The organism is uncultured Helicobacter sp. (assembly GCF_937893305.1).
Classification (GTDB): domain Bacteria; phylum Campylobacterota; class Campylobacteria; order Campylobacterales; family Helicobacteraceae; genus Helicobacter_D.
In genome coordinates this window covers 1-162,147 of the sequence record NZ_CALBGN010000001.1, presented here as the reverse complement: position 1 = coordinate 162,147, position 162,147 = coordinate 1, and the positions used below count along the sequence as shown (strand labels likewise).

The following is a 162,147-nucleotide window of genomic DNA, read 5'->3' as shown; positions in this document are numbered from 1 at the left end:
GCAAAAAAGGAAGTGGAATTATAGCTAGAAAAGCTTAAGGGGAGATTAAATGAAAAAAACAGAATTATCTCCAACGTTTATACTCATAAGAAATTCCCAAACTATCACACCATTTCCCCATCAACAACTCTTCCATTTCTGCTACGCTACTCCCAACATAATATCCAAAAATCGGTGGTGCTATCACAACTCCTAATTTTGAAAGTTTTAACATATTTTCTAACATAATTGCACTAAATGGCATTTCTCTAACACCTAAGAGCAATCTACGATTTTCTTTTATCATCACGCTTGCCGCACGCAATAACAAAGTATCACTAATCCCACACGCAATTTTCGCCAACACATCACTTGAACAAGGGATCACAGCCATTGACTCACACACAAAAGATCCACTTGCAATACACGCCCCTAAATCTTCATCATCTAGCATTTTTAGATTCCATATTTCTCTAAAGTCAAACTCCACTTTCTCTTCAAGCTCTAAAACTTTCTTAGCACCCTTTGAAAGCACACAATATTTTTCTAAGTTATTAGGCAAAGCTTTTAAAAACTTTAGTCCAAGCCCAACCCCACTTGCTCCACTAATCCCTATAATAATACGCTTCATAATAATCTCCCCTTGCCCTCTTCTATGATCTCCACTTCATAAGTTTTTTTTCCATTAATCACGCGTGCTTTTATCACATCGCCTATGGCAGCGTCTTTTTGCGCTTCTAATACAAACTCCAACAACACACCATTTTCTACCACACTAATTAAAATTCTATCCCCTTTTTTAACAACGCGTTTAGGGATTAAACGATCTCTAGTGATTACCACACTTTTTGGCGTGTAAGAACGCACTGCTACTTTTCCCATTTCATTTTCTTCCATTAAAGGACTACTAATGCGTTCAAATGGAATCCAAACCAAATGCGCATTATTATAATTTACTCCTTTTCTTCCGCTAATTGGCTCACTACTTTCAATTGCTTGTAATTTTGCATCAATAACATACTTAAAATACACTTTTCTATTTCGTATTTGCTTATTTCTTTGTTCTCCTATTGTAATATCAAAACTTCCTGCATTACGCTTTAGCAACTTTGCAGGGAAATCAATAGATTTAATGTCTTCTTCCTTAAAATTTACAGGAGTAATTTGCTCTAAATGGATTGCTTCAATTTGAATATTATTCTTTTTATATTCTTTCAAAAACTCTGCTAAAATATGATTCTTAATCCCTTGTTGATCTCCACCAAATGCACGCTTAAAGGTAACAATAGGCACTTCAGCCCCCACAGCAATACCTTCATTTTCAAAGGCTTTGATAATTTGACTGCTTTTAACTTGATAATTATTAGAGCTAGTTGGAATCTTAAAAAGCAAAAAATCCTTTGAAATCTCTTCAAACAAGTCTTTTGCATACACTTCTTCATTACTAAACCGATATTCTTTTTGCAAAATAAAATAATCTAACCCAAATACACTATTTACACATACAATAAATGTTAAAAAGAAAATTATTTTTCGCATTTTTCCAATCTTATTTTTGAAATTCTTAGTGCATTCCCCACTACGCTTAGAGAGCTTAATGCCATTGCAGCCCCTGCAAATGCAGGCTGCAAGACAATTCCAAAAAAAGGATAAAGCGCCCCTGCTGCAACAGGAATTAATACGATATTATACAAATATGCAAAAAATAGATTCTCTTTAATGTTGTGCAAGGTTGCTTTTGCTAGATCAAAAATTTCTACAATCCCCCACAAATCGTTTTTCAAAAGCAGCACATCACCCACTTCTTGAGCTAATTGGGTTGCTTCAACAAAGGAGATTCCAAAGCTTGCTTCCTTTAGCGCAAGAGCATCATTAATTCCATCTCCTACAAAACACACACTACCTTTTTTAGAGAGCTCTGCGACAATTTCTGCCTTTTGCACAGGCGCAACAGAAGCAAAAAATTCCGTAATTCCAAGTTCTTTAGCTACTTTTTCTACACTCTGTATATGATCTCCACTTAAAATTACAGGAGTGATTGCACGCTTTTTAAGAGCATCAATCGTGGCTTTTGCATTTTCTTTAATAGAATCTTGCAAATAAAATAAAGCTAAAATCTCTCCATCTCCAGCGAGCACAATAGCATTTTCGTTTTTTGGCACGCTAATCTTAGTGCAAGATTCCACCCATTGTGATTGCCCAAAGTAATATTCAATTCCACAAATTACCCCTTTAACGCCTTTTGCGATTTCATACTCTCTGCTCTCTAAAGAAAGTGTTGCAGAATCCTTTGCAAACTCTAAAATTGCTTTTCCAATGGGGTGTGGATTATTTTGTTGCAAAGTTTTTGCCACAGATTTCATAAATGTTTCTCCCTTTTGCGTCAAAACCTTGCATTCTCTAATTGCAATCTCTCCTTTTGTAAGCGTTCCTGTCTTGTCAAAAACAATAGTTTGAATTTGTTGTGCTTTCTCATAAATATCTGGAGTTTTAATTAAAATCTCCAAATTCTTAGCACGCATACTAGCACACACGATAGCTAGGGGAGTAGCAAGTCCTAAAGCACACGGACAAGAAATCACTAAAACACAAGCAGCAATAGAGAGTGCAAAAGCCAAACTCTCCCCTAATGCTATCCATATCACAAACGCAAGCAAGCTAACTACCACTACACTTGGCACAAACACACTTGCAATCTTATCTGCAAGTCTGCCAATAGGAGGTTTTTGGCTCTGTGAAATCTCTAATAAATCTAGCATTTCATAAACAAAAAACGCATTAGAATCTTTTGTTGCTTGGATTGTAAGTTCCCCATTCAAAACCAAACTTCCCCCAACCACTTCCACCCCACTCTCTACAAGCTTTGGCAACTCTTCTCCATTAATATGCGCACTGCTCACTTCCGCCTTGCCACTAAGCACCACGCCATCAAGTGGAATCTTTTCTCCACTTAACACCAAACACACATCATCTTTACGGATTTTATCTATTGCAACCCACTCTGTACTCTCTTGCGCAAAATGAGATTCCAACTTTAATAGCCTTGCTTGTGCTGGCAGCAAAGTTGCAAGCATTGCTACACCATCACTTGCCTTTTTTTTCGCACTTGCTTTTAAATATTCTCCAACAAGCACGAAGCAAATCACTGCACTACTGCCCTCAAAATAAAATCCACTCTCCCCTAAAACAAACAAATACACAGAATACACATAAGCTACACTTGTGCCAAGTGCAATTAAAACATTCATATCCGCAGATTTTGTTTTTAAAAAACTTTTAGACCCCTTATAAAAAGGATATCCACAATAAAACTGCACAACGCTTGCTAAGACTAGCTGAACAACTCCACTCCAAAAACTATGGAATCCCCCCATATGCAAGATAAAAATCCCCAAAAAAAGTGGAATCGCCGCATACAAACGTCGTTCTAAACTCTTAACATACAACACTTCTTGTGCTTTAGAATCATCAAAACTTGCTGGAAATCCATAAGAAGTGATTAAATCTATAATTTCTTTAGCAGAAATTTTTGTATCTTCATAAGCGATTTTTGCACGCCCACTAATTGCGTTAATTTTAATATTTGTAATAGATGGAATCTTTTTTAGATTCTTTTCAATGGTAGCAGAACACGCACTACAATGCATTCCGCTAATATTTAGCTTCACAATCTTCATTTTATTCCTAAAAAATTATATTTAATGAGTTTTAAATTTATAACACTTTATAATCCCACTTTCAAAATTTTAACAATTATTTCTTTTTTTTTGCAAGGCACAATATGATAAATCGTAAAAAAATTTATAATCCAAACTCCCAAGAAAGCGTCAATGAACGCCGTATTTTTGGAGGAAATCCCACAAGTATTTTTGAACTTAATAAAATTAAATATCAATGGGCTTACAATCTTTGGAAAGTTATGCTTGCAAATTCTTGGTTTCCAGAAGAAGTTAATATGACACAAGATAAGCGCGATTACTCTGATGGCTTAACCCCAGAAGAAAAAATCGGTTACGATAGAGCCTTGGCGCAACTGATTTTTATGGATTCTTTACAAACAAACAACTTAATTGATAATGTCAATCCCTATGTAACAAGCCCAGAAATTAACTTAATTCTAGTGCGTCAAGCCTTTGAAGAAGCCCTACATTCTCAAAGCTATGCAGTAATGGTAGAATCCATTTCTGCAAATACTGATGAAATCTATGAAATGTGGCGCACAGATATTCAGCTTAAAAGTAAAAATGATTATATCGCAAATGTGTACGAAGAACTTGCTGTAAATCCCACAGAATCTACGCTTTTAAAAGCAATGTTTGCCAATCAAATCTTAGAAGGTATCTATTTTTACAGCGGTTTTGCATTTTTTTACACGCTAGCAAGAAGTGGAAAAATGTTAGGGAGTGCGCAAATGATCCGCTTTATTCAGCGTGATGAAGTTACACATTTATTACTCTTTCAAAATATGATTAACTCTCTTAAAAAAGAAATGCCACATCTTTTTACTAAAGATTTAATTGAAGAAGTCTTAGAAATGTTTAGAGAGGCTGTGCGTGTGGAATCTGCTTGGGGTGATTATATTACACAAGGACAAATTTTAGGACTTACAAGCGAGATTATTCACGAATATATCCGTTACCTTGCAGACAATCGCTTAACGCGTGTTGGTTTGCCTGCACTTTACAATGCAAGACACCCGATAAAGTGGGTTGATGCTTTTAGTTCTTTTAATGAGCAAAAAACAAATTTCTTTGAAGGAAATGTTACAAATTACGCAAAAGGGAGTATTAATTTTGATGATTTCTAAGACACTTTATTCTTTACAGGTTAAAACAAAGCAAAATTTTGAAGAAAATTTGGAGCATTTACGCAACCTTATTATTCAATGTCAAAGCGATTCTATTATTCTAACGCCAGAAGTGTGTTTGACAAATTTTTGCTATCAAAAGATGGACGAAGCAAGTGAATTTGCAAAAGAAGCAACTACGACGCTACTAACGCTATCAAACGATCGCACCATCGTTACTACAATGATTGAAAAATATCGCGATGGTTTTTATAATAATTTAAAAGTTTTTCACAAAGGCGAACTTCTTCATAAGCAAAGCAAACATAAGCTTTTCCCTCTAGGCAACGAACATTTACATTTTCAAAGTGGAGATATTACAGAAATTGCACCCTTTAAGATTGATGGCTTAACTTGTGGTGCAATAAATTGTTTTGAGTTGCGCTTTATTGAGCTTTGGCAAAGACTTAAAGGCTGTGATTTGATTTTTGTCCCAGCACAATGGGGTAAAGAGCGCAAAGACAACTTTGAAACCCTAACAAAAGCTCTAGCAATCACAACGCAAAGCTTTGTTTTAGCAAGCAGTGGCGCAAATGACACTTGCGCTAAAGGAAGTGGAATCATTACCCCATTTGGAATAGCAACGATAGATGATAACAAAGAAATCATTGAAGCAAAAGCAGATTTTAACGCCGTTACACAGGTGAGAAAATACATCAATATCGGACTAAACTAAAGATATGCAGGCTTTAAAAACTGCAAATATGGTGCTTGAAATCTCCAAGCGTTTTCCCCTTAGTCCACAAACTGAAAAGGCTTTTTTAAGTATTAATAGAGAGCTTTTTGTTCCTAATGGCTTTAAACATCTAGCATACGCCCTTGATGCTCTCCCTATGGGAGCAAGTCAATGGATTAGCTCTCCTTTAACTGTGGCAAAAATGACAGAATATTTACAAACTCAAGGTGCAGATTCTGTGCTAGAAGTTGGCTGTGGGAGCGGCTATCAAGCGGCAATTTTAAGTAAACTCATCCGTCGTGTTTTTAGTATTGAACGTATTGAAAAACTTTGGCTAGAAGCAAGAGAACGCATTAAACTTTGTGAAATTTATAATATCAACACAAAACTTGATGATGGACAAAATGGCTGGACGACTTTTGCCCCTTATGATAGAATCTTATTTTCTGCTTCTGCAAAGGAAATCCCACAAAGCCTAATTCATCAATTAAGCGAAGGTGGAATTCTAGTTGCACCAATACTTATAAACAACACACAAATTATCACGCGTTTTAAAAAACAAAATGGAATCTTAACACAAAAAGAAGAGCTTGAAAGTTGCGTGTTTGTGCCTGTTGTCAATGGACTAGAGCGTAACGCATTTTAAAGTTTTAAGCCTTCCACATAAGAAAGCGTCTTAAAAAGGGGGATAAACAGAAAAACTCTATTCTTAAATGGAAGGTGAGTGGAATTATAGCAAAATGTGAGTTAAAATTGCCATAAAAAATAAATTTTTCATTATTTCTTTTGATTTTATTATTGTGAGACTCCATATTTTTAAGATTTCTAACTCTAAGCACCCTAAAAGTTAGCTATAATTAGGCAATCATTAATTTTTGGGAAAACTATGTTAAATAATATCAAAACTTTAGAACCAAGACGCATTTATACAGCCCTTGTAATGCTTGTTGCCATTGTGCTAATTGTGATTTTTCATAGCCCACTTTTGTTATGGGGTGTGCTTGGAGTTGCGTTTTTAATCGGATTTTACGAAAGCTACAAACTCTATAACACCAAACAAGAGCAGTCAAACACGCCAAAACTTATATTTTGGATATTGGCAATTCTAGTTTGGATTAGTGTTTATTACTATGAATCCCCCATAGGAGCATTTGTAGCACTAGTCTTTTTGGGTGCATATCAAGGCTACACAAAATGTGGCAGGCTAGAACAAATGATGCCTTTTATCTACCCTACAATTCCTTTTATTTTTTTGTATTTACTCTATCTTCAATATTCTATTAATGCAATCATTTGGCTACTTTTTACTATTGGATTAACAGATAGTTTTGCTTATGTAGGTGGCAAAATGATAGGTGGCAAGCTCTTTAAAAACAGCGCGTTTTGCAAAACTTCTCCAAATAAAACGAAAGAAGGTGTGCTTGTTGGAGTTAGTATTGCAACCATTATTGGGACACTTGTTGGACTTGGTGTTTGTGGATTTTTTAATGCATTGCTTTTAACACTTATTACAAGTTTCGCTAGCGTGTTTGGAGACTTGTATGAAAGCCTTTTAAAGCGTCAAGCAAATGTAAAAGATAGCGGTGTGCTTTTCCCAGGTCATGGTGGAATCCTAGATCGCTTAGATGGATATTTCTTTGGCGTGATTATTCTTTATGCACTTTTAGGATTGATTCAACAATGATTATTTTAGGCTCTAGTGGTTCTATTGGCATAAACGCCCTTATGATTGCTGCACGCTATCAACTTCCTGTTGAAGTGCTAGGTGTTGGCAAAAATATCGCCTTGCTTAATGAGCAAATTTTACAATTCCAACCAAAATCCGTAATCATCGCAGACTCAAAAGATAAACATCTAATTACTCCTAAATTTAAAGGCAAGATTTACAACGGAGAAGATGGAATCTTACAAGCAATCTTAGAAGCGCAATCCAAACTTGTCATCAATGCACTTGTGGGCTTTATTGGACTTGCACCAACACTTTGTGCAATCTCTTGTCAAAAAAAAGTCGCCCTAGCAAACAAAGAAAGCCTTGTAGTTGCTGGTGATTGCATAGACACAAGACAGATTATCCCTATTGATAGTGAGCATTTTAGCCTTAGTTATCTATTAAACTTTAGCAAATCTCCTCGCCCTTTTAGAAATCTCTATATTACTGCTAGTGGTGGAGCATTCCGCGACACTCCTTTAAAAGAAATCCCACAGCAAAACGCCACAAGCGCATTAAAACACCCAAATTGGAAAATGGGCAAGAAAATCACGATAGATTCTGCAACAATGATCAATAAACTCTTTGAAATCCTAGAAGCCTACTGGCTTTTTGACTCTAAAAATCTTGATGCTTTTATTGAGAGAAACTCTCATATACACGCTCTTGTAGAGTTTTGGGACGGAAGCGTTGTTGCACATTTTGCAAATGCAAATATGCAACTTCCAATCGCTTATGCAATTTGCTTTGGATTAGGCTTAGAAGAAGAATTTTTAAGGGATTTTGATTCCACAAATCCACACAAAAATACTTCTATTATTGAGCGTTTAAACCCTAAAAACATCAATTACACACTGCAAGAAATTGATACAACACGCTATCCTCTATGGAATCTAAAAAGCGATCTATTGCAAAATCCAAAATTAGGGCTTGTGCTAAATGCGGCAAATGAAGTGGCTGTGGAAGCGTTTTTGCAAGACTTTATTGTTTTTGGCAAAATTACAGAGATTATTCAACGCGCATTAGAAACCTTTAAAGAACCAGATTTTAGAGATATAAACAGCATTAAAGCCTTAGATTTAGAAGTAAGAGATTACGCAAAATCGCTATTATAAATCTTGGATAGTTTTTTATTATTTATTGATTTACATTTTTTTGAAATAATACACACAAAACTTTAAGGAGTATTTTTATGAAAATCAAAAATTTACTACTTAGCGCACTTGTTCTTAGCAATGTTTTTGCCTTTGAAATTAGTGAATTGCCAAGTGTAATAAATCGCGAAACACCTGATGTTTCACAAACTAAAATCTACTCTTTTCACAACTCCATAAAAGAAGCAAAAAATGCTGTTGTGAATATCTCCACACAAAAAAAAGTTAAAGCACCAAATCTTCAAAATCACCCATTTTTTAATGATCCTTTCTTTAGGCAGTTTTTTGGAGATTCTTTTGGTGCAATGATTCCAAAAGATAGAGTAGAACGCAGTCTTGGAAGTGGTGTTATTATCTCAAAAGATGGCTATATTGTAACAAATAATCATGTCATTGATGGAGCCGACAAAATCCTTGTAGCTCTTCCAGAATCCAATAAGGAATTTGAAGCGAAAGTTATCGGCAAGGACGCAAAAAGTGATCTAGCCATTATCAAAATCAATGCAAAAGACTTACCATTTTTAAAGTTTGCCTCTAGCAATGATTTACAAGTAGGCGATATAGTCTTTGCCATCGGAAATCCTTTTGGAGTAGGTGAGAGCGTAACACAAGGGATTATCTCCGCACTTAATAAAAGTGGAATCGGGATTAATGATTATGAAAACTTTATCCAAACTGATGCTTCCATAAATCCCGGAAATAGTGGCGGTGCGCTTGTAGATAGTCGTGGTGGATTAATAGGGATTAACACTGCTATTCTCTCGCGCACAGGAGGTAATCACGGAATTGGATTTGCAATTCCTTCTGAAATGGTAAAAAAAATCGCTAAAGCACTCATTGAAGATGGCGTAATTGAACGCGGATATTTAGGTGTTAGCATTCAAGATATTGATAATGATTTAAGAGATGTGTATAAAAACCAAAAAGGAGCAGTAGTTATTTCTATTGAAGAAGACTCTCCAGCACAAAAAGGAGGCTTGCAAATTTGGGATTTAATCACAAAAGTTAATGGCATTAATGTAAAAAGTGCCGCAGAATTAAAAAATATCATTGGCACACTAAATCCTAACTCTAAAGTTACACTCACTATCTTACGTGATAAGAATGAAAAAACACTCACTTTAACACTTGCTAAGACAAAAGATACGATTAATGAAAAAATAAATAATGGTGCAAAAAGTGGAATCCCGGGTCTTGAAATAGAACCCTTAACCAAAGAAATAAAAAATCAATTTGGGATTCCAAACTCTATTGAAGGCGTTTTAGTAAGTCGCGTAAAACAAGGCTCAAGAGCTGATGAGTTAGGCTTTAATAGTGGGGATATTATCACACAAATTGAAAGCTATCGCATTACAAACATCAAAGAATTTAATCAAGCAATGCAACGCTATAAGGGACAAGCTAAAAGAATGCTCTTAAATCGCCGCGGGAGAATCTTTAGCATTGTGGCAAAATAATATGCTAGGAGAGCCTTTAAACTCCTAGCTCCTTTAATTTTTCTTTAACTGCGTCAATATGCCCTTTCACTTTCACATTTTTCCAAAAAAACGCAATTTTACCTTTAGGATCAATAATAAAAGTAGAACGAATCACTCCTTCATATTCCTTGCCATAAAGCTTTTTAAGCCCCCAAGCACCATAAAGTTTTAGCACATTTTTTTCTTCATCACTCAATAAAGTAAAATTTAATCCTTCTTTTTCAATAAAGCTTTGATGGGATTTCACACTATCTGGGCTAACACCTAAAACCACTGCATTTAACGCACCTAAAGCATTCATAGAATCCCTAAAATCACACGCTTGCGTAGTACAGCCGGGAGTTTTATCCTTAGGATAAAAATATAATACAACAAAACTTCCACGAAAATCACGTAAAGAAATCTCGGCATTATCTTGATTTGGCAGGCTAAAAAGAGGGGCTTCTTCATTGATTTGTAATTCCATAACTACTCCTTATAATAACTTGTAATTGAAACTTTGCAATCACTAAAAATTTCAAGCTTGGTAATTTTAATCCAAAATTCCTTGATTTGCGGAAACTCTTTAGGGAGTGTGTTTAAAAAATATTTATGAGCTTCTTCTAATAGTCCAAATTCCTTTGCAAATGCACCTATAATATACTTCCTTAACAAGCGATAGTCTAAATACTCACTCTCCACTATAAACTCTGCATTAACACAAATTTTTTGTGCCTTCTCGCGTTCATAAGGCAGAATTCCAATAATGCACTCTAGTTCTAAATCTTCTAATGCAATCTTCCACACATTCTTTTCCTAAAATTTTGTAAAAATCTCCACAAATCCTGCATTTAATGCTCTTTCAAAGCTTTTAATGATTTGAATAAACTCTCCACTCTCCACAAACTCAATTTTTTCTATAAAAATATTTTCTTTGTTAGACTCTATCAAAAAACGCACAAACACTTGCTCCTTTTGCGCATCAAAATAACAATCTAACACATTGATTTTTATATGTTCCTTGCTGTTTTTTACATTCCAAATTCCATAGTTTCCAGCAATTTTTTGCGCTAAGGAATTTAACATTACAGAAAAAGGTTCAATCCACGCATTTTTAGAAAAATACGCAATAGAATTTGCATTATTTTTATAAGCAATTCTCTTACTAGCAATCTTTGACACAACGCTAATTTCCCAACTAAGATGTTTAAAAAAGTTGGAATCTTTTTTAGATTCTAACTCCTCGCTCTTTAATGCTCCAATCTCATAATACTGCATCTGCGGCATCTTCCCAAAACATCCACTAAAAACCACCAAAAGACCAAAACTCCACACACCATATATTAAAATCTTAAGCATTTTTACTCCCTTGGACCCAAAATCTCTCTTTGTCCGCCAAACAAAAATCCACTAGGAGAGCTTGAAAACTCTTCTAAGGCACTCTCCGTGTTTTGCAAGATTCCATCTAAACGCATAGAATTTTGCTCTAGCTGAAACAAAAGCGGTGTTAAAATAGAACGCAAATTATAATCTCCACGCTGTAAAGACGCATTAAAAAGCGCACTACTTTTTTGGATTCCGTCCATCGCATCTTTTGTGCTAACAAATGCACTATTAAGATCTTTTAAAGCCGTTTTAAAGCTAACAGAAGCGTGCATAATATTTTCTAATGCAACTTCTACATTTGCAAGATTTTTCTCACTTAAAAGAGAGTTTAAATGATCAAGACTCACTTCAAGTCTATCAAAAATGACTTCTGTTTTACTACCAATCTTTTCAATCCAATTTTCTTGAAACTCAATCACTGCTTTATCCTCCTTAGCAAAAGGCTCTCCATCTCCTTGAGCAAGTGCGATATAATTTCCTCCTGTTAAGCTTTGTGATTCCACACTAGCACGCACTCCTTTGTGTAAAATGATTTCTTTTTCCACCCAAATGACAATCTCCACTCCATCTTGCATTTTGCTTAAATCATAGCTTTTTACAAATCCCACAGGAAGCCCAAGATAACGCACAGGAGTTTCTATACGAATCCCTTTTGGTAACTCTTTGTTATACAAATAATATTCTTTATAAGCTCCAAGATTTCTATCATATTTTCCCATCCAAAACACAAATCCCACCAACGCCACCAATGAAGCCACCAAAAACACGCCAAGCAAAACATAATTTAACCGCGCTTCCATAAATCCCTCCTATATCTTATCCAAAAACGCTTCTAGCGATTCTACTTGTGCTGTTAAATCCCCTAAACTACCTTCAAAAAACACTTTTTTATTCTTTAACACAATCATTCTATCCACCACGCCTTTAACAGATTCCATATCGTGTGTTACCATCACTACACTAATCCCCAATAAATCCCTAAGTTGTGCAATTAGTGCGTCAAAATGTCTAGCACTTCTAGGATCTAATCCACTTGTTGGCTCATCTAAAAATAAAATTTTAGGACTTAATGCCAAAGCTCTAGCAAGCCCTACGCGCTTCACCATTCCGCCACTTAACTCATTAGGATATAAGTTTGCCACTTCTTTTTTAAGTCCAACACGCACAAGCCACATAAAGGCAAGCTCTTGCATATCTCTTTGACTAAATTTTGTGTATTCTCTTAAAGGGAGCATAATATTTTCTAGCACGCTAAGAGAGCTAAAAAGTGCGCCAAATTGAAACAAAACTCCCAAATTTAGTTTCATCTCCAAAGAATCACTAGGATTTAGATTCCATATATTCTTGCCTAAAATTCTAACCTCCCCACCACTTGGAGCTTTTAAAAAAATCATTGTATTAAGAAGGGTGCTTTTACCACTTCCACTCCCACCAAGTAATGCAAAAATTTCTTTTTTGTAAATCTTAAAAGAAATCTCATCTTGGATAATCCTGTCCCCATAACTAGTGGTTAAATTACAGACTTCTACAACAGGTTCTTGCATTTTAGATTCCATTCTCACCAGCCCATTTGTGTAAAAAGCACAGAGCAAAGCGCATCAAATGCAATCACACAAAAAATAGATTCCACCACGCTTTTTGTTGTATGCACACCAATACTACGCGTATCCTTTTGTGTGGCAAATCCGTGATAACAGCCAATCAATCCAATGATTAGCCCAAAAAATGGAGCTTTTAGCATTCCAATCCAAAAATGTCGCATTTCTACGGTTTGCAAAAAACGCTCTATAAAATGCTCACTGCTAATCCCAAGCTGTAATTGTGAAATCAACATTCCCCCAAGCAATCCAAACATATCTGCAATAAATACAGCCAAAGGCAACGCAAACAATAGAGCAAAAATACGCGGAAAAATAAGAAAAGTTACAGGGTTAAACCCCATAACACGCATAGCGTCAATTTCTTGTGTTGCACGCATCATTCCAATTTCTGCACTAAATGCTGAAGCACTACGTCCTGCAATAATAATTGCCACAATAATAGGTGCCATCTCACGCAAAGTCAGCATTGCACTCATCTCCACAATAAGTACACTTGCTCCAAACTGCCGTAATTGCAAACTTCCTTGATAGGCAATCACAATCCCTATTAAAAAGCAAGCAAGCGAAATTATAGGCACTGCTTTAATCACTGCTTCTTGAATTTGAAAAAATAATGCTCTAATGCGAAAATTTCTAGGATTTAGAACACTATGATACGCCATATAAACAATCTCGCCTAAAAAACTAAGTGTTACAATAAGACGATTCCCCCACACCTTTAAAATCTCCAAAGTATCTTTATGCGCTTGGATCATATCTTGGGTAAAATCCTTTTTTTCTAACATTGTTTTGCTTTGCAAAATAGAAAAAATTTCTGCAGTTTTTGGAGAGTTTAAAAGCGTATTTTCTAAGGAGCAATGCTTATTTAAATTTTCTATCCAATTTAAAAGCACTGCCCCTCCACAAAAATCTAAATCAAAACTTAAATCATTTTGGATTCTAACCTTTTGATTATGATGCGATTTTAAGAAATCAAGTAAAGATTCCAATGCATTTAGTGTGGATTTTGGGACACTTCTATCCCATAAGCCAAAGAGTGTAATCCTCCCGCTTACTTGCTCAAATTCTACTTTAGCTAGCATTATTTAAATTCAAAAATAAATGGCACACCACTAATCAAGTTGCTACCAAAGATTTTTTCTGCGGTAAATCTCACTTGCTTAATATCTGTCTTTTTTTCTCTATCACTCAACTTAATATCCTTATAATATTTGCGTAAAATTGCAATCTTTTTTGCATTATCTTTAACTTTTGCGCTTTCATTTAAAATCAATTGCGCTTTAATAAAAGCTTCTTCTTCATGCACTGGTGCAAAGATTAGTTTAAGATTTGCTTCTTTAAGCTGTGATTCAATAGCTTCAAGATGTTTGCGGCAATACGGACAATCAGGATCAGTTACTACAATTTTTGTAGGCAAATTCTCCTTTTCACCTTTTAAGATCACAAAATCACTCTCCTTAAAAGAACTAAAAAGCTTTTTAAGCCCTGCTTCATCGGCTTTCATTTTCTCTTCCCCAGCCTTATTAATCTCTCCCATAATCATTGCAGAATCTTCTTTGCTAAAATTCATCACACTACTAAGCCCAATGAAATGCTTACCATCTTGACTCACAATCACAGGAAAAATCTCTCCGCTTTTTGTGCGACCAATCACAAAATATTCTCCATTAAAACTTTTCAATTGTTTTTTAACTTGAATTTCTACATCAATGTTTGTAAGTTCTTTAATACTTTGTTTAAAATTTTTTTCAAAATTTCCAAATGCAAAGCTAGCAAATCCTAGCATAACAAACAAGCTTAGTACAAATTTTTTCATCATTTTTCCTTAAATTTTTGTAATAAAGACGCATTGTATAATAACCAAAATCAAAAATCCCTAAAAATTCAATCACTAGAATTTTTACAAAGTGCAACATAATGTAAAAAATTCTAAAAAGTAAAATAAATCTTTTCTAAAATTATCATTTTTTGAAAAATTCTTTGCTATACTCTACCCCAAATCTCAAAATTAAAGGAATCCAAAATGAGAATCACTTACACTTTAACTGATGAGTCTCCAGCACTTGCTACTTACTCTTTTTTGCCTATTGTGCAAGCATTTTTAGGAAAAGTTGGAATCCCTGTTGAAACTTCTGATATTTCACTCTCTGCACGCGTGTTAGCACAATTTAGAGAACATCTCGCAGAGCCTGTTAAAGACTCTTTAAAAGAGCTAGGAGAGCTTGTAAATACTCCTAATGCAAACTTAATTAAAACGCCAAATATTTCCGCTTCTGTCCCACAACTTAAAGCGACCATTAAAGAGTTGCAAGAGAAAGGCTTTGCGATTCCAGATTTTCCTGATGATCCTAGCAATGCTAATGAAAAAGCGATTAAAGAAAAATACCAAAAAGTCTTAGGGTCTGCGGTTAATCCCGTGCTAAGACAGGGAAATTCTGATAGGCGTTGCACTAAGGCAGTTAAAGAATATGCGAAAAAAAATCCTTACAGAATCACTCCTTTTAATAAAGAATCCAAAACGCGTGTATCTTATATACAAAAAGGGGATTTTTTTGACAATGAAAAAGCAGTTTTAATTAAGGATTCCACAACAGCAACAATCAGCTTTATAGGCAAAAGTGGCACAGAAATTTTAAAAGACAATTTAAAATTAGACAAAAATGAAATCTTAGATGCGACTTTTATGAGCGTAAAAGCCTTGCGCGCATTTTACAAAGAACAAATTGAAGTATGTAAAAATGAAAATATTTTACTCTCACTCCACCTAAAAGCTACAATGATGAAAGTTAGCGATCCTGTGATTTTTGGACACGCTGTTAGTGTGTATTTTAAGGAACTATTTGATGCTTTTGGCGAAGAACTTCATAATCTTGGAGTAAATCCTAACAACGGCGTAAGCGAACTTTTAACAAAAATTGAAAATAGTCCAAAAAAAGCTGAAATCCTAGCAACTTACTACGCAATCTTAGAAAAAAGCGCACCACTTTCAATGGTAAATTCTGATAAAGGAATTACAAATTTACATATCCCAAGCGATGTGATTGTAGATGCTTCAATGCCAGCAATGCTAAAAAATGGCGCAAGATTATGGGACAAAGATGGCAAAGAATGCGATACAAATGCGCTAATCCCAGATAAAACCTATGCAACTATTTATGAAGCTGTATTAGATGATTTACACGCAAATGGCACACTAGATCCAAGCAAGTTAGGAAGCGTTTCAAATGTGGGTTTAATGGCAAAAAAAGCACAAGAATACGGATCACACGATAAAACTTTCATTGCAAAAGAAGATGGAATCTTTAAAATCACAGATGAAAAAGGCAATACGCTACTTGAACACAGCGTAGAAAAAGGTGATATTTATCGTGCAAATACTGCAAAATTTGATGCCGTACAAAACTGGATTGATTTAGGAATTGAGCGTGCTGATTTAACAGGAAACAAGGCGATTTTTTGGCTAGATTTAAAACGCCCAAGCAATAAAATTATGGCAGATTTAGTGCAAGAAAGACTAAAAGAAAAGGGCAAGAGTATTGCAATTTTAGCACCTAAAGAAGCGTGTTTAGAATCCTTAAAGTTAATCCGTGATGGTAAGGACGCAATCTCTATTACAGGCAATGTTTTAAGGGATTATTTAACAGATTTATTTCCTATTTTAGAGCTTGGCACAAGTGCGAAAATGCTCTCTATCGCGCCTATGTTAAATGGTGGAGCGATGTTTGAAACAGGAGCTGGAGGCAGCGCGCCAAAACAAGTTGAACAACTTGTAGAAGAAAACCATTTGCGTTGGGATAGCTTGGGAGAGTTTTTAGCCTTGCAGGCAAGTTTAGAGTTTTATGCACAAAAAACAGGAAAAAAAGAAGCACAAATCCTTGCAGACTCCCTTGATGTAGCCATTGGTGAATGGTTAAATAATAACAAGGCTCCTTCACGCAAGGTAAAAGAAGATGACAACCGCACAAGCCACTTCTATTTAGCACTTTACTTCGCAAAAGCTCTAGCAAACAACACAAAAGATTTCACACTTCAAAACTTCTTTAAAGACATCTATGAAGAACTTAGCGCAAATGCAGATAAAATCCACCAGGAATTCATCAATGCACAAGGTGTTAAAGTTAATTTAGGAGGCTATTACAAGCTTGATGACAAGGCTTGTGAAGCAATTATGCGCCCAAGTGCAACCTTTAATGCGATCCTTGCAAAAATCCATTAAACTCTCTCTTAGGCAAGAACTCCTTGCTTTAAGAGATTTAAGGCATCAAAATTTTTGCGCAAAACTTCTCCCAAACTTAGAAAAATCTAAAATCATCGGTGTAAAAACCAAGTCCATTAAGGATTTAGCAAAACACATTCTTAAAACATCTCTTGCGGATTATCTAAACGATTCTACATCACATATCTATTTTGAAGAAAATCTTTTAGAAGGCTATGTTTTAGCACTTTATCTACAAAAACAATGGAATCCAAAATTGCTTCACTCTTTTGTTTTACGGCTTGATAATTGGTGGGTTTGTGATTGTTTTTGCGCAGCACTTAAAAATCTTAATGAAACACACTTATGGGAGCTTGTTACACCTTATTTAAACGCACAATCCCCCTATGTTTTGCGTTTTGGCATTGTAATGCTTCTTAAAACACAAGAAATCTCAAAAGCACTTTTATATTTAAGCAAAATAAAGCATGAAAATTACTATGTTAAAATGGCGATTGCTTGGGCAGTGTGCGTATATTTTACTAAAGATTCCAATATTGTTTTGGAGTTTTTAGAAAATAAAAGTTTTACAACTTGGATTCACAACAAAGCAATTCAAAAAATCCGAGAATCCTTACGCGTAAAGCTAAAAGATAAGCAGCGCGTAAAAGCATTAATAATCCGAAACATCTAGCGTCTAAACTCTAAAATCATTAGGCTTTTATATTTTGTAATAATTCTTTTACATAATCAATGGCTTGATTTTTTCTATCTTGAAAACGTGCTTCACTTTCAATTTGCCCCATATAATATCCTTTTTGAATATCCGTAGGGCTTTGCAAAACCTCCAAATCTTTTTCTAGCATTGCTTTAATTTTTATAGGATCGCTTTCATTATGTCTTTTGCTTCTTACTTCACTTAAAATTGCAGAATCAATCTTTGAAGGATCATTAATACCTTGAATTCTCATAGTTTCTCTCACGGCATTAATAAATATAGCACTACCTAGCAATCTTGCTTCTTTTGCGCTAACTAAATGTGATGCTTTTTTATCTTCTTTTTGAGTGTTGTCTTGTGTTTCTTTGCTTTTTGATTCTTCTTTTTTAACATTTAACATATTTTCAAAATCTTGCAAATCTTTATTCTTTTCTACTTTTAAAGGGCTACATTGACAATAATAAGTAGTTGAATAATTATTAATTTTCATAATAACTCCTTGAACAATTTATTTCTATAATCATTACAAGCAATAATTATTCCAAAATATTTTGTAAAGTTGTCTATACAGTATTAATGCTATCCACCTAAATAACGCTTTTTTATCTCTTTATCTTCTAGCATATTTTTTGCTAAATCCTCCATTACAATCTTGCCATTTTCTAGCACATACGCACGATTTGCAACTTTTAGTGCGGCAAATGCGTTTTGCTCTACTAGTAAAATTGTGATTCCATTTTCTTTTAGGCTCAAAAGGATTTCAAATAACTCACCTACCACCTTTGGTGCAAGTCCAAGACTTGGTTCATCAAGCATTAATAGCTTTGGCTCACTCATTAATGCTCTAGCAATTGCAAGCATTTGTTGCTCCCCCCCACTCATTGTGCTAGCAACTTGTTTATATCGCTCTTTTAAACGCGGGAAAAGCGCATACATCTTCTCACGCATTACAGAAAAATTTTCATCATTATTATACGCACCCATTCGTAAATTCTCATCTACACTAAGCCCTGTAAATACACGCCTTCCCTCTGGAACAAGTGCGATTCCACGTTGGATAATCTTATGTGTGGGGACTTTTGAAATATCTGCTCCAAAAAATCTAACCACTCCTTTAGTTTTCACACTATGGACAATTCCATTTAAACTTGAAGTCTTACCTGCTCCATTACTACCAATTAGCGTGATAATCTCGTGTTCTTCAATGTGAAAATTAACCCCCTTTAATCCAGCAATCAAGCCATAATGCACTTCTAAATTTTCAACTTGTAGCATAAAAATCCCCTAAATATGCAGCAATAACTTCTGCATTATTAATCGCCTCTTGCGGTGTCCCGCAAAAAAGTTTCTTCCCATAATCAAGCACTAAAACTTGCTCACACAGAGCATTTACAAAGGGCATATCGTGTTCAATCAACAAAACACTTAAATCAAAATCTTTTTGCATTTTGAAAATTAACTCACTTAGCTCTTGTGTTTCTTTGGGATTCATACCTGCTGCTGGCTCATCTAGCAATAACAACTTAGGATTTGTGGCTAACGCTCTTGCAATCTCAACTTTACGACAATTCCCATAACTTAATCCACTAGCATTTAAGTGGATTTTATCCCCCAAGCCCATATAGTCCAAAAGCCACATAGCTCGCTCTTTAATGCGTCTTTCTTCCTTGAAATATCGTCCAATGCGAAATGCAGCTTCAAAAAAGCTATATCTTGCATCATTATGTAAGCCAATTAATACATTATCAAGCACACTCATCGAACTAAAAAGGCGGATATTTTGAAAGGTTCTAGCAATCCCTAAATTTACGATTGTATTTGGTTTATAACGCGAAATATTTTTACCAAGAAAAGTTACCTTTCCAGAATTTGGCTTGTAATTTGCAGTGATGATATTAAACATTGTTGTTTTGCCCGCACCATTTGGACCAATTAATCCAAAAATCTGTTTGGATTCCACCTTAAAACTTACATCATCAATTGCTTTTAAGCCACCAAAGGCAATGCCGACATTTTCAAGTTCTAAAATTGCCATCACTGCCTCCTTTTAAACCATTTTATCTTTGTGGGATTTAAATCCCAAATTTCATTTTTTCCCATAATTCCTTCTCTTGCAAAAAGCATTATTACAAGTAAAATCACAGAGAAAAATACCATTCTAAGACCGGGATATGTTCCAAAATCAGTGCCAAAGAACACTAAAGGTTGATCCAAAAATCTTAACCACTCACCTCCGCCAATCACTAAAATCGCTCCTAAAATCGCTCCTGTCGTACTCCCTAAACCACCTAGAACAATAATAATTAAAAGCTGAAAAGTTAGCTCGAAGCCAAAGATTTTTGGATCAATGGTTGTTAGCCAAACCGCCATAAGTCCGCCTCCAACTCCTTCTAAAAAGGCGCTTGTGCTAAATGCAAAAGTTTTAATCTTAAAAGTATTAATCCCCATTGCAATAGCTGCATCTTCATCATCACGGACTGCTTTCATTGCGCGTCCATACTTAGAATACACAATTTGCAAAATCAAAATCACAGATGCTGTTGCAAAAATCCCACTCCAAAACAACACCGTGATATTTGCACCACTTGTAAATGCATGCGTATAAAGCAGATTAAAAAACCCACTAAATACAGAATCTCCACTACTTAGATAAAGTAAAGTTTGCTCAATAAATTGCACAACAGAGTCTTGATTGTTTGGAATCTCATTTAAGCCAATCGCACCATTTGTCCATTCTGGGTTATTAATTGCTAAAATTTTAATAATAAACCCAAACCCAAGCGTAACAATTGCCAAATAATCCCCACGCACACGAAACACCGGAAAAGAAAGCAAAACTGCAATAATCGCCGCCACTACACCACTGCAAAAAAGTGCAGGTAATAGCTCACTATACATACTAAGCACAAAAGGATGTGGATCACTTAATTGAAACATACTCCATTTCAAATCTTCATCTAAAAGCATTAATGCTGTGATATACGCACCAATGGCAACAAATCCATTTGGCTCCAAAGAGAGCTGCCCTGTTACACCATTAATAAGATTATAACTTACTGCTAAAATCACAAAAATTAAAATATTATTAAAAATCCTAAGCGCATAATCTCCAAGCAAGGTCTGCGCTGCAAAAACCACGCAAATTGCACAGATATACAAAGAAATATGGAATCCTAAAGTCGTAGTTGTGGGAGCTTTTGTGTAAAAAGTTTTGATCATCATACGCTCCTAAAAACGACTTTTTTCTAAACGCCAATCACCCATAATTCCAATTGGGCGAAACAGCAACACCAAAATCAAAAATAAAAACGCAAATGCGTCTTTATAACCGCCAAGCTCAGGGAATAGTGCAACTGCCATAACTTCCGTAAAACCTAGGATAAAACCTCCAAGCACAGCACCACCAACACTTCCAATCCCACCAAGAACAGCTGCCGCAAAGGCTTTAAGACCAATTAACACACCCATTAAAGGATCAATTGTAGGATAAGAAATTGCATAAAAGATTCCACCAATTCCAGCTAACATACTGCCAATAGCAAAAACAAGTGCAATAATATTATTTACATTAATTCCCATTAAACGCACAGTGTTAATATCGAATGCACTTGCTCTAATTGCCATTCCTTGCTTTGTGTGATGCAAAAAACGCAAAAGCAGCACAAGTAACACGAGCGTTACAATAGGCACAATGATTGTAATTGCCGTTAAACTCACGCCAAAAAGCGTAATGGGTTGCATAAAAAACTCTGGCGCATTAAAGAATCTAGGCGTCGAACCAAAAAAAACATTAAACACATTTTCTAAGAAGAAACTCACGCCAATTGCAGTAATTAACATTGAAATTCTTGGCGCACTTCTTAAAGGCGTATAAGCAATTTTATCAATTAAAACTCCCAAGATTCCACATAGCACAATTGCAAGAATCGCTGAAACATAAAAAGGGATTCCAAATGCACTTACTGCAAAAAATACCAAAAACGCACCAACCATCATAATATCGGCGTGTGCGAAATTAATAAGACGCAAACAGCCATAGACCATCGTATAACCAATGGCAATAAGCGCATACATACTTCCTAAGCTTAAGCCATTAATACACTGCTGAAAAAAGGTTAAAAAATCCAATTTATAGCCTTAAATCAACAATCAAGGATTAACTGTTGTTTTGTAGATTAGCTTACCATCTTTGACTTCATTAATAACTGCACTACGCACAGCTTCACCATTTTTTAAAGATACATTACCGCTAATTCCTTCATAGTTTTGCACATTGCGGATTTTGTCATTAATGCAAGCTTTATCTTGACTGCCGCACGCTTCAATTGCTTGCAAAGCGATTCCATACGCATCTGCTAACATAGCACTAAATGTGCTTACAGGCTCTTTGTAGGCTGCTTCATAATCCTTCATAAACTGCTCACCCTTTGGTGTTTGCTTCGCACTTGTTGAATAATAATCTGTTACCATATAACCATTACCCGCATCTTTTGCAACATCAAAGAAAATTTTATTAGAAACAAGTCCATCGCCACCAATTGTTGGCAAATCTAAGCCTAATTGCTTTGCTTGCACTGCAATTAATGCGCCTTCATTGTAATAAATAGGCAAATACAACACATCAGGATTTTTTGCCTTAATACTTGAAATTTGTGCTTTAAAATCCTTTGTGCCAGCTTGCGCATTTGCTTCAATCACAACTTCACCGCCAAGCTTTTTAAACTGATTTTTAAATGCGCGTGCAAGCCCAATAGAATAATCACTGCTATTATCAAATAAAATTGCTGCTTTTTTAAGCCCTAAATCTTTATAAGCTAAATTTGCAGCAATAATCCCTTGAAAACTATCTGCAAAACTCACACGAGAAACGAATTTCTTGCCCTTTGTTACTCTATCATTTGTTGCAACAGGAGAAATTAAAGGCGTTTTAGAATCATCAGCAATTTTTGTCATAGCAAGTGCATTTGTAGAAATCATAGGTCCAATAACAACACTAACCTTATCGCTTGAAACAAGCTTTTGCATAGCATTTGCAGATTCAATCTTATCACTCTTATTATCCATTAAAATTAGCTCAATAGAATCGCCATTTTTTGTTTTATTTTGTGCTTTGTAAGCTAAATCAATCCCACGCTTCCCTAACTCACCAAAACCACCTACTGCACCGCTAATAGGCAATACAACCCCAATTTTGATTGTCTCTGCATTTAAAGTGCTTGCTAAAACTCCGCACACCAAAGACATTGTTAATATCACTTTTCTCATTATTAACTCCTAACAAAGAAATTATAAAAAATGCTGTGATTATAGAGAACTACGACTTTAAATAGAATAAAATTTACAGAATTAAAATTTTGAAGATTAATAAATTTGGAATCTAAATTTTTAGATTCCAAATTTTAGAAGATTTATTTTGCATTTGCCTTTAAATGTAGTGTGATTTCTACTTCATCACTCACTGCATTATCCTTAAAGATACTCCCCCACTCTAAGCCAAACTCCGAACGTTTAATCACAGATTGCGCTGTAACATCAAGTGCCTTACCCTTTAAAACTTCTTTACTTGTTAGCACCACTGATTTTGTTGTATCTTTAATAGTTAAATCCCCATAAATCTTGCCTGCTTCATATTTTGTCATCTTAAAAGACATTTTGGGAAATTTTTTTGCATCAAACATATCAGGAGCTTGCAAATGCGCATCGCGCTTCGCGTTTTCTGTATTAACAGAAGTCATATCAATCTCTCCTTCAAGCACTTTAAAACTCTTGGTTGCATCATCATAATCAATGGTTGCACTAAAATTCTTAAACACGCCATCAACTTTTGTAATTTTTATATGCTTAACACTAAAGCCAACTTTGGAGTTCGCTACATCTATTGCATATTGAACAGCTAATGCTGGAAACCCAAGAGCTACAACTAAACCTGATACTAAAAAAAACTTTTTCATTTTGAACCCTTAAAAATAAATTTAGGAATGTATTATATACCATTAAAAATAAAAATTGAAATTAAATCCCATCAATGCTTTAAAGAGATTTGCTATAATTTTGCGAATTTTATCACAAGGATCCCTAATGAAAACCTACCTAAAACAAGTGTTTTTAATCCTTTTTTACACTTTTTTAAGTCTGCAGTTTTTAAACGCACAACCCTTAAAAGAAGGGCGTGACTTTATCACCTTAAAAACAGCTCTTAATGTTCCAAAAAATAGTATTGTTGAGCTCTTTAACATCGGCTGTCCGCATTGTGCTAACATGAATAGAGTTTTACCAAATCTCTTTTCTGTGCTTCCAGATACAGTAATTTTTATGCCTTATCACACTATTACTGCTGCACCTTTTAGCTCTCAAGCTTCAGAAGTGTTAGCTGTTAGCCTAAGCTTGGATCAAACACAAAATCTCTCTCCAAAAGATCCTAAATCTCATTTCAAGCGCGTTTTGGATTCCTATTTTAATGCAAACTTTCAGCAAAGAAAATACTTTAAAGATGCAAAATCCTTTGTAGAATACGGACTAAATGCCCTTAATATCACACAAGCCACTTTTGATTCCACTTTACAAGAATCTTACACAAAGGAACTTTTAAAAGCGTGGAAAGAAGTCGCACAATATGCAAATATCCAAGGCGTGCCAAGTTTTATTATCAATGGAAAATACCTAATTCTAGCGCAAGGCTTGAAAAGTGAAGAAGATTTTATTTACAAAGTGGCTTATCTTTTAGGGCTTGATTAACAAAAATTTAGCAATATCTTCACATTTTATTGACAAAGTGTTTTTATAATTGCACCTACATTTTACAAAAGGAGCAAAAAAATGAAAACCTTAAAATTTTTTGGAACACTAGCGACAGTAGCAATTTTAGCAACTTCAGCTATGGCAGATTATGACTTTGATGTGCAAGGACAAATTTCGGCAGTAGATGACACAAATAAAACAGTTACCATCACAGGACCAAGTGGCTCACTGACAATTAAAGTTTTACCTTATACTGAAATTAAAGGAGATGATTGTGGTGCATTTGGACAAGATGTATATGGCAGTTTTAAAGATTTAACTGTGGGAAAGTTTGTAAAAATTGAAGCTGTGCCTTATGGAGGATACAATGCATATAACCCAAATAATTCTCAGGCAATCAATCCAGCAACTGGTCTCCCAAAAGATATGCAACTAACTGCAAAAGAAATTGAATGGAAATGCTATCCTAGAGCATATTAAACCTATACACAAGTGCGTTCTTTTTAGAACGACTGTTTTCCATCCTTATAAATATCTCCATAAAAACTTCCATTGATTTGCGTTTTCCAAATAATATAGTTTCTAAATCTTGTATGCAATCTTAAGCTTGGTTTGTATGAGCGACATTCTTTCCAAAAAAAATGTAAATTACCCTGATAAGTCAATCCATCAATATCATAAAATGCTTTTCCAACTACTTTTAATGGGCAATTGTGATAAAGCGCAGATAATCCCACCGTGCTATTAATCACCACACACCCCCTTGCATTTGCCAGAAGAGTAGGAAGATGTAAATCATGCACATACAAAACTCTTCCTTCAACATTAAATTTTAAACTTAAAGTTTCTATCAACTTTGCGTAATTTCTATATCCCCTATCCATAGGATGATGCTTAAAAACCAAATAAGATTTTGCTTTTGCATGATTTGCAAAAGACAAAATAGTTTCTTCTATAAATCTCTCGATTGTTTTATTGTAATGACATAAAATTTGTGTATCATTATACACTTGTAAAATTGCTAAAAAATATTTTTTCTGGAGTGATAAAATTTTTGTATTCACTTTTTTTTCTGTAAATTTATATTTATATTTTCTAAGTAACGACAAAATCCAAGGCAAAAAATCAAAAGGTTTTAAACTTCTATGGTGTATTGTATTATTAAAATACCATCCCAATAAAAAAGCAAAAAGCCAATACAAGAATGCAAAAAAAGCCATCTTTGAAAATGTTCCCGAGAGCCTCTTAGGTTCAAACTCTTTTAGGGAATACTTTAGATAAAAATCTTTATCTCTTGGCAAAGTTGAATTAGCATTCACCCCATTTTTTTCAAAAGTAATAAAATTTGGACGAATATATCCCTCTTCAAAAATCCAAACTTCAATTCCCATTTCCTTAGCAATTTTAATGGCAATCTCATGAATTTTTCTGCAATCATTATACATAACAATGATTTGGATATTTTTTGTTTGAAAAATATATCTATAAAACTCTTCGATCTGATTTACATCACCACGGTAATTTATACATCTAATAGGATAGAATAAAAAATCTCCACCATTAAAGTTAATCTTATAAACATTAGAGTTCGTAAGATATCTTGAAACTTTCCAAAAAAAATCTCCAACAGGACCCTGTAATAGCAAAATATTTTTATTAGAAAATTGTTTTAATTTTTTCTTTAGATCCATTTTTTACAACAAACTCTAGCACTCTTCTTATTTTTCTTAAGACAAAAGTTCTAAAATCCACAAAAACTCTCACATGAATTTTAGAAAAATAATCTCTTTGTATTTTCAGCATTGTATCAAAAGCAACCTCAACTTCACATAAATTTTTATTTTTAGGATGAACATACCTAGGATAAACTATTAATACTCCAGCAACCAATTCCTCAATGCTCAATATTCTCGTGCGTCTTATAATCCTATACTTATCTTGCGTCAGTCCCCAACCAGCATAAAATGGTAAACCATACGCAAAAACTTTTTTTTCTCTTAAAAGTGCATCAAACCCGCTTGTAGAAGTAATTGTATGCACTTCATCACAAACCAATATCGCACTATCTATGCTTACATTTTCTAAAATAAAATCACAATATTTTAAAATTATTTTTTTATCATTCAAACCTTTACGATTTCCACTTAAAACATCTGGATGGGGTTTATAGAGAATATAGGCATCAGGATTTTTTTCTCTCACTTCTTGCAATAGTGATAATGTTGTATATCCCATCCCACCAAGCAACATTGAAACATCATCTTCAACCTGAGCAGGAATTAATATGATTTTTTTATCAGTATCAATTTTCAAATCTTTATGTTGCAAACCATTGTATTTTGAAAATTTATGATGAACAATATTATCTCTAAGAAACTTTGCACGCTCAATTAACTCATCATCAAAATCATAATTTTGCAAAATATCTTCAAGATCATTAGGCAAATTTGGATCAACATATAGCCCCTTGCTATCAACAATCAATGAAAAAGGTCTTGTCAAATCAGATCCTAATGACACAGAACGCAAAAAACCATCCTCAACAAAATAAACTTCGGGATTACAAACGCCTAATTTCTGCAATGCTCCAATCAGATCTTCTTTAGCAAATTTCTTTCCCCATATAAAAAATTTATCCATTTGCGCAAAATGATATTTTTTTAAATCTTTCAAAGAATTTAAGAAGAAAAATTTATTATTCTTTGCTTTAAAGAATGGTCTCATGAACCATCTTTTCCATAAAGTAAAACCAAAAAAATATAGATTCCCAGAATTGTTTTGTTCTATTTTTTTATATCTTGCCAGAGTGTTAATGGCATCAAAAATATTACTTTTTTTTTCAAGATAAGGATTAAAATACTCACTATAAAGTATATAGCTCGCTGCAAAAACTTCTTCTAATGTTCTTTTTTTCATTCGTCTATTACAGCTCAATTTATCCTGCGTTAGTCCCCAACCTGCATAAAATGGCAAACCATAACAAACACACTCACAACCCATCATCAATGCTTCAAACCCCATACCTGAAGTTTTGGTGTAGACTTTTTTAAAATATCCTAAAAGTTCTATGGGATTATAATTCTCTTTCAATAAAACGCATTCTTTTGGAATTGCATCAATATCTATATCACTTCGTTTTTTGCCACTTAAAACATCAGGATGCATTTTAATATAAATTCTGCTTGTAGGATTTTCCCTAATGGCATCATTAATTAAATCCAAGGTAGAAAAACTATCTGCTAAGCCATATTTCAAAGATGCATCATTAGCAACCTGTGCAATCACTAAAATCCGATCTTCACCCTCTGTAAAATAATCTTTAGGAATGGAAAGATTATTATTATACTTGCTAAGTCTTTTTTGTTTAATCTGTTTTATTGCTAAGTTTGCTTCAGCCAAAAGCTCATCATCAAACTCATAAGTATTTAAGATTCGTTCTAATTCACTCTCACTTGTCGCATCATAATAGATACCAACAGTATCCTTCACAATAGAAAAGCTAGGGCTGTCCTCAACACCCAAATCCAAGGATCTCAAAAAACCATCCTCCAACAAAAGAAAATTAGAATTATTTTTTTTTGCCAACTCAATAGCTTTTAAGCCCGATTTCTTTCTTCCCCATCCTAAAAAAATGTCATTTTTTTGAATTTTTTCATATCCTTTATACAAAATGACGCAAAAAAAATTCCTAACATTGGCAATAAGTTGCCTAGAAGTAGAATAAAAAACCATACATCCAATTCCTAATTTTAAATTTTAATTATACTAAAAACTTCTCTTCTCAATTGCAAAATTTTAAATAGTAAGCCAATATATCACCAATATAAATATAAAAGAATGTGCAAAACAAAAGCCGATAAATATTTTCTTCTATTGTTTTGACTTTTGTTGTAGAGCTAATTTTTATTAGTTCTGTTTTAAAAATATAAGATAAATCCAGCACTTATTGATTTTGTTTTATTACCTATCCTGTTGAGCTATTTAAGAAATTTAAAGAGATTGAAATTGAAGTTAAAAAACCACTTTTATAAAAGTGTAGTTTTAATCTATATGAAGTCTAGCAATTATTATAAAATCTTTTAAATCATGGAAATAAACACAGAATGTCCAATAATTTTATAGGTGAATATATAAAAATAAAGTGCAAATTTCTAAAAAGTAAATTGTTTGAACTTTTGTAAATTAGTGATTTATGGCTTGCTGACACTTCGTTTTCATTTACAAATTTAAATTTTAAAAAATCACAAAAATAAAAAACATTAGCTAGTGTTTGTATAAGTACGTAAAATAGGAGTTTGTTAGCATAAAACTAAAATAAAATTTCTATTTTCGTTAATATGAAAGCTTACTCAAGAAGATAAATTATCAGGCTTCAGAAAGGAGCGGCAAAGCTTTAGTCGTCAATAAAGCATTTTATAAGAGTACAAGAATACTCTATGATAGCTAAGTTATCTTTGAAAATGATAAATAATATAAGAGGAGAAATAAGCCTTATATTATAAATCATAATAGACGATTGACAATAGGACTTTCATAATTAAATCCGATCAATAAGATTTTAGATATCATATAAGTGCAAATAAAAATTATAAAAGCCATTCTGTTACTTTAGACATTTGTAAAGTAATGTAAAAAATCAAAGTGGGCAATTTTGCTTTACATTACTTGATGGTTTGCTTTATATTTACTTGATACTTACTTTGCAAATAGCTTTAAGTCTATTAATACTATTTAAAATTTAAAGAGAAATTTTTTTGAAATATCCAACCACACGCCCTATAATTTCAAATTTTCACTCTCTAATTCTATTGATTCATAAGCTTTATTATCGCTAAAAAGCTTTGATTTTGGGCGTTTTTGAAGGCATTTAACATAAAGCTCATCATCAATTCTAGCAATGCAACTCCTCTTCATCATTTATACTTCCTATTTGCACTAATAAATAGAAACTTTTGACTTAAAAGTGGTTTGGGTGTGCGGGAAAAATATCGCTTTTGGAGCTTGAAATGAAAATTTTTGAAGCATAAAAGGTGATTGTAAAGCTCAAAGTTTGGAGGCTAAAGCTTATTAATTTTATTTTAAAAGTTGTAAATGCATAATGCAAACTTTAACTAGTGCTTTAAAATCACCATTTGCTTGGATAGGTGGAAAATCTAGATTAACAAAAGAGATTATTAGAAAAAATGTTCTCTCTTCGCCCTTCATTTGCCAAAATATCCTTTAGCTTCTCTATAGTCTCTTCCTATCCATAATAATCCTTTGTTTTAAAAGAAATTTAACATAAAATAAAGGATGCATTTTAAAATAAAAGGAAAAATTTGCGTTAGAAATCAAAGCTGAAAAAATGACACTTTGATTTTAAGCATAAAAATAATCTTGATTTGCAAAGCGATATTGTAACATTAACCAAGCGAAGTTAACTATTGTAGAAAAATTTTACTTTGAATATTTGATTTGAATGATTTTGTGAATGTTTTAAAAATTCTTCAATAAGAGTATAAATATATTTGAAAATATTTTTGTAATTTCTTAATCATTAATTTTTCACTGTAAGACAAAGTATTTTAAATCATAGATCACCATTTTATAAAACCCAAAAACATATTGTTTGATAAATTTTAAATAGGGCATCCCTTATACATAAACAGATTAAAATCTACTACTGAATTTTTAAGATAAAAACACTCTTTTCTTATTAATTATTTTAAGCTTTCTCTTTATATTTTTTAACAAACAACTCATAGTCACTTGGAATTCCAATATCTATAAAATAATTATCGAATACTCTAGATTTAATCTTTAAATGTTCAAAATTCTTTTGCAAAAATTCTTCAAAAGAAAATTTATCTTGTAATGAAAAATCATCAAAAATACCCTTTTTTATATGATAAATACCACCATTAATAAAGCCTTTTGTTTTATAAACTTTTTCTTCAAAAGATACCACAAAACCTCGATTGTTTATATTTATAGAACCATATCTATCAAAATTCTTCATCTGCTTTAAAGCTATACATATCTTATTTTGTTCTAAAGATAACTCTTTTAAATCAATATCAAAAAAAGTATCGCCATTTAAAACATAAGCTTCGTCATCAACAAATTTTAAAGCATCTCTTATAGCACCACCAGTTCCAAGAAGCTCTTTTTCTACATTATAAACTATATTCATTCCACAAAATCTATTTTTAAAATAGTTTTGTATAACTTCATACTTATAAGAAACGCTTAAAATAATCTCATTAACTCCTTGCTTTTTAAGATATTCTAACACAAACGCCAAAAATGGCTTATCTCCAATAGGAGCCATTGGCTTTGGAACATCTTTAACAATACTTCTTAGCCTAGTTCCAAGCCCACCAGCTAGAACTATAGCTTGCACCCAAATCCTTTGCCAAAAAGCTCTTCTTCCACAATAGCACAAAGAGTGTGTCCAACAACAATATGTGATTCTTGAATTCTAGGCGTGCAAGTTGATGGAATCTTAATACAATAATCACATAAATCTGCCATTTTCCCGCCATTTTGTCCAGTTAGTCCAATACTAACAATTCCCTTATCCTTACAGACTTTTAAAGCCTCTATAATGTTTACACTATTTCCGCTCGTAGATATTCCTATAAATACATCTCCTGCTACACCTTGCGCTTGAACTTGCCTAGCAAAAAGCTTATCATATCCATAATCATTACCAATAGCAGTTAAAATACTTGTATCCGTTGTAAGTGCAATACTTGGAATCCCTTCTCTATCAAAATAAAATCGACTCACAAACTCCCCGGCTATATGCTGTGCATCAGCAGCACTTCCACCATTACCAGCTATTAAGGTTTTACTGCCATTTTTATAAGCTTGAACTATCTTTAATGCAATCTCTTTAATTAATTCTATAAGCGCATCATCTTGCAGAATAATGTTTTTCACAGAAATAGAATCAGTAAATTGTTGTTTAATATAAACATTTAAATTGTCCATGACTTTACACCTTCTTTTACAAAATTAAATTCGGCTACATACCCTTGTTCAGTATTTAGCCTTTTTATAAGTCTATATTTTTCAATAGGATCTACCATGAAAAACATGAACCCTCCAGCTCCAGCTCCACTAATCTTTCCACCATAAGCACCATTATCCATCGCTAACCTATATATTCTATCTACTTCATCATTGCTTACAATTTCAGAAATTACTTTTTTTGACTCCCAAGATCTGCTAAGTATCTTGGCGATATTTTTAAAATTGCCTTTCAATAACGCCTCTTTCATATCACTTGCGTCTTGCTTAATTTGATGCATGGCTTCCAAAGATTCACCTCCTTGTAACTTACCTCTTTTATGAGATTCTATGTCTTTTGCTTCTCTAGTAATATTTGTAAAATACAATACAACTTGAGATTCTAATTCACTAACAATCCAATTCTTAACTCTAAGAGGATTTACAATCACTCGTTTGTCTCCATAAAATTCCATAAAATTAAATCCGCCAAAAGTCGCAGCATATTGATCTTGTGCGCCACCGACTATTCTCATTTCTTCTCTTTCTATCTCAAAAGCAAGTTTGGCAATATCATATTCTCCAAGGGGTAAATGCAACCATTCTGCAAATGCAGCAATAATAGCAACAACTAGTGTAGAACTCCCTCCTAAGCCACTACCTCCAGGAACATCAGAATAAGTATGCAAAGAAAAACTAAGAGGCTTCTTAATAAAATCTCTCACCAAACGATTATATACGCACTTATATAAATCAAGCTTTCCATCAGACACTAAAGATTCTGCACTTTCATATTCCACAAAACAATTTGTATCAGGAGAATCAAAAACAATCTTGTTGTCATCTCTTTCTTTGATAGTGCAACGAATATACATGGAGATTGTTGCATTTAAAACATACCCACCATATTTTTCACAATACAAATCAATGTCTGTTCCACCACCTGCCAAACCTAATCTCAATGGAGCTTGCGAACGCACTATTTTCATTATTTTACCTATTCAATGGGATTCTACCCCTAGAAATCTCATCTCTCCAATGGTTTAACAGATCTTCAAACATTTTTCTAGCTGGAATCTCTGGTTTCCAATTAATAAAACTTTTGATTTTTGTATTATCAAACATTTGATAATCAGCATCAATAGGTCTCATTCTCTCTTCATCCTGCTTCACTTTTATATCTTTTCTTGTTGAAAATCCCAGAAGTATTTCTATCACCTCAGGCAACTTAAAAGCTTCTTCTCCAGCAATATTAAATGCCTCACCGCAAGGCACATTTCCTTTCTCACTCTCAAGAGATAGCAAATAATACGCCCTAATAGCATCACGACAATCCTGAAAAGTCCTAACGCTTGATAAATTCCCAACCTTAATCACAGGCTCTTGAAATTCTGCCTCAATCAACGCAATTTGCTTGGCAACAGTGCTTTCAAAAAAGACATCACTGCGTCTTGGACCACTATGTGTTCCCATTCTTGTAACAAAGGTTCGAATTCCATAGGCTTCACCATAAAATCTTCCCAAATAATCTGTTCCAATTTTGCTAATACTATATGGACTTGCCCCATGAAATGTTGTCTCTTCATTTAGTTTTACACCAACTTTCGCACGTCCATAAACTTCACTAGATGAACAAACATGCACCACAGGATCATAACCATCTTTATTTCTAAGATTTCTAATATTTTCCAAAATATTTGCCGTGCCTATAATATTTGTCTGCAATGTCTCTATGGGAATATCAAAAGAAGTTTTTGGATAGGATTGTGCCGCAAGATGAAAGATAACATCTGGTTTCTTACTCTCAAAAAGCTTTTGAATACTAGAATAGTCATTTAAATCCGCATAAAATACACTAATTCTATCTTTTTTATTTATCCTATCACTTAAATGATAGATATTATCCATAGGCTCTTGCCAACGCATCATTCCAACCACTTCATAATCTGTATGCTCAAGCAAATAATCTGCCATTTGCGACCCAACTTGCCCTGTAAAACCTGTAATTAATGCTGTCTTCATTGTAATCCTTCATTATCTGTTATTGTATCATAACAATAATTAATTTATTGACTACCTCCATAAATATTTATATTTATTATTCAACAAAATCTGATAGGAATTTCAGGATTAGCAGGATGCGTTGGAAAATCAAATCCCTCCACAATACCTTTCTTTCTGTATCCATAGTGCATTAAATTTTCAGACATATCCCTTCTCAAATAGGAAACTTCCAAGGTAACACTAAAAAATAAATTTCTACAATAAAAAATCTTTCCGTGATTATTAAAATGAAAATGTATCGGTTGATAGCATTGATTTATTCTCTCCAAAATCTCAAGTTTTCTTTTTGTTTCAAGCATTTCTTCTGGATTACATCCATGAAACTCAAAAATAACTTGATGAAAATATTGATTAATCAATTCCATATCTATTCTTTCAAAAATATCCCATTCGGCATTTTCAATATCAATTTGCAAAATATTTGGCAGAGCGGAATCTAATTCATTGTTTTCAATAATTGCTTCTAAAGTCGTCATATTATCACTATTTTGCAATCCTACAAACTTCTTATGGAAACAAATATTTGGATGATTGTATGGTCCTTTATCTATGCTAGCATCGTATTCTAAAACCTTATACCCTCTTTGTGCCATTTCTAAATCCCAAGGAGAATAATCAGAAACGCCAAGAGAAATCGCTTTAGGGAATAATTCCCCCCCCCCCCCGCCGATACTAATGAGTCATTGTACATAACATACCCGCCATCACCGTTTCCGCCAATCCTAATAAGCTTATCATTTGGAATATTTAATGGCTTTAATATTTTTAAATATTTACAGATGTTGTTAAAGCATTCAGCGTTGTCATTAATTCTAATATAATTCCTATCTCTATCTTGCAACAATAACAAAAGAATCTCTTTATCTTTTTTGTTAATATCTAAATTTGCAATAATATTTGACATTAACAAACAATAATTAATCTGTGCGTAATCCATTTTCATCTCCACTATAAATATTTTTCTTTGATTTTTTCTGCCAAATCAATAGATCTCTTAATGCATACATCCATATTATAATATTCCCACTCACCAAAACGCCCATGAGAAATAATACCTAGAGAATCCAAATATTTTATTGCCTTCTCTTTAGATTCTTTATAATTCAAATCAAACAACACATAAGCATGATCAGTAATATTGTGTCCAACGATTCTTTTTAGAAATGGAAGTTTGCCACCCTCTTTTTCAAAATAATCTATATCGCGCACGCCAATGGATTCAGTCACACAATAATTTTTTTTAGGAGTTACTACAAATCCAGTATTAGATAACCTATGGATACCAATATCAGGAACTGGAATATACGCCCAAGTTACATCCAAACTGCCATCTGTCTCCCAAAGAGCATTTGAAACTTTGTTGTATTTTAATTTATCAAAACATTCTTGAACATTATTTGCAACATTATCTAAAAATCCAATAAATAAATCCAATGGCGAAGTATTGATGATTAAATCATATTCTTTCTCTCCATTTATAACCCACTTTCTTGCATTTTTTTCTATTTTCTTTACAGGATAATTTAAGATGACTTTTACTCCATCTCCAATTGCTTCTATGAAAGTGTTTTGATTATTAGTTTTTGGATAGTAAAAATTTTGGTGTGCCATACCATCATTTACACTTCCAAATAATGATTCAAAAAATCTCACTTTATCTGGCACCGGAAGTTTCATCTGTTTATCATCTATAGTCCAAACACTATCCATATTTTTGGGTTCAATACCCCAAATTTTAGTATTATAAGGTATAAAATACTCTCTTGCTAAAGTTGGTCCAAAATGATTTATAAACCACTCTTCTAGGTTTTTTCCTTTTTCATAAGATGCATTAAGCATTTCCAAAGTAATGTCAAATGCTAATTTTGAATCAATATCATTAATTTGCTTAACAGAAAACTCTATTGGATATGAAATCCATTTATCTCTAAAATAAATTCTTGTTTCTCTTTTTATTAAATTCCACTCTGATTTAAGTAAAACTTTGTTAAAAACAAAATCTTTTACATCTTCATATTTGGAATCAAAACAATGCCCACCATTTATATGATATACCATCCCATCAACATCTTTGGTTCTAGCTATACCTCCAACAACAGACTCTTTTTCTAAAACCTCTACTTCAAAATCATCTTTTAAAAGCCTTGCAATAGATAATCCGGAGACACCAGCTCCTAAAATTCCAATTTTCATTTTATACTCCTAAATTAATATATAAATCATTTATTTAACGATTCTCTTTTATATTCTTGAATCATCATTTCGATTCCTTTTTCTAGCGAGATCTCATTTCTAAACCCTAATTTATTAAATTTTTTATTACTCATACTCTTATACAATGTTCCATCATTGCAATCCACCTCCTTTTCAAAAATTAACTTCCCCTTATATCCTATAAGGTTTGCCATTAACAAAGAAAGTTCTTTAATGCTAATAGGAGATTCATTAGTAAAATTCACAAAAGAACTTAATAAATTTCCATATTCATCATATTCACACAATGCTTTAAAATCCACATTATTTGCCAAATAAATACAAAAATTCGCAAGATCTCTAGCATTTGCAAACTCTCTAGCAGCTTTTCCTGTCCCAATCATCTTTATATGATCTTTAAAGATTCCATATTTTTCACAAAATTCGATTGCTTCTTGCTGATTAAGTTTTAAATCACTACATAACACTTCAAAATTATTTTCATTTAAGCATTTTGCTAAGAAAATTTTCCTAAAAATTCCTGCCTGCACATGAGAGTCTTCTATATCAAAATTATCATTCTCGCCATAAATGCTGGTTGGAGCAACACATAAAAAATTTGTTCCTCTCTCCAAGTTTAAATATTCACACAATTTAATTCCAGACACTTTACTAATTGCATAGCTTTCATTGTTGGGCTGAAAAGATCCACTTAACATATATTTTTCTTCCAATGGCAAAGGAGCATCCTTAGGATAAACACACGCAGAAGCAAGATAAACCAACTTTTTAATGTTAAATTCAGCTGCACAATAAATTACATTATTTTGCATCATCAAATTGTTATATAAAAATTCAGCAGGATACTTTCTTTGCTTAATGAAACCTCCCACAAAAGCCGCACAAAAAAACACATACTCCGGTTTTTCTTTTGCAAAAAACTCTTGCACTGCTTTTTGATTGATTAAATCAAGTTCTTTATGTGTTTTATAAACAAGATTTGTATAACCTTGCTTTTGAAGTTCTTGTAAAATTGCACTCCCTACAAGCCCTCTATGTCCTGCTACATAAATTTTAGAATCTTTTTGCACTTAAAATCCTTTTGTATGGTCTTGTGTCATAGCTTCAATATCTCTATTTGATAAAATAGGATTTTCAACCCCCCAATCAATTCCTATGCGTGGATCATTCCAAGCAAAAGTGAATTGATCATTAGCATCAACATATTCACCTTTATAAGCCAGTTTATAATAATACATAGAATCACATTTTGAACTAACATATTGCGCATTTCCAAAACATGGAGGAATTAAGATTAATTTTTGATTATCAGAACTAATAATAAATTTCTCCCATTGGAGATATGTTGGAGAATCTTTTCTGCAATCCACGACAACTTGATAAATCTCACCAGTTATACAAGTTACAAGTTTATAGGTTTTGACATCTCCGTGGATTCCACGCAATACATTTGGTTTAGATAAAGTGAATTTATCAAGAACAAACTCTAAATCATTTGGCAATAAAGCCTTTAAAAATTCCCTAGAATAACTTGTCCAAATCTCTCCCCTTAAATCTTGAAATTTATTAGGAGTAATAATATAAACACCTTTTAGTTTTTTAGATTCCTTAATATCAAATTCTATTGCCATACTCTCCCCCTTATGCAGCTTTTGTTGTATAAGAAAGAAAAGTAGTTCCAAAATCACTAACATCACTAAAGGCAACTAGATTTGCCCCCCCCCCCGCCTACTTGACTCTAATCCTTGTGTTAAATACCATTGATACATCATTTTAATTCCTTGTTCTAAATTAATTTTGTGTTTCCAGCCTAAACTTTCAAGTTTTAATCCTGAAGTTAGCTTCTGCATTGCTCCATCAGGACGCTCGGTATTAAAAACAAGTCTTCCTTGAAAGCCAACAATTTCCTTAATTAACTCCGCAATATTTTTAATGCTAATATTTACATTGGGGGAAATATTAATATGTGTATTTTGTGGCATTGTTTCACCTTTGCACAAATCCCTAAAATCAATATTTTTCATTATGTGCAAACAAGCTCCAGCCAAATCTTTACTATGAACAAACTCTCTGGTAGGTTTTCCGCTCCCCCAAATCTCAACTGTATTTTCAGACACTCCAAAACTAGCAAGATAATCTTTTGCTTTCTTAAAATCAGACATCTTTAAATCAGCTAAAACTTCATTACTTCTACCTTCCTTTAAAAGCTTTGCTAAATGCATTTTGCGCAAAACAGCTGGTAAAACATGGGAATTCTCGAGATCAAAATTATCATTATTTCCATAAAGATTAGTCGGAGCCACTCCAATAAAATTAGTTCCATACTGAAGATTGTAACTCTCACACATCATAAGCCCTGCAATTTTAGCAACAGCATATGGTTTATTAGAATATTCCAAATCGCCTTGCAGCATTTGATTTTCATCAGTAGGCAAAATAGAATTTTTTGGATAAATAGCTGTTGAAGCTATAAAAATAAGCTTTTTAATCCCATTAAGATAAGCGTTATGAACCACATTGCACTCTATCATTAAATTTTGATAAATAAAATCCGCTCTAAAAACACTATTTGCTGCTATTCCTCCAGCCTTTGCTGCACAAAAAAACACATACTCCGGTTTTTCTTTTGCAAAAAACTCTTGCACTGCTTTTTGATTGATTAAATCAAGTTCTTTATGTGTTTTATAAACAAGATTTGTATAACCTTGCTTTTGAAGTTCTTGTAAAATTGCACTCCCTACAAGCCCTCTATGTCCTGCTACATAAATTTTAGAATCTTTTTGCACTTAAAATCCTTTTGTATGGTCTTGTGTCATAGCTTCAATATCTCTATTTGATAAAATAGGATTTTCAACCCCCCAATCAATTCCTATGCGTGGATCATTCCAAGCAAAAGTGAATTGATCATTAGCATCAACATATTCACCTTTATAAGCGCATTTATAGTAATAAACTGCGCTTTTGCTTCTCACACAATGTGCATTTCCAAATCCTGCTGGCACTAAAATAATTTGCTGATTATCTTGATTGATTGTAAATTTCTCCCATTGGAGATATGTTGGAGAATCCTTTCTGCAATCCACGACAACTTGATAAATCTCACCATAAACACATGTTGCGAGTTTATATGTTTTTAAATCTCCATGGATTCCGCGAATCACATTGTGATGAGAGTAAATAAATTTATCGTGAATAAATCTTAAGCCACTTGGCAAAAGTTTATCAATCCTTTCACTAGTAAATGCCGTCCAAATCTCTCCTCTTAAATCTTGAAATTTATTAGGAGTAATAATATAAACACCTTTTAGTTTTTTAGATTCCTTAATATCAAATTCTATTGCCATACTCTCCCCCTTATGCAGCTTTTGTTGTATAAGAAAGATTTTGCAAGCAAGAGATTTGAGAAAGATTAAGTTTTAAATGTGATATATTGTTTTTGATAGAAGCAATGAAAGAAATAGTAAAAATAATAGAAGTAGCATTAAAGTTTTTAATGCTACTAAAGGCAACTAGATTTGCCCCCCCCCCCCCGACCAATAATTTCAGCAAATAATTTAATAGAATCAGAAATATCTACTTGATGATTCCCTACAAAAAATCCTTTTTCTTGAAGATACTTTGCATTTTTAAGCTCTTTATGAATTGTGTAGTCAAAATATTTTATCACTTCGTTTTGTGTAAAATCCCCTGTAGCAATAGGGCGATATTCAATTTTATTTTTTTCTAATTTTTGAATAATTTCACTTCTTTGTATTTTGGATTCTGGACGGATAATTAAAGAGAAACCAAACCACGAGCTAGATCCAATTTCTTTTTGAATAATAAAATCAGGATGATTTGCAAAATAACTGCAAAATAACTTTGCATTTTCTCTGCGGTATTTTAGAAAACTTGGCAGTTTTTTAAGCTGCTCTATGCCTATTGCACCACTCATTTCAACAGGACGCACATTATAGCCAGGCAATACAAATCTAAAGGACTCACTAAACCAATCATCACTCTTTTTAGCTACCAAATTATCCTTTGGCAGATTTCTAGTCCAACCGTGCGCCCTTAAACACAATAAAATATGATAGAGCTCCTCATCATCAGTTACAACAAACCCACCTTCCATCGTTGCCATATGATGAGAATAAAAGGTGGAAAATGTCCCCATAACCCCAAATGTTCCAGCTTGCTTACCTTTGTATTCTGCACCCATAGATTCACAATTATCCTCCAACAAAATAATATCCCTGTTAGAAATCATTGCCTTAATAGCATCAAAGTCATTAGGATTTCCTAGCAAATTCACGCACATAATCATTTTTGTAGAATCTGTAATAGCAGTTTTTAAAGCTTCTAAATCATAATTAAGCGTCTCCAAATCAATATCTACAAATTTAAGCTTCAATCCATACTGATAAAGTGGATAATAAGTGGTACTCCAAGAAACAGCTGGCACAATCACCTCATCACCCCTTTTTAATCGTGGAGTCTTTGTATAAAATAATGCTGCTGTGGCAATTAAGTTTGCTGTTGAACCTGAGCTTGTCATTACAGCATACTTAGATCCTACAAACCTAGCAAAATCTTTTTCAAACTCTGCAACCTTCTTACCCATTGTAAATATATCACTTTTGATAACTTCTTGAATTGCTTGTAACTCTTTTTCATCCCAAGTAGATGAGGCTAAAGTATATCTAGTTTTTACATCATCGGTCTGCGATTTCTTCATTTCTTTAATTTTTTTAGCCAAATCTATAGATCTCTTGATGCATATATCCATATTATAATATTCCCACTCACCAAAACGCCCGTGAGAAATAATGCCCAAGGAATCCAAATATTTTATTGCCTTTTCTTTAGAGTCTTTGTAATTCAAATCAAACAAAACATAAGCATGATCGGTAATATTATGTCCGACAATTCTTTTTAAGAATGGAAGTTTTTTAATCTCCTTTTCAAAATATTCTATAGAATGACTTCCCAAGCTTTCAGCAAGGCAATAGTTCCTATTCGGCGTAAAAAAGGTCCCCATATTTATAGTTCTATGAATACCTATATCGCAATCCGGTATATATGCCCAGGTAAAATCCACACTTCCATCAGTCTCACACAACACATTTGAAATTCTATTAAATTTCAAGTTTCTAAAATATTTTTCTATTTCATATGGAATATCCTTTAATATATCAACTATTGCATCCAATGGAGTAGTATTAATAATCACATCATACTCTCTCTCTCCATTTATAACCCACTTTTTTGCATTTTTCTCTATGCTTTTTATAGGATAATTTAAAATGATATTTACTCCATTCCCAATTGCTTCTATAAAGGTATTTTGATTGTTAGTCTTTGGGTAGTAATATCCACTTGCTTCAACCATACCATCTACACCTTTTCCACTTACCAAAGATTTATAAAAATTTTCCTTAGTGGGTATAGGAAGCTTCATCTGTTTATCATCTATAGTCCAAACGCTATCCATATTTTTGGGTTCAATACCCCAAATTTTAGTATTATAAGGTATAAAATACTCTCTTGCTAAAGTTGGTCCAAAATGATTTATGAACCATTCTTCTAGATTTTTTCCTTTTTCATAAGATGCATTAAGCATTTCTTTAGTGATTAAAAAGGCTAGTTCTGTATCAAACTTATCAATCTCTAAAACAGAGTTTTCTATAGGATTGCCAATCCAATGTCCTTTAAATAAAATTTTTGCATTTTTGACATAAGAATTCCATTTATTCTTCTCTAAAACACTAGAAAAAACAAACTCTTTTACATCTTCATACCTTGATGCAAAGCAATGTCCTCCATTTACATGATATGCTACCCCATCAACATCTTTGGTTCTAGCTATACCTCCAACAACAGGCTCTTTTTCTAAAACTTCTACTTCAAAATCATCTTTTAAAAGCCTTGCAATAGATAATCCGGAGACACCAGCTCCTAAAATTCCAATTTTCATTTCTATATCCTTTAAAATTTATGCGTTATTATATCAAAACTAAGTATTCATTGCCTATTCTTAATCTTCCCCAATTTAAATAAAAACTTGATATATCCTCCCTTCCACCAAGTCTTATTTGCTTCAATCAAAGCCTCTCCAAGCCTATAAGAAAGATGATTTTTATATTTCAATGCTTCTTTATAATCCACACAAGATTCCAAAGGAGGCAATTTCAAAGAAGGATTTTTTCTGATTTTTTTCTGGTAAGTTTCCTTTTCTTGTTTGTATTTATAAATGACACATAATAATTCATAGGGCATTCTAATATAACCAGATAGAGATTTAGAATTCAGTATCATTTTCTGCCCTAACCTATAAGAAAGCTGATTCTGAATTCTAACTTTAGCAGAAGGTGTACTATTTTTATGAAAAGATTTGACTTTAGAGGATTGTTCTAATTTAGTCAGAGAAAGCTGTTTTGGATCTTTTGCCTGTTTCATTGGTTTTGGCAATAAAGCCTTTATCTCCTTTTGATAAGATAAAAATTGTTGATCATTAGGTTTTGCTTTTAAAGAATTATCGATAAATTTCAAAGCATCATCTAAATTCTTTCTGCAAACTGAAATTTTTGCCGCCATATAGCTGATATAAGGATATTTTGCACTAGCAAACTTTAAATATCTATCTCTCAAAGGATCATAAATAGGAAAAGCCCATTTATTCATAATATTATGTAATCCCCAAATCGCTTCAAAAAAATGCTCTCTATTTAGACATTCTGTTTTTAAATAAGCATCTGCTGCTTTTAAATCCTTTTTTGCAAATAGCAAATCCACCATAGCAACTCTATAAAAATCATTTTCAGAATCTTCTTGTATTGCCTTAGATAACCATTTATATTGAATACTAAATGACTTGTTAAGCTTTTTTGCAAAAGCATAAAGTCTATAATAACAATATGCTCTATGTAAATTTCCAATCTCTAAGCAATGAATATTCTTTTGAATAATATCATAAAGTTCTTCATTATTATAAATATCATAAAAAGAACAAATAAGTTCTTTTCCTGCAATCATACTTGCCGTATTTGAGAATACAGAAGAACCCGTAGAATAAATTTTTTTTGCCCTGCTTAAAAAATTTATATCAAAAAAAGCTCTTTCTTGATTCGTATAACTATAACGCCCTTCAATAAGAGAATCCACTGAATAAATTTGAATATTTTTATTAGGTTTAATCTGATTTAAATAATCTTCTAAAATCTGATTAGACTTAAAATCTTGCCCAATAATAACAATATGATTTCTCTCCCATTCCATCTTTGCAATTTCAATTGCAACCTCATAAGGAAAATGCTTAGTATTCATCCATAATTCTGGCGCAATTCTAAATTCCCCAAGAACAACCTCTCCCCCTCTTAAATGCAATATCACAAAATCACTAGCAATAATACTGTTGCAGATATACTCCACATCTTGAATCATTTGCGCACATTTATCTGACCACTGAATGCTTTCATAACACCTTTTTAAATCTTTTAAAGCCTCTTCTGGCACAAGATCACGCATACACTTATGAGGACTTATTTTACCGATAAAAGAACCCCATTTATGCTTTAAAAATCTAGATTTAGGATCTTTAAAGGACAAGTTCACAATATCATTTCCATGAGACCGATATTTTGAAGAAATCAAATGCTTCTGCAAAAACTTATCCGAAAAAATCTCTTCCGCCATCAATATCTGATTACAAAAAGATACACCTTCTTGACCTTTAACATCACATCTTCCATCATCATTTGTTCCATTCATCCAAGACAAAACAAATTTAAAATCATCCCCAAGATTCTCTGCAACATACATTGCACCTATAATTGTGGCAAGTCGCATTCCAAGCCCATCAAGACGACTTCCTACAATGTAGTGATACTTTCTTTTTAAAACCTCAACTCTTCTTAATACTAAATGCCCTCTAGTGTTTAAAGAAATTTTAATATATCTAGCCTTTAAGGATTGCAACACATTAATCTCTAAGACTTCTAAATCCGTCCATTCAAACAAACTTGAATCAAGATTAATCCAATTTTCTTTATCCAAAGAACATTCAACTTTTAAATTTTTATTGATTTTTTGATGTTTTAATTCTTTTCGATTTGTGATCCTTATGCAATCAATCGCATAAGCATCTTCTAAATCCACAACCCAAAAAGGATTGTCTTCTAATCCAGTATGAAAAGCAAAATTCACATCTTCCAAACTAGCGTCAATTGCCCGATTTGCATCATCAATACGCGACCATTTACTAACAGAACTCTGAATAGCTTTTTTGCCCTCTGTTAAATTCACTACATCTTCTTCTTTCCAAATCACAACAAAATCCTTTCTAATTTTATAAAAACAAATGTGCCCACAAACGATAAAACCTATAACGACATTTTCTATTCCTTAGCTACAAAATTTACTAACCAATCTATTCTTTTATGCTTTGGCATATCTTTAAGTTCTTCAAAAGAATAATCAATATAAAAATCTTTAATTTGATCAAAATTTTCTACAAATCCAAAATCGCCATTTTCTTTTACTGCAATTTGTCTATAGTAATCTTGCAAACACGGATCTTTAACGATTGCATTTTTTGTTTGATTTATAAAAATATTTGTTGGTATTAATTGATTTAAAAGTTGAATCTCCATAGCAGAAACATCAACAAAAGCTCTGTAAATCTGATAAGTTGTTTCAATAACTTGCTTATTCAATAGTTTTGTTAAAAATCCATTGCACTTATAACCTAAAATATCCACCTGCAAAGCGTTTTTTCGCAAAAAACTTATACCCAGCTCCAAATACTTTCTATATTTCTTATCTCTATATCCTATATTTGGGTGCGGTTGAATAATAACTTTTCTTAGTCCATTAATTTTTGCATATTGCACGATCTTTTTAAAAGCATATAAATCCGCGCTAATGCTACAATACTGCTCCGCTTTAATTCCTCCTTCCCAAGTTGGCGCATAAAGAATATAAGATCCCTCTTTTTTGTAGGATCTTTTATAAGGATTGCTACCAATAAAAGTATCTCCCATCTTAAGAATTCTATATCGACAAACATCATCTTGTGTAAAAATTTTGTGCTCCAAATATCTTCTTACCCCAGCTTCCCCAGCGCAAACAACATAATCATAAATCCTTATAATAGGTTTTATACTTGCAATCTTGTTACTTTCTCCATGAGTAACAAAAATATGTTTAGCATTTCTAAAAGTTAAAATCCTACAATTTGACTGCGCATTAAAAAGATAAAAAATAACTTTGTATTTACTCATATCTAATCTATTAATATTTAAAAAATATCTATATGGGATTTTATGTTTTTCCAATTCCCATCTATAATATAAAAAAGATTCCTTGTAGCTTTTAAAAACTACTTCTGTATTATCTCTGCTAAACACACCCTCTATAAAATAACCAATGAGTTGCTTAATTGCACCTTTAATTTTATTATCTATATAAATAGCACGCTTCATTTTATCGCCATTAAAAGCTTTTCAAAAGTATTATTAAGAATATAAGATTTGCCAATCCAATATTCCACAAAAGCCTTCCTTTCTTCTCTTTTAAAATCTCCTTTTTTTAAAAACATCTCAAATCTATTTATATCCGAAAAAAGATATAACCCATCTAAAGAAATATATTTATTCTTTAAAAAATCCTGCATCAAAACTTCACTAGCAACATAAGTATAAATAGGGGCATCACACGCTAAAAACTTTTCTTTATATGTTTTCAAATCACACACCACTCCTTGACAACCAGCCAATATTTCATTTTCCACCTTGTGATACACTCTGCATTCAACAGCATTTATGGCAAGCAATCTATCAAGCAGTTTATAAAACGCCTTTAAAATATAAGTTTTTTTAGAAGTTATTATAAAATCAATAGAAAACTGATTATTTAAAGCATATTTCATAATTGCTTGCATAACTGCAAAAGACATTAAACTCTTATGATTTGACAACACACACACTAAATTATCTTTCTTTTTTACATTACATAAATCAAAAAATTGCGGCTTACCAATCTTCATTATTTCCATTGTTGATAAACCATCTATTTGAGACATCTTTTCAAATGCAGCTTGAGATGGTAACCAAATTGCATCATAGGCACGAATCACTTTTGATAAAGCGGAATCTCTAATATAATTTTCGCTCCCGATAAAAATGTGCTTATAATCAGAAAAATTTAATAAATGAATATTTTTGGAATGATGAGATAAGTAGAAAATTACTTTTAAATTTTTAAACTTGGAGATATTATCATCAACCTCCACAACACTTTGTGCATAAACAATATAACATGATTTAAAATAAGTCTTCAATTTATTATATAGATTCTTATCGCGAACTAAAATACTGAATTTAACATTTGCTTTTAAAAAAATTGGAATCCAATAAGACAAATGATCATATCCTATTTTTGCATTCTCTCCACTTTGGAGCAATATCGTAGAATCATAGACTATTCTAGACACATATCCTCCTCAAACTGCTTTAGAGTTTTAACAAAAACATTATTTAAAGTCTCTTCTTTACCTAAAATATATTCTTGCGCTTCAAGCCTTCCTTTCGCTAAAAAATCATTCCCCATTAATACATTTTTAATGCCATCATATAATTCATTGGGAGAAGAAAACAAATAACAATACTTTTCATAAGGCATATTACTCTGCGCAATTTTAATTTCTTTTTCTTTAGGCATATACAAAAAAATAGGGGCATTTGCCGCTAAACATTCAGTAACTACACCAGAAATATCACAAATAAAGAGATTTGTTTTTTTAATTAATTCACTCACATTAGCCTCTACAGACTTAATATCCGCTAAATTATCTTTTTGCAATTCTTTATCAAGATTTATAAATTTATTTTTTCCGCTACCCATATGAGGATGAAATTTAACAGACAATTCCAAAGGTAAACACTTTATTTTCACTAAATTATCCCTTATCGATTCTAGAGAAGAATAATCCTGCTCTTTATATAATCCCTCCCAAGTAGGAAGATACAACAACCTTAAATCTCCTCCAAACCTTTCTCTCCAATCCAAATCTGTCTCCTGTAACACTTCTTTAAGAGTTGGACGCCCAACCTTGACAAACCGCAGACCATTCAAAGAAAATCCAGCATTTAAAAATCTATCCCTATGAGCATCCCCAGCAATCCAATTCTCATCATACACTCTAAAAAACTTTCGAAAACTAGATGCTTTATCGCTATCCCCATGCCCAATAAAAATATGTTTAATTTGCGTCTGATAAAGAAGGCTCATATTATTACCCGTGTTAGAAGGATAAAAACAAGCCTTAATCCCAGAAAACATATTAAAAAACTCATCTATTTCTTTTTTTGTTTTTACATAAACAATATTTGCCTGTGGATACTTTTCTACCATTAACTCAAATGTTTCTAACTTTCTAACAAGGATTACAAATTTTACTTTAGATTCTTTGAAATAAGAATACCAAATGTTAAGATGAACCAAAGCCGTATAACCAATTTCACCCGTATGCAAAACCACTTTAAAATCAGTATCAAAAACTCTACAAGCCAAATCTGGGACATTTCTATTATTTTTAAGATTTACAAACATATCCTTAAAAAATAATCTAGGGGATTTAATTAACTTGGATAATTTACTCATTATTTTTCAAATTTACCTCTACAATCTGTCCAGTAAAATCAGACAGTAAAGTATTAATTGCAACATAAGCAACACATTCTGCTGTTAGCAAAGTAGAAGGATCCTCTTTACCAAAATTAGCTACACGCATAGGTGTTAAAGTTCTTTGAGGACTGATACAATTTACTCTTACTTGATTAGAGCTTTTAAATTCTTCCGCCAACGCTTGTGTCAAATTCACAATTGCCGCCTTTGAAGAACTATATAAAGAATAACTGCATCTTCCCCTCGTATAAGAACTTGAAGCAAAATTTAAAAGCTGTCCTGAAGTTTTTTCTAAATATGGAAGTGATGCTTTAGCAACATTTATTGCTCCAAGATAATTAATATTAACGGTATCTAAAATATCTCCATAACTCATAAACTCCAAACGCGATTTCACTAAAATAGAAGCTGTATTTACTACAAAATCTATTGCCCCATATTTTTGATTAATATTATCTAAATCCCTCTCAACGTCAGATAACAAGGCAATATTTGTATTGGTTGACATTCTGCTAAATGCTTCCACCTTAGCACCGTAAAGTTTGAGCAAATTTACAATACTCAAACCTATTCCGGATGTTCCTCCAAATACTACAACAACTTTATTTTTAAAATTTTCTTGATAATATTTCTCACTATATACAAAATCATTTTTAATGTTTTTAAGCTGAAAAATCTTATCTGCCAAACTTATATCACTTGGATGTGTAATTTTAATATTTTCTAAACTACCCATCACTACACAAATTTTTTCATTGCATAGATATTTTTTAACAACTCCACAATCATCAGTCGGAATAAAATCAGAATCCTTATCTGCCATCAAATAAGCTTGTTTGATTGTTTCTATTTTGAAGGCCTGCGGTGTTTGACCTTGCATCATAAATTGTCTTTGAGGAATGTTTGTTATAAATCCCTCTTTTGCCTCAATAATAGTATCAGTAGCAGGTATTGCCACATCTACTGCATTATAGTACTGTAAAGACTCTATAATATCATCAATAATTTTATTGCTAACAAACGGACGGACTGCATCGTGAAAAATTAGATTAATTTCTTTTTCATTATCATAGGACAATATAGCACTCATTGAAGAGTCTCGCCTTTCTTCTCCCCCTAAAATAATCTTTTTAACCTTTATATACTTATTCTTATCAACAATTTCTTCTATTTTATCTTTCCAGCCTCTCTTAATAACAATACAGATCTCATCGATGCCTCTATGATGAACAAAAACTTCTATTGTATGCTCAATAATAGTTTTTCCAGCTAATTTTACAAATTGCTTTGGAATATCAAGACCAAATCTATTGCCCATTCCGCCAGCTAAAATTACAGCAACATTTTTTCTCAACTTCAATCTCCCGCAAGGTTTTTTATAAATTCAACACAACATTTGTTGCAATTGCAATTTGGTATAAAATCTGTGTCAACATACCAAAAATCTGCAGATTTTGTGTATCTACTTTTGGAAGCACTAAAATAGAATCACCAGCTTTAATATCAGCAGAATTCCATCTGCCATTATATTTGCTAGCTTTTCCACTATTGTTAATAACCAAAACTCTTCCAACATCTGCTCTCTTGCTGTAACCACCTGCTAAATCTATATAATACTTCAAATCTTTCTTGTCCAAATAAACAAAAGCTCCGGGTATTGATACCTCTCCTTGCACAATTACTAAGTTATTTTTATTTGGGACATTAACAACATCACCATCTTCAAGAACCACAGAAGCATATGTCCTAACATCATCAATAACAATTTGTCCTTTAGGTTGTGCCTGTTTTGCCCGCTCAATAAATTCTAAAATCGTTTTTGCCTGTGTCGCCCTAATAGCAGCTTGCTCTGCATTTACAGATGAGCTTGTAAGAGCTAAAGTTTCAAGCTCTTTAAGCTGTGCATTAATAAGTTCCTTTTGCATTAGAGCTACACTTTTCCTAAAAACCTGCAACGCGTTAATATCAGATTGATTGTTAGTTGCAATCATTTTTGCAACATCCGCTAGAGTTGTTCCCTTTCTCACCACAATGGAACGTAACCCATTATGCTCTCCTTCAATATTAACATTAATATTTTCTGCTATATAATCCGGTCTAAACTCTATTTCATCTCCAGCATAAAGCTTCACACTTTCAAATTGTTTCTTATCATAGGCATCAACAACAAGTTGTCTATCTTGTCTATGGCTTCTGACTACTGCGTTTGTAACAATGGGCTTAACGCCAGATACTTTAGCAATATCAAACAAACTCTGAATATCTTTTCCTAATTCAAATCTAAATGGCTTTTGCACATCACCCCTAACAAACACATAATCTTGCACGCTACCTACCAAAATCACATCACCCATTCTAAAAGGAAAAAGCTCTATTCTACCCTCTAATAAAAAATCATACAAATCCACATATTTTATAACTTTATTATTACGTAAAATTTGTATATCTCTAAAGCTCCCATATTCTAAATTAATACCGGCTGCCTTATCAATATATTGTATAATGGAATCTGAACTTAGTCCCTGATAGAGACCTGGCTTATTAACATTTCCAGTAACAAACACAGAAATGTTTTGATAAATATCCAAATCTGCATAAACAAAGACATTATTTTTATAAACTTTATTGATTGCTTTTGTGATAACTTTTACTAATGAACTATTTTTAACACCAAGCAAATTAATTGCACCAACCATTGGAATAAATATATTTCCCTGAGAATCTACCACTAAAGTGCTAGAAAATTCAGTTGCACCCCAAATTTTGACATTAATCCTATCTCCAACTGCAAGTTTATAATCTGGATTATAAATGTGTTGTTTAAATTGTGTAAAATTTCCATTAAATAAATGTTCACCAAAAACTCCAACCAAAGATTCTTCTTTTATTACTTCTTTGTCTGTGATATTTTCTGTTTTAGATTCCATTTTGGACTCAACTGCATCTATTGTTTGAACTTTTGAAATTTGAGAAACATCTACTGCACCAAACACCAACAAAGGAAAAATTAGTAGTAATAAAATTTTTTTCATTTTAATATCTATGCTCCTCTATAATCATTCTGATAAATTTAACAACCCCAAAAACCAACGAAAAAACCATAAAAGCCGTAAGGATATTATAAATTTTTTCTGGATATTTCGCACTTTGTGGCAAACTTGGATTTTGTATCACAACTACTTGTTTAATTTTTCTTAAAGCCTCAATCCTTGCTGTTTCATAAGCTTTTAAGGCAGTTGTATAAGCATTTTCTGCAAAAGTAACTTCAATGGAAAGATCTTGAAATTGCGCAGCAAGATCATTTAATCTTTGCGAGGTTCTAGGAGAAGCAACTTTATTTTTCTCCACACGCAATTGCTTCTTTAAAGCTGCAATCTCTGATTTAATAGTAACAATCTGTGGAGCACTCTCATTAATATAACTCTGCATCATTAAAAGCTCTGCCTCTTTAGTTGCTATCTTGGCTTCTAAGCTTCCTATTAATTGCAACCTTCCCTCCGCCTGTTTTAATGGATCAAAAATTCCATATTTATTTTGAAAAGCCAAAAGATCATCTTTCGATTTTTGATATCTCTCTTTAAAACGCAAAAGCTCTCTTTCTGCAAACTCCATTTGTTCTCTAGCTGCCCTATGAGAGATTTCATTAATAAACCTTTCACTCTCTTTGACAATTGTTGTAGCAATAAGATGAGCGCTTTTTGCATCAAAGCCTTCTACATCAACTCTCAAAATGCCATCTCCTAGACCATCTTGCAAGATTTTCACGCGATTTTGGTAATACTTCAATAAACCTTCTTGCGTAGTTTTCAATGCAACACTATAAAAAAGATCAATCGTTTGCTTTGCATAAAGCTCTCTTATATCAATTTTTTCTTCAAGAATTTTTAGCATATCAAGAGAATGAATATAAGATTTTAAAAACAAAATATCTTCATTGGATAAAGAGCCATTATTAAGTAAAGAAGCTAAACCATTAATTTCTCCTGTACTTTGTGTCGTTGCCTTTACGCTTAAAATACTCTCACTTACATAGCGATCCGCTGCTATAAAAACATAATAAAACGCAACAAAAAGAGTGAGAATAATAACAATTTTAAAGGAATGTAAAATCTCTAAATTTTTAACTCTTTCTAAAAAATTATTTAACATTAACTTTCCCTTGATACACAGCTATCCCTTCATCTACATCATCATAAACGGTCGCTTTACCATCTTGCATAAAGACAATTTTATCACACCATTGCTTAATCTCTGACACATTATGAGAAACCATAATCACCTTAGATTTAGACAATCTCTCTTTATAAATCCGATTGCTTTTTTCTTTAAATTTTGGATCTCCGACTGCTCCTGCTTCATCAATTAAATAATAATCAAAATCAAAAGCCATACTCAATCCAAAAGCAATTCTTGCTCCCATTCCAGCCGAGTAAGTTTTCATAGGCTCATCAAAAAACTTACCAATTTCTGCAAACTCCTCTACAAATTCTACCTTTTCCTTTAAAGCCTCCCCTTTATATCCATAAACTCTAGAAATAAAACGCACATTATCTCTCGCAGAAAGACTCCCCTGGAAAGCACCAGATAAACCTAAGGGCCAAGAAAGCTTTTTATCAATAATAATTCTACCTCTATCTGGCAATAAAGAACCACTAAGAAGTTTCATTAGCGTAGATTTTCCCGCCCCATTTCTTCCCATTAATCCTATACTGCAGCTATCAGGAAATTCAAAAGTTAAGTCTCTAAAAACATAATGCCTACCACCTTTTGTGAGAGAATAAGATTTTGTAAGATTTAATAATTTTATCATCTTATGGCAATCAACTTTTCTCTAGTAAAATAATAAAAAAATAACCCACAAAAAAGAATAATGATCAAACAAAAAAGTGGATAATAGTAATTATAATTATCCAACAAAGGATAATTTTCAAAAAAATTATATTTTAAAAGTTCCATAATATGTAATAAAGGATTATAATAAAAATACTCAAGAATAGGCTTTGGGATAATCCAAGCAGGAATCACAACAAAAGATGTCCAATATAAAATTGCATGAATATATCCAAAAAGTTTCTGAATTGGTTCAGAAAAATGCCCAGCTATCGCAAAACACATTCCCATTGAAAATCCAAATAAAACCAACATTACAAAAGAAAACATAACTTCTAACATATGCTGTGGAATCACATGCATACGAAAAAACCAACCCACCAAAAACATAACACAAACAAAAATTGTAAAATAAATACAAAATTCCAATAATGCCCTAGCAATAAAAACATGAATAGGGCGAATAGGCTTATAGGCAAAAAGAGCTAAATTTGCTTGAATTCCATTTAAGATCTGTGTAACTATACTTCTAAACATAAAAAATGGAATAATCCCTATAACCAAAAACATAAAAATTGGAATCCCATCAGGCATAATTTGATGACGAAACTCTCTAATCATAGCGACCAAAGAAGCAATTGTTAAAATTACCATCATAGGCTCGCCAATCACCCAAAAATATCCCAAATATTTATTGATTCCAAATCTAGTTTTAAGCTCCCTAAAAAAAAGAGCGTGCACAACATCAATCATCTACTTCCATTTTTCTTTTAATCAAAGTTGTCATTTTAGCACATTATATCTACAAAACATTAATAAAGCCCAAATTTTATAATTGTTTTCCAATTGTTTGCTCTGTAAGCTTTTTTTTAAGAACTAGGTCTATAATAGACTGCTCTCTTTTATTTGCTTTTTTACAATGACCTTTATCAAAAAAATCTGTAATCCTTATAATAACTTTTGCCCATTTTTTGTTTCTCTCTCTCCAAGCATGCGAAGATAAAGATTCCCAAGCGTAGCCATTAAATAATGTTGCATTTACAAAATGATCAAGAGCTCTCACTCCTTGCCTCACTCTATCTGTTTTTCCAAAAGTCCCCACAATAACAATAAAAAGATAACTGACAATTGCCAAAGGTACAATTGCACACAACAAAACTGTTCCTGCTAACTTCTCTCTCATTGATTTCTCTTAATAAATTTAATACGCATTCCATTAGCCGATCTAATTGTTAATCTACCCACAATATCTGGCACAAAACTTTCTTCCAATTCCAATTTATATTTTCTAATAATATTTGCAAGAATCAGCACAGATTCCTGCATAGCAAATCCTTGCCCTATGCAAATTCTCTCTCCCATCCCAAAAGGCATATAGGTATCCTTCTTAATATTACTCTTGCTTTCGTACCTTGTTGGATCAAATTCATGAGGATTCTTCCAAAAACGCTCATGCCTATGAATAAGCCAAGGGGCAACCACTACTCCCGATCCTTTCTTTACCAGCTTATCTCGCATTTTCCTATCTTCTCTTGTTTCTCTTGCAAAAAAACCAACGGGCGGATAAAGCCTTAATGCTTCTTTAAAAATATTTGTTACATAACGCATTTCTTTGATATGTTTTATCTCAAAAACTCCATCACCTGCAATCCTAGCAATTTCTTCATAAGCTTTTTCTTGCTCATTAGGAGCTATGCTCAAAATATAAAGAGTCCAAGTTAAAGAGCTTGCAGTTGTCTCATGCCCTGCTAAAAACAACATAGAGACTTGATCTAAAATCTCTTCAAATGTAAATCTTTGATGAGTTTCCGCATCAACAACTTGCAGCAAAGAAGACAAAATATCCTCATACTTTCCTAGATCATTTTGTGCATTATGATATCTAGGAGCAATAATATCAGACAAAACTTTACGAATTACAGAGGCGGCTTTTAGTCTTTTATTTTCGCCTAAAAGCTTAGAAAACCATTTAGGGAAACAAAACATTGTTCTTAATGCTGTCTTAGTTGTCTCCTCTTGCACGGTCCCGAATGCTTCCAAAACAAGTCTGCCCTTTGCTTCATCTAACTTAGAGGACATAATCGTTCTAAAAATTACATCGGCTGTTACAAAAGTCATGATTGCATCCACTTCAATAACTGCACAATTTTGATAACTTGCAAGTTTTCTCATCATATCATCTGTAGCATCACGCATAAGATTGAAAACTTTAGAAATTCTTGTCATCTCAAAAGAAGGCCTTAAAAGCTCTCTTTGCTTTTTCCATACTTTATCATTAGTTGTGAAAATACTCATTCCTAAAAGAGGCTCTAAAAGCTCATGTAAAAGCTGGCTTTTAGGAAAATTTTTCACATCATCCACCATAACATGCCTAACTTCTTTTGGATCATTAACAACATACAAATCAAATCCAGGCATTTTAACCCTGCCCATCATCATTTTATAACTACGCTCATACAATCCATCTAACCAAGATCTTCTTTTAAATAAAAAAGTTGCAAATGTCGAAGCCTTAGTTTTATAAGGTTTTGGATGAAATGGACACACTCCCATAGGCGACTCCTTTATTGTATTTTATTCTCAAGCATTAAATTTCCAATCACAAAATCAAAAAAATCATATTGCCCTTTGATTTGTGTGGCAAATAAATATAAAAAATGCGCTTTGTATTTATCCCTCTTGATGCTTTTATACTCTCTTGGTTTGTAAAGCGTATGAAATCTAGCGGATAAATATTTTGGAGTGAATTTGGCATTAATTCCACTTGTTTTTAGAAAATCAACTTGTGGAAAACAAGCTCCATCAATAATAGAGGTAAAATCATACCAAATAATCTTTCTTTGTGAGATAAATTCTAAATCTTTTTTAAAAATTCTTGCTTTTTTATGAAAGCTCACCAAAGGAATACATTCTCCTAATGTTAAAATCTTTAACTTTGAATAATCAAGCTTTGCTTTTTCGCACTTTTTAAAAACCTCTGCCAATACACAGACACTAAGCATTGTTCCCACACTATGCGCAATAAGAATGGCCTCATATCCTTCGTCATCTTGATGCTTTTGTAATTGCCTAAAAATCTTTTCACTAAAAGAATCAATTTTATCTTTAAGTAAGGTTTTTCTATAACTTTCCCATTTAGAACTAAATGCACAAATTCTTGCAATCCAAAATATTGCAAGTTTTTTTCCAATCCTAAATATTAATTGTGGCAAATAAAGTAAAATCAGCACACCTAAAATAACCCCCAATAAAAAATGAAATTTTTCCCAAAAATAAAACAAACTTCCAAATGCTAGAAATAAAGTAAATATCACACTAAAAAGCACATAAAAAAATGGATAAAACCCTGTAATAAGCTGATAAAAAGATTCTTTGCCAAATTTAATAAAAAATCCCGTAATAACATAAAATCTAAAAAAAACAAAACAATCTAGCAAAGTATCTTTAATGCTATCTGACCAATTCTCTTTAACGATTTCATTCCAATTTAAAAAAGTGTATTTAATTTTTGTCTTTGGTGTTTTAATTTGCCAAAATGGATAACCATCCACATCAATTTGACTTCTTGAAATCTCATAATCGTAAGATAGAATCTGATTTTGCAAGGCTATATTTTTCTTAAAAATAGAATAATAATGCCGATATCCTCTTGGATCATAGCCTGCGATATAAAACACATCCCTTTTAGAACACTCTTTTTTCATACAAAAACTCTCTTTTAATTACGCAATGTTGGAGTATAACTCACTATTGCTTTTTATCGCTTTACACAATAAGATTAATCCTTAATTTTTAGTTTCTTTAGTGTCTTGTATCTCTCCTATAGATATTTCAATGTCCTTAAAGATAGTCTTTAAGATTAACAATTAAAGCTTGCAATTTATCCTTATCCTTCTTTCCTGCAAACTTCTCAATACTAGAATTTATATCTAGCATCTTAGCTCCCATTTGTTTCAATGTTTTAATATTTTGGATTCCAACTCCCCCAGCCACACACAAATACTGCATTTTTAGAGATTCCAATACACTCACATCAATACATTCTCCACTTCCCCCACCTAAAGCACTTTTAGAATCCAACAAGATAAAAGGGCTTGGTAATTCCTTTAAATCTATGTGTTCTAAATCCTTTTTAGATTCCACATTTATCACTGCATAATACGCAAACTCTGCTTTTTTTAAATCCACCCCACCAAAAAACTGCGATGTAACTCCATGAAGCTGAAGTGCATCAATTTTACCACTTTGATACATCTCTAAAGCCTTCTGCATTTGCACCACATCATCTTTAATAACTGCGACTTTTAACACATCTGGATATGCTTCTAATACATTTAAAATCTCTTTTAAATCCTGCACAAAACGCAAAGACTTTGGCTCTAGAATAAACCCAAGTGCACCAACTTTCTCTCTATCTTCTTGTCTTAATGTATATAAAGCTTCAGCACACATTTTAGCATCTTCTGCATTTGTGATTCCACAAATTTTAATTAATCCTAATGTGGATTCTAAGAGTTTAAAGGCGTTTTTATAAAAAACATTTGTGCTTTCTTTACCCTTTTTCATCGCATTTTTAAGCCCCTCTAATGCAACTTTAGGATTCTCACTTTTAACCAAATAACTTCCGCACAAAATCCCATCAAAGCCTAAATTTCCAACCACAAAACCATCAAAACTGCATTTTAAAGAAGATTCAAAAACCACTTTAGAGCTAGGATTTACGCTTTTTATGAAATCTAAAAGATTATATGCCTTAATTTTATCAATATCAAAGGTATGCAAATTGCGCGAATTTATGCCAATCAAAGATGCGTTTAATGGCGCAATAAACTCTACTTCAAAGGCATTATGCACCTCAACTAAAGGAGTTAGATTCCATATTTTGCACGCATTATACAACTCCAAAAGACGCGCAAATCCCCCATTATTCCCATCTAAAAACACAGCAGCAATCAAAAGCACCATATCCGCACCAAAATCATAAGTTTCTTTGATTTGCTCCACTTCTGTAATAAAATCTTTTCTTAACACGCAAGCATTCTTAAACGCATTTTTTACAGCTTTTAAATCCTCTAAATCTCCGTGAAAATAATCTTGCTCACACAGCACAGAAATCGCTAAAGCACCTGCTTGCAAATAAGATTTTGCTAAGGCACTAGGTTCTAAAATCTCTCCGATTTTCCCTGCGCTTGGACTTGCTCTTTTGATTTCTGCAATCACAAAAATTTGCTCTAAATTTGGTAAATTCAAAGGTACATTGCGTGTAGTATGGCGAATTTTACGCGCTTTTTTCTTTGCTAAAATTTCTTGTAAAATCGTAGGAACTTGCGTAACTTCTAATCCCATTAAAATCCCTCTAAACGCATATTGCTAATCTCTTGAAAAGATTTTAAAACCTCAAAAACAGAACCTTCTTTAATGATTTCTTTTGCTTTAAAAAAGCCATCTTTAATAGAATCCACCAAATCACACACATACAACGCAGCTCCTAAATTTAAGGCAACTAAATCAAGCTTTGGCGAGTTTAAGCCCTTAAAAATATCTTGACTAATCTCTACATTCTCACGCGCATCGCCACCTTTTAACAAAGAATAAGGCACAAAAGAAAGTCCAACTTCAATAGGATTAAAAATATAAGTCTTAATCTCTCCTTCTTTAAGTTCGGTAATTTGCGTAGGTGCGCACAACGAAATTTCATCATAACCATCTAGTCCGCTAACAACCATTGCGCGCTTAATCCCCAAAATCTGCAATGCCTTTGCCATAATCTCCGTATAGCTTTTATCAAAAACGCCAATAAGTTGATGTGAAATAGGAGCAGGATTGCTTAAAGGACCTATGAGATTAAAAGCTGTCTTAAACCCTAATGTGCTGCGTGCTGGAGCTGCAAAACGCATTGCAGCATGGAATCTTTGCGCAAAAAGAAAAGTTAAGTGTAACTCTTCATAAGCTCTTAGAGAGTTTTGAAGCTCCATATTTGCATTAATCCCAAGTGCATTTAGTAAATCTGCTGAACCACTTTTAGAAGTAATTGCGCGATTTCCGTGTTTAATGATCCCAAAATTTTCTTTTCTAGCCATAGAAGCCAGTAAAAGCGCGCAAGTTGTTGAAACATTAAAGGTTTTTACGCCACTGCCTCCTGTGCCTACTAAATCAAAGTTCTTTTCAAACTTTCTCTTAGGCGCAAAACGCACTGCCTTTTGCTTTAGCACAGAAGCAAATCCTGCCAGCTCATAAGAATCCACACCTTTTATCTCAAGGCTTGTTAAAATGCTTCCAATTTGTGCATCACTTAAATTTCCTTCTGTGAGTTCATCCATTAGATTATAGCTTTCTTGAAAATTTAATGACTCTTGCTTGAGTGTCTTTTTTAAATATTCTTTTATAGGGATAGGCTCTCTTGCATAATGTAAAAAATTTTGGAGCATTTTTACCCCATCTTTTGTGCCAAGAGATTCTGGGTGAAACTGCAAGCCCACAAGATGATATTGCTTATGTTCTACTGCCATAATCTCCCCATCTTCACTGCTTGCACTCACAATAAAACACTCTGGAATTTCATCTTTTTTGCCCACAAGAGAGTGATAACGCACAATAGGTGTTCTTTGCGGAATATGGCGGAAAACTCCTTTTTCATTATGGATTAGCGGTTCAACTTTTCCGTGAATTATATTTTTTGCATTAACAATCTCCACTCCAAAGGCTGCTAAAATCGCTTGATGTCCTAAGCAAATCCCTAAAATTGGATAAACGCCTTTGAAAGTTTGCACAATTTCAATGTTAAGCTTAGAATCCTTAGGCGACTTAGGACCCGGACCTAAAATGATATAACTTGGATTAAATGCTTGAATGTCTTTAAGACTCGTTTTATCACAACGCACAACTTTGATAGGATAACCAAGTGCGCTAAAGGCTTGATAAATATTAAAAGTAAAGGAATCGTAATTATCAATTAAAAGTATCATTGTTTATTTCCCATAATTGCTTCAACTAAAGATAACATTTTGTTTTGCGTTTCTTTGTATTCTTCACTCGGAATAGAATCATATACAACACCCGCACCTGCTTGCAAATAATATACACCTTTTTGATAGATGGCTGTGCGAATTGTGATTGCAAAATCCATATCACCATTTTTAGAAAAATATCCAATCGCCCCTGCATAAATTCCACGCTTATTAGATTCTAAATTCTCTATGGTTTTTATTGCTTGAATTTTTGGCGCACCACTTACTGTTCCTGCTGGAAATGCAGCAAGTAAAGCATCTGTTTTTTTATGCAGTTTTAAATCCATTTTGCCCTGCACTTCAGAAACTAAATGCATAACGCGTGCATATTTTTCTATGGCTTTTTCTTGTGTTACACGCACGCTATTTGGCAATGCAACTTTACTAATGTCATTACGCCCTAAATCTAACAACATTAAATGTTCAGCATTTTCTTTGATATTCTCTTTTAATTCTTCTTCAAATTTGGAATCTTCTAGGGCATTTTTTCCTCTTGGGCGTGTGCCTGCAATTGGACGTGTAGTAAGTAAAGCAAAATTTTCTTCATTATCGCTTTGCACCTTAATAAGAACCTCTGGAGAACTCCCTATAATTTGATACTCTCCAAAGTCAAAATAATACATATAAGGACTAGGATTACTAGCTCTTAAATTCTCATAAGCTTGCAAAGGTGGTAAATCACTTACAATCTGAAGACTTTGACTTGGCACGCATTGTAGCAAATTTCCTACATAAATCTCATTTTTTAACGATTCTACCATTTGCGTAAAATACAATTCTTTATCTTTAGAATTTATCGCTGTTTTATAATCTCTATTCTCTTTTTTTGGGATTTCAATCTTCTTTAGTTTATCTAATAAATCTTTGCTACATTTTTCTAAATCAAAATCTTGCACTTCATTTTCATACACAACATTAACAGCATAAAGCATTTCATAAAAATGATCAAAAATAACAAACTCTCTCCCAAAAATAAAAGCATTTTCACTTGCTTGATACAATGGTGGTTTTTGAAATTTCACTTCTTCAATCTCACTAAAAAACTCATATCCTAAATACCCAACACCACCTAATGGCAATGGCAAGAAGCTCAAATCTTCCGAAAAAGTCCTTGCATTAATTTGTGGTGCAAGTGCCATAAAAGATTCTAAAACATCAAGAAATTTTGGATTTTTTGGCAAAACAATGTTATGAATTTTTTCTAAAGAATTTAGTGGATATTTGTTGAAATCTTTTTGCAAAAAATATTGAGAATCTTCTTTTATAACTCTAAAAGCCTCTTGTGTAATCAACAAAGAAAATCTCCCCTTTCCTGTTGTTAAAAACGCAGATTCCAACAACACAGGTGCCTGTAAAGACTCACATACCATTAAAGGCGTAAGCTTTGAAGCAGAGATTTTTTGAATTTTAATTTGCGCTTTTGCGCCTTGATTATTAGATTGTTGTAAAAATGCAAACATCATTAGTCTTTTAAAAAAATTTGGGCGAAATTATACAGAATTTTCGCTACAATCTGCATTATTTTACTCCAAAGACTTATGATGAAAAAAATATTTCTAAAGTCCAAAAAAGGTTTTTTTGGCAAAAATATAAAAAATTCTATGCACGCATTTGGCGGACAATATGTTCCTGAAATTTTATATCCTGCGCTTAAAGAATTAACAAGCTGCTATGCAACCCTTTTAAAAACAAAGTCTTTCAAAACTGAATTAAAGGATCTTTATCACTCCTTTGTTGGACGCCCAACGCCACTAATTTATGCGAAAAATGCTAGCGCGTTGTTAGAAAATTCTATTTATTTAAAATTTGAAGGACTTGCAAATACAGGTGCGCACAAAATCAATAATGCCATCGGGCAAGTTTTACTTGCTAAAAAAATGGGAAAAACACACATTATTGCTGAAACCGGCGCAGGACAACACGGACTTGCCACAGCAGCAGCTTGTGCAAAACTTGGAATGAAATGCACAATTTTTATGGGTGCGCGCGATATTAAACGACAATTTCCAAATGTGTTTAATATGGAGCTACTTGGAGCAAAGGTTGTGAGTGTGGAGAGCGGCACACAAACGCTAAAAGATGCCGTCAATGAAGCTTTAAGAGAATGGAGCAAAGATTCTAAAAACACTTTTTATGTGCTAGGAAGCGCACTTGGTCCTTATCCCTATCCCGATCTTGTGCGTGAATTTCAAAGCATTATTAGCAAAGAATTAAAAAAACAAACGCAACGCTTTTTTAAAGGAGATCCCGATATTATGATTGCTTGCGTTGGTGGCGGAAGCAATGCAATAGGATTTTTTAGCCATTATCTTACAAGCAAAACAGAACTAATTGCCGTAGAAGCTGGCGGATTAGACGATAAGCATAATGCCATTAGAATGCACAATAGTCGCTCAAAAATTGGAATCGCACAAGGCTACAAAAGCTATTTTCTAAGTGATTCTTATGGCAATTTATTAGAAACTTATTCAATTTCAGCCGGACTTGATTATGCAGGCATTGGTCCGCAACTTGCGCATTTAAAAGAAATGCAGCGCGTGCAATTTATTAGTGCAAGCGACAAGGAAGCCCTTGAAGCCTTGCAATTCTTTGCTAAAACTGAAGGAATTATCGCCGCATTAGAATCTAGCCACGCATTAGCAGGAGCTTTAAAAATTGCAAAAGAAGTTAAGCGCAAAAAGATTCTTATTAATGTGTCTGGGCGTGGAGATAAGGATATTTTTATCACAGCAAAAACCCTACAAAAAGAACGCTGGAGTGCATTTTTAAGCCAAGAAATCCAAACAATGCAAAAGGAAAACTAATGGATAAAACAGCGCAAAACATTGCATTAATGGGACATATTGTAGCAGGTTTTCCAACTTTTACACAAAGCTTAGATGCAGCAGTTGGAATCGCTATTGGAGGAGCAGAATATTTAGAAGTGCAATTCCCCTTCTCTGATCCAAATGCAGATGGGATCGCTATTGCAAATGCGTGTGAAGTGGCACTAAAAAATGGTTTTAACACAGATTTTGGATTCCGTTTTATTGCAGAATTACAAGAAAAACTAAAGACACACAATTGCCACACAAGACTCATTATTATGACTTATGGAAATATCTTGTTTTGTTATGGTATGAAGAAATTTTTACAAAAAGCTAAAGAAGTTGGTGTTTGGGGACTTATTGTCCCAGATTTATCGTTGCAAAATGATGAAAATCTTTTTAAAGATAGCAGAAAGTTTGGGATTGAAAACATCGCCCTTATTGCTCCTTTTACAACCCCTAAACGCATATGCGCCTTAAATAAAGCTAGCGGTGAGATTCTTTATGTCGTTGCACGCAATGGGATAACAGGCGATACAACTACAATCAATCAAAATTTATTAGATTATATCACTTTAGTTAAAGAACATTGCAATAAACCAATTGCACTGGGATTTGGAATCCAAAATAAAGAGCAAATACAAAACTTGCGCGGAGTTGTTCCTATTGTTGTTGTAGGAAGTGCTTTTGTGCGCTACATCACAAATCTTTGCCAAAATACGCAAGACTCTGAAGTCATCACACAATCCCTAAAAGACTTCACACAAAACCTTTTAGGATAATCTTGCACTTCTTATATTTTATTTAAACAATGTGCTTCCTAAACGCACACAATTACTTCCGCAAGCAATGGCAAGTTCAAAATCTCCGCTCATTCCCATACTAAGCACTTCTGCTCCTTTAATTTGTGAAAAAAGATTCTGTGTGAGTTCAAAACTTTTTTGCACCACCGCCTTATCTTCTGTGTGCGCCCCAATACTCATAAGTCCGCAAAGCTCTATATTCTTACACTCTTCTTGAATTCTTGCATACATCTCTAATGTAGCTTCTGGCATAAATCCGCTTTTGCTTTTTTCTTTAGCACTATTAACTTGTATTAATGCTTTTAATCTTTTGTTTTCTCTTTCTAAGCGTAACTGCAAGGCTTGTGCAAGCTCTAAAGAATGCAAACTTTGTAGCAAATACGGATTTAATTGCAATAATGCATTGATTTTATTACTCTGCAAAGAGCCTATGAAGTGCCATTCTAATGGCAATGTCTCTAATGTTCTTACTTTTTGTTGTAAATCTTGAACTTTATTTTCTCCAAACGCTCTTTGTCCACAAGCATACAAAGTGGCAATCTCTTCTTGTGTAGAATATTTACTTACAGCCACTAATTGCACAATGCGCCTTCTATCCACAGCAATTCTTGCTTTTTCAATTCTCTCAATGGCATTAAGTAGGTTTTGATTTAATCGCACTTGCATTACAATCCTTTAAAACGGCATTGTGCCATTAACAATTCTCAACACATCATTATATAGCCCAAGTCCCATAAGCCCTAAAAGAACAATCCATCCAGCAAGACTTAAACGATAAATGGTTTCTTGCGTTGGAATCCTTTTGCTAATCATTTCATAAAGTGTAAAAAGAATATGTCCCCCATCTAATGCGGGGATAGGTAGTAAATTTAAGATTCCAAGATTCACTGAAATTAGCGCACTAAAGGTAAAAAGCGTTACAATTCCAAGTTCTGTTGCTTTTTTTGTAATGCTAACAATAGACACTACGCCACCTACTTCACTTAAAGGCACAACACCTACAAGCATTTTCTCAATGCTTTGCAAAATTAACTTGCTAGATTCTTTTGTTTCTTTTAAGCCATAAAAGATGGAATCTAAAATACCATAAGATACCACGCGCACTTCTCCACTTGCAACAATCCCAAGCAAAGGGCGTTTGATACTCTCTCCAAAAAGATTTTTAGAAGTTCCATATTGTGGGGTGATTGTTGTTTCATATTCTCTATTTCCACGCAAAAATACAATATTAAGTGCGCCTTTAGATTCTGCTACAACACTACTTAAATCTCTCCAAGTGCGAACTTTTTCACCATTAATTGCCACAATCTCATCGCCACTTTTTAGCCCCGCCAAACTTGCTGGCATATTAGATTCCACCTTACCAACAACAGGGGCTAATTCATTTTTACCAATGCAGCCTACTGCAACAAAAAGCAAAAATGCTAGAAGTAAATTAAAAAAAGAACCCGCCGCTAAAATCACTAAACGCTTTGAGTGTGCGATTCCATATAAGCTATCAGAATCGTTATTGCGCAACTTTGGATCTGCATCGCTTTGTCCTTTTAATTGCACAAATCCACCTAAAGGGATTGGGCGCAAAGAGTATTCTGTATCACCAATTTTCTTTTTCCATAAGCGTTGCTTTCCAAACCCTATGCTAAAAGCTTCTACTTTCACACCAAAAAATTTAGCCGCTAGAAAATGTCCTAATTCGTGAAAAAAAACCAAAAAAGAAAGAACTAAAATTGAACCAATAAAGCCCATTTATCGTGCCTTTACATACATTTTTACATAATCATAGCCAGAATATAACGTTAAAATCACAGCAAGCCAAAGCGTAGCATTACCAAAAGAATAATCCATTAGCAAAAATGCAATCGCAGTAATTTGCAATCCTGTTTTGTATTTTCCTAAGTTTGAAGCAGCAACATTTACCCCTTTGCTTGCTGCAACCACACGTAAACCGGTAATAAAAAACTCTCTACTTAAAATCAAAAAAACAGCCCAAACATCAGCTCTTTTTAAAATCAATAATCCAAGCAGGGCTGCTAGCATTAAAAGCTTATCTGCTAAGGGATCAAAAATCTCTCCAAAAACACTTCCAACATTAAAGGTGCGCGCAATAAATCCATCAAAAAAATCCGTAATGCTTGCCACACAAAAAATCAAGCACGCAAAATAATTAATCCAGCTTGGATGAATAGGGGGAGGTAAAATCCAATCCCCATAAAGTATTAATGCGAGCAATAAAAATGCTAAAAAAATACGCAAAAAAGTTAGAAAATTCGGCAGAGATTTTAGCATAGACTTATTTGAAGCTTGTTCCACCATCAATGACGATTGTTTGTCCTGTTAGCCAAGCACTAGAATTGTTATCACATAAGAACAAACAAGCCCCAGCAATATCGCTAGGTTGCCCCATACGATTAAGTGGGCTTTGTGATTCCACGGTAGCCTTAATCTCAGCATAATCAGGGAAGGCTTTTAGTGCGTCTGTATCAATAGGACCGCCACTTACAGCATTAACACGGATATTAAACTCTCCTAACTCCATTGCCGCATATTTCACCATTGTTTCTACTGCATTTTTAGAATTTCCATGTCCTGCATAGTTTGGCATATACACTAAATTGCCTGTTGAGCTTAGAGAAATAATGCTCCCACCACCTACCTTTTGCATTCTTTTAGCGGCTTCTTGCGCACCAACGACAAAGGCAAGAACCGTTGCTGTATAAATATTATTTAAGCCTTTTGGCTTTAAACGCATAAAAGGAGCAAACCCACCAACAACGCTTTTACCATAAATAATCGCATTGCTAATAAAAAAATCCACCCGATCAAAATCTTCATCAATCTTTGCAAACAAATCTTTATAAGTTTCAGGTTCAAGCACATTTAGTGGGTATGCCTTTGCTTTGATAGAATATTTGGATTCCACATCAACAATTATCTTTTGAGCTTCCTCTTCGTTTTTGTTATAAGTAAAGGCGATATTTACGCCACTTTGCGCAAAACGATATAAGATTGCCTTGCCAATTCCTCTTGTCGCACCACTGATAACTAATGTTTTTCCTTTAAAATTTTCCATTACTTAACTACCTCGTATTGTTTTAAGATTTCTTCTAAAAGTTGCATATTTTGTGAGCTTGGGGACACTAATGGCAAGCGGTATTCTAAAGTCTTTAAAAGTCCGCTTAAATACATCACTGCTTTAATGGGGATTGGATTGCTCTCTACAAAAAGTGCTTTATTAATTGTATAAAGCTCATTGTTTAAACGCTTTGCAACAATATAATCTTGATCGTTTAAAAGCGCATGTGTAAGCTCTGCAATTTTATTTGGCAAAAGATTAGAAGTTACAGAAATTACGCCTCTACCGCCACAGCCAAGAATAGGATAATTAATTGCATCTTCACCGCTTACAATACATAAACTTTTCTCTTGCACATTTAAATCAATAACTTTTTCAATGCTTCCGCTTGCTTCTTTAACTCCATAAATATTTGGCACTTCTTTAAAAAGACGCAAAATCGTCGCACTTTCTAAATTAACTCCTGTGCGCCCAGGGACATTATATAACATTAATGGAATCTCGACAGCATTTGCAACGGCTTTATAATGTTGAAACAATCCTTCTTGAGTGGGCTTATTATAATAAGGCGTTACACATAAAATTGCATCTGCACCACAATTTTGAGCAAATTTTGCAAGCTCTATGGCTTCCCTAGTTGAGTTACTTCCAGCCCCTGCTAAAACCTTAGCCTTGTTTTTACATACGCTCACAGCAACTTCAATGCACTCTTTGTGTTCTTTATGGCTCAATGTTGCACTCTCTCCTGTTGTTCCAACAGGAATCAAAGCATCAATCCCATAGCGCATTTGACGCTCTATTAAACTTGCATAACTTTCTAAATCCAAATTTCCATTTTTAAAAGGCGTTACCAACGCCGTCATCGCGCCTTCAACTGGGTTTTTTACCTGCATAGATTTCCTTATTTTGTTAGCGTTAAAAGTGTTGCATTATCTTGTATAAAATACTTTTGTGCTACTTCTATAACATCTTTTAAAGAAAGTTTTTCAAAGGCCTCTTCAAAATGCAATAAACTTTCTAAATCACCACGCGCAATATAGCTTCCAAAAAGATTTGCCACACCGCTACTAGATTCTAAATCATATAAAAAGCTAGCACGCATATTTGTTTTGACTTTTTGCAAATCTTTTTCTGTAATTTTTCCCTGCTTTAGTTTCTCAATCTCTTGTAAAATCGCTTTTTCTAGGCTCTCTAACTTCACTCCGTTATTTGCAATCCCCATAAAAACAAACAATCCTGTATCAACCAAATCCATATTATATGCATACACTTCTGCTGCCAATCGCTTTTTATCTACGATTTCACGCACAAGCTGACTACTTTTTCCACCACTTAAAATCTCACTTAATGCACTTAGGGCAATTTGATCTTTATGATTAAAAGGTGGGATTTTATAGCCAAGTGCTAGGACTTCAATTTCACTTTGACGGTGGATTTTTGCACGTCTTTCTCCATCTTGCTTTGGTTCTTGCATATAAACAGATTGTGGAATCTCTTTTGTATTTTTGATTTTCTCAAAATGCTTTTTAACCATTTTTAATGCTTCTTCTTCATTGACGTCACCAGCAATGACAATCGCAGCATTTTTAGGTTGATAATAAACACTATGAAACTCTTTTATATCTTCAATGCTCCAATTTTTAATATCTTCCATAAAGCCGATAGGTGTCCAATGATAAGGGTGATACACAAAAGCTGTATTAAAAAGCCTAAAATACAAATATCCCATAGGATTATTATCTGTTCGCCATAATCTTTCTTCTGCAACAACATTGCGTTCAGGCTGAAATTCATCATCCTTTAAGCTAAGATTTTGCATAAGCTCTGCAAAAAGACTCAGAGATTTTTCTAAATTTTGCGTACTAGATTTAATATAATAATGTGTGTAATCAAAACCAGTAGAAGCATTTGTAGTCCCACCAAAGCTTTTGATGATTTTATCAAATTCTCCCGCTTTTAGATGTTTTGTAGATTTAAAATTTAAATGCTCTAACATATGAGCAATGCCACTTTTACCCATCACTTCATTGCGACTGCCCACCTTATAAAACACATCTGTTGTAATCACGCCACTTTGGTTTTTTAAAGGAATAATCACTACTTCTAAGCCATTTTTTAAGACACTTTTATAATGCTTTGGAAGCACAGACTTCACTGAACTTTCAGCCATTAAAACTCCTGCAAAAAATATTTTTACACAAAAAATTACAAAAATAATCCGCAACATTTTCATAAATCCACACCCACAGCTTCACTAATATGATTAAATCCATCGCGTTGTAAATATTCTTTTAAATTTTTATTGATTTGATTGACGATGCTTGGACCTTCAAATATCATTGCACTAAAGATTTGCACGAGATTTGCCCCAATCCTGATGCGTTCATACGCTTCTTTTGCATTTGCAATTCCGCCAACGCTAATGAGAGTTGTTTTGCGCTTTTTTGCCTTTAGGGTTTTAGCAATTTGTTGCAACATTTCACGGCTTTTTGGAGCTAAAACTTTACCAGAGATTCCACCTTTTTCTTTCGGATTTGCGACAAGAGAATAATCTAGCGTTGTATTTGTAGCAATAATGCCCTTTGCCCCAGAATCTATGGCACACTCCACCAAACTTACCGCACTCTCTAAATTTAAATCAGGGGCAATCTTTAAATAAATAGGCTTTTTATAAATCGCACATAATGCGTTAAAAAGCTCCTTAATAAATGCTTCATTTTGCAAATCACGCAAATTTGGAGTATTTGGAGAAGAAATATTTACACTTAAATAATCTGTATTTTCTGCAAAAATCTTAGCAAGATCCGTGTAGTCTTTGATTGCGTTCTCTTCAGAAGTAAGTTTGTTTTTACCAATATTAATTCCAAGCGGCAAAACAAAAGGATAAGATTTATCCAAGCGCATACTCACCGCATTTGCGCCATCATTATTAAATCCCATTGCATTTTGAATAGACTCCTCATTAATATGTCGCCAAAGCCTAGGTTTTTCATTTCCATTTTGCGCCAAAGGTGTTACCGCTCCCAATTCTAAATGTGAAAAACCCAACGCACAAAGCGATTCCAACATTTTAGCGTTTTTATCAAATCCCGCTGCAAGTCCTACTGGATTATAAAAATGCATTCCATCAATTTCTTGCTCTAAAAAAGGATGATAAAAACAAAATTTTTTGGAGAGATAAGGGAGTAAAGCCGGAATCTTTGGAGCAAATGCACAAGCAAATTCTACAAGATTATGCGCAACTTCTGGTTCAAAACGAAAAATAAGTTGGCGTAAATTTTGATAATGCAGCATTTCTACCTCGGATTTAATTTAAAAACTCAAAATTGTAGCATTTTTTAATAAAGCTACCATAAAAAGATAAAAATTTTTTCACAAAAACACAAGGATTCTAACCCTTCAAGTTATAGGAGAGTTGGAATCCTTTTTTATGGAAGTTTAGTATTTTTTCTTATTAACATCTTCTAAAATTTCATCAGCAAGTTTTGCAACATCTTGCCCAATAAGACTTACTTCTGTTGCTATTGCATTATTCTGATCTGTAATTTCTTCTACTGCATGAATTGACTGCGTAATTGCATTCATTGCGCTTGCTTGCTTGTTAATATTTTCTCCTGTTTGATTGATAGATTGCACAAGTGTATTTGTGTATGCTTCAATCTCACTTAAGCTTTTCCCTGTGCGTTCAGCTAGTTTTCTAACTTCATCTGCAACAACAGCAAAGCCTCTTCCGTGTTCTCCTGCTCTTGCTGCTTCAATAGCTGCATTTAATGCTAATAAATTTGTTTGATCGGCAATATCTTGGATAATTTTTAAAATATTTTTAATCTCATCACTTTGTTTTGCAACTTCTTTAATCATCGCATTGCTATCTTGCATATCTTGTGCAATTTGTGCGATAGTTTGTGAACCCTCTTGCAAAGAATGCGTTTGCGTGTTAGATTTCTCTGCTAAGTCATTTAAAAGATTCATTAAAGCATTGCTTTTTGCATTTAATGTATTAGAACATTCTGCACTAAAGCGCAACATTTTCGAGATCTCTGCACCTAGTTTATTTGTGATAATTTCTACATCTCCTTTTGGATCTTTAAGGGATTGCGTGAAATCTAACTCTGAAAATGCTTTATGCACATCTGCAATCTCGCTTAAATTTGTCCCAATGTGTTGCTGTAATGAGTCTAGCATCATATTCAACACATTTTTTAATTCAATTAGCTTTGGATTATTTGGCATTGCGTTAATCCGCACACTTAAATCCCCTTGTTCTATTCTTGCCACCGTCTCAAGAGACTCTTTAATTGCAACTTGATCTTGTTCTAAACCATCTTTAATACTTTTTGCGTTTTGATTAATCATCTCTCCCATAACTCCAAGTTCATCACGATGATCAATGATAATATTTTCAAAACTTTCTTGTTTATTATTTAGATAATCAAAAAATCCTTGCAAACCGCTTTTAATATTATTTAAATGTTTAGAAATAATATGTCCAACAAGAAACATTACAGCGCAAATAATCAAAAGAACAACCAAAGAAATCATCGCTGCAAAATTACGATTATCCTTAGCAGTTTGCAGCATTTCATCTAATGGGATATTTGCAAACACAGCCCAGTGGATTCCATCTCTACCAAGTTTTAAAGGCTCCATAATCGTTGTAATAGGAGCATTTGTGTTAGGGCTAATGCGCTCAAACACAGCCTCCTTTCCCCTTAACACTTCTGTTAAATGCATATCTGCACTTTTATCTACTTGCTCCATTTTGCGATTAAAGACATGGAAAAACTTATGGTGTAACACCACACTATCTTGAGAAAGCAATACAATAAAACCACTCTTTAAGATTTTCACCTTTTTAATTGACTCTCCAAGCCCTTGCATATCAAATGCGATTCCACTTACTCCTAGAGTTTGAGAATTATAGGTGATTTTACTTAATAAATAAACAGGTGCATACACGGGCGTTTTGTCTGCACTATCTTTAGGTTTCGGCTTCACACTTGGGATAAAAATTGCTTGAGTTTTGCCATCTTTAAAAAGCGCATTTAATTCTTTATCTGAAATTTGCAAGAGCGACTGTGCATCTTTGCTTACATATGTCTCACCATTAAAAAAATGCACAAATGCAGATTTATACAGCGTGTTTTGCGCAAGAGTTGCATTTAAATAACCTTGCAACATTGTCGCACATTGATAATCACACAAACGCGTTGTGTTAGAATTTCTTAATGTCTTTAAACTTTCTGTTGCAAGTGTGGCGATATTTTGTGCATTTTCAAATCCTAAATCCACACGCTTTTCAATAATTCTTGCTTGATCTTTTAAGATTGCTTGTGCGTAGTTTGTTGTTGTGCTTTTAGCAAAATCAAAATTTCTATCACCTACCAAAAATACGACCATAGCTAAACCCACAAATGCCACTGCAAAGCCTGCAATGATAATCTTTGCCTTCAAATTAATATCATTGATTTTTGATAACATTTGTAAAACCCCTACCATACATAAATCCTTCCAAAAAACAAGTCTTCTTAATTTTATCATATTTTGTTTGTATTCATTGTAATTTAATCACAGATCACCCTTTATCTTTGAGAATATACTTTCACTCCTAAAATTTAATTGAAGGAAACACTATGGAATCACAAAATACAAAATATCAAACAAATACTAACCAAAGTTGGCTTATGCACTTTCCTATTATGTTTTTTGCTAGTATTATGGGAGTTGGTGGATTATCTCTTGTTGCTAGTAAATCCATTAAAGTTTTTAATCTCACACAATTAAACGGACTATTAATCGCTCTTGTTGCTCTTAGTGCTTTTCTTTTTTGTGTGGTTGCATTACTCTATGTGCTAAAGATTTTAAAATATCCAAACGCCTTTAAAAAGGAGCTAAAACACCCTGTGCGTATTAATTTTTTTGCGGCAACTTCTGTGTCTGTTCTTATTGTTTTAATGCTACTTTTACCTTTTATCCCAAAAAGTTTTGGAATAACACTTTTTTATTTAGGAGCTTTGTTGCAACTTATTTTTAGTTTATATGTTGTGCGTTTTTGGTTTATTAATGAAATGCAACAAAAAATGGCAAATCCTGCGTGGTTTATTCCAATTGTTGGAAATCTTATTGTGCCTCTTGCTGGAATGCAATTTAACACACAAAGCTATGTGATTCCTTTTGAGATTTTGATTTTTTATTTTGGTATGGGAAGCTTTTTTTGGATTTTACTTAATGCTGCTTTGTTAATTCGTTTAGTCTTTGGTGAAAACTTACCACAGAAATTTTTACCAACTCTATTTATTTTCATTGCACCACCTAGTGTATTTTCCCTTGATATTCTTATGCTTTTTGGACATTTTTCACAACTACAAACACTTTATGGAATCGCAAGTGCAAGTTTTAGTATCGCGCTTTTTTTTATGCTATTAATGGTGAGTATGTTTGGGGTATTTAGGTGCATTAAATTCGCACTTTCTTGGTGGGCTTTTACTTTTCCAACAGCAGCTTTTACGCTTTGTGCATTAGAACTTTATGCAATCTCTCACTCTAAATTCTATGCGTTTTTAGGAATCTTTGGGATTATATTAACCACAATCATTGTTTGCATTGTATCTTTTCGCACTTTAATAGCGATTCAAAAACGCGAAATTTGCGTTTTAGAAGAATAATTAAAGATTTTTGATTTTTGTTAAAACTGGATTCCACGCTTTTGAAGATAACATTATACAATCTCCGCTTTTTAAATCCGCCACCTCTTCTTCTTGTGCGGTGATTTGTGCGATTTCATTGCCAATTAACACATTTAAAATATACACCAAGCCACTTTTTTTAATTTCTAACACAACACCACTATGGCGAAATTTCCCGCTTGGCAAACTCTCTAAAAAGACTGCATTTGGAGTTCCTTGTTTTTGTATGTTTCCCTTTTCAATACATAATACAAAATTTGAGAGAGAAAACACTTCACTAAAATTATGACTAACTAAAAATGTTGTTAAATGAAAATGGCGATGAACTTTTAATAATTCTCCTTGAAGTTTATGTGCCATCACGAAATCCAATGCAGAAAATGGCTCATCTAAGAGCAAAATTTCAGGACTTCTAACTAATGCCCTAGCTAACGCTACTCTTTGTTGTTGCCCTCCACTTAAGGCATTTGGTTTTTGCTTTGAGAGGGCTTGTAGCTCTGTAATCTCTAAAAGTTCTTCAACTTTTTTCCTATCTGCACCATTAGGTAAAGCAAAGTGCAAATTTTCTTCTACACTCATATTAGGAAAAAGCGCGTAATCTTGAAAGACAAATCCAATAGAACGCTTTTGTGGCGAGAGATTGACCTTTGTTTTTTTTGCACCTTTAATTTTCTCAAACCACACTTTGTCTCCCACTTGCACGCGCCCAAAATCTGGATCAACCAATCCTGCTAAAATACGTAAAATCGTTGTTTTTCCTGCCCCACTTTTACCAAAAAGCGTGATTAAATCTTGCTCCTTTAAAGAACAATCCACTTTTAAAGTAATCTCTCCTTGCGCACTTAAAAGGCGTTTTTCAAAGTCCAAAACAATCACTTAACACCCCTTTTATTTAAATAAAATGTCAAAAGCAAAATCGCAAAAGTAATCACAAATAAAGTCAAAGCATATTGATGTGCTAATGCGTAATTTAAGGCTTCTACCTCATCATAAATTGCAATACTTGCTACACGCGTAACACCTTCAATATTCCCACCAATCATCATTACCACACCAAATTCACCAATAGTATGCGCGAAAGTTACTACAATTCCAACAAGCAAAGAGCGTGAAATATTTGGCAATAAAATAGAATAAAGAATCCTAAGGCGACTTTTTCCAAGTGTTATAGCTGCCTCAAAAAGCGATTTAGGCAATGCAGAAAATCCAGCTTGAATAGGATTAACCATAAAAGGGAGAGAGAAAATTACAGAACCTATAATTAATCCTTCAAAACTAAAAACAAGTTTTAAATTGAACACTTCTAAAAAAAATCTCCCCAAAACGCTTTGAGGACTAAAAGCAATAAGCAAATAAAATCCCAAAACACTAGGTGGAAGAACCAAAGGCATTGAAACAATTGCTTCTAAAATCGGTGTGATTTTACTTTTATTAAAGGCTAAAAAATACGAAAGAGGGATTGCAAGAATCAGCAACACAAGCGTAGTGATTAACGCAACCTTCAGCGTTAAAAGCATTGTGATTAAAAAACTTTCAATTTGCATAAAACATTACAGCATTTTCAGGGATATGCCACTCTATCAAATCGCCTTTTTTTAAAGCATTTTTCGCAATAAAATCAAGCGGACATAGAGCAGTAATAGGATTTATCAATGTCTCTAAAGTCAATCTTGCAAAAAGTGTGTCTGTTTCTATCTTTAAAACCTTAGATTTAAACACATTATGCAAGCCTTTTAATTCTAAGCCCACAATTACACTGCTCTCTTTAAAGCCAACTTCTAAAGTTTTTTGCAAAAATGGTTCTAAAAATGTGGGATCTTCTAGTAAAAGCATATTTAAGATTTGCGATTCCATATTTTTAGATTCACTTATGCACACACTAAGGCGCAAAATACCATCTTGCGCTCTAAAGTGCGTGAGAATCCCTTGAAGCTTATTCAACACTATAACCAAACTTTATAAATTTTTCTTTGGCATTTTTACTTAAAATATATTCTTTAAAATCTTTAGCAAGCTTAGAGTCCTTGCCATAGTTTGTAATAACAAGTGCTTGTTCAATAGGTTTATAAAACTTCTCATCAATAGCCACAAAACTCATTGTAGGTGTGTTAATCCCGCTTTCTCCTAGCATTGATAAAGCAGTAAACCCAACTTCTGCATTTTTAGATTCCACATAAGTTGTTGCAGCACCTATGCTCTCTCCTGTTACAAATTTTTCTTGCACTTTTTGAAGCATTTTTGTTGCTTCTAATGCTTCTACTGAAGCCCTACCATAAGGAGCAACTTTAGGGTTTGGAATTGCGATATGCGTGATTTTATCATTTAAAATATCGTTAAATTCTTTAATCTTAAAGTTTTCATCATTGCTCCAAAGCACCAATTTTCCCTTTGCATAAATTTCTTCTTTGCTTGGAGCAAGTTTTTCTTCATAAAGTTTTGCAGGATAACTTACATCTGCTGCTACAAATAAATGTGTAGGTGAGCCGTTTTTAATCTGTGCATACGCCTTACCGCTTGAAATATAGGAAATCTCAATCTTATCACCCTTTTTGTTTGCTAAAAAATCTGTTTTAATCTCTTCTAACACATATTTTAATGATGCCGCTGCTAGCACTTTAATTTCTTCTGCTTGCGCACTAAGACTAAAGATAGCCCCACAAATCCCAACAACAATTACTTTTTTGATTGTGCTTAACATTTTTTCTCCTTAAATTCCTAAAATAACATTGTTTGCTTTAAAGCCAAACCACACTTTTTGACCAACTTTTAATGCTAAATTCTCTTTAGAATCTTCTGTTACAATCGCGCTTAATTGCACACCATTGCTATTGATATTGACTTCTGCATTAACTGCACCATTTTTAAGTTCACTGATGTCTCCACAAATACAATTTCGCAAAGAAATTCCTTTAGGCTCTTGTGTGAAAACTACAATCCAATTTGCCTTGATTAGCACATAAGCTTGCATTCCAACCTTTAAATCTAGCTCTTTTAAAGAATGTAAGGTAATTGTGCTTACAATTTGGATTCTATCTTGCACATTTAAAGTAACTTCCGCATTAACTGCACCTTCTTTAATTGCTACAATCTCACCTTGGAATTGATTTCTAGCACTTGTTTTTAACATTACATTTCTCCTTATTGAATCAATAGATTCTTTTGTTTGATTTAGCATAGAATCCCAAGCGTGCAAATCATTCTCAAAAAGTGCATAAAGTTCTTGTGAAATTCTCTCCATTTCACGAAAAATCCTAATTGCTTCTAAGCCTTTTTGTGTAACTTGAGTTCCACCGCCACCCTTGCCACCTGTTACACGCATCACAAGGGGTTCGCTTGCAACTTTATTCATTAAATCAATGCTATCCCAAGCTGCTTTATAACTCATTCTCATTTCTTTTGCTGCTTTAGAAATTGAACCACTTTTTGCAATGCGCTCTAACAGTTCAATCTTTCCATGTCCTAAGAAGTTTTTATCCTGTTCTTTAATCCAAATGCGTCCTTGAACTTGCACACTTCCCTCCACAACAAAAATTTTGAGAAAACGAGTCAAATTATATTTTAATATATAACGATTTGTCAATTCTAAGATTATTTTCAATAATCTTAATTTTTATTTAAAATAAAGTTTTAATTTTGTTATAATAACTCCTTATACAAGGAGATAAAATGACAATTATCAATCAAGAAACACGCGATATTTTGGTAGAAAATGTAAAAGTTTCACCAGAAAACTTAATCTTAGGAATTGAACATGCTCTAATTTCAAAGGATATAGATGCACAAAGAGTGTTTTTCTTAAAAGTTCCAGAATCTTGCAAGAAAATGCTTTTTAGTAAAGATTGGTATTGGAATGGTGTAAAACTTGAAGTTTATAAGGATTAAGGAGAAAAAATGCAAGTGATTAAAAATGCGAAAGCTTGGAAATTTGGGGATAATATAGACACGGATTTAATCATTGCTGCACGCTATTTAAACACAACAGATTCCGCAGTTTTAGCATCTCATCTTATGGAGGATGCAAGAAATGAGTTTGTAAATTCCATTACAAAAGGAGATGTGATTGTTGCTGGAGAAAATTTTGGCTGTGGCTCTAGTAGAGAACACGCTCCTGTGGCAATTAAAGCAGCAGGTATTAGTGCAGTGATTGCAAAAAGCTATGCACGCATTTTTTATCGCAATGCCTTTAATACAGGCTTACCTATCTTAGAAGTCAAAGAAGCAAATTCCATTAATGAAGGTGATGTCTTAGAGATTTCTTTACAAGAAGGCGTAATTAAAAACCACACACAAAACTGCCATTACACCTTTAATGCGATTCCACCTTTTATGTTAAATCTTTTAGAAAGTGGCGGATTAATCTCTTATGCAAAAAACGCGTTAGGATCAACAAATGCAAACTTATAAAATTGCCATCATCAAGGGTGATGGAATCGGACCAGAGATTGTTAATGAAGCTTTAAAAGTCTTAAAAATTACAGCAGAAAAATTCCATTTTAACTTAGAATTTGAAGATTTTTTAATGGGCGGAATCGCTTATGACTTAACAGGCTCTCCCTTGCCACAGGAAACCATTGAAGGTTGCTTAAAAGCAGATGCAACACTTTTTGGCGCAATTGGCGGTGAAAAATGGGACAATCTTCCAAGAGAATTGCGCCCAGAGAGTGGATTATTACATTTAAGAAAAAGCTTAGAAGTTTTTGCAAACTTCCGTCCTGCTAAAGTTTATGATGAGTTAGTAGAAGCCAGCACGCTAAAGAGTGAAGTAATTAGCGGAGTGGATATTTTAGTTGTGCGTGAGTTAATAGGTGGAATTTATTTTGGCACTCCAAAGGGGCGCGATAAGGATAGAGGCTTTAATACAATGGTATATAGCGTCGATGAAGTTAAGCGTATCGCTCACACTGCTTTTGTAGCTGCTAGAAAACGCAAGCAGAAAGTTTGCTCAGTAGATAAGGCAAATGTGCTTGATGTTAGTCAATTATGGCGTGAAGTTGTCAGTGAAGTCGCAAAAGAATATCCTGATGTAGAGTTAAGCCATATGTATGTGGATAATGCAGCAATGCAGCTTATTAGAAACCCTAAGCAGTTTGATGTGATTTTAACAGGCAATCTTTTTGGAGATATTTTAAGTGATGAAGCAAGTATGTTAAGTGGTTCTATTGGATTGCTCCCTAGTGCTTCTATTGGCGCAAAAGCAGCGATTTATGAACCAATTCATGGAAGTGCGCCTGATATTGCAGGGCAAGGTATTGCAAATCCTATTGCAACCATTGCTAGTGCAGCAATGCTTTTACGCTATTCTCTAGGGCAAACTAAAGCCGCACAAGCGATTGAAAATGCAATTGAAAATGCTTTAAAAGAAGGATTCCGCACAAAAGACATTGCAAACTATGGCGCAAAAGAAGTGTGTAGTTGCGAGCGTATGGGAAATGTGATTGCAGAAAGAATAGAAATTTAGAATCCAATTTTGGATTCTAAATTATTTAACAATCAAAATTGGAATTGGAGATTTTTCTGAAAAGTCATTTTGATTAGATGAAAAAATCTTATTCCAAAAGCTTTCCTCACTCTGTCCAATAACTAGCAAATCAAAGTCTTTTGCATAATTTAACACTTCAGTAACAGCTTCTCCTTCTAACAACTTTTGACTAACATTAACACCCTTATTAGTAAAAATCGCACTAAAATCTTCTAAGAGTTTATCGCTCTCTGCATTTTCTTTTTTCTCAATCTCTTCATAAGCCGCAAGTGCTGCTTCTCCATAAAGCATAATAGGAGTTTTTACATGGATAATACTAATTGCGCAATCTTCTCTATCTCCAAAAAAATCCACAACAAATTGTGCTGCCTTTTGGCAAGATGGCGTTGCATCAACGGCAAATAGAATCTTTTTCATTAGTTGTCCTTACACTTTAAAATCCAAAGGATTATAACAAATTTCACAGAAAATAAAGTAAGTTTTTAGTAAGCTTACTTAACTAAAACCACCAAAAGAGTTAGAATGCAAACCCTTTTACAGAAGATCCCCAAAACAGACAAGCTTTTAAATGCTCTAACTTTAAGGCTTGATCAACCAAATATAAATCTTTTAAAATCCCTAACTTTAGAGTTTTTAGATGCCTATCGCAAAGAATTATTAAAGGGAGGAGATTTGCTAGATTTTGAGTCTTGCACGCAACACATTGCACTAATGTATCAAAACGCTACACAAAAATCCCTAAAACCTCTCGTTAATGCCACAGGGATTGTCGTGCATACAAACTTAGGACGCAGTGTGTTTTCAGAAGAAATTTTAGAAGAAATCAAGCCCCTTTTAACTCACTATAATAACCTAGAATATACTTTGCAACAAGGACAAAGAGGAGAGCGTTATATTCATTTACAAGGACTTTTTAAAGCACTTTTAAATGCTGAAGATGTGTTAGTTGTAAATAACAATGCTGCAGCTGTGTTTTTAATCTTAAACACCTTTGCAAAAGATAAAGAAGTTATTCTCTCTCGCGGAGAGCTAATAGAGATTGGTGGAAGCTTTAGGATTCCGCGTGTTATGGAGGATTCTGGGGCGATTTTACACGAAGTTGGCACAACAAACAAAACCCATCTAAAAGATTACAAAGAAGCCATTAACGAAAATAGTGCAATGCTTTTTAAAGCGCACAAATCTAACTATGCCATTACAGGATTTAGTAAAGAAGTGGAGTTTAAAGAGCTTGTAGCACTTGCAAAAGAACATCATTTAATTGATTATTATGATTTAGGCAGTGGCTATTTTAGCGTTTTAGATTCCATATTTAAGGGCTTTGAGCCTTCATTAGAAGAAATCTCTAAGCTCAATCCAAGTCTTGTTAGCTTTAGTGGAGATAAGCTTTTAGGCGGAGCGCAGGCTGGGATTATCTTTGGCAAGAAAAGATTTATTAATAAGCTAAAGGAAAATCAACTCTTAAGAATGTTGCGTGTGGATAAATTCACCATTGCAGCCCTTGAAGCAACACTTAGTGCTTATTTAAAAGGGAACACAAAAGCCATTCCAACTGCACAAATGCTCTTAAGAGATAAAGAATCCTTGCAATCTTTAGCGCAAGATTTGGCAAAAGGGATTCCATCTTGTTTTTCTCCAAAAGTCATTGCAACAAAAAGTTATAGCGGTGGAGGAGCTATGCCAAGCCATTATTTAGAATCCTTTGGTGTGGCAATCTTTGCAAAAGATTTAGAATCCTTAAATCTCAACGAAAGCAAACTAGAAAAATATTTACGCTCAAATGGGATCATTGCACGCTTGGAAAATTCTGCTTTAATTTTAGATGTGCGCGCACTTTTAAAAGGCGATTTGGAGCAAATCGCAAAAACCTTTAACACATTACTTAAGGAAATGCAATGCAAAATTTAATCCTTGGCACAATTGGACATATTGATCACGGAAAAACAAGCTTAATTGCAGCACTTAATGGCTTTTGGGGAGATAGCACACAAAGCGAAAAAGAACGCGGAATCACTCTTGATTTAAGTTTTTCAAACCTTACACAAGGTGATAAAAACATTGCTTTTATTGATGTCCCCGGACACGAAAAATTAGTCAAAAATATGATTGCAGGAGCATTTGGGATTGATTACGCGCTTCTTGTTATTGCTGCAAATGAAGGAATTATGCCACAAACTCTAGAGCATTTAAGAATTGCGTATTTACTAGGCATTAAGGACTTTATTGTTGTTTTAAGCAAATGTGATTTAGTAGAAAACTCTCTTTTGCAAACACGACAAAGAGAAATTGCCGATCTTTTTTCTAACTTTAAAGACTTAACATTTCACTGCTTAAATACTTCAATCTATGATAAAGATAGCATTGCAACACTTAAAAACACGCTGTTTTCACTCTCTAAATCCAAGCGCGAAGATTTAGGATTTTTTCGTTACTATATTGATCGTTCTTTTAGCATTAAAGGTTCAGGTTGTGTCGTAAGTGGAACGCTAATAGATGGCAATTTAAGCGTGCAAGATAAAATTTGGCACGCACAATTAGAACAGAGTCTTGGCATTAAAAATCTCCAAAGCCACGGAGAAAATACAGAGATTGCTTATAATGGTGCACGTGTAGCGATTAATCTTAGCGGTATTTCTCACAATCAACTAAAACGCGGTGATTTGCTCACAAAAAAGGGCTATTTGCGTGGATTTGATAAAATTGAAGTAGAATTAGAATGTTTCAAAGAACTTCAACATAATAGCGAAGTTATGCTTTACTTAGGAGCATTACGCACGACTGCTCGGGTGTTATTTTTAGACTCTAAGTTTGCCACACTAAAAACCAAGATTCCACTTTTTAGCATCTTTAATGAACGCTTTATTCTGCGTGATGATAATCAAACACTAGGCGGTGGGAGAGTTTTAAGCCCCATTATAGATCCGATGAAAAAATCTCAAAAACTGCAATATTTAGAACACTTAAGCAATCAAAATTTAAAAGGCGCATTTGAAATTCTTTTAAAAGCCCATAAAAAAGGCTTTGGACTAATTAGCGCAATACAACGCTTTAGAATCTCACAAAACAAAGCCATAGAAATTGCAAGAGAGATTCCACATTGTTTTGTTTGCACTAAAGAACTTATTGCCTATCCAAAAAGTGCTAGAACACTTGTTAAAGAAGTGATTGCAAAAATTCTCACCAAAAACCCAAATGCTCTCTTAAGTGCTGCACTTTTAAGCCAGAAACAAAGCTTCATTGCTGAAGAATTTGCACAAGATGTCCTAGAAGAACTCTTAGAACAAAAAACACTGCATAAGGTGGAATCTTTTTTTGTTTCTCCAAGCAACTCTTTACAAGAGACAAAAAGCATTGAAAACTATCTTTACACCACAATTTATAACACATTACACGCACAAGGTTACGAACCCATTGCGCCTTACAATCTCTATGATAGCTTAGATATTGATAGGAAAAATGGTGATATGATTTTTAAACGCTTAACAAAAGAAAAAAAGATTCTACGCCTAAGCCATAAGCTTTTTATTGCAACAGAGCATTTAACCACACTTTTAAACACAATGCGCGAAATTATCAAACAAGAAGGCTATTTGGACTTAAATAACTTTAAATCTCATTTTAATCTTAGTCGCAAATATCTTATCAGCTATTTGGATTATTTAGATAGCTTTAACGATATAGAAAATCACAATGGCAAACGCACATTTAAATAAGGAATCTTAATGCTAGATAGACTCCAAAACCCAGAACTAAACCCCACATTAAATGCAAAACTCTTAGCACATTATCCAAACTATCAAGCCATAACACCCACACAAACTCAACAAATCCGCCAAGAAAACAAAGCTCTTTGCACCCTTTTAAACGCTCAAATTGCGCGCCCTTTTAGCTTTAGTGTGGAATCTTTTTATTTTCTTTTGCACTCTTTATCTAAGCATTATAAAATTGCTCTTGCTCTAAGCTCTCACAATCTGCTTTATCAAGCCTATTTACTTTTAGAAGAAAGCAATATCATCCCTTTGCTTCCAGATTCTACATTAGGATACATTACGCAAGAACAAATCCAAAAAGCTAGAAATGAAGGCGCAGATTGCTTCATACTCCCACATATCAACGAAGACATTTTGACGCAAAATCCCTTAGAATGCCTGCCTGAAAATGTCTTAAAAATCATAGACATTAGCTATACAATCCCTTTAAATCTCCCTTTGCCAAACGCAGACTTGTTTCTTTTAAATGGAGAAAACTTAGGACTAATGCGCCCATTTGGCATCCTAACTTCTAACAATGCAAGCTTTTATGGAATCCCTAGTATTTATTTAGAGATTCAAAATCTCTATGCAACTTTTAAAGAAGCAATTTTAAAGAAAAATGCAAACACACAGGATTTATCACTAAGCTTTTTTCACTGCTTGCAAGCAACTCTAAAAGAACAATGCTACTGCTTTTATCAAACTCCAAAAAACACGCTATGCTTAGGGCTAAAAGGTATAAAAGCTAGAAATTTAATTCAATCTTTAATCTTTGATGGAATCCATATTATTAATGGACAAGAATGTCTTTTTGGCTTTAACCAACCCTCTTTTGTTTTGCGCCTTATGGGATACCAAGAAGAGCAAGCAAGGGAGCTAATTAGTCTTAGCTTTTTAGAAATTTCTCCTAGTCTTATCCCGCAAATTGCACAGAAAATCGCACAAAAATATATTCAACTTCTAAAACTTCAATCATAAAGGAATCCTATGAAAACTCTACAAGAATCAAAAAATATTCTAAATAATATTGCTAAAGAATATCAAATAAAAAATACAGAGATTCTACCACTTTTACAAGCACAAAACAAAATTCTAGCTGAAGATGTTTTTGCAACAAAATCTCTCCCTAGTTTTGATAATAGCGCAATGGACGGCTATGCATTAAATTTAAAAGACGCAGGAAAGATTCTAAAGATTCAAACAAGCATTTTTGCAGGAGATTGCAATACAATCACATTGCAACCACAAGCGTGTGCGAAAATTATGACAGGAGCTAAGATCCCACAAGGTGCAGATTGTATTGTGCCTTTTGAAGACATTGAAGGTGGATTTAACAGCACAGAGCAAATCACTGCACCAAAAGACTTAAAAAGTTTTGCAAACATCAGAAAAGAAGGCGAAGAAGTGAAGCGAAACTCTTTGCTTTTGGAAAAAGGAACGCGACTTACTTGCGATATGCTAACACTTCTTGCTACACAAGGCATTAGCAATGTGCGTGCGTTTTGTCCATTAAACCTTGCAGTTTTTGCAAGCGGTAATGAGTTAAAAGAGCCTTGGGAGGTGGCAAATGCTTCACAAATTTACAATTCTAATGCCACAATGGTGCAAAGCACCTTGCAATCCCTACATTTCAAAAGCAAATATTGTGGAATCCTAAAAGATGATCTTAATGCAATAGATCTTGCCTTACAGACTCCAAGTGATGTGATTTTTACAACAGGAGGTGCTAGCAAGGGAGAAGCGGATTTTATCCATCAAACTTTAAAACAAAATGGTGCAACACTTTTAATTGATGGGGTTAATATTAAACCCGGAAAGCCTGTTATGGTAGCGCATTTTCAAGGAAAGTTTATTGTTGCACTCCCGGGAAATCCGCTAGCTAGCAGTGTTATACTAAGGGTTCTTATTCTCCCATTTTTAGCACAACTTAGTGGTGCAAAAGAACACTACCCAAATCCTATCATTCTAAAGGCAAAAACTCCACTAAGGAAAAAGCCACGCACTGAAGTGCTGCTTGCTAAAATCCAAAATGATTCTGTCCTTTTTACAAAGGGAGGTAAATATGGCTCTAGTGAAGTTACTCCAATGGCACAAAGTGATGCACTTGTGATTTTAGATTCTAATTTCATAGAAATCAAAGAAGGGGATTTACTAAAAGTTTTGCCCTTTTATGCGCCATTTAGCGCAATAGAGCAAGAGTGCATAAACACTTCACACGCTTAAAACATTGTTTTTAAAGACTCTTTTATAAAGCCAAAATAATATGATTAAAGCAGGAATCCCAAACATATATCCTGCTAATAAATTTTCAAAATACCCAGAAATCCCAAAAGACAACAAAGCAATAAAGGCAACGCTTGTTACATAAGGAAATTGCGTTACAAAATGGCTATGAACCGAACAACCAGCCCCTGTGGCTGATAAGATCGTCGTATCAGAAATCGGCGATGCGTGATCTCCATAAACAGCACCAGATAACACAGCACATACGGAGAGATTTAAACTCACATCATTGCTTAATGCAATCCCTGCTCCAATGGGCAACATAATAGCAAATGTCCCCCAGCTAGTCCCCGTGCAAAACGCAATAAAACTTGAAGAAAGAAACAAAATTAAAGGGATTACAATATGTGGAGAGAGTGCGCCACTGCTTAAAAACTCCTTGCTTAAATTTGCAAGATACACACCTGTTTGTAAATCTCCTTTAATCACTGGACCAATCGCCCACGCAAAAATTAAAATCAAATTTGCAGGCAACATTAACAAAAAGCCATCTTTAATAATTAATCCATATTCGTGTGCAGAAATCCTATTAAATGCAACAATCACTGCTATAAAAAGTGCGCAAGCCCCACCCCAAAAAAGAGCAAAACCTGTTTGCGCCTCTGAGAGCATTGCGATCAAATCAAAACTCCCAACAACTCTATACCCACTATAAAAAATAAAAAACCCAACAAATATAAACAACGCCCCAAGTGGCAAAAGCAAAAGCCAAATACTCCCACCACTATGTTCTTTTATCTCTTCAAACTCCTGAACACCTGCATTTTGGTATCTTACCATTTGTGGTAAATTAATTTGCCAAAGAATCGTCAAAAACACTCCAAGTAGAGCAAACCACGCATAAAAATTCCCAACAATACTATTTGCTAAGATACTAAAACTTTTATCCGCACCAAACACACCTCCCATAATCCCTAAAATATACGCTCCCCAACTAGAAATAGGCATTAAAATACAAATCGGTGCAGAAGTGGAATCTATAATATATGCTAAACGCTCACGGCTAGAATGATTGACATCATTAAGAGGACGCGCGATTTGTCCAACACTTAAAGCATTAAAATAATCATCAATAAAAATCACAATCCCAGCAATAAAAGCCAAAAACTCTGAACTTCTAGGGCTATTCACCTTTTGTCTAGCCCAAGCAACAAATGCTGCAATCCCGCCAGAGCATTTCATAAGCTCCGTTAAAACTCCAAGCATAATCAAAAAGCCAAAAACATAAATCGCTGAACTCTGCACTTCTCCATCACTATAAAACACAGAAGAAATTCTTTGAAAAACATAATTCACCACACCAACAATGCTATCTTGCAACATAAATCCGGCAATTACGATTCCAACAAAAAGCGATAGCACCACGCGCTTTGTGATAAACACTAAAACAATCACCACAAGTGGCACAACAAGGCTTAAGGCAGAATCTGCATACATTTTTGCTCCTTTAAAAAGAGCAATTCTAACAAAGGCTTTTTTCAAATGTGGTTAAATTTATGTAAAATTAGCATTTTTAAAATTTGTAAGGATTAAAAATGTAATAAGGAATCCAAAAATGTCAAGCAAAATAGAATTATTTTTAGAACTTGCAAAACCTAACAAAAATGGGGTATCTCGCTGGGTAAGCGTGAATGAATTTATCGGAAATTATAAAAATTTAGCACTTGGAAATGGTGGAAGTTGGTGTAGAAAAAGCTCAACTCTAGCCAAAAAATACAATGTAGAATTTGATAAGAGTCAAACAAAAGGTAATGCGATTGATAGAATTAGACTTAATGGATTTAATATACAAGAAACTTTTAATCAAGCAATAAGGCAAGATATTAAAAATTTTTACAAAAATCAAAAATGCGTGATGCTAGGTGTATGTGGCAAATCTGAAAATACAATCATAGAAATAGACCATAAAGATGGACGCAAAAATGATGTGCGCGTTGCATCTTTGCAAGACCAACGCTTAGAGGATTTTCAACCATTATCTAAGGCAGCAAATGACATAAAGCGACAAATTTGCAAAACCTGCAAAGAAACCAATAAGCGTTGGAGTGCAAAAAACATTAAAGGCAATCCTTATGATTTTTATGAAGGAGATGAAAATTACACAGAAGAGTTAGGCTGTGTGGGCTGTTATCAATACGACCCTGTAGCGTATCGCAAAGCCTGTGTTGTCAAAATTACACAAGAAGTTTCTACAAATATTCTCCAAAAGCTTTATGGAGAGGACTTTTGAATTACATTGGCTCAAAAATAAAGTTACTGCCCTTTTTACAAGCAAATATGGAATCCATTTTGCAAAAACATAGCAAGCCCCTTGTTGATTGCGTATTTTGTGATATATTTGCAGGCACTGGAGCGGTTGGAAGATTATTTAAGCCCAAAGTTAAGCAAATGATTTCAAATGATAAGGAATATTATAGTTTTGTCTTAAATCAAAATTACATTGCTAATAATACAGAAATTAAGGATAAAGAAAAGCTATTTGATGAACTTAATTCTAATGCTTTAACACCACCTATTGAAGGGAAAATTTACAAGCATTATTGTCTAGGGCATACGCGCTTTGAAAACAATAAAATTGACTTTAAAAACAAAGAATTTCAAAGACAATATTTTAGCGATTATAATGGTGCAAAAATTGATGCAATCCGCACAAAAATAGAGCATTGGCGCAAAAGTGGAGCAATTACACAAAACACTTACTTTCATTTGCTTGCCTCCCTTTTAGAATCCGCAGATAGAGTGGCAAACACCGCTTCTGTGTATGGAGCATTTTTAAAATCCCTTAAAAAATCTGCTTTAATTCCACTAATACTAAAGCCTATTGATTTTTTAATTTCTAATCAAAATAATTGTGTTTTTAATACAGATTCTAACACTCTTATTCAAAAAATAAAAGGCGATATTCTCTATCTTGACCCCCCATATAATGCTAGAGAATATGGAGCAAACTATCACTTGCTAAATACTATTGCCCTTTATGATAACTTCATTCCGCGTGGAAAAACAGGTTTAAGAGAATATGAAAAAAGTGCGTATTGTAAAAAAAGAGAAGTTGCAAGTGCGTTAGAAACTCTCATTAAAAACGCAAAATTTGAATGGATATTTTTAAGCTACAATGATGAGGGGCTTTTAAGCTTGGAATCCTTACAAGAAATCTTATCAAAATATGGCAAATACAGCTATGTCGCGCAAAAACACCAGAGATTTAAAGCAGATTCTAGTAGAACCCATAAACAAGATTCCACACTAGAATATCTGCATATTTTGCATAAGGAGTAATTCTACTGATTATAAAGCGTCTTGTCCAAAGTTTTAAGATTTTTTGCTGTGCAAAGTGCGGAAGTCATTGCACCTGAAACATTGCTTGCTGTGCGCGCCATATCCACAATAGGATCTACTGCTAATACAAGACTAAGAAGCATAAAATTCTCTCCAAAACCAATCCCAGCAAGCATAATAGAAGCTGCCATTGTGGCACTTCCGGGAACCCCAGCAATCCCAAGCGAGCCAAGCACAGCAACTAAAACAATCATTAACCCAAAGCTAAAATCTATCTGCACTCCTAATAAGTTTGCCACAAGCACTGCTGCCATTGCAGGAAAATATCCAGCACAGCCATTAAGCCCTGTTGTTGTGCCAATACTTGCAACAAAATTCGCCACTGCTGATGAAACTCCAAATTTCTCTTGCAAAGTAGAAATATTAAGGGGTAAAGTTGCCACACTTGAGCGCGAACTAAAGGCAAAAAGTAACACAGGAAATGCTTTTTTAAAATACACTAATGGATTTAAACCTTGTGAGAGTAAAAGCATAAAATGCACGCCAAACATTACAAACATTGCAGCATAAGTTAAAAGAATAAAAACCCCCACAATCTTAATTGCTTCAAAACCATTACTCAAAAGAACATTTGCCATCATACACACCACCGCATAAGGCATAAAATGAATCACAGCACCTGTCATTTGCATCATAATTGCATAAAAAGTTTTTACGAGATTTTTAAAACTCTCAAAAGGTTTTTGGTATTCTTCTTTTTTACTAACATTTTTTGCGCAAATCCCAACTAAAAAGGCAAAAATCACAATTGCAATAATATTTTCTTTGCTCATTACATTAATAATATTGCTAGGGATTAAATTTTGTAAAATACTTGTTAATGTTGTAATTTCTCTAATTTGCCTTGTCCCTTCACTTAAAGCGATATTTTCTCCTAAATCAAACATAACCGCCAAGCCCAACCCAACAATCGCCGCTAAAGCCGTGCTAAAAAGAATCCAAAAAAGACTCACCCCAAGTAAAGATGAGATTTTAATATTCTTATCAATCTCTATAATTACTTTAACAATACAAACAAAGATTAAAGGAATCACTAGCATTTTAATAAACGACACAAACACCGCGCTAAAGAATGCAAACCAATGCTTTGCTTCTGCATACCATACAATTTCTTTTGCAGCAGTTGCGCTAGGATAATCTGCTAAATACTGCAAAACAAAGCCCAAAGACAATCCAACAAAAAGTGCAAAAAGCATTCTTAAAGAAAAGCTAATTTGCCTATCATACATTTTTTTAATAACAAAAAAGATTCCAACTAAAACGATTAAAATGATTAAAGTTTTTGGACTAGAGAGTTGCAAAAACTGACTAAAAAACGCATAATCCACAAAAATCCTTATAATATTAAGCTAAAAGTTGGCGATTATAGCATATTAAAGCAGTTTCTAAACTCAAAATAAAAGAAATTAAATATATAAAATCAACCTGTATTTCTAATGCCCTGCGCAATCCCAACAATGGTTGTAACAATCTGTTTGGCAATGCGTTCTTTTTGCTCTGCATAATGTGCCTCCTTGTAAGCACGCATTAAATGCAACTGAAAAAAACTAAGGCTTGTCAAAAAAGGTTTTCTTAGTAAAATTGATTCTTGCACAAGTTTTTCGCTTGCTAGCAAATGTTCTTCATCACGCACATATAACAGCCACTCTAGCGTGCGATGGTATTCTGTTTCAATCATCTCCCAAATCTTTTCTCTTAATTCTACATTTTCTACAAATGCATTATATTGTCTTGCAATGTCTAAATCCACTTTTAAAAAGGCTTGAGAGATATTATCAAGTGTTGTTTTAAAAAACAGATTCTCCTTATAACAACGCTTTAAAATCTCTTTATCTCCACATTCTCTAAATGCTCCATCTAAGCCACTTCCTAAACCATACCAAGCAGGGATAATAGAGCGATTTTGCGTCCAAGCAAACACCCAAGGGATCGCACGCAAATCCTCTACATTTTGTGTATCCTTACGCTTGCTAGGGCGTGAGCCTATGTTTAATTGCTGAATAAAATAAATAGGCGTAGCACTTTTGAAATACTCTATAAACCCTTCTGTTTCATAGACAAATTTACGATATGCCTTATAGGATTCTGTGCTAATCCTTTGTAAAAGTGGCTCAAAATCCACTTCGCTTTGCTTAAACTCCATTCCAAACTTATCATACACAGACTTTTTAAACAATGTTGCAAGCGCACTATCAAAATTAGATTCCGCCTTTTTAGGATTTAGGTATTTCTCACTAATAACCTCCCCTTGTTCTGTGGTTTTTAAAAATCCAGCAACACTATTAGTCGGCGATGAAAGCAACGCATCTTCTAGCGCACCGCCTCCACGACTCACACTTCCGCCTCTGCCGTGAAACAATCTAAACTTAATCTTTAATTCATCTTCTAAGGTGATTAAATCCCCAATGGCTTGCTTTAAAGAATAGTTGCTTGCAAAGATTCCACCATCTTTACTAGAATCTGAATAGCCAATCATAATTTCTTGGTAATTCTTGCGTGATTGTAAATATTCTGCATAATGGGAGTTTGCACATAGCTCACGCAAAATGCTTGGAGCGGATTTTAAATCATTAATGGTTTCAAAAAGCGGAGAAATAGAAATGCGCGTTTTCTTTCCCCTACGCCATAAACCACTTTGTTTTGCAAACCAAAGCACACAGAGCAAATCATTAGCACTTTGACACATTGAGATAATACAAGAATCAATAATATTATCACTAATCCGATCCTTTGCCCATTTAAAATTCACAAAGGCTAGAATTGTTTCTTGCGTTTGCTTACTTAACTTGCCATAAAGCGTATTTAAATCTAATAATGGTGCATCAAGGGCAGCATTTAAAATTTCTGTGCGTTCTTTTTGTGGTAGCAGCAATAAATCCCCTTGCACATAGCCTAAATGCGAAAAAATCTCTGCTAAAGCATTCCAAAACACATCTCTATGCTGGCGAAAATCAAGCTGCATCAAATGGAATCCTGCTAGAATTGCTAAGTTTTTTAACTCTTTTAAATAAGTGCTACTACGCTCATCAAGGGACTCTATCATCATATCAATATCTTTTATAAATTCTTTTGAGTTTGCATACATATAAGGCTTGTTTTCATTTAAAGCACTTTGTGGCAAATTCAATGCTAGGATTCTATTTTCAAGCTTTTGACGCATACAAGTAAGCTTTGCACGAAAAGGTTCTTGTAAAAAAAGCTTTTTTGCCATAGAGTCTAAATGTTCTTTTTCCACTTCCAAGCTCTCTAAAAGCGCAGGTGATGGCACAACAAACTCTTGTGCAATAGATAGCTCACGCTCTAGTTTATCAATGCGTTTTAAATATTGTTGAATAATGGTTTGGTGTTGGCGTTTCATTACTTCTAGCATTACAGCATTTGTTACATAAGGATTTCCATCTCTATCGCCACCTATCCAACTTCCAAGCCGAATGGGAGATTTTTTTAGCACTTCCTTATCTCCTAGCTCATTTAGGGCTTCTTGTACTTCTTTTAGCACATTAGCACCACTTTTTAAAATAGAGCTTTCCATAAAATATAGCAAGTTATCTAGTTCAAAAAGCACTTCAATTTTTTCGCTTCTTACAATATGGCTATTCCACAGCAAGTTTAAGCGGTATTTTAAATGCTCTTTAGCTATCTCATCACCAAATTTAAACCACGCTTCTAAGTCATCACTCATTTCGTGGTAACTCTCTAAAAATGTGCGGCGCAAAGATTCCGTTGGGTGCGCAGTAAAGACAGGATAGAATCGGATTTTTTTAAGCACAGCTTGAAGATCTGCATTATCATATTTTTGTGCTTTAAGTTCTGCAATTGTTGCTAAAATTGCTCCTTTTTTTACCTTACTTAAACGATAGCGTTCATCAATGATGTTTAAAAGTAAGTGGTATAAAGTAAAGGCTTTTATGAGATTTGAAAGATCTTCTGCACTTAACAAATTTAGCGGTGCTTCTTCGCCGTCTTTTAGAGCTAAGAACAAAGGGAGAATTTGTGGTGCAACTGCGTCTAATTGCTCACACATTAAGGTGAAAATAAACTCAATTTCTTGCGATTTATCCATTGGATTCCTTTTGTCTAAAGTTTGCAGGAATTATAACGCTTTTATGTAAAGTCCTTGAAAAATTTATGTGAAAAATTTAAAGTTTTTATAAGTCTTACTAAAACTTTAGGGTGGTAAAATGCTCAAAATTTCTTTACAAGGCTTTTTATGGACGCACAGACCTTAAAACAAATGGATTTAGACTATGTTTTACACACTTATGCACGCAATTATGTGCATTTTGTGCGTGGAAGTGGCGCACGCTTGTTTGATGAAAAAGGTAAAGATTATATTGATTTTGGATCTGGAATTGCTGTATGCAGCGTAGGACACGGAAACAAACGCCTAGCAGATACACTTTATAAACAAGCGCAAAATTTAATCCACACTTCAAATCTCTATCTTATAGAGCCTCAAGCAAAGCTTGCTAAAAAGCTTGTAGAATTAAGCGGATATGATATGCGCGTGTTTTTTGCAAACTCCGGTGCTGAAGCAAATGAAGGCGCATTAAAGATTGCTAGAAAATTCGGCGAAGTAAATGGAGAGTTAAAACGTTATCAAATCATCACTTTAGATTCTTCTTTTCACGGACGCACTATTAGCACGCTAAAAGCTACAGGACAAGACAAAATGCACAACTACTTTGGGCCATTTCCAGATGGTTTTGTGTATGCAAAAGATTTAAGTGACATTCCAAACAAAATCAGCAATGTAACTTGTGCTGTGCTTTTGGAGCTTGTTCAAGGAGAGGGTGGAATCACACCTTTTAATAAACAAGAAGTGCAAGATCTAGCAAAATTTTTAAAAGAAAAAAATATTCTTTTAATGGTTGATGAAGTGCAAACAGGGATTTATAGAAGTGGAGAACTTTTTGCCTCTCAAGCTTATGAGATTACGCCTGATGTTATTACCACTGCAAAAGGACTTGCAGGAGGAGTGCCAATTGGTGCTGTGCTGACAAGTTTAAAAGAGATTTTTTCTCCAAGTGATCACGGAAGCACCTTTGGTGGAAACTTCTTATCCACTGCTGCTGCCTTAGAAGTGCTAGAGATTTTAAACGCACTTAAAACAAGTGGAGAACTTGATAACACAATTACTTATTTTGCAAAAAAACTCCAAGATTTACAAAAAAACAATTGTGCGATTTTCACACAAGAAGTAGGCTTAGGACTTATGCGTGGACTTAGAGTAAGAGATGCGGATACTTTAAGCGCGGTTTTGGAATCTAGTTTTAATAATGGCGTTTTGATATTAAAAAGTGGCAAAAATACAGCCCGTTTTCTACCAAGTCTTACAATTACAAAAGATGAAATTAATTTAGGATTTGAACGCTTAGAATACGCTCTAAAGGACATCTAAGCCAAGTTACTAAATCAATTAATTTTATATGACGCTAGATAGTTTTGCACTGCCTTTATGATACTAGGATTAATCTTTAAACGGAGCTGCAAAAGCGATAAAGGGACACCAAAGCCCTCTAGCTTTGGCATATCCTTTTGTGTAACAAGCAAAGAAGTTGCACCTAGTTTTTCGTAAGTTTTTAAAATATTCTCTTTATCAAAAAAAGAATGATCTTTTAGTGTGATTTTCCCCACTACATTTGGCAGATATTCTTCCAAACGCGAAGGATTTGCAATTGCTGTTAGCAAAAGCATTCTAGGCGTGGCATCAATTAACTGAACTTCTCTTTCATAATCCACCCCCTCTTTTGCTACAATATCAGCTTGTTTATACGCACTCTTGTGTTCTCTATACCCACCACTTGGGATACAAAAACTAAAATATGGTTCTAATTTTGGCTGTAAAAGGATATTGAATTTTTTGAAATTAAAGCGGAATCCATCATCTAAAAAAATAATTTTAGAATCTAATTCTTTTGCTTTTTGAATTCCAACTTCACGCTTTTCACTCACAATCACACTTGCATTTGGTAAAGCTTTTGCTAGCATTATTGCTTCATCGCCTACATTTTCTACACTCTCTTTGATTGTGCCTTTTATGCTAACAATTTTTAACCCTTTTGCTTTGCGTCCATATCCACGCAAAATCACGCAAACATCAGCATAATCCTTGGCAATCTCTATGATAAATGGGGATTTCCCACTGCCACCTAATACTAAATTCCCCACACTAATAATTGGAATCCCAAAGTCCTTAAAGCGCGCAAACTTACGCTTTAGTGTTGCAATAGCACAATAAATAACGCTAAAGGGCAATAGTGCAAATGCTAAAAGTTTTTGGATTCCGCTTGGAGCATAAAAATATCTCTCAATTTTACGCATTAATTTCCCTATACACGCACGCTAGCAAGATTTAGCACTTGTTTACAAACATAATCCATATCTACTTGCTGCATTGCACTATAAATTGGCAAACTCAAAATTTGCTGATAATTCCTAAGTGCAACAGGAAAATCGCTAATTTTATATTTATATTTGCTTTTATAATAAGTTAGCAAATGATTTGGCACAAAATGTAGAGCGGTTTCGATTCCGCATTCTTTAAGTTCTCTTGCAAAATGATCGCGATTTTTATCCACCTTAATAATAAAGTGTAAAAAAGTATGCTCACTTTTAACGACAGGCAATGAAATATGGGGCGTATTTTCTAGGTTTTGATAATAGTATTTTGCAATCTCTTGTCTCCTTTGGATAATATAATCAATACGTCTAAGCTGACTAAGGCACAAAGCCACATCTAAATAACTCACATTATATTTATTTCCAATTCCTACAACATCATATAAATACTGCGGACGTGTAGAAATTGTTTTCTCACTAACAATTCCGTGATAGCGCAATAACACAGCCGCTTCAGCAAGTTCTTTATCTTGTGTGGTTAAAACTCCTGTTTGCGCCACAGGATTAAACGCATCTAAGACAATGCTAAAAATGCTTGCAAAACTTTTTTTTGCTCCGATTTTTACGCCATTATGTGTAAGTCCTAAAGCCATTGTAGCATCTTCGATAATTTTAATATTATACTCTTCTGCAAGCTCAAAGAAAGGATCTATATTTATAGCCTGCCCCGCTGTGTGACTTACGATAATTGCGCGGAGTTTTTTTGCTCCGATTTTCTCAAGTGTCGCTTTGCATTTTTCAAAAGACATAAAAAATGTGTCTTCTTCAATATCTACAAAAATCGGCTCTGCATCAAAATGACGAATAATTTCTGGAAACATAGGATGGCAATTTACCGAACAAATAATTTTATCCCCCCGTTTAATATCCATAGCAAATAAGCACAGATGAAAAGCTGTTGTTCCACTAAGAGTGGCTATGGCATACTCAATGCCAATAAACTTTTTAAACTCCTCTTCAAGTTCACTTACGATATCATAACTAGGATTTTCTAAAACACCATTAATAGCATCTTTTTCTGCTTTGGTAATATCTGGGATAAAATAGGGAATCTTTCTCATGCTTTTTCCTTTAAATTTGCGCAATTTCTGGCATTTTTTGCTTGAACGCAAAACGCTGCATTCTCTCTTTAACTAGTTGCAACGCTTCTTTAGGTAACCCTTCTTTCAAAATTGCTTCATCGTCCTTTTCTTCGTACAATAGTAGCATAATTCTATCTAAGATTGCATAAGAAAACCCTAGTTCTTTTTCATCACTTTGCCCTGCATATAAATCCGCACTTGGTGGCTTTTGTAAAATCTTTTTTGGTATCTCTAAAGCCTTTGCTAGCTCGTAAATTTCAGTTTTATAAAGATTTCCAATTGGATTAATCGCACAAGCTAAATCCCCAAAAATCGTTCCATAGCCTAATAAAATTTCCGATTTATTGCTTGTTCCAATAACAAGGGCATCTTTTGCAAAAGCATAATCATATAAACAAATCATCCTTAATCTTGCACTAAGATTTCCTAATCGCATTTGTGATTTGGTAAGGTTTGGCAAGGTTTGCAAGAACGCATTTTGCACTTCTTTAATGCTCAAAATCTCATAAGAGATTCCAAACTTCTTACAAAGATCTAATGCATCTTCTAAGCTTTCCTTGCTGGACTGCCCTGAAGGAAGCATTAAGGCTTTATGTGTTTGCTTAAAAGCAAGCTGACAAAGCCTAGCTACCACAGCAGAATCAATCCCTCCACTTAATCCAAAAACAACGGCATTGAATCCACGCTCTGTAACTTCATTTTGAATAAATGTAACGAGTTTTTTTGCGATTGTTTCAAAATCTCTCATAAAACTCTCCTTGTAAAATCGTATAAATCTATACTTGTGTAATTTTTAACGATGAAATTCTAAAGAATTTATAAAATCTAATTTTATCTAAATTATTTATTAGATAGAATACATGATTATATTAAAGTAAAAGGATTGAATTATGAAAAAGGTAATTGCACTTTCTTTGGCACTTAGTTCTGCTGTATTTGCCGCAGATAATCTTATAGAGATTACTCCACAAATTGGAGGAAGCTGGCATATTGACAACAATAGATATGCGGATGACATTGATTTAAGTTATGGATTGAAGTTTGCAACGCGTGTTATGCCAAGCGTACTTTTAGAAGTAGGTTATGAGCGCATTGATGATGCAGATTATAATCTTTCAAATCAATCTACAGATATTGGCCGTTACTATGTAGATTTAGTAAAGGAGTTTAACATTGATAGCAAAATTTCTCCTTATATCCTAGGAGGTTTTGGTTATGAGCATATTTCTAATGAATTTAATAGTATGGATAGTGCCTTATTTGGACAATATGGTGTAGGTGTGCGTTATGCGTTCACAGAATTTTTACATCTTAAAACTGAACTTAGACATCTCATAAGTCTTGATGGGCGCAGTGATATTATCGGCATGGTTGGTTTTAGTATTCCTTTTGGCACTTATGCAAGAGAAGCAGAAGTTATAGAAGAAGTAGAAGCTACACAAAAACAGAATCCAAAACTTTCTCATATTCATACTTTTTCTGTGCAATTCCCATTTGATTCATCAGTTGTTGCACCAAAATACAGTGCAGAAATCAAAGATTTTGCACAATCAATGAAAGAAAATCCAAATCAAACAGCTATTATTAGCGGACATACAGACTCTACAGGAAATGATGCATACAATCAGAAGCTATCAGAACGCCGCGCAAACGCTGTTAAAGATGCAATCCTTAAAGAAGGTGTGCAAGCAGAACGGCTAGAAGCTAAAGGTTATGGAGAATCCAAACCTATCGGAGATAACGCAACCAAAGAGGGCAGAAAACAAAATAGAAGAGTAGAGGCAGAAATTTACACAAATTCAAACAACTAAGTTTTCACTATGCGACCAATCATCAAACACGATATCGCCATTTATGCACCTGATGTGCATTTAGATATGAAAGCTGCCAAAGAGATTTGCCAAGTGCTTATCTCAAATAGTGCAACAATCCGTTCTCTTGCGCTAAAAGCAGTGTATTTTTCTTTTGAAAATGTGCGTGAATTTGATGAAGGCGCAACGATTCTGATTGCAAAAGCTCTACTTGCAATGCAAAATAAAGTGAGTGTTGCGGTGGCTTTTGTGGATTATAATGATGAACAATTTCCAAAGTTAAAAGCTCTCTTTCCAAACAAAAGCTTACCGTTATTTCGCACAGAAAATATGGCAAACTTGCTACTTGGATTAAAAACTTTTCCGTTTAATCAAACAATTATCTATTATGATAAGGATAATATGACGCAAACGCTAGTTTCTCAAGAATTAGGTGCAAAGGGTTATCAAGTGATTTGTGTGGGTAGTTCTAGTGATTTCATTAACAAAAGGCGACAATTTCTTGATAATGCAGTTTATATTTATGATATTTATTTTGATATTACAAGTAATTTTATACCCGTTGTTATCGCAAATGGAATCGTAACTTACACACTTTACAAGAAAGTTGATAAAAATATTTCTTTATTTTTTAATATCCAAGCACATAATTCTAGGCTTAGAGAAGGATATAAGGTTTTTATATTTGACGCAAGTGAAACAAAAGAATTCAATCTAGCGGTGCTTGATTTTATAATGTCTCTAGCGTTAAATAATGCGCGTTTTGAATCCTGTATTGCAATTTGCGGTTTAAAAATTAATCTTGATGCTGATAAGCAAAATCTCTGTATGCGTAGTAATATTTTATTCTTTAACAGCATTGAAGAATGCAAAAAAAATCCAAAAATTCAAGAATTAGCAAAAAATCATCAAGCCACCGAACAAAAGCGCAAAGGTTTAACAAAACAACTTGTAGCACAACTTCCCGTGTTTATTAATGCTGCTATTGAAACACTCTCATCACTCACTGGCGGAAGTGCAAAGCGCACAGATTATAAGGTTACACAATACAATAAGACTTCTCAAGCTGATATTATGGGAGCGATGATTAAATTTGAGGGTGATGTAAATGGATTAGTTGCACTATGCTTTAGCAAATCTATTGTAAAAGAAGCCTCTATGATGCTTTTAGGAGAAGAATCTCAAAATGACGGAGAATTGTTAGATGTAATTTGTGAATTTACAAATATCATCGCTGGACGCTCAAAAGCCGTGCTTTCTGAACATAATGTTTCTATTGGAATCTCTTTGCCAAAAGCTTATAAAAGCGAAGAAGAAATCGCTACTACATTAAGTGGAAAGCAAGGCGTGCAAGTAAATTTGCTTTTAAATGACAAACCTTTAGTGTTGTTTTTAGCGCATTAAATATCGTTCTAAAATTACAAGGGCTGCGAGAGAATCTAAACTACCATTTTTACTATGCGCTTTTTTACGCATTTTTTTATCATCAAGTCTTTCTAATGCTTCTTTAGAACTAAAAGATTCATCAAAAAAAATAATTTCAATATGAGATCCCAATTCCAAAAGCCCCACAAAATGCTTAATGCGTCTTTGCATTTGCTCACTAGAATCACTTGACAATGGGATTCCAACTACTAACACGCTAGCATTTGATTCTACAACTAAGGAACGCACAGCATTTGCAGCTTGATTACGATTTTTGCGCAAAATTGGATCTAAGCATAGAGCAATGCCATTAATACACTTTGCAACCCCTATACGCTTTAATCCAACATCAATGGCTAAAATAATTTTAGGTTCCAATTTTTAAATCCCATTTTAACGAAAACTCCCATTATACTCCATTCTTAAGATTCCTTTTTGAATAATGTGTGGATTTTGGCTCGCTTTTTTTGCAAAAATCGGCTCTAAAATCTCTAAGATGCGTTGCGTGCTAGTTTCCATATCCAAAGCAACTTGCGCCTTTTTAAACTCTTTTGAAAAGTCTTTTTTTATAGCTTTTTTAAGTGCATCTAACCATTCTTTAATTTCTTTATCTGTTGGTATTCTTAGATGATCTTTTAAACACTCTTCAGGCGCATTTATTGCAAACCCCATTCCTGCCATTGCCTCTTGCAATCCTCCACCATTGTTTGCACTAACAATTACTGGAATCCCATTTAGCACAGCTTCACTCACCACTCTGCCCCAAGATTCATAAGCTAAAGAAGGTGCAATAAGCACTTTTGTTAGCTTGTAAATTTCCCTCATATTACTTGTGTGTGAGGCAATATCCACATTTTCAAACATTTTTGGAGTAAAGGGGGTTTTTTCGCTATCTGACAAGTGTAAAGTGCCTATGGATTCTGCAAAACTTCCACGCCCATCAACTGCTAGAAACTTTACATCTGGCAGTTCTTTTTGTGCAATATGTGCAAGTTTTGCAAAAATGCTTAAACCTTTTGTAGGGCAAGGATTCACCATTGTGATATATTTTGGCTCTCTTTCCTTGCTTACAAATTTTTCTTTGTCAATAAAGATTCCTCCTGCTTGCACATTAAGTCTATCGCGTGCCGCATATAAATCTGCTGTGGCTTGAGATTCTGTAATTAGCAAATCACAATCATCAAAAGTATAATAAGGGTGATTTCCATTATAAATAGGATAAATAAATGGTATTCCTCTTCTTTTGGATTCTGCGTGAATTGCAATTCCACTCGTCCCTACTCCATATCCCATTGCAACATCAGGACGAAAGCTATTACAAAGCATACTAAAGTATTGAAAAAAGCTCCACGATTCTGCATAGGTGAAGTTTTCCATTAAGCGACTTTGGCAAACAGTGTAATGATATTCAATTTCGCTTTCTTCATCATTAATTACTACAGGCTGTGTGCCACGATTTTTTAACTCTTCTTCTAGCTTTGAAAAATAAGTTGCCCCTCTTGGAGAATCAAAAATAAAACTCCCAAGTGCTTTAATTACAATCCCTTTTTTTGCCAGCTGCTCTAGCATTGCTTTACATTGCACTGCTGCTCCTGAGCTTGTATCATGCAAACTAAAGGGACTAACCCATAATAACTTTCTTGCCATCACTTTCCTTTAGTTGTAAGATTTTAATTGTAACAAACTTTTATCATAAATGCCTTAAAGAGCATGTTTGATTGCTTTTTTAACTTCTAAAATCTCTCCATAAAAATGTGGTGGAAATTGCGTTTTGTTAAAAGTTCTTTGCCGTTTGGCAAGCTGTGCAGTGTGCGTTGTAATTTGCGCTTCTAATTCTTGAAGATTAAATGTACCCATTTTATAAGTTAAAACTTCTTTAATTCCAATGCTTTTTGCCCATTGATGTGCTAATCCATAACATTCTACTAGCCGTTCTACTTCAGCAATCAATCCTTGTTCTAACATTAGTTTCGTGCGGAGTGCAATTCTTTTTCTTAAGATTTCTCTTTCTAAAACAATCTCAAAAATCTCACAATCCTTTAAAATAGGTTTTGGTGGATTTTCTTTAAAATACACACTAGGGATACAATCTGTATCAAAAAAAATCTCTAATGCACGCATAATGCGATAAGAATCATTAGATTTAAGGGAGTTTGCAAAGTTGGAATCTATTTTTTGCAAAAACGCATATTGCGCACTTAAATCCCCTAAGTTTTGAATTTTTTCTTGTGTTTTGGATTGTCGCTTTGGCAAAAAAGAGATTCCATTTAACAAAGTTTTTAGATAAAAACTACTCCCACCAACAATTAATAAAGGTTGATTTTTTTTAGCACAAAATTCTTGTGCTTTTTTAAACTCCGCAATGAAATTTTGCACATTTTGCATTTGATTTGGAAAAAGCACATCTATCCCAAAATGTATGATTTCTCCGCGTTCCTTTAAACTTGGTTTGGCACTTGCAATATCAATTCCTTTATAAACACTCAAAGAATCAAGCGATAAAATCACACAAGAAAACTCTTTAGCGATTTCTAAAGAAAGTGCAGTTTTTCCACTTCCGCTCCCTCCTAAAATCGCAAGAGTTTTAAAAGGTTGTTTCAAAAAAGAATCTTTAGTCACTAAATTTAAGCAAAATTTTTAGAAGCCAATACTGCTTCTAAAAAAGCATTTTTAATTGCATGTTTTTCTAGTGTAGCTACACCTTGTGCAGTAGAGCCTCCAGGACTCATTACGCTTTCTTTTAAAAGCACGGGGTGATTTTGTTTCAAAAGATCAGAAAATCCGCTAAAAAGCGTTTGCACAATCTGTGTAGAGTCCTCCCTAGTTAGTCCATAAGTTACTCCACTATCAATAAGAGATTCTGCAACAAGAGCCAAAAATGCAGGCGCGCAACCGCCAAGTGCCGTAGCTAATGCAAAATGCTTCTCTTCTAGCCAAATGCTTTCTCCAAGACTATCAAAAATCTTAAAAGCTTCTTGTTTATATTCCACATCACCACAAAGACTTGTTATAGATTTCTTTATACTTGCGCAAACATTTGGCATTGCACGGATATAAAATTGCGATTGCATTGCAGCTTTTAATTGCTCTAAACTCACAGCATTTAAGATGGAATACACGCATTTTGCTTTACCTTCAAACTCAAAAGAAGCAAGCGCATAAGGTTTAACACAAAGTAAAACTTCAGCACCTGTAATATCTAATAAAGACTTTTTTAAAACAAGTGGGGTTAATCCTAAAATTTCACAAAAATTTTGAATTTTAACAACATCTCTACCTGTTACTATGATTTTATAGGTATCTTTTAAGCCCAAAGCTAGGGCTTTTGCCATTTTTCCATAACCAACAAGGATTAAGGTTTTCATTACTTGGATTGTTGCATGAAGTCAAAGAACTTAGAAATCGGCTCCGCAAGCCCAAAATTTTCATATTTTTGATTTTCTAGCACAACTTGTGCAAGCGTTTGATTCTCAAAGTTAAACAAAATAGGAGCTAGGAAGTTAATTGTGGAGTTTTGAATAGGTTCTTGAATACAAACAATATTTAGTGTAACAACCTGATTACTTTGCGCAGCCACATTTGTAGAATCCTTCAAAACCAACGCTTCTTTAATAGGTAGCGGAATCTCAAATTCATAATCAGAGCGCACACTATAAGGATTAATCAAAGTAAAAGAAATCCCATCATCGTGCAGACTTTTTAGCTGCATAAAAGTTTCATCATCTTGTGCAACCTTTTCTAACTTCATTTTCTTAATCTGTTCAAAACCTAAAATTGGCGATTTTACTTCAAATTCCATTCCTTAATTCCTTTTGCCCTTTGATGTATTTTGACAATATGTAGCATTTGTGCCAAAGTTTTGCGTGTGATTTTATCGCAATTAAAACAAAAAATCAATTTTATTTATCTAAATTTTAGAAAAATTATCCACAAATCCGCTATAATTACGTCCGTTAATTTCATTCTCTAAATTTGACTTTAGCCTTGATAAATCCCTATTATAAAAGGAATCTCAAAGTGTTTAAAACAATTAAAATTTCCATTTTTAGTCTTTGTGTTGCTCTGCTTTTTGGTGCTTGTTCTTCTAAGACAAACAGCGGGTTAGCCCTTGATGAAGTCAATAAACCGGCAGATTATTGGTATCAAAATATGTTAAAAGAAATCCGCAATGGAGATTTAGAAAAAGCAGATAGCTATTTTGTATCTTTACAAAGTGAGCATTTAAACTCTCCTTTGCTAAGTGAGGCAATGTTGATTTTAGGGCGTGCGCATATGCAAGAAGAAGAATATATGCTTGCGGGATTTTATTTTGATGAATTCACCAAACGCTTTGGAAGCCCAGAAAACATTGACTTTATCAAATTTTTAAAACTCCAAGCAAATTATTTTGCCTTTTCTAAACAATTTCGTGATCAGCAATTACTTTTAGATTCCATTGGAGACGCCAAAGATTTTACCCAAAAGTATCCCTACTCACGCTATCGTCCAATGGTGGATTCAATGCTTTTGCGCTTAGAATTATCCAATCTAACGCTTAATGAAGAAATTGCACGCCTTTATGATCGCAAGAAAAAAGGTAGTGGTGCAGAGTTTTACAGAGAGAAAACACAAGAAGTTCAGTGGCTAAAAGATGTCTTGCGCGATGATGTAGAATCGCCGTGGTATCAAAAGCTTTTTGAATGGTAGGAGAATCTATGCAGTTAGCGCGTTATGGAGAATTTCCAAAGAGCATACCTGTTATTGTTGATGAAGATATGCTTCTTTATCCTTTTATGATTGCTCCTTTATTTATTAGTGATGAAGAAAATCTAAAATCCATTGAACTTGCGATGGAGAGTAAAGACAAACTCATTTTCATCGCTCCTTCAAAATCTAACGATGATGATGTGCTAGATTTTTATGATGTAGGCGTTATTGGGACAATTATGCGTCGTGTTGCACTTCCTGAAGGACGCGTTAAGATTCTATTTCAAGGCTTAAGTCGTGGCAGTCTTTTACAATTAGAATCCAAAACTCCACGCATTGCAAGTGTTACCCCTATTCTTTCTCAACCCTATGACGCTGTGCGTATTGAAGCAATTTTAGCAGTATTAAAAGAAAAGTTGCGCACGCTTTATAATATTTCTCAACATTTTCCACAAGATTTACTCAAAAGCATTAATGATACAAGCGACCCAAATCGTGCAGCAGATTTGATCTCTAGCGCAATACGCTTAAAAAAAGATCAAGCTTATAAGATTTTTAAAGAAGATAATCCAGAAGAAAGACTTTTAAGCCTTATTGAAATTACGATGGAGGAAATCCGCGCTCAACAGATTCAAAAAGAAATCAAAAACAAAGTCAATTCTCAAATGGAAAAGACAAACAAAGAATATTTCTTAAAAGAACAACTAAAACAAATCCAAAAAGAGCTTGGTGGAGATTTTAACAGAGATTCTGAACTTGAAGAATATCGTCAAAAATTGGAATCCCTAAAATCCTTTATGCCAAAAAATACTTACAAAGAAATTCAAAAACAAATCAATAAACTATCAAGAATGCATCAAGATAGCGCAGATGCAAATCTTTTGCAAAATTACCTAGAAGTTGTGCTTGAAATACCTTTTGGTTCTTATGCAAAAAAAGATTTGGAAATTAACGAAGTGCAAAAACAACTCAATAAAGATCATTATGCCCTAGAAAAACCAAAAGAACGCATTTTAGAATATTTTGCAGTGCGCAAACTTCTTCAAATGCGTCAAGAAGAATCCAAAACAGATTCCAAAAACTCATCAAATCTAACAGAAGCTAAAGGGACGATTTTGTGTTTTTATGGACCTCCCGGAGTTGGAAAAACAAGCCTTGCAAACTCTATTGCCATAGCCTTAAAACGCAAATTAGTAAGAATTGCATTAGGAGGATTAGAAGATGTAAGTGAGCTACGCGGACATCGTCGCACTTATATTGGAGCAATGCCCGGAAGAATCGTGCAAGGACTTGTTGATGCAAAAGAAATGAATCCTGTTATTGTGCTAGATGAAATTGATAAAATCCGAAATTCTTTTCGCGGAGACCCATCTTCTGTGCTTTTAGAAATTTTAGATCCTGAACAAAACAAAGAATTTAGAGATTATTATACAAATTTCAATTTGGATTTAAGTCAAGTGATTTTTGTCGCTACCGCAAATGATATTAGTGCAATCCCTGCGCCTTTGCGCGATAGAATGGAGTTTATTAATATTAATAGCTACACGCCTAATCAAAAAGAGCAAATTGCTAGAAAATATTTAATTCCGCAAGAGTTGAAAAAACACGGCTTACAAGGCAATGAAGTAAGCTTCAATCTCCCAGCAATTAAAATGCTTATTGAAAAATACACAAGAGAAGCTGGGGTTAGAAATTTAAGGCGCAAGATTGCAGAAATTTTACGCAAAGTTAGCAAGCAAATCCTACAAAACACAGAAGAAAATACGGAATCCAAAACACAAAAAAAGATTCTCATCACTCCAAAAACACTACCAAACTATCTAGATAAAATCGTTTTTGAGTTTGAAAATGCAAGCAAAAATGCAGAAATTGGACTTATCAATGGACTTGCTTGGACAAGCGTAGGTGGCGATGTGCTAAAGATTGAAGCACTGAAAATTAAAGGTAAAGGTAGCTTACAAATCACAGGAAATTTGGGTGATGTAATGAAAGAAAGCGCAAAGATTGCGTATTCTTATGTAAAATCGTTGATTGATAATGGCACACTAAAGATTGATCCAAAACTCATCCCACTTACCCCAAAAGAAAAAGAAGAGAAATTAAAACCAAGTGCAAGCGAAATTTATAACCGCTTTGATATTCATTTACATGTCCCAGAAGGTGCTACACCAAAAGATGGACCAAGTGCTGGGATTGCTATTGCAAGTGCGTTAGCTTCACTGCTTACAAACAAAAAAGCGCGCGGAGATGTTGCAATGACGGGCGAGCTAACTCTAAGAGGTAAAGTTTTGCCTATTGGTGGCTTGCAAGAAAAACTTATTGCCGCTTACAAATCAGGTATGCAAGAAGTGCTAATCCCTAAGAAAAACTTTGAGCGTGATTTAGATGAGATCCCACAAGAAGTTAAAGATGGACTAAAAATACGCCCAGTGAGTGAATTTAAAGAAGTTTTAGCCGTGATTTTAAAATAAGGTTGAGAGCTTTTAGCTCTATTTTTACTCTTGAATTTTAATGATAGATTTCATATCAAAACACAAAAGTTGGAATCCAAAGTAAATTCACGCTAAGGAAAATTATGGAATCTGAAATTTTAAGGTCTTTAAATATCCCTTCAAATGCGCAATTTTGTGGCATTGATGAAGCAGGCAGGGGCTGTGTGGCAGGATCGCTTTTTGTATGTGGGGTGATTTTGGATAAACTCCCAGAACTTCTAAAAAACTCTCTAAAAGATTCCAAAACTTTAAGCCAAAAAACACGCGACACCCTAGCAAACTCCCTAAAAGATTATGTAACCTTTAAAATTATCAAAAAAGACGCAAAAAGGATTGACACAAAAGGTTTAAGTGTCTGTCTCAAAGAAGCCTTGCAAGAAATTTTAAATACACTTTACGCGCCTTTTTATGTTTTTGATGGAAATTGTAATTTTCAGATTCCACATTTAAAAACACTCATTAAAGGTGATTCTAAACTCCACACAATCAGTGCTGCAAGTATTTTAGCAAAAAGTGCAAAAGATGCAGAAATGCTAGAGCTACACGATCTTTATCCCCATTATGACTTTGCACACAATAAGGGCTATGGCACAAAAGCCCATATACAAGCAATCAAAACACACGGCTTATCCCAAGTGCATCGCAAAAGCTATCGCATAAAGTCTTTGGAATAGAAGCATTTATAAATTTTTTTTAACGAAGCAAACGCTATAATCTCAAATTTAATTTCACAACAAGGTGTGCATTTTGAGTGGAAGCGTGATTACAATTACTTCAGGTAAAGGTGGTGTTGGAAAATCAACAACTACCGCAAATCTAGCAGTTGGCTTAGCTAAACTTGGCAAGAAAGTTGTAGCAGTGGATTTTGACATTGGTTTGCGTAATCTTGATATGATTTTAGGCTTAGAAAATCGTATTGTTTATGATATTGTCAATGTAATGGAGGGGGAGTGTAATCTCTCTCAAGCTTTAATTAATGATAAAAAAACAAAAAATCTTTATTTTTTACCCGCAAGTCAAAGCAAGGATAAAAATGTCTTAGATAAAGACAAAGTTGCAGGACTAATTCATAAACTAAAAGAAGAATTTGAACTTGTTCTTTTGGACTCTCCAGCAGGAATTGAAGGAGGTTTTGAACATTCTATTTTCTTAGCGGATAAAGCATTAATCATCTCCACACCCGAAGTTTCAAGCGTGCGTGATGCAGATAGAGTCATTGGGATTATTGATGCAAAGAGTCAAAAAGCAAAAAATGGCGAAGAAGTCCAAAAACACATCATTATTAATCGTCTAAAACCTGAAATGGTGGAAAAAGGCGAAATGCTAGGTGTTGAAGATGTGCTAAATATTTTAGCTCTACCTTTGATTGGAATCGTTCCAGAAGATGAGAAAATCATCTCTTCTACAAACACGGGAGAACCAGTAATTTATGGAGATTCTCTAGCTTCTAAAGCCTATCAAAACATTGCAAAACGCATCTTAGGTGAAGATGTGCCATTTTTGGAATTAAAAGCTAAAAAAGGCTTTTTTGGAAGGTTGTTTCAATGAATCTCTTAGATAATCTCTTTAAAAACAAAAAAAAATCAGCACAAGAAGCAAAAGATCGCTTGACACTAATTTTGGCTCATGAACGCGCAATTAATGTGCCTTATATGGACGCAATGAAACAAGAAATCTTAGAAGTCATTAAAAAATACACAAAAGCTCAAAAAATAGACATTAAAACCGATTCTAATCAAAATTTCAATACCCTTGAAGTTGAGATTTTACTAGAAAAATAACTTCTTATGGATAAAGTTAAACCTCTTACAATAGGTATTATTGCGTTATTGCTAATACTTTTAACCTTTAACTTTATCCCAACTCATAAACAAAACCTTACAAAAACTCCACAGGATAATGCCCAGAAAATATCAGAAAATAACGCCACACTTACAACATACAACGCAGAACTTATTCAAAAAAACATTGACTTTTTAAAAGAACATTTAGAACACATTAAAAAAGATTCCACAATCCCCAATCCACCACAAGAATCAACGCAAAATAACGCATTACAAAATAACATACCGCAAGAAAACACCCAACAAGAACAAAAGCCACAAATACAAAAACTGCCATCACAAAACCCAAAATTGGATTCCAACCTTTGCGTGCGCCACAAACCTCAACTTGCTATTATTATTGATGATATAAGTAATCTAGCACAATATCAAGCTCTAACACAAATCCCTTTTAAACTCACGCCTTCCTTGTTTCCTAAAAGCAAAGTCAATAAAGATACGCCAGAAATCGCTAAAATCGCCCCAATCTATATGATTCATCTCCCACTTGAAGCTTTAAATTTCTATCAAAAAGAACATAAATGGCTCTTTGTTAATGACTCCAAAGAAACCATAGAATCCTATATCAAAAAAATCAAGCAAGATTTTCCAAATCTAAGCTACATCAATAATCACACAGGTAGTAAATTCACACAAAACCTAGAAGCAATGACACTACTTTTAGAAACACTAAACGCCCACCGCATCAACTTCATAGACTCAAGAACTATTGCTGCAACCAAAACCACTGCTGCTTATGCAAATACTCCTTATATCGCTTTTAATCCCTGCCAACAAAAACCGCTACAACGCGATGTTTTTTTAGATAATGATTTAGAGATTCCAAGCATCACACAACAGCTCATACAAGCCGTGCAAATTGCTAAACAAAAAGGCTATGCGATTGCTATTGGACACCCACACAAAGCCACACTTTTAGCCCTAAAAAATGCTGTAGATTATTTAGAAAATAGCGGTATAGAGCTTGTGTATATCAATGAAATCATTACTCCATAAAGTCTTTTATTTAAAGAAAATATGCTAAAATTAAGCTTTTAAGCTTTTAGAAAATTGCGACAAGGAAAATCGTGTATGACAACTCCAAAATCCACACAACAACTACAAGGTAGCGTTTTAAGCATTGTGGAATCCAAAGAAGCCACATTGTGCGTGGATAACACCTTTCACATCGTAGAAATCAACTCTTCTTTAAAAATTTCTAAAAGTATTCAAGTTACCAAAAATGTGGAATCCCCACATCGCTACTCCCACGCTTTTGGAATCTCTCCATTGGCATATTTTTGTATTCCTATCTTTGGAGAAAAAAAGGCTTTTATCATAGAATTTGATGGCTCAAAACCTAAGCCTATTGCCACTTTAGATGATCACGATGGCGATATAGAATCTTCTGCATTTTCTCACGATGGACGCTTTTTTGCCACAGGCGGACAAGATGGACGGGTGTTTTTTTATGAAGGACGTAGTTTTTTGCCTATTACTTCCTTGCTTGCACGCTCTGATTATATCTCTACAATCCGTTTTTCTAAAAGTGGAGAGTTTGTGGCAATTAGCGGATTTGACAAATTTACCCTTGTGTTTGATATGCTCCGCCATAAAATTGCTTTTAACTTTGTTACAAGTGATGTGGTAGAAGATTCTGCTTTTTTTGATGATGATGAAAAACTATTTCTTGTGTGCCGCAATAATACCTCTATTATTTTTAGTCTAAAAGATGGCAAAATCATCTCTCAAGAATATCCTTTTGCCTTTTGGCCTACAAGCGTTGCAATAGATTCTGAAGAGAATTATGCCCTTGTTGGCACGCGTTCTGATACACTTTATGTTATTGCACTAAAAGACAACACAAAGGCTATGGAGATTAAAGATGAACACGCAGGGATTGCTTCATTAGCTTTTTCACACAATCACTTGTTTATTGGCTCTATTGATGGCGCATTATTGATAATTGATTATAATGAGGGCAAAGATGAGCTAAAAGAAAGTCTTGATAGAAAGGATTATAAAAGTGCTAGAGAAGCAATTAATAACAATGTTTTTTTAAGCATTCACCCCTTAACAAAAGTCTTTGATGAAGTGTGGCCAGAGATTTTACATCAAGCAATTGATCTGCTTAATCAAGATTGCATTGAAGAAGCTGTTGAGCTAACTGCACCCTTTGTGGTAAATCCTTCTAAAAAAAATGAATTTGACTTTTATCTCGCACAAAAAGATGGTGTGAAGACATTTTTAGATCTTATTGCTAAAAAAGATTATACAAAAGCTTATGAAATGCTCCAAACAACGAAATTTCTAGTTAAAACTCAAGCCTATGAAAAACTAGAAAACATTTGGAATAAAGCATTTTTTAATGCCAAAAAACTTTTAATTGAAAATGCAAATGTTAATAAACGCCTAGCAGAACAAACACTAGCCCCCTTCAATAACACACCCAAAAAAGAGTTGATTATCCAACTTTTGCGCAATTGCGATGTGTTTGAAAAAGCAGAGGCACTTATTAAAAAACAAAATTTCAAAGAATATTTTAGTCTAACCTTTCAATTCTCTTTTTTACGCGATACAGATTTATATAAAAAAGTCTTACTAGTAGGTGAGCGAATGCTTGCAAATCTTATTGAATTAGAAAAAAACTTTCACTATGAAGAAGCAAAAAAAATCGCTGAAACATTACTTGTTTTTCCAACACTTAAGCGCACTGCAAATGAGCGTATTGTGCTAATGCAGCAAAAAGAAAGCTTGCTAAATGCTATTGAAACAAAAGATATTAAAAAAGTGTATTCTTTAATTGATGAGATTGAAAGTTTGCGCGCAATGCAGCAGTTTAAAGATTTTACAAAAGACTTCTTGCGCCATTATGAAGAAGCTAAACCCTATGCTTATAGTGGAAATGCAAAACACGCAATGGTGCTTTTTGGAGAATATTTAGAAATTAATTATTGGGTAGATAAAATCGGCTCTTTACTAAAAATTGCATATTTAAAACAAATTGAAAAAAATCTGCATAATATTGAAGTGAATTGGGTTATTACAATCAAACGCTATTTTGAACGCTATGGTAAAAGTTTTGAACTCATAAAACTTCTCCAAAATCACGAAGCAAAAGCAATTTTAGACCAATTTGAGGGTGATGGAGAGGGTGATGGTTATCGCCGTTATGGTTTTGTAGATTCCATTGTGATTTATATTGTGCAAAAAGAAGAGTAGATTTTGAAATCTCTTGCGCAAATCCCTAAAGAACTTGCCCATTTAAAAGAGATTCAAACACTTTATTATTGCGGAAATTTAGAACTTCTAAACGCGCCAAAAATTACAATCATCGGCACGCGAAATCCAAATCTTTATGCGCAAAACTTCACTAAAATCATTGCACAAAAACTCAGTAAAAATGGAATCGTAATTGTTAGTGGGGGTGCGCTTGGCACAGACATTATCGCTCACACAAACTCCCTGCCAAATACCATTATGATTTCTCCTAGCTCTCTAGATTATATTTATCCAAAAAGTAATGCGCCCATTATTTCTAAAATTTATAAGCAAGGCTTAATTCTTAGTCAATTTGCACCAACTTACACTCCGCGTCGCTATTCTTTTTTAGAACGCAACAAAAGCGTGGTTAGCTTAGGAAAATACGTGATAATCCCGCAAGCAGACTTGCATAGCGGCTCAATGCAAAGCGCACAATATGCTCTAAGTCTCAATAAACCCATTTTTGTCCCACCTCATCATTTAGGACAGAGTCTTGGCACACAAAATCTAGCCAAAAACAATCAAGCAAAGGTGATTTGGGACATAGATGCTTTTGTTGATGAAGTTTGCGCAAATCTTTTGGATGCCAACATTGCGTCAAACACAAACATAGATTGTAATGATGAAATTTTAGAGTTTTGCAAGGGCAATCCTCTATTTGAAGAAGCTCTTTTGCGTTTTGGAGAAGTTTTATTTGAATACGAATTAGAAGGAAAAATCCACCGCAAAAATGGGCGTATAGAAGCAGCTAACCCTCAGGGTGATACCACTTGATTATTAGCGTTTTTCTTTATCCAATAACTATAAAGCATTTTAATACCAATTGTTAAGAAAATCCCCTCCATTAATGCTGCTAAAATCAATGCATAATACTCTTCTGTGCCAATTGCGCCAAATTGCATTCCAAGTTGCGCAGTGGCAACCAAAAAAGTTAAAGGCATCGAATGACTAAAGGCAAAAAGAGCAGTTTTTACATAACTTTTGAAAAATTTACGATACGCCACAAATGCCGCAATCAAACGCAAAGATACCATAATTGCAATCAAACTTAAAGTCAAAGAAAATAAATGTAAATTTTTCATCATCAAATCTAAATCTAGCGTAGAACCAACATAAATAAAAAACAACGGAATAAAAAAGCCAAATCCAAACTCATTTAATTTTTCAGCCAAGCCTTTTTGATGATGAAAATATGTTGCTAAAATCATTCCAGCCAAAAACGCTCCAAGCACACTTTCTAGCCCCAGAATTTGTGTGATCCCAATTAAAATAAAAAATAACATCGCACTAAAACGAATATCTTGGTTTTTGCTAGATTCCTTAGGGATTAAAAAAAACTTAAATGCTGGATACCACCAAAACAGCACATCAGCAATCTTAAAAACTCCAATAATCACACTTAAGAACAAAAACAACACAAGCAGTGTTTTATATAACTCCCAAGTAAGCCCATGCGAATATGCACCATTTAACACCACAAGTGCCACAATACTGATTAATTCTCCTAAGATTCCAACATTTAATGCAAGCTGTAACCAAGGCGTGTTTTTAGGATATTCTTTTAGCATCGCCATAATCATTCCAAGACTCATAACAGGTAATGCAGCAATGTAAAATTCTGATAAATCCGTATTTAGCACATAAAAAAACGCTACCCCATACAATACTAAAAAATATAAAAATGCAGATTGCAAAAAGCCCTTGCCAAGCTTTGTAAAAGTCTTTAAATCCACCTCTAAACCACATAAAAACATTAAAAACAAAAATCCAATATGTGCGATAAATTCCAAAGATGGCGAATGCGAAAACAATCCAAAATGAAAGGCTAATGCTCCAAGCACAATCTCCACAGCAACTAATGGCAAACGCGTAAGAAAGCTTAAAAAAGGAGCAATAACAATTAAAATCGCAACAATTCCAAAGGTGATGATGTTTTCCACTTACAATCCCAAAAAGCCATAAAATTAAAAGCATAAGTATAACATTACTTAGAGTGCAATCTTAAAAAATGTGGTAAAATGCTCCACTTTTTAAACGAAATTTTGGAAAAATTATGGACTTTTTTGCACCTCTTTTTCACGCATTACCTAAAGATATGGAATCCAAACGCGCTATCTTGAGAGAATCTTGTCTTCTACAAAAAGGATTCCATTATTTTGACTGGACTGCTAGCGGACTTGCTGCAAAATGTGTAGAAGAACGCATCAACTCTATTCTGCCCTTTTATGCTAACACACACTCACAAAGCAATGCAAATGCAGAATTTATCAGCACACTTTATGAAGGCGCAAGAGAACATTTAAAAGACTTTTTTCAATTAGATTCCAACTTTGCATTAATTGCTTGCGGTTTTGGCTCAACAGCAGCAATTAAAAAATTTCAAGAACTTCTTGGTATTTATATCCCACCAAAAACACGCGCACTTTTAAATCTTGTTGATTTGGATAAATCCAAGCTCCCTTTGGTGATTGTTGGACCTTATGAACATCATAGCAATGAATTAAGTTTCAGAGAAGGTTTGTGTGAAGTGGTGCGTGTCCCACTAGATACAAAAGGGCTTTTTAACCTTGAAGCCCTAAAGCACATTTTAGATTCCAACAAAGGACGCAAAATTATCGCTTCTTTTGCTTTAGGCTCAAATGTTAGCGGGATTATTATCCCCTATCAACAAATCTCAAATTTAGTGCGAAGCTATGGTGGAATCATTTGTTTTGATTGCGCTAGCAGTGCTTCTTATTTGCATATCTCTCCACAATTTTATGATGCAATTTTTCTCTCTCCCCACAAACTCTTTGGAGGAATTGGAAGCAGTGGAATCTTAATCATTAATCGCGCCTTAATTGACAAAACACTCCCTCCAACTTTTTGCGGAGGGGGCGTTGTGGGCTATGTTTCGCGCACGAGCGCAAAATACTTTAGTGTTGATGAAGTAAGAGAAGAAGCTGGAACTCCCGGAATTTTAGCCTTTTTACGTGCATACTTAGGTTTCTCCTTGCGCCAAGAAATAGGGCTAGATTGGATCAAACAAGCAAAAGAATCTTATCTGCAAGAATTTAGAGAGTTTTTAGAAAATGAACCACGCATTACACATTATGGAAACTTAGCACATAATGTCTTAGGGATTTTTGCCTTTAATCTTGCAGGAATTGAACCCTTTAAATGCGCTGAAAAATTATCTAAAGAATATGGAATCTTAGTGCGTGCTGGTTGCTCTTGTGCAGGACCTTATGGACACGATTTATTAGGCTTAAAAGATGATACAACTTTTAGCCAAAAACCCGGCTGGATTCGGCTAAATCTACACTACACACACACGCAAGAAGAACTTACATATTTAATCACCACACTAAAAGCCTTGCTTTCTTAAATTTTTTTAACAAAATCCCTAAAAATTAAAGAAATAATGCTAAAATACTTCACTTATTTAAACCAAGGAATTGCTATGGAAGAAGCTAAGACAACTGCAAATAAACTCCTAGAAAGCGTTGAATCTCTTGTAGAAGAGCTACAAAAACAACGCGATGAAAATCAATCTTTGCGCCAACAAATCGTGCTTTTAAAAGCAGAAAATGAAGCAAAAAACTCTGAAATTAGCTCCCTTTATGATGAAATTAGCGCAAAAGAGCGTGAATTAGAAGGCGTGTTAAACAAAATTCAAAATGCACTAGGACGCTAATTGTATGGATAATGTGTTTCGCGTGAGCATTGCAGGGCGTTTTTTTGATATTCCCACACAAGAAATCTCCCCTGACACCCTTGAAGCACTAAAGGCAATTACAGATGCTTCAAACTCTATAAACCCACGTGATCTTTTGCGCGTATTTTTAGAATCTTATGAAATTAAAACCACATTAGAAACAAGCATTGCAACCGCTCTACAAAAACTCCAAGACGCAAAAACTTCTCACTAAACTTGCAAGAATTTTTCTATCACATCATCATTTTAAAGCGCAATTCCCCATTACTGACTTATTTTTGCAAAACTCCCCTTGAAAAAGGTGCGCTTGTTAGTGTCATATTGCATTCTAAGCCCATTCAAGGCGTTGTATTTCAAACGTGTAAAAAACCTGAATTTCAATGCAAGGAAGCTACTCCTTTAAACCTATATTTTTCTAAAGCACAATGCGCTCTTGCAGAATTTATCGCAAGCTATTATTGCGCTTCACATTCTCTTGCATTTAGTCTTTTTACTCCCTTTAGTGACACACAAAATCTAAATTTGCAACCCCTAGACTTCTTGCTTAATCCCTTAAGCAAAGAACAACTTAAAGCTTTTAATTTTATTACAAATCATCAAGATTCTTTGCTTTTTGGAGATACAGGTAGCGGCAAAACAGAAATTTATATGCATCTCTTTAATGCAAGTTTGAAAAAAGGAAAAAATGCACTTTTTTTAATGCCAGAAATCTCTCTTACTCCGCAAATGGAGAAACGACTAAGGGCTGTTTTTGGAGATTGTATCGCATTTTGGCATTCTAAAGTTACAAAGGCTAAAAAAAACAAAATCTTGCAGGATTTAAAAAAAGGCAAAATTAGAATCCTAGCAGGAGCGCGTTCAGCTTTATTTTTACCACTTGTGCATTTAGATTTAATCATCATTGATGAAGAACACGATGATGCATATAAATCCAACTCCACTCCACGCTACCACGCACGCGATGTTGCACTCTATCTTGCAAAAACACAGAATCTTAAAATTGTTTTAGGTTCAGCAACTCCACTTGCTACAAGCTACCAACGCGCAAAGAATCATCAAAGTCTATTTCGTTTAAAAGGCACACATTTTAAGACACAAAAACATTATGATTTTTGCGAAAAGTTGGAATCTAAAACTCCAAAACCCACAGAAATACAAATCGCATTAGAAGAAACTTTAAGCAATCATAAACAAGCCATTGTCTTTTTGCCTACACGCGCAAATTTCAAGCATTTACTTTGCATAGATTGCAAAGAATCCATTGAATGCCCAAATTGTAGCGTGTCTTTAAGTTTGCACTCCAAAGATTCTAGTCTAAAATGCCATTATTGCCACTATACGCGTCCCATTCCACAAGTTTGTCCAAAATGCAAAGGCACATTGCAAAGCTTACGCATAGGCACGCAAGAGTTTGCTAAAACCTTGCAAGAAACTTTACCAAAAAGTCGCATTGCCTGCTTTGATCGCGATTCTATCACCACTCAAAAAAAGCTTTCTCAAACCCTTGATGCTTTTAATAACCATAGTATTGATATTCTTGTTGGCACGCAAATGCTCTCTAAAGGACACGATTATCATAATGTTGCATTAAGTATCATTTTAGGCTTGGATTATCTTTTAAAAGGGAGTGATTATAGAGCAAGAGAAAAAGCATTAGCTTTAATGTTTCAAATTTCTGGAAGAAGCGGAAGAAAAGAAAATGGCAAAGTTTTAATCCAAACACAATATGCAGACTTTTTCAAAAACTATTTGCAAGATTATCAAATATTTTTAGAAGATGAACTTCTAATACGTGGAAATTTATATCCACCATTTGTGCGTTTAGCTCTTATTCATCTTAATCATAAAAATCAAATAAAAGCCAACTCTCTTATGCAAGAAGCCTTAGAAATTCTAAAACAAACAATCCAAGAAAATGCGCTGGATATAGAAATTGTAGGAAGTGGCAAAGCACCTATTGAGCGTATTTTTGAGAAATGGAGATATGTAATAATGCTTCGCTCCAAAAGCACTAAGGACTTACACAAAGCTCTTTTCCCTTTGCGTCATTTTTCCTGTGAAATTGATATAGATCCACTAGAATTTAACTAGAGCTTTAAACTTCTCTCCCCTTTCTTTATAGGAACTAAATTGATCCAAACTTGCCGCAGCAGGAGATAGCATTGCTACAACATTTGTGGAATCCTTTTTGGATTCCAACAACTTCTTCTTTATGCTACTTACTGCAACATCAAGTGTATAGCACGCTTTAGATTCCACAATTCCAACTGCAAGATTGCAAAGTTTTTCTGTGTTGCTCCCAATCGTAAAAATCTCTATTCCATTGCGATCTTGCAGAGCTTTTATTAAATCAAACAAAGGACTTAAATCCGCTCCTTTGTCATCTCCACCTAAAATCAAAAAAATCTTTTTATCCGCATAACATTTTAACGCTTCCATTGTGGCATCAAGATTTGTGCCCTTGCTATCATCAACCCAAAGATTCCCAATTTCATCATAAAATTCTTCTATTTTATGCGCTCCAATTTTAAAGGCATTTAAAAGATTATAATTTGTCTGCAAGGTTAAAATCTTTGCGGCACACAAAGCCAAAGTTGCATCAAGCAAAAAAGGTTCTTTAAACAAAATCTTCTTTAAATCTATTCCAAAAACTTGCGCTAAATCACTAGAGTTTTCATAAAAAACAAGCTCCGCTAAAGATTCTTTGCAAAAAGTATGCTCCTCCACACTCTTTGGTAAAATCGCAATTTCTTTTTCTTTTAGTGATAAAATAGGCTTTAGTTTGTCATTAATATATGCTTCATAGCTCCCGTGCCAACTAATATGATCTTGTGAGAGTGGAAGCAAAAGATACAAAATAGGCTTTGCGAGATTTGTATAATGGAGCGTAAAAGAGCTTGTTTCTAACACCCAAAGTGGAGAGTTGGAATCTAATTTTGCCAAAGGCGTGCCGATGTTGCCACCACTTTGCGCACTAATGTGCTGAAGCAAATGTGTAAGCATTTGTGTGGTTGTGGTTTTACCATTTGTCCCACTAATCCACACAGAAGCAGGCATATTTTTTGCAAAAAAGTCATATTCACTTAAAAGACGCATTTTGGGATATTTTCTAACAAAGGAGTCTGCAGTTTGCACCATTAGATTATCTGGTGGAATCCCGGGACTTACAAGGATTGTTGCATCAAGCTGGACAGATAAAATCTCTGATAAATACGCACTAGGATAGAGTGCATTACCAAACTCATCATAACTTAGCGTCTTAAAACAATCATCAAAAACTAAAAGTGGCGCATAAGATTCCGCAATAGCACGATTTGTCTCACCAAATCCTAAAAGTATCAGCATAGCAATCCTTTAACGAAGTTTTAAACTCAAAAGTGCAATTAAATTGCTCATTAATGCAACAATCCAAAAACGAACGATAATCTTACTTTCACTTAAGCCCTTCTCTTCAAAATGATGATGCAATGGAGCCATTAAAAAGATTTTTTTACCTCGCGTTTTATAGCTTCCAATCTGCAAAATCACAGACAAAGCCTCCACCACAAAAATAAATCCAATCAAAAATAAAAGAATCTCATTTTTAGAAACAATTGCCATATATGCGATAAACCCCCCAAGACTAAGGCTTCCACTATCTCCCATAAACACCTGTGCCGGATGGCAGTTATACCATAAAAAGCCAATTAAAGATCCAATCAATGCCGCTGATAAGATCACTAATTCTCCACTATCTAAAACTTTAGGGTAGAGTAAATACGCACTAAGTCCGCTATGCCCAGCCACATACACAAATACACTCAAAGAAGTTAGTGCATAAATAGAAGGAATTGCAACTAAACCATCTAAACCATCTGTTAAATTCACTGCATTACTTGTTGCAACAAACACAAGCGTCCAAAATAAGACTCCAAATAGCCCCCAATCAAATAAAGCATTTTTAAAAAAAGGCAAATAAAATTCTGTATTTAAAGTCGTCCAATACAAAGCTAAAGAGAGTAAAAAACTTAGAAAAATTTGCAAATAAAACTTTTTTCTAGCAGACATTCCAGCATTTCTATTTTGTGAAATTTTAGAATAATCATCACTTACACCAAGCAATGCAAACAAAAGCAGAGTAGCAATCCCTAAAAGCACATAAATATGCGTAAGTTTTGCACATAACAAAGTTGCAAGCAATGTCATGCTAACAAAAATGATTCCACCCATTGTAGGAGTGTTTGCCTTTTGAAGATGGTTTTTTGGAGCAAACTTAGAAATAGGCTGATTTGCTTGCTTACTTTGTGCCCATAAAATATAGTAAGGCATAATAAAAATTGTTAATAGCAAAGCAATAAAAAAGGCTATTGCTGAACGCACCGTAATATACTGAAACAGGTTAATATCAAAAAACACATAAAGATAGTAAAGCATAAAACTAACACTTATAAATGAAATTTTAGGAAAAATTTAGGTAGGATTCTACCTAAAATAACTTTAAAAATATAGGAAATTCTTCAATGAAAACTCTCCTTATCATCACAGATGGAATCGGATTTAGTGCTAACCCTAACTTTAATGCCTTTTTTCACGCCAAAAAACCAACTTATGACAAACTTTTTAAAGAAGTTCCTTATGGAATGATTGAAACTTTTGGTTTATCTGTGGGGCTTCCAGAAGGACAAATGGGAAATTCTGAAGTGGGACATATGAGTTTAGGAAGCGGCAGAATCCTTTATCAAGATTTAGTTAAAATCAATAAAGCAATAGAAGACAATACACTAATGCAAAACCATGCTCTAAATTCCATCAAATCCTGCAAAAGAGTGCATTTAATCGGACTTATGAGTGATGGTGGAGTGCATAGCCATCTTAATCACATCTTAGCTCTTGCAAAAGGATTAGAATCACAATGCAAAGTGCTTTTACATTTAATCACAGATGGGCGTGATGTCTTACCAAAGACTGCCCCACACTTTTTAAAAGAAGTGGAACACTCAATCCAAAATAAAAATATTCACATCGCAAGCCTTAGCGGACGCTATTATACAATGGATAGGGATAATCGCTGGGAGAGAATAGAGCCTGCATACAATACAATCGCACTTGGTGAAAACCTACAAAATTCAAGCCCACAAGAATATCTACAAGAACAATTTGCAAAAGAAATTTTTGATGAGTTTATTGAGCCTGCAAGTTTTAATAACTATAATGGAATCCAAAAAGAAGATGGAATCATCTTTGTAAATTTTAGAAGTGATAGAGCAAGAGAGATTGTAAGCGCATTAGGAAATGTAGAATTTAGCGGATTTATACGCAAAAACTTTACCAAAGTCCCCTTACTTACAATGACGTCTTATGATAAAACCTTTAACTTTCCAATTCTTTTTCCAAAAGAGAACATTAAAAATACTCTTGCAGAAGTCATTTCTAAGCATAATTTACGCCAATTTCACACCGCAGAAACAGAAAAATACGCCCATGTAACTTTCTTTTTTAACGGTGGAATAGAAGAACCCTACCTTAATGAAACACGCCTTTTAGTTCCTTCACCTAAAGTTAAAACTTATGATTTACAGCCACAAATGAGTGCAAAAGAAGTTGGAGATGCAGTCTTAGGAGCGATGGATAGCGGTTATGATTTCATTGTTGTAAATTTTGCTAATGGCGATATGGTAGGACATACAGGAAATTTTCAAGCGGCAATTCAAGCAGTAGAAGCTGTGGATTTTGAATTAGGCAGAATCTACACAAAAGCAAAAGAATTAGATTATGGCTTTATTCTAACAAGCGATCACGGAAATTGCGAAGCAATGCAAGATGAAAAAGGAGAACCCCTAACAAATCACACAATAGGAAGTGTGTGGTGCTTTATTGCAGCAAAAGGCGTGCAATCTGTAAAAAATGGCAGCTTAAATAATATTGCACCAAGTATTTTGAAACTTATGGAATTAGAGATTCCAAGCGAAATGGACGCACCGCTTTTTTAAATTTTCACACAGATTTAAACAAAATTATACAAAGCATTAGGTATAATCAAGGCTTTAAGTTCATTTTTAAGGGCGATGATGACACAAGAAGAATTAGATGCGTTGTTAAATAGCGATATTGACACTACCGCTGAAGAAACAAATGCAACTCAAAGCAACAAAGAATCAAGAGATCATTTAGATCCAACAATTGAAAGTGGTGCAGTAACTGCTGATGATTTTAAAATCAATCAAGATGTGAGTTGGCCCCCACCACCACCAACTTCAGAACATAAAGTCGTGCATCAACTTGATGATGTGACGCGTGATTCAGAGATTAAAGCCACAGAAATGTTTGATAAACTAGAAAGCATTAATAATCTAGGTGCAGATATAGAAGACGCTTTTGGAAAAATTCAAAACTTTATTAATTCTCAAGAAGAATTACTTCAAAAGCTTCACGCAAAATTCCCAGATTTTCATACATTTAGCGAAAAATTAGAGGAAATTTCTAGCGTCAAAGAAAGCACGCAAAAAATTTCTGATGCCCTGCAAGAAATCTCTATGGCTTCTTTAGATGCAATGGAAAGTATGCAATACCAAGATATTCACCGCCAAAAAATTGAACGCGTTATTAATGTAATGCGCGCGCTCTCACGCTATATGAGTTCTTTATTTGAAGGAAAAATTGAAGATAGCAAACGTGTAAGTTCTGCTGTGTATATTCAAGGGGACTCTGCAGAAAATGTAATGCACACTAATGATATTGAAGCCTTAATTGAAAAATTTGGCACAAATTAATGCAGATTCCAGAACTTCTCTCTCCTGCTGGAAATCTTAAAAAACTAAAAATTGCCTTAGAATATGGGGCAGACGCTGTATATGGAGGCGTTAGCCATTTTTCCTTGCGCAACCGATCAGGTAAAGAATTTGACTTTGACACTTTCAAAGAAGGTGTAGATTATACACATTCTAAGGGTAAAAAAATCTATGTTACTATCAATGGTTTTCCTTTTAATTCTCAATTAAAACTTCTTGAATCTCATATTGAAAAAATGGCTTCCTTAAAGCCTGATGCTTTTATTGTTGCAGCACCGGGAGTTGTGAGATTAGCACGCCAAATTGCTCCAGAGATTCCAATTCATCTCTCCACACAAGCAAATGTTTTAAATGTGCTAGATGCGCAAGTGTTTTATGATTTAGGTGTGAAGCGCATTGTTGCCGCAAGAGAACTTAGTCTAAAAGATGCTATTGCCATTAAAAAAGCGATTCCAACTTTAGAGTTAGAAATTTTTATCCACGGCTCAATGTGCTTTGCGTTTTCTGGGCGTTGCTTAATTTCTGCATTGCAAAGTGGGCGCGTGCCAAATCGTGGAAGTTGCGCAAATGATTGTCGCTTTGATTACGAATATTATGTGCGCAATACAGAAAATGATGAGCTTGTGCGCTTTAGTGGTAAAGAAATTTATGCGAGAAATCCTGACAATGGTGTAATGATGCGCTTAGAAGAAGAGGAAGGTATAGGGACGCATATTTTTAATTCCAAAGATTTAAATTTAGCAGCTCATATCCCTACAATTTTAGATTGTGGCGTCATTGATTCTTTAAAGATTGAAGGACGCACAAAATCTGCATATTATGCGGGCATTACTGCTCTTGCTTATAAAACTGCACTAAATGATTATGCTAAAGGCATATTTGTAGAACAAAAATACACACAAGAACTAGACACGCTAAAAAATCGCGGTTTTAGCGATGGCTATATTATTCATCGTCCCTATGAAAAGCTCAACACACAAAATCACTTTACCGCTATTAGTGAGGGGAGTTACCAAGTTAATGCAGAAGTTAGCGAAGATGGTAAAAACGCGCTTTGTCGTCATACAATCCGACTTAATGAACCAAAAGAAATCGTTAGTGCTAAACTGGATAGCATTAAAGATTGCAAAAACGAAATTGGAGAAATTTTTACCAAAGATGGGAAAAAATATCTACAATTTTTTAAAATTCTTTTAGAAAATGGTAAAGAGTTGGAATCTATTCATAGTGGTAACGAAAATCCTTTTTTATTGCCTTTTCCCTTGCCACCTTTTAGTTTCTTAAGGCAAAAAATTTAACAACACTAAAGGATACAAAACCGTCTTAACTATCCCCTTTTAAGACGATTTAAACTCATTTAAAGATTCTTTAACATAGTTTCGTAAGCTTTTTGAGTGCCAGGACGCACCTTAGTCATTAAGCTTACAATAATAATTACAAGACTAGCACACACAAAACCCGGCACAATTTCATAAAGCGAGACGCCAAAAGCCTGCGCTAAATAATTTTTCCAAACCACAACCACTACTGCACCTGTAATCATTCCAGCAATTGCACCCATACGCGTCATTCTACTCCAAAAGAGTGAAAAGAGCATCACAGAGCCAAAGCTAGCCCCAAAGCCAGCCCAAGCGTAAGCAACTATGCTTAAAACGCTTGAATTTTTATCTGTTGAGATTAAAAAAGCGATAAGGGCTACAAGTAAAACGCCTATTCTACCTAGTCTCATCACCATTTGCGAGCTAGCATCTTGCTTGAAAATACGGCGGTAAAAATCTTCTGCTAAAGTCGAGCTTGAAACAAGAAGCTGCGAACTAGCCGTGCTCATAATCGCTGCTAAAATCGCACTAAGTAAGATTCCAGAAACCCAAGGATTAAAGAGAAGCTGACTCATCACAATAAAGATTTTCTCTGGATCTTGCAGGGAGAGATTAAATTTATACACATAAGCAATGCCTAAAATCCCAATTAAACAAGCTCCAATAAGTGAAATCACCATCCAAGAAATCCCAACTATCGTAGCAGTTGGAATCTCTTTAGTTGAGCGGATAGACATAAAACGCACCAAAATATGTGGTTGTCCAAAATAGCCAAGCCCCCAAGAAAGAGCTGAAATAATAGCAAGAATTGAAATATCTTTGCCCATAGATAAGTTTTGTGGTTTAATTTCTCTAACTATATTTATAGCTTCATCATAGCCACCAAGATTTGATAGCATCACCACAGGCACGATAATCAAAGCACTCATCATCAAAAAACCTTGAATCATATCCGTCCAACACACCGCCTTATAACCACCAAAGAAAGTATAAGCTACAATGATGATAGTCCCTGTGGTAAGAGCATGAGAGTATTCAATCCCAAAGGTGCTTTCAAAAAGTTTCGCTCCACCAACAAGCCCAGAAGACACATAAAAAGTAAAAAAAATCAAAATCACAATCGCACAAATAATGCGCAAAATATGCTTATCATCATCAAAGCGCGTTTCAAAATAATCAGGGATTGTAATGCTATCAGCAATCACACTTGTATAAATTCTAAGTCTTTTAGCGACAAAAACCCAATTTAAAAATGCTCCTATACTAAGACCTATGGCAATATAACTCTCCACCAAACCACTTACATACAAAGCACCGGGCAAGCCCATCAAAAGCCAGCCGCTCATATCACTAGCCCCAGCACTTAGAGCAGAGACCACAGGACCAAGCGACCTCCCACCTAGAAAGTAGTCTTCTGTGCTTTTGTTTTTCCTATAAAAATAAAAGCCGATAAATAGCATTAAAGCCGAGTAAGCGATAAAAGTAATGGCAATTTCTGTGTTAATTTGGACAACTTCCATTGTTTCTCCTTGATTATGAATTTTTTAAAGCACGAATGCCTAAATTTCCGTAGCGATGATAAGACACGCTTAAAGCCTTTTCATTATGGTAAAACAAAAGCTCAAAACGCCCATTTAATAGCGGCTTATCACGGATAATGATCTTAGCCCATTTAGCAGCAGCTTGATAGATAGTATCATTTATATCTGGCTTGGCGTGGTAGCGCACGCGCTCAAAGAGTGGTAGTTTAGCAATAAAGCCCTCCACTCTTTCTTCCACAAAATCCGCTCCTAAATCCACCGCCTTGCAGATTTTCTTAAGCTCTGTGATGATAGAGCTTTGCGTGCCATCATAGCTTACAAGTGGGCTTAAGCCTAGCGTATGACACCCTATAATCACGCCTAAAATATCTTGCAAACTATCTTCATCACATACCCTAAAGGCTAGATTTTTAATCCGTGTGTAAGAAAAAAGATTATCTTCTCCACGGATATTGACATAATCTTTTGCCACGCTAAATTCGTGCTTATGATGATAGCTATAAGATCGCGCCATAAGGGCGGCATTTGCTAGGGTAGCTTGCGTGCTTTCATCACTTGCTTTGCTTAGCTTTTCTAACGCACTTGCTAAGGGACCATCAAGCAAGTTTGTATCAGCCTTTGCTTCTATATCCATAAATTGCGTGATGTAATTATAGATTCCAACCTTTCTCCCAAAGCCTATGGCAGATTTTTTCACACCGCCAAAGGGCTGTCTTAGCACGATAGCACCTGTTGTGGGCTTGTTGATGTAGATATTACCTGCTTCAATATGTGTGTGAAAATACTCCCACTCTCTCTCATCTAAGCTCTCAAATCCCGCTGTAAGCCCATAGCCTGTGGCATTGACTAGCGCAATCGCTTCTTTTAGATCTTTCGCTCTCATCACGCTTAAAAGCGGCGCAAAAAGCTCGTTCATATGTGTGAAAGCTCCCTTTTTCACGCCGTATTTAATACCCGGAGTCATTAAGTGAGCATTATCATTGATAAATTGCGGTTTTAATACCCACTCTTCTCCTGCTTCTAGCTCATTGATAGCCTTTGTCAGCTTCTCACTAGGCTTATCGCACAACGCACCTAATTTATTTTTAAAGGCAAAAGGACTTCCCACCGCCAAAGAAGCCGCCGCATCAACAAGGGCTTTTTTAAACTCTTCATCTTTATAAACTTCATCTTCAAGCACAAGCAAAGAAGTAGCCGAGCATTTTTGCCCAGAATTTGAAAAAGCAGAGTGGATAATGTTTTTTACCGCGCTATCTCTATCGGCAAATTTAGACACAATAGTCGCATTTTTGCCCCCGGTTTCTGCGCTTAAAAGTAGCGTTGGATTTGCCTCTAGCATCGCATAAGCAGTATCTTCACCGCCTGTAAGTATGGAGAATTTCACCGCTTCATCGCTTAAAATATATTTAGATATATCACTGCCCTTTGCTGGTAAGAAAATAAGCGCGTCTTTTGGAATACCAGCGTCCCAAAAGCACTCACAAAGCTTATAGCCTGTTAGCATAGAAAGCGATGATGGCTTATAAAGCACGACATTGCCAGCAGCCAATGGAGCGGCTATGGTGCCTACAGAAATCCCCACAGGGAAATTCCACGGAGCTATGGTAACGCCTATGCCCTTTGGCTTAAAGGCTGTGTTTGGATTTTGCTTTTTTAATGTTTCTAGGGAGTGGGGATAAAACTCCACAAAATCAATCGCCTCGCTTACTTCAGGGTCAATTTCTAAAAAAGTCTTGCCCGTTTCTAACGCCGCAATCCCTATCAAATCCCCTCTTCTCTCACGCATAAGCTCTGCGACTTTGGCTAAAATGCCATAGATTTCATCGCTACTTTTTTGCGTGAAGTTTGAGTGTTTCGCCACTTCTAAAGCTGCTTTTAGCTCATTTTCTCCTGCTAAATACGCCGTGCCTATGGTGCGGTTTTGAATCTTGTCTTTGACTTCTAGGGAGTGTAGATTCTCTTTAGTAAAATCTAGCCCCAAAGCCACAGGACATACATCATAATTTTGCAAATTTTCATATTTTGCCTTGATATTTTGCGCCCATAAGCGGTTTTGCGAGAGTATGAAGTCTGTGTCGCTTTCATTGGTAAAAGTTTTTGTTGTGTAAGAGCTTGGGGCATTTTGCGTTTTGGTTCGATCTTGCTTTCTATGTGTGGTGTTATCAAGGGTTTTGATACCTTTAAGCGCGTTTAAAAAGAGCTCTTTTTGCTCTTCCCATTCTTTAGAGCCGACTTTGAGATTGAAAAAATAACGCATAAAATTATCTTCGCTTGTGTTTTCATCAAGGCGGCGCACAAGATAGGCAATGGCGTTATTAAAGTGTGCTTCATCACACACAGGCGCATAGAGGATTAAATCGTGCATTTTAGATACTCATAAGAGCATTGCAAGCTCATACCCTCAAGCATTTCAAAGGTGAAGCTCTCCTGTGCTTTAGCTTCACTAATGCGCGTATAAGCATAGGCGATTTCAAAGATATTATGACTAGCGATACCTATGTTGATATATTTGTAATTCTCATCTTCTAGCACAAGATCTAGCATTTTATTGTAGTTGCTATCGGTGTCGATTTTGCGACTAAAGGTCGGTAGCTCCCAGCCTCTTTGGCTAGCGATTGTCTCCTCACTTTCCATATTTGCACCCTTTACAAAGCGGATTTTAATAGGCTGCATACCCTTTAAAACTCTCTCTTTTGAAAAGGCAAGAAGCTTTTTAAGATACTCGTAAGAATCTGGGATATAAGCTTGTAAAACAATGCCCGCTTTAATGTCAAACTTCGCCACACTCTCCATAAAGGCAGCCACAGTCAGCTCTAAATCTCTAAATTCTTCCATATCTAAATTGATAAATTTACTCACGCCTTGCCTTTTTTGCTCTTCTAGGGCTAGGGCGTAAAGCTTATCGAGTCGTTTTACCACTTCATCTTTAGAATAGTCAAAGTCAATAATGTTAATCTGTGAAAAAATCGTAGTAATTTTGATAGAAATATAAGTGATATAGCTTGATTTTAAGGCTTCTTCGTATTTTTGTATGCGGTATTTGCTCTCTGCCTCTCCTAAGACTTCTTCGCCGATGAGATTGACATTAAGCGTGATGTTTTGCTCATTTTTACGCTTGGTGATGTGCGGGGCTAGGAAATTTTCATCAGCGTCTAGCACCATAGCCTTTGTATCATTTCTTAAATGCGAAACAAAAAACGGCACGCTAAGATTGGGAGCTAACTTGCCAAAGTTTAGAAAGCTAAAAAGTAAGAATTTTTCAAATGCTGAGAAAAAGTCCGCTATACCAAATTTATTAAGCGTGTGTTCTATAAGCTCAAAACTTGCTTTTTTATCCTTACAGCGAAAAGAGCGGTCAAGCAGCTCGATTAGCATTACTTTATTTTTGGGATTATTAAGAAGCTTTTGCATTTTAGCGTGGAATTGCCTCTCGCTAGCGGAGAGATTTTGCTCAATTTTGCTTTGCAGCTCTTCTGCTAGAGCGATGGATTTTTGTATCATTTTGTAATATCCTTTTGTAAAGTTTTCTAAATGATACAATTAAAGATTAAAAATTTTTCAATTTTGTTTTTTTCTGTTTGAGATTTTCATCATTCTGTGTAATATAGAAATATTTTTTAACATTAATGAGCAGATTGATAGATTTTCATTAGAATTCTTTGATGAAAATCTATGATTATAAAAATACATTTTTTATCAAATCTCAATAAAAGGTTCAGCAATAAAATCATTTTTAAAGCACACATAATTTTGTGCAGATTCTTTAATAAATGCAATTTCATCATCCTTTAATTCTCTAACAAACTTCGCTGGATTTCCTAGAATTAAAGAGCGTGGCGGGAACTTCTTGCCCTTTGTTACTACACTTCCAGCTCCCACAATGCTATCTTCTTCAATCAAAGCCCCATCCATTACTATTGCATTCATGCCCACTAAAACACGATCTTTTAAAATACAGGCGTGAATAACGCAATTATGTCCTATGGTTACATCATCTCCAATTTCTACAGGATAGCCATTATCTAACGCATTGCCTTGCGCATCATAAGTTTTATGCCAAACATGCAAGGTGGTTAAATCTTGGATATTTGTGCGTTTGCCAATCTTTATAGAATTGACATCTCCCCTAAGCACACAATTAAACCACACGCTAGAATCTTCACCAATCTCCACATCTCCAATAACTTTTGCCCCGTCAGCAATTAGCACATTTTTTGCAACTTTTGGTGTTTTATCTCTAAACTTTATCAGCATTGCCTATCCTTTAATTTTAAGGTTTCTAAATAAATCAAAGAATTGCTTAAAAAGTTTTAAAACTCTAAAGTATTGATGCTAATTTAATTCTATGCGAATTTCAATCTCATCTTATTCTAAAAGAAATCTTTATCTTGTATTTTTGAATGATCCTATCTCTTTTTGTATAGAATCTTTATTTCTCACTATACTTGAGACTTCACCTCTTGTATCGCCGTCTTTATCGGCAAATCCGCCAAAACTTAGCCAATTAAAGCTCCCTACAATCATAAAATCACTATCACATATTAAAATCTTAGAGTGATTATTATCTGTGATTGCTTTAAAGTTTGGATATGCTTTGCCCCATTTGTCAAAAAGCTTTGTAGATTCTGTGTCAATTGGCGGTTTATCGGTTTTATTACGCGCTTTTAGCCCGTATTTGATAAACACCTTGACCCCCTTTTGCAGGGCGGATTCTATATGCTTTTCATATTCTTTTATTATATTGTATCGCACCCAAGGGCTATGGATATAGAGTGCAGTTTTTGCGTTTTTGAGCGCATAGAGCAAATATTCTTTATGCTGTGTGGTCTCTATGGTTACCCCTTCGTTTAAATCAAGCTCCAAATTGACTTGCTTTTGTATTGCTTCTGCTGTGAGGTTGCTAAATTTCTCTATATTTTCTTGAAAAGCTTTGTTGTTGTTTGCATTAAATTTACTTGTATCAATAAGCGTGTCAAAAAGCTTTGTGGCAGTAGGATCTCTCTCATATTTTTCATTAATCACTAGGATTTTTTCTCTCTCTTGGGCGTTTTTATAAAACAGGCAAAAATAGCTTGTAAAAAACTTTCTTGGCTCTTTTATTTCATCAATTGCCACAATGTCATATTCTTCTTTGGATTCTATATCTGCATTTTGACTTTTCCTATCATCTGTCCCCGATAATGCCTCTCGTAGGACTTGCTCTAGGGTTAAGTTGTCTTTAAAATTTTCATTATGCAGCTCTTGTGTCCTTGGGCGTTTTTGTGCCTCTGGCTTTAGCTCTATGGCTTCTTTATCCGCTCTATCTTCTAGTCTTATATCTTTATCTCTTTGTGCGACTGCTACGACATCGCCAAAGATCGCATCAATTTGCACAAACGCGCTTGATTGTTCTATCACTCTTTCTTTTCTTTTTTGTAATAATTCTTTCCCATTTTTACTAAGTTTTAAAACACCGCTAAGATTTTCTACATAGCCCTTAATCTCTAAATCACTCAAAATACTATGAAAGATCTCACCATCAAGCTGTGTAATATCCTTTAGTGTAGCAATAGTGCTTTTATCCTGCATTTTCTCTAGCTCACTGATGATATGCAAAAGCTCTTCTAAGATTGGGTGAAGCTTTAGCATTTTAGCTATGCGATAAGCTACTTGCACTTTATAGTAGGGATAATACACACGCTTTGCATCATAGAAGATATAGTTAGTGTCTTCTTCACCCTCCTTTTTGACAGCAAGTGCATTATCTAAAGCTTCATCATCAATATAGATTCTTGCATATTTATGTATGAGTAGCTCTAGGTCTGGGTCTAGTTTTTGCGGATTTTGCGGTTTTTTCTTTGCCATAGTTGCTCCTATTTTTTGGAATCTTTAAGTTCTATTATCTGGTAGTTTTTTACATTATCAAACTCTTTGATAATCGCACTAAATGGATTTTCTCCTTCACTTACACTAGCTGTGCGCAAATACTCCTTATCACCCACGATAAGTAAGAGCTTTTTGGCACGAGAGAGTGAGACATTGAGCCGCTTTTCATCAGCGATAAAGTCTATTTTGCCACCTTGTCTTTTTTTCTGCGTTTGTTGCGTGTTGTTGGCTTTAGAGCTTCGCACGCAATCATAAATAATCATATCTCTATCACTTCCTTGGAAGCTATCCACCGTGCCTATGTCTATGCTAATATTTTCTTTTTTATATTCATCTTTTATGCTTTTTAATTTACTTTTTAGCAGATCGCTTTGATGTTTATAGGGAGTGATGATACCTATATCTTTGATCCCCTCATCTTTGATCTTTTGACTCTCCAAAATCTGCTCTTTTAGCACACTTAGTGTATCAGCGATTATTTTGGCATTGCAGTCATTGATTTTCCCTGTGCCTTGTTGTGTGTCCTCTTTATCGCTTCTTTTACCTGTATCAAGCCATACTGCATTTGTCTTAAAGGCTTGTAGCTTATGTGCTTTTATGTCGCTTATCTCTGGCTTTGTTTGCAAAGCTCCTTGATAAAACGCCTTGCTATATAAATCACAAATACTTTTATGCGCCCTATAATTATAGGTGAGTGTGTGTCTAAAGTTGTAGAGATACTCTATCTCATCACGACTAGATTCTATGCGTTCAAATAATCGCTCAAAAAGCGAGGTGGTTACATCTTTTTTATCCGCTTTAAACTCATTGCTGCCTTTTTTAGAATTAAGCTTTTCTATCACATCATCTTCTACCACAGGGGCTAATTGCTTATGATCGCCTACAAGGATTATTCTCTTTGCCTTAATACAAGGCACAAGCAGCTCACTCAATGTAGCTCTACCAGCCTCATCGACAATAGCTACATCAAACGCCACATCTCTAAAGCTCTTCCACGATGAAATCCCTAGCAATGTCCCAAAAAATAGGCGAATATCTTTAGTAAAAAGCCTAAAGGTTTCTTGGTCTCTTTTGCCTTTTTCTTTTGTGCTATCTGTGTTTGCAGCTTCACTACTTAGCGAGTTAAGCTTAACTAAAAAGCCTTGTTGTAGCTTTTTTAGCTTAGATTCTATTGTGAGGTTTTGATCTGTGATTGTGTGTTTCTCGATACGCTCTCTATTTTCTTTTAGAATCTTATCTAGCACTTTTTCCGGTATGTATTGCCGGGCAATTTCACTCATTTTGCGTTTATCATTGCCTATGCGAAATATCTTATCTTCTCCATTTGGATTGTCTTTGCTTGCACAGATTTTTTCTAGCACATTATCCACGGCTTGATTGCTTTGGGAGGCAATAAGGATTTTATAGTGCTTATGGAATTTTTGATATTGCTTGATGATTTCAGTTATGGTGGTGGTTTTGCCTGTGCCGGGCGGTCCTTGTATGAGCAAAATTTCGCATTCACTCTCTAGGCTTAAGGCTTTTCTCACAGCTTCTTGCTGATTTTCATCTAAATTTTCATTGAAGTAGCTCTCTATCTCTCTTTGTTTATTTTCTCTCAGCTCTCTTGGATCATTGATCTTACGTAAAAGATTTGGGATTTGTGTGTTGCCCTTTTTTAGCTCTTTTAGTGCTGTATCTTGCTTACTCCATAGTATTTCTTTCACTTGATAGTCATACGATATAGCCCATTGTTTTGTTTTTAGCTCTTTTTCTTTGGATTCTTCAAATAGGGCATCATATTTTTCTTTCATTTTAATAATGATTTTTTTAGAATCGCCTAGATATGTTTTCACCACACCCTTAAAGCTATCATCTTGTGAGTTGATAGCATTTTTTTCTTGGATTATCACTTCTTCCTTAGGCTTAAATGGTGGTTTAAAAGCTTGGCTCAATTCTTTAGAGTCTTTGGGGCTAGATTCTTTAGAATCTTCATTAGATTCTAGCTCATCTTTGACCTCATCATTCGCCATCTTAGGCGGAATAAGAGTAAGTATAAGCTCATCTGCTCCCCTTTTAATCTCTGTAAGACTTGCAAAATGTGTCTTTTTCTTAGAATCTATATCCTTTTTTATCGCCTCTAGCAGTCTTTCTTCACTTTTAATCGCCTTTGTATCAATCTTGTTTTGCTCTATCTCTAGCTTTTTTAGTTCAAAACGATGGTCTAGTTCGTGTTTAAGTGCGGCGATATTTGACGCACAGCTTTTTGGGGCGTAATAGCCCTTTGTCGTAAAGACAAAGTTATGCCGTAATTCTAAGCCTTCAGCAGCGATTTTCTCTATCCTTGTTGGCTCATTTTCGCGCACCTGCCATACCCATAGATAGCTATCATCGTTTTTATCAGCAGAGCAGATGAAGACTAGATCATTGATAGCGATTTCTAGTTTAGATTCTAGCTCACCGCTTTGTTTATTTTCTTCTTCAAATTGTCGTATATATGCGGTGTAGCCTGTGATCTTCTCTTGGATATGCTCCATTATAGGTTTTAAATTATTTTTATCAAAATCTAAATTATTATTTTCCGCATATATCTCAAGCGTTTTATTAGTTTGACATCTTAGCTCATAGGTATTCTTTGGCACTGCTTTATCATACAGCCTTAGAATCTCTTTTTCTAAATCATTTAAGGCAATCCTAGATTCTGGCTCAATGCAACAGCATTTTCGCACAAGTAGCAATATCTCATTTTCAATCTCTGCAAGCTCATAGGCTTCTAGCACTTCTTGATAGATTGCTTCCAAATCTTTTGGCGATTTATAAGATTCTAGCACATCGCAATCTTCAAAGCTATCAAGCAAAAGCTTTAGCATACAAAGTCCAAAGGCATAAATATCACTTTTGATATTTGGAGTAGAGTCTTTGTCTATTTGCTCTGGTGCGTAGAATCTAAGCCCATCTACTTCTTGATTCAAATCTTTATAATAATAGCTTTTACCAAAATCAAGCAAAAAGACCTGATAACTTTCTTCATCATTTGTATCAATTAAAATATTGCTAGGATTGATATTGCCGTGGTAGAAGCCTTGTTTATCAATGTATGATAAAGCCCCGCAAAGCTGCAAATAGCACTCAAAGAGGCGTTTATAATCCGGCTCTTTACCCTCCTCTTCACCATAATCCCCCATAAAAATCTCACTAGTAAGATTCTCTAATGCAAAGCATTCTCTTATGAAATAGAAATGCTCTTCATCTTCTTCTACTTGAATAGTTGAGAGATTTTTATGACTAAGATGATTAAGCTTACTTGCTGTGTAAGAAAAGCTTTCATTATTCTCATCACGCCTTATCTGCGTGATGTCAAACTCTCTATTTACATACTTTGCCCTATAACTATCCTGCCCTAATTCCTTTACAATCGTATATTTGCCTAGAATCTTGTCGTCCATTTTACACCTTTACCCATTTTATAATTTAACACTCCACTATAACAAATTCTATTTCTCTTCTAACTCTAAATACTGCAGAATTTTTTCTTCACAAAGCATCTTTTTTTCTTCAAACTCTTTTGATTTTTCTTGTAATTCTTGCGTGCTTAAACTTCCATTATAAAGTAGATTTTCTAGAGCTTTAAGTTCTGTTTCTAGAGCTTCAATTTCTTGTGGTAAAATCTCTAAAAGTCGCTTTTCGTGGTAGCTTAGTTTTGTTTTCTTTTGAGATTCTTTAGGAGAGTTTTTGGGTGTAGATTCTTGTTTAGATTCTAACTCTATTTTTGCATATTCTTTTAACTCGCTTTGAATTTCTAAATACTCACTAAAACTTCTATGCGATTCTATAATTTCACCATTTCCTTGAAACACATACAAACATTTTGCGATTTTATCCACGAAGTAGCGATCGTGGCTTACAAAAATAATCGCCCCTTCAAAACTCTGCAAATACTCTTCTAAAATATTAATAGTGGGGATATCTAAATCATTTGTAGGCTCATCTAAAATCAAGCAATCATAAGCCTTTGTAAAAAGCAAAGCCAAAGCAACACGATTCTTTTCTCCGCCGCTTAATGCGCCAATTTTCTTATCCAAAAACTCCTTAGGAAACAAAAAGTTTTTAAGATAGCCAAAAATATGCATACTCTTACCACGCACCTCAATATGATCTCCACCAAAAGGGCAAAAAGTCTCTAGTAAATCCTTGCTATCATCTAACATTTCTCTGTGCTGGTCAAAATATCCAACTTTAACTTCACCCCTCTCAATACTCCCACCACTTGGCGCAACACTTCCTAAAAGCATTTTCAATAGCGTGGATTTCCCAGAGCCATTACGCCCAACAATAGCAATTTTATCTCTTTGCAAAATCCTAGCACTAAAGCCATTGATTAGAGTTTTACCATCAATTTCCTTGCGTAAATTCTTCATCTCAAAAAGCATTTTTTTGCGATTTATACCCTCTTCTTGATTAAACGCCTTGCGCTCTCTCTCAAGCTCCAAAGTCATTTTACGGATAATTGAAGGGTTTGTCTTGGCTGCTTTTCTCATCTCCATAATACGCTCTTTGCGCCCTTCATTGCGCTTAACTCTTGCACGCACACCACGTGCTAGCCACTCTTCTTCAGCTTTTAAATGTTTTAAAAGCGTTTCGTGGCTTTTTGCAAGACTTAGAAGCAAAGCTTCCTTTTGACGCAAATAATCACTATATCCACCTTTAAAACTTCTAATCTTACTCTCTTCTACTTCTATTACGCGTGTAGCAACTTTATCAATAAAATACCGATCGTGGCTAATAAACACAAGCGTGAAATTTCCACGCATTAGCATCTCTTCTAAGAACTCCACCATTTGCACATCTAGATGGTTTGTTGGCTCATCAAGAAGCAAAATATCTGGCTTATGTAGCAACAAGCACGCTAAAGCCAAGCGCTTTTGTTCTCCACCGCTTAGCAAATTCACATAACGATCTTGCAAATCTTCTAATTCAAAAGTTTCTAGCACTTGTTTAATTTTGGATTCCAAATCCCAAGCATTATGATGATCTAAAAAGTTTGTAAGCTTTGCATATTCTGTTAAAAGTGCTTTATCATTTGGTGCATTTTCAAGCATTTTACCAATCTCTAAATACCTATTCTTCGCGCAATTTTGCTCACTTAAAGCTTCCATAATTGCTTCTTTTGTTGATTGTCCGGCTTTAAAATTTGGTTTTTGGATCAAATATTTTAACTCTAAATCTCCTTCTAAAATCCTAATCCCATCATCGCTCTCTAACTCTCCGCTTAAAATCTTAAGAAGTGTAGATTTTCCTGCACCATTACGCCCAACAATTGCTACGCGTTCATTTTCTTCAATATGCAAGGACACATCTTGTAAAATCGCTTTATAATCGTATTGTTTAGAGATATTTTGCAATGAAATTTTAGCCATTTTTTGCCCTATTTTGCGCACCTTTATATTGCCAAAGCACCAAGCAAAATACTCCAATAATCAAAGAGAGTAACTGCCCTTGTGTAAGCCAATCAAACGCGATAAAGCCAAGTTGAGAATCTGGCTCCCTAAAAAATTCTGCTAAAAAGCGCATTAAAGAATACAAAACCACATATAAGATTCCAATCTCTCCGATAAAACGCGCCTTTTTGCGATAGCAATACAAAACCACAAACACTACAATACCCTCTAAAAACGCTTCATATAACTGACTTGGATGGCGCAAAACTCCATCAACTAGGATTCCAATATTGCTTGTTGTTTCTCTTCCTATAAGCTCTTGATTTAAAAAGTTTCCAATGCGTCCAAAAACATAACCTAGCGGGATACTAAGTCCTGCTAAATCCATAAAAAGCCAAAAATTGATTTTTTTAATTTTTGCAAACAGCACTGAAGCGATTAAAAATCCAATTACCGCCCCGTGATAGCTCATTCCACGGATTCCAACAAATTCACCATTTGGATCAAAAGGATTAAAAATTTGCCACGGATTTGTTAAATAATACATTGTATAAGGGTCATAAAAGAAAATATACCCAAGCCTAGCACCCAAAATTACTCCAACTTCTACCCAAATAAAATAACTATCAAGCAACGCATTTGCAATAGGATAAGAATCTTTTTTGACAAACCACTTTGCTATAAAAAGCGCAACCAAAAGGGCTAGCACATACATAATCCCATACCAATGCACTAAGATTCCAAAAACGCTAAAAGCAACAGGATCAAAATGGCTATAAACACTATTCCAAAAACTCATTTTAACTTCCATTTTCTAATTCTAAAAATGTATGCAACCCAAAACGATGCAAACTCTCATACAAATAAGGGCTAGCAATTAAAAGATGGAATCTAAAACCATCTTTGCGTGCAAGTTTTAAAAAATAACCAAGAATATAAAAATTAATCTCTCTTGCCTGTGGGATCTTAAAAGAAACCTCCATTATTCCTGCTTGTTTGCGCTTCTCTAAAAGCATCTTTAAATCATTATAATCACTCATTTCTTTGATCTTTCCGTGCAAAATATAAACATTATCATCAATTTGTTCTATACGCAAACTAATCCCTTAAAGTAAATGGCGCATTTTACCAAAAAACGCTATAATCACCCTTTAGTTTTCACAAAGGGCTTGAATGAAAAAACTCACATTAGGGATTATCGGTTTAGGCACAGTTGGTAGCAGTGTCGCAAAGATTTTAAAAGAAAATCAAAGTCTAATTGCAGCGCGCGCTGGTTGTGCAATCCACATCAAAAAAGGAGCAGTCAAAAACCTTTCAAAAAGCCGTGAAATTTTTGATTTCCCTATTACAAATGATGTCAATGAAATCTTAGATGACCCTGAAATTGATATTATTGTGGAGCTTACAGGCGGTGTTGAAGCCCCTTTTGAAATCGCCAAAAAAGCTTTAAGAAACTCTAAATCCCTAGTTACCGCAAACAAAGCAATGCTAGCTTATCATCGCTATACCCTCCAACAAATTGCTGGGGATTTACCCATAGGCTTTGAAGCAAGTGTAGCAGGCGGAATCCCTATTATTAAAGCCTTGCGCGATGGTTTAGGAGCAAATCATATTTTAAAGATTAGTGGCATTATTAATGGCACTTGCAATTATATTTTAACCAAGATGAAAGATTTTGGAATAGAATTTGATGTAGTCTTAAAAGAAGCTCAAAAACTAGGCTATGCAGAAGCAGATCCAACTTTTGATGTAGGTGGCTTTGATGCAGCACACAAGCTTTTAATTCTTGCAAGCATTGCTTATGGGATTGATGCACGCCCTAGTGATATTTTAATTGAAGGAATCACACAAATCACGCAAGAAGACATTGCTTTTGCAAAAGAGTTTGGTTATCATCTAAAATTGCTTGGAATCGCTAAAAAAGATGGAGATTATATAGAATTGCGCGTACATCCAACATTTTTACCAAAAGAAGCACTTTTAGGTAAAGTTGATGGCGTAATGAACGCAATTAGTGTTGTTGGCGATTATGTTGGTGAGACACTTTATTATGGAGCTGGGGCGGGGGGAGAAGCCACTGCAAGTGCTGTGATTTCTGATATTATTGAAATTGCACGCACCAAAAGCTCCCCAATGCTAGGGTTTAAAACAACAAGCGATACCTTGAAATTAAAGCCACTTGATGCAATTTCTAGCGCATATTATCTCCGCATTTTAGTGCTTGATAAACCCGGAGTTTTAGCGCAAATTGCTACAATCTTTAGTGAAGTTGGAATCTCAATTGATACATTTTTACAACGCAACAATCAACACCACTCCACTTTGCTACTCTCCACACACACTTGCACAGAAGCAGACATAAAATCCGCAATCAAGCGCATAAGCACGCTTGAAGTTGTGAAAGCACCACCTGCAATGATTCGCATTGAAAAATAAAAACACTACACAAAAGGGCAAAGAGGCAGAAGATTTTGCGTGTGCATTTTTAGAAAGCAAGGGTTTTTGCATAAAAACACGCAACTTTAACACACGCTTTGGTGAAATTGATATTATTGCCAAAAAAGATGAAGTCTTGCATTTCATAGAAGTTAAAAGTGGAATTGGATTTGAACCCATTTACAACATTACACCAAGCAAAATTCAAAAACTTAGCAAAACCATAGAAATCTATCTCAAAACACATCGTTTAAGCTTACCTTATTGCCTAAGTGCATTACTTTTAAGCAAGCACACACCTAATGATTCTTTTTGTGTAGAATGGATAGAAAATTTAACGCTTTTTTAAACAGAAATTGGCACAAAAAGTTGTGGGATCTTTACTAAATACGCACTTAAATTCTCCACATCACGCATTGAAAAAAATGGATTCCGTTTAATCCCGGCCTTTCTTAAAGGCAGGATTTGTAGCATATTTTGCTGATGATTTAACCAAAGAATAGGATTTTGCGTGCTTGTGCTATCAATTTCTAATTTTTTATTAAACACCTTTGCAATATGCTTATAATAATCTAATGCTTGCTCGTGATTCTCTTCATTAGGATCAAAATCGTATAATAAGATTTTCAAACCTAATTGTGTAGAAAAATCAAAAACAACAGAAGAAATTTTCTCTGCTTCTTCTGTAACTTTTGGCAAAACAACGACACTATGTGTAAGAGTTTGAAGTGATTGCTCTCCAAATCTTAAAAGCGGAATCCCTAAATTCAACAAATACCCACGATAACGCTCAAAACAATAATTCTCTAACAAAATTAAACCGATATTTTGACTCGCTTTATCTTGCTCAATCAAAGCTTTTAAAGAAGTTTTATGATACTCAATATGCCAAGAAATTTCTTCTGTGTTTAAAAGAGGGTGATTTTCAATTTCTTTAATCATCGCAATATCTGTTGGATTAAAAAAACAGACTTTTAAGCGTTTGTTTTTAAAATGCTTAAAGAGCCAAATTGTTTGCTGTAAGTAATCTTCTAAATCTTTAGAATGCAATAAATCAAAATACAATATAACATCGCGTCCAAAAGGAGTTGGGAACTGCCCAGATTCTTCTTTGATACGATGATAAATCTCCCAAAGCGTATCAGGTTCTCCTACAAGCAAAAGCGCATCATTTGGGAGAATCGTTGTAGAATATTTTGGCAAAATCAAAGCATTGTTGCGATAAATTGCAACAATTTTCCACTTTTTTTGTTTAATTACACCCACACTGCGATACGCATAAGGACTCCCAAAAGGCACACTTACTTGCATAATCTCACCTTGCCCTAGACCGATACTTTTAGCAGTCTTTGGGACGTTTGGAAATTTCTCAAATAAACGACTACTAAGTAAATGCGCTTCATTTAGCATAAGAAGTTGTTTATCACTATGTTCTAACGCAATCTCACCTAACATTGTAATTTGAAGCATTTTGCTGTAAGAACGCAATGTGTGATAGACAACTTCACGCTCTTTTGCGTCATCTAGCACTACATAACAATCTGTGATTTCTGGAGTTAGAATTTCTTTTAGTTTATTAGAAGCACTTGGATCAAAGTTATAAGCTTGACTATCTTGTGGGAGATTTTTAGGCAAAAGATTGGAATCCAAAGAAACAAAAATATACGCATTTTTATCTAAATGTTTCAAGATTAAAGTTGTTAGAAATTCTTTTGCTACAATTCCATTTAAAACTAAAAGCACTTTTCGCATATAATCCCCTAAACACGCTAAAAATTAGCGAAAATTTAGCAAAAAAAGGTTGAAAATGGACTTTAATCTGCACAAAACTGATGGTAACGCACGCGCTGGAGTTTTGAAGCTCGCACACGGAGAAGTGCCAACTCCTATTTTTATGCCTGTTGGCACACAAGCAAGCGTAAAAGCATTAGACTTTAACGATCTTTTAGCACTTGATGCACCTATAATTTTAGGCAATACTTATCATTTATACTTGCGTCCAAATGATGAGATTATCGCAACACTTGGAGGATTACACAATTTTACAAAATTTCCTAGAAACTTTCTAACAGATAGTGGCGGATTTCAAGCCTTTAGTCTAAACTCTAATGTTAAGCACAAAGAAGATGGAATCCTTTTCAAAAGCCACATTGATGGATCAAGCCATTTTTTTTCACCACAAAAAGTGCTAGATATACAATACAATTTAAACAGTGATATTATGATGATTTTAGATGATTTAGTGGGCTTGCCTGCTAGCAAAGAGAGAATCTTAGAATCCATAAATCGCACAACAAGATGGGCAAAAGATGCTATCACTTATCATAATTTCAAAAAACAAGAAGCTATAGATTCTGGTAACCCATTAACAAATCATATCTTTGCGATTATTCAGGGCGGGACAGATAGAGAATTTAGAGAAGCAAGTGCTAAGGATTTAACAAATCTTGGAGATTTTGATGGTTATGCAATCGGCGGGCTTGCAGTAGGAGAACCAAATGCGGAAATGTATGCCACACTTGATTTTACAACACCCCTTTTACCAAAGGATAAACCTCGCTATTTAATGGGAGTTGGCACACCACAAGATATTGTAGAAGCAATAGCTAGAGGTGTAGATATGTTTGATTGTGTAATGCCTACACGCAATGCTAGAAATGGAACAATTTTCACGCATTTTGGCAAACTTGCCATTAAATCTCCTAGATTCAAACTTGATACACAACCTTTAGATTCCAAATGCCACTGCTACACTTGCGCAAATCACACGCGCGCATATTTACACCACTTGTTCCGCTCTGGAGAAATGAGTTATTTTCGTCTTGCAAGCATTCACAATCTAGCGTATTATCTAAGTCTTGTAAGAGAAGCTAGAGAAGCAATTTTAAAGGGAGAATTTATACAGTTTTATAAGAATTTTTATGCAACATTTAAAAGTTAGAATCTAAATCTTGCGATTAAATCGCAAGATTCAAACTATTTTTTTAGCATTTTATAAAGTGGGCAGTATCCATAAACTGCGCTTAATAGCGGTAATAAAGAAATTAACCACCACCAGCTTTGACACACAAAACCAAACACAAAATACAGCACCATTGCTAAAATTAAACGGATTGTTTTATCTAAATTACTCATTTTCTCTCCTTTATGCTTTTGCTTTTACCATTGCTTGCATAACCATAGGCTTCATCAAATACACTTTTACAAACCAATTCATCCAACTCTCTCTTGTCGCCCCAAAACAAGGCATACTAGGTGCAGCTCCTTCATAATCAAACTCAACCATAACTGCTTTTCCATAGCGTGTTAAAAGTGGGCAAGCTGTATAGCCGCTGAATTTTGCCTCTAGTAGCTTCCCTTCTAAATGCGAAACAATATTTGCAGCAATCACAGGATATTGCTTACGGATACTTGCTCCTGTTTTGCCTTTTGGGATTCCAGCACAATCACCAATTGCAAAAATATTTGCAAATTTTTTATGTTGTAGCGTGTATTGATCTACATCTACCCAATTTCCAGCAACATGTCCCTTAGTAATTGCAAGTCCTGCTTCTGTGATGAAATCTGCTGTTTTCATAGGTGGAATCACAAAAAGATAATCATAAGGTTTTTCAACGCGTTCTTTTGCAACCTTTTGCTCTCCATTTTCTGTATAAGGCATTAATTTTTCAAAAATTGCTACATTGCGTGCAGTATCCACTTCTACAAGCAAATGACGCACAGAATAAGGCATTTTGCGTTCTATGAAAAATTGTTCGATCATCTTAGCATGCACTGGACTTGATAACATTCCAGAGCCCCCTGTAAATAACACCATATCTACTTTTTGGCGTGTGCCTTTTGTAGTTGTCAAATCATCAAGCAAGAAATTGATTTTTTTGTTTGCACCACCACATTTAATCGGAGTATCTGGCTCTGCAAAAATAACTTTCCCGCCTTCTTTTGCGATTTTTTTGAACATTGCTTGCGCTTTTACTGCTCCATCTGCTGTATAAATGCTTGTAACATTTGTTGCAGGATCATTAATAAATTCTTCGCTTAAGCCTTTGTATTTTTCAAACATATTAAATGTTCCTGTTCCAATTACAAGATAATCATAATTATGTGTGGCTCCGCTTGTTGTTGTGAGTGTATTTGCATTAGGATTGACAGAAGCAACATTTTCTTTAATCCAATTCACTTTAGAATTAATTAAATCTTCTTTTTTGTATTCTGTGTCTTTTTTATTATAAATTCCACCAGCAATTAGTGTAAAACCGGGCTGATAGTATAAAATAGGATCTGCGTCAAAAAGCGTAATTTTAGCATTTGGTAACTCATCAACTAATTTTGCTGATAGTGAAATCCCGCCAAGACCAGCACCAATAATTGCAATATTTGGTGCTTTGTTTGATTTTGCTTGCGCTTGTGTTGGCAGAGTTAAACTAGCACTCCCTAATGCAACACCTCCAACACCCATTAACTTAAGTAAATCACGGCGATTTAACTTTTCTTTTTCCATAAGACTTTCTCCTTTCGTTCAAAAACGATAAGGATTATATCTCAATACCTTAAAAATATTTAAGTAACATTATCACGCTCATTATCCCAAGCAACAAAAACAAATCCACTCTAAATATTAAAAGTTACAATTCTATACATAACATTAATAAATAAAAATCAGCTTTGTTTAAAATTTCAAATTTATATAGTAATATTAAACTTAAAAATACCAAGGCTTCACAATGCAAACATTATTTTGCGCCGCACAAGTTGGGATTAATGCGCAAGAAGTAGAAGTAGAAGTAAGCTTCACGCGTGCTTTACCCTCCTTTTCTATCACAGGGCTTGCAGGCAATGCAATCCAAGAATCACGCCAAAGAGTGCAATCTTCTCTTTTAGCAAATGGCTTTAAATTTCCACCCCTTAAAATCACCGTAAATCTTTCTCCATCGGATTTACCAAAACAAGGCAGTTTTTATGATTTACCCATTGCTCTTTTAATTGCTTTACAAAACACACTAAATTTGGATTCCAACTTTAACACACAACAAAAGACCTTTGCCTTTGGTGAATTAGGGCTTGATGGGCGCGTTAAAGACACGCCTGCAATTTATCCACTTTTACTCTCTTTACTTAGCAAACAGCAAGATTCCATCTTTATTCTCCCAAAAAGTGCTAAAGAGTTTTACTCAAAAATTCCAAACCTAAAAGCTTATTATGTGGAATCTTTAAAGGAAGCCTTAGAAATTTTACAAAATCCGCCAGAGATAGAATCTTATGATTCCGTCTTACCCTTTGCTTCTCTTAACCTTGATGGCGAACACTATTATTATCCACAAAATTTTCCCTTAGATTTTTATGAAATCATCGGACAAGAAAGAGCAAAAAGAGCCGCACTCATTGCTGCTTGTGGATTCCATAATATTCTTTTTGAAGGGAGTGCAGGGAGTGGAAAAAGTATGATTGCCTCAAGGATTCCTTATATTTTACCTCCTTTAAATTTAAATGCAATCTTACAGCTTGCAACCACCACACTTGAGATCTCTCCTTATCGTCCTTTTAGAAATCCACACAATAGTGCAACAAAAGCGGCGATTTTAGGCAGTGCTGTTGGACAGAATATTAAAAGTGGTGAAATCGGACTTGCAAATTTGGGCGTTTTATTTTTTGATGAACTACCGCATTTTCCAAAAAGCATTTTAGAATCCTTACGCGAACCTTTGCAAAATCACAATTTTACAATTTCACGCTCTCAAGCCAAAATCACTTATCCTACGGATTTTATGTTTGTGGCAGCAATGAATCCTTGTCCTTGCGGGAATCTCCTAAGCATTAGCAAGGAATGCCGCTGCAACCAAAAAGAAATCAATGCTTACAAGGCTAAAATTTCAGAGCCTTTTTGGGATCGTTTGGATTTATTTGTTACAATGCAAGAAGATGCACATTTAACTGCTAAAGAAAACGCTCATCGCGTGAATTCTAAAACCTTACAACATCAAGTTTTAAATGCCTTTAAATTCCAAAAGCAGCGTAAGCAGAGTTGTTTTAATGCAAGATTGCAAGGTGCAGAATTTGAATCCATTTGCACACTGCATAAAACAGAGCAAGAAATTTTAAACAAAGCAATCCAAAAGTTTGGAATCTCAAAACGCGGAAGCGATAAGATTTTGCGCGTTGCAAGAAGCATTGCAGACTTAGAGACAAGCACACAGATTCAAAAAACGCATTTATTAGAAGCACTAAGTTTCCGCCGTATTTAAAAATTTTCTATGCAATTTTGTCTTATAATATGCGTTAAAAATTTAAGGTTTTTATTGAATTTATGCTTTCTAAATTAAAATTTATTCTCTCAAACCACGATCGGCGTTATATTTATGGACTTTTGCTTCTTTCTTTACTTGTCTCTTTAATAGAGTTAATAGGAATCTCCGCTATTGCACCTTTTATGGCTGTTGCAAGCGATTTTACATTGATTGAAAGCAAACCTTACTTCGCCTTCATTTATGATCTTTTTAGATTTCAAAATCCAAGAGATTTTGTGATTACTTTTGGTGTGGCTTTGCTTGTGTTTTATGTTTTTAGAAGTCTTGTTAATCTCATTTACCAGCATTTATTAGCCCGTTTTACTTTTGGGCGTTATTATTTGATTGTTGGACGACTTTTTAGAAATTATCTAGGATTAAATTATGAGGAATTTATCACAAAAAACACAAGTTATTTGACCAAAACAATCACCACAGAAGCACATAATTTCACAATTTTGCTAGCAGCGGCTTTGTTTATGACTTCAGAAGTTTTTGTGGTGCTATTAATTTATAGCACACTTTTATTTGTCAATTTTAAAATTACTCTTGGCTTAACGCTTATGCTAGCACTTTTTGGATTTTTAATGGCGCGCATTATCACCTTAAAAATCAAACGCCAAGGCAGAGAGAAAGAAGCACACCAAAAAGGTTTTTTTGAAACTCTTAGTTCAAGTTTTGGTAATTATAAAATCATTAAACTTCAAAGCGATGATAGTGCAATCATGCAAACCTTTTCAAGCTCTCTTTGGGGTTATTCTCTAGCAAATATCAAAAATCAAACTTTTTTTCATATCCCACGCCTTTTGTTAGAAGCCATTGGCTTTTGTATGATGATTGCTGTGGTGCTTTACTTGTTTATCAAAGATTCTAACAATGTTACAAGCTATCTCCCTTTACTTTCAATGTATGTTTTAGCACTCTATCGGCTATTGCCTTCTATCAATCGCATTTTAGATTCCTATAATAAAATCATTTTTAACTTCCGCTCTCTTGAGATTATCTATCAAGATTTAAATGCAAAAATCAAAGATTTAGGCAATGAAACGATAGATTTTAAGGATCAAATCACCCTACAAAAACTTCATTTTAGCTATCAAGATAAACCAATTTTAAAAGATATTAATCTTAGCATTAAAAGGGGTGAAAAAGTTGCTTTTATCGGAGAATCTGGAAGCGGCAAAAGCACGCTTGTTGATGTAATTATTGGCTTATTAACTCCAAAAGAAGGCAAAATCCTAGTTGATCACAAAGAAATTGATACAAACAATCTTAAATCTTGGCGTTCTAAGGTTGGCTATATCCCACAAAATGTCTATCTTTTTGCTGGGAATGTGGCAGAAAATGTTGCTTTTGGGCGTGATTTTAATGAAGAAAAAATCATTAGTGTTTTAAAGAGTGCAAATATTTATGATTTTTTAATGCAAAAAGAAGGACTTCAAACGCAAGTAGGTGATGGTGGGATTGCATTAAGTGGGGGGCAAAAACAACGCATAGCAATCGCTCGCGCACTTTATGGAGATCCTGAAATTTTAGTGCTTGATGAAGCTACAAGCGCGTTAGATTCTGAAGTAGAAGCAAAGATAATGGAAGAAATTTATAAAATTGCCGCACACAAAACATTATTAATTATTGCACATCGCTTAAGCACAATTGCAAATTGCGATTCCATCTACAAAATGCAAAATGGATCTTTAACTCCCATAACGCATAAGGATATTCTCTAATGCAAACAAATCTAACCCACCAAGAGCCACAAAATCCACTTTTTCCAAAAGTTAGCATTATTTTAACCACTTACAATCGCGAATATTTTTTCACAGAATCCATTGAAAGCCTACTAGAGCAAGATTATCCAAACTTAGAAATCATCATTAGTGATGATAGCTCTAGCGATAATACTTTTAATATCGCCTGTGAATACGCACAAGAAAATCCTCATATTAAAGTTGTGCAAAATGCTCATACAAAAGGTAGTGCAGGCAATCGTAACAATGGCTTAGATCACGCAAGTGGTGAATTAATAATGCTTTTAGATGATGATGACTTGCTCTTTAAAGAAGCAGTTTCTCAAATGATTAATGTTTATCTAAGTTTTGAACGACAATATGGGATTATCATTGCAAATTGCACAAGAAGTGATGATGGTTTCTTAAGTGGAAAGGGCGTGAGTGAATCTAGAGAAATTAGCTTTCAAGAAGTGCTTTGTGGCTGTTTAGATGGAGAATTTTTAACACTTTTTGAGCGTAAACTCTTAGGACAAAGACGCTTTAGTGAAAATTTACAGCGTGGAAATATGGGGCTTTTATGGCTAAAACTCCATAAAAATCGCCCCTGTTATTATTTACATAAACCTTTGAAATTTTATAGAATCCACGCAGAATCCCTAACACAAAACCTAAAATACCAACCCTTAGAAATGGTCAAAAACTATGAACAAGACATTTTGCTTTTTTATAGAGAACGCCTAAAATACTGCCCAGCTCATCTTGCAAAACTCTGTGCTACTGCCGCACTTCTTTATCGACAAGGTGGAGATAGAAAAAAAGCTTTTAAAAAAATCTTACAAAGCCTTGCAATCCGTCCAAATCTACTGGCCATTCAAGTGTTTTTTTGCCTGTTTTTACCAACTTCTTGCTTGCCTAGATTAAAAATCCGTCAAAGAGTTGAAAAGTAAGATGGAATCTGCAATAAAGCCTTTTAAAATCCTTCTTGCGATACGATCTCTTGATTTTGGTGGCGCAGAACGCCAATGGGTATTGTTTGCAAAAGAACTTGCTAAAAATAAATCCATTGACTTGCATCTTTGCACTATTTATGGCGGAGGCAAGTTAGAACCAGAAATCAAAGAGATCTCACACACTTGCTTAAACAAAAAAGGTCGGGGTGATTTTGGTTTTTTATTACGCTATTACAAACTCATAAAAACACTTAATCCAAACTGCATTTACGCCTTTATGCCAGAGATGAATCTCTTTAGTCTGCTTTGTGGGAAACTTCAAAAAAACAAGTGCAAAGTTGTTTTTGGATTCCGTTCTAGTGCGATTAATGTTAGCAAACTCCCCTTTGCTTCTAAACTTTATTTTTACGCACAAAAACTCTTAAGCACCTATGCAGATGCGATTATTTGCAATTCTAAAGATGCAATTAATTTTTACAAAAGTAAAGGCTATTTTATGAATAAAGCATTTGTGGTGCATAATGGCATTGATACAAAACGCTTTTGTCCAAAAGATTGTAGCGCACTTAAAAAAGAGCTTGGTATTGCGCAAGATTGCTTTATTTTTGGCATCTCTGCTAGAATGAATAAAGTCAAAGATTATCCGTTGTTTGCAAAAGTAGCAAAAGATTTTTTAGAAGGTGTTGAAGAAAAAAACAAAGTAGTTTTTATCTCTTTAGGCAAAACCGATCCAAAAATTTTAGAACATTGTCAAACAATCCTATCACCCTATACAATAGAATTTTTAGGTGCAAAAAACGCTGTGGAAGATTTTTATCCGCTTTTTGATTGTATTGTTTCTACTTCTTATACAGAAAGTTTTTCAAACTCTATTGCAGAAGCAATGGCTTGTGGCTGTGTGCCTATTGTTAGTGATGTAGGAGAGAGCAAAATTATCGCAAACTTCAAGCAAGACTCCTATCAATTTTCCTTTCACCCAAAAGATTCAAAAAATGCGCTAGAGTGCTTCAAGTCTCTTTATAAACTAAAAGATTCTACACATTTTGCAACTCTAAAACAACAAGCAAGGGAGCATATCATAAAAGAATTTAGCCCAGAACAAATGGTAGCAAAAACATTAGAAATCTTAAAAGGACTTTGATGAGACTTAATATTCTTTTATATTCTCTAGGCTCTGGTGGAGCAGAACGCATCACTTCCTTGTTATTAGAAGCCTTGCAAGAAGAATACGAACTCACACTCATCTTATTGGAAGATCTTTGCCATTACACAATCCCAAAAGGAATTCCAACAATAATTTTAGGCAACAACAACGCCAAAGAAAGCGGAATCCAAAAACTTATCAAAATCCCATTTCTAGCCTACAAATACAAAAAATTACTCAAAAATTGTGATGTTTCTCTATCTTTAATGACGCGTCCAAATTATATTAATATCCTAGCAGGATTTTTTTGTGGCAAAAAAAAGCCTAAAATCCTAATCTCAGAACGCAGCCACCCGAGCTTGCAATATGGCTATAACAACCTAAGCTCAAAAATCAATCGCTTTTTAATTAAAATGCTTTATAACAAGGCAGATAAAATCAGTGCAAACTCTCCACAAAACTTACAAGATTTAATCCAAAACTTTGGTGTAAATCCTAGAAAAACCACACTTTTGCTAAACTTCTTTAACCTTAAAAAAATCATCACCCAAAGCCAAGAAAACTCACCATTATCCCAACAAATTTTAGAGCAAAAAGCGCAGGGTAAATTCATCTTTGTAAGCATAGGGCGTTTAGATAGCGGCAAGAATCATCGCTTATTAATTGAATCTATGCAAGATTTTAAAGACAAAGCTGCACTTTTTATCATCGGATCTGGAGAGTTGCAATCCACCCTAAAAGCACAAATTACAGATCTTAACTTAGAATCTAGTGTGTTTTTACTAGGGCGCACCCCAAACCCTTATGCACCACTAAGCATTGCAGATTGCTTTTTGTTTGGTTCAAACCACGAAGGCTTCCCAAATGTCTTAGTAGAAGCTCTTACATTAAAAATCCCTATTATCTCCACAGATTGCGCCCCTAGAGAGATTTTAGAACCTAAGGGAGAGTTTTTGGATTCCAACTTAAAATGTGAGATTGCAAAAGGTGGAATCCTAATTCCGCTAAACTCCAAAAACGCAATGTGTTTTGCTATGGATTTTATACTGAAGAATCCAAACTTTTTTGATAAATCTACACTTTTTGCGCAAGCACAACTCTTTAGTCAAGAAAAACAAATTCCAAACTACAAAAAATGGATTTTAGAATCTTAAAAATTCTTTTTTGTTAGAATAAAAACAAATTGACACAAAGGTAGCATAATGCAAAATGTTTTAAGCAATTCTAAAAAAATCGCCATTTTAGGTTTATCCCCAGATCCACAAAAACCTAGCAACAAAGTTGCAAAATACTTGCAAGAAAAAGGCTATAGCATTATCCCCATCTATCCAAAAGGTGGTGAAATTTTAGGGGTTCAAGCCTACACAAGCTTACAAGATGCTTTTCAAGACCAAAAGGATATTGATCTTGTCAATGTGTTTAGAAAAAGTGAAGCACTCTTAGAAGTCGCACAAGAAATTTTAAATCTTCCCTATCTTCCAAAATGCGTATGGGTGCAACTAGGTTTAAGCAATAAGGACGCAAAAATCTTGCTAGAAAACGCAGGGATTACATATTTTGAAAATGCTTGCATTAAGATTGAACACCAAAGGATTTTTCAATGATTCCAATTTCTAAAATTATGGACGCTAAGGCGCGATTAAGTGGAATTATTCAGCACACAAAACTTGCCTTTGCCCCAAAACTTAGCCAAATTAGTGGCACAAAAGTTTATGTCAAACAAGAAAACCTCCAAAACACAGGATCTTTTAAACTTCGTGGCGCATTTAATAAGATTGCTTCTTTAACTGAAGAAGAGCGTGCCAAAGGCGTGATTGCAGCAAGTGCGGGCAATCACGCACAAGGCGTTGCATATAGTGCAAAACATTTTGGAATCAAAGGTGTGATTGTAATGCCTGAAGCCACTCCATTGCTTAAGGTAATGGGCGTCAAAGAGCTTGGTGCAGAAGCGATTTTAAAGGGAAACAATTATGATGAGGCTTATTCTTACGCATTAGAGTATTCCAAAAAACACGCTTTACAATTTATCCACCCTTTTGCTGATGATGCAGTCATCGCTGGACAAGGCACGGTTGCTTTAGAAATGATTGAAGATCAAAGCCATTTAACAACAATTGTTGTGCCAATAGGTGGCGGTGGATTAATCGCTGGCATTGCAGCAGCCTACAAGCAGATGCTACCAAATGTGCGTATCATTGGAGTTGTAGCAGAAGGTGCAGCAGGAATGTATCATTCTTTTTACAAAAAAGAAATTCAAACGACAACTTCTGTCCGCACAATTGCTGATGGTATTGCCGTAAGAGATGTTAATCCTATCAATTTCTCTTATATTTTAGAATCTGTTGATGAGATTGTAAAAGTTGATGATGAAGAAATTGCAAATGCAATTTTGTATCTTTTAGAAAATCAAAAACTTGTTGTAGAAGGTGCTGGAGCAAGCGTTGTAGCCGCTCTTTTACATAATAAATTTAACCCAAAAAACAACGAATCTTTAGGACTTGTTTTAAGTGGAGGAAACATTGATGTTACAATGCTTGGCAATATTATTGAAAAAGGCTTAGTGCGTTCTCATCGTAAAATGCGCTTTTGTGTAACATTAATTGATAAGCCCGGAAGCTTGCAAAAACTTAGCGATTTACTCTCTCAACTTGGAGCAAATATTGTTAAAATTGATTTTGATAGAACCTCAACTTCTTTTGGAGATGCAAATGTTACAGTAAGCCTTGAAACAAAAGGCAAAGAGCATCAAGAACAAATTAGAACACAACTTCAAGCAAATGGCTATGTGTTTATAGAGATTTAATAGGCAAAAATGGAATCGCAAATCCGCATTTATGCATGGCTTATGGCTCTAATTCTTGCAAGCTTGAGCGTGCTTGTCTGGTTTTTAAACACACTTAGTATTAGCTATGATGAAGCGCGTATTTTCTTTGAAACTAAAAGCTTTGCAAGCTTCATTAGCAATCTTAGTGTAAAGGTTTTTGGTCAAAATGATTTTGCATTGCGTTTGCCGTTTTTATTTCTACATCTTTGCAATACGCTTTTAATGTTTTATCTCTCCAAAGGATTTTTAAAACGCCAAAGTGATGCGATTTTTGCAACAATACTTTTTTGCCTACTACCGGGAGTTAATGCTGTTGCTCTGCTTGTTTCAAATGCAGGAATTGTGATATTTCTAACTCTTTTGCTTTGTATTATCAATCAAAAAACAAACAAGATTCCATATTTTTTTCTAATTCTCATCACTTTTGTTGATGCAAGCTTTGCGCTTCTTTTTTTAGCATTAATGTTTTATGCAATCTCCAAAAAAGACACCAAGCTGCTTTTTGTCTCCTTGCTGCTTTTTGCATTAAATATGTATTTGTATGGATTAGATATAGGAGGACGCCCAAAAGGCTATTTTCTAGATGCCAATGGACATTTAATGTTGATTTTCTCTCCACTTTTGTATTTATATTTTCTCTACACGCTCTATCGCTATTTTAATGCAAAAACAAAGCCATTAATGTGGTATATCACTTTTTGTGTATTATTATTTATTTGGCTTTTATCCTTGCGCCAACGCGTGCAAATTGAGCAGTTTGCTCCATTTTTATTGCTTGGGATCCCACTTATGAGCAGCCTTTATTTCTCTGGGCTTAGAGTGCGTCTGCCACAATTTCGCGCAAGATACAGAATCCCTTTTTTAGCAACCTTTATCGTGCTTTTAGCAAGCAGTGCAACACTCTTTTTATCTAAACCGCTTTTTGGATTAATTCCAAATGCAAATGAGCATTTTGCTTATCGCCACTTTATCGCAAAGGAACTTGCAAACACGCTGCATAAAAAAGGCATAAAATCTATAAAAACTGACGAAAGCTTACAGCTGCGTCTTCAATTTTATGGAATCCAAAAAGGTAACGCAACTCTCTATGACTCCCCAAAAAGTGGCGCAAAAAAGATTCCAATTCTTTACAACAACAAAATTATCACCACCTTTTATCTAAAATGACACGCCAAGCCTTCAGTCTTTTTGAGACGCTTTTAACCCTAGCAATTCTTAGTATTTTTGCTACTTTAGGGTATTTTTGGATTCCATCTTCTAAACTTCATCTTGCTCAAAATCAAATCATTTCCCACTTAAATTACACGCGTTATTTAAGTTTAAATAGCGCAAAGCACATCACTCAAAGTGCCTTTTGCCAAAGTGATCATTGCGCGCAAGAACGCACGCGCTGGAGTGAGAGTTTATGGAGAATGCAGTTTTCTCCATTAAAAGATATTGGCTATGCGTATTATATCTTTAGCGATTCTGCACGCTCTGTCCGCACTAAAAATTTTGATGATCGCCCACGCGATAAACAAGAAATTGCCAGAGATTTATTAGATAATAAATACTTAAATGTTTATAATAGCGATAATTCTAAATTCGCAAACCCTCTAAGAAGCGGAGATTTAGCTATCACACAACGCTATGGAATCCAAAATGTTAAATTTAGCGGTGGCTGTGGCGAAGATAATGAAGCTAGAATTTTGTTTGATCAACAAGGTTTTTTGCGTTGCAAAAAACCTTATGAAAAACCCACAATTCCAAATGGAATCTTATTTTTAGAACTCTTTAACAAAAGTGGAGAAAGTGTTAAAATCTGTATTTTACCAAGCGGTTTTATTCAAAAATGTTAATTCTTTAATATTTTTGTGTTACAATTAAGAATTTTTAAGGGTGCTACCATAAAAACAAAGCAGAATTTAGCAAAAAAGCATTTTGGACAAAACTTCTTAAGTGATGAAAATGTCTTAAATGCGATTATCCAATCCATTCCCAAAATGGAGCAAAACACGGAGCTTATAGAAATTGGGGCTGGCTTAGGTGATCTCACAAATAAGCTATTAAGCTTAGGGAATATCACTGCTTATGAAGTCGATAAGGAACTTGTTCCTTATTTGCAGGAGCGTTTTAAAGACGCATTAAAAAATGGGCGTTTAAGCCTTGAGATAGGAGATATCTTAGAGATTTGGCAAAAAGAGAGTTTGCGCAAGCAAAATTATTTTCTTGTATCAAACTTGCCTTATTACATTGCAACTTTACTTGTAATAAAAACCATCAAAGATCCGCTATCAAAAGGCTGTGTCGTGATGACACAAAAGGAAGTTGCGCAAAAGTTTTGCGCACAATGCGAAGAAAGTAACTTTAGCGCATTAAGTGTGCTAGCACAAAGCGTAGGCAAGGCAACACTGCTCTTTGATGTGCCACCTAGTGCCTTTGTGCCACCGCCTAAAGTTATCTCATCGGTGTTTTTGATTCAAAAAATGGCAAATCCACCAAATTTTAAGGACTTAGAACATTTAGAATCCTTACTTAAAGTTGCTTTTAATACACCTAGAAAAACGATTCTAAATAATCTAAGCAAAGCCTATCCAAAACAAACCATTTTGGACGCTTTAGAATCCTTAAAAATAGCCCCCAGCAAGCGACCTCACGAGATTGATACCCAAGACTATCACCGACTTTTGAAACTTTTATAAAAAGGCGGAACAATGGAAGAACAAACAAACCCAAACACTCAACCCAACAAAGAAAATCGCGAACCAAACAAGCGTCGTTTTAGACCACGCAAAGACAAGATGGAATCACAAAAAACAGATTTCACAAAAGAAGTACACGAACCTAACAAAAACGGACAAAAACCACAAAATCGCAATCGACACAATCCACGCTTTAAAAAAGATGCAAACAACACAAACGCGCGCGAAAATCGTCCAAAACAACATAATAAGAACTTTGCAAGTGCTGCAACACAAGCTTCAAACCTTGAACTTAGAAAAGCAGTAGAACTTAATGCAAAAATCCACGAAGATGCACTTACTCCGCATTCTAAAATTGAGTTTAACCCTAACGCAAAAGTGCGCATCACACCAATAGGTGGCTTAGGAGAAATTGGCGGAAATATGACTATCATTGAAACACAAAATTCCGCAATTATTATTGATGCAGGAATGAGCTTCCCAGATGAGAGTATGCACGGAGTGGATATTTTAGTGCCAGATTTTAGCTATCTTGAAGTCATTAAAGACAAAATTGCAGGCGTTATCATCACACACGCTCACGAAGATCACATCGGAGCAATGCCTTATTTATTTAAAAAATACCAATTTCCAATTTATGGCACAGCCTTGCCATTGGGACTTATAGGTTCTAAGTTTGATGAACACGGATTGAAAAAATTCCGCTCACTATTCCGCGCGGTAGAAAAGCGCAAACCCATTAGAATTGGAGAATTTGAGATTGAGTGGATTCATATCACACATTCCATTGTAGATTCTAGTGCTTTAGCAATCAAAACAGAAGCGGGATTAATTTTTCATACAGGAGATTTTAAGATTGACCACACGCCAATTGATGGCTACCCCACTGATTTAAATAGAATCGCACACTATGGAGAACAAGGAGTCTTATTGCTTCTTAGCGATTCTACAAACTCACACAAACCCGGCTACACCCCAAGCGAAGCAAGTGTTGGACCAGCTTTTGACTTGCTGTTTTCACGCGCAAAAGGGCGTGTGATTATGAGCACCTTCAGCTCTAATATTCACCGCGTTTATCAAGCAATCCAACACGGAATCAAATACAATCGCAAAGTTGCAGTTATTGGGCGTTCAATGGAAAAAAACCTAGAAATTGCAAGAACTTTAGGCTATATTGAACTCCCACAAAATATTTTTATTGAAGCACACGAAGTGGCAAAATATGGAGACGAAGAAGTGCTAATTGTTACCACAGGTTCACAAGGTGAGACAATGAGTGCGCTTTATCGTATGGCAACAGATGAGCATCGCCACATTAAGATTAAACCAAGTGATACAATTATCCTTTCTGCAAAGGCGATTCCGGGCAATGAGGGCTCTGTGTCTAATATTTTAAACTTCTTAAACAAAGCAGGGGCAAAAGTTTATTATCAAGACTTTAGCGAGATTCACACAAGCGGACACGCTGCACAAGAAGAGCAAAAACTAATGCTCCGCCTTGTAAAACCTAAATTTTTCTTGCCAGTTCATGGAGAATATAATCATATTTTAAAACACAAAGAAACAGCGGTTTCTTGTGGTGTAGATGAACGCAATATTTATCTTATGGAAGATGGCGATCAAATGGAGATTGCGCACAATTATTTGCGCAAAGTTAGAAGTGTAAAAACAGGCAAAACCTATATTGACAATCAAGTCAATACTACAATTTCTAATGATGTGATTTTAGAGAGACAAAATCTAGCAGAAAATGGGATCTTAATTGTTTCTGTGGATTTTAATAGAGAAAAAAATTCAGTCATTGGAAAACCGCGCATTCAAACAATGGGGATTATTGCAAACAAAGAAACACAAGCCTTCAACAAAGAGATTGAAGAGTTTTTCACTCTCTTTAGCAAAAATTGCAAAAAAGAACTTTACAATAGCCAAAAAGCAATGGAAAATGAGCTAAGAAACGCCTTAAGAAAATTGATGTTTAAAAAGACTAAAAAATATCCCACAATTATCCCTATGGTAACACTCATTTAGCCTATACTTTTAGGCTAGACGGAAAAGTCAAAAAATGATTACAAAAGACAATCTAAAAGAAGTGTTAGAGATTTTGGGATTTAAAAAGTTAGAATCTAAAAAGCTAGATTCTAAACATACAAATCTCTACACAAAGACTATAAACTCCTATGCTATGCAAGTAGATTTTAAAAATCAAAAGCTCATCTACCCACAAGGTATAAAAATCCACGATAGCACGACTTCAAATTTTTCTCACCCTGAAAATTTTGTCGTGTTTGAATGTGTGCATAGACTGCTAGAAAAAGGCTATAAAGCAGAGTCCTTGGAGCTAGAGAAAAAATGGAAAGTAGGCGGAGAGTTAAAGGGCGGCAAAGCTGATATTTTAGTGAATGATAGGCAAGATACCACCTATCTCATCATAGAGTGCAAAACTGCAGAGGATAAAAATAATAAAAGCGAATTTAGCAAAGAGTGGGAGAGAATGCAAAATGATGGCGGACAGCTTTTTAGCTATTTTCAGCAAGAAAGAGACGCGAAATTCCTATGCCTTTATACTAGTGATTTAGAAAAGCACGACACAGAATCTAAAGTCATAACATATCAAAACCACATTATCCAAGTCTTTGACAATGATGAATATTTGCAAGAAAACGAGCTAGAACACTCTTATAAAAAAGCGACTAATAACACCAAGCTTGTTTCCGTATGGAAAAAAAGCTATAAATCACATTTTTTCACGCAAGGCATTTTTGAAAAGCAAGCAAATGCTTACCAAATTTTAGAGCCAGCCCCTACTTTTTCTAATCTAAAAGAGCTAAAAGAAGAGGGTAAATACCACGAGTTTGCCAAGATTTTACGCAAACATAACATTTCAGGCAAGGAAAATGCCTTTGACAAGCTTGTAAATATCTTTCTATGCAAAATCTATGATGAAAGTTTTAATAAAAACAATCTCAAATTTGGCTATTTTGGCGTTATGGCAGATACTTATGCAAGTATGCAAGATAGGCTAATGCTCCTTTACAAAGAAGCAATGGAAGAATTTTTAGGCGAGGAAATTACCTTTGTCTCTAATGACAAAGTAGAAGAAGCCTTTGAAGATCTTAATCCAAAAGGACTTAAAGCAAAAATTAAAGGCTTTATTAAACAATTAAATTCTACTCTAACAACGACTTCGCCTTTTTAGAAGTGCATAATGAAGAGCTATTTGTAAAAAATGCAGAAGTTTTAAAAGAAATCATAGAGCTTTTTGCTCCCTACAAACTCACGCAAAATTCTACTAATCAATTCTTAGGCAATCTTTTTGAGCTTTTTTTACAAAAGGGTATGAAGCAAGATGAGGGGCAGTTTTTTACCCCTATCCAAATTTGTGAATTTATTATGTATTCCCTGCCGCTAGATTCTATGCTAAAGAATTCTAAACCCTTAAAAGTGCTTGACTTTGCTTGTGGGGCGGGGCATTTTCTAAATACCTATGCAAACGAGCTTAAACGCTATATTTCAAAGGATTTAAAAGAGCATTACAAAAATATCTATGGCATTGAAAAAGAATATCGCTTAAGCAAGGTTGCAAAAGTCTCAAGTGCGATGTATGGACAAAATGAAATCAATATCCTTTATGCTGACGCCCTTGCTACACACGAACTAGAAAATCCTAAAACAAAAAAAGGAAACAAGCAAAAGCCACAAATACAAAATCAAAGCTTTGACCTACTTATCGCTAATCCTCCTTACTCTGTCAAGGGCTTTTTAGAGACCTTAAGCGATAAATCTAAAAGACCTACACGCTTTTTAATAACGCGATAAATATAGAGACAAATAATGCCATTGAGTGCTTTTTCATAGAAAGAGCAAATCAGCTTTTAAGAGATAATGCCAAAGCTGCCATTATCCTGCCAAGCTCTATTTTAAACAAAGAAGGTATTTATAAAAGCACACGCGAGATTTTATTGCAAAATTTTGATCTTATAGCCATTGTAGAGTTAGGTAGTGGGACCTTTGGAGCCACAGGCACAAATACTATCATTTTATTTTTACGCAAAAAGTCAAATTACAACGCAACGACTCCAAAATATTATGACGATATGGAAAGCTACATAGAAAGCGGGAATTTGTTACACAATGAGTTTTATAAAAACCACACAAAAGCCTATGAAACTTATTGTGATTTTAGAGGCTTTGAAAAAGGGGCATATGAGAGCTTTTTAAATGGAAATTTAGATTCCAAACTTCTAGCCCTAGATGCCTTTAAAGATTACCACACTGCTTTTATCCAAACAAGCGATTATAAAAAGCTTTTAAATTCTAAAGCTTACAAAGATTCTAAAGACAAAGAAGCATTAGAACACAACGCCTTTTTAGCCTACGCAAGAGAGATAGAAAAAGAGAAATTGCTCTATTTTTGCCTAAGTCTAAATCAAGCCCCACTCATCATCAAAGCCCCAAATGACAACAAAGAGCAGAAAAAATTCTTAGGCTATGAATGGAGCAATAAAAAGGGCAATGAGGGTATAAAAGAGCTACACAGCCCCTACCTAAGCCCACTTTTTGAAAGAGATAATCCACACAATGAAAACAAACTAGCCTACCTTATCTGCCAAGCATTTTTAAAAACAACAGCCCCTATCCCACAAGACTTAGCCACCTATGCCTTTAAAGCACGCCTTATAGATATGCTGGATTTTAGCAAAGTGGAGTTTAATAAGGCGATAAGTTTAAATCCGCTTACAAATCGGCAGAAAATTGCTTCAAAGTTTCCTTTAGTAAAACTTCAAGAATGTGGAAATTTTTTTATGGGAGGCACACCATCAAGAAAAATTTCTTCCTATTGGAATGGCAATATCAAGTGGCTTACCATAGGAGACTATCAAAACCATCAAATCATTATGGATACACAAGAAAAAATCACAGAGCAAGGATTTAAAGAATCTAATGCTAAGATGATTCCAAAAGGTGCGGTCGTTGTTTCTATCTATGCGACTATTGGCAGGGTAGGGATTTTGGGTGAAGATATGACAACAAACCAAGCCATAGTTTCTATTGTGCCAAATAATGAATTTACCAATAAATATCTTATGTATGTTATCGATTATTTTAAATTTCAGCTTTTTGATGAAGTTATCACTACCTCTCAAAAAAATGTAAATTTAAATATTTTACAAAATATGAAAATCCCAAAGCCAGATATAGCTATTCAAAAACAAATTGTAGAAGAGTGTGAAAAGATAGAAGAGCAGTATAAAACCATAAGAATGAGTATAGAAAAATACCAAGAGTTAATCAAAGCGGTTTTAATCAAGGCTGGAATTATTACAGAATCTAATAATGATGAATTTATCGGGGGGGGGGGCGAAACTAGCCGCCTAGATTCTCTTATTGCCTCCTTGCTAGATTCTATCAAAGAGTTAGAATCTAAACTAGATTACGAGCTTTTATTTTCTTGTCATTCTGAGGGAGCGACAGCGACCGAAGAATCTTTAAACGCCAACAATAAAGATATTTCGCTATCGCTCAATATGACAAAGGGGAGAGGTGCTATGCCAAACACAAACGACTTAAAAGCCCTTTTAGATTCTATCCCCACCCCTCCACCACAAGGCTGGGATACAATCAAGCTTAATAATAAAAAATACCTTACCCTTAATCCAAGTAAAAAAGAAATTGCAAATATTGATGAAAATACCATTATTTCTTTTGTGGAAATGGCAAGTGTGGCAGATAAAGGTTATATCCAAAATAAAGTTAATAAGTCACTAAAAGAGCTTAGAAGGGGGAGCTATACCTATTTTGCGGAAAATGATATTTTGATAGCTAAAATCACGCCTTGTATGGAAAATGGAAAATGTGCCATTGCAAAAAATCTTACAAATGGTTTGGGTATGGGAAGTAGCGAATTTCATATTTTTAGGACGCACAAGGGACTAAACCATAAATTTTTATTTACTTGTCTTAATCAAGATTCCATAAGGCAAGAAGCAGTGAAAAATATGACAGGTTCAAGCGGACACAAAAGAGTGCCAATAAGTTTTTATGAATCTTTGACAATCCCCCTTCCACCCCTAGAAGCACAAGAAAAAATCATCAATGCCATTGAAAGCGTAGAATCTCAAATCGCACATATAGATTCCAAGCTTGAAACTCTCGAAAAAAGAAAGGCAGAGATTTTAAACAATGCCCTAAATAACGACAACGAGAGAGAGAACAGGCAGAGCTTAAAGAAATCTTAAGCAAGATAGAATCTCTGCTTTCACAAAGAGCAATCTTGCAACGCTTCATTACACAAATCTTACAAAAAGCAGGACTTACTCAAAGCCTAGAAACCTTATTAGATTCTATCCCCACCCCTCCACCACAAGGCTGGGAAAGAATAAAATTAGGACAAGTTGCGAGTGTTCAAAGCGGAGGCACGCCTAGCCGAGAAGTTGCAGAATATTGGAATGGCGATGTAAATTGGATTAAATCAGAAGTATGTCAAAATTGTTATGTGTATGAAAGTCAAGTTAAAGAAAAAATTACAGAATTAGGGCTTAAAAAATCATCAGCAAAAATATTTAAAAAAGATTCTGTCTTAATCGCATTAGTAGGTGCTACTATCGGTAAAGTTGGGTATTTAACTTTTGATTCCACAACAAACCAAAATATAGCTGGAATTTATCCATTAAATCGTGAAAATTTGCATACAAAATTTTTGTATTTTGCGTGTTTGGGGCTGTATCGCTTTTTTGTAGAAAAAGGTGGTTTCACTATGGCAAACTTAACATTTATAAAAAATCTCAAAATCCCCATCCCACCCATTGAAGCACAAGAAAAAATAATCAATGCCATTGAAAATATAGAATCTAAAATAAGCCTTTTAGAGTCCAACCTATCTCTTTTAGAAACTATAAAAATAAAAGTCTTGCAAAGCTATTTACAATCTTAATTCCATATGTAGGTGAAATCCAATTTAGATTCCACCTACCAAACCAACACTTCTTTTTTGATTTTATTAAGCGTATCAATCGCATCTTTTAAGCGCGAAACTTCATTATCAATTTGCTGAAGATTCCACGCACCAAGCCCTTCTGGAATATCTTGTGTGCCACGCTTTATCATAATATAATCCACAAAAGAGATCTTTGCCATTCCCAAAAGCAACTGAATCTCTGCTTGTGCCTCTTCAATTTCGCGCAAAATTCCATCAATGCGTTCAAACATTACTAGATCCTTCCAAGTCATTTTAAATGCATATTCTAGCATTTTTTACATCTTTTCACACCTTAAAAGTTTCGCAATATCAAATCCAAAGTATCCACTAAGGAAAAATGCAATATAATCGCTAATCTTACATTTTACTTAAACAAGGTGTTTGCTATGGCATTAAAAGTATTTTACGATAAAGATTGCGATTTAGGACTTATTAAAAGCAAAAAGGTTGCCATCATCGGCTTTGGCTCTCAAGGACACGCCCACGCAGAAAACTTACGCGACTCTGGCGTAGAAGTTGTCATTGGACTCTATAAAGGCGGTAAAAGCTGGAACAAGGCAGAAGCTAAAAATTTCAAAGTTTTAGAAGTGGGCGAAGCAACAAAATGGGCAGATTTAATTATGATTTTAATCCCTGATGAACTCCAAGCTGATGTGTTTGAGCGCGATATTGCGCCACATTTAAGCGAAGATAAAATCATCGCCTTTGGACACGGCTTCAATATTCACTTTGGACAAATTGTAGCTCCAAAGGGTGTGGGCGTAATTATGGTTGCACCAAAAGCTCCCGGACACACAGTTAGAAGTGAGTTTGTGCGTGGAGGTGGAATCCCAGATTTAATCGCAGTAGAACAAGACACAAGCAAAGGCGATGCTAGAGCCATTGCACTAAGCTATGCAAGTGCCATTGGTGGCGGACGTAGTGGGATTATAGAAACAACTTTTAAAGACGAAACAGAAACAGATCTCTTTGGCGAACAAGCAGTTCTTTGTGGTGGAGTTAGCAGTCTTGTAAAAGCCGGATTTGAAACACTTGTAGAAGCTGGATACCCTGAAGAAATGGCGTATTTTGAATGCCTACACGAACTTAAACTTATTGTGGATTTAATGTATCAAGGCGGACTTGCAGATATGCGCTATTCTATCTCAAATACCGCAGAGTATGGAGATATGGTAAGCGGTCCGCGCGTCATTAATGCGGAATCCAAAAAGGCAATGCAAGAAATTCTAAAAGACATTCAAGAAGGACGTTTTGCCAAAGACTTTATCTTGGAGCGAAAAGCCGGCTATGCAAGAATGAGTGCAGAGCGCAAAAATCTAGCAAATCACCCTATTGAAAAAGTTGGAGAACGCCTAAGGGCAATGATGCCTTGGATTGGTGCTGGAAAATTAGTCGATAAAAACAAAAACTAAATCAATCTATGAAACACAAAATAGCCCAACTAGAGCGCGTTGCACTTGTTTGCAAAGAAGCACTTAAAAGCAAACAAAGAATCTTTGTTGCTCTTAGTGGGTTGCCAGGAAGTGGAAAAAGCACTCTTGGAAAGTATATTCGCAAAAATGGCTTAAAATATACAGGGGGGGGGGCGAAATTCTCTCCATACGAAATAGCTGTTATTGATGATAATGTAATGAGCTTAAATTTATTTATAATCCGCCCCAAAATAAAATCTATACCAAAAAACACAGGACAACGCGATAATTTAAAGCCTTTTTTAAGATTTTTGCCACCTTATGTGAAAATTATATTCTGCTTGGGAACTAGCATTCAACGCCTTGATCAAGCAGATGTTTTTCTCTACATAGAAACAAAAGAAGAAATCCGTAAATCTCGTCTATTAAGAAGAGAAAAAGATCGCAACAATGCCCTAAATCTATACACAGCATCTTCTGTTGCAATTCTCCCCTATCAATACAAAATCATCAAATAATCTGCACAATTAAATTGGTCTAAAGATTTTATAGCTTTCTTAAGTTAACAACACAAAACCAAAAAGATTATTTTTAAAAAACAAAGTCAAAGAAGTGGCGGAGCGGACGGGGCTCGAACCCGCGACCCCCTGCGTGACAGGCAGGTATT

Annotated in this window: 143 protein-coding genes and 3 pseudogenes; 58 read left to right on the top strand and 88 right to left on the bottom strand. The window is 34.5% G+C overall.

The window, feature by feature from the left end; translation table 11 throughout:
* Positions 1-64 precede the first annotated feature (64 nt).
* From Q0358_RS00730 to Q0358_RS00720, 3 genes are read right to left on the bottom strand one after another with little or no spacing between them, the layout of a single operon-like run.
* Positions 65-610 (bottom strand): UbiX family flavin prenyltransferase, encoded by a 546-nt coding sequence (locus tag Q0358_RS00730; RefSeq protein ID WP_299545981.1) that lies wholly within the window; start codon positions 608-610, stop codon positions 65-67.
* The gene (locus tag Q0358_RS00725) at positions 607-1,518 is read right to left on the bottom strand and encodes a flagella basal body P-ring formation protein FlgA (protein ID WP_299545979.1); all 912 of its coding nucleotides are present in this window, start codon (positions 1,516-1,518) and stop codon (positions 607-609) included. Before Q0358_RS00725 ends, Q0358_RS00730 begins: the two co-directional genes overlap by 4 nt.
* On the bottom strand, positions 1,506-3,656 hold the full coding sequence (locus tag Q0358_RS00720; RefSeq protein ID WP_299545978.1) for a cation-translocating P-type ATPase: 2,151 nt from the start codon (positions 3,654-3,656) through the stop codon (positions 1,506-1,508). The genes Q0358_RS00725 and Q0358_RS00720 overlap by 13 nt, the downstream gene beginning before the upstream one ends.
* A gap of 104 nt (positions 3,657-3,760) precedes the next feature.
* Between Q0358_RS00720 and Q0358_RS00715 the strand changes: the two genes are divergently transcribed.
* From Q0358_RS00715 to Q0358_RS00690, 6 genes are all read left to right on the top strand, one after another.
* Positions 3,761-4,786 carry a ribonucleotide-diphosphate reductase subunit beta gene (locus tag Q0358_RS00715; RefSeq protein ID WP_299545976.1) on the top strand — a complete coding sequence of 342 codons (1,026 nt, stop codon included), beginning with the start codon at positions 3,761-3,763 and terminating at the stop codon, positions 4,784-4,786.
* Positions 4,776-5,501 carry a carbon-nitrogen hydrolase family protein gene (locus tag Q0358_RS00710; RefSeq protein ID WP_299545987.1) on the top strand — a complete coding sequence of 242 codons (726 nt, stop codon included), beginning with the start codon at positions 4,776-4,778 and terminating at the stop codon, positions 5,499-5,501. The genes Q0358_RS00715 and Q0358_RS00710 overlap by 11 nt, the downstream gene beginning before the upstream one ends.
* A 4-nt stretch (positions 5,502-5,505) precedes the next feature.
* Positions 5,506-6,147: a protein-L-isoaspartate(D-aspartate) O-methyltransferase gene (locus Q0358_RS00705; RefSeq protein WP_299545974.1), complete on the top strand. Its 642-nt coding sequence runs from the start codon at positions 5,506-5,508 to the stop codon at positions 6,145-6,147.
* Between the two features lie 240 nt (positions 6,148-6,387).
* Positions 6,388-7,185, top strand: coding sequence for a phosphatidate cytidylyltransferase (locus tag Q0358_RS00700; protein ID WP_299545971.1), 798 nt, complete (start codon positions 6,388-6,390; stop codon positions 7,183-7,185).
* The gene (gene dxr / locus Q0358_RS00695) at positions 7,182-8,324 is read left to right on the top strand and encodes a 1-deoxy-D-xylulose-5-phosphate reductoisomerase (protein WP_299545969.1); all 1,143 of its coding nucleotides are present in this window, start codon (positions 7,182-7,184) and stop codon (positions 8,322-8,324) included. Before Q0358_RS00700 ends, dxr begins: the two co-directional genes overlap by 4 nt.
* Before the next feature lie 77 nt (positions 8,325-8,401).
* Positions 8,402-9,820, top strand: coding sequence for a DegQ family serine endoprotease (locus tag Q0358_RS00690; RefSeq protein WP_299545967.1), 1,419 nt, complete (start codon positions 8,402-8,404; stop codon positions 9,818-9,820).
* Positions 9,821-9,836: 16 nt separating this feature from the next.
* Here the strand turns inward: Q0358_RS00690 and bcp are convergent, their stop codons facing one another.
* Genes bcp through Q0358_RS00655 form a run of 7 tightly spaced genes read right to left on the bottom strand, consistent with a single transcriptional unit; the run spans position 9,837 to position 14,623 of the window.
* The gene (bcp, locus tag Q0358_RS00685) at positions 9,837-10,307 is read right to left on the bottom strand and encodes a thioredoxin-dependent thiol peroxidase (protein ID WP_299545965.1); all 471 of its coding nucleotides are present in this window, start codon (positions 10,305-10,307) and stop codon (positions 9,837-9,839) included.
* 2 nt (positions 10,308-10,309) lie between these two features.
* Complete coding sequence (locus tag Q0358_RS00680) at positions 10,310-10,627, bottom strand: dihydroneopterin aldolase (RefSeq protein WP_299545963.1); 318 nt, start codon at positions 10,625-10,627, stop codon at positions 10,310-10,312.
* A 9-nt stretch (positions 10,628-10,636) separates the two neighbouring features.
* Complete coding sequence (locus Q0358_RS00675; protein ID WP_299545961.1) at positions 10,637-11,179, bottom strand: hypothetical protein; 543 nt, start codon at positions 11,177-11,179, stop codon at positions 10,637-10,639.
* A gap of 2 nt (positions 11,180-11,181) precedes the next feature.
* Complete coding sequence (locus tag Q0358_RS00670; RefSeq protein ID WP_299545959.1) at positions 11,182-12,006, bottom strand: MlaD family protein; 825 nt, start codon at positions 12,004-12,006, stop codon at positions 11,182-11,184.
* 9 nt (positions 12,007-12,015) lie between these two features.
* Positions 12,016-12,762: an ATP-binding cassette domain-containing protein gene (locus Q0358_RS00665; RefSeq protein ID WP_299545957.1), complete on the bottom strand. Its 747-nt coding sequence runs from the start codon at positions 12,760-12,762 to the stop codon at positions 12,016-12,018.
* 2 nt (positions 12,763-12,764) lie between these two features.
* Entirely contained in the window at positions 12,765-13,889 is a 1,125-nt protein-coding gene (locus Q0358_RS00660) for an ABC transporter permease (RefSeq protein WP_299545955.1), read from the bottom strand.
* A complete protein-coding gene (locus Q0358_RS00655; RefSeq protein WP_299545953.1) occupies positions 13,889-14,623 on the bottom strand; it encodes a thiol peroxidase in 735 nt (244 codons plus the stop codon). The genes Q0358_RS00660 and Q0358_RS00655 overlap by 1 nt, the downstream gene beginning before the upstream one ends.
* A 207-nt stretch (positions 14,624-14,830) precedes the next feature.
* On the opposite strand from Q0358_RS00655, the gene Q0358_RS00650 reads away from it, so the two are divergent.
* Positions 14,831-17,023 carry an NADP-dependent isocitrate dehydrogenase gene (locus Q0358_RS00650; protein ID WP_299545951.1) on the top strand — a complete coding sequence of 731 codons (2,193 nt, stop codon included), beginning with the start codon at positions 14,831-14,833 and terminating at the stop codon, positions 17,021-17,023.
* Positions 16,986-17,696 carry a DNA alkylation repair protein gene (locus Q0358_RS00645; RefSeq protein ID WP_299545949.1) on the top strand — a complete coding sequence of 237 codons (711 nt, stop codon included), beginning with the start codon at positions 16,986-16,988 and terminating at the stop codon, positions 17,694-17,696. The genes Q0358_RS00650 and Q0358_RS00645 overlap by 38 nt, the downstream gene beginning before the upstream one ends.
* A gap of 19 nt (positions 17,697-17,715) precedes the next feature.
* Here Q0358_RS00645 and Q0358_RS00640 read toward each other — a convergent pair whose 3' ends face one another.
* The 7 genes from Q0358_RS00640 to Q0358_RS00610 all read right to left on the bottom strand — a co-directional run bounded on the left by Q0358_RS00640 (position 17,716) and on the right by Q0358_RS00610 (position 23,671).
* On the bottom strand, positions 17,716-18,210 hold the full coding sequence (locus Q0358_RS00640) for a hypothetical protein (RefSeq protein WP_299545947.1): 495 nt from the start codon (positions 18,208-18,210) through the stop codon (positions 17,716-17,718).
* Positions 18,211-18,299: 89 nt separating this feature from the next.
* Positions 18,300-18,995, bottom strand: a complete 696-nt coding sequence (locus tag Q0358_RS00635; protein ID WP_299545945.1) for an ABC transporter ATP-binding protein — start codon at positions 18,993-18,995, stop codon at positions 18,300-18,302.
* Positions 18,982-19,755, bottom strand: coding sequence for an ABC transporter ATP-binding protein (locus Q0358_RS00630; RefSeq protein ID WP_299545943.1), 774 nt, complete (start codon positions 19,753-19,755; stop codon positions 18,982-18,984). The genes Q0358_RS00635 and Q0358_RS00630 overlap by 14 nt, the downstream gene beginning before the upstream one ends.
* A complete protein-coding gene (locus Q0358_RS00625) occupies positions 19,755-20,942 on the bottom strand; it encodes a branched-chain amino acid ABC transporter permease (RefSeq protein ID WP_299545941.1) in 1,188 nt (395 codons plus the stop codon). The genes Q0358_RS00630 and Q0358_RS00625 overlap by 1 nt, the downstream gene beginning before the upstream one ends.
* 6 nt (positions 20,943-20,948) lie before the next feature.
* Positions 20,949-21,848: a branched-chain amino acid ABC transporter permease gene (locus Q0358_RS00620; protein WP_299545939.1), complete on the bottom strand. Its 900-nt coding sequence runs from the start codon at positions 21,846-21,848 to the stop codon at positions 20,949-20,951.
* Positions 21,849-21,869: 21 nt separating this feature from the next.
* Entirely contained in the window at positions 21,870-22,985 is a 1,116-nt protein-coding gene (locus Q0358_RS00615) for an ABC transporter substrate-binding protein (RefSeq protein ID WP_299545936.1), read from the bottom strand.
* A gap of 143 nt (positions 22,986-23,128) precedes the next feature.
* Positions 23,129-23,671 carry a YceI family protein gene (locus tag Q0358_RS00610; protein WP_299545934.1) on the bottom strand — a complete coding sequence of 181 codons (543 nt, stop codon included), beginning with the start codon at positions 23,669-23,671 and terminating at the stop codon, positions 23,129-23,131.
* A 127-nt stretch (positions 23,672-23,798) separates the two neighbouring features.
* Here Q0358_RS00610 and Q0358_RS00605 point away from each other — a divergent pair, with 127 nt between their 5' ends.
* Together Q0358_RS00605 and Q0358_RS00600 are read left to right on the top strand one after the other, a co-directional pair.
* The gene (locus Q0358_RS00605; protein ID WP_299545932.1) at positions 23,799-24,455 is read left to right on the top strand and encodes a thioredoxin domain-containing protein; all 657 of its coding nucleotides are present in this window, start codon (positions 23,799-23,801) and stop codon (positions 24,453-24,455) included.
* Positions 24,456-24,536: 81 nt separating this feature from the next.
* Complete coding sequence (locus tag Q0358_RS00600) at positions 24,537-24,938, top strand: DUF5666 domain-containing protein (protein ID WP_299545930.1); 402 nt, start codon at positions 24,537-24,539, stop codon at positions 24,936-24,938.
* 23 nt (positions 24,939-24,961) lie between these two features.
* On the opposite strand, the gene Q0358_RS00595 is transcribed toward Q0358_RS00600, so the two are convergent.
* The 31 genes and pseudogenes from Q0358_RS00595 to Q0358_RS00445 all read right to left on the bottom strand — a co-directional run bounded on the left by Q0358_RS00595 (position 24,962) and on the right by Q0358_RS00445 (position 60,690).
* Positions 24,962-26,149 (bottom strand): capsular biosynthesis protein, encoded by a 1,188-nt coding sequence (locus Q0358_RS00595; RefSeq protein WP_299545929.1) that lies wholly within the window; start codon positions 26,147-26,149, stop codon positions 24,962-24,964.
* Complete coding sequence (locus tag Q0358_RS00590) at positions 26,115-28,190, bottom strand: capsular polysaccharide biosynthesis protein (protein WP_299545927.1); 2,076 nt, start codon at positions 28,188-28,190, stop codon at positions 26,115-26,117. The genes Q0358_RS00595 and Q0358_RS00590 overlap by 35 nt, the downstream gene beginning before the upstream one ends.
* Positions 28,191-29,234: 1,044 nt before the next feature.
* Positions 29,235-29,375 (bottom strand): S24 family peptidase, encoded by a 141-nt coding sequence (locus tag Q0358_RS00585; protein ID WP_299545925.1) that lies wholly within the window; start codon positions 29,373-29,375, stop codon positions 29,235-29,237.
* 787 nt (positions 29,376-30,162) lie between these two features.
* A complete protein-coding gene (locus tag Q0358_RS00580) occupies positions 30,163-30,840 on the bottom strand; it encodes a nucleotidyltransferase family protein (protein WP_299545923.1) in 678 nt (225 codons plus the stop codon).
* A complete protein-coding gene (locus Q0358_RS00575) occupies positions 30,828-31,433 on the bottom strand; it encodes a D-sedoheptulose 7-phosphate isomerase (RefSeq protein ID WP_299545921.1) in 606 nt (201 codons plus the stop codon). The genes Q0358_RS00580 and Q0358_RS00575 overlap by 13 nt, the downstream gene beginning before the upstream one ends.
* Positions 31,421-32,440, bottom strand: coding sequence for a dehydrogenase (locus tag Q0358_RS00570; RefSeq protein ID WP_299545919.1), 1,020 nt, complete (start codon positions 32,438-32,440; stop codon positions 31,421-31,423). Before Q0358_RS00570 ends, Q0358_RS00575 begins: the two co-directional genes overlap by 13 nt.
* Before the next feature lie 4 nt (positions 32,441-32,444).
* A complete protein-coding gene (locus Q0358_RS00565; RefSeq protein ID WP_299545917.1) occupies positions 32,445-33,473 on the bottom strand; it encodes a GDP-mannose 4,6-dehydratase in 1,029 nt (342 codons plus the stop codon).
* Positions 33,474-33,553: 80 nt separating this feature from the next.
* Positions 33,554-34,108 carry a hypothetical protein gene (locus tag Q0358_RS00560; protein ID WP_299545915.1) on the bottom strand — a complete coding sequence of 185 codons (555 nt, stop codon included), beginning with the start codon at positions 34,106-34,108 and terminating at the stop codon, positions 33,554-33,556.
* A 2-nt stretch (positions 34,109-34,110) separates the two neighbouring features.
* Positions 34,111-34,452 (bottom strand): hypothetical protein, encoded by a 342-nt coding sequence (locus Q0358_RS00555; RefSeq protein WP_299545913.1) that lies wholly within the window; start codon positions 34,450-34,452, stop codon positions 34,111-34,113.
* A gap of 11 nt (positions 34,453-34,463) precedes the next feature.
* A complete protein-coding gene (locus tag Q0358_RS00550) occupies positions 34,464-35,708 on the bottom strand; it encodes an NAD(P)-binding protein (RefSeq protein WP_299545911.1) in 1,245 nt (414 codons plus the stop codon).
* Positions 35,709-35,734: 26 nt separating this feature from the next.
* A complete protein-coding gene (locus tag Q0358_RS00545) occupies positions 35,735-36,799 on the bottom strand; it encodes an NAD-dependent epimerase/dehydratase family protein (protein WP_299545908.1) in 1,065 nt (354 codons plus the stop codon).
* Complete coding sequence (locus Q0358_RS00540; RefSeq protein WP_299545906.1) at positions 36,800-37,360, bottom strand: dTDP-4-dehydrorhamnose 3,5-epimerase family protein; 561 nt, start codon at positions 37,358-37,360, stop codon at positions 36,800-36,802.
* 75 nt (positions 37,361-37,435) lie between these two features.
* Positions 37,436-38,515 (bottom strand): GDP-L-fucose synthase, encoded by a 1,080-nt coding sequence (locus tag Q0358_RS00535; RefSeq protein ID WP_299545904.1) that lies wholly within the window; start codon positions 38,513-38,515, stop codon positions 37,436-37,438.
* Positions 38,516-39,073: a dTDP-4-dehydrorhamnose 3,5-epimerase family protein gene (locus Q0358_RS00530; protein ID WP_299545902.1), complete on the bottom strand. Its 558-nt coding sequence runs from the start codon at positions 39,071-39,073 to the stop codon at positions 38,516-38,518.
* 155 nt (positions 39,074-39,228) lie between these two features.
* Complete coding sequence (locus Q0358_RS00525) at positions 39,229-40,446, bottom strand: DegT/DnrJ/EryC1/StrS family aminotransferase (RefSeq protein ID WP_299545985.1); 1,218 nt, start codon at positions 40,444-40,446, stop codon at positions 39,229-39,231.
* Positions 40,447-41,685: pseudogene (locus Q0358_RS00520) on the bottom strand (NAD(P)-binding protein); the annotation flags it as partial.
* A 47-nt stretch (positions 41,686-41,732) separates the two neighbouring features.
* The gene (locus Q0358_RS00515) at positions 41,733-44,036 is read right to left on the bottom strand and encodes a discoidin domain-containing protein (RefSeq protein WP_299545900.1); all 2,304 of its coding nucleotides are present in this window, start codon (positions 44,034-44,036) and stop codon (positions 41,733-41,735) included.
* Between the two features lie 68 nt (positions 44,037-44,104).
* Positions 44,105-45,190 carry a hypothetical protein gene (locus Q0358_RS00510; protein ID WP_299545898.1) on the bottom strand — a complete coding sequence of 362 codons (1,086 nt, stop codon included), beginning with the start codon at positions 45,188-45,190 and terminating at the stop codon, positions 44,105-44,107.
* Positions 45,187-46,200, bottom strand: coding sequence for a hypothetical protein (locus Q0358_RS00505; RefSeq protein ID WP_299545896.1), 1,014 nt, complete (start codon positions 46,198-46,200; stop codon positions 45,187-45,189). The genes Q0358_RS00510 and Q0358_RS00505 overlap by 4 nt, the downstream gene beginning before the upstream one ends.
* Positions 46,188-47,318 carry a CDP-glycerol glycerophosphotransferase family protein gene (locus Q0358_RS00500; protein WP_299545894.1) on the bottom strand — a complete coding sequence of 377 codons (1,131 nt, stop codon included), beginning with the start codon at positions 47,316-47,318 and terminating at the stop codon, positions 46,188-46,190. The genes Q0358_RS00505 and Q0358_RS00500 overlap by 13 nt, the downstream gene beginning before the upstream one ends.
* A 43-nt stretch (positions 47,319-47,361) precedes the next feature.
* Positions 47,362-48,747: a bifunctional cytidylyltransferase/SDR family oxidoreductase gene (locus Q0358_RS00495; protein WP_299545892.1), complete on the bottom strand. Its 1,386-nt coding sequence runs from the start codon at positions 48,745-48,747 to the stop codon at positions 47,362-47,364.
* Positions 48,748-48,769: 22 nt separating this feature from the next.
* Positions 48,770-50,425, bottom strand: a complete 1,656-nt coding sequence (locus Q0358_RS00490) for a polysaccharide biosynthesis/export family protein (protein WP_299545890.1) — start codon at positions 50,423-50,425, stop codon at positions 48,770-48,772.
* A gap of 1 nt (position 50,426) precedes the next feature.
* The gene (locus Q0358_RS00485; protein ID WP_299545888.1) at positions 50,427-51,542 is read right to left on the bottom strand and encodes a capsule biosynthesis protein; all 1,116 of its coding nucleotides are present in this window, start codon (positions 51,540-51,542) and stop codon (positions 50,427-50,429) included.
* Positions 51,532-52,203, bottom strand: a complete 672-nt coding sequence (locus Q0358_RS00480; RefSeq protein WP_299545886.1) for an ABC transporter ATP-binding protein — start codon at positions 52,201-52,203, stop codon at positions 51,532-51,534. The genes Q0358_RS00485 and Q0358_RS00480 overlap by 11 nt, the downstream gene beginning before the upstream one ends.
* A complete protein-coding gene (locus tag Q0358_RS00475; RefSeq protein ID WP_299545884.1) occupies positions 52,200-52,976 on the bottom strand; it encodes an ABC transporter permease in 777 nt (258 codons plus the stop codon). The genes Q0358_RS00480 and Q0358_RS00475 overlap by 4 nt, the downstream gene beginning before the upstream one ends.
* Positions 52,977-53,052: 76 nt before the next feature.
* Positions 53,053-53,406 carry a hypothetical protein gene (locus tag Q0358_RS00470; protein WP_299545882.1) on the bottom strand — a complete coding sequence of 118 codons (354 nt, stop codon included), beginning with the start codon at positions 53,404-53,406 and terminating at the stop codon, positions 53,053-53,055.
* Complete coding sequence (locus Q0358_RS00465) at positions 53,403-54,776, bottom strand: cytochrome P450 (RefSeq protein ID WP_299545880.1); 1,374 nt, start codon at positions 54,774-54,776, stop codon at positions 53,403-53,405. The genes Q0358_RS00470 and Q0358_RS00465 overlap by 4 nt, the downstream gene beginning before the upstream one ends.
* Before the next feature lie 11 nt (positions 54,777-54,787).
* Positions 54,788-55,927: a DUF829 domain-containing protein gene (locus Q0358_RS00460; RefSeq protein WP_299545878.1), complete on the bottom strand. Its 1,140-nt coding sequence runs from the start codon at positions 55,925-55,927 to the stop codon at positions 54,788-54,790.
* Between the two features lie 136 nt (positions 55,928-56,063).
* Positions 56,064-57,569, bottom strand: a complete 1,506-nt coding sequence (locus Q0358_RS00455) for a bifunctional indole-3-glycerol phosphate synthase/phosphoribosylanthranilate isomerase (protein WP_299545876.1) — start codon at positions 57,567-57,569, stop codon at positions 56,064-56,066.
* A complete protein-coding gene (locus Q0358_RS00450; RefSeq protein WP_299545874.1) occupies positions 57,569-59,188 on the bottom strand; it encodes a bifunctional anthranilate synthase component II/anthranilate phosphoribosyltransferase in 1,620 nt (539 codons plus the stop codon). Before Q0358_RS00450 ends, Q0358_RS00455 begins: the two co-directional genes overlap by 1 nt.
* Positions 59,185-60,690, bottom strand: coding sequence for a chorismate-binding protein (locus tag Q0358_RS00445; RefSeq protein ID WP_299545872.1), 1,506 nt, complete (start codon positions 60,688-60,690; stop codon positions 59,185-59,187). Before Q0358_RS00445 ends, Q0358_RS00450 begins: the two co-directional genes overlap by 4 nt.
* Positions 60,691-60,768: 78 nt before the next feature.
* Here Q0358_RS00445 and trpB point away from each other — a divergent pair, with 78 nt between their 5' ends.
* The gene (gene trpB, locus Q0358_RS00440) at positions 60,769-62,034 is read left to right on the top strand and encodes a tryptophan synthase subunit beta (protein ID WP_299545870.1); all 1,266 of its coding nucleotides are present in this window, start codon (positions 60,769-60,771) and stop codon (positions 62,032-62,034) included.
* Positions 62,034-62,819 carry a tryptophan synthase subunit alpha gene (gene trpA, locus Q0358_RS00435; protein WP_299545868.1) on the top strand — a complete coding sequence of 262 codons (786 nt, stop codon included), beginning with the start codon at positions 62,034-62,036 and terminating at the stop codon, positions 62,817-62,819. The genes trpB and trpA overlap by 1 nt, the downstream gene beginning before the upstream one ends.
* A gap of 18 nt (positions 62,820-62,837) precedes the next feature.
* Here the strand turns inward: trpA and Q0358_RS00430 are convergent, their stop codons facing one another.
* The 8 genes from Q0358_RS00430 to Q0358_RS00395 all read right to left on the bottom strand — a co-directional run bounded on the left by Q0358_RS00430 (position 62,838) and on the right by Q0358_RS00395 (position 71,412).
* Entirely contained in the window at positions 62,838-63,506 is a 669-nt protein-coding gene (locus tag Q0358_RS00430) for a YggS family pyridoxal phosphate-dependent enzyme (protein WP_299545866.1), read from the bottom strand.
* Positions 63,507-63,515: 9 nt separating this feature from the next.
* Positions 63,516-64,586, bottom strand: a complete 1,071-nt coding sequence (gene rseP, locus Q0358_RS00425; RefSeq protein WP_299545864.1) for an RIP metalloprotease RseP — start codon at positions 64,584-64,586, stop codon at positions 63,516-63,518.
* Positions 64,587-65,126, bottom strand: coding sequence for a CDP-diacylglycerol--glycerol-3-phosphate 3-phosphatidyltransferase (gene pgsA / locus Q0358_RS00420; RefSeq protein ID WP_299545983.1), 540 nt, complete (start codon positions 65,124-65,126; stop codon positions 64,587-64,589).
* 4 nt (positions 65,127-65,130) lie between these two features.
* Entirely contained in the window at positions 65,131-65,910 is a 780-nt protein-coding gene (locus Q0358_RS00415; RefSeq protein ID WP_299545862.1) for an enoyl-ACP reductase, read from the bottom strand.
* On the bottom strand, positions 65,910-66,806 hold the full coding sequence (dapA, locus tag Q0358_RS00410) for a 4-hydroxy-tetrahydrodipicolinate synthase (protein WP_299545860.1): 897 nt from the start codon (positions 66,804-66,806) through the stop codon (positions 65,910-65,912). The genes Q0358_RS00415 and dapA overlap by 1 nt, the downstream gene beginning before the upstream one ends.
* Before the next feature lie 8 nt (positions 66,807-66,814).
* Complete coding sequence (locus tag Q0358_RS00405; protein WP_299545858.1) at positions 66,815-68,083, bottom strand: pitrilysin family protein; 1,269 nt, start codon at positions 68,081-68,083, stop codon at positions 66,815-66,817.
* A gap of 59 nt (positions 68,084-68,142) precedes the next feature.
* Positions 68,143-69,207 carry a quinone-dependent dihydroorotate dehydrogenase gene (locus tag Q0358_RS00400; RefSeq protein WP_299545856.1) on the bottom strand — a complete coding sequence of 355 codons (1,065 nt, stop codon included), beginning with the start codon at positions 69,205-69,207 and terminating at the stop codon, positions 68,143-68,145.
* A gap of 144 nt (positions 69,208-69,351) precedes the next feature.
* Positions 69,352-71,412, bottom strand: a complete 2,061-nt coding sequence (locus Q0358_RS00395; protein WP_299545854.1) for a methyl-accepting chemotaxis protein — start codon at positions 71,410-71,412, stop codon at positions 69,352-69,354.
* A 134-nt stretch (positions 71,413-71,546) separates the two neighbouring features.
* Here Q0358_RS00395 and Q0358_RS00390 point away from each other — a divergent pair, with 134 nt between their 5' ends.
* A complete protein-coding gene (locus Q0358_RS00390) occupies positions 71,547-72,578 on the top strand; it encodes an SLAC1 anion channel family protein (RefSeq protein WP_299545852.1) in 1,032 nt (343 codons plus the stop codon).
* On the opposite strand, the gene Q0358_RS00385 is transcribed toward Q0358_RS00390, so the two are convergent.
* The 5 genes from Q0358_RS00385 to Q0358_RS00365 are packed head-to-tail and all read right to left on the bottom strand — an operon-like array spanning position 72,579 to position 76,110.
* The gene (locus Q0358_RS00385; protein ID WP_299545850.1) at positions 72,579-73,475 is read right to left on the bottom strand and encodes an ATP-binding cassette domain-containing protein; all 897 of its coding nucleotides are present in this window, start codon (positions 73,473-73,475) and stop codon (positions 72,579-72,581) included.
* Positions 73,472-74,143, bottom strand: coding sequence for a molybdate ABC transporter permease subunit (modB, locus tag Q0358_RS00380; RefSeq protein WP_299545848.1), 672 nt, complete (start codon positions 74,141-74,143; stop codon positions 73,472-73,474). Before modB ends, Q0358_RS00385 begins: the two co-directional genes overlap by 4 nt.
* On the bottom strand, positions 74,133-74,540 hold the full coding sequence (locus Q0358_RS00375) for a molybdate ABC transporter (RefSeq protein ID WP_299545846.1): 408 nt from the start codon (positions 74,538-74,540) through the stop codon (positions 74,133-74,135). The genes modB and Q0358_RS00375 overlap by 11 nt, the downstream gene beginning before the upstream one ends.
* The gene (modA, locus tag Q0358_RS00370) at positions 74,533-75,297 is read right to left on the bottom strand and encodes a molybdate ABC transporter substrate-binding protein (RefSeq protein ID WP_299545844.1); all 765 of its coding nucleotides are present in this window, start codon (positions 75,295-75,297) and stop codon (positions 74,533-74,535) included. The genes Q0358_RS00375 and modA overlap by 8 nt, the downstream gene beginning before the upstream one ends.
* Positions 75,298-75,306: 9 nt before the next feature.
* Positions 75,307-76,110 (bottom strand): TOBE domain-containing protein, encoded by an 804-nt coding sequence (locus Q0358_RS00365; protein WP_299545842.1) that lies wholly within the window; start codon positions 76,108-76,110, stop codon positions 75,307-75,309.
* Between the two features lie 155 nt (positions 76,111-76,265).
* On the opposite strand from Q0358_RS00365, the gene Q0358_RS00360 reads away from it, so the two are divergent.
* From Q0358_RS00360 to leuB, 3 genes are read left to right on the top strand one after another with little or no spacing between them, the layout of a single operon-like run.
* Positions 76,266-76,481 carry a hypothetical protein gene (locus tag Q0358_RS00360; RefSeq protein WP_299545840.1) on the top strand — a complete coding sequence of 72 codons (216 nt, stop codon included), beginning with the start codon at positions 76,266-76,268 and terminating at the stop codon, positions 76,479-76,481.
* A 9-nt stretch (positions 76,482-76,490) separates the two neighbouring features.
* Positions 76,491-77,003: a 3-isopropylmalate dehydratase small subunit gene (locus tag Q0358_RS00355; protein ID WP_299545838.1), complete on the top strand. Its 513-nt coding sequence runs from the start codon at positions 76,491-76,493 to the stop codon at positions 77,001-77,003.
* Positions 76,990-78,057, top strand: coding sequence for a 3-isopropylmalate dehydrogenase (leuB, locus tag Q0358_RS00350; RefSeq protein ID WP_299545836.1), 1,068 nt, complete (start codon positions 76,990-76,992; stop codon positions 78,055-78,057). The genes Q0358_RS00355 and leuB overlap by 14 nt, the downstream gene beginning before the upstream one ends.
* A 21-nt stretch (positions 78,058-78,078) precedes the next feature.
* Here the strand turns inward: leuB and Q0358_RS00345 are convergent, their stop codons facing one another.
* Positions 78,079-78,495 carry a universal stress protein gene (locus Q0358_RS00345; RefSeq protein ID WP_299545834.1) on the bottom strand — a complete coding sequence of 139 codons (417 nt, stop codon included), beginning with the start codon at positions 78,493-78,495 and terminating at the stop codon, positions 78,079-78,081.
* Between the two features lie 105 nt (positions 78,496-78,600).
* On the opposite strand from Q0358_RS00345, the gene selA reads away from it, so the two are divergent.
* Genes selA through Q0358_RS00325 form a run of 4 tightly spaced genes read left to right on the top strand, consistent with a single transcriptional unit; the run spans position 78,601 to position 84,053 of the window.
* Complete coding sequence (gene selA / locus Q0358_RS00340; RefSeq protein ID WP_299545832.1) at positions 78,601-79,986, top strand: L-seryl-tRNA(Sec) selenium transferase; 1,386 nt, start codon at positions 78,601-78,603, stop codon at positions 79,984-79,986.
* The gene (gene selB, locus Q0358_RS00335; RefSeq protein ID WP_299545830.1) at positions 79,974-81,791 is read left to right on the top strand and encodes a selenocysteine-specific translation elongation factor; all 1,818 of its coding nucleotides are present in this window, start codon (positions 79,974-79,976) and stop codon (positions 81,789-81,791) included. Before selA ends, selB begins: the two co-directional genes overlap by 13 nt.
* A gap of 9 nt (positions 81,792-81,800) precedes the next feature.
* Positions 81,801-82,808 carry a nitrogen fixation protein NifS gene (locus tag Q0358_RS00330; RefSeq protein ID WP_299545828.1) on the top strand — a complete coding sequence of 336 codons (1,008 nt, stop codon included), beginning with the start codon at positions 81,801-81,803 and terminating at the stop codon, positions 82,806-82,808.
* A gap of 9 nt (positions 82,809-82,817) precedes the next feature.
* Positions 82,818-84,053 (top strand): molybdopterin molybdotransferase MoeA, encoded by a 1,236-nt coding sequence (locus Q0358_RS00325; protein ID WP_299545826.1) that lies wholly within the window; start codon positions 82,818-82,820, stop codon positions 84,051-84,053.
* Here the strand turns inward: Q0358_RS00325 and Q0358_RS00320 are convergent.
* Positions 84,042-85,550, bottom strand: a complete 1,509-nt coding sequence (locus tag Q0358_RS00320; protein ID WP_299545824.1) for a Na+/H+ antiporter NhaC family protein — start codon at positions 85,548-85,550, stop codon at positions 84,042-84,044. The two genes, Q0358_RS00325 and Q0358_RS00320, sit on opposite strands and share 12 nt — an antisense overlap.
* Before the next feature lie 118 nt (positions 85,551-85,668).
* Between Q0358_RS00320 and Q0358_RS00315 the strand changes: the two genes are divergently transcribed.
* Both Q0358_RS00315 and Q0358_RS00310 read left to right on the top strand, forming a co-directional pair.
* Positions 85,669-86,343, top strand: a complete 675-nt coding sequence (locus Q0358_RS00315; RefSeq protein WP_299545822.1) for a restriction endonuclease — start codon at positions 85,669-85,671, stop codon at positions 86,341-86,343.
* Positions 86,340-87,392 carry a DNA adenine methylase gene (locus Q0358_RS00310; protein WP_299545820.1) on the top strand — a complete coding sequence of 351 codons (1,053 nt, stop codon included), beginning with the start codon at positions 86,340-86,342 and terminating at the stop codon, positions 87,390-87,392. Before Q0358_RS00315 ends, Q0358_RS00310 begins: the two co-directional genes overlap by 4 nt.
* 2 nt (positions 87,393-87,394) lie before the next feature.
* On the opposite strand, the gene Q0358_RS00305 is transcribed toward Q0358_RS00310, so the two are convergent.
* Positions 87,395-88,780: a cation:dicarboxylase symporter family transporter gene (locus tag Q0358_RS00305; RefSeq protein WP_299545818.1), complete on the bottom strand. Its 1,386-nt coding sequence runs from the start codon at positions 88,778-88,780 to the stop codon at positions 87,395-87,397.
* Between the two features lie 92 nt (positions 88,781-88,872).
* Positions 88,873-91,515, bottom strand: coding sequence for a phosphoenolpyruvate carboxylase (locus tag Q0358_RS00300; RefSeq protein ID WP_299545816.1), 2,643 nt, complete (start codon positions 91,513-91,515; stop codon positions 88,873-88,875).
* A 147-nt stretch (positions 91,516-91,662) separates the two neighbouring features.
* On the opposite strand from Q0358_RS00300, the gene Q0358_RS00295 reads away from it, so the two are divergent.
* Positions 91,663-92,853 (top strand): aspartate aminotransferase family protein, encoded by a 1,191-nt coding sequence (locus tag Q0358_RS00295; RefSeq protein ID WP_299545814.1) that lies wholly within the window; start codon positions 91,663-91,665, stop codon positions 92,851-92,853.
* A 14-nt stretch (positions 92,854-92,867) separates the two neighbouring features.
* Here Q0358_RS00295 and Q0358_RS00290 read toward each other — a convergent pair whose 3' ends face one another.
* From Q0358_RS00290 to Q0358_RS00280, 3 genes are read right to left on the bottom strand one after another with little or no spacing between them, the layout of a single operon-like run.
* Entirely contained in the window at positions 92,868-93,776 is a 909-nt protein-coding gene (locus Q0358_RS00290; protein WP_299545812.1) for a tetraacyldisaccharide 4'-kinase, read from the bottom strand.
* 8 nt (positions 93,777-93,784) lie between these two features.
* Entirely contained in the window at positions 93,785-94,915 is a 1,131-nt protein-coding gene (locus Q0358_RS00285; protein ID WP_299545810.1) for an aminotransferase class I/II-fold pyridoxal phosphate-dependent enzyme, read from the bottom strand.
* A gap of 10 nt (positions 94,916-94,925) precedes the next feature.
* Entirely contained in the window at positions 94,926-95,684 is a 759-nt protein-coding gene (locus Q0358_RS00280; RefSeq protein ID WP_299545808.1) for an NAD+ synthase, read from the bottom strand.
* Between the two features lie 142 nt (positions 95,685-95,826).
* Between Q0358_RS00280 and Q0358_RS00275 the strand changes: the two genes are divergently transcribed.
* Together Q0358_RS00275 and Q0358_RS00270 are read left to right on the top strand one after the other, a co-directional pair.
* On the top strand, positions 95,827-96,747 hold the full coding sequence (locus tag Q0358_RS00275; RefSeq protein WP_299545806.1) for an OmpA family protein: 921 nt from the start codon (positions 95,827-95,829) through the stop codon (positions 96,745-96,747).
* A 9-nt stretch (positions 96,748-96,756) separates the two neighbouring features.
* Positions 96,757-98,151, top strand: a complete 1,395-nt coding sequence (locus Q0358_RS00270; RefSeq protein ID WP_299545804.1) for a chemotaxis protein CheX — start codon at positions 96,757-96,759, stop codon at positions 98,149-98,151.
* Here Q0358_RS00270 and ruvX read toward each other — a convergent pair.
* From ruvX to fliW, 5 genes are read right to left on the bottom strand one after another with little or no spacing between them, the layout of a single operon-like run.
* On the bottom strand, positions 98,140-98,550 hold the full coding sequence (gene ruvX / locus Q0358_RS00265) for a Holliday junction resolvase RuvX (RefSeq protein ID WP_299545801.1): 411 nt from the start codon (positions 98,548-98,550) through the stop codon (positions 98,140-98,142). The two genes, Q0358_RS00270 and ruvX, sit on opposite strands and share 12 nt — an antisense overlap.
* A 15-nt stretch (positions 98,551-98,565) precedes the next feature.
* Positions 98,566-99,819 (bottom strand): glycosyltransferase, encoded by a 1,254-nt coding sequence (locus tag Q0358_RS00260; RefSeq protein ID WP_299545798.1) that lies wholly within the window; start codon positions 99,817-99,819, stop codon positions 98,566-98,568.
* A 54-nt stretch (positions 99,820-99,873) separates the two neighbouring features.
* On the bottom strand, positions 99,874-100,773 hold the full coding sequence (gene miaA, locus Q0358_RS00255) for a tRNA (adenosine(37)-N6)-dimethylallyltransferase MiaA (protein ID WP_299545796.1): 900 nt from the start codon (positions 100,771-100,773) through the stop codon (positions 99,874-99,876).
* A 23-nt stretch (positions 100,774-100,796) separates the two neighbouring features.
* Complete coding sequence (locus tag Q0358_RS00250; RefSeq protein ID WP_299545793.1) at positions 100,797-101,537, bottom strand: pyrroline-5-carboxylate reductase; 741 nt, start codon at positions 101,535-101,537, stop codon at positions 100,797-100,799.
* Entirely contained in the window at positions 101,537-101,971 is a 435-nt protein-coding gene (gene fliW / locus Q0358_RS00245; RefSeq protein ID WP_299545791.1) for a flagellar assembly protein FliW, read from the bottom strand. Before fliW ends, Q0358_RS00250 begins: the two co-directional genes overlap by 1 nt.
* 218 nt (positions 101,972-102,189) lie before the next feature.
* On the opposite strand from fliW, the gene bamD reads away from it, so the two are divergent.
* The 8 genes from bamD (at position 102,190) to Q0358_RS00205 (ending at position 111,211) form a co-directional block, all read left to right on the top strand.
* Positions 102,190-102,858: an outer membrane protein assembly factor BamD gene (gene bamD, locus Q0358_RS00240; RefSeq protein WP_299545789.1), complete on the top strand. Its 669-nt coding sequence runs from the start codon at positions 102,190-102,192 to the stop codon at positions 102,856-102,858.
* Between the two features lie 8 nt (positions 102,859-102,866).
* Entirely contained in the window at positions 102,867-105,329 is a 2,463-nt protein-coding gene (gene lon / locus Q0358_RS00235; RefSeq protein WP_299545787.1) for an endopeptidase La, read from the top strand.
* A 104-nt stretch (positions 105,330-105,433) separates the two neighbouring features.
* Positions 105,434-106,024, top strand: a complete 591-nt coding sequence (locus Q0358_RS00230) for a ribonuclease HII (protein WP_299545785.1) — start codon at positions 105,434-105,436, stop codon at positions 106,022-106,024.
* Between the two features lie 73 nt (positions 106,025-106,097).
* A complete protein-coding gene (minD, locus tag Q0358_RS00225) occupies positions 106,098-106,898 on the top strand; it encodes a septum site-determining protein MinD (protein WP_299545783.1) in 801 nt (266 codons plus the stop codon).
* On the top strand, positions 106,895-107,131 hold the full coding sequence (minE, locus tag Q0358_RS00220) for a cell division topological specificity factor MinE (RefSeq protein WP_299545781.1): 237 nt from the start codon (positions 106,895-106,897) through the stop codon (positions 107,129-107,131). The genes minD and minE overlap by 4 nt, the downstream gene beginning before the upstream one ends.
* Positions 107,132-107,137: 6 nt before the next feature.
* On the top strand, positions 107,138-108,190 hold the full coding sequence (locus Q0358_RS00215; protein WP_299545779.1) for a divergent polysaccharide deacetylase family protein: 1,053 nt from the start codon (positions 107,138-107,140) through the stop codon (positions 108,188-108,190).
* Between the two features lie 75 nt (positions 108,191-108,265).
* Positions 108,266-110,395 (top strand): hypothetical protein, encoded by a 2,130-nt coding sequence (locus tag Q0358_RS00210; RefSeq protein ID WP_299545777.1) that lies wholly within the window; start codon positions 108,266-108,268, stop codon positions 110,393-110,395.
* A 3-nt stretch (positions 110,396-110,398) separates the two neighbouring features.
* Positions 110,399-111,211, top strand: a complete 813-nt coding sequence (locus Q0358_RS00205; protein ID WP_299545775.1) for a DNA-processing protein DprA — start codon at positions 110,399-110,401, stop codon at positions 111,209-111,211.
* Here the strand turns inward: Q0358_RS00205 and Q0358_RS00200 are convergent.
* Positions 111,193-112,377, bottom strand: a complete 1,185-nt coding sequence (locus tag Q0358_RS00200) for a cation:proton antiporter (protein WP_299545773.1) — start codon at positions 112,375-112,377, stop codon at positions 111,193-111,195. The two genes, Q0358_RS00205 and Q0358_RS00200, sit on opposite strands and share 19 nt — an antisense overlap.
* 113 nt (positions 112,378-112,490) lie before the next feature.
* Here Q0358_RS00200 and Q0358_RS00195 point away from each other — a divergent pair, with 113 nt between their 5' ends.
* The 4 genes from Q0358_RS00195 (at position 112,491) to Q0358_RS00180 (ending at position 116,225) form a co-directional block, all read left to right on the top strand.
* On the top strand, positions 112,491-113,804 hold the full coding sequence (locus Q0358_RS00195; RefSeq protein WP_299545771.1) for an aminotransferase class V-fold PLP-dependent enzyme: 1,314 nt from the start codon (positions 112,491-112,493) through the stop codon (positions 113,802-113,804).
* Positions 113,805-113,879: 75 nt separating this feature from the next.
* Complete coding sequence (locus Q0358_RS00190) at positions 113,880-114,113, top strand: hypothetical protein (protein WP_299545769.1); 234 nt, start codon at positions 113,880-113,882, stop codon at positions 114,111-114,113.
* A 4-nt stretch (positions 114,114-114,117) separates the two neighbouring features.
* On the top strand, positions 114,118-114,348 hold the full coding sequence (locus Q0358_RS00185; RefSeq protein WP_299545767.1) for a hypothetical protein: 231 nt from the start codon (positions 114,118-114,120) through the stop codon (positions 114,346-114,348).
* A gap of 2 nt (positions 114,349-114,350) precedes the next feature.
* Positions 114,351-116,225, top strand: a complete 1,875-nt coding sequence (locus Q0358_RS00180) for a primosomal protein N' (protein ID WP_299545765.1) — start codon at positions 114,351-114,353, stop codon at positions 116,223-116,225.
* Here Q0358_RS00180 and murD read toward each other — a convergent pair.
* Together murD and mraY are read right to left on the bottom strand one after the other, a co-directional pair.
* Positions 116,211-117,479 (bottom strand): UDP-N-acetylmuramoyl-L-alanine--D-glutamate ligase, encoded by a 1,269-nt coding sequence (murD, locus tag Q0358_RS00175; protein WP_299545763.1) that lies wholly within the window; start codon positions 117,477-117,479, stop codon positions 116,211-116,213. The two genes, Q0358_RS00180 and murD, sit on opposite strands and share 15 nt — an antisense overlap.
* Positions 117,480-117,488: 9 nt before the next feature.
* Entirely contained in the window at positions 117,489-118,547 is a 1,059-nt protein-coding gene (mraY, locus tag Q0358_RS00170; protein ID WP_299545762.1) for a phospho-N-acetylmuramoyl-pentapeptide-transferase, read from the bottom strand.
* A gap of 86 nt (positions 118,548-118,633) precedes the next feature.
* On the opposite strand from mraY, the gene gpmI reads away from it, so the two are divergent.
* The 3 genes from gpmI to Q0358_RS00155 all read left to right on the top strand — a co-directional run bounded on the left by gpmI (position 118,634) and on the right by Q0358_RS00155 (position 122,199).
* Positions 118,634-120,103 carry a 2,3-bisphosphoglycerate-independent phosphoglycerate mutase gene (gpmI, locus tag Q0358_RS00165; protein ID WP_299545761.1) on the top strand — a complete coding sequence of 490 codons (1,470 nt, stop codon included), beginning with the start codon at positions 118,634-118,636 and terminating at the stop codon, positions 120,101-120,103.
* A gap of 78 nt (positions 120,104-120,181) precedes the next feature.
* Positions 120,182-120,883, top strand: coding sequence for a chemotaxis protein (locus Q0358_RS00160; RefSeq protein WP_299545760.1), 702 nt, complete (start codon positions 120,182-120,184; stop codon positions 120,881-120,883).
* Positions 120,883-122,199, top strand: a complete 1,317-nt coding sequence (locus Q0358_RS00155) for a peptidase U32 family protein (RefSeq protein WP_299545759.1) — start codon at positions 120,883-120,885, stop codon at positions 122,197-122,199. Before Q0358_RS00160 ends, Q0358_RS00155 begins: the two co-directional genes overlap by 1 nt.
* Positions 122,200-122,258: 59 nt before the next feature.
* Here the strand turns inward: Q0358_RS00155 and putP are convergent, their stop codons facing one another.
* From putP to Q0358_RS00115, 8 genes and pseudogenes are all read right to left on the bottom strand, one after another.
* Positions 122,259-123,740, bottom strand: a complete 1,482-nt coding sequence (gene putP / locus Q0358_RS00150) for a sodium/proline symporter PutP (protein ID WP_299545758.1) — start codon at positions 123,738-123,740, stop codon at positions 122,259-122,261.
* A gap of 13 nt (positions 123,741-123,753) precedes the next feature.
* Positions 123,754-127,262 (bottom strand): annotated as a pseudogene (locus Q0358_RS00145) (proline dehydrogenase family protein).
* Between the two features lie 195 nt (positions 127,263-127,457).
* Entirely contained in the window at positions 127,458-128,015 is a 558-nt protein-coding gene (locus Q0358_RS00140; RefSeq protein ID WP_299545757.1) for a gamma carbonic anhydrase family protein, read from the bottom strand.
* 129 nt (positions 128,016-128,144) lie between these two features.
* Positions 128,145-129,605: a phospholipase D-like domain-containing protein gene (locus Q0358_RS00135; protein WP_299545756.1), complete on the bottom strand. Its 1,461-nt coding sequence runs from the start codon at positions 129,603-129,605 to the stop codon at positions 128,145-128,147.
* Positions 129,606-129,613: 8 nt separating this feature from the next.
* Complete coding sequence (locus Q0358_RS00130; protein ID WP_299545755.1) at positions 129,614-133,051, bottom strand: AAA domain-containing protein; 3,438 nt, start codon at positions 133,049-133,051, stop codon at positions 129,614-129,616.
* A gap of 48 nt (positions 133,052-133,099) precedes the next feature.
* Complete coding sequence (abc-f, locus tag Q0358_RS00125; protein ID WP_299545754.1) at positions 133,100-135,022, bottom strand: ribosomal protection-like ABC-F family protein; 1,923 nt, start codon at positions 135,020-135,022, stop codon at positions 133,100-133,102.
* Positions 135,015-135,842, bottom strand: a complete 828-nt coding sequence (lgt, locus tag Q0358_RS00120) for a prolipoprotein diacylglyceryl transferase (RefSeq protein ID WP_299545753.1) — start codon at positions 135,840-135,842, stop codon at positions 135,015-135,017. Before lgt ends, abc-f begins: the two co-directional genes overlap by 8 nt.
* A 1-nt stretch (position 135,843) precedes the next feature.
* On the bottom strand, positions 135,844-136,140 hold the full coding sequence (locus Q0358_RS00115; protein WP_299545752.1) for a hypothetical protein: 297 nt from the start codon (positions 136,138-136,140) through the stop codon (positions 135,844-135,846).
* A 76-nt stretch (positions 136,141-136,216) separates the two neighbouring features.
* Between Q0358_RS00115 and Q0358_RS00110 the strand changes: the two genes are divergently transcribed.
* Together Q0358_RS00110 and Q0358_RS00105 are read left to right on the top strand one after the other, a co-directional pair.
* The gene (locus Q0358_RS00110) at positions 136,217-137,479 is read left to right on the top strand and encodes a homoserine dehydrogenase (RefSeq protein ID WP_299545751.1); all 1,263 of its coding nucleotides are present in this window, start codon (positions 136,217-136,219) and stop codon (positions 137,477-137,479) included.
* Entirely contained in the window at positions 137,469-137,828 is a 360-nt protein-coding gene (locus Q0358_RS00105) for a YraN family protein (protein WP_299545750.1), read from the top strand. The genes Q0358_RS00110 and Q0358_RS00105 overlap by 11 nt, the downstream gene beginning before the upstream one ends.
* Here the strand turns inward: Q0358_RS00105 and Q0358_RS00100 are convergent.
* The gene (locus Q0358_RS00100) at positions 137,825-139,231 is read right to left on the bottom strand and encodes a TrkA C-terminal domain-containing protein (RefSeq protein ID WP_299545749.1); all 1,407 of its coding nucleotides are present in this window, start codon (positions 139,229-139,231) and stop codon (positions 137,825-137,827) included. The genes Q0358_RS00105 and Q0358_RS00100 overlap by 4 nt on opposite strands.
* A 55-nt stretch (positions 139,232-139,286) precedes the next feature.
* On the opposite strand from Q0358_RS00100, the gene tgt reads away from it, so the two are divergent.
* Positions 139,287-140,420 carry a tRNA guanosine(34) transglycosylase Tgt gene (gene tgt / locus Q0358_RS00095; RefSeq protein WP_299545748.1) on the top strand — a complete coding sequence of 378 codons (1,134 nt, stop codon included), beginning with the start codon at positions 139,287-139,289 and terminating at the stop codon, positions 140,418-140,420.
* Between the two features lie 35 nt (positions 140,421-140,455).
* Here the strand turns inward: tgt and Q0358_RS00090 are convergent, their stop codons facing one another.
* Both Q0358_RS00090 and Q0358_RS00085 read right to left on the bottom strand, forming a co-directional pair.
* Positions 140,456-140,614 carry a DUF2892 domain-containing protein gene (locus tag Q0358_RS00090; RefSeq protein WP_299545747.1) on the bottom strand — a complete coding sequence of 53 codons (159 nt, stop codon included), beginning with the start codon at positions 140,612-140,614 and terminating at the stop codon, positions 140,456-140,458.
* A 10-nt stretch (positions 140,615-140,624) separates the two neighbouring features.
* A complete protein-coding gene (locus Q0358_RS00085; protein WP_299545746.1) occupies positions 140,625-141,980 on the bottom strand; it encodes an FAD/NAD(P)-binding oxidoreductase in 1,356 nt (451 codons plus the stop codon).
* A gap of 223 nt (positions 141,981-142,203) precedes the next feature.
* Between Q0358_RS00085 and Q0358_RS00080 the strand changes: the two genes are divergently transcribed.
* The 13 genes and pseudogenes from Q0358_RS00080 (at position 142,204) to Q0358_RS00020 (ending at position 160,023) form a co-directional block, all read left to right on the top strand.
* Complete coding sequence (locus Q0358_RS00080; protein WP_299545745.1) at positions 142,204-143,721, top strand: YifB family Mg chelatase-like AAA ATPase; 1,518 nt, start codon at positions 142,204-142,206, stop codon at positions 143,719-143,721.
* A 62-nt stretch (positions 143,722-143,783) separates the two neighbouring features.
* Complete coding sequence (locus Q0358_RS00075) at positions 143,784-145,490, top strand: ABC transporter ATP-binding protein (RefSeq protein ID WP_299545744.1); 1,707 nt, start codon at positions 143,784-143,786, stop codon at positions 145,488-145,490.
* Positions 145,490-146,440: a glycosyltransferase family 2 protein gene (locus tag Q0358_RS00070; protein ID WP_299545743.1), complete on the top strand. Its 951-nt coding sequence runs from the start codon at positions 145,490-145,492 to the stop codon at positions 146,438-146,440. Before Q0358_RS00075 ends, Q0358_RS00070 begins: the two co-directional genes overlap by 1 nt.
* A gap of 1 nt (position 146,441) precedes the next feature.
* The gene (locus Q0358_RS00065; protein ID WP_299545742.1) at positions 146,442-147,584 is read left to right on the top strand and encodes a glycosyltransferase; all 1,143 of its coding nucleotides are present in this window, start codon (positions 146,442-146,444) and stop codon (positions 147,582-147,584) included.
* Positions 147,584-148,741, top strand: a complete 1,158-nt coding sequence (locus Q0358_RS00060) for a glycosyltransferase (protein WP_299545741.1) — start codon at positions 147,584-147,586, stop codon at positions 148,739-148,741. Before Q0358_RS00065 ends, Q0358_RS00060 begins: the two co-directional genes overlap by 1 nt.
* Positions 148,742-148,789: 48 nt before the next feature.
* A complete protein-coding gene (locus Q0358_RS00055) occupies positions 148,790-149,191 on the top strand; it encodes a CoA-binding protein (protein ID WP_299545740.1) in 402 nt (133 codons plus the stop codon).
* Positions 149,188-150,390 carry a threonine ammonia-lyase gene (gene ilvA, locus Q0358_RS00050; RefSeq protein ID WP_299545739.1) on the top strand — a complete coding sequence of 401 codons (1,203 nt, stop codon included), beginning with the start codon at positions 149,188-149,190 and terminating at the stop codon, positions 150,388-150,390. The genes Q0358_RS00055 and ilvA overlap by 4 nt, the downstream gene beginning before the upstream one ends.
* A gap of 9 nt (positions 150,391-150,399) precedes the next feature.
* Positions 150,400-151,578, top strand: a complete 1,179-nt coding sequence (locus Q0358_RS00045; protein ID WP_299545738.1) for a hypothetical protein — start codon at positions 150,400-150,402, stop codon at positions 151,576-151,578.
* Positions 151,575-152,249, top strand: a complete 675-nt coding sequence (locus tag Q0358_RS00040; RefSeq protein ID WP_299545737.1) for a prepilin-type N-terminal cleavage/methylation domain-containing protein — start codon at positions 151,575-151,577, stop codon at positions 152,247-152,249. The genes Q0358_RS00045 and Q0358_RS00040 overlap by 4 nt, the downstream gene beginning before the upstream one ends.
* Before the next feature lie 15 nt (positions 152,250-152,264).
* The gene (rsmA, locus tag Q0358_RS00035) at positions 152,265-153,092 is read left to right on the top strand and encodes a 16S rRNA (adenine(1518)-N(6)/adenine(1519)-N(6))-dimethyltransferase RsmA (protein WP_299545736.1); all 828 of its coding nucleotides are present in this window, start codon (positions 152,265-152,267) and stop codon (positions 153,090-153,092) included.
* Positions 153,093-153,104: 12 nt separating this feature from the next.
* The gene (locus Q0358_RS00030; protein WP_299545735.1) at positions 153,105-155,120 is read left to right on the top strand and encodes a ribonuclease J; all 2,016 of its coding nucleotides are present in this window, start codon (positions 153,105-153,107) and stop codon (positions 155,118-155,120) included.
* A 34-nt stretch (positions 155,121-155,154) separates the two neighbouring features.
* A pseudogene (locus Q0358_RS00025) lies at positions 155,155-159,328 on the top strand (N-6 DNA methylase).
* A 35-nt stretch (positions 159,329-159,363) separates the two neighbouring features.
* Entirely contained in the window at positions 159,364-160,023 is a 660-nt protein-coding gene (locus Q0358_RS00020) for a restriction endonuclease subunit S (RefSeq protein ID WP_299545734.1), read from the top strand.
* 35 nt (positions 160,024-160,058) lie between these two features.
* Here the strand turns inward: Q0358_RS00020 and Q0358_RS00015 are convergent, their stop codons facing one another.
* A complete protein-coding gene (locus Q0358_RS00015; protein ID WP_299545733.1) occupies positions 160,059-160,298 on the bottom strand; it encodes a DUF2443 domain-containing protein in 240 nt (79 codons plus the stop codon).
* Positions 160,299-160,454: 156 nt separating this feature from the next.
* Here Q0358_RS00015 and ilvC point away from each other — a divergent pair, with 156 nt between their 5' ends.
* Together ilvC and Q0358_RS00005 are read left to right on the top strand one after the other, a co-directional pair.
* The gene (gene ilvC / locus Q0358_RS00010; RefSeq protein WP_299545732.1) at positions 160,455-161,480 is read left to right on the top strand and encodes a ketol-acid reductoisomerase; all 1,026 of its coding nucleotides are present in this window, start codon (positions 160,455-160,457) and stop codon (positions 161,478-161,480) included.
* Positions 161,481-161,488: 8 nt separating this feature from the next.
* Complete coding sequence (locus Q0358_RS00005) at positions 161,489-161,998, top strand: hypothetical protein (protein WP_299545731.1); 510 nt, start codon at positions 161,489-161,491, stop codon at positions 161,996-161,998.
* Positions 161,999-162,147: the final 149 nt, after the last annotated feature.

Bases quoted from the DNA above. Each gene is read 5' to 3' on its own strand.
- Q0358_RS00730 (WP_299545981.1), bottom strand. From the start codon at position 610: ATGAAGCGTATTATTATAGGGATTAGTGGAGCAAGTGGGGTTGGGCTT.
- Q0358_RS00725 (WP_299545979.1), bottom strand. From the start codon at position 1,518: ATGCGAAAAATAATTTTCTTTTTAACATTTATTGTATGTGTAAATAGT.
- Q0358_RS00720 (WP_299545978.1), bottom strand. From the start codon at position 3,656: ATGAAGATTGTGAAGCTAAATATTAGCGGAATGCATTGTAGTGCGTGT.
- Q0358_RS00715 (WP_299545976.1), top strand. From the start codon at position 3,761: ATGATAAATCGTAAAAAAATTTATAATCCAAACTCCCAAGAAAGCGTC.
- Q0358_RS00710 (WP_299545987.1), top strand. From the start codon at position 4,776: ATGATTTCTAAGACACTTTATTCTTTACAGGTTAAAACAAAGCAAAAT.
- Q0358_RS00705 (WP_299545974.1), top strand. From the start codon at position 5,506: ATGCAGGCTTTAAAAACTGCAAATATGGTGCTTGAAATCTCCAAGCGT.
- Q0358_RS00700 (WP_299545971.1), top strand. From the start codon at position 6,388: ATGTTAAATAATATCAAAACTTTAGAACCAAGACGCATTTATACAGCC.
- dxr (WP_299545969.1), top strand. From the start codon at position 7,182: ATGATTATTTTAGGCTCTAGTGGTTCTATTGGCATAAACGCCCTTATG.
- Q0358_RS00690 (WP_299545967.1), top strand. From the start codon at position 8,402: ATGAAAATCAAAAATTTACTACTTAGCGCACTTGTTCTTAGCAATGTT.
- bcp (WP_299545965.1), bottom strand. From the start codon at position 10,307: ATGGAATTACAAATCAATGAAGAAGCCCCTCTTTTTAGCCTGCCAAAT.
- Q0358_RS00675 (WP_299545961.1), bottom strand. From the start codon at position 11,179: ATGCTTAAGATTTTAATATATGGTGTGTGGAGTTTTGGTCTTTTGGTG.
- Q0358_RS00670 (WP_299545959.1), bottom strand. From the start codon at position 12,006: ATGGAAGCGCGGTTAAATTATGTTTTGCTTGGCGTGTTTTTGGTGGCT.
- Q0358_RS00665 (WP_299545957.1), bottom strand. From the start codon at position 12,762: ATGGAATCTAAAATGCAAGAACCTGTTGTAGAAGTCTGTAATTTAACC.
- Q0358_RS00660 (WP_299545955.1), bottom strand. From the start codon at position 13,889: ATGCTAGCTAAAGTAGAATTTGAGCAAGTAAGCGGGAGGATTACACTC.
- Q0358_RS00655 (WP_299545953.1), bottom strand. From the start codon at position 14,623: ATGAAAAAATTTGTACTAAGCTTGTTTGTTATGCTAGGATTTGCTAGC.
- Q0358_RS00650 (WP_299545951.1), top strand. From the start codon at position 14,831: ATGAGAATCACTTACACTTTAACTGATGAGTCTCCAGCACTTGCTACT.
- Q0358_RS00640 (WP_299545947.1), bottom strand. From the start codon at position 18,210: ATGAAAATTAATAATTATTCAACTACTTATTATTGTCAATGTAGCCCT.
- Q0358_RS00635 (WP_299545945.1), bottom strand. From the start codon at position 18,995: ATGCTACAAGTTGAAAATTTAGAAGTGCATTATGGCTTGATTGCTGGA.
- Q0358_RS00630 (WP_299545943.1), bottom strand. From the start codon at position 19,755: ATGGCAATTTTAGAACTTGAAAATGTCGGCATTGCCTTTGGTGGCTTA.
- Q0358_RS00625 (WP_299545941.1), bottom strand. From the start codon at position 20,942: ATGATGATCAAAACTTTTTACACAAAAGCTCCCACAACTACGACTTTA.
- Q0358_RS00615 (WP_299545936.1), bottom strand. From the start codon at position 22,985: ATGAGAAAAGTGATATTAACAATGTCTTTGGTGTGCGGAGTTTTAGCA.
- Q0358_RS00610 (WP_299545934.1), bottom strand. From the start codon at position 23,671: ATGAAAAAGTTTTTTTTAGTATCAGGTTTAGTTGTAGCTCTTGGGTTT.
- Q0358_RS00605 (WP_299545932.1), top strand. From the start codon at position 23,799: ATGAAAACCTACCTAAAACAAGTGTTTTTAATCCTTTTTTACACTTTT.
- Q0358_RS00600 (WP_299545930.1), top strand. From the start codon at position 24,537: ATGAAAACCTTAAAATTTTTTGGAACACTAGCGACAGTAGCAATTTTA.
- Q0358_RS00595 (WP_299545929.1), bottom strand. From the start codon at position 26,149: ATGGATCTAAAGAAAAAATTAAAACAATTTTCTAATAAAAATATTTTG.
- Q0358_RS00590 (WP_299545927.1), bottom strand. From the start codon at position 28,190: ATGGTTTTTTATTCTACTTCTAGGCAACTTATTGCCAATGTTAGGAAT.
- Q0358_RS00585 (WP_299545925.1), bottom strand. From the start codon at position 29,375: ATGATGAAGAGGAGTTGCATTGCTAGAATTGATGATGAGCTTTATGTT.
- Q0358_RS00575 (WP_299545921.1), bottom strand. From the start codon at position 31,433: ATGGACAATTTAAATGTTTATATTAAACAACAATTTACTGATTCTATT.
- Q0358_RS00570 (WP_299545919.1), bottom strand. From the start codon at position 32,440: ATGAAAATAGTGCGTTCGCAAGCTCCATTGAGATTAGGTTTGGCAGGT.
- Q0358_RS00565 (WP_299545917.1), bottom strand. From the start codon at position 33,473: ATGAAGACAGCATTAATTACAGGTTTTACAGGGCAAGTTGGGTCGCAA.
- Q0358_RS00560 (WP_299545915.1), bottom strand. From the start codon at position 34,108: ATGGCACAAAGAGGGTATAAGGTTTTAGAATACGATGCTAGCATAGAT.
- Q0358_RS00555 (WP_299545913.1), bottom strand. From the start codon at position 34,452: ATGGATTACGCACAGATTAATTATTGTTTGTTAATGTCAAATATTATT.
- Q0358_RS00550 (WP_299545911.1), bottom strand. From the start codon at position 35,708: ATGAAAATTGGAATTTTAGGAGCTGGTGTCTCCGGATTATCTATTGCA.
- Q0358_RS00540 (WP_299545906.1), bottom strand. From the start codon at position 37,360: ATGGCAATAGAATTTGATATTAAGGAATCTAAAAAACTAAAAGGTGTT.
- Q0358_RS00530 (WP_299545902.1), bottom strand. From the start codon at position 39,073: ATGGCAATAGAATTTGATATTAAGGAATCTAAAAAACTAAAAGGTGTT.
- Q0358_RS00525 (WP_299545985.1), bottom strand. From the start codon at position 40,446: ATGAAGAAATCGCAGACCGATGATGTAAAAACTAGATATACTTTAGCC.
- Q0358_RS00510 (WP_299545898.1), bottom strand. From the start codon at position 45,190: ATGAAGCGTGCTATTTATATAGATAATAAAATTAAAGGTGCAATTAAG.
- Q0358_RS00500 (WP_299545894.1), bottom strand. From the start codon at position 47,318: ATGTTTGTAAATCTTAAAAATAATAGAAATGTCCCAGATTTGGCTTGT.
- Q0358_RS00490 (WP_299545890.1), bottom strand. From the start codon at position 50,425: ATGAAAAAAATTTTATTACTACTAATTTTTCCTTTGTTGGTGTTTGGT.
- Q0358_RS00485 (WP_299545888.1), bottom strand. From the start codon at position 51,542: ATGTTAAATAATTTTTTAGAAAGAGTTAAAAATTTAGAGATTTTACAT.
- Q0358_RS00480 (WP_299545886.1), bottom strand. From the start codon at position 52,203: ATGATAAAATTATTAAATCTTACAAAATCTTATTCTCTCACAAAAGGT.
- Q0358_RS00475 (WP_299545884.1), bottom strand. From the start codon at position 52,976: ATGATTGATGTTGTGCACGCTCTTTTTTTTAGGGAGCTTAAAACTAGA.
- Q0358_RS00470 (WP_299545882.1), bottom strand. From the start codon at position 53,406: ATGAGAGAGAAGTTAGCAGGAACAGTTTTGTTGTGTGCAATTGTACCT.
- Q0358_RS00465 (WP_299545880.1), bottom strand. From the start codon at position 54,776: ATGGGAGTGTGTCCATTTCATCCAAAACCTTATAAAACTAAGGCTTCG.
- Q0358_RS00460 (WP_299545878.1), bottom strand. From the start codon at position 55,927: ATGAAAAAAGAGTGTTCTAAAAGGGATGTGTTTTATATCGCAGGCTAT.
- Q0358_RS00455 (WP_299545876.1), bottom strand. From the start codon at position 57,569: ATGGGATTAGAAGTTACGCAAGTTCCTACGATTTTACAAGAAATTTTA.
- Q0358_RS00450 (WP_299545874.1), bottom strand. From the start codon at position 59,188: ATGATACTTTTAATTGATAATTACGATTCCTTTACTTTTAATATTTAT.
- Q0358_RS00445 (WP_299545872.1), bottom strand. From the start codon at position 60,690: ATGTTTGCATTTTTACAACAATCTAATAATCAAGGCGCAAAAGCGCAA.
- trpB (WP_299545870.1), top strand. From the start codon at position 60,769: ATGATGAAAAAAATATTTCTAAAGTCCAAAAAAGGTTTTTTTGGCAAA.
- trpA (WP_299545868.1), top strand. From the start codon at position 62,034: ATGGATAAAACAGCGCAAAACATTGCATTAATGGGACATATTGTAGCA.
- Q0358_RS00430 (WP_299545866.1), bottom strand. From the start codon at position 63,506: ATGCAAGTGCGATTAAATCAAAACCTACTTAATGCCATTGAGAGAATT.
- rseP (WP_299545864.1), bottom strand. From the start codon at position 64,586: ATGGGCTTTATTGGTTCAATTTTAGTTCTTTCTTTTTTGGTTTTTTTT.
- pgsA (WP_299545983.1), bottom strand. From the start codon at position 65,126: ATGCTAAAATCTCTGCCGAATTTTCTAACTTTTTTGCGTATTTTTTTA.
- Q0358_RS00415 (WP_299545862.1), bottom strand. From the start codon at position 65,910: ATGGAAAATTTTAAAGGAAAAACATTAGTTATCAGTGGTGCGACAAGA.
- dapA (WP_299545860.1), bottom strand. From the start codon at position 66,806: ATGCAGGTAAAAAACCCAGTTGAAGGCGCGATGACGGCGTTGGTAACG.
- Q0358_RS00405 (WP_299545858.1), bottom strand. From the start codon at position 68,083: ATGGCTGAAAGTTCAGTGAAGTCTGTGCTTCCAAAGCATTATAAAAGT.
- Q0358_RS00400 (WP_299545856.1), bottom strand. From the start codon at position 69,207: ATGCTGCATTATCAAAATTTACGCCAACTTATTTTTCGTTTTGAACCA.
- Q0358_RS00395 (WP_299545854.1), bottom strand. From the start codon at position 71,412: ATGGTAGGGGTTTTACAAATGTTATCAAAAATCAATGATATTAATTTG.
- Q0358_RS00390 (WP_299545852.1), top strand. From the start codon at position 71,547: ATGGAATCACAAAATACAAAATATCAAACAAATACTAACCAAAGTTGG.
- modB (WP_299545848.1), bottom strand. From the start codon at position 74,143: ATGCAAATTGAAAGTTTTTTAATCACAATGCTTTTAACGCTGAAGGTT.
- modA (WP_299545844.1), bottom strand. From the start codon at position 75,297: ATGTTAAGCACAATCAAAAAAGTAATTGTTGTTGGGATTTGTGGGGCT.
- Q0358_RS00360 (WP_299545840.1), top strand. From the start codon at position 76,266: ATGACAATTATCAATCAAGAAACACGCGATATTTTGGTAGAAAATGTA.
- Q0358_RS00355 (WP_299545838.1), top strand. From the start codon at position 76,491: ATGCAAGTGATTAAAAATGCGAAAGCTTGGAAATTTGGGGATAATATA.
- leuB (WP_299545836.1), top strand. From the start codon at position 76,990: ATGCAAACTTATAAAATTGCCATCATCAAGGGTGATGGAATCGGACCA.
- Q0358_RS00345 (WP_299545834.1), bottom strand. From the start codon at position 78,495: ATGAAAAAGATTCTATTTGCCGTTGATGCAACGCCATCTTGCCAAAAG.
- selA (WP_299545832.1), top strand. From the start codon at position 78,601: ATGCAAACCCTTTTACAGAAGATCCCCAAAACAGACAAGCTTTTAAAT.
- selB (WP_299545830.1), top strand. From the start codon at position 79,974: ATGCAAAATTTAATCCTTGGCACAATTGGACATATTGATCACGGAAAA.
- Q0358_RS00330 (WP_299545828.1), top strand. From the start codon at position 81,801: ATGCTAGATAGACTCCAAAACCCAGAACTAAACCCCACATTAAATGCA.
- Q0358_RS00325 (WP_299545826.1), top strand. From the start codon at position 82,818: ATGAAAACTCTACAAGAATCAAAAAATATTCTAAATAATATTGCTAAA.
- Q0358_RS00320 (WP_299545824.1), bottom strand. From the start codon at position 85,550: ATGTATGCAGATTCTGCCTTAAGCCTTGTTGTGCCACTTGTGGTGATT.
- Q0358_RS00315 (WP_299545822.1), top strand. From the start codon at position 85,669: ATGTCAAGCAAAATAGAATTATTTTTAGAACTTGCAAAACCTAACAAA.
- Q0358_RS00300 (WP_299545816.1), bottom strand. From the start codon at position 91,515: ATGGATAAATCGCAAGAAATTGAGTTTATTTTCACCTTAATGTGTGAG.
- Q0358_RS00295 (WP_299545814.1), top strand. From the start codon at position 91,663: ATGGACGCACAGACCTTAAAACAAATGGATTTAGACTATGTTTTACAC.
- Q0358_RS00290 (WP_299545812.1), bottom strand. From the start codon at position 93,776: ATGCGTAAAATTGAGAGATATTTTTATGCTCCAAGCGGAATCCAAAAA.
- Q0358_RS00285 (WP_299545810.1), bottom strand. From the start codon at position 94,915: ATGAGAAAGATTCCCTATTTTATCCCAGATATTACCAAAGCAGAAAAA.
- Q0358_RS00280 (WP_299545808.1), bottom strand. From the start codon at position 95,684: ATGAGAGATTTTGAAACAATCGCAAAAAAACTCGTTACATTTATTCAA.
- Q0358_RS00275 (WP_299545806.1), top strand. From the start codon at position 95,827: ATGAAAAAGGTAATTGCACTTTCTTTGGCACTTAGTTCTGCTGTATTT.
- Q0358_RS00270 (WP_299545804.1), top strand. From the start codon at position 96,757: ATGCGACCAATCATCAAACACGATATCGCCATTTATGCACCTGATGTG.
- Q0358_RS00260 (WP_299545798.1), bottom strand. From the start codon at position 99,819: ATGGCAAGAAAGTTATTATGGGTTAGTCCCTTTAGTTTGCATGATACA.
- Q0358_RS00250 (WP_299545793.1), bottom strand. From the start codon at position 101,537: ATGAAAACCTTAATCCTTGTTGGTTATGGAAAAATGGCAAAAGCCCTA.
- fliW (WP_299545791.1), bottom strand. From the start codon at position 101,971: ATGGAATTTGAAGTAAAATCGCCAATTTTAGGTTTTGAACAGATTAAG.
- lon (WP_299545787.1), top strand. From the start codon at position 102,867: ATGCAGTTAGCGCGTTATGGAGAATTTCCAAAGAGCATACCTGTTATT.
- Q0358_RS00230 (WP_299545785.1), top strand. From the start codon at position 105,434: ATGGAATCTGAAATTTTAAGGTCTTTAAATATCCCTTCAAATGCGCAA.
- minE (WP_299545781.1), top strand. From the start codon at position 106,895: ATGAATCTCTTAGATAATCTCTTTAAAAACAAAAAAAAATCAGCACAA.
- Q0358_RS00215 (WP_299545779.1), top strand. From the start codon at position 107,138: ATGGATAAAGTTAAACCTCTTACAATAGGTATTATTGCGTTATTGCTA.
- Q0358_RS00210 (WP_299545777.1), top strand. From the start codon at position 108,266: ATGACAACTCCAAAATCCACACAACAACTACAAGGTAGCGTTTTAAGC.
- Q0358_RS00195 (WP_299545771.1), top strand. From the start codon at position 112,491: ATGGACTTTTTTGCACCTCTTTTTCACGCATTACCTAAAGATATGGAA.
- Q0358_RS00190 (WP_299545769.1), top strand. From the start codon at position 113,880: ATGGAAGAAGCTAAGACAACTGCAAATAAACTCCTAGAAAGCGTTGAA.
- Q0358_RS00185 (WP_299545767.1), top strand. From the start codon at position 114,118: ATGGATAATGTGTTTCGCGTGAGCATTGCAGGGCGTTTTTTTGATATT.
- murD (WP_299545763.1), bottom strand. From the start codon at position 117,479: ATGCTGATACTTTTAGGATTTGGTGAGACAAATCGTGCTATTGCGGAA.
- mraY (WP_299545762.1), bottom strand. From the start codon at position 118,547: ATGCTTTACTATCTTTATGTGTTTTTTGATATTAACCTGTTTCAGTAT.
- gpmI (WP_299545761.1), top strand. From the start codon at position 118,634: ATGAAAACTCTCCTTATCATCACAGATGGAATCGGATTTAGTGCTAAC.
- Q0358_RS00160 (WP_299545760.1), top strand. From the start codon at position 120,182: ATGACACAAGAAGAATTAGATGCGTTGTTAAATAGCGATATTGACACT.
- Q0358_RS00155 (WP_299545759.1), top strand. From the start codon at position 120,883: ATGCAGATTCCAGAACTTCTCTCTCCTGCTGGAAATCTTAAAAAACTA.
- putP (WP_299545758.1), bottom strand. From the start codon at position 123,740: ATGGAAGTTGTCCAAATTAACACAGAAATTGCCATTACTTTTATCGCT.
- Q0358_RS00140 (WP_299545757.1), bottom strand. From the start codon at position 128,015: ATGCTGATAAAGTTTAGAGATAAAACACCAAAAGTTGCAAAAAATGTG.
- Q0358_RS00135 (WP_299545756.1), bottom strand. From the start codon at position 129,605: ATGGCAAAGAAAAAACCGCAAAATCCGCAAAAACTAGACCCAGACCTA.
- Q0358_RS00130 (WP_299545755.1), bottom strand. From the start codon at position 133,051: ATGGACGACAAGATTCTAGGCAAATATACGATTGTAAAGGAATTAGGG.
- abc-f (WP_299545754.1), bottom strand. From the start codon at position 135,022: ATGGCTAAAATTTCATTGCAAAATATCTCTAAACAATACGATTATAAA.
- lgt (WP_299545753.1), bottom strand. From the start codon at position 135,842: ATGAGTTTTTGGAATAGTGTTTATAGCCATTTTGATCCTGTTGCTTTT.
- Q0358_RS00110 (WP_299545751.1), top strand. From the start codon at position 136,217: ATGAAAAAACTCACATTAGGGATTATCGGTTTAGGCACAGTTGGTAGC.
- Q0358_RS00100 (WP_299545749.1), bottom strand. From the start codon at position 139,231: ATGCGAAAAGTGCTTTTAGTTTTAAATGGAATTGTAGCAAAAGAATTT.
- tgt (WP_299545748.1), top strand. From the start codon at position 139,287: ATGGACTTTAATCTGCACAAAACTGATGGTAACGCACGCGCTGGAGTT.
- Q0358_RS00090 (WP_299545747.1), bottom strand. From the start codon at position 140,614: ATGAGTAATTTAGATAAAACAATCCGTTTAATTTTAGCAATGGTGCTG.
- Q0358_RS00085 (WP_299545746.1), bottom strand. From the start codon at position 141,980: ATGGAAAAAGAAAAGTTAAATCGCCGTGATTTACTTAAGTTAATGGGT.
- Q0358_RS00080 (WP_299545745.1), top strand. From the start codon at position 142,204: ATGCAAACATTATTTTGCGCCGCACAAGTTGGGATTAATGCGCAAGAA.
- Q0358_RS00075 (WP_299545744.1), top strand. From the start codon at position 143,784: ATGCTTTCTAAATTAAAATTTATTCTCTCAAACCACGATCGGCGTTAT.
- Q0358_RS00070 (WP_299545743.1), top strand. From the start codon at position 145,490: ATGCAAACAAATCTAACCCACCAAGAGCCACAAAATCCACTTTTTCCA.
- Q0358_RS00065 (WP_299545742.1), top strand. From the start codon at position 146,442: ATGGAATCTGCAATAAAGCCTTTTAAAATCCTTCTTGCGATACGATCT.
- Q0358_RS00060 (WP_299545741.1), top strand. From the start codon at position 147,584: ATGAGACTTAATATTCTTTTATATTCTCTAGGCTCTGGTGGAGCAGAA.
- Q0358_RS00055 (WP_299545740.1), top strand. From the start codon at position 148,790: ATGCAAAATGTTTTAAGCAATTCTAAAAAAATCGCCATTTTAGGTTTA.
- ilvA (WP_299545739.1), top strand. From the start codon at position 149,188: ATGATTCCAATTTCTAAAATTATGGACGCTAAGGCGCGATTAAGTGGA.
- Q0358_RS00045 (WP_299545738.1), top strand. From the start codon at position 150,400: ATGGAATCGCAAATCCGCATTTATGCATGGCTTATGGCTCTAATTCTT.
- Q0358_RS00040 (WP_299545737.1), top strand. From the start codon at position 151,575: ATGACACGCCAAGCCTTCAGTCTTTTTGAGACGCTTTTAACCCTAGCA.
- Q0358_RS00030 (WP_299545735.1), top strand. From the start codon at position 153,105: ATGGAAGAACAAACAAACCCAAACACTCAACCCAACAAAGAAAATCGC.
- Q0358_RS00015 (WP_299545733.1), bottom strand. From the start codon at position 160,298: ATGTTTGAACGCATTGATGGAATTTTGCGCGAAATTGAAGAGGCACAA.
- ilvC (WP_299545732.1), top strand. From the start codon at position 160,455: ATGGCATTAAAAGTATTTTACGATAAAGATTGCGATTTAGGACTTATT.
- Q0358_RS00005 (WP_299545731.1), top strand. From the start codon at position 161,489: ATGAAACACAAAATAGCCCAACTAGAGCGCGTTGCACTTGTTTGCAAA.